Origin of the sequence: Rhodospirillum centenum SW (genome assembly GCF_000016185.1) — a bacterium.
Lineage (GTDB): Bacteria > Pseudomonadota > Alphaproteobacteria > Azospirillales > Azospirillaceae > Rhodocista > Rhodocista centena.
On record NC_011420.2, the window covers coordinates 3206553 to 3434752 of the forward strand.

Sequence of the window (228200 nt, forward strand, 5' to 3'; positions counted from 1 at the left end):
GCGGCCCGCCCCCAGGAACAGCAGCGCCTCCCGGTCCACCTGCCAGAGCGCGCCGTCGGGGTCGAACAGGCCGGCGGGATCGCCCGGCCCCTCCGCCACCGATGCGCGCAGCAGCGCCTCCAGGTCCGCCGCCGTGACGGGACCGGAGTCGGGACCGGAGGGGGGTGGACGGTCGGGCGGCATGGTTTCCCGTGGCAAGGGTCTGCCAGCAAGGATGGGGCCGGCCGCGCCGCCGTCCACCGGCCGGGGCCGGCGCATCGGGGGAAGGCTCCGCCGCCAGCCTCCCCCTGTGGCGCCCGGCCGGTCGCGCCCGGCCGGTCGCGCCTGGCTGGTCGCGGGCGGCGGAAGGGGGCATACAGGAAGGGACCGGAGGCCCCGGCGTCCGGAAAGCAAGAGACGATGAACGGGAAGGCGCAACGACGATGCTCGAATTTCTGGCGAGGCCGCGGCGCGCGGCGTTTCTGGTCCTGACCCTGGCGGCGGGGCTGGCGCTCACGGCGGCCGCGACGGCGGCGGACGCGCCCGTGGCCCAGCCGGGCCGCGGCGACCGGCTGGTCGGACCCAACTTCCAGGGCCGCAGCGAGATCATCGCCCGCAACGGCATGGCCGCCACCAGCCAGCCGCTGGCGACCCAGGTCGCGCTGGACATCCTGAAGGAAGGCGGCAGCGCCGTGGACGCGGCCATCGCCGCCAACGCCGCGCTGGGCCTGATGGAGCCGACCGGCAACGGCATGGGCGGCGACCTGTTCGCCCTGGTCTGGGACCCGAAGGAGGGGAAGCTCTACGGCTACAACGGCTCCGGCCGGTCGCCGCGCGGCCAGACGCTGGAACAGCTCAAGGCGCGGCTGGGCGGCCGCGACAGCATCCCCGGCTTCGGCAGCCTGCCGGTCACCGTGCCGGGGGCGGTGGACGGCTGGTTCGCGCTGCACGGCCGTTTCGGCCGGCTGCCGATGGAGCAGGTGCTGGCCCCCGCCATCCGCTACGCGCGCGAAGGTTTCCCGCTGTCGCCCTTCATCGCCCAGGGCTGGGCGCGCAACGTCGCCCGGCTGGCCGCGCAGCCGGACGTGGAGGAGACGGAGAACATGCTCCGCACCTTCACCCGCGACGGCAGGCCGCCCGTGGCCGGGCAGATGTGGAACAACCCCGATCTGGCGGACACGCTGGAAACGGTGGCGAAGGGCGGGCGCGACGCCTTCTACAAGGGTCCCGTCGCCCGCACCATCGACGCCTACATGAAGCGCATCGGCGGCGCCCTGCGGTATGAGGACTTCGCGGCCCACCAGGGCGCCTGGGTCGAGCCGGTCAGCACCTCCTACCGCGGCTACGACGTCTGGCAGATCCCGCCCAACGGCCAGGGCCTTGCCGTGCTGCAGATGCTGAACATCCTGGAGGGCTACGACCTCAAGGCCATGGGCCACAACTCGGCCGACGCCATCCATGTGATGGTGGAGGCGAAGAAACTGGCCTTCGCCGACCGCGCCCGCTACTACGCCGACCCCGATTTCGCCGCCATCCCGCTGAAGACCCTGGTTTCCAAGGATTATGCCCAGGAGCGCCGCGGCCTGATCCGGATGGACCGGGCGGCGACGGAGGTGCCGGCCGGCCGCATGCCGGAAAGCCACGACACCATCTACCTGACCACGGCCGACAAGGACGGCATGATGGTCAGCCTGATCCAGTCCAACTACCGCGGCATGGGCTCCGGCCTCGTGCCGGACGGGCTGGGCTTCATGCTGCAGGACCGCGGCGAGCAGTTCAGCCTGGAGCCCGGCCACCCCAACGTCTACGCGCCGGGCAAGCGGCCCTTCCACACCATCATCCCCGGCTTCGTCACGAAGGACGGCAGGCCCTGGCTGGCCTACGGCGTCATGGGCGGGGCGATGCAGCCGCAGGGGCACGTTCAGGTGCTGGTGAACATGATCGACTTCGGCATGAACGTGCAGGCCGCGGGCGACGCCGCCCGCTGGCAGCACGACGGCAGCCCGGAGCCGGTCAGCGGCCCGGCCGCGGCCATGACCGACGGCGGCGACCTGTGGCTGGAGGGCGGCATCGACCCGGCCGTGCTGGCGGAGCTGAAGCGCCGCGGCCATGACGTCTCCGTCCGCCCCGGCACCCATTACGGCAGCTACGAGGCGATCCAGCGCGATCCGGTGATGGGCGTCTATCGCGGCGCCACGGAGATGCGGGTGGACGGCCACGCGGCGGGGTACTGAGGCGGCGGCGTGGAATACGCCCTGGCCGGCCCGGGCGCCAGGGGGGCGCCAGGGGGGGCGCAGCGGCGGCAGGGGGCAAGGGTGGAAACGCCCCCCTCCGAAGGACGGCGCCCGCCTTCCCTTGCGGCCGGGCAAGTCATATGACCGATGGGATGAGTGTTCAATGAAACAGGGGGGCTTGTCACAATATACGACCAGAATGGGAATTCCGGATAGTTTTCAGGCCTGATATAGTTCGTGCGGGGGGGTGGTTTCTTGCCGGAGCCGCCACCGAAGCGATAACCCGTCCGGGAATTCCATCATGCGCATGGTCACTGGTTCCCTCGAAGCCCTCCACACCCAGGAAGGGCGCCTGACGCACGCCCTTGACCCGCTGCCGCCCCCCCTCGACGGATCATCGCTTTCCATGGACCTCTCCGGCATCGGGACGGAACCCGGCCGGACGGAGATCGTCTTCATCGACACGGGCGTGACGGACTGGCAGGTCCTGCGCGACGCCGTGAAGCCGGGGGTGGAGGTCGTGCTGATCGACCCCGCCCGCGACGGCCTGACCCAGATCGCGGACGCGCTGGCCGGCCGCACAGGCATCGACGCCATCCACATCATCAGCCACGGCGATGACGGGCGGCTGACACTCGGCAACGCGATGCTCAGCCCTGAGGGGCTGGAGGCGCGCGGCGACCAGCTCGCCGCCATCGGCTCGGCGCTCGATGCGGACGGCGACATCCTGCTCTACGGCTGCGACCTGGGCGCCGGGACGGAGGGCGACGCCCTGCTGGCGGCGCTGGCCCGCGGCACCGGGGCGGACGTCGCCGCCTCCACCGACGCCACGGGCGGCACCGCCGCCGGGGCCGACTGGGACCTGGAGAAGAGCGTGGGGGAGGTCGGCACCGTCTCCGTGCTGACCGCCGCGGCGGACGCTTACGGCCACCAACTCGCGGCGACGACGCTCAGCCCCGGTGACATCGCCATCATCGGCGCCAACATGGACACCGGGACCTACGCCAACACCTTCGCCTTCGTCGTGCTGCGCGACATCGGCTCGGGCACCGCCATCCACTTCACCGATGCCGGCATCGATTCCAATGGCGTCTTCACGGTCAATGCCTCGAACGAAGGGCACATGACCTGGACGACGCCGAGCGACATCGCGGCCGGCAGCGTCTTCATGGTCACGGGGTCCACCTCCGGCACCGCAACGATGACGGACGAGGCGGGCAACGCCGTCACCGGCGTCAGCGGCAGCATCGGCGGCACATCGGGCACCTGGAACAGCAACGGCGATCAGGTCTTCGTCTACCAGGGCACCGCGGGCACCGTGTCCGGCGCCACCTTCATCTTCGCCTTCAACAGCGGGCAGACCGCTTCCAACTATCCGAGCAACGGTTCCTGGGCGACCAGCGACAACACCGACCAGCGGGTCTCCTACGCCCCGCCGGGTCTGGATGCCAAGTATCAGGTCGTCCTGACCGGCACGGCCGTAACGGGATCGACCGTCGGCGGCATTCCCTACGGCTATGACAATCTGCGCTACAGCGGGACGACGACGGGCGACGCGGCCAGCCTGCTGGCCGCCATCACCGACCGCACGAACTGGATCGGCACCGACGCGGCGAACTACGACTTCGTGACGGACTTCCCCAACTTCACCATCGCCGACCAGACTCCGCCCTCGGTTCAGAACATCATCCTGGACGGCGCCCCGGCCGGGAATGCCGCCTCGATCAGCTACATCGTCACCTTCAGCGAAAGCGTGACGGGGGTCGATGACGCGGACTTCACCCTGACGACCACCGGCACCGCCGCCGGCACCATCGCCAGCGTCACCGGCTCCGGCAGCAGCTACACCGTTACCGTCAACGGCATCAGCGGCGCCGGCACGCTGCGGCTGGACCTGAACGGCAGCGGCACCGGCATCCTGGACGGCGGCGCCAACGCCATCGCCGCCGGCTACACCACGGGCACGATCCACACGGTGGATCAGGTGGCGCCGTCGGTGCAGGGCATCGCCGTTGACGGCACCCCGGCGGAGAATGCCAGCTCCATCGACTACACCGTCACCTTCAGCGAGGCCGTGACGGGGGTCGATACCACGGATTTCAGCCTGACGGCGACCGGCACGGCCGGCGGCAGCATCGCCAGCATCGTCGGCTCCGGCACCACCTATACCGTCACGGTGAACAGCCTCAGCGGCGACGGCACGCTGCGGCTGGACCTCAAGGGCAGCGGCACCGGCATCAAGGACGGCGGTTCCAACGACATCTCGGGCGGCTTCACCACCGGCGGCACCCATACCGTTGATCTGGCCGGGCCGGCCTTCACTTCCGGCACCACCGCCTCGGTGGCGGAGAATGCGACGGCCGTGCAGACGCTGGCGGCCACGGACACGACCGGCCCTGTCACCTATTTCATCGTCGGCGGGGCCGATAAGGACCTGTTCAGCCTGACGGGCGCCGATCTCGCCTTCACGGCGGCGCCGGATTTCGAAACCCCGCAGGACACGGGCGACACCGCCGGCAACAACACCTACGTCGTCACGGTCCGCGCCGCCGACGCGATCGGCAACACGACGGACCGGACGATCACCGTCACCGTGACGGACGCGAACGAGGCGCCGACCGATCTGGCGATCAGCGCCAGCAGCATCGCCGCCGGCAAAACGGGCATGGTCAACGCGGTGGGGACGCTGACCGGCACCGATCCGGATGCGGGGGACACCCTGACCTGGTCGCTCGCCAGCGGCACCGGCGACACCGGCAACGGCAACTTCGACATCTTCGAGGACGAACTGCTCACCCCCATGCCCGTGGACCCGGGCGTCTATTCGATCCGTGTCCGCGCGACCGACGCCGGCGGCCTGACCTACGACGAGGTGCTGAGCATCACCGTCACCCCGGACATGCCGGAGACGCCTGACCTGTCGGCCGCCAGCGACACCGGCGTGAGCAACAGCGACAACCTGACCAGCGCCACCAGCCTGACCTTCACCGGCGGCGATGCGTATCTCGGCGCCACCGTGCGCGTCTTCCATGACGCCAACAACAACGGCAGCTATGACGTGGGCGAGGCGACCGGCACCGCCACCGCCAACGCCAATCGCTCCTGGTCGGTGACGGTCGATGCCTCCGGCATCGCGGACGGCAGCCATAACTTCCGCTCCATGCAGACCGCCGGCGGCCTGGACAGCGCCGCCTCGGCCCCCCTGGCGGTGACGATCGACCGCACGGCCCCCACCGTCAGCACGGTGACGCCCGGTACGACGACGGTGACGGAGGCGACGGTCGCCGGCGGCAGCTTCACCGTGGCGGTGACCTTCGACTCGGAGATGGACACCGGCACGGCGCCGACCCTGACCTTCGCCGACCCGGCGGCGGCGGGGCTGGCCTTCGCGTCGGGCGCCTGGAGCAACAGCGACAAGACCTACACGGCGACCTACACCGTGACCGACACGGATGCCGAGATCGACGGCATCGACATCCAGGTCTCCGGCGCCAAGGACCTGGCCGGCAACACCCTGGCCGCGACCCACACGGCGACGGACGCCTTCGCCATCGACACCAAGGCGCCGGCCGCCCCCGCCAGCGCACCGGACCTCGCGGTGGGGTCCGACAGCGGCAGCAGCAGCAGCGACGACATCACCAACGCCACGACGGTGACCATCACCGGCAGCGATGCCGAGGCCAACGCCACCGTCACGCTCTATGCGGGCGGCGTCTCGCTGGGCACCGTCACGGCGGACGGCAGCGGCGCCTACAGCTTCAAGAACATCGATGTCAGCAGCCTTTCCGGCGCGGTCGTCTTCACCGTTTCCCAGGAGGACGAGGCCGGGAACGGGAGCGACGACTCCGCCGGCCTGACCGTCACCTTCGACCGCACGGCGCCGGCCTTCCAGCCGGGCTCCTCCACCCCGGCCGACAACGCCACCGGCATCAGCCCGGGCAATGCCATCCAGTTCAAGTTCGCGGAAGTGGTGCAGCGCGGTGCCGCCGGCACGCTGGTCCTGACGGGCGATTCCGGCGGGCCGCGCACGATCGCCTTCGACAGCACGCAGCTCTCCGGCTTCGGGACCGACACGATCACGCTGGACCCCGGCGCCGCCCTGGACGTGAACACCACCTATTCGGTGGCCTGGAGCGCCGGTTTCTTCACCGATGCGGCCGGCAACGCCGTCGCCGCCATCGCGGACGGCACGACCTTCAATTTCGAGACGGCGCCCGCGCCGGTCATCACCGGCTTCGACAAGACCGCCACCTATGGCGAGAACGCCCTGAACAGCGCCGCCGTGGTGCTGGACGGGGACGCCATCGTGAGCGACGCCAGCGGTGACTGGGACGGCGGCTACCTCCGGCTCAGCTACGGCAGCGGCGGCACGACGTCCGACGTGATCACCCTGGTGGATGGCGCGTTGTTCACCATCGACGGCAACCAGATCAAGAACGACGCCGACGTCTACGGCACCATCGATGCCTCGCTGAACGGCGGTGCCGGGAACGGTCTGAAGATCGCGCTGACGGCTCTGGCGAACGACGCCATCGTCACCGACATCCTCCAGTCCATCCGGTATCAGAATACCTCCGACACCCCGGCCGAAACCCGGACGCTCGCGCTCGCGCTCAAGAACGAGGGCGGGTACGAGACGACCATCACCCGCACGGTCACCATCACGGCGGAGAACGACGCCCCCACCCTGGGCACCCAGGCCCGCAGCCTGACCGGCGTGCTGGAGGACGTGGCGACGGGGGACAACACGGGCACCACCGTCGCCGACCTGCTGGCCTCGGGCAGCGGCACCGTGACCGATCCCGACGGCGACACGCCGGGCATCGCCGTGACGGCGGCCAGCAGCACGGACGGCACCTGGCAGTACAAGGTCGGGGCGGGGAGCTGGACCGCCTTCGGCAGCCCCGCCGAGGGGACGGCCCGGCTTCTGGGGCCGACCGACCTCGTGCGCTTCGTGCCGAACGCGGATTTCAGCGGCACCGGCACCGGCCTCACCTTCCGGGCCTGGGACGGCAGCAGCGGTACGGCCGGCGGCACCGCCGACACCACCGGGGCGGGCACCGGCACCTCCGCCTTCTCCGCCGCGACCGCCTCGGCCAGCATCACGGTCACGGCCGTGAACGACGCCCCCTCCACCCCCACGGACAGCGACGCCGCGAAGGACAGCGTGGCCGAAGGGGCGGCCGCGGGGGCCACGGTGGGCATCACCGCCACGGCCACCGATCCCGAGAGCGGCACCATCACCTGGAGCCTGACGGACGATGCCGGCGGGCGCTTCCAGATCGACGCCAGCACGGGCGTGGTGACGGTGAAGGACGCCAGCCTGATCGACTATGAGACGGCGACCAGCCACGACATCACCGTGAAGGCCACGGACAACGGCAGCCCCGCCCAGTCCAGCACCCAGACCTTCACCATCGCCGTCACCAACGCCGCCCCGACCGCCATCACCGACAGCGATGCCGCCACCACCATGGCGCCGGAAGGGGCCGCGGCCGGCACGGCCATCGGCCTCACCGCGAAGGGCAGCGATCCCGGCGGCGGCAGCCTGACCTACAGCCTGACCGACGATGCCGGCGGCCGCTTCCAGATCGACGACACCACGGGCGTGGTGACGGTGCTGGACGGCAGCCTGCTGGACATCGACCTGGCGGCCAGCCACACCATCACCGTGAAGGCGCAGGATGCGGGCGGCCTCTCCACCACCCAGACCTTCAAGGTCGCGGTCGGTAACGTGGCGCCCGGCACCTGGACCGACCAGAACGCCGCCGACAACAAGGTGACGGAAGGCGCGGCCGCCGGCACGGCCGTCGGCATCACCGCCAGGGCGGTCGATCCCGGTACGGGCACGGTGACCTACACCCTGTCCGACGATGCCGGCGGGCGCTTCCAGATCGACGCCAGCACGGGCGTGGTGACGGTGAAGGACGGCAGCCTGATCGACTATGAGACGGCCACCAGCCACACCATCACCGTGACGGGCACGGACGCCCAGGGTGCCAGCAGCACCCAGGCCTATACCATCGACCTCGTGAACGCCGCCCCGACCGGGATCAGCGACGGCAACGCCGCCGCCAACACGGTGCAGGAGAAGTCGGCGACCGGCACGGCCGTGGGGCTCACCGCGGTGGGGGCCGATCCCGGCGGCGGCAGCCTGACCTACAGCCTGACCGACGATGCCGGCGGGCGCTTCCAGATCAACGCCGGCACCGGCGTGGTGACGGTGAAGGACGGGAGCCTGCTGAGCGTTGCCGGGGCGACCAGCCATTCGATCACCGTGCAGGTCACCGACAAGGGCGGGCTGACCGCCTCGCAGAACTTCACGATCGCGGTGACCCAGGCTCCCGATCCGGAGACGCCGCCGCCTCCGCCGCCGCCTGTGGTGGTGATCCCGCCGGCACCGCCGCCGCCGCCGCTGCCGCCGCCGCCGCCGCCGACCCCGGTGCTGCCGGCGCCGCCGCCGGTGGTTCCGACGACGGTGACGGCCACGGAGGACGGGGTGTCGGTGGGCCGCGGCAGCGGCAGCGACAGCCTGACCGGGCGGCCGGTGGAGCAGGTCGTGGTGGCGCCGGTTCCGACCAGCCGCCAGGATGTCAGCGGCACGCCGACGGCGAACGCGGACATCCGGCTGGGCGGCAGCAGCAGTGCGCCTGTCCTGGTGGCGACGCTGCCGGTGGGGGTCGGGCTGCAGGCCTCGGGGGCGACGACGCTGACCCTGGCGGAACTCTCCGCGGCGGCGGGGGTGGAGGCCGGGCGCATCCAGGCGGCCGGCACGGTATCGACCGGCACGGTCGATCTGGCGGGCCTGTCGACGGTGCTGCCCGGGAGCACGCCGGTGACGCTGCGGACGGTGACGCCGACGCTGACGGCGGGCAGCACGACACCGCCCGGTCAGCCGATCCTCCTCTCGGTGCCGACCTCGACCGACACGTCGGGGATGGTCACGGCGGTGGTGATCGATGGCCGCTCGCTGCCGTCGGGGACGAACATCGAACTGCGCGACGTTGACTATGCGGTTGTGACGGGCAGCGTGTTCGTGACCGGGGGCACCGGGTCGAACGTGGTGATCGGGGACGATGCGCGGCAGTACATCCGGCTCGGCCCGGACGACGACACGCTGCGCGGCGGCGGCGGCGACGACACGGTGGGGTCGGGGGAGGGCCGCGACCTGCTCTACGGCGACGAGGGCAATGACAGCGTGTTCGGCGGGGAGGGGTATGACCGTCTCTCCGGCGGGACGGGGGACGACACGATCGACGGCGGCTCGGGGGTCGATGTCGTCCGCATCGAGGCGGCGCGCTCGGCGGTGACGCTGGAGGCGACGGGACCCTGGGGCGTGCGGCTGAGCGGGGCGGCAACGGGCACGGACGTGGCCAGCGGGGTCGAGCTGATCCGGTTCGACGACCAGGTGGTCTATGTCACCCTGCCGGTGCGCTTCGAGGCGGTGCAGCCGGACGGCGGCGGGGCGTTCGACGAGGCCTTCTACCTCGCCCAGTGGGCGGACGTGCGGGCCGCGGTGGCGGACGGCCGGTTCCAGAGCGGCCTGGAGCACTATCTGGCGTTCGGTCAGGCCGAGGGGCGCGACCCGACCCCGCTGTTCGACGAGGAGGCGTACCTGGCCCGCTGGGCCGACGTGCGCGTCGCGGTGGAGGCCGGGCAGTTCCACTCGGGCTACGAGCACTATCTGGCGTTCGGCTGGCGCGAGGACCGCGATCCCTCCGCCTGGTTCGACCTGTCGGCCTATCTGCAGCGCAACCCCGATGTCGCCGACGCCGGCATCGATCCCCTGCGCCACTGGCTCGTCTGGGGCATCGGCGAAGACCGCATCGCCACCGCCGCAGACACCGGCCTCTGGCTCGCCTGACGGGCTCGCCCGACCCGAGACCAAGGGGCGCCCCGCACGCCGGGGCGCCCCCTGCAGAACTACCCCCCGTCAGAACTCCCCCCGTCAGAACTCCGTCGTGATGACGCGGTCGGGCGGGGGGTGGCCGTCCACGAAGGTCTTCACGTTGACGATGACCTTCTCCCCCATGTCCACGCGGCTCTCATAGGTGGCGCTGCCCAGGTGCGGCAGCAGCACCACGTTGTCCAGCTTCAGCAGCTTGGGGTCCACGTCCGGTTCCTGCTCGAACACGTCCAGGCCGGCCCCGGCGATCTCGCGCCGTTGCAGCATGCCGGCCAGCGTGCCCTCGTCGATGGCCTCGCCGCGGCTGGTGTTCACGACGATGGCGCTGGGCTTCAGCAGCTTCAGCCGGCGCGCGTTCAGCAGGTGGTAGGTCGCCGGCGTGCGCGGGCAGTTGATGGACACGATGTCCACCCGCGCCAGCATCTGGTCCAGGCTCTCCCAGTAGGTCGCGTCCAGCTCGGCCTCGATCTCCGGGTGGACGCGGCGGCGGTTGTGGTAGTGGATCGAGAGGCCGAAGCCGCGGGCGCGGCGGGCCAGCGCCTGACCGATCCGGCCCATGCCGACGATGCCCAGCCGCTTGCCGCCCAGGCGCGAGCCCAGCATGTTCGTCGGCCCCCAGCCGGTCCAGCGGCCCGAGCGGACCAGCCGTTCCCCCTCCGTCAGCCGGCGGGCCACGGCCAGGATCAGGGCCATGGTCATGTCGGCCGTGTCCTCGGTCAGCACGCCCGGCGTGTTCGTCACGCTGATGCCGCGCTCGCGCGCCGCCTTCAGGTCGATATGGTCCACGCCGTTGCCGAAATTGGCGATCAGCTTCAGCCGCGGGCCGGCGGCGGCGATCACCTCGGCGTCGATGCGGTCGGTGACGGTGGGGACCAGCACGTCGGCCTGCGCCGCGGCATCCAGGAGATGCTCGCGGGTCAGGGGCGTATCGTCCAGGTTCAGCCGCGTCTCGAACAGCTCCATCATCCGGGTCTCGATGACGTCGGGCAGCTTGCGCGTGACGATGACCAGCGGGCGCTTGCGATCCGGCATGGCGCGGCTTCCTTCCCTGGGGGCCCTGTCCTGCCCGCCCTGTGCTGCGGGCGCCGCCCCCCGGCGGCCCCGCCCCGGGCGGCGGCATGGAAGTATCAGCGGCGGCGGCGGATTGTCCAGGCGGCGCGCGGCCCCAGCCCTCCCTTGACCCCGCCCGGCCGGCGGGGCAGGGTTCGGCCCGATCCGGAAACATGCGTCAGAAGGCGATGGCTCTCAGGTCCGTTCTGAAATCCCTGGCTCTTCCCGCCCTGCTGCTGCTGGCCGTGCCGGCGTTCCCGGCACCGGCCGCGGCGCAGGACGAACCGCAGCAGGAGGCCGATCCGCGGCCCGATGCGGTGGTGCGCAGCGGCCTGCCGATCCCCCGTTTCGCCACCCTGCGCTCGGACGAGGTGAACCTGCGCACCGGCCCCGGCGTGCGCTATCCGGTGGACTGGGTGTTCGTGCGCGCCGGCATGCCGGTGGAGATCACGGCCGAGTTCGACACCTGGCGCCGCATCCGCGACTGGGAGGGCACCCAGGGCTGGGTCCACCGTTCCATGCTGGTCGGCCGCCGCAGCTTCGTCGTCACCGGCGACATCCGCACCCTGCGGCAGGAGCCGGGCGGTTCGTCGCCCGCGGTGGCGCAGGCCGAACCCGGAGTCATGGGGCGGCTGAACTACTGCAAGGGCGACTGGTGCCGGGTCGAGGCGCAGGGCATCGAGGGCTGGCTGCGCCGCGGCGAGTTCTGGGGCGTCTACCCCGACGAGGAGGTCAAGGATTGAGGAGCAGGACGGACGAGAGCGAGGCGGGCGCCCGGGCGGCCCTGCTGCGCGCGGCCCAGGCGCTCAACGCGCTGGGCATCAACCAGGGCCGGTCGGGCAATGTCAGCGTGCGGACGGCGCAGGGCTTCCTGGTCACCCCGTCGGGCGTGGCCTATGAGGCGATGACGCCGGACATGCTGGTGCCGGTCACGCTGGACGGCGGCTACCGCGGCGATCTCCGCCCGTCCAGTGAATGGCGCCTGCACCGCGACATCTACCGGCACCGGCCGGAGGCGGGAGCGGTGGTGCATGTGCATTCCACCGCCGCCACGGCTCTGGCCTGCCTGCGCCTGCGCATCCCGGCCTTCCACTACATGGTCGCCATGGCCGGCGGGACCTCCATCGAGCTGGCGGACTATGCCACCTTCGGCACGCAGGAACTGTCCGACGCCATGCTGGCGGCGCTGGGCCCGCGCCGCGCCTGCCTGCTGGCCAACCACGGCCAGATCGCCTATGGCGCCACGCTGGAGAAGGCGCTCGACCTCGCGGTGGAGGTGGAGGCGCTGGCCCGGCAGTACTGGCACGCCCGCAGCCTGGGCGAGCCGGTGATCCTGTCCGAGGCGGAGATGGCGGAGGTGACCCGCCGCTTCGCCGCCTACGGCAAGCCGGCGGCCGAGCGCACGGCCGCGGACGACGCCGTGCTGGGCTTCCCCCACCGGCTGGACGGCTGAGCGGCCCGCGGCCCCTCGACGCTCCCCCCGGCAGCGGTTAAGACTCCGAGTCTCTGACCCGGACGGGCGGGGCATCGGCACGGGACGACCGACAGACGACCGACAGACGACCGACAGACGAGCGACAGGCGACCACGGACGGGGGAACGACGGGCATGCGGGGACTTCTGCGCACGCTCCTGGGCGGACTGCTGCTGGCGACGCCAGCGGCCGCGCAGGAGCCGGCCGATCTGGTGTTCTGGGGCGGGCCGATCCACACGGCGGAGGAGGCGACCCCCGACGTGGAGGCGGTGGCGGTGCGCGACGGGCGCATCGTGCATGCCGGCCCGCGGGCCGGGGCCCAGGCCCTGGTCGGCCCGGCCACGCAGGTGGTGGACCTGCGCGGGGCGGCGCTGTTCCCCGGCTTCACCGACGCGCACATGCATCTGGACGGCGTCGGCCAGCGCGCCCTGTCGCTGGACCTGTCCAGGGAGCCGTCGCTCGCCGCGCTGCTCGCCACCGTGGCGGCGCGGGTGGCCCGGCAGCCGCCCGGCAGCCTGCTGACCGGCGGCGGCTGGATCGAGACGCACTGGCCGGAGCAGCGCTTTCCCACCCGCCAGGACCTGGACACCGTGGCGCCGGACCTGCCGGTGCTGCTGACCCGCGCCGACGGCCACGCCCTGGTGGCGAACAGCGCCGCCCTGCGCGCCGCCGGGATCGACGCGGACACGGCGGCGCCGGAGGGCGGCGAGATCCTGCGCGATGCCGAGGGCCGGCCCACCGGCATGCTGATCGACACCGCCATGTCGCTGGTCGCCGGGCTGCGCAAGGAACCGACGGTGGAGGAGCGCCGCCGCGCCTATGCCGAGGGCGCGGCGCTCTATGCCCGGCTGGGCTGGACCGGCGTCCACACCATGGGCACGCCGCTGGAGGACGTGCCGATCCAGGAGGCGCTGCTGGCCGAGGGGGCGCTGCCCCTGCGCGTCTACAATCTGGTCCGCCGCATCGACGGCGAGCGGCTGGTGGCCGAGGGACCGCGGCAGAGCGGCGACGGCCGCATCGTCACCCGCGGCGTCAAGCTGTTCGCGGACGGTGCGCTGGGGTCGCGCGGCGCGGCGCTGCTGGAGCCCTATGCCGACGCGCCGGGCCGCGGCCTCGTCCTGCTGGACCCGGCGGAGACGGCCCCCTTCCTGGCCGCGGCGCTGAAATCCGGCATCCAGGTCGCCACCCACGCCATCGGCGACCGCGCCAACCGGCTGGTGCTGGACGCCTACCAAGCCGCCTTCGCCGCCGTGCCGGCGGCGGAGCGGGCGCTGGCGGACCCGCGCTGGCGGGTGGAGCATGCCCAGATCGTCGCCCCGGCCGACCGGCCGCGCTTCGCCGGGCTGGGCGTCATCGCCTCCATGCAGCCCAGCCACGCCATCGGCGACCTGCACTTCGCCCCGGCCCGGCTGGGGCCGGAGAGCGCCCGGCTGGGCGATTCCTATGCGTGGCGCAGCCTGCTGGAGAGCGGGGCGGTGGTCGCCGGCGGCTCCGACGCGCCGGTGGAGGTGGGCGACCCCCGCATCGAGTTCTACGCCGCCGTGGCGCGGCGCGACCTCTCGGGCTTCAGCGGTCCCGGCTGGCATCCGGAACAGGCGCTCGACCGGCAGGCCGCGCTGCGGCTGTTCACCCTGGCCCCGGCCCATGCCGCCTTCCAGGAACGGGATCTCGGCAGCATCGCCGTCGGCAAGAAGGCGGACCTGACCGTCTTCTCCGCCGACCTGATGACCGTGCCCGTGGAAGAGATCCCGAAGGCCCGCGCGCTGCTGACCGTGGTGGACGGCACCATCGCCTATCGTGCCGAGGGCTGGTGAGGAGAGCGGCTCAGTTCAGGACCGTTTGCTTTGGACATGGTTCAGAAGCCGGATCACTGCGCATCGCCGGAACCAACGGCAAGGGCTCGTGCTCAAGGGGGGCTGGCGTTGGATGCGCAAGCCCCGTAACGGCTCAGGCCATGAGAACTGCGCGTCGCTCAGCCACAGACAACCCTGATCCATATCCTGAGCGATCGTTCCAGTGAGCGACATCTACGCTCGTTCTGCCGTTACACGGCAATCCTGAATTTTGCAGCACCCTGCTTCAGCAGCTCGAAGGTATCGATATAGGGCACGCCGAACGCCTGACAGATGTTGGGCAGCGGGACCCGGCGTTGTGCGCCAGCCTGATACTTCTCCTGCGTCACGACTGTAGCCCCGATGGCGCCGGCCTTTGCCACCAACCATGGGTCGGCGCCAGAGAGGAACTGGGCCTTGGCCTCTGGCTTGAAAGCGCCGGCTTGGACGGTCGCAGCCACCCTGGCGAAAAAGGTCTGCGCCGCCACGTCATCCACCTTGAGGAAGCGGCCGTCGGCTCTGCGGTCCTTCACCCATCGGGAGAGGCTGTCGCCGCCGCCGGCCAACTCGTCGTAGACAGGCTTGATGCTGCAGACCTTCATTTCCGGCACCTGCGCATCCATCCAGTCCCAGAATCCCGGGCATATGTCGAAGTCGTAATACCGGTTCTTGGCCTCGATGAACACGTTGGCGTCCGTCAGGAACATCAGCTCGTCACCATCATCTGCCGGCGGTAGAGATCCTTCACCTGCGCCGGCTTCATGTGCAGCAGTGCTCCCGCCTCGCGCAGCAGGAGGTGTCCGCTCATGGCGCTGTTGAGCACCGCTCTGGTGAACTGTTTTCCGTTCTTGACGGGCATGTTCAGGTAGAAATCGCCCCCGCCACTGGACTCGATTTTCTGCCAGCGGCGCACTTCCTGCTGGTAAAACGCAAAGAACTCTGCGCGGTCAATCAACCTGAGGTCAAGGGCGCGGCGTGCGATCACGATCCGACTGACCTTGAAGGTGCGGGACAACCAGGAGGCGTTGGCCTCGACCGAGTCCGTTCGGCTCCAGACCCGGTCAAGCTCGGCGGCAGGCACAAGCACTTCGGCCGCTATGATATTGCAGAACCGCTCGACATCCAGCGTCTGCGGCGCATCAAGGCCGGGATTGGAGACGCCGCTCTGACCGACCCAGATGTGGGCCAGTTCGTGCGCCAGGGTGAACGCCTGGGCGGCCTTGGCATCACGGCCGTTGACGAAAACCAGGGGCGCATAATCATCCACGATGGCGAAGCCGCGGAACTCCTCCACGGTGAAGGTGCGATGGGTGTTGCTCCCCACATAGCCTGTCCGCATCACCCAGACACCCGCGGTCTCGCTGGCCTCCGACAGCTCCGTGATGAACTCCTCCGGTGTTCGTGTGGATCGCTGGACGGTGGCGATCTGCAACGTGTCCCGGATATCCGCGGCCACGGTCTCCGCCTGCGCGTCCGGACCGAACCGGCCGACGAACGCCTTTCGCGGGGCGCCGATCTCGATCAGGTGCTCCCTGTACCAGTCCTGCTTCTGCAGCACATCCCGCAAGAGGTCCATGAAGTCCAGGCTGAAGCGCCGCCGCGGCGCGTCGCCCACGGTCCGCAGGTCGGGAATGGGCAGGACCTCTTCGGGCGGTTCCGGCAGGAACAGGTATCCAAAGGGGACATGGGCGGCGTCTGCGAACCGTTCCGCCTGTCGGAAAGTGGGCCTCGCGGCGCCCCCTTCCCAGTCCAGTACAGTCTCGGCGGTCGTCCCCAGTTTCTTTGCGAGCGCATCCACGGGCAAGCCGGCCCGCTCCCGTGCCCAGCGCAGAATCTCTGGACTGACCAGTGCCTCGCTCATCTGTAGAAGGTCACTCTTTCCGGAACACCACGATAGACGCTACATCACTCAATGAGGATCTGCCCAGAGCGGAACAACATTCGCCGGCCGAACCTTGGGTGGTGGACTCATTGAGCCCGCCGGGGATGACAGCGACAGGGGCGATCGCGGCGCAGCAGTTTCTTGCAAGTCGATCACAGCGTGTGACGATCCTCCGTCAGTTTTCGAGAGCCGGGCGGTTCCGAAGCCGATGACGAGGCCCCGGTGTCCAGGTCCCTTGCCGCGTCGAACTGCTTGCAACGGAAAGCTCGGGTCGGGGAACTGCCAGCGGCCAGGGTCTCTTGACTCTCCCCACCGTCTCGGCTAGATACCGCGCTCTCCGCCGCGCGTTCCTGCGCACGGCGGGACGGTTTTCGTGTTTCCGCGCGACCTCTCCCCGGTACAGCGGTGACGTCGCCCGACCCATAAAGTCGCCCGACCAATAAAGGTGTTCCGATGTCCCGCAAGTGCGCCGTCACCGGCAAGGGTGTGCAGACCGGCAACAACGTCAGCCACGCCAACAACAAGTCCCGCCGCCGCTGGCTGCCGAACCTGCAGGAGACCTCGCTCCTGTCCGACACGCTCGGCCGCATGGTCCGTCTGCGCCTGTCCACGAACGGCATCCGCACCATCGAGCACAAGGGTGGTCTGGACGCGGCCCTGCTCGACATTCCGGACGCGCGCCTGAACCAGGACGCCCGCCGGGTGAAGAAGCAGATCCAGAAGGCGATCGAGGCGAAGAAGGCCACGGCCTGATCCGCCGGGGCGGGGGGCCGTGTCCCTCTCCCCTGCCGACCTCGTCGCCCTGCTGAACGGCCTGCCGCCGGAGCTTCTGCTCCTGCTCCAGGCCGTTTTCTGTTTCGGCGCCATCCTGCTGATGGGGCGCCTGTTCGGGGCGGCGGGGTTGCAGCTCTACATCGCCGTGGCCGTGATCGGCGCGAATGTCGAGGTGCTGAAGGCCGTGCAGTTCGGCCTCTACGCGCACCCGGTCGCGCTCGGCACCGTGCTGTTCAGCTCGACCTATCTGGCGACCGACATCCTGACCGAGCATTTCGGGCGGGACGCGGCCCGGCGCGGCATCTTCATGGGCTTCGCCGGCTATCTGCTGTTCACCTGCATGATGCTGCTGACGCTCGGCTTCCCGCCGCTGACGCCCGATCAGGCGGGGGCGGAGATGGCCTGGGCGCTGCCCATGCAGGACCACATGGCGGCGCTGTTCACGCCCGCGCCGGCGCTGTTCGCGGCGGGCATGACCGCCTACCTGACCAGCCAGATCTTCGATGTCTGGGTCTACCAGCGCCTGCGCGGCGCCACCGGCGGCCGGCATCTCTGGCTGCGCAACAACGGCTCGACCATGCTGTCCAGCCTGGTGGACAACGTGATCTTCAGCGTGCTGGCCTGGGTCGTCTTCGCGCCCGAGCCCGTGGGGCTGGAGGCGCTGCTCTTCACCTACATCCTGGGCACCTACCTGCTGCGCGTGGCGCTTTCGGTGCTGGACACGCCCTTCATGTACCTTTCCCGCCGGGCGCTCGGGCGGCAGCTCCCCGCCACCTGACAGGGGGGTGCCTGACCGGGGGGCGCCTGGACCGGGAGCGCCTGACCGGGGATGGGGAAGGGGCGCCGGCGGTCAGGCCGCCAGCGCCAGATCCTCCTCGGGCGACCAGGGCAGCAGGTCCCGCCCGTCATGGGCCAGACGCTTCGGGTCCACCCGGCCGACGACGGCCGTGCCCTTCGCGGCCAGCCGGATGACGTCGCCGTCCTCCGGCACCAGGGCGCGTTCGACGCCGCAGCTCCGGGCCAGACGGGCGTGCGCCTCCAGATGCTCCAGCGTGCCGTGGACGGGCACGGCGAAGCGGGGCCGGACCAACCCGTACATCCGCTTCAGGTCCTCCCGCGCCGGATGGCCGGAGACATGGACCGGCGCGTCCGAGGGCGTCAGAACCTCCACGCCCGCCGTCTCAAGATGGCGGACGACGGCGGCGATCGCCTCCTCGTTGCCGGGGATGGCGCGGGCGGAGAAGATCACCGTGTCGCCCTTCGCCAGCCGCAGCGAGCGGTGCTCGCCGCGGGCGATGCGGCTCATGGCGGCGCGCTCCTCGCCCTGGCTGCCGGTGCAGAGCAGCACCAGCTCCCGCCGCGGCAGCGATGCCGCCTGGTCCAGGCTCAGGAACTCGGGAATGTCCTCCAGATAGCCGCAGGCCCGCGCCGCCTTCTCCATGCGCAGCAGCGAGCGGCCGGCCAGCACGACCCGGCGGCCGTTGGCCTTGGCCGCCAGCGCCACCGCCTTCATGCGGTGGACATTGCTGGCGAAGCCGGTGACGGCGATGGTGCCCTTGCGCCCGGCGAAGGCGGCGGTCAGCCCGGCATGGGCCTTCGCCTCCGACGCCGTGCTGCCCTCGACCATGCTGTTGGTGCTGTCGCACAGCATCGCCAGCACGCCCTCGTCGCCCAGCCGGCGCAGCGCCTCCACGTCGGTGGTGTGGCCGACCAGCGGGCTGTCGTCGAACTTCCAGTCGCCGGTGTGCAGGATGGTGCCCGCCGCCGTGTGGATGGCCAGCGCCACCGGCTCCGGGATGGAGTGGGTGACGGCGATCGTCTGCACCCGGAACGGGCCCAGCGCGATCTCGCCGCCGATCGGCAGCGGGTGCAGGCGCACCTGCCGGGTCGTGCCGGTCTCCTTCAGCCGCTCGCGGATGACGTGGGCGGCGAAGTCGGTGGCGTAGATCGGGCAGTCGAGGCGCGGCCAGAGGTGCTGGATGGCGCCCACATGGTCCTCATGGGCATGCGTCACCACCAGCCCGACCACGTCGGCCATCCGCTCCTCGATGAAGGTCGGATCGGCCATCACGGCGTCCAGGCCGGGCTGGTCGTCGCCCAGGAAGGCGACGCCCGCGTCCACGATCAGCCATTTGCCGGCGTGGCCGTACAGCGTCATGTTCATGCCGATGCGGGAACAGCCGCCCAGCGGAAGGAAAAGGATCTCGTCGGCGCCCGGGACCGGACCCGGGATCGTGCGGCCGGCCCCCGTCTCGGGGGTGCGGGCCGGAGCGGACCGGCGCTGTCTCTTCGGCGCGGTCCCACGCGGCGCAGCGCGCCGCCCATGCAGGAATGTCATGCAGTCTTTCGTTTCTGACCGTTCGTCGTTCTCCGCCGTTCCCGGGGTGGGAACGGGGTGGCGCCCGCTTCCGTGTCCCGCGTTTCCGCGGCGCCTGTCTCTTCCGCGCTTCGTCTCTGGCACCGGCCGCGGGGCGCGTGTTCCCGCGGTTGGCCGTGTGCCGGCATTCGACGCTGCCGGCAGGGCGTGCGCCGCCGGAGGGCGACGCGGAAAGGGGGCACCGCCATGGCGGTGCTGAACGGCCCGGACCCGGGTGCCGCGACCGACCCCGCAAGGGAGGCCGGGCGGCAGACCGTTCGCGCAGGCCGTCAGGGCCTGCGGCGGGTACGGTCCGGAACCGGAATGGGGCCGGGAGGGACGCCGCCGTCCGATTCCTCACTCCCTGGCCCCTGCAGGATCAGAGCCTGCGAGTCCGGGGCCGAGGGGCGGGGCGCCCGGTGTCCGGTCGGACCGCTCTCCTGCCGGAGCTTCCCGGCGGGGATCGGATCGGACCGATGAAGAAATGCACTCCACGATATGGATGTTCCGCCACGGATTGCAAGTCCGTTCCTTGTCCCGGCCCCGCATCTGCCGCAGGCCGCCCCTGCCCGACGCCCTCCTGCCCGACGCCCTCCCTGCGCGGCACCCTCCTGCCCGGCGCCCTCCCTGTGCCGTGCCGGACCCTGAAAACTAACCCGTCATGTCCGGAAAATGTCATGAATAGATCTAAGGCATCGTAAAAACGGTAGCTGCCGTATCCGCCCCGGACGGATTATTCACCAAATAGCGCCGCCTGTATCGGCCGGTCATGACCTACCCTGCACAGGATTGCGTCCGCCATCCTGTCGAGCGTCCATGCGCCGGCCCCGTTCCCTGCCCCCCGCCGCCCTGCCGTCTCCCGCTGCTGCCCTGCGGGGGGCAGCCGTGCCGCTCCCGGGCCTGCCGCTCCTCGCCGTGGCGACCCTCACCCTGGCGGCGGCCCTGGCGCCGGCCGGTGCCGCGGGGCGCTCGCCGGACCCGCTCTGGCAGGGGGCGGAGCGGCTGGCGCTGCGCTGTTCGCTGGCGCCGGTGCCCGGGTCCGACCGGCTGGCGCTGGAGACGGCCCTGTGCCGCCGTGCGGCCGCGCTGGCCGCCCGCGGCGCGCCGCTGCCGGTGGAGGCACTGGCCCCCGGCGATCCGGCGCTGCTGGCGGACGGCACCGTGGCCCTGCTGGTGCAGGCGGCGGTGCAGCCGGCCGACACGCTGGTGCCGGGGGCGGCCGGCCGGGTGCTGCTGCTGGTGCTGCGGCCCTGGCGCAAGGGGGCGCCGCCGCCCGCCCTGTTCGGCCCGCCGCCGCGCGCCGTCGCCCTGCCGGCCGCCGCCGATGCCCTGGCGCCCCTTGATGCCGCGGCCCTGGCCGGCCCCGACGGGCCGGTCGCCCGCACCCTCGACGCCCTTCTGGCGGAGGCGCTGCCCTGGCGCCGCCGACCGCCTGCCACCCGCCCGCCTGTTACCGATCCCCCCCCTCCGGGAGCCCCGAGAATGAGCGCCGTCCGCCCCCTGTCGTTCCGCTCCACCGCCCGCGAGTTCCCCGTCGATGCCGGCACCGGCAAGGCGATCTGGGACACCGATACCATCGCCGACCACCTGATCCGCACCGGCACGGCCTGGGCCGCCCCCGGCGGCGTGGTCCGCTACGGCTTCATCGACCACCGGCCGGCCGAGGGCTACAGCCCGAACGGGGAGGCCGAGGGCTTCTCCCCCTTCTCCGCGGCGCAGCGGGAGGCGGCGCGCCAGGCCGCGGCCCTCTGGGACGACGTGCTGGCGATCCGCTTCGTGGAGGATACCCGGCCCGACGGCGGCCAGATCCGCTTCGCCAACACCACGACCGGCCCCGGCCAGGCCTGGGCCTATTTTCCGGACGCGCGGGCGGCGGCGGGGGGCGATGTCTGGGTCAATCCCGACCAGGCCAGCAACCTGGAGCTGGCGCCGGGCTATTACGGCCTGACGACGCTGGTCCACGAGATGGGCCACGCGCTGGGCCTGTCGCATCCCGGCGACTACGACGCCGGCGACGACGGCGAAATCTCCTATGCCGCCAGTGCGGAGTATTTCCAGGATTCGCGCCAGTACAGCATCATGTCCTACTGGGATGCGCGGCTGACCGGGGCCGACCATGTGGACTGGTGGGACCTGCGCTTCGTCTACGCCGCCTCGCCCATGCTGCACGACATCGCCGCCGCCCAGCGCCTTTACGGTGCCGACAGGACGACGCGCACCGGCGACACGACCTACGGCTTCAACGCCAGCGCCGACCTGGCCGACCGCCCGTCCTTCGACTTCACCCGCAACACCCAGCCGGTGGTCGCCCTCTGGGATGCCGGCGGCACCGACACGCTGGACTTCTCCGGCTTCGACACGCCATCGGTGCTGGACCTGCGCCAGGGGGCCTTCAGCAGCGGCGGTGGCCGGGCGGACGTGCCGGCCGACTATGCCGCCCAGGGCGACAGCCTGCTGAAGCAGAACATCGCCATCGCCTTCGGCACGGTGATCGAGAACGCGGTCGGCGGCAGCGGCGACGATCTGGTGATCGGCAACGAGGTGGCGAACCGGCTGGACGGGGGCGCGGGGGCCGACACGCTGGTCGGGGCGCAAGGCCGCGACACCCTGGTCGGCGGCGGTGGGGACGACCTGTTCCGGCTGGTCCGGTCCGGCGACAGCCCGGTGCGGGCGCCGGACGTGATCGTCGATTTCGACCAGGGCGACGACCGCATCGACCTTTCGGCCATGGATGCCGACCTGCACCGGGCCGGCGACCAGGATTTCCGCTTCATCGGCAGCGCCCCCTTCACCGGCGCGGGCGAGATCCGCGCGGTGGGCACCGACCTCGGCATGCTGGTGCAGGGCAACGTGAAGGTGGATGGCGTGATCGACTTCGCCCTCCTCCTCCTCGGCGTCACCCGCCTCGACGCCGACGACTTCCTCGGCCTCGTGGGCTGAGGGGGCGGTCCTCCCCAGGATGGCAGGGGAACTGGGCGGCAGGGGCGCGCGCCCGTCCAGATCGTCGCCGTCCAGATCGCCGCCATCGTCAGCGGCTGGTCATGCGTCCCGACCCTGGGGGCGCCGGGCCACCAGCCGGACGGTCGCGGCCGGGCCGCGGTGGAACGGCCCCTCGTCCAGCGCCGGGTCCGCCTCCTCCAGCAGGAGAATCTCCAGCCCGGCGAAGTCGCGCCGCAGCATGTCGGCATCGTAGAGCAGGGCCGGGTCCTTCGGGCCGCCGCTGGCACGGCCGAGCTGGGCCGGCCGGAAGGTCTCCAGGATCAGCACCCCGCCGGGGCGCAGGCTCCGCGCCATGGCCGCATGGACCCGGGCGCGGCAGTCGGGCGGCAGGTGCAGGAAGATGACGACGACCGCGTCGAACCGCGCCTCCGGCCAGTCCCAGGCGGCGAGATCGGCCACCGCGGTGGCGATCCGCACCCCGCGCTCCCGGGCCAGCCGCTCCGCCTTGGCCAGCCCGACGGCGGAGCTGTCCACGGCCAGCACCTCCAGCCCCCGCTCCGCCAGCCAGACGCCGTTGCGCCCCTCCCCGTCGCCGGGCAGCAGCACCCGCCCGCCCGGCGCCAGCAGCGATGCCTGCGCCGTCAGGAAGGCATTGGGCTCCGTGCCGTAGACGAATCCGTCCGTGGCGAAACGCTCATCCCAGAAGCTGGACACGCCCGATCTCCCGCTGTGGTTCCCGGGGCAGGGTAGCCCCGCACCGGCGTCACCGGAAGCCCCGGAGCGCCCCGGAAGCACCCCGGGGGCACCGGCGTCGGGCGCGGGCCGACTGCCGTGCGCAACCGTTGCTGCGGCAGGCGATGACCGGCGGGGGGGAGGGGGCGGATGGATCTGGTGCAGGTTTCGGTGGCCATGTCGCTGGACGGCTGCATCGACCGCGCGGGCGGCGAGCGGCTTGTCCTCTCCGGGGCGGAGGATCTGCGCGAGGTCCAGGCCGCCCGCGCCGCAGCGGACGCCGTGCTGGTCGGGGCCGGCACGCTGCGGCGGGACGATCCCCGGCTCACCGTGCGCGTGCCCGAGCTGCGGCAGGGGCGGCTGGACCGCGGCCTGCCGGCCGATCCGGCGCGGGTGGCGCTGACCCGCAGCGGCACGATCGATCCGGACGCCGCCTTCTTCGCCGGCGACGGGCGGCGCTTCGTGCTCTGCCCGACAGCGGTGGCGCCGGGGCTGCGCCGGCGGCTGGGGGCGGTCGCCACGGTGCTGCCGCTGGAGCGGACGGACGCGCCGTCCATCGTCGCGGCGCTGGAAGGGGTGGGGATCGACAGGCTGCTGGTGGAGGGCGGCACCCAGGTGCTGACCCTGTTCCTTGCCAGCGGCTGCTTCCACCGGCTGCGGCTGGCGGTGGCGCCCTTCTTCGTGGGGCAGGCGGGGGCGCCGCGGCTGGCGGCGGCGGCGGACTATCTGCACGGCGGCGACCGCCGGCTGCGGGTCGTGGCGACCCGCAGCGTCGGCGGCATCGCCGTCATCGAGCTGGAGAACGACGCAGCCGTCCCCAGGTCCCGCTGACCACGCCCTCGGCCGGGGCGCCGTCCGAGGGGGTGCCGCCCGCGGGCGGCGTCGGCGGCGTCGGCTGGCGCAGCGGCAGCGGCCGGTCCAGGAGGGCCCAGGCCAGCTCGCGCAGCGACTGGCCCAGCTCCTTGCGCAGGGCCGGAACGGCCAGCCGGTGCAGCAGCAGGGCCGGCTCCGCCGGCATGCGGCGCTGCACCAGGGCGACGAAGGTCAGCAGGGCGCGCTCGTCGCGGCTGATGCGCGGGGCGCAGCCGTTGGGGATCTCCGGCTGGGTCAGGGGATAGCGGTGCATCAGGTCCAGCGCCTGTTCCCAGGCCAGCAGCGCGTCGGCCCAGCCGGTGCCGGCCAGCCGGCGGAACTCCGCCTCCACCTGCACCCAGCCGAAGCGGCCGTAGCGCCAGCGGCGCGCGGACCAGACCAGCAACTGCTCCACGCGGTCCAGGTCGAAGACGGTAAGGCCGGAGTCCGGACCGGAAGCGGGACCCGGGTGGGAAGGCCGGTCCTGGCTGATCGCCTGCATGCTTGCCTCCGTGGTCGATACCGGAACCATATTGAGAGTCATTATCAATTGCAAGCCCGTCCAGGAGGGGATGCCCGACAGGGCTGCCGGGGGCGGGCCATCGGGTTCGGCCGTCAGGGGGCGGAAACCGGAAGCGGGGAAACCGGAAGCGCGCCGGCCATCAGGGTCGGAACGCCGCCCCGGCTCCCCGGTTCCGCCGCCACCCGGTCCAGGGCTGCTCCTGGACCGGGACTGCGGAGGAACCGGGAACGGAGCCGGATCGTGGCGGTTGATGGCGCCTGACTCTTACATAGGTCGGGAGATGAAGATGACCAGCGGTGCCCGTGGCAGTGATGCGATCAGAACCACCGATCACGATGCCATCCGGCGCTGGGCCGAAGCGCGCGGCGGCCGTCCGGCCGCGGTCGCCGGCACCGGCGGGGACGATGCCGACGACGGCGGCATCCTGCGCATCGACTTCGGCGAGAAGGAGGAGGGGCTGGAGGAAATCTCCTGGGACCGCTTCTTCCGGACCTTCGAGGACCGCCGGCTCGCCTTCCTCCACCAGGAGGAGATCGAGGGCCACGACAGCCGTTTCTTCAAGCTGGTCCGCCGCGACTGACGCCGCCGCCGGCCCCGCCCTCCGGTTCCCGAGGCGCCTCGCCAAGGGGGGCGGTTTCCGGGGCCACGACGCTGCCGCAGATGCGGCGCAGCGCGTCCCATGCTCCCGGCGGCAGCAGCGGGGCAGCCCCCGCCGGCGGGTCGCGCGACAGGCGCGCCTCCAGGGCCGCGATACGGACGGCCGTATCGGGATGGCTGGACAACCAGCGCAGCCAGACCGGCGGGTCGCCGTGACTGTCGCGCATCCGCCCGAACAGCCGGGCCAGCGGCGCCACCGGCAGGCCGGCTGCCTCCAGCCTGTCGGCGGCGAAGGCGTCGGCCGCCATCTCCCGCTCCTGGCTGTAGCCCGACTCCAGCGCCTGGGTCAGCAGGGCGGCGGCGACCCCGCCGCTGAAATCGCCCGTCACCAGCGAGACCACGGCGCCGAACAGGCCGACGCGGATCACCCGCACCGTCGGGTCGCGGGCTACGGCATGGCCCATCTCGTGCGCCAGCACGCCGGCCAGCGCCTCGGGACTGTCCGCGACGGTGATCATGGCAGCGGGCACGACCAGGACGCCGCCGGGCAGGGCGAAGGCGTTGACCATGCGGCTGCCCACCACCCGCACGCGGAAGCCTTCCGCCGGAAGGTGCGGCCCCGGCCCGGACAGCCGGGCCAGCATCGTCTCCAGCGCCGCCGTTCCCGCCGGGTCCTCGCAGCGTCGCGGCAGCCCCTCATCCCCGACCATGTCGGCCAGGGACTCGGCCACCGCCTCCCCCACCCGCCGGTCCAGCGACGGCGGCACCAGTCCGGCCAGCACAGGCGCCAGGGCGGGGATCAGCACGAACACCACCAGCAGCAGCGACAGCACCGCCCCCGCCAGGGTCAGGCCCGCCGACCATCGGCGCGGGGCCCGGTGGGCGGGACCGGCGGTGGCGGGGAAGGCTGCAGCCAGCCGGGCCGGGGTGGCGTCATCGTCGGGCAGCAGCCGGACCGCCGATCCGGCCTCCAGCCCCAGAGCGCCCGGTGGACCGTCGGGCAGGGGGCGGACCTTGGCGCCGGGCCAGCGGTCCAGTTCCCGTCCGTCGGGATGCAGGATCACCAGCCACGCCGCCTCCGCCCGCAGCCGCACGGCCAGGGTCTTGCCGGTCGCGCCGTCCTGGTAGCGGGCGCTGCCCAGGTCGCCCGGCTCAGCGCCTCCGGGCGGCGCGCTGCCGGCGTCCGCCGGCCGTGTCACAGCCCGATCCCGATGTCGCCCACGGCGTCGATCAGCCCCTCGCCCCGGCGCGGGGCCGGGGTGGCGCGGTTGACGATGGCGTCGGCGGCGGACAGGTCGGTGATCCGGCCGTGCGCCGCCAGCCGCGTCAGCAGCGCCGGCAGGTAGTAGCCCGTCGTCACCAGCGGCGTGGCCGCCAGCAGCAGCAGCAGGGCCACCGCGCCCCCCACCACGACGCCCGCCGGCGACGGGATCAGCATGGCGATGCCGATGCCCGCCAGCGCCGCCAGCCCCGCCACGGCGAGCAGCAGCAGCGCCGTCACGGCGATCACGCCGATGAAGGCCCGCGCCGGCGCGTCACAGCGGAAGCGGATGCCCTCAAGCCAGGTGTGCCGGGTGAAGTGCCGGAACCGGACCAGCCGGTAGAAGGCCAGCCCCAGAAGCCCGGCGGCATAGGACAGGACGGCGACCGTCAGCAGCATGTCATTCAGATCGACCGGCGTCGGGGGGACGCCTGCCTGATGTTCCTCCACCGTCTGCAGTGCCGGCATGAATCCGACGAACCAGAGCACTGTGCCCAGCGCCAGCAGGCCCCAGGCGGCCAGCCATGCGCCCCAGAGGCCGCGGCTGTCCGCATCGCTGCCGAACCTGCCGGTGCCGAACCGGGTGATGGACATGCGGTAACGGTAGGTGTTCGCGTCCGCCCAGGGCATGGCGATGCCCAGCGACAACGTCGCCAGCAGATAGGCCCAGAGATGCTGTCCGACGAAGCGGGCCACCGTCCCGTCCTGCCCGGCCGCGATGCCGCTCCAGCGCGTCCGCGTCAGCAGATAGCGCCGCGCGAAATAGGTGCCGGTCAGGGCCAGCGCCCCCAGCAGGGGATAGAACAGCAGGGTAAGCGTCACCCCCGCCACGGGATGGGTGACGGTCAGGACATTGGCGACGAACTGAAAGCCGGCCAGCACCGGGGCCAGCACCACCAGGGCGACCATGAAGCCCAGGAACAGTTCCATCCCGCGGCCGGTATAGTCCAGCGGCCGGCCGTCGATCCGCAGCGCCCCCCAGAAGAAGCGCCGCACCCGGGTGCGCGCCCAGAAGCGGTAGAGCCCCAGCGTCAGCAGGTTCAGCAGCATGTTCGTCAGCAGCAGCCCGATCAGCGTGCCGCGCTCCGCCTCGAACCGCACGGCTCCGTCGCCGGTCCCGCCGCCCGTTGCGTCGCCCGTCTCCGCCCCCGGCCGCCCGTAGGGCGGGGTCATGCCGGTCAGCACCGCGTCCGTCATTCCCCAAGCGCCTCCTTCTCGCCCATCTGTCGTCAGATCCGCATTTCTGCGAGGATCATAAGGGGCAGGCGGGGGAGAATCCACAGGCGAAACGTGCCTTTTTCCTGCCGCATACAGCCGGATGGCGAATCGTCAGAATGTCGCCAGCGGCGGCGGGGCGGTCTTCAGCAGGTCCTGGAGCAGGCGGACGACTTCCTCGATCTGCGTGCGGACCTTGTCCAGCTCGTCGGCCTTGCGGTCGTCCACCGAGGCCTCCAGCAGCATCATGTCGTAGTCCTTCAGCACGCCCTCGAACGCCTCGCGCTCCATCTCCAGGATCTCGTGGGCGCCCAGCGCCTGGACCAGCAGAGCCGGCGGGTCGCGGAAGAAGAACAGGCTGACGCGGGTGAAGGCGGCGATGGCGCGCAGCCGGGTCCGCACCAGCCAGGCCCCCAGGTCGGGCGGGGCCTGGGCCCGGCTCTCCTGCGCCTTGTCCTGCACGGCGAAGACCATGGACTGGATTTCCAGATAGGCGGCGCGGGCCTTCTTGTAGTCGGGGAAGGTGCGGCGCGGCATGTCCGCCGTCGCCTCGAACCCCGCCACGGCCTGCGAGAGCGAGCGGACGAGCTGGCGCAGCACGGTCGCGGGCTGTGAGGTGTCCCCTTCGCGGGCCATCTCAGTCCCAGCCCTCGAACCGGGTCCATTCCGACACGGGCGCCCGCTCCGTGCGCAGCGCGTTCTCGGGGGCTGTGGGGTCCTCGTAACCCAGCGCCATGCCGCCCACCACCATGCGGTCGTCGGGGATGCCCAGCTCGCGCCGCACGATCCCGCCATAGGCCGCCCAGGCGGCCTGCGGGCAGGTGTGCAGGCCGAACTGGCGGGCGGCGACCATGATGCTCTGGAGGAAGGTGCCGTAGTCCAGCCAGCTTCCGATCTCCAGCCCCCGGTCGATGGTGAAGATCAGCCCCACCGGCGCGTCGAAGAACAGGTAGTTGCGCCCGTGCTGGCGGTGCATGCCCGCGCGGTCGTCGCGGCTGATGTTCAGCAGGGCATAGAGTGCCGCCCCCACCGCCTTGCGCCGCGCGAGGTAGGGCTCCGCGAAGCGGTCGGGATAGTAGCGGTACTCCATCGCCGGGCCGGGCTCGTTCGTCTCATAGGCGTGCAGCACCGCACGGCACAGCCGCTCGCGCGCCAGCCCGGCCAGCGCATGCACCTGCCAGGGCTGCATGTTGGTGCCGCTGGGCGCCCGCGCCGCCGCGGTCAGGATGCGCTCCACCGTCTCGCGGGGAACGCGGGTGGGCAGGAAGCTGCGCACCGAGCGCCGGGACTCGATCGCCTCCAGCGGGGTCGCCGCCAGATCGATGCCGCAGCAGGGAAGCTCTCCATCCGCCATCCGTGCCTCCGGGGCCGCCGTTCGAACGGGGCAAGGTACACCGTGCACCCGACAGGGAAAAGCGCACCGCTGCACCGCACCCTGAAGGCATCCAGGAAGGGCGTCTGACGGCCGGCAGAAGGGTGGAAGGGTTCCAGATGAGAATTCGTCGCAATCGGACTTGACAGGGGCCGGACGATCCGGCATTTCAATGCGCGACTGCGATTGATTCGCAGCTCTGGAGCGAACCGACCGGCCAGGGGAGTGCGGAATCCCCCGTCACCGCACCCGCCCCTGGCCGGCGACCGGGAGGGTCCGCCCGTCGGCGGGCCCTTTCCCGTTCCGGCCTCTCCCTGTTTCCAGACGATCCGGTTCCCGGCCCTGCCGGCGACAGGGGCTCAGGGTTCGGCCCAGCGGACGCGCGGCTGGCGCACCTGGGCGTCCACCTCGGCCAGGGACTCCGGGGTGCCGACATGGAACCAGGGGCCGTCATGGCGCAGGCCGTAGAGCCGGCCCGAGGTCTCCGCCGCGTGCCACAGGGCGGCGTTGCCCGCCGGCCCCTCCGGCAGGTCGCGGTAGGCGTCGGGCCGGGCGATCATCACCCCGGCGGCGACGAAGGGGGCGATGCTGTCGCTCCCGCGGTGGCGCAGCCGGCCGGCCGGGTCCATGTGGTAGTCGCCGCGCCCCTCGTAGCCCACGGCCCAGACGGTGGGCATCAGCAGCAGCAGGAAATCCATCGCCGCCGGGTCCCAGCGGCGGGCCAGCCGGGTCAGGGCGGGCACCGGCCCGTCCAGCCAGAGCACGTCGGAATTCACCACGTAGAACGGGGCGTCGCCCAGCAGCGGCAGGGCCTTGCGGATGCCGCCCGCCGTCTCCAGCAGCGTCTCCTCGCGCGACAGGTGGGTGCGCGGCGCCCGGGTGCGGGCGGCCAGATGCGTCTCCACCTGGTCGGCCAGCCAGTGGGCGTTGACGACGGCGTCCTCCACCCCGGCGTCGGCCAGCCGGTCCAGCGCATGGTCCAGCAGCGTCTGTCCCCCCACCTGCACCAGCGGCTTCGGCCGGGTCAGGGTCAGCGGCCGCATGCGCAGGCCCAGCCCGGCGGCCAGCACCATGGCACGGCGCGGCGCGTCCTCCGGCAGGCGGTGATACCGGTCGCTCATGCGCAGGTTCCTCGCAGGATATGGTCCACGGCCCCGTCGGCCGGCAGCGTGTCGCGCATCCAGGCGGCCACCGGCGCCAGGGCCGGGTGGCGCAGCTTGGCCGCGAGCTGGCCCCAGACGCGGGGCAGGAAGTCGATCTGCGGGGCCGCCCGGCCCGCCGCCAGCTCGGCCACCCGGCCCAGGATGCGGGCATGGCGCACGGCGCCCAGCACGGCATCGGCCGCGGCGAAGGCGTCGGCGTCGATCTCCGGGAAGGCGTCCCGGTAGCGCGCCCGCATGGCGGCGGCGATCTCCGCCGGCACGTCGCGGCGGGCATCCTCCAGCAGCGACAGCAGGTCGTAGGCCACCGGCCCCAGGCCGGCATCCTGCACGTCCAGCAGGCCGCAGGCGCGCACGCCCGGCCGGTCGGGCAGCAGCATCAGGTTGCCGGGGTGGTAGTCGCGCAGCAGCAGGCTGTCCGGCACGGCGAAGGCGGCCGGCAGCACCGCCCGCCATGCCGCCTCCAGCGCCCCGCGCGCCGCCGCGGTCGGGGCGGTCCCGGTCGCGGCCGGCAGGTAGGCGTCGGCGAACAGCATCACCTGCCGGGTGAACAGGTCCGCGTCGTAGCGGGGCAGACCGGCGGCCGTGGCGGGATCGAAGCGGCGGTGCAGCGCCACCAGCACGTCCGTCGCCAGGGTGTAGAGCGGCCAGGGATCGTCGCCGCGCTCCAGCAGGCGGGCGAAACTGTCGTCGCCCAGATCCTCCAGCAGCAGCAGCCCGCCGGTATCGTCGCCCGCCTCCGTCACCGGGGCGGACAGGCCGCAGCCGCGCAGGATGCCGCAGATCCGGACGAAGGGCGGCACCTGTGCCGCGGCCGGGCCGGGGGCGTCCATCAGGATGCGGGTCCGCCCGTCCAGCCGCAGCCGCTCGTAGCGGCGGGCGGACCAGTCGGCCCCCATCGGCCCGCGCGCCGCGGCCCCCCAGCCGGCGTCGGCCAGGAAGGCGGCGATGCGGGCGTCGCGCTCCGGCGTCAGCATGACAGGCTCTCCAGCCGCGGTGTCCAGGACGGCGACCCGGCCAGGGTGGCGATGCGGGACTCCGGGCCGGTGACGGTCAGCATCAGGTCCAGCCGGTCCGCCGGCAGCAGGTCGCCCAGCCGCTCGGGCCATTCCACCAGGGCGCAGCCGCCGGCCTGCGCCTCCTCCCAGCCCAGCTCCACCACCTCCTCCGGCCCGGACAGGCGGTAGAGGTCGAAGTGCCAGAGGTCGAAGCGGGGCAGGGGATAGACCTGCACCAGGGTGAAGGTGGGGCTCGGCACCTCCTCCTCGGGGTTGCCGGACAGCGACCGGATCAGCGCACGGGAGAAGGCGGTCTTGCCCGCCCCCAGCCCGCCATGCAGGCAGACCGTGTCGCCCGGCCGCAGCAGGTCGCCCAGGGCGGCGGCCAGCCGGGCGGTGGCGGCCTCGTCGGGCAGGTCGATGCGCAGGTCGCGGATCATGGCGGCGGAGACGTGAACGGGGGCCGGCCGCGGGGGCCGGGGCGGCGCATTCTGCGAATCCCGCCGCCCGCCCGCAAGGGACGTTTCCGCGCCCCTGGCGCGAGGGGGACGTTTCCGCGCCCCCCTCTCCCTGGCGCGGGGCGGGGCGGACGTTTCCGCGTCCCCCTCTCCCTGGCGCGGCGCTGGACCGACGTTTCCGCACCTCCCCGGTCCTTGCCCGGCCAGGGGGCGACATTCCGGCGCCCCGGTGCCCGCAGGCCGGGCAGGAACCTTGCGTGCCGGCGGAAAAGGGTACATCAAGGCCCCTCCCTCCATCCCAACCGCACGCGCCATGTCTCCCACGATTCACAAGACGGACGTCGTCGTCATCGGGGCCGGTCCTGTCGGCCTGTTCGCCGTGTTCGAATGCGGCATGCTGAAGATGCGCACCCATGTGGTGGACGCGCTCGACATGCTCGGCGGCCAGTGTACGGCGCTCTATCCGGAGAAGCCGATCTACGACATCCCCGGCCACCCCGCCATCGAGGCGGCGGAACTGATCGACAGGCTGGCGGCCCAGGCGGCGCCCTTCGCCCCGACCTACCATCTCGGCCAGCAGGTGGAGACGCTGACCCGGCTGGAGGATGGCGGCTGGCGCGTCGGCACCAGCAGGGGCGTGCAGATCGACTGCAAGGCGGTGATCGTCGCCGCCGGCGTCGGCGCCTTCGGCCCGAACAAGCCGCCGCTCGACGGGCTGGAGGCGTATGAGGGCCGCAGCATCTTCTACCTCGTCCACCGCCGCCAGGCCTTCGCCGGCCAGCGCGTGGTGATCGCCGGCGGCGGCGACAGCGCCGTGGACTGGGCCATCAGCCTGGCCGAGGTCGCCGCCAGGGTCATGGTCGTCCACCGCCGACCGAAGTTCCGCGCCGCGCCGGAGAGCGTGGGCCGGATGGAGGCGCTGGCCGCCGAGGGCCGGATCGAGATGGTGATCCCCTACCAGCTCTCCGGCCTGGAAGGGACGGCCGGCCGGCTGACCGGCGTCCGCGTCGCCGACCTGGAGGGGGTGGAGAAGGTGCTGGAGGCGGACGTGCTGCTGCCCTTCTTCGGCCTCGCCATGAATCTCGGCCCCATCGCGGAATGGGGCATGGAACTGGAGAAGGGCCACATCCGGGTGGACCCGCGCACCCTGGCCACCAGCCAGCCGGGCATCCACGCCGTCGGCGACATCGCCCACTATCCGGGCAAGCTGAAGCTGATCCTCTGCGGCTTCAGCGAGGCCGCCATGGCGGCCCACGCCGTCCACCCGCTGGTCCATCCGGGCGAGGCGCTGTCCTTCCAGTACAGCACCAGCAAGGGCGTCCCCGGCGCGGACTGACGGCCGCCGGGCGGGGTCGGGCAGGCGGGGAAGGGAAACGCGGACGGCCGCGGATATCCGTGTTCATGCTCCCCGCCCCGATCCCGGTGTGTTCACCGCATCCCATTCCCACATGGCGGCGGCGATTTCGGCGACTGTCCGCATGGCGACGTCGAAGCCGATCTTGTCTCCGTAGACTATGTCCGTCATGAAGGCGTCGTACTGCCGTCCATGCTCGGGATCTCTGACAAGTGCGTCCAACGCCCGGCGCGTGGCTTCTTCGGGATCGTCGGCGTAACCGGGGTGCTGGTTCCGGAACTGCACCGCATCCTGTCCGGCGATTTCGCGTGCTATGCTGCCCACATCGCCGGGATCGATGGAATCGCGGATCATGTGCAGGTCGTAGACGTGCCGGATGATCCGGTTGTCGAACCGCCCGGCATCTCCCTCCAGTCTGGCTGCGATCCGTCGCGTCAGCGATACGATCTTCTCCGCGGCGGTTTCGGCGACGGAGACGCAGGCAATGCCGTCCACCTCGGCAGGGTGGCCGTAGGCCTCAGCGGCGAGTGACGACACCGGCCGGAGTTCCGCCTCCCGGCGCAGTATCGAAACGACCGTCTCGATCCTGATCCGGGAATCGAGGATGGAGGCATCCTTCGTGGCGCGGTCATAGGTGAGGCGGTACGAGACATGCCTGTTTTCGTTCCGCGCGAGGAGGGGCGGTTCGTCCGCCTCGGCTCCCGTGTGGTCGAGATGGAGGCCGACCCTGCCGAACTCCTGAACCAGGGCCTCCTTCAGGGCGCTCAGCACCTTCCTCTGCCTGGTCGCACCGGCGGCCGCAAGCCCGGGAGACAGAACGAGCTTGATGTCCAGGTCCTCGGACATGCGCTTGATCCTGCCATGCGCACGGGCAAGGCAGGTTCCCCCGGCGAAGACGAACCGGATACCGTCTGTCTTGAGTTCTGAGAATATTTTCAGGACTTTGACAATCTCCAGGTCCTTCTCGACGACACTGACGCCGGAGAAGCCGAAGAAATCCTGTACAGCTCCGAGATCATACCTCGGATCGCTCAAAAACGACCTCCTTGCCCCGGAACGATATCTTGCGGGAGAATCGGTTTGCCACGCGGAACGAGGCGTTCACAGGGATCTGCGTGCTGCGACCGGAATTGTAGTCCTGAGCGGCCTGCCCGGGCTGCCAGACGACCTTGAGCTTGTCGAGCGCCTGTCTGACGGCCCCCTCCAGGCCCCCCGGTGCAGTGAGCATCGGTTTGCCGGTGATCGGACTCTGGCGGGTCCTGGCGTAGACGCCATAGCCGAGACGAACCAGCATGCCCTCGCGGACAAGCGCACGGGCGGCGCGGAGCACGGTATCGTACTCGGCGGAGTCGGGGCTGGCCCTGGTGAAGTCCCGCGGCAGGAACACGTCGTCGTTCGAGCGGGTCACCAGTTCCGCAAGCTGTTGCTTCGCTGTCCTGGGCTTGCGCATCGCCTCCTCCAGAGGCTTGGGACACTACGGCAAACACCCGACACGGGCAATCATTTCGTTTATTTTAAACAATGAGTTATGGATTTCCGTCCAGCGGCACCGAAGCTGACGGTGTGCAGGCTGACACCGGTCCCGCACCTGTCGCCGGCACCGGCGGACAGGGGGTGTTGATATGGTTCAGCTTTCTGGCGCTGCCCCAATCCCGTCAGGTTGCCGGCTGCGCCGGCGCCCGGATGGCGCGGAGGGGGATATTCATCCGTGTCCATCCGCGGATATCCGTATCCATCCGTGTTCATGGCCCGCCCTCCGGAACGCCGCTTCCGGCCCGTACATCGGCGGGAACCGCGGAGACCTGTGGGAAATGGGGGGTGCGGCTTGCCGGAGCGGCGTGGTCCGCTTATCGTCGGGGCATGCAGGATGCGATGCCCCACGGGTTCCCTTCCGGCCAGCCGGCGGTCTTCCGCGCCGTGCTGCACCCGCACCGCAGCCTGGGACCGCGGGGGTTCCGCATCCTGATGGGGGCGCTCGTCGCCGTCTCCGCGGCCGTCGGGGGCCTGTTCCTGGCGAACGGGGCGTGGCCCGTGCTCGGCTTCTTCGGGCTGGACGTGCTGCTGGTCTGGCTCGCCTTCCAGGCCAGCTACCGCAGCGGCCGGCTCTATGAGACGGTGGAACTGACGCCCGAGCGCCTGACCGTGCAGCGGGTGGAGCCGGCGCGGCCGGTGCGGACCTGGACCTTCCAGCCCTACTGGCTGCGCGTCGCCATGGACGACCCGCCGCAGCACCACAGCCATGTGACGCTCAGTTCCCGCGGCACCACGGTGATCGTCGGCAGCTTCCTGTCGCCGCCGGAACGGCTGGACTTCGCCAACGCCCTGCGCCGCGCGCTGGACCGCGTGCGCCGCCCGCCCGCCGGCTGACCGGCATCAGCCCGGGCGGGGTCTTCAGGCCGGGCGGGGACCCGGCACGGCGTGGCTCAGGGCGAACAGGCCCGCCGCGGCGGCCACGATCGCCGGCCCGGTCGGCAGGTCGGCCCAGAGCGACGCCGCCATGCCCAGCCCCACGGCCGCCGCCCCCATGCCGGCCGCGACCACGGCCATGATCTCGGGCGTGCGGGCGAAGCGCCGCGCCGCCGCCGCCGGGATCACCAGCAGCGAGGTCACCAGCAGGATGCCCACGATCTTCATGGCGAAGGCGATGGTGGCCGCGATCAGCAGCATGAAGACCAGCCGCACGGCGCGCACCGGCACGCCCTCCACCCGCGCCAGATCCTCGTCCACCGTCAGGGCCAGCAGCCGACGCCAGATCGCCGCCAGCACGGCCAGCACCAGCGCCCCGCCCGCCCAGATCCAGAGCAGGTCCGCCCGCGTCACCGCCAGCACGTCGCCGAACAGATAGGCCATCAGGTCCACCCGCAGCGCCTCCATCAGCGCCAGCGCCAGCAGTCCCACGCTCAGCGCGGAATGGGAGACGATGCCCAGCAGCGTGTCGCTGGCCAGCCGGCGCTGTTCCTGGAGCACGGTCAGCAGCACGGCGATACCGACGCAGACCAGCGCCACCCCGACATTCAGCCCGATCCCGAACAGGAAGCCCAGCGCCACGCCCAGCAGGGCGGAATGGGCCAGCGTGTCCCCGAAATAGGCCATGCGGCGCCAGACCACGACGCAGCCCAGCGGCCCCGCCACCAGCGCCAGCCCGACGCCGCCCAGCAGCGCCCGCAGCACGAAGTCATCCAGCATGCCGGCCGCCCTTTCCCCCGACCTTGCTCCCGCCCGTTCCCGCCCCCGTGCCGCCGGTCATCGCCGTCCGCCCGCATCCGGCCGGCCGGGCCGGTGGTGGTCGTGCCCATGGCCATGCCCATGCCCGTGGCTGTGCCCGTGCCCGTGCCCGTGCCCGTGCCGGTGCGCCGCCTCCTGCCCGACCGGCACGACGCAGCCGTCGGCGGCGTGGCCATGGTCGTGCAGATGGTGGTAGACGGCCAGTGCCTCGGCATGGCGGCCGAACAGGGCGACATAGTCGGGATGCCGGCTCACATCCTCCGGCCGGCCGGAACAGCAGACATGCCGGTTCAGGCAGATCACCGTGTCGGTCCGGGCCATCACCAGATGCAGGTCGTGGCTGACCAGCAGCACGCCGCAGCCGCGCCGGTGCCGGATTTCCGCGATCAGTTCGAACAGCGCGATCTGGCCGTGCACGTCCACGGCCTGCACCGGCTCGTCCAGCACCAGCAGGTCGGGCCGGCGCAGCAGGGCGCGGGCCAGCAGCACGCGCTGCATCTCGCCCCCCGACAGGGACTGCACGGCCCGGTCCAGGACATGCGGCGCCCCCACCTCGGCCAGCGCGGCGTCCAGTTCCGCGGGCGTCGCCCTGCCCCACAGGGTCAGGAAGCGGCGGACGCTCAACGGCAGCGTCGGGTCCACGGCCAGACGCTGCGGCATGTAGCCGATGCTCAGCCCCGCCCGGCGGGCGACCCGCCCCGCCTGCGGCCGCACCAGCCCCAGCACGGTCTTCACCAGCGTCGTCTTGCCGGCCCCGTTGGGGCCGATCAGGGTGACGATCTCCCCCGGGCGCACGGTCAGGTCCACGCCGTCCAGCACGATGCGGTCGCCATAGGCCACCGTCAGCCCGCGCGCGTCCAGCAGCGGCTCCGCCGGACCGTCTGCCGGGCCGTCAGCCGGCCGCGTGTCTGCGTCCGGTGTCTCTGAGCCCGGCATCTCTGAACCCAGCTTCGGGGCCGTCAGGTCCATGCGGACGCTCCAGGAAAAGGCGGCGCGTTGTACGCCAGCGCGCCCGGCTTGACAAATGTTATAATATAACGATCTGTGTCCGGCACGCACGGCCTCCAAGCCCGTTTCCCGAGATGGCAGCCATGGTCCGATCCTTCTCCCGCCGGGGTTCCGGCCTTCCGAACCGGCCCGGCCTGCGCCGGTTCCTCCCCCGCCTGCCGGCCTTTCTTCTGGCGCGGTTCCTCCTGCCGGCACTTCTGGCCCTGCCCGCCGCCGCAGCGGCGGAGACGGCGCGGCCGGCGCCGCAGGTCGTCGCCAGCATCAAGCCGCTGCACTCCCTCACCGCGGCGGTGATGGCGGGGGTGGGAGAGCCGCACCTGCTGGTGCGCGGCGCCGCCAGCCCGCACGCCTTCTCGCTGAAGCCGTCGGACGCGCGGGCGCTGGACCGGGCCGACCTGATCGTCTGGGTCGGGCCGGGGCTGGAAGCGTTCCTGGAGAAGCCGGTGCAGGCCCTGGGCGGCAAGGCGCGGTCCCTGCCGCTGGGGCAGGCGCCGGGGGTGCGGACCCTGCCCGTCCGGGCCGGCGGCGTCTGGGAGGACGGCCACGATCACGACCACGACCATGATCATGAGCACGACCATGACCATGACCATGACCATGACCATGACCATGACCACGATGCCCCGGCCGACGGTCATGTCTGGCTGGACCCGCGCAACGCCCAGGCCATCGTCGCCCATGTCGCCGACGCGCTGACGGCGCTGGACCCGGCCAACGCCGCGACCTACCGCGCCAATGCCGAGCGCACCCACGCCGCCCTGGCCGATCTCGACCGGGAGCTGGCGGCACGGCTCGCCCCCGTGCGCGGCCGGCCCTTCGTCGTCTTCCACGACGCCTACCACTACCTGGAGGACCGCTACGGCCTCGCGGCGGCGGGGGCGATCACCGTCAGCCCGGAGCTGCGCCCCTCGGCCTCCCGGCTGCGGGAACTGCGCGCCCGCATCCGCGAGCTGGGGGCCGCCTGCGTCTTCGCCGAACCGCAGTTCGAGCCCGCCCTCGTCCGCACGGTGGCGGAGGGCACGGGCGCCCGTACCGGCGTGCTGGACCCCGAAGGCGCCACCCTGCCGGACGGGCCGGACCTCTACTTCGCCCTGCTGCGCTTCAACGCCGACGCGCTCGCCGGCTGTCTCGGCGGCTGAGCCTCTCCCGCTCATGTCGGCCTGACCGGACGGCCCGCGCTGTGCTATCACCCGCTCCGGAACCAGGGAGACGGGCATGCGGATCGGGATCGTCGGGGCGGCGGGGCGGATGGGGCAGATGCTGGTGCGGGAGGTGGCGGCCACGCCCGGCTGCACCCTGGCCGGCGGGACGGAGCGGCCCGGCTCCGCCAATCTGGGCCGCGACCTCGGCACCCTGGCCGGGCTGGAGCCGCTGGGCGTCGCCGCGACGGACGATGCCGCCGCCCTGTTCCGCGCCGCCGACGCGGTGATCGACTTCACCGCCCCGGCGGCCAGCGTCGCCCATGCCCGGCTGGCGGCGGAGACCGGCACGGCGCTGGTGGTCGGCACCACTGGCCTGTCGGAGCAGGACCGGGCGGCCCTGGCCGACAGCGCCACCCGCGCGCCCGTCGTCTTCGCCGCCAACATGAGCCTGGGTGTGAACCTGCTGCTGGGGCTGGTGCGCAAGGTGGCCTCCACCCTCGGCCCCGACTGGGACATCGAGATCCTGGAGATGCACCACCGGCACAAGGTGGACGCGCCCAGCGGCACGGCGCTGGCCCTCGGCCAGGCCGCGGCGGAGGGGCGCGCGGTGGCGCTGGAGACGGTCCGGCGCAGCGTGCGCGACGGCCATACCGGCCCGCGCCCGGCGGGGGAGATCGGCTTCGCCACCCTGCGCGGCGGCGACGTGGTGGGCGACCACACCGTCATCTTCGCCGCGGAGGGGGAGCGCATCGAGCTGACCCACAAGGCGGCCAGCCGCGCCATCTTCGCCCGCGGCGCCGTCCGCGCCGCCCTCTGGGCGCCGACGCAGCCGCCGGGATTCTACTCCATGCAGGACGTGCTGGGACTGTAGGGGCTCACGCCCCCGCCGTTTCCGCGTCTCCGGCCGCTGCCGGGGAAGGGCCGGGCAGGTCCAGCCCGCGGTAGAGGTCGGCGAGGCGGACCTCCAGCGGCATCGACTCCAGGCGCAGCACCCCGTCCGGTCCCACCACCAGATCGGTCAGCCAGCGCGCCTCGTCCAGCCGCCGGTGGACCTCGGCATAGGTGTCGCGGCTGTCCAGCAGCAGCACCTCGCGCACCGACGGGATCAGGCGGTATTCGGGCAGCTTCAGCTTGCGCACCTCCTCCGCCGTGGACTCGGAGAGAATCTCCACCAGCAGCAGCGGTGCTTCCGTCAGGCGGGCGCCGCGGCGGTCGGGCGCGCAGGTTACGGCGATGTCGGCCACGTAGACGTCGCGCGCCCGCCGGACGGAGGCGACGCCCGCCTCCGAGACGGGCCGGCACGGCTCGCGGCCCGCCAGGGCAGCGATCAGGCCGGCGCCGAGGCGGGCCTGCAACGTACCGTGCGCGCCCGTCTCCAGGGGTCTCGCCACCGGCTCGCCGTCGAACAGCTGGTAGCGGCGTTCCGGCCCGTCCCAGGCCAGGAACTCGTCCAGCGTCAACTGCCGCCGCACCGCCTCGCCCGCCATCGCCGCCTCCCCTGCTTCCCGCTCCCTGCCCCGGTCCAGTCATGGGACGGAGGATAGCACGAGTCGCGGGCGGGCCGGAGGGCAAGGGAGCAGGGCAGGGGGGAGCAGGGCAGGGGGGAGCAGGGCAGGGGGGAGCAGGGCAGGGGGGAGCAGGGCAAAGAGAGCAGGACGGTCCGGATTCCGGTTCCCGGAGGACCCGGAACGGCGGGCCCCCGGCCTGTTCATCCGTGTACGGGGCAGGCATCTTCCGGACGGAGCCCGCCCTGCCGCAGGCCCCGGTCCGTGATGCACCGCACCACCGCACCGCGGTAGCAACAATTCCCTGCGACGCCACCCCGGATCGGTACGATTCGATGCGGTTGCTGCGCTGCTTCTGTCAGAAAATAAGTCAGTAGACATGACCTATTCTCTGCGACAGTCTGTCGCCAACTGACAGGGAAACAGGGCATTCACGGGAGGAGGTCGCCATGACGTCCGCAGCGAACCGGCGCGCACTCGCGCAGGTCGGACTCGACGACAAGTACGCCCTCGACAAGGGGCGGGTGTTCATGACCGGCACCCAGGCCCTGGTCCGGCTGCCGATGCTCCAGCGCCAGCGCGACCGCGCTGCCGGGCTGAACACGGCCGGCTTCATCTCGGGCTACCGCGGCTCGCCGCTGGGCGGCTACGACCAGGCGCTGTGGCAGGCGCGGAAGTTCCTGGAGGCCGGCTCGATCCGCTTCCAGCCCGGCGTGAACGAGGAGCTGGGCGCCACCGCTGTCTGGGGCAGCCAGCAGGTCAATCTCTGGCAGGGCGCCACGGTCGATGGCGTGTTCGGCATCTGGTACGGCAAGGGGCCGGGCGTCGATCGCTCCATCGACGCGCTGAAGCACGCCAACTTCGCCGGCACCGCGCGCCACGGCGGCGTGCTGGCCTTCGCCGGCGACGACCACGCCTGCAAGTCCTCCACCCTGCCGCACCAGTCCGACCACGCCTTCATGCACGCCTTCATGCCGGTCATCAATCCGGCGGGCGTGCAGGAATTCCTGGACATGGGGCTGGTCGGCTGGGCGCTGTCGCGCTTCTCCGGCTGCTGGGTCGGCTTCACCACGGTGGCGGACACGATCGACACCACCGCCATCGTGGACATCGACCCGCTGGGCCTGGAGATCGCGGAACCGGCGGATTTCGAGATGCCGCCGGGCGGGCTGAACATCCGGCTGCACGACACGCCGCTGATCCAGGAGGACCGCATGGTCACCTGGAAGCTGGAGGCGGCGAAGGCCTTCGCCCGCGCCAACCGGCTGGACCGGGTGGTGCTGGGGGCCGAGCGGCCGCGGCTGGGCATCGTCACCATCGGCAAGAGCTATCTGGACGTCCGTCAGGCGCTGGACGAGCTGGGCATCACCCCGGCCCGTGCCGCCGCCCTGGGCCTGGCCGTCTACAAGGTGGCGCTGGCCTGGCCGCTGGAGCCCGACGGCATCCGCGCCTTCGCCGACGGGGCGGAGGAACTGCTGGTGGTGGAGGAGAAGCGCTCCGTCCTGGAGGCGCAGATCAAGGACCAGCTCTACCACTGGGACCGCCGCCCCCGCGTGCTGGGCAAGACCGACGCCGAAGGCCGGCCGCTGTTCACCGCCAAGGCCGAGCTGAACCCGGTGGAGATCGCCCGCGTGCTGGCGCGGCGTCTGCTGGCGCTGGCGCCGGACGAGGAGATCGCCCGCCGGCTGGAGGCGATCGAGACGCAGCTCCGCCGCACCACCCCGGCCGCCACGGTGATCCGGGCGCCCTTCTACTGCTCCGGCTGCCCGCACAACACCTCGACCCGGCTGCCCGACGGCAGCCGCGGGCTGGCCGGCATCGGCTGCCACTACATGGTCACCTGGATGGGCCGCAACACGGACGTCTTCAGCCAGATGGGCGGCGAGGGGGTCCACTGGATCGGGCAGGCGCCCTTCACCCAGGAAGAGCATGTCTTCGCCAATCTGGGCGACGGCACCTATTTCCACAGCGGCATCCTGGCGGTGCGGGCCGCCGTCGCCGCCAAGGTGAACATCACCTACAAGATCCTCTACAACGACGCCGTCGCCATGACCGGCGGCCAGCCGGTGGACGGCACGCTCTCGGTCCACGACATCGCCCAGCAGCTCGACGCCGAGGGCGTGTCCCGCGTCGTCGTCGTCTCCGACGATCCGGCGAAGTACGGCTCCGGCAAGGGCCTGCCGGCCGGCACCGCCATCCACCACCGCGACGCCCTGGACACGGTGCAGCAGGAGCTGCGCACCGTGCCCGGCGTCAGCGTGCTGATCTACGAACAGACCTGTGCCGCCGAGAAGCGCCGCCGGCGCAAGCGCGGCCGCATGCCCGACCCGGCCCGCCGCGTCGTCGTGAACGAGCTGGTGTGCGAGGGCTGCGGTGACTGCTCCGTCCAGTCCAACTGCCTGTCCGTCACCCCGGTGGAGACGGAGTACGGGCGCAAGCGGCAGATCGACCAGTCCTCCTGCAACAAGGACTTCTCCTGCCTGAAGGGCTTCTGCCCCAGCTTCGTGACGGTGGAGGGCGGCAGCCTGCGCCGGCCCGCCCCGGCCGAGGCCGGCAGCGCCGCCGCGTCCATGGACCTGCCCGAGCCGGAGATCCCCGTGCTGGAGCGGCCCTGGAACATCCTGGTCACCGGCATCGGCGGCACCGGCGTCGTCACCATCGGCGCCATCCTGGGCATGGCCACGCACCTGGAGGGGCGCGGCTTCACCGCCATGGACATGGCCGGGCTGGCGCAGAAGGGCGGCGCCGTCACCAGCCACCTGCGCATCGCCGAACGGCCCGACCGCATCCACGCCAACCGCATCGTCGCCGGCGGGGCCGATCTGGTGCTGGCCTGCGACGTGGTGGTGGCGGCCAACGCCGACAGCCTGTCCAAGCTGCGCGCCGGGCACAGCCGCGCCATCGTGAACACGGCCGAGACGGTGACCGCCGCCTTCGTCACCAACCCCGACGCCCGCATCGGGGCCGGCAGCCTCGTTTCCACCATCGCCCGCGCGGCCGGCGGGGCGGACCAGGTGACGGCGCTGGACGCCACGAAGATCGCCACGGCGCTGTGCGGCGACAGCATCGCCACCAACCTCTTCATGCTGGGCTTCGCCTATCAGAAGGGGCTGGTGCCGACCTCCGCCGCCGCCATCGAGAAGGCGATCGAGATGAACGGGGCCGCGGTGGCGATGAACACCGACGCCTTCCGCTGGGGCCGCCGCGCCGCGCACGACCTGCCGGCGGTGCTGGCGGCGGCCTTCCCGCCCGACACCGGCACGGACGGGCTGTTCGCCCACCGCCGGCTGTCGGAGGGGCTGGACGAGGTGATCGCCCGCCGCGTCGCCTTCCTGACCGGCTACCAGGACGCCCGCTACGCCGGGAGCTACCGCACGCTGGTCGAGCGGGTGCGCACGGCCGAGGCCGCCGCCGCCCCCGGCCGGACCGAGCTGACGGAGACGGTGGCCCGCAACCTGCACCGGCTGATGGCCTACAAGGACGAGTACGAGGTGGCCCGGCTCTATGTGGACACCGACTTCCTGGAGCAGGTGAAGAGCCAGTTCGAGGGCGACTACACCCTGAACGTCCACCTCTCCCCGCCGGCCACGGCCAAGGTCGATCCCGCGACCGGGCGGATGAAGAAGCAGGTCTACGGCCCCTGGGTGCTGACCCTGTTCCGCGTGCTGGCCCGGATGAAGCGGCTGCGCGGCACCGCCTTCGACCCGTTCGGCCGCCTGCCCGAGCGGCGGACGGAGCGGCGCCTGATCGTGGAGTACCGCGCCACGGTGGAGGAGCTGCTGCGCGGCCTGACGGCGGAGAACCACGCGCTGGCCGTGGAGATCGCCGCCCTTCCCGACCGCATCCGCGGCTTCGGCCACGTCAAGGAGGCGAACCTGGAGAAGACCAGGGCCGAGGAAGCCGCCCTCCTCGCCACCTGGCGCAACCCCGCCGCCGCCCTGGCCCGCGCGGCGGAGTAGGGGGGGCGCCAGCGCCCCCCACCTCCCCCGGCACTTCCCGCCCGCTCGGGCTGCCGGGGGCTTCCGCTGGTTCCTAAGCCGCGTAGCGGTCCGTGTTCTCCACCTTCCAGGCGCGGCCCATGGTCTCCAGGGTCGCCATCACCTCGGCCACGCGGGGGGCGGGGGCGGACCTGAAGGTGCGGGCCACCTCGGTCGGGGTGGCGGGGCGGCCCAGGGCGGTGAGCGCGGCCAGCACCTGCTGGGCCTGTTCCGGCAGGGATTTGGGCCAGGGTGCCTTGGCCGCCGGCGCCGCGGGGGCGGACGTCTCTTCCGGCCCCACCTCCATGGCCGTCTGCACCGGCCTGGCCGTCTTCGGCGCCTGGAACTCCGGGCGCAGCCAGCGGATGATCCCCCGCTTCTCCTCTGCCGCCCGTTCCTTGTTCAGGGCCACCAGCCGTTCCAGGATCTGTTCGTCGGTCAGGTCATGGGGCCAGCCATAGGCGTCGAACACCGCCCGGTCCAGATCGTCATGGATCTGCCGCAGCACGGAGATCAGGCCCTTTTCATGGATCGCCTTTTCCTTGGCGTCCAGGGGCTTGGCCGCGGGGTCGCGGTCCAGCTCCCGCAGCCGCTCCAGCACATTGTACATCTGGGTCAGGGTCAGGTCGGGATGCGCCGCCTGCCGCTCCTTGCGGAAACTGTCCAGCCGCTCACCCAGGACACGGATGCGGGCTTTCAGCTCTTCCGCCGGGTCGGGGAAGGGGAAGGGGTCGAAGCAGCGGGTTTTATTGTACCGCGGACGGTCTTCAAGTGTACCACCTGCTTTGATTGCCCAAAGCCTGTGGGGCCACGATGAAAGCGCGCCAAGAATTAGTGCATCTTGAGATGAAATTACTATTCCCATGTGATCTGTAAGATAAATGGCTTCTATAAACTGGAATACTCTATGCTTCGATGTTTCGGTGGTGGCGATGTATCTGTCTAATCCCTTCAATGCTTCTCGCAGAGTGGGCCGCTCCCATGCAAAACGCCACCAGAGTTTCTTAATGGAATCGCGTCGATTATGGTCTCTCTCAGGCTTCACATAAAGCATTACGTGTTGAAAGGCCGCTGGATTTGCTATCTGTGCCTCTTCTTCGGTAAGTCCAGAAAAATCAATTACATATCTCTCCCGAGCGGCGCTCAGCAGGTCCTTCCCGCCGAGAAACGGCCGAATTACTTGTGATCCAAACTTCTTGAGTTCATCAGATTTTGCTCTGGATAGAAGAAAGCCCTGACCATGAAGCGCCATTCCAAAACCACAGATTCGCTCATTCGAAATGAGTTCTGTAGCGTTACCAATGTTAGCGCCAATGCGTAGATCAGCAGATATTGCCCCGTGCTTTTCGTTAAACTCGATATTCGGAGTTTCGGAGCCGAGATGTTCCTCCCTGATTGGCAGTAATAGGCGACCTGCGCTATTTCCTTTTGCCACGACAGTCATCGAGATTCGTACAGCTGCGCTTCCGTCCGCATCAGACCATGGGTGGTCGGGAATAGCAAAAATTATATAAATCTGCGCGCCTGTTTTTAGGCGATTGGTCAAGACCCGTCGGTTGAATGTCTGGGTTATGCTGTTTGTTGTGACAAAGCCAAATCTAAATATCTTGCCGTTCCAAAGCAGTTTTGCTGCGTGGTCCCACCAATACATAACATAGTCGGCAGAATCAGGAATATGGTCTATTGTCTCTCGTAGCTGATTGACGTACCCATCGCCCAGCGCTGCTCGCATCAGCTTTGTGCCGATAAACGGCGGATTCCCCACGATGTAATCCGCCTTCGGCCACTTTGCCGGGCGCGGCTTGACGTAGCGCACCAGTTCCACCCGTGCCGTCTCATCCGGCACGTCCTCCCCCGTCACCGGGTGCTTCTTCATGGTCACCCCGTCCCAGCGGGTGACCGGCCTGCCGCTCTCGTCCCGCACGATCTCCGTCCGGTCCCAGGCCAGGATGGCGTCGCGGTTCTCGATGTTCTTGAAGTCCTTCAGCACCGGCTCGGCCGGCATCACCTTGCCGCGGGTCTTGAAGTGCCATTGCAGGTAACCGATCCACAGCACCAGTTCGGCGATGGCGGCGGCGCGGGGGTTCACCTCGATGCCCAGGAACTGGTGCGGGTCCACCGTATGGCCGGCGAGGTCAAGGGCATCCTGCCGGACGTCCAGGGTGATGGACAGGAAGTCCAGCACCTCGCCTTCCAGCTTCTTCATCAGTTCCATGGTGACGTACAGGAAGTTGCCGGTGCCGCAGGCCGGGTCCAGCACCCGCGTGTCGCACAGCTTGCGGTGGAACTCCATCACCAGCGCCACGGCCGCGTCCCGCTCCTGCTCTGCGGCGGCCACCTTCACCGCCTCCCATTCCTCCCGCAGCGGCTCGATCACCGTGGGCAGCACCAGCCGCTCCACATAGGCGCGCGGGGTATAGTGCGCCCCCAGCTTGTGCCGCTCCGTCTTGTCCAGGGCGCGCTCCAGCAGGGTGCCGAAGATGGCGGGCTCCACGTCCCGCCAGTTGGCCTCCGCCGCCTGGATCAGCAGTTCCAACTGCTCCGGCGTCAGGGGCAGGGCGTCCGCGTGCTTGAACAGGCCGCCGTTGAAGCGCAGGACCTTCTGGGTCAGCACACCGCAGAAGTCGCCATCGTTCATGGACTTCCACAGCACCCGCATGGTGGGAACGAAGTCCTGCGGGTGACCACGCAGGTTCCGCAGCAGGTCGCGGAAACTGTCCTTGGGCAGCAGTTCCACATCCTCGGCGAACATGGTGAACAGGCAGCGCATCAGGAACGTGGCGACGTTTGCCGCCGAATGGCCCGCCTGCTCCAGGCTCTTGGCCAGGACGGCCAGCCGCTCCGCGATCTCCCGCGTCACCTTGGCGGTGCGCTTGGACGGGTCCAGCGACAGCGGGTCCAGCCAGACCGCCTTCAGCAGATCGCGGGTTTCCTGCCGCCGCAGGTCCGTCATCCGGATGCGGAAGGAACTGGCATCCGGGAAGTGAGTATAGTCCTTGCCCGTCCGGCTGAAGCCGGCGAACAGTTGAATCTCATGTCCCACATCCAGCACGATCAGGAAGGGAGGCCATTCCGGCAGGGCCTTGGCGTATTTCTCCGCCTGACCGCGGGCGCGGATCATGGCGTCGTCCCAGCCCTTGCTGCCGCGCACGCCATGGCCCCTGCGCCTCGTGCCGGAGGGGGCCGCCGGCGCACCCGCCACCCCCAGCAGGGGCAGGGCCGTCTGGCTTTCCGCGTCCACCCCCTGCTTGGCCTCCAGGACGAAGCAGTCCTTGCGGTAACAGTCGATCCGGCCGCTGCTGGTGCTGTCGTCCGTGTGCCGGATGGTCACCGGCTTTTCCAGGACATAGCTGTCCCGGGCGTCGTCGCCGGTGCGCGGGTCGGGCCGCGGCACGCCGATCAGGTCGCACAGCTCGCTGATGAACAGGCCGTAATTCGCCAGCTCCGCCCCGCCGGACGGGGACCAGCGCTCGATGAAGCGCTCAACGGGGAAGCGCTCAACGGGGTCGGTGACGGCGGTCAGCACGGGCGGCATCGACATGGTCTGCGGCATACACCAGATGGGAGGGGCGGCACAGGTTATCTGCCCGTAATGGGATGATAAAGAGTGTCGCTCGCTTGAGCGTCGGCTGGGCCCGGTGCCGTCAGCCGCAGCCCCCGCCCCCGCCCCGGGCTTCGCCCCCGGGCTTCGCAGGGAGCCCTTTCTTCCCGTATGGTCTCTCCCCCGGGCGCCGGCGCCCGGGGACGGACGACGAGGAGAGAGGGAGCCATGAGGATGCGGAAAGCGGCAGGGTGGATCGCGGCAGGACTGGTGCTGGCCGGGCTGGCGGCGGGGCCGGCGCTGGCCGGGGAGTTCCGGCTGACCAGCACGGATATCGCCGAGGGGGCGGCGCTGACGCAGAAGCAGGTCTTCAACGGCTTCGGGTGCAGCGGCCAGAACATCTCCCCGCAGTTGAGCTGGTCCGGCGCGCCCGCGGGCACCAGGAGCTTCGTCCTCACCGCCTACGATCCCGATGCGCCCACCGGCTCCGGCTGGTGGCACTGGGTCGTCTACAACATCCCGGCCGACGCCACCGGCCTGCCGGCGAACGCCGCTGCGGGCGGGGGGCTGCCGGCCGGGGCGGTGCAGGCGCGCAACGATTTCGGCACCGCCGGCTTCGGCGGCGCCTGCCCGCCGCCCGGCGAGGTCCACCGCTACGAGTTCCGCCTCTTCGCCCTGGGGGTGGAGAGGCTGGACGTGGACCCCGCGGCCAGCCCCGCCCTGATCGGCTTCATGACCCGCGCCAATGCCCTGGGCGTGGCGAAGCTGACGGCGGTCTATACCCGCTGAGCCCGGGACCCGCCGAGCCCGGGACCCGCCGAGCCCGGGGTGGTCCCGCCCCCGCTCCCCGGCGGCGCGTGGCCGTGGGGTGGGGGCTTGGGGCAGGGGCGTGGGGCAGGGGCGTGGGGTGGGGGCGGTCGGGCCGCAAGGGGCGCTGCCCGCCCCCCTGGTGCAGCCCTGCCGTCCCGCCGGGGCTGTGGTCAAAGCCGCGGCGATGCGCTAAGCGGAACGGTCCAACCGTTTCGCCCGGAACCGTTCCCATGAGCCAGCGCCCCCCGTCCTCCCCGGATGCCGCCGCCCCGGACGCCGCTGCCCCGGATACCGCTGCCCTGCCGGTCTCGCTCGACGACATCCGCGCCGCCGCCGAGGCGCTGCGGGGCCAGGTGGTGGAGACGCCCTGCATCCCCTCCCGCACCCTGTCGCAGATCACGGGGGCGGAGATCTGGGTCAAGTTCGAGAATCTCCAGTTCACCGCCAGCTTCAAGGAGCGCGGCGCCTTCAACAAGCTGCGCACGCTGACGGAGGAGGAGCGCCGCCGTGGCGTCGTCGCCATGTCGGCCGGCAACCATGCCCAGGGCGTGGCCTACCATGCCGGGCGGCTGGGCGTGCCGGCCACCATCGTGATGCCCGAGGGCACGCCCTTCGTGAAGGTGGAGCATACCGAGAATTTCGGCGCCCGCGTCGTGCTGAAGGGCGCCAACCTGGGCGAGAGCCAGATCGAGGCCGAGCGGCTGGTGCGCGAGGAGGGGCTGGTCCTGGTCCACCCCTATGACGATGCCGAGGTGATCGCCGGCCAGGGCACCGTCGCGCTGGAGATGCTGGCCGCGGCGCCGGACCTGGAGGTGCTGGTGGTGCCCGTCGGCGGCGGCGGCCTGATCTCCGGCATCGCCACCGCGGCCAAGGCGGTGAAGCCGGACATCGAGGTGGTCGGCGTGGAGGTCGAGGCCTATGCCGCCGTGGCCCAGGCCCTGCGCGGCGAGCCGCCCCATGTCGGCGGCGACACCATCGCCGAGGGCATCGCCGTCAAGAATGTCGGCCGCCTGACCCTGCAGATCATCCGCGCCCTGGTGGACGAGGTGATGCTGGTCCCCGATGCGGAGGTGGAGCGGGCCGTCGCCCTGTTCCTGAACATCGAGAAGACGGTGGCGGAAGGGGCGGGGGCCGCCGGGCTGGCCGCCGTGCTGAACCATCCGGAACGCTTCCAGGGCCGCAAGGTCGGGCTGGTGCTCTGCGGCGGCAACATCGACAGCCGCCTGCTGGCCCAGGTCATCATGCGCCAGCTCGTGCGCGAGGGGCGGCTGATCGCCCTGCGCATCGCCATCCCCGACCGGCCGGGCGGGCTGGGCCGCATCACCAGCGTGGTGGGCGAGGCCGGCGGCAACATCATCGAGGCGATGCACCAGCGCCTGTTCACCACCGCCACGGTGAAGTCCACCGACATCGACCTGACCATCGAGTGCCGCAGCGCCCGCCACGCCGCCAAGGTCGTGCAGGCCCTGCGCGACGCCGGCTTCGGGGTGAAGATCCTGACCGGCGGGGTCTGACCCCGTCGGGGGGGATTTAAACAGGGTTAACCCGATCCGGTTGACCACACCGGACGGGGGCGTCACCCTGGGGCATCGGACCGTCCTGCGCCGATCTGCCCGGGGGAGCCATGAACCGCCTGCGCACCGTGAGCTGGCTGCGGCATGCCGTGTTCGCCTTTGCCTACGCGGCGCTGGCGCTGGCCGTGGCCCTGACCCTGTCGCTGACCGTCGCCGGGGTGGACCGGGACGAGGCCGTGCTGTTCGGCCTTCTCACCTTCGTCTTCGGCGCCCTGCTGCACGAGTTCTGGAGCCGCACCGAGTCGCAGGAGCGGCTGGAGGCGCGGATGTGGCGGCTGCAGCGCCAGCAGGACGAAATCCGCGTCCTGCTGGCCCGGCTGGACGAGCGGCTGAGCGGCACCGTCCCCCTGCGCGGGGAAGTGGCCAGCATCGTCTCCGAGGCGCGGCTGCTGGAACGGCTGGCCGGGCAGCTTCCGCCGCAGCCGCCGGCCGGGGCGGTTTCCGTCGCGGCGGTTCCCGTAGGGGAGGCCCCTCTCGCGGACACCCCTGCCGGAGTGGACCCGGCCGACGCCCCGGACGGCGGACCGGCGCCCGAGCCGCCGCGGGACCTGTTCACGCCCCGCCCCGCCCCGCGCATGCCGCCGGCACCACTGACACCTGCCCCGCTGACGGCTGCCCCGCCGCAGCCGGCAGGGCCGGACGATGCCGCCGTGCTGGACAGCATCCGCCGCGCCCTGCGCGCCGACCAGGTGGACATCTTCCTGCAGCCGATCGTCAGCCTGCCGCAGCGCAAGCACCGCTATTACGAGGTCTTCTCCCGCATCCGCGACGGCGGGGGGGAGACCTACCTGACGCCGGACCGCTATCTGGCCGTGGCCGAGCGGGCCGGGCTGATCGCGGCGATCGACAACATGCTGCTGTTCCGCTGCATCCAGCTCATCCGCGAGACGGAGAAGCGGCACCAGACGGTCGGCTTCATGTGCAACATCTCCGCCGCCACGCTGAACGACAGCGGCTTCATGGGCGAGTTCGTGCAGTACATGGGCCAGCACCCGAACCTCGCCGCCAAGCTGGTGTTCGAACTGTCCCAGGCGGACCTGATGCAGGGCGGACTGTTCGCCACCGGCTTCCTGGACGGGCTGAAGCGGCTGGGCTTCCGCTTCTCCATGGACCAGGTGGAACGGCTGGACGTGGACTGGGACGAGATGGCCCGGCACGAGATCCGCTACGTGAAGCTGGACGCCGCCCGCCTGCTCGACCCCGACGGCCGCTTCGCCGATCCCCGCGCCGTGCGCGAGCTGAAGAACAAGCTGGACCGCAACGCCATCGACCTGATCGTGGAGAAGGTGGAGACGGACCAGCAGCTCCTGGAACTGCTGGACCTCTACATCGACTTCGGCCAGGGCTACCTGTTCGGGGAGCCGCGGCTGGCGAAGAAGCCGGCCGGCTGATCGGGCGCGCGCCGGGGGGCGCCGCGGGTTGCGCCGGGGGCCGTGCCTGGGCTACCACCGGGGCGGACACCCGTTCCCGCCCCCGCCGTTCCCGCCCCCGCAAGCTCCGGCCCGCCGCATGACCGCACCGATCCCGCTCCATCACGGCCTCCGTGAGGTCGCCGACCGCTATGACGGCTACATCCTGGACCTCTGGGGCGTGCTGCACGACGGCGAGCGCGCCTTTCCCGGCGTCCCCGAGGCGCTGCGGGCGCTGAAGGCGCGGGGCAAGTGGATCTGCCTGCTGTCGAACGCGCCGCGCCGCTTCCCCGGCACGCTGAAGCGGCTGGAGGCGATGGGCCTGACGCCCGACCTCTGGCACGCCATGATGACCTCGGGCCAGGCGGCGCACCTGGCGCTGCGCGACCCGCCGGACGACTGGCACGCCGCCCTGGGGCCGCGGCTCTACCATCTGGGGCCGCCGCGCGACGCCGACGTGTACGAGGGCCTGCCCGGCCGCATCCGGGTGGCGACGCCGGAGGAGGCGGACTTCGTCGTCAATACCGGGGTGGACGATTTCGACGAGACGGTCGCCGACTACGAGCCGGTGCTGCGCCGCTGCGCCGACCGCCGCCTGCCCATGGTCTGCGCCAATCCCGACCTGATCGTGCATGTTGGGCCGAAGCTGGTCGTCTGCGCCGGCCTGCTGGCCCAGCGCTACGAGGAGATGGGGGGCGAGGTGCGCTACCACGGCAAGCCGCACCCGCCGGTCTACCGCCGCTGCTTCGACCTGCTGGCCGGGCTGGCGGGGGCGCCGCTGGACCCGGCCCGCATCGTCGCCATCGGGGACAGCCTGCGCACCGACGTGGCGGGGGCCCGCGCCGCCGGGATCGACGCCATCCTGGTCACCGGCGGCATCCACCGCGACGAGCTGGACGCCGCGGCCGGCGGTCACGGCGATCCGGCGAAGCTGGAGGAGATCGCGGCCGCCGCCCCGGCCCGGCCCACCGGCGCCCTGCCGGCCCTGGTCTGGTAGGGCCGGTCTGGCAGGGCCGGCGGTGCCCGCGGCCGGTTCCGGTCAGGAGTAGCGCTGCTCCTTCCAGGGGTCGCCCTCGTTGTGGTAGCCGCGCTCCTCCCAGAAGCCGGGCCGGTCCTCCGCCAGGAACTCCATGCGGTTCACCCACTTGGCCGATTTCCAGAAATAGAGCTTCGGCACCACCACGCGCACGGGCCCGCCGTGCTCGCGCGTGATCGGCCTGCCCTCCCAGGTGTCGGCCAGCAGCACGTCGTCGTCGTCGAAGGCGGCCAGGGGAAGGTTCGTGGTATAGCCGTCGAAGCTGTGGAACAGGATGTGCCGCGCCTCCGGCTTCGGCTTCACGACCGACAGGATGTGCCGGGCCGACACGCCCTCCCAGAGATTCTCGTAGCGCGACCAGGCGGTGACGCAATGGATGTCGGAGACGTCCTGGAAGCGCGGCTGGGCGCGGAAATCGTCCCACTTCCAGACGGTCGGGGTCTCCACCAGCCCGTCCACCCGCAGGTGCCAGGTCTCCGGCCGGATGTCGGGCTGCACGCCCAGATCCAGCACCGGCCAGTTCTTCACCTCGCGCTGGCCCGGCGGCAGGCGCTGCCCGGGCTCGCCCTGGATGCCGGTCAGGTGCCGGCCCTCCCGCGCCCAGCGCTGCTTGCTCTCCACCAGCTTCTGCTTGATCTGGCCGATCAGGCCCGGATCGTCGGGCATCGCCTTCCATCCCCGTCAACGGTTCCGCTGGCCATAACATAGCGGCCGGCACGCCGGAGGGCGAGGGGGGCGACGGCAGGGGGCGACGGCAGGGGGCGGCGGCAGGGCGGCCCGTCGGTCCGTGCGCGGCCTGCCGCCCGGCCGGGGCTGCCCGCCGCCCACACTTGTCACCGGGCGGCCGGAGCGCCTGTGAGGGCGCATGCCGCAAGGCGGAGCGGGGCAGCGACACTCCCGCGGGGAAGGGGCGGCCGGGTCTCCGGACGGCGCGAAGGGGGTAGCCGGGTTGGCAGCCCGCGCCGGTCCCGCTAGTCTGCCCGCTGACATGCCGCAACCTTCGGACAGCCCGTAGATGGCTCCTCACAGTCTCCCGCTGCGCTCCCCGGCGCGGCTGCTTCTGCCTGTTCTGCTTGCGCTGCTGCTCGTCGGCTGGCTGTCCGCCGGCCCGGCGTCGGCCCAGACCATGCCCCAGCCGCAGCAGACGGCCGCCCCCGTCACCACCGAGGAGATGGAGCGGACGGTCAAGATGCTGGAGGACCCGGCCCAGCGCGAGGTGATGGTGCGCCAGCTCCGGGCCATGATCGCCGCGCAGAATGCGGAGAAGCGCGAGCGCCCGGTGGAGACGCTGGGCACGCGGATGCTGACCACGCTGTCGGAACGGGTGGAGAAGGTGGGCAACCAGCTCGCCACCACGGGCGAGGCGCTGGTCGATACGCCCCGCGCCATGGCCTGGGTCAACCGCCAGATCAACGATCCGGCCCGGCGCGAGACCTGGCTGCGGCTGCTGATGGAACTGACCATCGTCATCGTCGCCGGCGTCTCCGCCCGCTTCACCATGCGCTGGCTGCTGCGCGGACCGCGCGCGGCGCTGGGGGAGCGGCCGGCCCCGACGGTCTGGGCCAAGGTGCCGCTGCTGCTGGGTCGCGGACTGCTGGACCTGTTGCCCGTGGTGGCCTTCGCCGCGGCCGGTTACGGCGTGCTGACGCTGGTCGAGACGCAGAAGGCCGTGCGGCTGGCGGCGCTGACCTTCCTCAACGCCAGCATCTTCGTGCAGACGGTGATGCTGACCACCCGGCTGCTGCTGTCGCCGCTGACGCCGAACCTGCGGCTGCTGAAGGTGACGGACGAGACGGCGCTGTACCTCACCATCTGGACCCGGCGGATCGCCTTCGCCTCCGTCTACGGCTACTTCGTGGCCCAGGCGGCGAAGATGCTGGGACTGCCCGAGCAGCCCTACGAGGCGATGCTGAAGCTGGTCGGGCTGGTGGTGGCGGTGATGCTTCTCATCATCACCCTCCAGAAGCGCCATGCCGTCGGGGAGTGGCTGCGCCACGACCGGGCGGCGCCGGTGCCGCCCGGCCCCGATCCGGCGGATGCTGCCCTGGCCGCCGCCGTCGCGGGGGAGGCGGCGCCGGCCGTCCCCGCCGGGCCGGCGGCCCGACCCGCCGCCGGGTCGGGTGCCGCGGGCCGCGCCCTGGCGGCGGCGCGGCGCCGGCTGGCCGATGTCTGGCACATCCTGGCGTCCGTCTACATCATCGTGATCTTCGGCATCTGGGCGCTGGAGATCCAGGGCGGCTTCGAGTTCGTGCTGCGCGCCACGCTGATCTCCGGGGCGGCCCTGATACTGGCCACCCTGCTCACCCGCGGGCTGGACCAGCTTGTCCATCACGCCTTCACGCTGGCGCCGCAGATGAAGGCGCAGTATCCGCTGCTGGAAGCACGGGCGCACCGCTACCTGCCGATCCTGCACCGGCTGCTGCGCACCGGCATCCTGGTGACCGCGACGCTGGCCGTGCTCCAGGCCTGGGGCGTGGACGGGCTGGCCTGGCTGCAGTCGCCGCCGGGCCAGCGCATCGTCTCCGCCGTCATCTCCATCGGTGTCACGCTGCTGATCGCCATCGGCGCCTGGGAACTGGTCAGCAGCGGCATCGAGCGCTACCTGACGGCCAAGGACCGCACCACCGGCAAGGCGCTGGAACGCAGCGCCCGCGTCCGCACCCTGCTGCCGCTGCTGCGCAACGCCTTCCTGATCCTGCTGCTGACCATGGTGGCGCTGACCGTGCTGTCGGAACTGGGCATGGACATCGCCCCGCTGCTGGCCGGTGCCGGTGTCATCGGTCTGGCCATCGGCTTCGGTTCGCAGACGCTGGTGAAGGACGTCATCACCGGCATGTTCATCCTGTTCGAGGACACGATCGCCGTGGGCGACGTGGTGGATGTCGGCAACGGCCACAGCGGGCTGGTCGAGGCCATCTCCATCCGCACCATCCGGCTGCGCGACATGACGGGCACGGTGCATGCCGTTCCGTTCAGCTCGGTCACCAGCCTGAAGAACCTGACCAAGGACTTCAGTTTCTACATGTTCGACGTGAACGTGGCCTACCAGGAGGACACGGACCGCGTGGTGAAGGTGCTGGAGGATCTGGGGATGGAGATGATGCGCGATCCGCGCTACGCGCCCCTGATCCTGGCGCCGCTGGAGATCATCGGCGTGGACGGGTTCCAGGAGAACGCCGTGCTGATCAAGGCCCGGTTCAAGACGCGGCCGATCCAGCAATGGACCGTGGGGCGGGAGTTCAACCGCCGCATGAAGCGCCGCTTCGGCGAGCTGGGGATCGAGATCCCGTTCCCGCAGCGCACCGTCCACATCGTCGGCATGCCGCCGGAGGGGATGGCCAGGCCGACCCTGGCCGCGGCCGGGGCGGCGGACTGACGGGAAACGGAAGGACCGGGAAGCGCGGGCGGCCCGTCAGGGCTGCCCGCGGGTGATCTCGATGCCGACGCTGGCGGCCTCGGCGAAGGCGTCCAGCTTCTCGATCCGCACGGTGACGGCGCGGATCCGGACATCGGCCAGCAGCGCCGCGGCGATCCGCTCGGCCAGCGTCTCCAGCAGGTTGACATGGCCCGCCCCGACGATGCCGCGGACGGTCTCCACCGCCTCCTCGTAGGAGACGACGTCGGCGATCTCGTCCCGCTTCGGACCGACCCGGTCCAGCACATGCAGGTCCAGGCTGACCCGGATGCGCTGCGGCACCGTCTTCTCGTGGTCGTAGATGCCGACCACGGCGAGCAGTTCCATGTCGCGCACGAAAAGGCGGGCGAGCGCGCGGCCGGGAAGGACGCGCGCGGACGGGCGGGTGACCTGGGAGAAGAGCTTGTTCATGGCCGCGGGCATTTAGCATCCGCAGCAGAGCCGCTCAAGCGCGCGTTGGGGTCCGGCCGAGCGGTCAGTGCATCTCGGCGATGACCTTCTGCCGCAGCACGTCGATCGGGGCCAGGCTCTTGCCTTCCTGGAAGTGCCAGTAGGTCCAGCCGTTGCAGGCCGGCAGCCCCTGCACGGCGGCGCCGACCTTGTGGATGGAGCCGCTGTGCTGGCCCAGATGGTTCTGCGCCACCAGCGTGCCGTCGGCCCGCACCTTTGCGATGACGCGGCGGCGCTGGTCGAACAGGTTCGTGCCCGGCTTCAGCAGGCCGCGCTCCACCAGATGGCCGAACGGCACCCGCGGCTGCGTCCGCCGTGCCGGCACGTCCACCAGTTCGGGTTCGGCCAGTTCCTCCACCGCGGCGATGCGGGCGTTGGCGAGGCGGGCGTACTCGTGCTCCCGCTCGATGCCGATCCAGCGGCGGCGGAGCTGCTTCGCCACCGCCCCCGTCGTGCCGGTGCCGAAGAACGGGTCCAGCACCAGATCGTCCGGCCGCGTCGCCGCCAGCAGCACGCGGTAGAGCAGCGCCTCCGGCTTCTGCGTCGGGTGCGCCTTCTGCCCGTCCTCGCCGCGCAGGCGCTCCGCGCCGGTGCAGAGCGGCAGCGTCCAGTCGCTGCGCATCTGCAGTTCCTCGTTCAGGTTCTTCATCGCCTCATAGGCGAAGTAGTATTTCGCCTCGCGCGACTTGGCGACCCAGATCAGGGTCTCGTGCGCGTTGGTGAAGCGCCGTCCCTTGAAGTTCGGCATCGGGTTGGACTTGCGCCAGACGATGTCGTTCAGGATCCAGAAACCCAGATCCTGGAGGATGGAGCCGACGCGGAAGATGTTGTGGTAGCTGCCGATCACCCAGAGCGTGCCGTCGTCCTTCAGGGCGTGGCGGGCGGCGCCCAGCCAGTCGCGGGTGAAACGGTCATAGGTCGGCAGGTCGCTGAAACGGTCCCACTCCTCGTCCACCCCGTCCACGCGGCTGTGGTTCGGCCGCAGAAGCTCGCCCGAGAGCTGCAGATTGTAGGGCGGATCGGCGAACACCATGTCCACCGACCCGGCCGGCATCTGGGACATCAACTGGATGCAGTCGCCGACCAGGATGCGGTTGGCGGCGGTGTTCTCGGTGGGCCTGGTCATGGCGAGCGGGGCGTCCCTTGGTCTGGCTTTTTGGCGAATCAAGCCGCCCAAGGTGAGTCGTCCGCGAGTCCACGTCAATGTCATTTTTCCAGAAGAGTCAGTGGAGTCAGTCGGTTAACTAAGACTCTTCGGACTCTGCTGCAAGATATGGGGCCGCTCTGCGGTCAGGAGCCCCAGCCTTAGCCGTTGCCGTCCTGCACCAGGGCGAGGCGGAGTTGCTCCGCCACCGGGGCGAAGCTGCGCCGGTGCTCGGGCGTGGCGCCCAGCCGGCGCAGCGCCTCGCGGTGGGCGGCGGTGCCGTAGCCGGCGTTGCGTTCCCAGCCGTAGCCGGGATGGCGCTCGGCCAGCTCCGCCATGATGCGGTCGCGCGTGACCTTGGCGACGATGCTGGCCGCGGCGATGGACAGGCACAGCGCGTCGCCGTCCACGATGGCCTCCACAATGGCGCAGGGCAGGGGCGGGCGCTGGTTGCCGTCCACCAGGGCCACGGCGGGCAGGGGGGCGCCCAGCCCCTCCACCGCCCGCCGCATCGCCAGGAAGGTGGCGCGCAGGATGTTCAGCGTGTCGATCTCCGCCACGTCGGCGATGCCGACTCCGACCCGGGCCTGCGCCCGGATCAGGCCGCAGAGCGCCTCCCGCCGGGCGGCGGAGAGGCGCTTGCTGTCGTCGATGCCGGCGCACCAGTCCGGCAGCGGCCCGCCGGGCAGCACCACCGCCGCGGCCACCACCGGCCCCGCCAGCGGGCCGCGCCCGGCCTCGTCCACGCCGCAGACGATCCGGCCCGCGGCGTGCCCGTGGCGATGCTCCAGCGTCAGGTCCGGCATCGCCGCGCTCACTTCCCGTCCGGCTTCGCCGGGTCGGGCTTCGCGGTATCCGGCTTCGCCGCCTCGGGGCGGTAGCGGTCGAACCAGGCCAGCGTGGTGTTCGCCTTGGCGATCAGGTTCGACGGCCGCCGCGCGATGCCGTGCGGCGCCTCGGGGATGCGGACCATGGCGGTGGGGATGCCGCGCAGCTTCAGCGCCTGATAGTACTGCTCCGTTTCCGACATCGGGGTGCGGTAGTCGGCCTCGCCGGTCACCAGCATTGTCGGGGTCTTCACGTTGCCGACCAGCGACAGGGGCGACCGGCGCCAGTACTCCTCCTGCTTCTCCCAGGGCATGCCGGAGAACCAGTAGCGGGTGAAGTAGGGCGGCATGTCCGCCGTCAGCGCGAAGCTGGTCCAGTTGATCACCGGCTTCGCCACCACCGCCGCCTTGAAGCGGTCGGTCTTGCCGACGATCCAGGCGGTCAGCACGCCGCCGCCCGACCCGCCGGTGACGTAGAGCCGGTCGGGATCGACGAAGCCCTTGGCGATCACCGCATCCACGCCGGAGATCAGGTCGTCATAGTCGGCGCTGGGATAGTTGTGGTGGATCTGGTTGGCGAAGTCGTCGCCGTAGCCGGTGCTGCCGCGCGGGTTGGTATAGAGCACGGCATAGCCCGCGGCGGCGAACAGTTGCAGTTCCGCACCGAAGACCGGGCCGTAGCTGGCGAAGGGGCCGCCGTGGATCTCCAGGATCAGGGGCAGCCTGCCCTTGGCCGTGGCGGGGTCGAAGCCCGGCGGCGTGATCAGCCAGCCCTGGATCTCGCGCCCGTCGGCGGAGGATTTCCAGGTCAGCGCCTCGGTCCGGCCCAGGGCGCGGTTGCCCAGCAGGTCGGCGTTCAGGTCGGTCAGGCGCCGGGCCGCGCCGGCCTTCTCTCCCGCCGCCACGTCGGCCGGGCGGTCCGGGCCGGCGGCGGTGTAGGCGAAGCGGCCGTTCCGGGAGACGCTGAAGCTGCCCGAGGTGTAGGGCCGGTCCAGTGTCGTGCCGCCCAGATCCTCGGCCAGCACCTCGCGCCGGCCGTCCAGCCCGATGCGGGCCAGCACCATGTTGCCGCGGTCCTCGTAGCTGACCAGGATGGCCTTGCCCTCGTCCGTCCAGGCCGGGGCGTCCACCGACCGGTCCAGCCCCTCGGTCAGGGTGCGGATCTCGCCCGTGCGCCGGTCCAGCACGGACAGGCGGGAATTATGGTAGCCGCGGCGCTGGTCCTCGAAGCCGGTGAAGGCGATGTAGCGCCCGTCGGGGGAGACGGCGGGATCGCTGTCCGGCCCCTTGCGCGTGGTCAGGGTGCGGATCGTGCCGTCCTTCACGCTGACCTCGTGCAGGTCCTGGTTCAGCGGGTCCGTCTCCCAGTCGGGGTTGCGGTTGGCGGCGATGATGATGGCGCTGCCGTCGGGCAGCCAGGCGGGCTGGCCCCTGTGGTCGAAGTCGCCGCTGGTGAGCTGGCGGGGGGTGCCGCCCTCGGCCGGCACGACGAACAGGTGGTGACGGCCCTGCTCCAGGAAGCCCGCCCCGTCGGCGCGGTAGACCATGCTGTCCACCACCTTGACCTTGGGCGCCCACTCGGCCCCGTCCGGCTTCGGCGGCATGGTGCCCAGCGGCTTGCCCTCGGCCTTGACCAGCATGGTGAAGGCCAGCCAGCGGCCGTCCGGCGACCAGGCCAGATTGTCGGGATCCTCCGTCAGGTGGGTGACGGTGGCGGTCTGGCCCGTGTCCATCCAGCGCACATGGATCTGGCGCTGGCCACCCTCGGCCTGGACATAGGCGATGCGGCCGCCGTCGGGCGACCAGCGGGCCAGCGAGGCCGGCACCCGGCCGGGCAGCAGCGGCCGGTGCGAGCGGCCCTCATGGTCCACGACCCAGAGGGTGGGGACGGCGCGGTCCTTCATGATGTCCATGCCGACGCGGGCATAGACGATCTGCTTTCCGTCGGGGCTGATCTGCGGATCGCGCGCATATTCCAGTTCGAAGACGTCGCGGTCGGTGAAGGGCGGCGGTGTCGCCGCCTCCGCTGCGGCCCCCTGTGCCGCCCCTTGCGCCGAGGCCGCTGCGGCCAGCAGCAGGGTGGCGCCGAACAGTCCCCGTGCGATCAGGCCCGTACCCATGAAACTCCCCGTTCTTTCGGTTGGTGTTCTTCCGGTTGGAGCGCCGACCCTAGACCGCTTCCCGCCGTACGGGAAGCCGGGCGCGCGACCGGACCCAGGGGCGCGCCGCGGGGTGGTCCGGTGCCCCGCGACAAGCAGCAGGCTTGACCCATGTCAAAGCGGAATGTTCGGTCCCCGACGCACTCTCCGAGCAAATTCAGGAAAGGCCTGACCAGGATGCGTCCCGACCTCGTCGCCAAATATCGCAGCCAGCGGGTGCCGCGCTACACCAGCTATCCCGCTTCCCCCCACTTCTCGTCCGACGTGGATGCGGATACCTACAGGCAGTGGCTGTCGGAGATGCCGGCGGACGGCACGTTGTCGCTGTACCTGCACATCCCGTTCTGCCGCAGCATGTGCTGGTACTGCGGCTGCCACACCGTCGTCGTGCCGCACGACGATCCGATTCGCACCTATCTCCAGGCGCTGACCCGCGAGATCCGGACGGTCTCGGCCCTGCTGCCGGCGGGGCCGCGGGTGACGCACCTGCATTTCGGCGGCGGCACGCCGACGCTGATCCCGGCCGACGCCTTCGCCGAGCTGATGGAGGGCATGCGCGAGGCGTTCCGCTTCGACGCCGATGCCGAGCTGGCGATCGAGGTCGATCCCCGCACCCTGCCGGAAGCGCTGCCGGCGGTGCTGGCCGCGGGCGGCATCAACCGCGCCTCGCTGGGCGTGCAGAGCTTCGACCCGGTGGTGCAGAAGGCGATCAACCGCTTCCAGTCGCCGGAGATGACGGCCGAGGCGGTGGCGCGGCTGCGCGCCGCGGGCATCGCCGGCATCAACCTGGACCTGCTCTACGGCCTGCCCCACCAGACGGTGGAGTCCTGCATCGAGACGGTGCGGACCGCGCTGACGATGGACCCCGACCGGCTGTCGGTGTTCGGCTACGCGCACATGCCGTCCTTCAAGTCGCACCAGTCGCGCATCGGGGAGGACCACCTGCCCGACGCGGAGGAGCGCATCCGTCAGGTGCTGGCCCTGGAGGCCACCCTGCAGGAAGCCGGCTATGTCCGCATCGGCATGGACCACTTCGCCAAGCCCGACGACCCCATCGCCGTGGCCGCCCGGGACGGGCGCCTGCGCCGCAACTTCCAGGGCTACACGACGGACAGCGCCGACGCGCTGATCGGCTTCGGCGCCTCGGCCATCGGCCGGATGCCGCAGGGCTTCGTCGCCAACATCGTCCCCGTGCCGGGCTACCAGAAGGCGGTGGCGGAGTCCGGGCTGGCGGTCGGCCGCGGCTTCCGCGTCAGCGACGACGACCGGCTGCGCGCCCGCCTGATCGAGCGGGTGATGTGCCAGTTCGAGGTGGACATCGACGCCATCGCCCAGGAGTTCGGCCGCCCCGTCGCCTCCGTCCTGCCGCCGCGGGCCGATCTGGCGCGGCTGCGCGACGACGGGCTGATCGAGCTTGAGGGCAACCGCCTGCGCGTGGTGGACGAGGCGCGGCCGCTGGTGCGCAGCGTCGCCGCCCTGTTCGACGCCTACCTCGATCCGGAGGGCGGCCGCCACAGCCGGGCGATCTGAGGCCGGGCAATCTGAGGCCGGGCGATCCTTGCCGGCAGGCGCCACGGAGGTGGTGCCCCGGAAGTTCCACGGCGCGGCGTGCCTGTCGCAGGACGGGCACGCCGCCCGTCTGTCCGGGGGGCGGCTGTCCGGAGCGCGGCGGTCGCCCCCCGCATCATTCCACCTGACAGCAGGTCCATAGACGGTGCGGGAGAAGTCGATGGTTCGGATCGATCGTGTGTTGGCGGGGGCGGCGGTGGTCGTCATCGCGGCGGCCCTCATCATTCCCCTGGAGCCCATAGGCAAGGCCCCGCCGCCCGCGACCCCGGCCGCCGTCCCGGCGGTGACGGCGCCGGCGCCGGACGTGCAGGTCGCCGCCCCGACCGCCCCGACCGTCGCGGCTCCCACGCCGGCCCCCGCGCCGCAGGCCGAGGCTCCGGTTCCGGCACCGCAGGCCGAAGAAGCGCCGGCTTCCGCCGCTCCGGCGCCGCAGGCCGAGGCTCCGGTTCCGGCCCCGCAGGCCGAAGAAGCGCCGGCTTCCGCCGCTCCTGCGCCGCAGGCCGAGGCTCCGGTTCCGGCCCCGGCACCGCAGGCCGAAGAAGCGCCGGCTTCCGCCGCTCCGGCGCCGCAGGCCGAGGCTCCGGTTCCGGCCCCGCAGGCCGAAGAAGCGCCGGCTCCCGCCACTCCGGCGCCGCAGGCCGAGGCGCCTGCCCCGGTGTTCGATCCGGAGAAGGATCCGCGGCTGACGGCGACGCTCTGGGCGCAGACGGCGTCGGAGCATCGCTATGCCCTGGTCCAGGCCTTCGATCTTGCCGCCCTGCGCCTGCCGGATGCGCTGCGCCTGCCCGGCTCGGCCGCGGTGGAACAGGAGGACGGGGGCGAGGGCAAGCCGCCCGCCGCCGTGTTCGACGTGGACGAGACGGTGCTGGACAACGGCGTCGCCGAGGCGCTGAGCATCCTGAAGAACGAGTCCTTCAACACCGCCTCCTGGGATGCCTGGGTTGCCGCCCGTGCCGCCACCGCGCTGCCCGGCGCGGTCGAGTTCGTGGAGCTGCTGCGCCGCAACGGCGTCCGGCCGATCTTCATCACCAACCGCGAATGCGGCGGCCCGCGCGCCGGGGAGGCCGATGCCTGCCCGCAGAAGACCGATACGCTGGCCAACCTGCGGGAGAAGGGCTTCGGCGACGTGCAGCCCGACGACCTCTGGCTGGCCGGGGATGCCGTGCCGGCGGACTTCCAGCCGGTCGTCGGTGCCGCCACCTTCCCCAAGGACAAGACCACCCGCCGCGCCCTGGTGGCGGACCGCTACCGCATCGTCATGATGTTCGGCGACCAGCTCACGGACTTCGTCTCGGTCCGGCGCGGCTCCACCCCGGCCGACCTGAACGCCCTGGCCGACCGGCATGCCGACCTCTGGCGCAGCCGCTGGATCACCCTGCCGAACCCGATGTACGGCATCTGGCTGAACGTGATCCCCGCGCCGAAGTCGGGGGGCCTCGTCACGCAGTGACGGAAAAGGCTGTCACGCAGTGACGGGAAAGGCTCGTCACGCAGTGACGGGGAAAGCACCCACGCCGTGACGGGGTGCGGGCGGGGACCGGCTCAGAACAGGCCGAGCTGGTCCCCCGGTGCGGGCGGCGGGCGGAAGCGGGTGCAGTCCAGCTCCAGCCGCCGTTCGTTCAGGCCCAGCCGCACGCAGGCCAGATGGAAGCGGCGGCGCAGCAGCTCCGCATAGGGGCCGGTGCCGCGCATCCGGGTGCCGAAGGCGGCCTGGTACAGCCCGCCGTCGCGGCACTGGCGCAGCAGGCTCAGCACCCGCGCCGCCCGGTCGGGTGCGTGCTCGTGCAGCCATTCCTGGAACAGGGCGGCGATCTCCAGCGGCAGCCGCAGCAGGATGTAGCTGGCCCGCTTCGCCCCGGCTGCGGCCGCTTCCTCCAGGATCGCCTCCAGCTCATGGTCGGTCAGGCCGGGGATCATCGGGCTGGCCAGCACGGCCACGGGAATGCCGGCCGCCGCCAGTTCCCGCACCGTCTCCAGCCGGCGGGCCGGGGTGGCGGCGCGGGGCTCCATCCGGCGGGCAAGGTCGCGGTCCAGCGTGGTGACGGAGACGGCGACGGAGACCAGCCCCTCCGCCGCCATCGGTGCGAGGATGTCCAGGTCGCGGGTCACCAGCGCCGACTTGGTGATGATGCCGACCGGGTGGCGGAAGTCGCGCAGCACCTCCAGCACGCCGCGGGTGATGCGCTCCTGCCGCTCGACCGGCTGGTAGGGGTCGGTGTTGGAGCCCAGGGTCAGCGGCTTCGGCACATAGCCCCGGGCCCGCAGCTCCCGCGCCAGCAGCTCCGCCGCGCGCGGCTTGCGGAACAGCGTCGTCTCGAAATCCAGTCCCGGCGACAGGCCCAGATAGGCGTGCGACGGCCGGGCATAGCAGTAGATGCAGCCATGCTCGCAGCCGCGGTAGGGGTTCAGCGAGCGGTCGTGGGGGATGTCCGGGCTGTCGTTGCGGGCGATGACGCTGCGGCTGGTATCGTCGTGCAGCACCGTCCGCAGCGGCGGCAGGGCGTCGTCGTCTGTCGCCTCAGACGGGCTAGAGCCGGGTCCCGTCCGGTCAGGCTGCGTCCGGGCGGGCCGCGACCAGCCGTCGTCGATGGCGACGCGCCGGGTCGGCTCGAACCGGCCGGAGCGGTTCGACAGGCTGCCACGGCCCTTGACCGCGCGATCGGGCAGTTCGTCCACCATCCCGGCAGGGTGCCATGCCGGACGGAACATATCAAGAACATTGCCGGCCGTTCCCCGGCCGGGGACGGGTCAGCCCGCGATCTCCACCGCCGGCACCTGGGGCAGCAGCGGGGCGGCTTCCGCCCACCAGCCCGGCCGGGCCGCGCGCAGCCCCGCCGCGGCCGCCCGCGCATCCGTTTCGCTTCCGAAAAGACCGAAGCAGGTGGCGCCGCTGCCGGACATGCGGGCGAGCCGGCAGCCGGCCGTGCCGCGCAGGGCGTCCAGCACCTCCGCCACCACCGGGGCCAGGGCGATGGCCGGGGCCATCAGGTCGTTCCCCCGCTCTTCCAGCATCGTTACGAAGTCGGAAAGATCGGCCGGCGCCCGTTCCAGCCGGCCGGCGGTGCTGAACCCGTCCCGGCGCGCGCCGAACACCTCCTTCGTGCCCAGGCCGATGCCGGGATTGACCAGCACCAGCCAGACCGGGGGCAGGGCGGGGGCGGGGTCGATCACGTCGCCGATGCCGCCGAAATAGGCGCTGCGCCCGTGCAGGCAGACCGGCACGTCGGCGCCCAGGCCGGGGGCCACGGCCGCCGGACGGGGATCGTCCGGGTCCAGCCCCCAGAGGGCGGCCAGCGCCCGCAGGGCCGCCGCCGCGTCGCTGGAGCCGCCGCCGATGCCGCCGGCCACGGGCAGCCGCTTGTGCAGCGTCACCGCCACGTCCGGGGCGCGGCCCACGGCCTCGGCCAGCCGGCGGCAGGCGCGGGTGACCAGATTGCGTTCCGGGTCCTCCGCCCGCAGGGGGGCCGCGAAGGGGCCGTCGATGCAGAGCCGGAACGTCTCCGCCGGCGCCACCTCCACCACGTCGCACAGCCCGGCGAAGACGACCAGACTGTCCAGCAGGTGGTAGCCGTCGGGCCGCCTGCCCAGCACATGCAGATAGAGGTTCAGCTTGGCGGGGGCGGCGGCACGGACGGGCAGGGGCACGGTCATCGGAGGGGCACAGGGGGCTGGGGTCGGAACGGCCGCCACAGTCCCCGAGGCGGCCGCCGGAATCAAGCCCGGCGGCACCGGGCGGGCCGGGCTGCGGCGCCCTGCATCAGGCGCACCTGTCCCCCGGCCGGAAGCGCCCGGCGTCAGGGCGTCGCCGGGGCGGTGCCGGCCGTCCGGGGCAGGGGCAGGCCGTCCTTCAGCTTCGCCTCCGCCGTGTGGCGCAGCGTGTCGTCCTCGGCCTGCTGCGCCGCCCGGCGCCACTGGAACCGCGCCTCGGTACGGCGGCCGGCGACCCAGTAGGCGTCGCCCAGATGGTCGTTGATCTCGGGCTCGAACGGTTGCAGTTCGGCGGCGCGCTCCAGTGTCTCCACGGCACGGGGGATTTCGCCCTGCCGGAACAGCGCCCAGCCCAGGCTGTCCATGATGTGGCCGTTGTCGGGGTGCAGGGCGACGGCCTTCTCCAGCAGCGCCCGCGCCTCCTCCAGGTGGATGCCGCGGTCGGCCCAGCCATAGCCCAGGAAGTTCAGGATTGACGGGTGGTCGGGGTTCAGCGCCAGGGCGCGGCGCAGATCGGCTTCCGCCTCCGGCCAGCGGCCTTCCCCTTCCAGCGACATGCCGCGGGCGAAGTACAGCACCCAGTCGCGTCGGCCGGGCTCCCCCGCGGGCAGGCGGGCGGCAGCGCGGTCGTAAGCGGCCACCGCCGCCGCGTACCGGCCGGCGATGCGGTGGATGTCGCCCAGCTCCAGCAGGGCATCGGTCCGCCCCGGCCGCTCGGCGGCCATCGCCTCCAGCATCGGCACGGCCTCGTCGGCGTGCCCGGCCCGGTGCAGCGCGTCCGCTTCGCGCAGGCGTGCCGCCCAGCCCACGGCCGGATCGCCGGTCACGGCCCGGTATTCCTCCAGCGCGTCCTGCGGCCGCTCGCGGGCCATCAGGATGTCGCCCACCATCATCCGGGCGAGCGGCTGCTGCGGCTTCAGGTGCAGGGCGATGCGGGCGAAGATCAGCGCCGCGTCCGCCGCGCCCTCCCGGTGCAGGCCCGCCGCCATGTCGAACAACGCCTCCGCCAGCCCGTCGCGGGCGTCGGCGACAAGGCGCGGGGGCGTGCCGCCGGCCTCCAGCCGGGCCAGGGTCTGCTCCAGGGCGGGGGACTCCGGATTCTCCGCCAGGAAGGCGGCATAGAGGGCGCGGGCCTGGTCCGGCCGGCCCTGACGTTCGTAGAAGTTGCCGGCCAGCAGCACCGGCCGCAGCGGCATTCCGTCCGCCAGGGCCTGCACATAGGCCGCGGCCGCGGCATCGGCGTTGCCGCGCAGATCCTCGATCAGCGCCGTCTGGAAATGGCGCAGCGCGGTGAAGCCCGGCGCCCCGCCCAGCTTGTCCAGCGTCTCCAGCGCGGCCAGGGCCGCGTCGGGATTGCCGGCGGCGACCTCCGTCCAGGCGGTCGCCAGGGGGGCGACGAGGCGGCCCGGCCCGTCGGCCGGCAGCGCCGCCAGCCGCGCCCGCGCCTCCTTGGTCCGGCCGGCGGCGATGTCGTCGGCCACCAGCAGGGCGTGGGCGGCGAAGGTACCACGGCCGTCCTCCACGGCGCGGCGGGCCAGGGGCAACGCCCCGGTCATGTTGCCTTCGGACAGGTTCACCAGGAAGGCGCGCCGGCGCAGCTCCGGGTTGTCGGGGTCATGGGCCAGCGCCTCGCTCAGCAGCCGGGCCGCGGCCTTGCCGTCGCCGGCGTTCTGCGCGACGCGGCCGGACAGATAGCTGGCCATCGCCTCACCGGACAGCCGGTCGGCCGCCGCATCGGCGCCGGAGGTGGCCTTGTCCGGTTCGGCCCGCGTCCCTCCGGCCAGCACCGGCAGGGCCAGCGCTGCCAGCAGGGCCAGCACCGCCGCGGACCTGCTGCCGCCCCGGATCCCGTGCCGACCGGAGCGCGTGATACCGGCCTGTCCCATCCCTGCCCGTTCCATCCGTCTGCCGTCCGTTCGCATGGCCCCGTCGACGGGGGCGCGGCGGGGCTTTCTCCAAATCCGCTGCGCGAAAGGAGCGTATCCAGAAAGGACTTAAGGGATCAACAAGGTTGCGCACCCGGAAAGGGCATGTTCCGGGACGGCGGCTGTGACCTTTCCCGGACCGGACGCCCGCCGGATGCCGTCCGGCGGGCCTGTCCCGTCACGACCGCCGTCGGCGGTCCGCATCCTGTCAGTATCTTGTGATTCCGCTGCCGGGCCCGTGCGGGGCCGGATCACATGTTCGGATAGTTCGGACCCCCGCCGCCCTCCGGCACGGTCCAGACGATGTTCTGCTGCGGGTCCTTGATATCGCAGGTCTTGCAGTGGACGCAGTTCTGGAAGTTGATGACGAAGCGCGGATTGCTGCCGTCGTCGTTGCGCACCACCTCGTAGACCCCGGCCGGGCAGTAGCGCTGCGCCGGCTCGTCGTAGGTGGGCAGGTTGTAGCTGATCGGGATCGAGGGATCCTTCAGCTTCAGGTGCGCCGGCTGGTCTTCCTCATGGTTCGTGTTGGAGAGGTAGACCGAGGAGAGGCGGTCGAAGCTGACGACGCCGTCCGGCTTCGGATACTTGATCTTCGGCGCCTGGTCGGCCGGCACCAGGCTCTCATGGTCGGCCTTCCTGTGGTGCAGCGTGTAGGGCAGCAGCCAGTTCAGCTTCAGCTCGTGCAGCCACATCTGGAAGCCGGCGTGCAGGGTGCCCAGGGTCATGCCCCAGCGCAGGCCCGGCTTCACGTTGCGGACCTTGTACAGATCCTCGTAGGCCCAGCTGTCCTTGAAGGACTTCTCGTAGACGTCCAGCGTGTCGCCCGGGCCGACACCCGCCTTCAGCCGGGCGAAGGCCGCGTCGGCGGCCAGCATGCCCGTCTCCATGGCGTTGTGGGTGCCCTTGATGCGGGGCACGTTCACGAAGCCGGCGGAGCAGCCGATCAGCGCACCGCCGGGGAAGGCCAGCTTCGGCACCGACTGGAGGCCGCCCTCGTTGATGGCGCGGGCACCGTAGGACAGCCGCTTGCCACCCTCCAGGATGGCCCGGATCGACGCGTGCTGCTTGAAGCGCTGGAATTCCTCGAAGGGCGACAGGTGGGGGTTCCAGTAGTCCAGGTTCACCACGAAGCCGATGGCGACCAGATTGTCCTCCAGGTGGTACATGAAGGACCCGCCGGTGGTCTTCTTGTCCAGGGGCCAGCCCTGGGTGTGGGAGACCCGGCCCGGCCTGTGCTTGGCGGGATCGACCTGCCAGAGTTCCTTGATGCCGATGCCGTACTTCTGCACATCGCAGTCGCGGCGCAGGTCGAAGCGCTCCATCAACTGCTTTGACAGGTTCCCGCGCACCCCCTCGGCGAAGAAGGTATAGGTGCCGTGCAGCTCCATGCCGGGGGTGTAGCGGTCGGTCGGCTCCCCGTCCTTGCCGATGCCCATGTCGCCCGTGGCGACGCCCTTGACCGAGCCGTCCTCGTTGTACACCACCTCGGCCGCGGCGAAGCCGGGATAGATCTCCACGCCCAGGGCTTCGGCCTGCTGTGCCAGCCAGCGGCAGAGCGAGCCCAGGCTGATGATGTAGTTGCCGTCATTGTGCATCAGCGGCGGCAACATGAAGTTCGGGATGCGGAAGCCGCCCTCCTCCTTCAGGATGTAGAAGCGGTCGTCCGTGACGGGGGTGTGGAGGGGAGCCCCCTTCTCCTTCCAGTCGGGGATCAGTTCCGTGAGAGCCCGCGGGTCCAGGACAGCCCCGGATACGATATGGGCTCCGACTTCGGAGCCCTTCTCCAGGACGCAGACGCTGACATCGTGTCCCTGTTCCGCGGCGAGCTGTTTGAGCCGGATCGCGGCGGACAGACCGGCTGCGCCGGCGCCCACGATCACGACGTCGTACTGCATCGATTCTCGTTCCATTTCGCTCCCCAGCGTGGATTTATCGTTGCCCTGGCCCTGTTACCCTGGCCTCCGGCGGGAAATGATTCGGTATGGTGAACGGCTGATGTAGAAGCATAGGAGCGATGGCAGGGTCAAACCATGATTGAACTGGGGCAGAGTGTCGCGGCCCTCCGCTTTCTGGCGGAGATCGGGGCCGACGAGGCGGTGAACGACCGGCCGACGGACTGGACGGCGATCGCCGCCCGCGGGCGTGCCGTCGGGCCGGAGACGGACCGTCCGTCCGCTGCCGTGCCGCCCCGCGCTCCCGGCCCGGCCCGGCCCGGGGCCGCCCGCCCCGCCGCTTCCGGTCCGGCCACCGCCGGGGCCGTGTCCGCGTCGCCGCCGCCGCTGGGAGCGGCGGAATCCTCCCAGACCGCCCGTGCCGCGGCCGCCGCGGCCGCCACCCTGCCGGAGCTGAAGGCGGCGCTCGCCGCGTTCGAGGGCTGCGCGCTCCGCCACACCGCCACCAGTCTTGTCTTCGCCGACGGCGATCCGGCGGCGCGGGTGATGCTGGTGGGGGAGGCGCCGGGCGAGCAGGAGGACCGGCAGGGCCGGCCCTTCGTCGGGCCGGCCGGCCTGCTGCTGGACCGGATGCTGGCCGCCATCGGGCTCGACCGCAGGGCGGACACGCCCGACCGGGCCGTCTACATCACGAACGTGGTAAACTGGCGGCCCCCTGGAAACCGCAGCCCGACGGACGGGGAGATCGCGGCCTGCCTGCCCTTCGTGCAGCGCCATATCGACCTGGTGAACCCGGCGGTGCTGGTCTTCCTCGGCGGCATCAGCGCCAAGTCCCTGCTGCAGCGGACGGAGGGCATCACCCGCCTGCGCGGGCGCTGGTTCGACTACGCCAGCCCCGGCCTGTCCCGGCCGCTGCCGGCCCTGCCGATGCTGCATCCCGCCTATCTGCTGCGCAATCCGGCCGCCAAGCGGGAGGCGTGGAAGGATCTGCTGGCGTTGCAGGAGCGGCTGGAGGCGCTGGACGCCGGCCGCTGATCCGTGCCACCCCTGCCGTCCGATCCCCCAGCCCCGGGAGCCGCGCCCATGGCCCGCATCGACGAAAGCCGTCCCTTCCTGCCGGTCAACATCGCCGTGCTGACCGTCTCCGACAGCCGCGACCTCGCCGACGACCGCTCCGGCGACACGCTGGTGGAGCGGCTGACCGGGGCCGGCCACCGGCTGGCCGGCCGTGCGCTGGTGAAGGATGACGTGCGGGCGATCGTGGACGTGCTGCGCGGCTGGATCGCCGACCCGGCGGTGGATGTCGTGATCTCCACCGGCGGCACCGGGCTGACCGGCCGCGACGTGACGCCGGAGGCGTTCGAGAGCCTGTTCGAGAAGCGCATCGACGGCTTCGGGGAGCTGTTCCGCCAGCTCAGCTACGACCAGATCGGCACCAGCACGATGCAGAGCCGGGCCGTCGGCGGGGTCGCCGGCGGCACCTATCTGTTCGCCCTGCCGGGCAGCCCCGGCGCCTGCCGCGACGGCTGGGACCTGATCCTGAAATGGCAGCTCGACAGCCGCCACCGCCCCTGCAACCTGGTGGAGCTGATGCCCCGGTTGCAGGAGCATCCGGGCTAGGGTCTCGACCGCGCCGTCCGCCGCCAGCGGCGCAGGGACTCCCGGTCGTCCAGGTCGGCCAGGGGATCGGCCAGTTCCGTGGTCAGGCCCGCCCGTGCCAGCCGTTCCCGGCTGTCGGCCAGGGCCTGCGGGCTCGACCAGCGCACCCCGGCCAGCAGGTCGGTGCGCCGCGGCGGGCGGCGGAAGCCGATCAGCCAGTAGCCGCCGTCCTCGGACGGGCCGAACACGGCGTCCGCCCGCCGCAGCCGGGCCAGCGCCCCGGCCACGGCCGCCGCCGTGATCTCCGGGATGTCGCCGCCCACCAGCACCGCCGGCCCCCGCCTGCGTCCGCCGGGACCGCCCGCGAGCCCGCGCAGCATGCGCTCGCCCAGGTCGCCGTGCCCCTGCGGCCGTGTCTGCCAGGGCCGCGTCTGGCAGGGCCGCGGCCAGCCGGTCAGCGCCCGGTCGGGCGCCACCGCCAGCACGCAGTCCCAGCGCGGGTCGCGGCCCAGCCGGCGCAGCGTCGCGGCCAGACAGGCGCGGTAGATCCGCAGCGCCTCCGCCTCCCCGACGCCGCGGGCCAGCCGGCGTTTCACCCGGCCCAGGCGCGGCGCCTTCGCCAGCACGACGACCCGCGGCCTCATCCGTACACCCGCGCGATCAGCCGGGGCGGCACGCCCAGGTGCCAGAGGGCGAGGCAGCCCAGATTGCGGGCGGAGCGGCGCCACCAGCCGTCGCGCCGCCAGCGCGCGGCCGAGGTGACGGCCGCCGCCCCCAGCGGCACCAGCCGCCGCCGGCCCAGCCGGCGTACCAGATCCACATCCTCCATCAGCGGCAGCGGCCGGTAGCCGCCGACCGTCCCGTACAGGCGGCGGGACAGCAGCAGCCCCTGGTCGCCGTAGGGCAGGGCCAGCACCCGGCAGCGCCACGCCACCAGCCGCTCCAGCCGGCGGGCCTGGGGCTCCGCCGCGTCCAGGACGAAGCGGAACCAGCCGGCGCGGGCGCCGGCGTCCGGCCGGGCCAGGAAGGCCATGACGGCATCGGTCCAGCCGGGGGCGGGCACCGTGTCGGCGTGCAGGAACAGCAGCCAGTCGCCTGTCGCCGCCCGCGCCCCGGCCGCAAGCTGGATGCCGCGTCCCCGCGCTGCCGTCAGGACCCGGCACCCGCGGGCGGCGGCCAGCGCCGCCGTGCCGTCCGCCGAACCGCCGTCCACGACGACGATCTCCGCCCCCGGCCAGCCGGACAGGGCGTCCAGCGTGGCCGGCAGGGCGGCGGCGGCGTCCAGCGCCGGGATCACCACCGAAAGGGCGGGGGGCGCCGGGGCCGGGGGAAGGGGCGGGGCGGGCGGCATGGTCCCGCCCTTATGCCGTGGCCCGCCCGGTCAGTCCACGGCGCGCCAGTCCGGCGTGCCCAGCTCCTCGCGGAAGGCGAAGCGCCGGAGATGGTCGATCACCACCTCCTGGAGCCGTTCCAGCGTGGCCGCATCCTGGGCCGTGACCGTGATCCCCAGCCCTTCGGGCGTGGCGGTCAGCGCGCAGCTGTTGCCGTCGCCGAAGGGGATGTCGCCGGTCGTCTCGTCGAAGCGGACGTCGAAGCGGTGGCTCCAGTGCTTGCAGAGCTGGGTCAGGTAGCGCGCGGCATTGGCCGTCGCGATGGTGGCCGTGGCGCGGACCATGGCGGTGTCCTCCGGGGCGGTCGTCGGCAGGGCCTCGATCGCCGCGGCGGCGGCGTTCAGGGCGGCGGCGGCGGCGGCGATCTCCTGCGCCGTCAGCGACGGGCGGGACAGGCGGCCGGCCAGGGCGCGCTTCAGCCCGTCCATGGCCGCCTCCACCTCCGGGATGCCGCGGTGGCGGTCGCGGACGCTGCGGGCACGCTGCAGCGCCGTTTCCACCAGCGGGCGGTTCTCCTCCAGGAACAGCGCGCCGGCCGGGGTCAGGGTGTAGGGCTTGCGGCCGCCCTCGCTCTCGTCACGGGCGACATAGCCCAGATCCTCCAGCAGGCTCAGGGTCGGGTACATCATGCCGGGGCTGGGGCTGTAGGCGCCGCCCAGCAGGTCCGACATGGCGCGGATCAGCTCATAGCCGTGGCGCGGCTTCTCCGACAGCAGGTGCAGCGCCAGCAGGCGCGGGTCGCCCTGGTCCAGCAGCCGGCCGCGCCGGCCGCCGCCATGCCGGCCGCCACGGTGCCCGCCCCAGGACCCGCCCCAGGGACCGTCACCGGGTCCGCCCTCGCCATGTCCGCCGCCAGGGCGCCCGCCCCCCCGATGCCCGCCCCCGCGGGGTCCGTCGCCATCGCCGAAGCCGTGGGCGAAACGGCGGCCGGGCAGGCCGCAGCGACCCGCCCGGCCGCCCATCGCAAAAGCCTTCATCATCATCATCTCCCTCATGGGATCCTCGTCGCTTCAGAATTCGATATGACGATGAATAGATATATCTAAACTCTGCCGGACGCAAGTCCGGATCGGGTACCACCAGGGACCCGATGGCTGCGGTGATGCGGCGGTGGTGTGAAATTTGCCGGTCGGCTGTTGCCTGTGGCGACCAGCGGCGTTGATGCAGGGCAGAAATCCGAGTAACGATTCGCCGCCGACCAGAGGGGGACCTATGCCGACCGGGGTACGCCGAAAATCGGCGCGCGCACCGTCGAAGGGGGCGACGGTCCCGCGGCGGACGAACGACGGACAGCCGCCCGCACGCGAGCAGGAGACACAAGGAATGACCCGCACATTCATTTCGATGGCGAAGACGGGTGGACAGGGCAAGACCCTGGTGGCCCAGATGCTGGCGTTGCAGCACGAGATCAAGGGCGTGCCGGTGAAGCTGGCCGCCGCCGACAGCGACACCCTCAACCAGCGCTCCAAGTTCGGCCGGCTGTTCCCCAATGTGAAGGAACTGGGCATCGGCGAGGACCTCACGAAGGTCAAAAGCTCGACCGACCCGAACCTCGCCATCAAGTACTGGGACGAGTTCGGCCGTACCCTGCTCGACGGCGGTTTCGTCATTGATGTCGGCGCCAACGTGGCGGCCGAGCTGTTCGCCTGGGCCGAGGCGCGCAATGCCGGCGCCCTGCTGCGCCGCCGCAACACCGCCCCGCTCGACCTGATCGTCGCCACCAAGGCGGAGTCGCAGGCGATCGAGGATGCCCGCGCGCTGTTGCAGTACAGCTTCGACAAGAACGAGTGGCTGCCGTTCGCGCGCCGCTTCGTCGTGCTGAACGAGGTCGCCGGCGGTTTCAGCCGCTACGAGAACGATCCCGCCTTCAAGCGTCTCAAGGCGTTCCAGGGCATGGGCGTCGGCCTGATCCAGATGAAGCGCTGCGAGTCGGACATCTGGGGCCTGCTGGAGAAGGAGTTCATCTCCGTCCGCGACGCACTGAAGCTGAACGAGGTCGATCTGGAGAAGCGCTACGGCATCGATGTCTGGACCGGCCATGGCGGCCTGACCGACCTCAAGGCCTGGGCGGCGGAGACCCTGGCCGCGTTCGAGCGTGCCGGCCTGATGCCCGGCGCCCAGCTCGGCGCCCAGTTCGGCACGCCGCCGGCCGGCATGCCGGCAAACCCCCAGCCGGAGCCCCTGGGCCTCGGCAGCAACTGACCGGCCGGGCGCGGAACACCCCGCCCGCCGCACCTGTTCCGCCGTTCCCGCTCCCTGACCTGTCCGCCGGCAGGTCCGGGGCGGGGATGGCGCGCTTCCGGGGGGATGTGGAACCTTGGTCCGGTTCGAGAATGTGGGCCTGCGCTACGGGACGGGGCCCGAGGTGCTGCGCGACATCAGCTTCGAGCTGGCGGCGGGCTCCTTCCATTTCCTGACCGGCCCCACCGGGGCCGGCAAGTCCAGCCTTCTGAAGCTGCTGACCCTGTCCGAGCGGCCGTCGCGCGGGCTGGTCAGCCTGTTCGGGCAGCAGCTTTCCACGCTGCCGCGCGGCACCCTGCCGGAGCTGCGCCGGCGCATCGGGGTGGTTTTCCAGGACTTCCGCCTGCTCGACCACATGACCGTGTTCGACAACGTGGCGCTGCCGCTGCGCATCGCCGGCACCGGCGACCGCCGCATCCAGGAGGCGGTGACGGACCTGCTGGCCTGGGTCGGGCTGGGCGACCGCATGCACCTGCTGCCGCCGGTGCTGTCGGGCGGCCAGAAGCAGCTTGTCGCCATCGCGCGCGCCGTCGTCACCAGCCCCCAGCTCATCGTCGCGGACGAGCCGACCGGCAACATCGACCGCGAGATGTCGCACAAGATCATGCGGCTGTTCATCGAGATGAACAAGCTGGGCACCACGGTCGTCGTCGCCACCCACGACATGTACCTGGTGGACCGCCTGCAGAAGCCGGTGCTGGAACTCTATGAGGGCAAGCTGGCGGAGGCGTCGTGGTGGCTGTCGCCCGACCGCGCCGGCCGGCCCGCGCCGGAGGCGGCGCCGTCCGGACCCGCCGTTGCACCGTCCGACCCGCAGGACACCCTGCGGGACCCGTTGTTCTGAACCGTCAGGAGCGGGTACCGTCCGCGGCCCGGATCTGCTCCAGCAGGGCCGCCGTGGCGCGGCCGTCCACCGTCAGCCGGCGGTCCTTCTGGAAGGCCCGGATGGCCGCTTCGGTGCGCGGTCCGGTCAGCCCGTCCGCCCGGCCCATCGGATAGCCCAGGGCCTTGAGCCGGCGCTGCACCTCCGCCACCCCGGCGCGGTCCAGGGGCCGCGGGCCGCTGTCGCCCTCATCCCCGGTTCCGGCCGCGGCGGGGGACAGCGCCGGCAGGGCCGCCGCGACCTCGACATTGCGGCCGCCGTCGGCCAGCCGCTTCAGCGCGGCCATCGCGGTGCTGTCGCCCTCGGCGGCGGCCTGGGCGTACCAGGCGGCGGCCGTCTCCAGGTCGGGGGCGCCGTCCACCCCCTGTTCGTACAGGATGCCGAGCATGAACCGCGCCCGCTCCACGCCGGCGTCGGCCGCCAGCTCGAACCACTGCGCCGCCAGTGCCGGGTCGCGGTCCACCGCGGCCCCTTCGGCGAACAGCAGGCCCAGATCGTACATCGCCTCGGCATGGCCCAGCTCGGCCGCCTTCACGTACCAGTCCAGCGCCCCGTCCATGTCCACCGGCAGGCCCAGCCCGCCGCGGTTCAGCGCCGCCAGCGACCAGCAGGCGTCCGCCTCTCCGGCCGCGGCGGCCTTCTCGTACCAGTAGAGCGCGCGCGGCAGGTCCGCCTCGCCCTCCAGCGAGCCGGAGGAGAGCCGGTCCGCCAGTTCGAGCTGCGCCGCCGACTCTCCGGCGCTGGCGCGCGCCTCCAGGGTCAGCAGGGCAGGGTCGGCATTGGCAGGGAGCGGCCGGGCCCCCGCGGCGGCCAGGGCCGCGGCGGTCGCCGCCGCCGCCGGTGCGGCCCGGGCGGTGCGCTTCTTCGCCAGGGTCTTCGCCGCCGGTTTTCCGGCCGCCTTGGCGGCCGCGGTCCTGTTCGACGCTTTCGCGGCCTGGGGCTTCTGCGGCTTCGCCGGGGCCGGCTTCGCGGCCTGGGGCTTCTGCGGCTTCGCCGCGGCCGGTCTGGCCGGCGGGACGGGCTTGGCGGGACCGGACGGTTTCGCCACTGTCTCCGCCCGGGCGGGCAGGGCGGGGGTGGCGGCCAGCAGGGTGCAGATCAGAACGGCCAGACTCCGGCGCATTGCCGGCGTACTCCACGATTGCGGGGGGCAGGACGACCGCACCCTAGCATGAATGCTTCCGGCGGCCACTCTGCCGATGCCCCGGAAACGGCGGATTTCCGTGACATGCACGGGCCGTTGCGCGGACGGGCGAGTCCGGGTATAACCCCCGCCTCCCGCCGCGGATGGGGCGTCGCCAAGCGGTAAGGCAGCGGTTTTTGGTACCGCCATTCCCAGGTTCGAATCCTGGCGCCCCAGCCAGCCCGATCATGCCCGGCCCTTGACGCCTGTCGCTCCCCCTTCCGCGTGAGCGTCAAGCGTGTGCGGGGACCTGCCACACCTGATCCGTCACACCTGATCCTTCACGCCTGACCCGTCACAGCCGGGCCGGGCGCGCGTCTTCCCTGGGGGGTGTGCCGCCCCCGGCGGGGACGGAGGGACGGGTGCCGGTCACGGTCGTGGTGATGAACGCCGGGGAGGCGGCCGAGATCCGCATCCGGCTGGTGGACGAGTTCAGCGGCGCGCCCCTGCCCGGTGTCGTGCTGACCCTGACCCCAAGCGGGGTCTCGGTGAAACTTGCGCTGGCGAGTGTCACCACGGACAAGGAGGGAACGGCCGTGCTGGGCCGCGGCAGCTTCGCGGCGGTGCAGTTCAAGCTCTCCTTCGATCTGCCGGGCTACTACGTCACGGGCGAGAGATTCGTGCCGGGGCCGTACACGTCCAGTGCGGTGGCGGCCCCGCTGGAGAAGAGCATCGCCCTGACCGTCGGCCTTGCGCCCCTGGTGCCGACGCTGCCGGGCGACGCCGCCACCGTGGCGACCGGCGTGCTGACGACGCAGAAGCTGATCCGGGTCGGCGTCGATGTCGGCCCCAACCTGGGCAACCAGGCCGCCGCCCTCCTGCTGCTGCGGAACCTGCGCCGGCTGGGCTATGCCGGGCCGATCGAGGTCCTGCTCGACCCGGACCCGACCCTGGACCATTTCGAGCTGACCGGGCTGGCGATCCTTGCCACGCCGCGGGGCAACGACGATGCGGGCTGCTGCACCGCGGTCGCCAATGCCTGCGCCACGGCGGCGGGGCTGGTGCCGACCCGGGTGCAGACGAAGACCGGCACCGACCCGCTGCAGGTGGAGGTCGTCTTCACCGACAACACGAACGGGGAGGAGCATTACGACAAGCCGTTCCTCCAGGCGATCTTCACCAACCTGCCCGCCTGTTCCAGTTTCGTGGGCACGACCCCGGCCGGACAGAAGTATGGCTGGAACCGCCCGCTGGAGAACCCGCCCATGGACCCGGCCCGGGTCTGCTTCACCGTCCGGATCGAGAGCGTGGCGGAGATCAGCGTGCGGGACAAGGTGGCCCTGCTCGATCCCGGCTACGCCACCAATCCCCTGTACGGGAAGAACACGAGCTTCGTGGCCAAGCCGGCGTTCGATACCGATCCCGGCGCGACGCCCTGCCTGGGCCTGATCGCGGCGTCGGAACGGTCCTTCCCGGAGACGGACGCCTACCGCCGGGAGATTCTGCGGACCCCCGCCCTGATGCTGTTGCAGCCCTACTGCTGGTATCCGCACCTGCGCTGCCTCTGCGCCGACGGGCGGCCCCCCTGGCCGCTGCCGCTGCCGCTGGACACGGCCTATCTGATCGACCCCATCGAGCCGCAGGACTATGGCGCCATCCTGGACGGGCTGGCCGACAAGGGCGTGGCGGCGTTCCTGGACGCCTTCGTGGCGGCAGCACTGAAGGGGAAAGGGAAGGGGGCGATCTGCCCCATGACGGTCTACGGCATCCATCAGGCGCCGGACCCGGCCGTCGCCCTGACGAACATCCTGGCCGGGCTGGCGGCGGTCGCGAAGGGGGCCGAGCTTCCGGCGCCGGCGGTGCCGCTGGTCATCTCCAAGATGGATGTGGCGCCGGTGGTCCAGCAGTGCGGCGGCCGGCCCGTCGCCCTCACGGACCCCCAGGCCCTGGCCATCCTCACGGAGATCCTGGAGACGGGGCCCGGTGCCTCGCTCGTGGTCTTCCACACGCCCCCGGCCCTGCCGCAGCCCGTCTTCCAGATCCTTGTCCAGATCAGCCGTTTCCCGGTGATCCTGGAAGGCGCCAACACCGCCAATCTGGTCCAGATGCTGGCGACGCCGTACCTGTCCGTGAAGACCACCTACACGCCCTATCCCGTGATCCCCGGCGGGGAGAAGGCGGTCACGGCCCTGAACGCCCTGACGGCGGTCGTCACCGACCCCGGCCTGTCCGACAGGCCGGAGGATCTGGCGATGCTGGCCGGCTACTTCCGCGACTGCTGCATCTACGGCAGCGCCTTCGGCAACTACTTCGGCACGGTGCGGGACCGCGCCCGCACCGACGGCCTGGACGAGTTGCTGCTGGCGCTGTTCTGCTTCCACAACGCCATGCAGTGACGGGCCTTGAAGGGAGCGCCGCCCGACGGAACCCGGGGCGGGCTCCGTCGGGATGATCCGCGCGCGGGACGGCCCGCCGCCTATTCGGCGCTCAGCGCCTGGGGCGGGACGACGGGGACCTTGAGCCGGTTCAGCATCTCCTTCGGCACCACCTGCCAGAAGCGGCCGCGCACCAGCTCCCAGTCGTTCAGCAGGCGGCTGGCCCAGCGGCTGCCCGTCTCGGCCACATGCTCCTCGATCAGTTCCTTCAGCAGGGACTCGTAGTAGGAGACCTGGAGGCGCTGGTAGATCACGCTGTCGCCGTTGACCGACTTCGGAAAGCCGCCCTCCTCGTCATAGACGAAGGCCATGCCCCCGGTCATGCCGGCGGCGAAGTTGTCGCCGACCCGGCCCAGGATCACGGCGGTGCCGCCGGTCATGTACTCGCAGCCGTTGGAGCCGCAGCCCTCCACCACCACGACGGCGCCGGAATTGCGGACGGCGAAGCGCTCACCCGCCTGCCCCGCGGCGAACAGCTTGCCCGCCGTGGCGCCGTACAGCACCGTGTTGCCGATGATGGTGTTCTCGTTCGACTTCAGCGGGCTGGCGGTCAGCGGCCGGACGACGATGGTGCCGCCCGACAGGCCCTTGCCGACATAGTCGTTGGCGTCGCCGAACACCTCGATCTTCAGCCCCTGCACGGCGAAGGCGCCCAGCGACTGCCCGGCCGAGCCGCGCAGCCGCACCGTGGCGTGGCCCGGCTGCAGTCCGGTCATGCCGAACTTGCGGGTGATCATGGCGCTGAGCCGCGTGCCGATCGCCCGGTGCGTGTTCTGCACATTGTACTGGAGCTGGGTCTTCTCGCCGTCCTCGAACAGCGCGCGGGCGTCCTTGATCATCTGGGCGTCCAGCGTGTCCGGCACCTCGTTGCGGCCGACCAGGGTGCAGTAGCGGGCGTATTCGCCCGGGTCCGCCTGGGCCAGCAGCGGGTTGAGGTCCAGATCGTCCAGATGGGCGGCGCCGCGGCTGACCTGATGCAGCAGGTCGGTCCGGCCGATCACCTCGTTCAGGCTGCGGAAGCCCAGCGAGGCCAGGATCTCGCGCACCTCCTCGGCGATGAAGCTGAACAGGTTGACGACCTTCTCCGGCGTGCCGGTGAACTTCTGCCGCAGCGTCTCGTCCTGCACGCAGACACCGACCGGGCAGGTGTTGGAGTGGCACTGGCGCACCATGATGCAGCCCATGGCGACCAGGGCGGCGGTGCCGATGCCGAACTCCTCCGCCCCCAGCATGGCGGCCATCACGATGTCGCGGCCGGTCTTCAGCCCGCCGTCGGTGCGCAGCACGACGCGGTGGCGCAGCCGGTTCAGCACCAGCACCTGCTGCACCTCCGACAGGCCCATCTCCCACGGCACGCCGGCGAACTTGATGGAGGTCTGCGGCGAGGCGCCGGTGCCGCCGTTGTGGCCGGAGACCAGGATCACGTCGGCGCCGGCCTTGGCGACGCCGGCGGCCACGGTGCCGATGCCCGAGCGGGCGACCAGCTTCACGCAGACCTTGGCGTCGGGGTTGATCTGCTTCAGGTCGTAGATGAGCTGCGCCAGATCCTCGATGGAGTAGATGTCATGGTGCGGCGGCGGGCTGATCAGGGTGACGCCCGGGGTGGAATGGCGCAGCCGGGCGATCAGCTCCGTCACCTTGAAGCCGGGAAGCTGGCCGCCCTCGCCGGGCTTCGCCCCTTGCGCGACCTTGATCTCGATCTCGCGGCACTGGTTCAGATACTCGGCCGTGACGCCGAAGCGGCCCGAGGCGACCTGCTTGATGGCGCTGTTCCAGTTGTCGCCGTTGCGGTCGGGCTTGAAGCGCGCCGGGTCCTCGCCGCCCTCGCCGGAATCGGACTTGGCGCCGATCCGGTTCATGGCGACGTTCAGGGTGCCGTGCGCCTCGGGGCTGAGCGCCCCCAGCGACATGCCCGGCGTGACCAGCCGCTTGCGCAGGCTGGTGATGCTCTCCACCTCGTCCAGCGGCACGGCGCCCTGCGACGGCTTGAAGTCCAGCAGGTCGCGCAGGGCCAGCGGCGGGCGCTTGTGGATGCCTTCGGAGTACTTCTTGAAGGTGGAATAGCTGTCGGTGGCGACGGCGGTCTGCAGGGTGTGGATCAGCCCGCCCTCCCAGGCGTGGCGGTCCCCCCCCTTGCGGAACTTGTAGAAGCCGCCGACCGGCAGGGCCACGACCTCCTCGTCCCAGGCGACCTTGTGCTGTTCCAGCACCTCCTCCTGGATGCCGATCAGGCCGATGCCGCTGATGCGGCTGACCATGCCGGGGAAGAAGTCCGCGACCAGGCTGCGCGACAGGCCGACCGCCTCGAAGTTCAGGCCGCCGCGGTAGCTGCTGATGACCGAGATGCCCATCTTGGACATGATCTTCAGCAGGCCGTCGTTCACCGCCTGCTTGTAGCGTTGCAGGCACTGCTCCAGGGTCAGCTCCCCGAACAGGCCGCGGCGGTGCCGGTCGGCGATGCCCTCCTGCGCGACATAGGCGTTCACCGTGGTGGCGCCGACGCCGATCAGCACGGCGAAGTAATGGGTGTCCAGGCACTCGCCCGAGCGCACGTTCAGCGAGGTGAAGGTGCGGAGCTGCTGCCGGATCAGGTGGGTGTGGACGGCGCCGGTCGCCAGGATCATGGGGATGGCGGCGCGCGCCGGCCCCATGCGCTCGTCGGTCAGGATGACATGGGTGGCGCCGCCGCGCACCGCATCCTCCGCCTCCTGGCGGACGCGGCGCAGGGCGTCGCGCAGGGCCGTCTCGCCGCCCTTGGCGTCGAAGGTGCAGTCCACCTCCGCCGCGGTGTCGCCCATGTAGCCGCGCATGGCGCGGAATTCGGCCGTGGTCAGCACCGGGCTGTCGAGCTGGAGCAGGCGGGTCTGGCTCGCATCCTCCTCCAGGATGTTGCCCAGATTGCCCAGCCGGGTGCGCAGGGTCATGACCCGGCGCTCGCGCAGGCTGTCGATCGGCGGGTTCGTCACCTGGCTGAAATTCTGCCGGAAGTAATGGTGCAGGCCGCGGTACTTCTCCGACAGCACGGCCAGCGGGCCGTCGTCGCCCATGGAGCCGATGGCTTCCTTGGCGTCCTCCACCATCGGGTGCAGGATCGTCTCCAGATCCTCCAGGGTGACGCCGTAGGTGGTCTGGCGCCGGCGCAGCTCCTCCTTGCTCAGCTCCGCGGGCTCCACGGGGGCCTGCTTCACCAGATCGTCCAGCACGGTGATGTTCTTCACCCAGGTGCCGTAGGGACGCTGCGCCGCCAGCTTGTCCTTGATCTCCCGGTCCTTGTAGAGCCGGCCCTCGGCCAGATCGACGGCGATCATCTGGCCCGGCCCCAGCCGGCCCTTCTCCACCACCGTCGGCTCGTTGACCTTGACCATGCCCGCTTCGGAGCCGGCGATCAGCAGCCCGTCGCCGGTGACGACGTAGCGCATCGGGCGCAGGCCGTTGCGGTCCATGCCGCCCATGACCCAGCGGCCGTCATAGATGGCCAGCGCCGCGGGGCCGTCCCACGGCTCCATCACCGCGTTGACGTAGCTGTAGAGGTCCTGGTGCTCCTTCGGCATGGTCTCGGTGTGCGACCACGCCTCCGGCACCAGCATGGTCTTCGCCATGGGGGCGGAGCGGCCGGCCTTGACCAGCAGCTCGAACACGGAATCGAGGGCGGCGCTGTCGGAGCCGCCGGCCGGGATGACGGGCTTCACGTCCTCGACATGCGGGCCGAGGATCTCGTTGTCCATCCGCGTCTCGTGCGCCTTCATCCAGTTGACGTTGCCCTTCAGCGTGTTGATCTCGCCGTTGTGGGCGAGGGTGCGGAAGGGCTGCGCCAGCCACCAGGTCGGGAAGGTGTTGGTCGAATAGCGCTGGTGGTAGATGGCGAAGTTGGACTCGAAGCGCGGGTCCAGCAGGTCCGGATAGAAGGCGGTGAGCTGTTCCGCCAGGAACATGCCCTTGTAGATGATCGAGCGGGCGGACAGCGAGCAGATGTAGAAGCCGACCACCTGCTCCGCGATCACCGCCTTCTCGATGCGGCGGCGGATGATGTAGAGGTCGCGTTCGAGCTGGTCGGCCTCCTTGCTGCCGGCGGCGACCGGCTTCGGCGTGCCGATCATGATCTGCTCGATCTCCGGCCGGGAGGCGTTCGCCTTCTCCCCGATCACCCCGATGTTGATGGGGACCTGGCGCCAGCCATAGATGGTGTAGCCCCACTTCAGGATCTCGGTCTCGACGATGGAGCGGCAGCGCTCCTGCGCCTCCAGGTCGGTGCGCGGCAGGAACACCTGCCCGACCGCGATCAGGCCCGCCGGCTCGGGATGGCCGGTGCGGCCGACATGCTCGCGGAAGAAGGACTGCGGCACCTGGACATGGATGCCGGCCCCGTCGCCGGTCTTGCCGTCGGCATCCACCGCGCCGCGGTGCCAGAGTGCGCGCAGCGCGTCGATGGCGCGCTCCACCACGGCGCGGCGGGGGGCGCCGTCCAGGGCGGCGATGAAGCCGACGCCGCAGGCGTCGTGCTCGGCCGTGTCGATCTGCCCTTCCGTCTCCAGCAGGGCTCGGTTCCGCGCATAGTCGCGCGCGAAGATCTCACCGGCGTTGCGGATGTCGTCGGTCATGGCGGGCCCCGTCAGGCAAGAAGGTCAGGGTCGAAGGGCACGTCCGTGCCCGTCGGGTCGGTGATGCGGATATGGCCGGGCTGTGCCGCGAAGCGGTCCAGCCAGCGCAGCACGGCCGGGAAGCGGTCCAGCTCGAACCCGCCTTCCTCGGCCACATGCGTGTAGGCGTAGAGCGCCACGTCGGCGATGGTGCAGCGGTCGCCCACCATCCAGTCGTGGCGCATCAGGTGCGCCTCCATCTGGCGCAGGGCGGCGTAGCCCTGCTCCCGCTTCAGCACCAGGGCGTGGACGCGCTCCGGCGTCATCTCGAAGCGGTGGGTGATCCAGAAGCGCGCCGTGGCGACGTTGGGTTCGTGGCTGTACTGCTCCCAGAACAGCCATTGCAGCACGGCCGCCTTCTCGCGCCGCCCGTCCGGCCAGAAGGGCGTGCCCTCGGCCAGCCAGCGCAGGATGGCGTTGGATTCGGCCAGATGGTCGCCCGGCCCCAGCCGCAGCACCGGGACACGGCCGTTCGGGTTGACCGCCAGGAACTGGGGCGTGCGGCTGTCGCCGCGGTCGATGTCCAGCTCCACCCGCTCATGCGGCAGGCCGAGCTGCGCCAGCATCCAGCGCACCTTGTAGCCGTTCCCGGAGGAGAGGTTGTCGTAGAGCCGGAGCATCGGGGGCCTTCCGTCGGGCCGCCGGGCGGCGTGGAGACCGTCCGGCAGGAGGGAACTCACGCGGCGACCGCGGCGGCGGAGGCCGGCTTCCCGCCCGTTGCCGCCTTGGCCTGGATGTAGTGGTGGATGCTCTCCGCCGCGTCGCGGCCGTCGCGGATGCCCCAGACGACGAGGCTGGCGCCGCGCACGATGTCGCCGGCGGCGAAGACGCCGTCCAGGTTCGTCATCAGGGTGCGGTGGTTGGCCTGCACCGTGCCCCAGCGGCTGACCTTCAGGGTCGGGTCACCGAACAGGGTGGGCACGTCCTCCGGGTCGAAGCCCAGGGCCTTGACGACCAGATCGGCCTCCAGCGTGAAGCCGCTGCCCTCGATCGGGGTCGGCGTCTGCCGGCCGGTGGCGTCGGCCACGCCCATGTGCATGCGGTGGGCGCGGACATGGGTGACATGGGAATCGCCCAGGAACGCCTCCGGCGCCGCCTGCCAGACGAACTCCGCCCCCTCCTCCTCGGCGTGCGCCACCTCGCGCTGGGAGCCGGGCATGTTGGCCCGGTTGCGGCGGTAGAGGCACTTCACCGAGGCGGCGCCCTGGCGGATGGCCGTGCGCACGCAGTCCATGGCGGTGTCGCCGCCGCCGATGACGACGACGTTCTTGCCGTGGGCGTTCAGCATGCCCGTCTCGAAATCCACCACCGTGTCGCCCAGCCCCTTGCGGTTGCTGGCGGTCAGGTAGTCCAGGGCGGGGATGATGCCGTCCAGCCCGGCGCCGGGGCCGCCCAGGTCGCGCGCCTTGTAGACGCCGCAGGCGATCAGCACCGCGTCATGGCGCAGGCGCAGATCCGTCAGGCTGGCGTTGCGGCCGACCTCGAAGCCCAGATGGAAGCGGACGCCGGCCTGCTCCAGCAGGGCGCCGCGGCGCAGCACCACGTCCTTGTCCAGCTTGAAGCTGGGAATGCCGTAGATCAGCAGGCCGCCGATGCGGTCGTAGCGGTCGTAGACATGCACCTCGTAGCCCTTGCGGCGGAGCTGTTCCGCCGCGGCCAGCCCGGCCGGGCCGGCGCCGATGATGCCGACGCTGCCGGCGCGCTCGCGCACCGGCTGCACCGGCTTCACCCAGCCGCGTTCCCAGGCCGTGTCGGTGATGTACTTCTCCACCGCGCCGATGGTGACGGTGCCGTGGGTGGACTGCTCGATCGTGCAGTTGCCCTCGCACAGCCGGTCCTGCGGGCAGATGCGGCCGCAGATCTCGGGGAAGTTGTTGGTCGCCTGGGAGACCTCGTAGGCTTCCTCCAGCCGGCCTTCCGCCGTCAGCTTCAGCCAATCGGGGATGTTGTTCTGCACCGGGCAGTGGACCTGGCAGAAGGGCACGCCGCACTGGGAGCAGCGGCCCGCCTGCTGCTTCGCCGCGGCGTCGCTGAAGCGGGCGTAGATCTCCTGGAAGTCCTGCCGGCGCAGGGTGGCGTCCCGCTTGTCGGGCATCCGTTGCCCGGTGTGGACGAAGCCCAGCATCTTCTGCGTCGCCATGGCGGCTTTTCCCCTTGTCGCGCCGCCGCGGCGGGCCGCCACGGCGTCCGGTCTGTCGATCCGGCGGTTATCTGATCCGGCGGTTGGTCGATCCGGACGGGGCAACGGCACTGCCCGTTCCCGCCCCTGGGGGTTCATATAAAACCAACGCCCTGGCCGGGCCAGCACTTTTTCGCCAATACGTCAGCAATACTGACCAAATAGCGGTGCATGTCTGGCCTGCGCGCCTCTGTTGCAAATGAGTTTCGACTGCAGCGGGCGGCAATGGGTCCGATCCGGACCTATCGTCCTGGGCGCCCGACCGCAGTCTGCGCCCTCCGGGGTGCCTGCGCCGCGCGCTCCGTTGCCGCGTGCCCCCGGCCCCGCTACCGCTGCACTGCACGCGCCGGCCTCGCCCGGACACGGACCGGCTGCTATAAGCGCGGGGCGTCGTGCGACGCATCGGCGCGCCGCGCCCTCCCGTTCCGCAAGACACGGACCCCGATCGTGATCGATACGGTTCCCTATCTCGAAGCCCTCCTGCTCGGCATCGTGGAGGGGCTGACCGAGTTCCTGCCCGTCTCCTCCACCGGACACCTGATCCTGGTGGCCGAATTCCTGGGGTTCCAGGGGCAGGAACAGGATGTCTTCAAGGTGGTCATCCAGCTCGGCGCCATCCTCGCCATCCTGGTCGTCTACTTCGCCAAGCTCTGGCGGGTGCTGCTGGGCGTGCTGGCGCGCGATCCCGCCGCGTGGCGCTTCGCCGGCGCCATCCTGCTGGCCTTCCTGCCCGCCGCCGTGATCGGCGCCGCGGCGCACGGCTTCATCAAGAGCGTGCTGTTCAGCCCGCTGGTCGTCTCCGTCGCCCTGATCGTCGGCGGCTTCGCCATCATTGCGGTGGAGCGGCTGGTGCCGGCCTCGCGCTGGCATGCGGTGGAGGAGTTCCCGCCGCTGCTGGCCCTGAAGATCGGACTGGTGCAGTGCCTGGCGCTGGTGCCCGGCGTCTCCCGCTCCGGCGCCACCATCCTGGGCGCGCTGATGATGGGGGTGGACCGGCGCACGGCGGCGGAGTTCAGCTTCTTCGTCGCCATCCCGACGATGCTGGGGGCGTCCGTCTATGACGTCTACAAGAACATGGACGTGATGACACTGGACGGGGTCGGGCTGATCGCCGTCGGCTTCGCCGCCGCCTTCGTCTCGGCGCTGCTGGTGGTGAGGACGCTGGTGGACTTCGTGGCCCGCTACGGCTTCACGCCGTTCGCCTGGTACCGGATCGCCGTCGGCTCGGCCATGCTGGTCTGGTTCGGCCTGCTGGCCGGCTGACGGTCCGCACCGGACGGCCGGGCGCGCCTGCGGGAGCGCCCGGCGTCTCTCTTCTCTCTACGGCTCTCTCCGCTTCTCTGTCGCCGCCCCGGCCGGCCCGTTCAGGCCCGCGGCTGCGGGCCGCCGTTGCCGGGCTGCGGGCCGTCCGCCGCCCCGTGCGCGGCGAAGCGGCCGCCGATGCGGAACTTGTCCATGTAGGTGGGGATGATGACCTCGGCCGCCGTCGGCGTCACGCCCAGCTCGGCCAGCCCCGGCAGGGTGCCGGAGACGACGTTGTCCTTGCGCAGCAGCCTCACCTGATCGCGGGTCAGCATCTTGCCGGGCAGATGCTCCAGGACGGCGCCCTGCAGGGTGGCGAGCCACCAGGGGATCTCCAGCAGCCGCTTGTACCGCCCCGTCTCCTTCAGGACGAGCTGCATCAGCTCCTTGAAGGTATAGACCCGCGGGCCGCCCAGCTCGTAGGTGCGCCCCATCGAATCAGGCGTCGCCAGCGCCTGCATCACCGCGTCGCAGACATCACCGACATAGACCGGCTGGAACCGGGTCTTTCCGCCGCCGATCAGGGGCAGGAACGGCGACACCAGGGACATCGCCCCGAATCGGTTGAAGAATCCGTCCTCCGGCCCGAACACGATGGAGGGGCGCAGGATGGTGGCCTCGGGGAACGCCTCCAGCACGCGGCGCTCGCCCTCCGCCTTGCTGCTGGCATAGCCGCTGGGAGAGGCCGCGTCGGCGCCGATGGCGGACATCTGGACCAGGCGGGCGACGCCCTCCTGCTTCGCGATGCGGGCGATGCGGCCGGGCAGCTCGGCCTGGACCGCCTCGAAGCTGGAGCCGCCCCCCGACGGCGCCAGGATGCCGATCAGGTTGATGACCAGATCGGCGCCGCGGATGGCATAGGCCAGCGACCGGTCGTCCCGGATCGTCACCGGCAGGGGCACGATCTGCCCGACCGACCCCAGCGTCCGCAGGAAGGCCGCGTCGGCCGGCTGGCGCGACGGCACCCGGATGACGCACCCGGTGCGGGCCAGCCGGCGGATCAGATGCCGCCCGATGAAGCCGGACCCGCCGAACACCGTGGCGATTCGGTAGCGATAGACCATTGATCTCTCCGCCGATCTTTCCGCCGATCTTTCTCTGAACCGGTCCCCGCCGCCCGCGGCGGCGCGCCGACGCTTATACAAGAGCCTGGAGGGTAGAACCAGACGCATGCCCCCCGGATGCCCTCCCGCGTTCACCCCCTTACGTGCGTGCGCGCGCACGCACGCACCCGGGCGGGCATACATCCGGGTATGTGGATGGCCGGTATGTGGGTGGGGTCCCGGTGTGCGGGCCGATGATGTACCGGGGCGGCCCTGGCCGTCGGGCGTGCGCCGACCTGCCGGACCCGCGCCGGGGGCCAGAGGGGAGGGGCCAGGGGGAGGGGCCAGGGGGAGGGGCAGAAATTTTTCGCGGGGCCGGAACAAGGGTGTTGACAGGGGGGCGGGCGGCCTTTATTAACCCGCTCCACCGCGTGCCCAGGTGGCGGAATTGGTAGACGCGCAGGTTTCAGGTACCTGTGCCGCAAGGCGTGGAAGTTCGAGTCTTCTCCTGGGCACCACCGCTTTCTTACGCATCAGGCCGCCGCGACATCTCGCCGGCGGCCTGATGCGTTTCCGGGTCCCGGCAGCCCGCAGCAGCCGGCAGCCCCTGGCCACCGGCCGATCATGGTCGTTGGCCGCCCGTGGCCGTTGGCCGCCGTGACCGCCCTGGAGGACCGCACCCATGCCCATCGACCTGCACGACGGCGATCTGCCCGACGGCCTGGACCTCGGTCCGGTGGTCGCCATCGACACCGAGACGATGGGCCTGAACCCGGCGCGGGACCGGCTCTGCCTCGTGCAGCTTTCCGCCGGCGACGGCCGTTGCCATCTGGTGCAGTTCCGCCAGGGGGCGGGCTACGACGCGCCGAACCTGAAGCGGATGCTGACCGATCCCGGCACGCTGAAGCTGTTCCACTTCGCCCGCTTCGACATCGCCGTGATGCAGGCCTATCTCGGCGTGCTGACCGGCCCGGTCTACTGCACCAAGGTCGCCTCCAAGCTGACCCGCACCTTCACCGACCGGCACGGCCTGAAGGATCTCTGCCGCGACCTGCTGGGCGTCGAGCTGAGCAAGCAGCAGCAGTCCTCGGACTGGGGGGCGGACGAGCTGACGGCGGAGCAGCTCAAGTACGCCGCCTCCGACGTGCTGCACCTGCACGAGATCAAGGCCCGGCTGGACGGGATGCTGGCCCGCGAGGGCCGCACGGCGCTGGCGGAGGACTGCTTCCGCTTCCTGCCGACCCGGGCGCTGCTGGACCTGGGCGGCTGGGCCGACCCCGACCTGTTCGCCCATTGACCCGTCCCCGTTCCGGGTCCCGCGCGGGCGGATAGCCTGTCCAGGCCCGATTTGACCCGGGATTCCGCCCTCGGCTAGAGTGGCGGCGGACAGGACCCTGCCGAGACAGATCTCCCGAGACAGCCTTTCCGAGACAGCGACGCCGCCGACCATGACCCTTCCCCCGGTTCCGCCCGACGGTGACAGGCCCGCGCCCCGGCCCGGACGTCCGGCGTCGGTGCATCCGGCATCAGGGCGCCCGGACATGGCCGCGGCGCTGACCCGGCGCCCGGCCCGCGGCGGCATGGCGGACGCACAGCAGCACACCCGGCTGGTCAATCTGGCGAAGGTGGCGCTACCGGCCCTGGCCGCGGCCGTGCTGGCCCTGATCGCCGCCTGGCCGCTGTTCTCCGGCCGTCAGGACAGTCAGCGCGCCGGCCCCGATACGGGCCAGCTCGAAATGGTGGAGGCACGCTATCTCGGCACCGACAAGGGCGCCCGCCCCTTCGAGGTGCGGGCGGAAAAGGTGGTCCAGGTCGGCGGCGGCAGCGGCCGCGTCGATCTGGTCAATCCGCAGGCGGAAATCACGCTGAAGGGCGGCGACTGGCTCACCATGTCGGCCCGGCGCGGCAATTATGACCAGAAGAGCGGACAGCTCGTCCTGGAAGGGGACGTTACCCTGTTCCAGGACGGCGGCTACGAGTTCACGACAGAGATGGCGCAGGTCGATACGCAGAAGGGCATCGCCTGGGGCAATGCCCCGGTCCGCGGCCAGGGACCCGTCGGCGACATCCAGGCCGGCGGCTTCCGCATCCTGGACGACGGCAACACCATCGTCTTCACCGGCCGGGCGCGGCTGCTGCTGGCGGACGGCACGGGGGGACGCGGATGACCGGCATGCAGCACACCCGACTCGCCGCGCTCCTGCTGGCCGGCGCCCTGATCCTGCCGGCCGCCGCCGTGCCGGCGCGGGCGCAGACCGCCCGGCTGGACGAGGGCAAGGCGCCCGTCGCCATCGACGCCGACCAGGCGCTGGAATGGCACAAGGAACAGCAGGCCTATGTCGCCCGCGGCAACGCCGTGGCCACCCGCGGCGACCTGTCCGTCAGGGCCGACACGCTGACCGCGTATTACCGGGAGCTGCCCGCCGGCGGCACCGAGATCTACCGTCTGGCCGCAGAGGGCGGCGTCGTCATAAAGGCGCCACGACAGACCGCCTATGGTGACCGCGGTGTCTACGAGGTGGACAGGCAGGTCGCCGTGCTGACCGGGCAGGGCCTGAAGCTGGAGACGGAACAGGACGTGGTGACCGCCAGGGACAGCCTGGAATACTGGCGCGAGCAGAACCTTGCCGTGGCGCGGGGCGATGCCGTCGCCGTGCGCGGCGACAACCGCGTGCGCGCCGACCGGCTGGTCGGGCTGTTGCAGGAGAACGACCAGGGCGACCTGGACCTGACCCGGATCGACGCGGAGGGCAGCGTGGTCATCACCACCCCGACCGACGTGGCCCGGGGCGACCAGGGCACCTATGACATGACAGAGCGCGTCGCCGTGCTGACCGGCAACGTGAAGATCACCCGTGGCCGCAACCAGTTGAACGGCAATGCGGCGGAAGTGGACCTGGAGACCGGCATCAGCCGCATCCTGTCCGGGCCTGAGGGCGGGAAGGGCCGCGTCCGCGGTCTCTTCGTGCCCGGCCAGGAGGCGGGTCAGGGAGTGAAGAAATGAGCCGAACGGATACCGCCCCCCCGCCCGCGCAGGGCCGCCCCGGCGCGGCAGCCGACGACCAGGGCCGCACGGGACCCCGGCTGGTCGCCAGCAATCCCGGGCTGATCGCCTCGAAGCTGGGCAAGTCCTACAAGGGCCGCCCGGTGCTGCGCGACGTCAGCCTGTCGGTCAACCGCGGCGAGGCGGTCGGCCTGCTGGGTCCCAACGGGGCCGGCAAGACGACCTGCTTCTACATCATCACCGGCCTGATCCTGCCCGACTACGGCAGCATCACCCTGGACGGGACGGAGATCACCGAACTGCCCATGTACCGCCGGGCGCGGCTGGGCATCGGCTATCTGCCGCAGGAGGCCAGCATCTTCCGCGGCCTGTCGGTGGAGAACAACATCCGCGCCGTGCTGGAGGTGGTGGAGCCCGACCGCGACACCCGCGAGCACATGCTGGACGAGCTGCTGGCCGAGTTCTCCATCTCGCACCTGCGCCGCACCCCGGCGCTGGCGCTCTCCGGCGGTGAGCGGCGGCGGGTGGAGATCGCCCGCGCCCTGGCCAGCCAGCCGCACTTCATCCTGCTGGACGAGCCCTTCGCCGGCATCGACCCGATCGCGGTGAACGACATCCGCGAGCTGGTCAGCCATCTGCGCGAACGGGGCATCGGCGTGCTGATCACCGACCACAATGTCCGCGAGACGCTGGACATCGTGGACCGCGCCTACATCCTGCACGACGGCATGGTGCTGATGGAGGGTGCGCCGTCGGAGATCGTGGCGCACAAGGATGTCCGCCGCGTCTATCTGGGCGAACGCTTCAGCCTCTGATCCCGGCGTCCTTTCCCGCATCGCAGGTCCCGCACCGCAGACCGCGTGGACCCTGGCGGCGTGCGGCCGATCGGCACACTTCTTGCGAGCGTGTCACGGCGCGGGGGTTGCAGACGCCCCGGACCGGCCCTTAGAATACCCCCGGCAGGCAACCCCAGAGGTGGAAGCGGTCGGGAATGGCGCTCCAACAACGGCTCGACCTACGGCAGACCCAGGCGCTGGTGATGACGCCGCAGTTGCAGCAGGCGATCAAGCTGCTGCAACTGTCGAACCTGGAACTGTCCGAATTCGTCGAGCGCGAGATCGAGCAGAACCCCCTGCTGGAGCGCGACGACGGCGAACGCTGGCGCGATGCCCCGCCCGACGGGGTGGACCGGCCCGAGCCGGAGGCGCCGGTGCCCGAGGGGCGCACCCGCGACACGGTGGAACTGGCCGCCAGCGACCGCATCGCCCCGGCGGCCGACGCGCCGCTGGATACCGACTACGAGAATGTCTGGACCAACTCCAGCCAGGCCGACATCCGCGAGGCCGGCGACGGTGGCGAGGCCTTCGGCTCCTGGTCCGCGCGCGGCGGCAGCTTCGAGGACGACGAGGGCTCGCTGGAGCAGACGCTCACCGGCCGGATCACCCTGCGCGACCATCTGGAGCAGCAGATCGTCATGGACATGCCCGACCCGCTGGACCGGCTGGTCGCCCGCGCCCTGACGGACCAGCTCGACGAGGCCGGCTATCTCACGGCCGACCTCGCGGCCGTGGCGGAGCAGCTCGGCTGCCCCGCGGTGCGGGTGGAGGCGGTGCTGGCGCGGCTCCAGAAGCTGGACCCGCCGGGCATCTTCGCCCGCTCCCTGAAGGAGTGCCTGGCGCTCCAGCTCCGCGAGCTGGACCGGCTGGATCCCTGCATGCAGGCCCTGTTGGACAATCTGCCGCTGCTGGCCGGCCGCAACATCCCGGCCCTGCTGAAGGCCTGCCAGGTGGACGCCGAGGATCTGGCCGACATGGTGGCCGAGATCAAGGCGCTGAACCCCAAGCCGGCGCTCGCCTTCGACCACGCTCCGGTGCAGACGGTGGTGCCCGACATCCTGATGCGCCCCGCCCCCGGCGGCGGCTGGATCGTGGAACTGAACACCGACACCCTGCCCAAGGTGCTGGTCAATCAGCGCTATTACGCCCGCGTCTCCGGCGCCGCCCGGAACAGGACGGAGAAGGAGTACATCTCCGAACGGTTCCAGCAGGCGAGCTGGCTGGTGAAGTCGCTGCACCAGCGGGCCAACACCATCCTGAAGGTGGCGACGGAGATCGTGCGCCAGCAGGACGCTTTCTTCCTGCACGGGTTGCAGTTCCTGAAGCCGCTGATCCTGCGCGACATCGCCGATGCCATCGGCATGCACGAAAGCACCGTCAGCCGCGTCACGACCAACAAGTTCATCGCCACGCCGCGCGGCGTGTTCGAGCTGAAGTACTTCTTCACCTCCGCCATCGCCGGCGCGGACGGGCAGGCCGCGCACTCCGCCGAGGCCGTGCGCTACCGCATCAAGTCCTTGATCGACGCGGAAAAACCCGATGACGTCCTGTCCGACGACAAGCTGGTGGAGATCCTCCGTGCGGAAGGGATCGACATTGCACGCCGGACCGTCGCGAAGTATCGTGAGGGCATGAAAATCCCATCCTCCGTGCAGCGCCGCCGGGAGAAGGTTCTTGGTCTCTGAATGCCGCGCTGATCACGGTCGGGGCGCCCCGGTATCCGTTCCGGCCTGCTGCCGGACGTCGTTCTCCGGGCCCTCCGGGTGCAGCCGGGCCCAGGGGCGGAAAGGCCCCCAGGCGTAGCACGGGTCCGGCAGAAGGCCGCCCCGATACCACCTTCCCGCATTTCTCTTCGTAAGTGCCGATTGGAACGGACTGCCATGCAGGTAACAGTTAAAGGCAAGCAGTTGGACGTGGGCGATGCCCTGCGTTCGCACGTCACCGACACGATCTCGGCCCTGGTCGCCAAGTATTTTGGCAACCCGCTGGACGCGACGGTCGTGATCTCCCGCGATGCCCACCTTTTCAAGGCGGACATCCAGGTCCACGTCGGACGCGGAATCCTGTTGCAGTCGTACGGTGAGGCGACGGAACCCTATCCCGCCTTCGACGACGCCGCGGAAAAGGTCGCCAAGCGGATGCGGCGCTACAAGCGCCGGATGCGCGACCACCACGGCCGCGCCGCCGAGGAAGCGCCCCTGCTGGCGCGGAAGTATATCCTGGAGGCCCCGCCCCTGGACGACGGCGATGCCGACGACCAAGTGGACAGCCTTGATGCCGGGACCGACGCCGCCCAGGCGGGCGACGAGGGTCACCAGCCCATGATCATCGCCGAGATGGAAACCTCCATCCAGACGTTGACCGTGGGCGAGGCCGTGATGCGGATGGATCTGACGGACATTCCCGCCCTGATGTTCCGCAACCGTGCCCATGGCGGCCTGAACATGGTATACCGCAGACCCGACGGGAACATCGGGTGGGTGGACCCGGCCGGGACCGGGGTCCAGGGAGCTTGAGCGTGATCCATGCAGCTTCGTCGGCAAGCCGCCACCGCCGTTCCTGCGGCCGCGTCCGCCATGAATGATCTGATCATTTCGGAGGCCGTCCTCCCCAACCTCAAGGCCGGCTCGAAAAAGCAGGCCTTGCAGGAGCTGGCGCGCAAGGCCGCCGAACTGACGGGTCAGAACGAACGGGCCATCTTCGACGTGCTGGTGGAGCGCGAACGCCTCGGGACCACGGGTGTGGGCCGCGGCATCGCCATCCCCCACGGCAAGCTGGCAGGCATCGCCGGTGTCATGGCGATCTTCGCCCGGTTGGAGCGTCCGGTGGATTTCGAAGCCATCGACGAACAGCCGGTCGATCTGATGTGCCTGCTGCTGGCGCCGGAGACGGCGGGGGCCGACCATCTGAAGGCCCTGGCCCGGGTCTCCCGCCTGCTGCGGGACCCGGTCCTGTGCGACAAGCTGCGCGGCGCGGCCAGCGCCGATGCGATCTACGCCCTGCTGACCCACGCCGAGCAGAGCAACGCCGCCTGACGGCGGAGGTGCGGGTTCGTGCCGTGGATGAAAAAAGGCGCCGGGAGGGGGACCTCCCGGCGCCTTTTCGATTCCGGACCGGTCCCGTGCCGGAGCGTTCCGCCAGCGGAACGGCCCTGGCCCGGGGAGCGGTCAGTGCAGGCTCACCGCCTCCATGTCGTTCTGGCGGACGGTGACGACCGCCAGCGCGCGGTCCTGCACGACCGTCAGTTCGGTACCGTCGGCGGCATGGATGGCGATGCCTGTCCGGCCTTCTGCCGTGACGGGCTTCAGATAGGCCAGATCGTTCAGGCCGAAGGTGGCGAAGTCCTGCGCTGAGAGCGTGCGCAGGGACTGGCTGGTCGGGTTCATGGGAGGACTCGCGTCGGTCGGGCGGTCCCGTTCAGGGACAGCCGCAGGCAGGGGCAGGCAGGAGGGGCAGGCAGGGGGCAGGGACAGGGAAGGGCGGCTCAGCCGATCCGCGCGTCGGGCACGCGGGCGTCGGGCGACACGTCGATCGTCTGCGGCCCGTCGGCATCCACGCCGTTCTGCGGTGTGCCGATCTTGATGGTGCGGACCTTCGGTTCCGGGACAGGGCGGCGCAGGTCGATATGCAGCAGCCCGTTGTCCAGGGTGGCGCCGATCACCTCGATCCCGTCGGCCAGCACGAAGCTGCGCTGGAACTGCCGGGCGGCGATGCCGCGGTGCAGATAGAGACGGTTGCGGTCGTCGCTCTGCTTGCCGCGGATGACAAGCTGGTTGTCCTCGGTCTGGACCTGGAGATCGTCCGAGGTGAAGCCGGCCACGGCAAGCGTGATGCGCAGGCCATCCTCGCCGATCTGCTCGATATTGTAAGGCGGATAGCCCTCATTGGCGCTTTTGGCGATCCGGTCGAGCGTCCGCTCGAACTGGTCGAAGCCCAACAGGAACGGGCTGTTGAACAGGGACAGGCGCGTCGTCACAGCGTCCTCCTCAGGCGAGCGAGCTGCGGGAGTCGCCGGCCCCGGGCGGCCCCTTCGGCGAGCGGCCCAGCCACCCCGCTCCAGCCGGCCCCCGGTCCCTGCGGCACCCGGGTGGGCGGCCCGGTGTGGCACCGCCCGATCGCTTACATGGTTATTTCCCCTTTCCGGTCAAGGCAAGCGTCGCCGTCCGCTGTGTCCACGGGGTCGCTTTCCGGCGCCCGGGCGCGGGCCTGATGCTCCGTTCGCGCAGGCGCGACGGGGGGAACGGGCTTGACCCGCGGTTTCCCCAGAATCTGTGGAGAACTCTGTGGGTGGCAGCGAGTCGGGCCGGATGGACCAAGGTACCTCCACCGTTGCCTAAAAAAAAGGCAGTATTGCGACTCCGGCGCGGAGCACATTCCCCATTCGGGGGGGACATGATAGCGTTGCCGAAATGGCCTGCCGAAGGATCGGGGAACAGCATGGCGGGACCGCGCCTTCCGACAGTTCCGGCCCGGGTCCGCCGACGGCGGCGCGGGGTGGTGTCCGTCGGCCCTGCGGTTGCCGTCCTGGTCGCTGGCATCCTCACCGCCCTGCTGGCCGGCGCCGGTCTGGCGGGCGAACGGCTGCTGATCACCTTCTTCGAGCGGCCGCCCTACTACTACACCCGCCCCGACGGGGTGCCGGCCGGCAGCATGCTGGAGGAGACGCGGCGCATCCTGGAGCATGCCGGCCTGACCTATGAGCTGCGGTCCGTGCCCGCCAGCCGCATCCTGGCCGAGATGGAGATGGGCGCCGAGCCGCAATGCTCGATCGGCTGGTTCGTGACGCAGGAGCGGCGGCGCTTTGCCGTCTTCAGCCTGCCGTTCCACCGCAGCGAGGCGCAGGTCGCCGTCGGCCTGCCGGAGGTGGCGGGGATGCTGCGCCGGGTGGAGAGCGCGCAGCGGCTGCTGGAGCGGCCCGACCTGCGGCTGGGCGTCGTCCACGGCTTCTCCTACGGGACCGCCCTGGACCGGCTGCTGGCGGCCAGCGTGCAGCCGGTGGAACGGGTGCGGGGGACGCCGGCACAGGTGCTGCGCATGGTGGCGTCGCGGCGCTTCGACTACACCTTCGCCGATCCGGAGGAGCTGCCGATGCTGGAGCGCGCGGCCGGGCTGCGTCCCGGCACGCTGGTTCCGGTGGCGCTGCCGGATATTCCGGTGGGCAATCTGCGCCATCTCATGTGCAGCTGGAGCGTGCCGGCCGCCACCCTGGACCGGCTGGATGCGGCCATCCGCGCCCTGTTCCCGGCGCTCCAGGAAAGCGCCGCCGGGCCGGAGCCCTGACGCGCTCTCCTGACGGGCAGGACCCGGGGCCTACTCGCCGGGGCCGGGGCCCAGCGGTTCGCGCCCGCGGGATGCCTGGGGCATCAGTTCCACGATGGTCAGGCCCAGCCGGCCGTCCACCACCACCAGCTCGCCGCGGGCGACCAGCCGGTCGTTGACGAACAGGTCCACCGGCTCGCCCACCATGCGCTCCAGGTCCACCACGTCGCTGGGGCCCAGCCGCAGCAACTGGCTGATGCGCATGCGCCGTCGGCCCAGGCGGACGGACACCTGCACCGGCACCGACAGGATGCTGTTGCGTTCCGGGGTTTCGCCGCTCTCGGCGGCATCGCTGTTCGTCGCGGCCATGCGCAGACTATAGGCGAAAGCGGGCGCCCTGGGGAGGTGTGGCTTTCAGGGGATCGTTCCAGCCGGGACCGGCCCCGTCAGGCCCCGCTGCCGGCCAGCAGCCGTGGCGCCGGGCGCGGCGGATCGCGCCAGAACAGGTCCGGCTCGCAGGCGATCAGGCGCAGCATGGCGTCGGACAGGGCGGCCAGCAGCTCTGGCTGCGGGCAGACGGGGGAGGATGCGGCCGTGCGGGCCAGGGCGGCCTGAACCGAGGCGCGGTCGATGCCGCCGGCGGCCCGCAACTCACGGTAGAGGGAATGCGCCAGGCGCCGCCGGGTGAACGGCACGGGCGTGTCGGCCGCCGTGCTGTCGGGTATCGTGGCCTCGGGCATGGTGGACCCGGGCATGGTGAACTCGGGCATGGTGGACTCCAAGCCTCCCGGCCCTGTCGGCCGCCGGGATCGGCCCCGCGCCCCTGCGTTCGGGAAGTCAGACTGCGGGTCGTCCGGATCGCTTGTCAAGCGATCGCTGTACACAATCGCAGGTCAAGTTAAGGATGTCGCAACCATCCGGAGTCGGGTGCGCGCGCAAACGCGGAGTCGTCCGCAACACTGCGGCGGACGCAGCGTCGGGCACACCGGGCCGGGCAGGGGCGGAGCATCAGGGTTGCCCCCGGCGCCTTTGACAATTCCGCCTCCCCGTTGAGAATGATTATCACGGGGTCGGGGGACGGCAGGGAAGCGGATGGAACCGGCATGGCGATACGCTCGCGTCTGATGGAAGGCGAATTCGCCGTGGCGGACATCGTCCGCGAGGCCGCGGCGCTGGTGCTCCGCACCCCGCCGGCGGAGCCGCCGCCCCTGCCCGACGACCGCCGCCGCATCCTGACCGGCCAGTTCCGCGGCTGGCTCTGGATGGACGAGGTGCAGCCGGGTCTCGTCGGCTCGGCCAGCGACATGGAATCCGTCTCCGACGCCACCATCGCCCAGACGATCGACCGCTCCGTCATGGTGGCGGTGCTGCTCCAGGGCCGCACCGGCAGCTTCCGCCCCGAGGCCGGAGAGGAACTGCCCGCCGAACAGGGCCGCGCCCGGGTCACCGGCTTCGGGGAGGCGCGGCGCTGCGTCCGCCGGCTGCATGCGGGCGAGCGCGGCGTGCGCACCGGCATCACCGTCAGCCCCTGCTTCCTGGAGCAGTTCGCCGACGTGCTGCCGGGGCGCGAGCTGGACGTGCTGGAGCGCCTGCTGGCGCCGGGCTTCCGCAGCGTCGGGCTGCGCCGCTGCGAGCTGCTGAGCGGGCTGTCGCGCGGGCTGGTGGCGATGCCCTACGGCGGCTCGCTGGGCCGTCTCTACCGGGAGAGCGCGGTCACCCAGATCCTGTTCCGCACCCTGGAGCTGCTGCGGGAGGAATGGCCGCTCGTCCGCGCCCTGGGGCGGCGGCAGCACGATGCCGTGCTGCGGGCGCAGGCCGTGCTGGACGCCTCCCTCGTCTCGCCGCCGGGTACGCTCGACCTCGCCCGTCAGGTCGGGCTGAACCGCAACACGCTCCAGGCCGGGTTCCGGGCCGTGTTCGGCACCACCGTCTTCGGCTATGTCCGCGCCCGCCGGCTGGCCATGGCGCGGCTGCTGATGGAGGAACAGGGCCTGGGCGCGGCCGAGGCCGGCTACCGCGTCGGCTTCGCCAGCCCCTCCGCCTTCTCCGCCGCCTACCGCCGCCATTTCGGCGAAACCCCCACGGCAAGGGGCGTGCGGCATTAGGGGCGGGCCGGCTCCGGACCTGCGGTCTGACCACCTTCGGGTTTTCGGACCATCTTCAAAATCCCGCATGAAGGTGTCAGACTCCGGGCGAAACAGCCGGGGCGGACAGCCATGCGGATCGACACACCATGATGAATGTCACGCAACGCATGGAATGCCTCTCGACCGCTTATGTCCAGGCGGTCGCCGCCCAGGCCGGCTTCCAGGTGTCGCGCCCGCCTGTGGATGACGACAGCGTGGACGGCCAGTTCATGGGGCGGGCGGGCCGACGTCCTCGGCTCGACTTCCAGATCAAGGCCACGGCGCAGCAGGCGTTCATCGGCGCCGACAGGATCACCTTCCCGCTCTCCCTCAAGAACTATGAGGACCTGCGGGCTGACTGTGTCGTGCCCCGCATCCTGATCGTTCTGGCAATGCCCGAGAACGAAGCGGAGTGGCTGGCACAGAGCGAGGCGGAACTGATCCTGCGCCGGTGCGCATACTGGCGTTCGCTCGCCGGGGAACCCGCGACCGGGAACACCACGTCCGTGACGGTGCATATTCCCCGCGATCGGTTGTTTACTCCCGAATCCCTCACGGACATGATGCGCCGGGTGGAGGCGGAGGAGCCGTTATGGCCGTGATGATCACGGACAGGGAGGTCTTCGCCGCGCTGTCCCATGTGGACGCGCGGGCCTATCTGCTCGCCCGCGGCTGGCGGGAGGAGGAGCGGATCGGCAACAAGGCCGCCGTCCTTGTCCCGGACGGCGCCGATGCGCCGGAGATCCTTCTTCCGCTGCGGGAGGATCTTGGCGACTACGCCCTGCGCCTTGCCGATGCGGTCCGAGTGGTCGCCGCGGTCGAGGGGCGCGCGGAGACCTCCGTCCTGACCGACTTCAGGATGGCCGGGACGGACGTCATCCGCGTCCGCGCCGGGGAGGCCGCCGCCGACGGCACGCTCTCCTTCCAGGCGGGCATCGCTGTCCATGAACTCGCCCGCGAGGTGCTGCTCTCGGCCGCGTGCGCAGCACATGCCCCGCGCGCCCTCTACGGCAACCGGAAGCCCCAGAGCGCCCTCGATTATCTCGAAACGGTGCGCCTCGGGCAGTCGGAGCGGGGGAGCTACGTCGTCACGCTCCTGTCTCCCGTCGATCCCGCGCTGGGGGGCGGCCAGCCCCGCCTCGGGCCTGAGTTCGAGGACGACCCGTTCGCCCGCATCGTCACCCGCACGCTCCTCCGGGCTCTGCGGGCGACGCGCGACGCCGTCACGGAGGCGGCTGCCAGCGAGGATTTCGCGGCATTCGAGCGCCGCGTCCGGCACGGGGTCTCCGCCAATCTCTGCGAGGCGCTGGCGAAACTGGTGGGCGTGGGGGGAACGGTGGAGCTGGGGCTCACCTGGGCCAAGGTCCGGCCCCCCCGTCCCGACGATGCGAAGGGCCCCCTCAAGCTGGACTTCGGTCGCTCCGCGGCCGGGCTTCTCCAGGAGGCGGCCCGCCAGTTCCGTGTCCGTGAACCCCTTCCGGACCAGGAACTCTCCGGCTGGGTCGTCCGCCTGATGCGACGGCCTGCGCGGGATGCGCTCGGCTCCGTGCTCGTCAGGGTGATGATCGACGGCAGGCCGCGCTCCATCCGGATCGAGGGGCTGTCCGACAGCGACTACGCCTTCGTCGCGGCCGCCCATGCCGACCGCAAGGCGATCTCGTTCGAGGGCGATCTGCACAGGCGGGACCGGGCGCAGGAGGTCCGGAACGCCCGGAACTTCGCCATCGTCGAGGGGGCAGAGGACGAAGAGGCGCCGCCGGCCGACACCGCCGCAGGGGTCTGACCGGAGCCCCAGGGTCCCGCCCGCCTCCATCTCTCCACCCCATCTCCGCTTGCCCCCCCGGTTCCGCCGTCGTGCCTGCCGCGACAGAGTCCGGGACGGGCGCGACAGCCGTGGGCTTTGCCTACGCTGGTATGGCTCCGCTAATGATAACCATTCTCATGCCAGGGGCCCGGGCCCGTGGACGGGGGTGGACGGCCGGCGGTGACCGGGGGGCCGGCGCCCCCGGGCGGTACCGGGCCGGACAACCAGGGGGTCACGGTGTTCAAGATGTGCAGGATTCATGGCGTGCGGGCTTCCGCCGCCGCCATGGCCCTTCTCTGCCTCGCCACGCCGGCGGGGGCGGCAGGCGCGGCAGGTCCGGCGGGGACGGGCGGCGACCGCGCGGCGGGTGACCGGGCCGCGCGCGACCGGGCCGCCGACGCCCGGGCCGCCGATGCCCGGGCTGCCGGCGCCCGGACTGCCGATGACGGGATCGAGGAGATCATCGTGGTGGCGACCGGCCGGTCCCGTGCCAGCGCCACCACCAAGACCGACACGCCGATCATCGAATCGCCGCAGCAGATCTCCATCATCAGCCGCGAGGAGATCGACCGGCGCGCCGCGGCCACGCTGGCCGAGGCGCTGTCCTACACCGCCGGCGTGCAGGCCTCGCCTTCGGGCGTGGACAGCCGCGTGGACGAGGTGAGCGTGCGCGGCTTCGGCGCCGCCGGCTTCTCCTCCAACAACAACTTCGTGGACGGGCTGCGCATGGCCGCGGGCGGCGAGGGCACCTGGATCCGGCCCGCCTTCGACACCTTCGCCCTGGACCGGGTCGAGGTGCTGAAGGGACCGTCGGGGGCCCTCTACGGCCAGTCGGCGCCCGGCGGCGTCGTCAACGTGGTGACCAAGCGCCCGACCTTCTCGCCGCACGGCGAGATCCTGCTCCAGGGCGTGGGCTACACCGATCTCGGCCAGTGGAGCGCCCAGGCCGGCGCCGACACCGGCGGCGCGCTCACGGCGGACGGCAGCGTGGCCGGGCGCTTCGTCGCCCTGGCCCGGCAGGGCAAGACGCAGATCGACGGGGTCGGGACCGACCGCTACTACGCCTCCCCCAGCGTCACCTGGCAGCCCACCGCGCGCACGAGCTGGACCGTGATCGGCCAGTACCAGCGCGACGAGGGCGGCTCCAGCTTCCAGTTCCTGCCGGCGCTCGGCACGCTCTACCGCAGCAACGGGCGCCTGCTGGACAAGGAGACCTATCTGGGCGAGCCGGACTGGAACCGCTACGACCGCAACCAGTACATGCTGGGCTCGCTGTTCGAGCACGCCCTGACCGACACGGTCACGCTGCGGAACAACGCCCGCTACATGCATGTGGACATCGTCTACCGCGGCGTCGTCCCGTCGGGTAACACCCTGGCCACCTGCCCGCCCACCCTCGCCGGCTGCCTTCCCGGCCGGACGCTGAACCGCCGCGCCGTGCAGGGCGACGGCGACACGGACGGCGTGGCCGTGGACACCCAGCTCGAAGCGCGGGTCACGACCGGGCCGGTCGCGCACACGCTGCTGGCCGGCGTCGATCACTTCCACACCGAATGGGAGCACACCTACGCCCTGGTGCGGTCCACGCTGGTGCTGCCGGTCCTGGACATCTTCGATCCGGTCCCGCGCGGGGCGGCCGGCTTCGCCGGCGCGCTGACGCCGCTGATCCCGACCGAGACGACCAGCCGGCAGACCGGCCTCTACGCCCAGGACCAGATCAGCATCGGCAATCTGCGCGTGACCCTCGGCGGCCGGAAGGACTGGGCCGAGGACGAGAGCCACAACCCCGTCACCGGCGGAAAGCTGGACACGAAGAACGACGCCTTCACCTGGCGGGCCGGTGCCGTCTGGCTGTTCGACAACGGGCTGGCGCCCTATGTCAGCTATTCGGAGAGCTTCCAGCCGCTGCTGTCCAACCGCGATCCGGCGACCAGCCAGCTCGACGGCGGCAAGCCCTACGAGCCCACCACCGGCCAGCAGGTCGAGGCCGGCCTGCGCTACCAGCGCGGCAACAACATCTATGTCACGCTGGGCGCCTATCAGGTGAAGCAGCAGAACATCCTGACCGCCGACCCGGAGGGCAGGCTCTGCGGCGTCTCCGTCTGCCAGGTGCAGACGGGCGAGGGCCGCGTGCGCGGGCTGGAGCTGGAGGGCAAGGCGACCCTGCCCTGGGGCATGGCGGTGATCGGCACCCTGACCCGCAGCGACGGCGAGATCACGAAGACCACCATCGCCAGCCAGCGCGGCAACACCCTGCCGCAGCTTCCGGAGTGGATGGCGTCGCTGTTCGTGGACCAGCATTTCCAGACCGGCCCGCTCCAGGGCGTCGGCCTGGGCGGCGGCGTGCGCTACACCGGCGAGAGCGTGGGCGACACGGCGAACACGCTGGAGATCCCCGACTACACGCTGTTCGACCTGTTCCTGCGCTACGATTTCGGCGCCGCCGACCCGGGGCTGGACGGGCTCTCCGTCGCCGTCAACGCCCACAACGTCGCCGACAGGCGCTATGTGGCGAGCTGCATCGCGGCCGGCTGCTACATCGGGCAGGGCCGGACCCTGACCGCCCGCGTGCAGTACAAGTGGTGAGGGGGCGGGGATGACGGACATGGAAATCCCCGCAGCACTCCTGCGGGCGGGCGGCGACGGCGCCGTCCTGGCCGGGGCGCTGCTGCTCTACCTCGCCTCGCCCAACCGGCCGCGCCCGGCGGGTCCCGCCGGCCGGCGCCGGCTGGGCCGGGCGGGGGCGCTTGGGCTGGTCGCCGGACAGGGGCTGCTGCTGGCCGCCCTGGGTCCGGCGGCGGCGGTCTTCACCGCCGTGACGCTGGCCATGCTGGTCTGGTCCGTCGCCCCGCTGCTGCTGGCCTGGTGGACCCGGCCGCAGGGGGAGGGCGCCCGATGACCGGCGGTCGGACGGGCGTGCCCGCCCTCACGGCCCGCGACTGGGCCGGCAAGGCCGCGGCCGGGCTGGTCCTGGGCTTCCTGCTGGCGCTCGGCGCCTCGGGCCTGCTGCGGACCCTGCTCAACGCCGGGGAGCCGTTCTTCTCCGCCAAGGGCCAGTTCTCCATGTGGATGATGGCGCCCGTCTGGGCGCTGGTCCTGTCCTTCTGTTTCCTCTTCCGCTCGGGCCTGCGCGCCTGGATGTGGCTGCTGGCGGCCAACATCCCGGTCTGGGGCCTGACCGCCTGGCTGGGGGGCCTGCGCCTGTGAAAGTGCGGACCGACATCCTCCGGATGTACAAGGAGATCCACGGCTGGGTCGGCATCGTCTCCGGCCTCGCCCTGTTCATCGGCTTCTATGCCGGTGCGCTGACCATGTTCGAGGGGCCGGTGCAGCAATGGGCCTCCGCGCCGCCGCAACTGGCCCCGTCCCCGTCCCTGGAGCGGACGCCCGAGCTGGTGGAGAAGGTGCTGGCCGCCCATCCGGAGGCGGCGGCGGGTTACACGGTCAACCTGCACATCGACGCCACCCACCCGGCCCGCGTCACCTGGACCGTGGCCGAGGACGAGCACGCGGCCGAGCACGGCCACGGCACCGTCCATTACGCCAGCCTGACGCCCGACGGCGCGCTCCAGGTGGAGACGCGCGGCCCGTCCCCCGTGGCCCAGTTCATCGACGAGCTGCACCGGCAGGTCGGGCTGCCGCTGGATCATGAGATCGCCATGCCGCTGATGGGGGCGGTGGCGCTGCTCTATGTCATCGCCCTGGTCTCCGGCGTGATCGTCCTGCTGCCGTCGCTGGTGAAGGACCTGTTCGCCCTGCGCGTGGGCCGCAACGTCAAGCGGATGTGGCTGGACGCGCACAATGTGCTGGGCCTGTTCAGCCTGCCCTTCCATCTGGTCATGGCGCTGACGGCGGTGGTCTTCGCCTTCCACGACCAGTTCTACACGGCGCAGGGGCTGGCCTTCGGCCGCGGCGGGCCGCCGCCGCGGGCGGCCGTGGCGCCGGCCGGGGACGGGGCGTCGCTGCCCGCACTGCTCTCTCCCGCTGCCCTGGCCGGGCAGGTCAGGGCGGCGGTGCCGGGCTTCGAGCCCCTCCAGCTCGCCTTCTCGCCCCGGGCCGGGGCTCCCGGGGGCGCTTCCGGGGGCGATGCTGCCGGGGCGGGCTGGGTGGTGCGGGCGACCGGGGGCGACCCGGCCTACGGCATCCGCACCCCGCTCTACGGCATGGTGACGGCCGACGCGGCCACCGGGCGGGTGGTGGCGGTGGACTACATGCCCGGCCGGCAGGACGGCTGGTCGGCGACCGTGACCAGCTTCTTCGCCCTGCACTACGGCAATTTCGGCGGCACGCCGGTGCGCTGGGCCTATTTCCTGCTGGGGCTGGCCGGCGCCTTCCTCTTCTACACGGGCAACCTGCTCTGGGTGGAGACGCGCCGCCGGCGGGAGCGCCGGGCCGCGGCGGAGGCAGCCGCAGCGGGGGCGGCGGCAGGGGCGGCGGCGGGGGCCGTGGGCGCGCCGGACCAGACCCGCGCGACCCGGATCCTGGGGGCGCTGACGGTGGGGGTGCCGCTGGGCTGCGTCGCCGGAACGGCGGTGACGCTGGCGGCCGCCCGCTGGCTGGGCGACGGGGCGACGGAGACGCTGCACAGCCTGATCTACCACGCCGTCTTCCTGGCCGGCACCGGCTGGGCGCTCTGGCGCGGCGCTGCCCGCGCCGGCTGGGAACTGGCGCTGGCCGCGGCGCTCTGCCTGCTCGCCGTTCCAGCCACCGGCCTGGTGACGGTCGCGGGCTCGCCGGGAGCGGCGGGGCCGGTCCTGGTGGAGCTGACGGCCGTGGCGCTGGCCGTCCTGCTGGCCGGTTCCGCCCGCGCGGCCCGGCGCCGCGCCACCGCCGGCCCGCGCGACAGCGTCTGGGCCGCCGACGCCCGCCCCGCCCCTCTCCGGCCGTCTGGGGCCTGAGAGGGGGCCGGAGGGGCCGCCCCCGGACGGACCCTGCCGTCCGGGGTACGCCGCACGGTTTCCGATCGCCAGCCCGCCCTACCTCCTCTTCCGGTGCGCCTCTGCACGCCCGCGCCGCCGCGTCGTTGCGCGGCGGCGCGTATTCATTGTACGCTTGCAGAAAACAACTGCAGGGAGGCCCCCATGGAGGGCGCAGATACCGAAGCCAGGTCACGGGCTTACTGGCGTGCCAACGTCCGCACCGTTCTTTTCTGTCTCGCCATCTGGTTCGTCGCGTCCTACGGGGCCGGCATCCTTCTCGTCGAGCCGCTGAACGCGATCCAGATCGGCGGCTTCCCGCTCGGTTTCTGGTTCGCCCAGCAGGGGTCGATCCTCGTCTTCCTGGTCCTGATCGCCTTCTACGCCTGGCGCATGAACAGGCTGGACCGCGAATACGACGTCCACGAACCCTGAGCCGACGCCGGGAGGCACGACCATGGACCTGAAGACCCTGACCTATCTCGTCGTCGGCGCCACCTTCGCGCTCTATATCGGCATCGCCATCTGGTCGCGCGCCGCGACCACGGGCGAGTTCTACGTGGCCGGCAAGGGCGTGCATCCGATCGCCAACGGCATGGCCACGGGGGCCGACTGGATGTCGGCCGCCTCCTTCCTCTCCATGGCCGGGCTGATCGCCTTCCTCGGCTATGGCGGCTCCGTCTACCTGATGGGATGGACGGGCGGCTATGTGCTGCTGGCGATGCTGCTCGCCCCCTATCTGCGCAAGTACGGCAAGTTCACGGTGCCGGAATTCATCGGTGACCGCTACTACAGCAGCGCCGCGCGCGTCGTCGCGGTCGTCTGCCTGATCTTCATCTCCTTCGTCTATGTGGCGGGGCAGATGCGCGGCGTCGGCATCGTCTTCTCCCGCTTCATGGAGGTGAGCATCGAAACCGGCCTCGTGGTCGGCATGGGGATCGTCTTCATCTATGCGGTGCTGGGCGGGATGAAGGGCATCACTTACACGCAGGTGGCGCAGTACGTGGTGCTGATCACGGCCTACATCGTGCCGGCGGTGTTCATCTCCTTCCAGCTCACCGGCAACCCGATCCCGCCGCTGGGCCTGGGCAGCACGGTGGCGGGCACCGACCAGTACCTGCTGGAACGGCTGAACCAGATCGTCACCGACCTGGGATTCGCGGCCTATACGGAGGGAGGCAAGAGTACCATCGACATCTTCGCCATCACCGCGGCGCTGATGGTGGGGACGGCGGGGCTGCCGCATGTGATCGTGCGCTTCTTCACCGTGCCCAGCGTGCGCGACGCCCGCTCCTCCGCCGGCTGGGCGCTGCTGTTCATCGCCCTGCTCTATCTCTGCGCCCCGGCGGTGGGCGCCATGGCCCGCTACAACCTGACCTCCACCGTGCAGACCGGCCCGGTCGGGGCGGCGGAATCGAACCTTGTCTATGCCGACCGGCCGGAGTGGATGCAGCGCTGGGAGCAGACCGGCCTGCTGAAGTTCCAGGACAAGAACGGCGACGGCCGCATCCAGTACTACAACGATGCCCGCATGGACCCGGCGCGGGCGCAGCAGCTCGGCTGGCAGGGCAACGAGCTGACCGTGGACCGCGACATCCTGGTGCTGGCCAACCCCGAGATCGCGCGCCTGCCCAACTGGGTGATCGCGCTGGTGGCGGCCGGCGGCATCGCGGCGGCGCTGTCCACCGCGGCGGGGCTGCTGCTGGTGATCTCCTCGGCCATCTCGCACGACCTGATGAAGAGCACCTTCGCCCGCGGCATCACCGAACGGCAGGAACTGCTGGCCGGACGCATCGCCGCGGGGGTGGCGATCCTGATCGCGGGTTATCTCGGCTACAACCCGCCGGGCTTCGTCGCCGAGGTGGTGGCCTTCGCCTTCGGTCTGGCGGCCAGCTCGCTGTTCCCGGCCATCATGATGGGCATCTTCTCCGTCCGGGTGAACCGGGAGGGGGCGATCGCCGGCATGCTCAGCGGCCTTATCTTCACGCTGGGCTATATCATCTACTTCAAGGGCATCTTCATCGAGCCCCTGGCGAAGAACGTGGCCGAGAACTGGCTGTTCGGCATCTCGCCCGAAGGCATCGGCTTCGTCGGCATGATCCTGAACTTCGTGGTGGCGATCGCGGTCAGCCGCGCCACGGCCGCCCCGCCGCAGGAAGTGCAGGATCTGGTGGCCTTCATCCGCTCCCCGCGCGGGGCGCAGGCCGCGATGGAGCATTGACGTCCGGCCCGGGGTGGCGGGCAGCCGCCGCCCCGTCCCGGTTCCGGGATTCCCGACATGGGCGCCGACAAGACCCCGTCCGACCTTCCCGATCCCCTCCTGCCCGGCGCCGGAGCCCGCCTGCCGGGCGGGCAGGCGGTGCGGGGCCTGCTGCTGTCCCGCCCGCCCTTCGATGGTCTGCCGTCGGCCGAGCTGGACGGGCTGGCTGCCGCCGTCGCGGTGCGCCGGCTGCCGGCGGGGGCTGTGCTGGCGGAGCCCGGCGGCGTGGTCGCCGCCGTCAGCCTTGTCGCCGCCGGGGCGCTGGAGGTCCGGGCCCCGTCCGGCGAGCTGCTGTCCCGCCGGGGGGAGGGGGAGGCGGCCGGCGTCCAGGCCGTGCTGGAGAACGCCCCCGCCGGCAACCGCATCACGGCGCTGGAGGACACGCTCCTCTACGACATCCCGGCGGCGGAGTTCCGCCGCCTCTGTGCGGCGCATCCCGCGGTCGGGCGCTTCTTCGCGCCGCCGGGCAGCGAGCGCCGGCGCGACACCCCCGCCGCCCCGCGGGCCGGCTGGGACGGACCCGCCGGGCTGCTGGGCCGCCGTCTGGCCGACCTGATCCGGCGGGAGCCGGTGGTGGTCGCGCCCGAGGCCAGCATCGCCGAGGCGGCCCGCCGGATGCGGCAGGCCGACATCTCCTGCCTGCCGGTGGTGGCGGCGGACCGGCTGGTCGGAATCGTCACCGACCGCGACCTGCGCAACCGGGTGCTGGCGGCGGGGCTCGATCCGTCGCTGCCGGTCTCCGCCGTGATGACGCCGGAACCGACGCGGGTGGAGGACACGGCCCTGCTGTTCGAGGCGCAGATCCTGCTCGCCCGCCACCGCATCCACCATCTGCCGGTGCTGCGCGGCGGGCGGCTGGTCGGCGTCGTCACCGGCACCGACCTGCTGCGGGCGCAGGGCCGTTCCTTCGCCTTCCTGGCGACCGACGTGGGCACCCGCGAGGATGCCGCCGGCATCGCCGACGCGCTGCGGCCGCTGCCGCATCTCGTCCACGATCTGGTGCAGACGGGGGCCAGCGCCTACGGCATCGGCCATGCCGTCAGCGCGCTGGCCGATGCCGCCACCCTGCGGCTGGTCGAGCTGGCGGAGCGGCGGCTGGGTCCGCCGCCCGTGCCCTATGCCTGGATGGCGCTGGGCTCGCAGGCGCGGCAGGAGCAGACCGTGCGCTCCGACCAGGACAACGCCCTGGTGATCGACGACGCCTACGATCCCGTCGCCCATGGCGACTGGTTCGCGCGCTTCGCCGCGCTGGTCTGCGAAGGGCTGGCGGACGCCGGCTACGAGCTGTGTCCCGGCGACATGATGGCCCGCAACCCGGCATGGCGGATGCCGCTCGCCGCCTGGAAGGAGACGTTCGGCCGCTGGATCCGCACGCCGGAGCCGGAGGCGCTGATGAAGGCCAGCGTCTTCTTCGACATGCGGGCCGTGGCCGGGCATGCGCCCCTGGTGGCGGAGCTGCAACGGACGGTCCTGGCCGTCGCCCGCGGCAACCGCCTGTTCCTGGGCCACATGACCGGGGCGGCGATGACGCACCGGCCGCCGCTGGGTTTCTTCCGCAACCTCGTCCTGATCCCGGGCGGGGAGCACCGCCACAGCCTGGACATGAAGCATGCCGGCCTCGTCCCTATCGTCGATCTGGCCCGGCTCTACGCCCTGGATGCCGGGCTGCCGCCGGTGAACAGCCGTGACCGGCTGGTCGCGGCGGGGGAGGCGGGGGCGGTCAGCGCCAGCGGGGCGCACGACCTGATCGACGCGCTGGACTTTCTGGGGCTGGTGCGGCTGCGCCATCAGGCCCGCCTGCTGGCGGCCGACCGGCCGCCGGACAACTATGTGCTGCCGGAGGAGCTGTCGCCCTTCGACCGCGGCCATCTCAAGGACGCCTTCGCCGTGGTGAAATCCATGCAGGCGGCGGCCCTCGCCGCCTACCGCGGCGGCCGGGCCTGAACGGACACCCGCATATGCTGCTCGACCTTCTCGCCGCCGCCTCCGCCGCGCTCGCCGCCGCGGGCCTGCTGCTCCTGGGGTTCCGTCTGGCGGGGCGACGGGCGCCGCGCTGGCTCGCCCCCGTGGCGGCGGCGCTGGGCGTCATCGCCGTCACCGCGGCGCTGCGCTACCAGTGGGCGCCGCGGATGGAGGGGCTGCTGCCGCCGGACATGGTGGTGCTGGACCGGGTGCAGGGGCACAGCCCGTTCGACCCGCTGTCCTATGTCTGGCCGGTGACCGACGCGCTGCTGCTGGCGGACACGGCCAGCCGGCGCCACCACCCCGGCCATCCGGGGCTGGTGCTGCTGGATCTGGTGCTGCTGCGCCGGGGGGAGGAGACGCTGCTGGCCCGGCATCTGGTGGACTGCGGCGGGACCCGCGACGCCGTGGTGCCGCCGGGCTGGGACGGCGGCGACCCCGCCGCCCTGTCCTGGGCGACGACGACGATCCCCGGGCTTCAGGCTGCCGCCTGCGTTTCCGGAGAGACGCCGGCCCGGGACGCGCCGGCCCGGGCACCGGCCGCCGCTGCATCGGGGCCGGCGCTGTAGTCGGGGGGCCGTCCGCGCCCGGCAGGAAGACCCGCCCCGGCGGTCGGGGCGGGTCGTCTGTCCGTGTGGATCAGCTCCCGGCCTGCAGGGTGCGGGCGGCGACCCAGCCGGTCTGGCCGGTGGCGGTGCGCACCCGGAACCAGCCGTTCTCGTGCTCGCCGGTGGCCTGGACCGCGGCGCCCTGGGCGATCTGGCCGATCACCTCGGCGCTGGTCCCCGGGCCGCCGCGCAGGTTCACCCCTTCGGTGGCGCGGTAGGTGGTCCCCGGCTGCGGCACCGCCGCCGGAACGCCGCCCACCGAGGACACCGCCGCCATCGGGGTGGCCTGCGGGGCCTTCAGCGCCGCCGCGACCTGCGGCATGGCGCGGAACTGCGGCACCAGCTTGTTCACGGCGTCCATGATCGCCGCGATCATGGTCTTGCCCATCTCCGTGTTCTCGTAGCCGCCGAGACCGCCCGCGATCGGCAGGGCGCCGAAGCCGCCGGCGCCGAACGCCCAGCCGATGTCCCGGGACTCGGCCGAGCCGGTGGCGACGGCCTCCTGCACGCCCGTGCGCACATCCGTGACGGTCAGCATGACGTTCGCCGTGCTCTCCTTCGTGCGCAGGCCGCCCAGCACCGCGCCGGCGATGCCCGGCACGAACGCGCCCAGCCCGGCGGCGTTCCCGCCGGAATTCTCGTTCTGCGAGAGGACGTGGACATCCACGATGAAATCGGCCGCCGCGAGCTGCCCGCCCCCGAGGTTGGACCCGGCCTGCAAGGAGCCGCCGGCCGCGAGCGCGCGTTCCTGCTGGATGCGCTCGAAGTCGTCGCCGCGGGCGACGACGCGGAAGCAGCCGGTCTGCTGCATGACCAGACGGACGGCGGGAATCGGGCTGGTGAGCCCCATCATGACCAGGATCGGGGACTTCGGCTGATTCTCCACCAGGGCGATGGTGCCCAGGGGACGGTCGCAGCGTGCGAGCTGCTCGTTGGCATTCTGCGTGCCGGCGGCCCCGGCCGACCCCGTCGCGATCGACGAGCCGCCCCCCATGGTGGTGCCGGTGGAAACGCAGGCAGAGAGCATCGAGCCGGCAAGGGCCAGCGCGACGACACTTTTCACTTTCATCATGGTCCTCGCTGTGATGGATGCTCGCCCTTTGCCGGGCGAATTAATTCTTTTCCGCACATTTTATCGAGGTATATCCGCAAAAAAGTGTCGGTCAAGGCGTGTATACAAACGTATGCGCGCCGTCGATGACTGCCGATCCTGTCGAAGCCGGTACGTTTGTCTGTGGTGAATTTCAAACTATCGGTCGAATTAATAATTTTTATCATAAAAGGAGAAGCAGAATATGAATATCAATCTGAAGGATTCGTCGGGTGGCGAGGCAGAGATGGCCGGCTGAAGATCAGGCTTCCTCCATGGGGAGCGGTGTCTGTCCCTTGCCGTTCCGGAGACGGGCGTGACCCTGCAGGGTGCTCGCCTGCCGCTCGCCTTGCGGGCGGCGGGGCGGCGGGATCAGGCCCCGATCTCGATGGTGACGGTGGTGCCCAGGCCGGGGGCGGTCTCGATGGCCAGGTTGCCGGCGTGCAGGTCCACCAGGGACTTGGCGATGGGCAGGCCCAGCCCCGTGCCCTCGACCGCCGCACGGGTCTGCGCCACCTGCCGGAACGGCTCCATGGCGGTCAGCACCTCTTCCGGCGTCATGCCGGGGCCGGTGTCGCGCACGGTGAAGACGGCCCCGCCGCCGGCCAGCGCCCGTGCCCGCACATCGACCCGGCCGCCGGGCGGGGTGAACTTCACGGCGTTGCCGATGATGTTCAGCAGGATCTGGCGCAGCCGCAGCGCGTCCGCCGTCAGCGGCAGGGGCGACTCCGCCTGCACCTCCAGCAGCACCTCGCCGCGCACCGCCCGCGGCAGCAGCATGCCGACGCATTCCGCCGCCAGGATGCCGGCGTCCAGCGACTCCGGCGACAGCTCCATCCGCCCGGCCTCGATGCGCGACAGGTCCAGCACGTCGTTGACCATGCGCAGCAGGTGCTCGCCCGAGGCGTGGATGCTCTGCACATAGTCCTGGATGCGCGGCGGCAGCGTCCCCGCCATGCCGGACATCATCAGGTCGGAGAAGCCGATGATGGCGTTCAGCGGAGTCCGCAGCTCGTGGCTCATGTTCGCCAGGAAGCGGGACTTCGCCTCGTTGCTGGCGGCGAGCTGGTCGCTCAGCTCCTTCACATGGCGCAGGTGGCGCAGCATCATGTCGCTGATGGCATGGCGCAGCGAGGTGGCGATCTCGTCCGCCCAGGTCGGCCAGGGGGCGGCATGGCCGCGCCGTTCCTCCACCCAGCGGTCGAAGGAGATGCGCGGCATCGGCCGCTGCCCGGCCGCGCCCAGCGGCTTCGCCGGGTCGCCGCCCCAGGTGATCTGCCGCGGCTCCTCCGGCCGGGTCCACATCACGAAGTCGCCGCCCGACAGGCGCAGCGCCAGCAGGCCGCTGGCCTTCTGGCGGTAGGCGGTGGCGTCGGGAAAGACCGAGGACAGGCTGCTGGTGCGGAACAGGCCGGCGCTGCCCCAGCGCGGCTCCAGCCAGGCCCGCAGTGCCGCCACCTCCGCCGGCGGCGGGCAGTCGCCCACCGTCAGCAGATGACCGTCGATGGAGAGCGCTGCCCCGGTGGCGCCGAACAGGTCGGTCAGCCGCGTCGCCTGCTGCGTCAGCGCCGGCTCCACCGCGTCGGAGGAGGCCATCTGGACCATCAGCGCCGTCAGGACGGCGTGGTCCACCTGCCGGCCGCGCATCGCCTCCGCCCGCTCCACCGCGGCGATGCTGAGCGCCACCGCCTCCACCACCGTCATGGCGGCGGAGCGGCGGGGGATGGCGACATGGTGCGGCTGCCGGTGGTGCGCCGCCACCATGCCCCAGAGCCGCCCTTCCACCAGGATGGAGAAGGACATGGACGCGGTCACGCCCATGTTGCGCAGATACTGGAGGTGGACGGGGCTCAGGCTGCGGTGGCGGGAGAAGGACAGGTCCAGCGGCTCCGTCCCCTCGATCCGGTGGACCGGCACCGGCACGTAGTCGCGGTCGGGGACATGGCGCGACAGCGACTGGCTGTACAGTTCGCGCGCCTGCCGCGGGATGTCCGAGGCGGGGAAGTGCAGTCCGGCGAAGGACTGCGGCCAGTCCTCCACCTTGTCCTCGGCGATCACCTCGCCGTGCCAGTCGGCATCGAAGCGGTAGACGATGGCGCGCTCGAACCCGGTCAGGACCCGCACCGAGCGGGCGCAGGCCTGCGCCAGCCCGGTCAGGGAGGACGCCTGCCGGATCACGGCCACGTCCGCCTCCACCGCCGCCAGCAGGGAGCACACCGGCGCCTCGCCCGGACGGGCGGTCAGGGGCTCCAGGTCCAGCACCACGCAGCCGCCGCTGCGGTGGGCGCGGATGTCGATGCGCCGCCCCCGGGCCATCTCCCCCCGCCAGGACCGGGAGGTCCGGTCCGGCAGCCAGTCCCGCAGCGCCGCCAGGGGACCGGCGTCCAGCACCTCCCCCAGCGGCCGGCCCAGCGGCGGGCGGGCGCAGTCCAGGAGTGCCTGGGCGTTGTCGCTGGCGGCGCAGACCGTCCAGTCCCGCGGATCGACGGCCAGGACCGCGCCCCAGGGCTGGATGGCGCCGACCCGGCGGATGTCCTCCTGCTCGCAGACGGAGAAGTCCACCACCTCGCCGGTGACCGACGCGGTGTGTGCGGCCGGCGCCTCGGGCGCCGGTCCCGGCGGGCGCAGGTCCTCCAGCTTGCGCACGAAGATCCAGTAGCGGTCGGGCACGCCCGCGTTCTGCATGCGGATCTGCACCCGCACCGGCGCCATCTGGAAATCGAAGACGAAGTCGAAGCGGGCATCCAGCGTGCCGGAGGTCACACCGTCCATGAAGCGGCCGCTGAAGGCCGGGATGTTCGTGCAGGGCGCCACCTCGGTGAAGAAGTTGCGCCCGATGACCCGTTCGGGGATGCGGCCGCTGAGCCGGCTTTCCGTCCTGTTGTAACGGTGGATGACCCCGCTGCCGTCCACCTGGATGGCGCCGACCGGCAAGGCATCGAACTCGGCCGTCCCCATCCCGTCGATGGTGCCGCGGATCTGCTCGGTGAAGGGGCCGAAATCGTCGGTGGTCCGGTCCGGCACGACGGGCTCGTCTCTGGGGTTTCCGCCGATAGTAGCGCCGGCACCCCCCTGACGAGAAGGAGGTAACACTCCCCGGGTATCCTTCCGGTCGCGGAAATGCCACGGCCTTCCGCCGTTCCACGGCCTTTCCGACGGTGGCCGCGCGGACCGGGCGACTATGCCGCGGGGCTCCGCCGCGTCGCGGGCGCCCGCCTCAGCCGGTGCCCGGTTCGGCCGGGCGGTCTGTGTCCTCTGCGCGTCGGCGCAGCTCCTCCGCCGTGAGACCGGCCGGGGTGGCGCCCTGCAGGGTACCGTCCCCGGGCGTCCGCTCCGGCGCCTGCGTCTCTTCGCCCGGCCCGGGCCGGCCGTCCTGGCCGACAGGCCGGGGGGCCGGGGCGCGGTCGGGTCGTCTGTCCTGGGTCATGGGGGGCTCCTGGCCGGTCGGGGAGGCGGGGATCGCCACACCCGGTCGACGCTCAACAGCCGGGAGGTCGGCCTGCTCCCGCCCCCTGGCGCTGCTGCCGGCCCGGTGGCGAGGATCGCCACGGAATGGCGGTATCCGCCACCGCTTCCGACGTCTCCGACCGCCCTCCTGGGATGCCGGCCCCGGAAATCAAGGCTGTCCGGGCGGTGCCCCGAGGCTGGCACGCATTCTGCTTAAGGCTGCCCAGGAATGGTCACAGGCTCCGGCGATCCCTCAAGGATCGGGCCGCGGGCCGGGACCGCACGACAGACTACGCGCAGCAGGAGGGGGGATGGATTCGCTCGACAGCTTTGCCCGGCGGGAGGCCTATGCCCAGGCCGCACCCGTACCGGCGGACCCGGTGGAGTTTCCGGCGCCGAAGACGCGCCCGCGCCGGGACCGTGCCGGGGCGCCCGGGCTGTTCCGGCGCTGGCGCCGCGGCCTGACCGCCGTCGGCATCCTGGCGGTCGGGGTCGCCGGCCTTGTCACCTTCATCGCCACCAAGCCCGAACCGGCGCGCGAGACGAAGCCCGAACGCGAGTGGGCGGTGGATACCGTCACCGTGGCGCGCGGCGACCACCGGCCGGAGGTGGTCGCCCTGGGCACCGTGCTGGCCGGCCGCACCTCGGAGCTGCGGCCGCTCGTCAGCGGGGCGGTGCTCTCCATCTCCCCCGCGCTGCGCGACGGCGGTGTCGTGAAGGAGGGGGAGACGCTGCTCTCGCTCGACCCGGTGGACCACGAACTGATCCTGGCCCAGCGCCGCGCCGACCTGGACGAGGCCCGCGCCCGGCTGGACGAGCTGCGCGCCAACCTCAAGGCCCAGCAGCGCGAGGCGGAACGGGCGGAGACCCTGTTCCAGCGCGGCATCGTCGCCGCCCCCCGCTATGAGGAGACACAGAACGCCTATGCCGCCGAACAGGCCCGCGTGCGGGCGCAGCAGGCGGTCATCGCCCGGCTCCAGGCTGCCGTGAAGGCGGCCGAGACCGACCTCGCACGGACGACCCTGGTGGCCCCGTTCGACGGTTTCGTCGGCGATGCGCGGGCCGAGGCCGGCATGTACCTGACCCCGGCCGACCGCGTCGCCGTGATCTCCGGCGCCGAGCGTCTGGAGGCCAAGGTGACGGTGCCGACCGACACCTACGGCCGGCTGGTCGCCAGCGGCGAGAGCCTGATCGGGCGTGAGGCCAAGGTGGTCTGGTCGCTGGGCCAGAACCGGCTGGAATTCCCGGCCCGCGTGGTCCGCGTCGATGACCGGATCAACACCGCGGCGGGCGGCGTCGCGCTGTTCGTGCAGCTCGACGGCACGCTGACCGGCCAGCCGATCCGGCCGGGCGCCTTCGTCAGCGTCACCATCCCCGACCGCCTCTATGCCGACGTGATCCGGCTGCCCGCTCCCGCCCTGCATGACGGCGGAACCGTCTATGTGATCGAGGACGGCCGGCTGGCCGCCCGCCCGGTGGAGGTGGTCGCCGTCAAGGCGGATGCCGTCTACCTGTCCGGTGGTCTGCAACCGGGCGACCGCGCCGTCGTCACCCGCTTCCAGGAGATCGGACCCGGCCTGAAGGTCACCACCCGCAGCGCCCCCGCCGCCGAAGCCCAGCCCGCGCCGAAGGCTCCGGACGCGCCCAAGGCGGAGGACGCACCATGAACCCCAATGCCCTGATCCGCTCCTTCACCCGCCACAAGGTGGCGGCCAACATCCTGATGCTGCTGATGCTGCTGAGCGGCGTCTGGGGGATGCAGCGGCTGGAAGTCCAGATGGAGCCGGACTTCGACATTCCCCAGATCTCCGTCGCCGTCGTCTGGCCCGGTGCTTCGGCCGACGACGTGGACCGCGGCATCGTCGAGGCGCTGGAGCGCGAGGTCCGCTACCTGGACGGGGTGGATGACGTGGTCGGCCGCTCCCGCGAGGGCATCGGCGAGCTGTTCATCGAGTACAAGTCCGGCACCGACATGACCCGGGCCATGACCGAGGTGGAACAGGCGGTCGCCAGCGTCACCACCCTGCCGCAGGGGTCGGAACGGCCGGTCATCCAGCAGTTCCTGGTCTATGACGACATCATGAACCTGGTGCTGTCGGGGCCGCTGCCCGAACCGGCCCTGCGCGCCTGGGCGAAGCAGATCCGGGACGGGCTGATGGCCCGCGGCGTGGACCGCATCAATGTCGAGGGCCTGCGCGACACCGAGATCTGGGTGGAGATCCCCGCCGCCGAGCTGGACCGGCTGGACGCCACCCTGGGCGATGTCGCCCAGCGCATCGGCGACATCTCCAGCGACGTACCCTCGGGCTCGCTCACCGGCGGGGTGGAGAAGCAGATCCGCACCCTGGGCCGGCAGGAGCAGGCGTCGGGGATCGCCGGGCTGACCCTGCGCGGCGATGCCCAGGGGCGCCTGCTGACGCTGGGCGACATCGCCACGGTGCGCGAGACCTACGAGGACGGCGCCGTCAGCGGCCGCCGCAGCGGCAACCCGGCGATCCGCCTGGAACTCCAGAAGGCGAAGAACGGCGACCTGCTGGCCATCACCGCGGTGGTGGACCGCTATCTGGAGCAGATCCGCCCGACCCTGCCGCCGACCCTGAAGCTGGAAATCTACGACCGCGAGACCGATGCCCTGGAACAGCGCATCGACATGCTGGTCGACAACGCCGTCGGCGGCATGATCCTGGTCTTCGCGGTGCTCTACATCTTCCTGCGCCCGCGGGTGACCTGGTGGATCGTCGTCGATGTGCTGATGTCGCTCTCGGTCACCTTCGCCATCATGATGTGGCTCGGCCAGAGCATCAACATGATGAGCCTGTTCGCGCTGATCATGATGGTGGGCATCATCTGCGACGACAGCATCGTCGTGGCCGAGCATGCCCAGACGCTCCAGGAGCGCGGCTGGGACCCGACCCGCGCGGTGGAGACGGCGGCCCGGCGCATGTTCTGGCCCATCGTCGCCGCCTCGGTGACGACGGTGGCGGCGTTCGCGCCCATGCTGATGATGCAGGGTCCCAACGGGGACTATGTCGAACCGCTGCCCATGGTCGCCATCGCGGTGATCCTGGCCAGTCTGGTCGGCTGCTTCCTGACCCTGCCCAGCCACATCCGCCACGCGCTGGAGCACGACAAGGGCCACTCCTCCCGCGCCCGCCTCTGGTTCGACCGCTCCTTCCTGCGGTTCCGCGACGGCCGCTTCAAGCGCATCGTGCAGTGGTCGGTGGACAACCGCTACGCCACGGTGGCGGCCGCCGTCACGGCCATGTGCCTTGCCATCGGATTGCAGGCCGGCGGCCGGGTCAACTTCGCCTTCTCGCCGCAGCCGGAAGGCCAGTCGCTGACGCTGAACCTGCTGTTCTCCCCCGGCACCCCGCGCGAGGTGGTGGCGCAGCAGCTCGACGAGGCGGAAGCCGCGCTCTACCGGGTGGAAGCGAAACTGGGCTATGAGCGCGGCGCCCTGGTCAGCATGACCTTCGGCCAGGTCGGTGCGACCGTGAACGGCCGTGTCGTGCCCCAGGTCGGCGACTACATGGGCGGCATGGAGGCCGAGGTGATCTCCGCCGACCTGCGCGACGACCGACTGACCGACATCATGAAGATGTGGGAGGCCGAGACGCGCCTGCTGCCGGGCATCGACGAGGCGGTGTTCGAGGAGGACAGCGCCGGCTTCGGCGGCAGCAACATCGGCTGGCGGCTCCAGCACGACGACCCCTATGTGCTGAAGCAGGCGTCGCTGGAACTGCGCGAGGTGCTGCGCGGCTTCGCCGGGGTCAGCGGCATCCGCGACAACCTGCCGGCCGGCAAGCCGGAACTGGTGGCCGCCGTCACCCCGCGCGGCGAGGCCCTGGGCTTCACGACGGAGATCGTCGGCCGCCAGCTCCGCGACGCCCTGGACGGCGCCATCGCCAAGCGCTTCCCCCGCGGCGACGAGGAGGTGACGGTGCGCGTCCGCCTGCCCGCCGCCGACCAGTCGGAGCAGGCGCTGCGCAACCTGCGGCTCCGCTCCCCCACGGGGGAGGAGGTGCCGCTGGGCGACGTGGTCACCCTGAAGGAGCGGCCGGGTCTGGCCCGCATCCTGCGCAGCAAGGGGCTGCGCACCGTCTCCGTCTTCGCCGACGTGGACATCCACAAGTCCAACCCGGGCGAAATCCGCGATGCCATCGAGAAGGAGCATCTGCCCCGCATCATGGAGAAGTACGGCGTCGCCCGGAACATGGGCGACGGCGCCGAGCAGGAGGCCGAGTTCTGGGCCGACTTCTACGCCGGCATCCTGGTGGCGCTGGTCGGCATCTATCTGGTCCTGGCCTGGATCATGGGCAGCTTCACCCGCCCCGCGGCGGTGATGGCGGTGATCCCCTTCTCCGTGGCGGGGGCGGTGTACGGCCACTGGATCATGGGCGCCGACATGACCATGTTCAGCTACATCAGCATCATGGGCATGGCCGGCATCCTGGTGAACGACAGCATCCAGGTCGTCACCAGCATCGACGAGCGCCACGCGGCGGGCGAGCCGCTGCACCTCGCCGTCGTGGACGGGGCGGTGGAGCGCCTGCGCCAGGTCGCCCTGACCTCGCTCACCACCATCTTCGGCCTGCTGCCGCTGATGCTGGAGACGCAGCTCCAGGCGCAGTTCATGATCCCGATGGCGATCACCTTCGTGTTCGGCATCGGCACCGCCACGCTGCTGGTCCTGCTGCTGATGCCGGCCATGCTGATGGTGGTGGAGGACGCGAAGTCCGGCGCCGGCCGGGTCTGGCGGGGACTGAAGCGGGGCGGCCGCTGGCTGGCCCGCGACCCCGACGCCCCCCGCCCGGCCCGACCGCCGGTCCGCACGCCGGCCGAGTGAGCCCGCCCCTGTGCCTGCCCTGCCGTCGATCCTGCCGCCCCGTCCGGTTCCTCCGGGCGGGGCGGTTGGCGTTGCGGGCAAGCGCCTTGTGCGGCCGGACCGGGGCGTGCCAATGAAGGGGGCCCCGCAGCCCATCGGTCGCCGCCATGTCCTCCGCCCCGCCCCGCGCCCCCCGGCCCTTCCAGTCCCGCCCCACCCCGGCCAAGGCGGCCCCGCCGAAGCCGTTCCGCATCTGCGGGCTGCCGGCGGTGGCGGCGGTCTTCGCGCGCGACCCCGACCGCGTGCAGCGCCTGTTCTACGAGGAGCGCCACCGGCAGGCGGTCGGCCCCTTCTGCGCCCGGCTGGCGGAGGCGCGGAAGCCCTACCGGCTGGTGGAGAAGGAGGAGCTGGACAGGGTCGCCGGCACGCCGCTGCACGGCGGCGTCGTCGCCGTGGCCGAGCCGCGGCAGGTGCTGCCCTTCAACCCCGACTGGGCGAAGCGCTGGGCGGCGGAGGGCCGGCCGCTGCTGCTGCTGGACGGCATCGGCAACCCGCACAATCTGGGCGCCATCGTGCGCACGGCCGCCTTCTTCGGGCTGGACCGGCTGGTGATCTCCGACCATCCGGAGCAGGCGCAGCCGTCGGAATCCGCCTACCGCGTGGCCGAGGGCGGCTTCGAGTATGTCCAGATCTACCGCGCCGACCGCTTCGCCACGGCGGTGCGGCGGCTGGCGGAGAGTTACCGCGTCGTCGGCACGGCGCTGGGCGGGCACCCCGCCCTGGGCCGGCTGACCGGCGGGCCGAAGCCGCCGGCCGTGCTGCTGGGCAACGAGGAGGACGGCCTGCCGGCGGAGACGCTGCGCGCCTGCGCCGAGCTGGCGACCATCCCTGGCGCGGGGCAGGTGCAGTCCCTGAACGTGGCGGCCACCGCCGCCATCCTGGCCTGGGAGATGACGCGGCCCTGAGGCCGGCGGCCCCCGGCGGCGGGAAACGCCGTCAGAGCACGCTGCCGTTCCGGATGGCGGACAGGCGCTGGTTCACGGCGCCCCAGTTCACCGTGTTCCACCACGCGGCCAGATAGTCGGCGCGGCGGTTCTGGTACGTCAGGTAATAGGCGTGCTCCCACACGTCGTTGCCCATCAGCACCGGCCTGCCGTCCATCAGCGGCGTGTCCTGGTTCGGACGCGCGACGATCTCCAGCCTGCCGGCGGGATCGACGGTGACGAAGACCCAGCCCGAGCCGAACTGCTTGGTGCCGGCCTCGTTGAACGTCTTCTTGAAGTCCTCGAAGGCGCCGAAGTCGCGGGCGATGGCCTCCCCGACCGCGCCGGTCGGCTCACCGCCGCCGTTCGGCCCCATGATGGTCCAGAACATGCTGTGGTTGGCGTGGCCGCCGCCATTGTTGCGCACGGCGGTGCGGATGCCCTCCGGCAGCTCGCCCAGGCGCTTCAGCAGGTCGGTCAGCGACAGGCCATGCAACTGGCTGTGCTCGGCCAGGGCGTTGTTCAGGTTCGTGACGTAGGCCTGATGGTGCTTGCCATGGTGCAGGCCCATGGTCCGGGCATCGATGTGCGGCTCCAGCGCCGTCACGTCATAGGGAAGCTCCGGGAGGGTGAAGGGGCTGCCGGTCTGCCGGTTTCCGGGCGGCCTGCTGTCCGACGGGCCGCTTCCGGGAGGGGGACTGCCCTGGGCGCTGGCGGGCAGGCGGGCGAAGGTCGCGGCGGCGACCGCGGCCGTGGCGGCGGTGGCGAGCAGGCGGCGGCGGGTCGGCATCGGCATCTCGGGTCCTTCCGGAAAGGGCTCAGGCGCAACGGGATCGTCTGCAACAGGTCGTGCCTGCCGCCCGACGGTGCCATTCCCCGGACGGGTGGCGGCGACGGGCGGCAGGCCCCGTCCGGGGCAATCATGTCGGGCGCCCGCTCTTGCGTGCCAGTCCCCCTTGCCGGGCGGTCCGCGGCATGGGAAGCAGGGCCATGACCCGCGTGATCCTGCTGAACAAACCCTATGACGTGCTCTGCCAGTTCACCGATGCGGACGGGCGGGCGACGCTGAAGGACTTCGTGCCGGTGCCGGGGGTCTATGCCGCCGGCCGGCTGGACCGCGACAGCGAAGGGCTGGTGGTGCTGACCGACGACGGCGCCCTGACCGCCCGCATCGCGGACCCCCGGCACAAGATGGCGAAGACCTACTGGGCGCAGGTGGAGGGCATACCGGAGGATGCGGCGCTGGAGGCGCTCCGCCGCGGCGTCGTGCTGAACGACGGCCCGACCCTGCCGGCGGAGGTGCGCGCCATTCCGGAGCCGCCCGGCCTCTGGCCGCGCACGCCGCCGGTCCGCTTCCGGAAGTCCATCCCCACCGCCTGGCTGGAGCTGACCCTGCGCGAGGGGCGCAACCGTCAGGTCCGGCGCATGACGGCGGCGGTCGGGCTGCCCACCCTGCGGCTGGTGCGCCGGGCCGTCGGCCCCTGGACCCTGGAGGGGCTGGCCCCCGGGGAGTGGCGCGAGGCAGCGCCCCCGTCCCCCCGTCCGTCGCCCCGTCCGTCCCCCCCTCCCTCGCCGCGCCCGCCCCGGCGCTGAGCGGGGAACAGCCGGCCGGCGCGGCCGTTGGCAGGACAGACGCCGACACCAGCGGCCGATCCCGACGGAGGTGCGCCCATGCCCCTGTTCATCTTCCTTCTGCTCGTCATCCTGATCGCCCAGGTCGGGTTCTGGGACACGCTGGAGGCGGTCCTGGGCGGGGCGCTGATGCTGGTGCTGCTGGCCGTCCTGGTCGTGCTGCTGGCCGGCGTGGGCGTGCGGATGGGGCTGCGCCGTCTCGGCCGCTGAGGGGGCCCCGACCGGGCCCCGGACGGGGCCTAGTATCCCAGCGCCTTCAGCGCCGCGATGGACAGGGCGGCGGAGCTGTGCAGGACGAAATGGCCGCCGCGCGCCTCCCAGCCCTCGCGGGTCTTCTCGTGGTCGTCCACCAGCACCCGGCCGGGGCCGGACCAGTCCGGCTTGTCCCGCGCCATGCAGGTGATGACCTCCACCTCCGCCCCCAGCATGTTGGCGACCCAGCGGCGCTTCTGCGCCTCGGCCCAGTCGCCCCGCGGCATGCCGGTCAGGATCACCGGCCGGTGCGGGGCGCAGTAGTCCCACAGCTCGCGGGCATCGGCCATCAGCGCCAGCGTGCCGAAGAAATCCGCATCCCGCGCCAGCGCCTGCCACATCTCGCGGGTGGTCAACTGGTCCGGCCGGCGGCCGGTGACCCGTTCCACCCCGCGGTCGAAGTCGGCCAGCACGCCGTCGAGGTCGAGGAAGAGTGTCGTCATGCCGCCGCCCGCTCCACAGGTCTCCGATCCCTCCCGGCCCTCTCTGCGCCGGTCCGGGCTTACCCGCCCGCACCCGGACGGCTATGGTGGTGCCGGGTGGGACGGTCCTGGAGATGGGGTCGCCCGGGCGGCAGGGGAACGGTGGTGCTGGACGACGGAAGGACGCAGCCCGGCGCGGGCAGCGGCGGCAGGACGGGAACGGACGGCGGCGGGACGGAGGCGCCGCTCTACCGCCGGGTGAAGGCCTATGTGCTGGAGCGCATCCGCGACGGCGCCCTGCAACCCGGCGACCGCGTGCCCTCCGAGCACGAGCTGGTGGCGGCGCTGGGCGTCTCGCGCATGACGGCGAACCGCGCCCTGCGCGAACTGACGGCGGAGGGGCGGCTGACCCGCGTCGCCGGGGCGGGCACCTTCGTCGCCCCGGCCAAGCCCCTGGGCACGGTGCTGGAGATCCGCAACATCGCCGACGAGATCCAGGCCCGCGGCGGCGCCCATTCCGCCCGCGTGCTGCATCTGGCGACGGAGCCGGCGGCGGGCGAGGTGGCGGAAGGCTTCGGTCGGCCGGCGGGGACGCCGCTGTTCCATTCGATCCTGGTGCATGCCGAGAACGGCCGCCCGATCCTGCTGGAAGACCGCTGGGTGGCACCCGACGCCGCGCCCGACTATCTGGCCCAGGACTTCGCCCGCGCCACGCCGTCGGAGCATCTGCTGGCCGTCGCCCCGGTGCGGGAGGTCGAGCATCTGGTCGAGGCCGTGCTGCCCGACGCCCGCATCCGCACCCTGCTGGACATGGAGGTGGGCGAGCCCTGCCTGCTGCTGCGCCGGCGCACCTGGATCGCCGCGGGTGAGGCGGAAACGGAAGGAGAGCCGGCCGAGGGAGCGGAGGCGCGTGCAGAGGGGCGTGTCGCCTCCCTGGTCGAACTCTGGTTCCCCGGCGGCCGCTACCGGCTGGGCGGCCGCTTCCGGCCGGGCTGACGGATCAGTCCGCCATCATGCCGGGGCCGGCCCGTCCACCGGCACGCCCGCCAGGACGCGGCCGGCGCAGGCGCCGCCGCCCAGCCAGTAGGCCAGCTCGGCCGGGCGGTCGATCTCCCAGACCGCGAGGTCGCAGCGTTTCCCCGGCTCCAGCGTCCCCGCCTCCGCCGCCAGCCCCAGGGCGCGGGCCGCCTCCCGCGTGGCGCCGGCCAGCGCCTCCGCCGGGGTCAGGCGGAACAGGGTGCAGGCCATGTTCAGCGCCAGCCGCAGGGACTGCACCGGGCTGGTGCCGGGGTTCAGGTCCGTCGCCACCGCCATGGGGATGCCGCGGGCGCGGAACCCCGCCACCGGCGGCAGCCGCGTCTCGCGCAGCAGGTAGAAGGCACCGGGCAGCAGCACCGCCACCGTGCCGGCCGCCGCCATGGCGTCCAGCCCGGCCTCGCCGGCATGCTCCAGATGGTCGGCCGACAGGGCGCCGCAGCGGGCGGCCAGCGCCGCGCCCCCCAGGTCGGACAACTGGTCGGCGTGCAGCTTCACCGGCAGCCCGTGCCGCCGCGCCGCGGCGAACACCCGGTCCACCTCCGCCGGCGTGAAGGCGATCGTCTCGCAGAAGGCGTCCACCGCGTCGGCCAGCCCCTGGGCCGCGGCGGCGGGGATCATCTCCGTCACGATGCGGTCGATATAGCCGGCGCGGTCGTCGCGCCGTTCCGGCGGCAGGGCGTGCGCCGCCAGCAGGGTGGTCCGCACCCGCACCGGCAGCTCCCGCTCCAGCCGGCGGGCCACGCGCAGCATCTTCAGCTCGGCCTCCGGCTCCAGCCCGTAGCCGGACTTCACCTCCACCGTCGTCACGCCCTCGGCCAGCAGCGGGCGCAGCCGGCGGGCGGCGGACCGGAACAGGTCCTCCTCCGTCGCCTCCCGGGTCAGGCGCACGGTGCGGGCGATGCCGCCGCCCTCCCGGGCGATGGCCTCGTAGCTCTCCCCGTTCAGGCGGCGCTCCCACTCCTCCACCCGGTCGCCGCCGAACACCAGATGGGTGTGGCAGTCGATCAGCCCCGGCGTGACCCAGCGGCCGCCCAGATCCACGACGCGGGCGGCCAGGGCCTGCGGCGCCGACGGCAGGGCGGCGCGTGGGCCGACCCAGGCGATGCGGCCGCCGCGGGCGGCGATGGCGCCGTCGGGGATGGTGCCGTAAGCGTCGCCGGCGGCGGTGCCGGGCGCGCCGGGGGCCAGCGTCGCCAGCGCCGCCCCGGTCCAGAGGGTGTCCCAGGGGGGTGCGTCTGTCATGGGGCCATCCTGCCGGGTGTCTTGCGGGGCCGCAACGGCGCCGCTAGACTAACCTGTATAGACAGCCATGCGGAAACCATCAGCGCGGACGCGATCGGCCACCCGGCCCGCCGGGCGCCGGCGCACCCGCGGACAGGGAGGGGGGAGTGCTGCTGCGCGCCTGCTACGCCGACCGCGTCCGGCTGCCCGAGGGCTGGGCCGAGGGGGTGCGGATCGAGCTGACCGAGGGCGGCGACATCGCCGCCCTGATCCCCGGCGGTTCGCCCGAGGGGGCGGAGCGGCTGGCCGGCCCGGTGGTGCCGGGCCTGCCCGACCTGCACAGCCACGCCTTCCAGCGCGCCATGGCCGGGCTGGCCGAGCGGGTCGGGGAGGGGGGCGACAGCTTCTGGTCCTGGCGCCGCACCATGTACGGCTTCGTCGCCCGGCTGACGCCCGACGACGTCCACGCCATCGCGGCCCAGCTCCAGATCGAGATGCTGAAGGCCGGCTATACCGCGGTGGCCGAGTTCCACTACCTGCACCACGATCCCGACGGCCGCCCCTATGCCGACCCCGCCGCGCTGTCCCGCGCCGTGCTGGCCGCGGCGCGGGAGACGGGCATCGCCCTGACCCACCTGCCGGTGCTCTATATGACGGGCGGGCTGGACGGGCGGCCGCTGGCGGACGGCCAGCGCCGCTTCGCCGGCACGCCCGCCGGGCTGCTGGCGCTGCTGGAGGCGCTGGCGCCGGAGACGGGCCCCGACCTGCGCCTGGGGCTGGCGCTGCACAGCCTGCGCGCCGTGCCCGCGGGCGCCCTGCGGGAGGCGCTGGCCGGCCTGCGCGCCCGCGACCCCGAGGCCCCCGTCCACATCCACGCGGCCGAGCAGCCGAAGGAGGTGGAGGAGTGCCTGAACCATCTGGGCGCCCGGCCGGTGGAGTTCCTGCTGGAGCAGGCGGGCGTGGACCGGCGCTGGTGCCTGATCCACGCCACCCACATGACCGAGGCCGAGGCCACCGCCCTGGCCGCCAGCGGTGCCGTCGCCGGCCTCTGCCCGACGACGGAGGCCAATCTGGGCGACGGGCTGTTCCGCTGGGAGCCGTTCCGCCGCGCCGGCGGGCGCTTCGGCATCGGGTCCGACAGCCATGTCTCCGTCGATCCGCGGGAGGAGCTGCGCTGGCTGCACTACGGCCAGCGGCTGGCCGCCGGCCGCCGCTCCTTCGGCCTGCCGGGACGCAGCCCCCATCTGGGCGCGCGGCTCTGGCTGGATGCGGCGGACGGCGGGGCGCAGGCCCTGGGCCGGGCCGCCGGCCGCCTCGCCCCCGGCCGCCGCGCCGACTTCCTGGTGCTCGACCCCGACCATCCGTCCCTCTGCGGCCCCTCCCTCTGCGGCCGGGAGGGCGACGCCCTGCTGGACGCGCTGGTCTTCGCCAACCACGGCAACCCGGTGCGCGACGTCATCGTCGGCGGCCGCCGGGTCGTCGCCGCGGGGCGGCACCCGGCGGAGGAAGCCGTCGCCGCCCGCTACCGCCGCACCGTCGCCCGCCTCACCGCCTAGGAGCCCGCCCATGTCCACCCGCCGCGACAATTCCCGCAGCATCCGCGCCGCCCGCGGCCTGACCCTGACCGCCCGCTCCTGGCAGACCGAGGCGCCGCTGCGGATGCTGATGAACAACCTGGACCCGGAGGTGGCCGAGAAGCCGGAGGAGCTGATCGTCTATGGCGGCATCGGCCGCGCCGCCCGCGACTGGGAGAGCTTCGACCGCATCGTCGCCACCCTGACCCGGCTGGAGCAGGACCAGACCCTGCTGGTGCAGTCCGGCAAGCCGGTGGGCGTCTTCCGCACCCATGCCGATGCGCCGCGGGTGCTGATCGCCAACTCCAACCTGGTGCCGCACTGGGCGAGCTGGGAGCAGTTCGACGCGCTCGACCGGCTGGGGCTGATGATGTACGGCCAGATGACGGCCGGCTCCTGGATCTATATCGGCACCCAGGGCATCGTGCAGGGCACCTACGAGACCTTCGTGGAGGTCGGCCGGCGCCATTACGGCGGCGACCTCGCCGGGCGCTGGGTGCTGACGGCGGGGCTGGGCGGCATGGGCGGGGCGCAGCCGCTGGCCGCCACCATGGCCGGCGCCTCCTGCCTTGCGGTGGAGTGCCAGCCCAGCCGCATCGACCGCCGCCTCACGACGCGCTACCTGGATCTCCGCACCGACAGCCTGGACGAGGCGCTGGAGATCATGGCCCGCGCGCGGGCGGAGCGGCGGCCCGTCTCCGTCGGGCTGCTGGGCAACGCGGCGGAGATCTTCCCCGAACTGGCCCGCCGCGCCGCGGCCGGGGACGCCCGCGCCCGGCCCGACGTGGTGACCGACCAGACCAGCGCCCACGACCCGGCCAACGGCTATCTGCCGGCCGGCTGGACCCTGGCCCGGTGGGAGGAGATGCGCGCCCGCGACCCCCGCGCCGTCGCCGCCGCGGCGCGGCGCTCCATGGTCGCGCATGTCCAGGCCATGCTGGACTTCCACGCCCTGGGCGTGCCGACGCTCGACTACGGCAACAACATCCGGCAGATGGCGAAGCAGGAGGGGCTGGCCGACGCCTTCGCCTTCCCCGGCTTCGTGCCGGCCTACATCCGGCCGCTGTTCTGCCAGGGCAAGGGGCCGTTCCGCTGGGCGGCGCTGTCCGGCGACCCGGACGACATCGCCCGCACCGACGCCAAGGTGAAGGAGCTGATGCCGCAGGACGGTCCCCTCCACCGCTGGCTGGACATGGCGAAGGAGCGCATCGCCTTCCAGGGCCTGCCGGCGCGGATCTGCTGGCTGGGCCTGGGCGACCGCCACCGCGTCGGCCTCGCCTTCAACGAGATGGTGGCGCGCGGCGAGATCGGCCCCGTCGTGATCGGCCGCGACCATCTGGACAGCGGCTCCGTCGCCAGCCCGAACCGGGAGACGGAGGCGATGCGGGACGGCTCCGACGCGGTGTCCGACTGGCCGCTGCTGAACGCGATGCTGGCCTGCGCGTCGGGCGCCACCTGGGTCAGCCTGCACCATGGCGGCGGCGTCGGCATGGGCTTCAGCCAGCATTCCGGCATGGTCATCGTCTGCGACGGGACCGAGGCCGCTGCCCGCCGGCTGGAGCGGGTGCTGTGGAACGACCCGGCGACCGGGGTGATGCGCCATGCCGACGCCGGCTATGCGGACGCCATCGACTGCGCCCGCCGCCACGGCCTGGATCTCCCGATGCTGGGGCAACGGCCATGACACCCTACCGTTTCGTTCCCGGAACGATTCCGCTGCTGGTCTCCATGCCGCATGTCGGCACGGGCCTGCCCGACGGGCTGGCGGACCGGCTCGCCCCCGCGGCGCGGGACCTGCCGGACACGGACTGGCATGTCGATGCGCTCTACGACTTCCTGGGCGGGCTCGGCGCCTCGGTGATCGTGGCGACCCGGTCGCGCTATCTGGTCGATCTCAACCGCCCGGCGGACGATGCCAGCCTCTATCCCGGCCAGACCACCACGGGGCTGTTCCCGGACACCACCTTCGCCGGCGGCCCGGTCTGGGCGAAGCCCGTTACCGAAGCGGAACGATCCGCCTTCCGGGCCGATATCTGGCAGCCCTACCATGACCGGATCGCGGCCGAGCTGGCGCGGCTGCGCGACCGTTTCGGTCATGCCCTGCTCTGGGATGCGCATTCCATCGCCCCCGTCCTGCCGCGCCTGTTCGACGGGCGGCTGCCCGACCTGAACCTGGGCAGCAACGGCGGCCTGTCCTGCCCGCCGTCCGTCGCCCGCGCCGTGCTGGCGGCGGCCGGCGACGATCACACCGCGGTGCTGGACGGCCGCTTCAAGGGCGGCCACATCACCCGCCAGTACGGCCGCCCGGCGGAGCGCGTGCTGGCGCTCCAGCTCGAACTCTCGCAGGCGACGCATCTGGCCGAGGGGCCGCCGCCCCGGCTGGACCCGGCGAAGGCGGGGGCGCTGCGCCCCGTCCTGCGCCGCATGATCGAGACGTTCCTCTCCGCCGCCGCCGACCATTTCGCCACGCTTCCCCCTGCCGCCCCGCTTCCGGAGTCCCCGCGATGACCGAGACCCTGCGCCTCACCCCCGCCGGCCTGACCCTGGCCGACCTGCGCCGCGTGCTGGCCGGCCCCGTGCGGCTGGAGATCGCCCCGCGGGACCTGGAGGCGGCCGAGGCGTCGGCCCGCACGGTGGCGGAGGTGATCGGCTCCGGCCGCACCGTCTACGGCATCAACACGGGCTTCGGCCTGCTGGCCCGCACCCGGATCGAGCCGGACCGGCTGGCCCAGCTTCAGCGCAACCTCGTGCTCAGCCACGCCGCCGGCACCGGGGAGGCGATGCCCGACCGGGTGGTGCGGCTGATGCTGGTGCTGAAGGTCGCCAGCCTGCTGCGCGGCTTCTCCGGCGTGCGCGGGGAGGTGATCAGGGCGCTGGCGGCGCTGGTCTCGGCGGAGGCGCTGCCGCTGGTGCCGGCCAAGGGCTCCGTCGGCGCGTCGGGCGATCTCGCCCCGCTCGCGCATCTGGTGCTGCCGCTGCTGGGGCTGGGGCAGGTACGGCTGGCCGGTCGCACCGTGCCGGCGGCCGACGGGCTGGCCGCCGCCGGGCTGCGCCCGCTGGAACTGGGCCCTAAGGAGGGGCTGGCGCTGCTGAACGGCACCCAGGCGTCCACCGCACTGGCGCTCGCCGGGCTGGTCGCGGCCGAGTGGGCGTTCGACGCGGCCCTGGTGGCGGGCGCGCTCAGCATCGACGCGGCACAGGGCTCCGACACACCGTTCGACGCCCGAATCCACGCCCTGCGCGGCCAGCGCGGCCAGATCGACGCCGCCGCCGGCTACCGCCGGCTGCTGGCCGGCAGCCCGATCCGGGCCAGCCACCTGAGCTGCGCCCGGGTGCAGGACCCCTACTGCCTGCGCTGCCAGCCGCAGGTGATGGGCGCCTGCCTGGACCAGCTCCGCTTCGCGGCCGGCACCCTGGCGACGGAGGCGAACGCCGTCACCGACAACCCGCTGGTCTTCCCCGACGACGGCGACATCCTGTCGGGCGGCAACTTCCATGCCGAACCCGTCGCCATGGCCGCCGACCAGATCGCCCTGGCGCTGGCGGAGATCGGATCGCTGTCGGAACGGCGCACGGCCATGCTGGTGGACCCGCACCACAATGGCGGGCTGCCCGCCTTCCTGGTGACCGACGGCGGGCTGAACAGCGGCTTCATGATCGCCCAGGTCACGGCCGCCGCGCTGGCCAGCGAGAACAAGGGGCTGGCGCACCCGGCCAGCGTGGACAGCATTCCCACCAGCGCCAACCAGGAGGACCATGTCAGCATGGCGACCTGGGCCGCCCGCCGGCTGCTGGAGATGGCGGACAACGCCGCCGGCATCGTCGCGGTGGAACTGCTGGCCGCCTGCCAGGGCATCGACTTCCGCCGGCCGCTGCGCACCTCCGCCCCGCTGGAGGCGGTGCATGCCGCGGTGCGGGAGGAGGTCGGCTTCTACGACCGCGACCGCCACTTCGCCCCGGACATCGAGGCGGCGCGGGGCCTGATCGCCGCCGGGCGGGCCGCCAGCGGGACCGACTGGCTGGCGGCCGCCTGACGCGGGGGACGGGGGTCAGCGGATCAGGAACTTCAGCAGCCGCTCCATCTTCGCGCCGTAGGGCGGGCGCATCAGGCCGGTGCCGTTCAGCCGCGACTGGTGGAAGACCGACTTGGCGTGGCTGAAGGTGCGGAACCCGGCCTCCCCGTGGTAGGCGCCGATGCCGCTCTCGCCCACGCCGCCGAAGGGAAGCTCCTCCTGCGCGACGTGCAGCAGCGTGTCGTTGACGGTGACGCCGCCCGAGACGGTGCGCTCCAGCGTGCGGTCCACGACGCCCTCGTCATGGCTGTAGAGGTAGAGCGCCAGCGGCCGCGGCCGGTCGTTGATGTAGGCGTAGGCCTGTTCCAGGCTGTCATAGGGGACCAGCGGCAGGATCGGGCCGAAGATCTCCTCTCGCATCACCGCCGCCTCGTCCGGCACGCCGGTCAGCAGCGTCGGCTGCAGCTTGCGCCGGGCCGGGTCCGGCACCTCGTTGCCGGGATTGATCGTCTCCACCCGCGCGCCGCGGCGCTTCGCATCCTCCAGCAGCCCTGTCAGCCGCTGGTAGTGGCGGTCGTTCACGATGGCGGTGTAGTCGGGGTTCGTGTCCAGCCGCGGATAGAAGCGGGTGACGGCGGCGCGGTAGGCGGCGATGAACGCCTCCTCCCGGCCGCGCGGCAGCAGCACGTAGTCCGGCGCGATGCAGGTCTGGCCGGCATTGAACAGCTTGCCGCCGGCGATGCTCTCCGCCGCCTTGTCCAGCGGATAGTCCGCGGCCACGATGGTGGGCGACTTGCCGCCCAGCTCCAGGGTCACGGGCACCAGATTCTCCGCCGCCGCCCGCATGACATGACGGCCGACGGGGGTGGAGCCGGTGAACAGCAGATGGTCGAAGCGCAGCCGGCTGAACGCCTGCGCCACCTCGGCCCCGCCCTGCACGACGGCGACCTCCACCGGCTCGAACACCTCCGCCAGCACCCGTTCCAGCAGGGCGGCGGTGGCCGGGGTGTATTCCGACGGCTTCAGCATCACCCGGTTGCCGGCCGCGACCGCCGCGGCGAGCGGCGTCAGGCCGAGCTGGATCGGGTAGTTCCAGGGGCTGATGATGCCGACGACGCCCAGCGGCTGGTACAGCACGCGGCCGCGGCCGGGCTGGAAGGTCAGGGCGATGGACCGGCGCTGCGGCTTCATCCAGCGCCGGAAGTGCTTGCGGGCATGGCGGATGGCGCCCAGGGTGGAGAAGATGTCGGCCAGCCGCGTTTCATGCGCGGAGCGGTGGCCGAAATCCTGGCGCACGGCCTCGACCAGCGCCTCCTGGTACTTCAGCACCGCCTGATGGAGGCCGTCCAGGGCGGCGGCGCGGCGCTCCTCCGACAGGGGGCCGTGCAGCAGGTAGGCGTTGCGCTGGGCGTCAAGGAGCTGGGACAGCCGGCGGTCGCCCGTGCGGGCATCCTGTACCGGGAAATCGATCACGGCATCGGTCATGGTTTTCCTCCCTGCCCGGGTCCCGCTCCGGCCGGCCCGGCTGTCGTCGATGTTGGCCGTGTCTGTGCGCACGGCAAGCGCGCATCCGGTCCGTCCGGCAGTCCGTCCGCGAGGTGGCCGTCCGCGAGGTGGCCGTCCGCGGGGAGCCCGTCCCGGGGCGGGTGTCGCGGCGGTCAGCCGCGGCGGAAGCGCTGCACGCCGATGATGCGATAGCCCTGGGCCGAAGGGAACCGCGTTTCGATGCGGTGGCGGGCGTCGCGTTCGGTGGCGGCGCCGATCAGGCAGATGCGGCCGGCCGCCCAGTCCCCGGCCTGCGCCGGGGGCGGTCCCGCCCGCAGGCTGCCCTGCCCGTCATTCACCACCGTCACCTCCCACAGGCGCTGATGCACCAGACCGGCGCGGTCGATCATGTGCAGACGCTGCCTCGGCGTCTGCTGGGCGGCATGCAGTTCCGCCTCGGCATCGGCGCGCAGCTCCTTCAGGCGGGTCAGCTCGGCCTCCGCCTCGGTGATGGCGGCGTCGGCCTGGGCCTGCCGCAGCTGCACCTCCCCGCAGACCTCCTTCAGCGCCCGGTGCTCCCCCTCCAGCCGGGCGGTGGCGCGGTGGCGGTCGGCCCGGTCGCCCTCCATCCGGCGCAGGGTGACGGCGAACTGCACCAGCGCCAGGACGAACACCAGCAGCAGGATCAGGTTCAGGATCATGGTCGCGGCGGCCCCGTCATTCGGTTCCCGTCACTCGGCCGCCTTGCGGGCGGGTCGGCCGGGGGCGGCGGGCTGCAAGGGCGGGACGGTGAAGCCGGCGTCCGGCGGGAAGGCCTGCCGTGCCAGCCGCGTCGCCTCCGCCGGGGTGGCGGCCCAGACCTCCAGCACATGGCGCAGGCCGCGCACCCGGCTGTCGCCGGAATGGATGCGGCCCACCGTCAGCATCGGTCCCAGCGTCATGTCGCCGACGAAGGGGCGGTGGTCGCCCCCGGGGTCCCCCAGCTCGTGGACGATCTCGAAACTCTCCTGCCTTGCGGCCAGCAGGCGGCGCTTCATCTCCTGGATCTGGCCGACGGTCATGCGCCGCTCCACCTCCAGATCCGCGATCCGGGCGACCGACGCCTCGTGCGTGGCGCGCACCTGATCGTAGCGTCGCCGCAGCCTTTCGTTGCGGAGTTCCAGGGTCGCCCGCATCCGACGGTCAACGACAAGGCGCACCTGTCGCACCAGCGCCGCCGAGACCATGCCGCAGGCCCCCAGCACCGTAAAAATGAACAGGTTAATACTGAAGCCTTCCAGCCACACGTCGATCCGTCCCGATCATGTGGCCACGCGACCGGAAGCAGTCAAAAGCCCGGAACGGCCACCGATTATTCCGGGCGCGGGCTGGGTTCGACCGGCCACGGACGGGAGAGGTCAGCGGCGGTACGGTGTCTATACCATGCAGGCTCTGTCGCGTCGATCCGGCATGCCCCCTTTGCCATCGTCCGGTATGGGGAAACCATGCCCGCTCCGGCCTGTTGAGGGGCCGACCGACATGATGCGGTCTTGATCCGACACAGCAACGGAGCACACCATGGCAGATCGCCTGGGCGACAAGGTCGTGGTCATCACCGGGGCCTCCAGCGGCATCGGCAGGGCCACCGCGGACACCTTCGCCGCGGAAGGGGCCACGGTGGTGCTGGCGGCCCGGCGCGAGCAGGGCCTGCACGGCACGGCGGAGATGGTGATCCGCGACGGCGGACGGACCATGGTGGTGCCGACCGACGTGCGCGACGCGGCCCAGGTCCGGCACCTCGCCGAGCGGGCCATCGACGCCTATGGCGGCATCGACATCTGGGTCAACAACGCCGGGATCGCCAGCTTCGGCACCTTCGAGCAGACCCCGCCCGAGGTCTTCGCCAACGTCGTGAACTCGACCTTCTACGGCGTGGTCAACGGCTTCCGGGCCGTGCTGCCGCATTTCCGCGAGCGCGGCCGCGGCATCCTCATCACCACGGCCAGCGTCGCCGGCCGGGTGCCGACGCCCTACCAGTCGCCCTACGTGGCGGCGAAGCATGCCGTGCTGGGCTTCGTCGAGACGGTGCGGCAGGAACTGCATCTGGAGGGGCTGGACGATGTCCATCTCTGCTCCGTCCTGCCCGGCCCGATCGACACGCCCTTCTGGCAGCACGCGGCCAACTACACCGGCCGCGACGTGCAGGCGCTGGAGCCGGTGACGCCGCCGGAGAAGGTGGCCCGCGCCATCCTCGGCCTTGCCGTCCGGCCGCGGCGGGAGGTCGGCGTCGGCATCCCGCCCTGGGTGCTGGAGATGGGCATGGCCGTGGGGCAGGGGGCGCTGGAGCGCGGTCTGGCCCGGATGACGCAGCGGAGCCTGTTCCAGGACAGCACCCGTCCCGCCACCGACGGCGGCGTGCTGCGCCCGATGCCGGAGGGCACGGGCGAACGCGGCGGCTGGATCGAGCGGCAGCGCCACGGCAACGGCGGCAACGGCGGCCACGCCGCCGGCATCGGCACGTCGATCGGTACGGCGGGCCTGCTGGCGCTGGCGGTCCCGCTGGGGGCTGCCGCCTGGTACCGCTACCAGAAGCACGGCCGCGTGCTCTGACCCGTCCGGCCGGTGAGGGGCGCGACCGGCGGCTCCCGCTGCCGAATTGTACGAATATCTGTGCAGGAGAGCGACGCTGACATCGCGGCCCGGATCAACCGCTGATCGAGGCCGCCCGGCGCACGCCGTTCTCCGGCATCGGCAAGCCGGAGCCGCTGAAGGGCCGCCTGTCCGCTTCCGGTCGCGCCGGATCACCCAGGAACGCCGGCTGGTCTGCCGGGTGGCCGGCAATCCCAGCGGTGGCGAGCCCCGTGGTGGCGATGCCCGGGGCGAAGGCCCGCGGATCGAGATCGCGTCCTGCCGGTTCCATTATCAGGGCCATGGCTCAGGGTCACGGCCGGTCCCCTCCCGGCCGCGGGGGGCCCGCCTACTCCGCCGCGGCACCGTGCCCGCCCCGGGGTTCCTGCCCGGTGGCGGGGCCATGCTCGGCATACTGGCTGTCGAGGTCCTGGAGCCGGCGGCGGATGGCGCCGACCGGCTGCACGCCCTGGGCGGCAAGATTGTAGAGCAGCGGCGTCACGAACAGCGACAGCAGGGTGCCGATGGTGACACCGCCGACGATGACCCAGCCGATCGCCATGCGGGATTCCGCCCCCGCCCCCTCGGCAAGAGCCAGCGGCAGGGCGCCGAACACCGTGGCGATGCTGGTCATCAGGATGGGGCGCAGGCGCAGCTTCGACGCCTCGATCACCGCCTCGCGCATCACCAGCCCCTCGTCGCGGAGCTGGTTGGCGAACTCCACGATCAGGATGGCGTTCTTGCAGATCAGCCCGACCAGCAGGATCAGCCCGATCTGGGTGTAGATGTTGTCGGTCATGCCGGTCACCGCCATGGCCAGAACGCCGCCGAACAGGGCCAGCGGCACGGCCAGGATGATGATCAGCGGCATGCGGAAGTTCTCGAACTGTGCCGCCAGCACCAGGAACGCCACCAGCAGCGCCATGCCGAAGGCGAAGAAGATGGAGGAGGAGGCTTCGAGCTGCTGGCGTGCCGCGCCCTCGAAGGCGAGCTGCGCCTCCGGCGGCAGCATCTCGGTCGCTGCGGCGCGCACCATGTCGATCGCCTCGCCCATGGAGAGCCCGGGCTCCAGGGTGCCGCTGATCGTGATGGAACGCAGCCGGTCGTAGCGGTTCAGCTCCGTCGCCCCGGCGATGTCGTTGATCTCGATGAGGTTGGCCAGCGGCACGAGCTGGTCGGTCTTGGACCCGCGGATGTAGATGTTCGACAGGTCGCGCGGGTTCGAGCGCTGGCTGGCCTCCGCGCGCAGCACCACGTCGTACTCCTCGCCGCGGTCCAGGTAGCGGGTGACCTGCCGCTCCGCCATCATCGTCTCCAGCGTGGAGCCGATGTCGGAGATGCCGACGCCCAGGTCGGAGGCGCGGTCGCGGTCCACCTGCACGCGGAGCTGCGGCTTCGTCTCGTCATAGTCGGCGACAAGGCTGGAGATGGTGCCGTATTCCTGCAGGCGGGCGATGATGGCGTCACGCCATTCCGCCAGCTCCTCGTAGGTGTTGCCGCGCAGCACGAACTGGATCTGATTGGAGCCGCCGCCGCGCAGCCCCAGGCCCGAGGGGATCTGGGGATAGACGCGGGCGCCGGGCACCCGGGACAGCTTCGGCATCAGCTCGGCGACGATCTCATCCACGCTGCGGCTGCGCTCGTCCCAGGGCGGGGTCCGCACCACCAGCATGGCGCGGTTGACGCCCGCACCGCCCCAGCCGGGGGCCAGGATGGTGAGGATGGAATTGACGTCCCCGTTGGCCAGATAGGGCTCCAGGAGTCCCTCCACCGCCTTCACCTCGCGGTCGGTGAAGTCCAGGGTGGCCCCCTCCGGAGTCTGCACGGAGATGCGGAAGACGCCGCGGTCCTCCTGCGGGGCCAGCTCGCTCTCCAGCGACTGATAGGTCACCACCAGCCCGCCCACCGTGGCCGCGAACAGGGTGAGCACCACGACGGGGGCGCCCAGGGCGGCGCGCAGGGCGCGGCCGTACAGGTCGGCCATGCCCGTGAAGACCTTCTCCGTCGCCGTGAAGAAGCGGTTGCCCTCGTCATGCACCCGCAGCAGCTTGGAACAGAGCATGGGCGACAGCGTCAGCGCCACGGCGCAGGAGAAGCCCACGGCCGCCATCAGCGCCACGGCGAATTCGCGCAGCAGGCGGCCCTGCTCGTTGTCCAGCATGGTCAGCGGGAAGATCACCGCCAGCAGCACCAGCGTCGTGGCGATCACCGCGAAGCCGATCTGGCGCGCCCCGCGGAAGGATGCCAGCAGCGGCGGCTCGCCCTCCTCGATGCGGCGGGCGGCGTTCTCCACCACGATGATGGCATCGTCCACCACCAGCCCGACCGCCAGCACGAAGGCCAGCAGCGTCAGCACGTTGATGGAATAGCCCAGCAGCGCCAGCACGCCGAAGGCGGCGACCAGCGAGACCGGGATGGCGACCACCGGGATGACGGTGGCGCGCACCGTGCGCAGGAAGACCCAGACGACCAGCACCACCAGCAGGATGGCGACGCCGATGGCGTGGAAGACCTCGTAGATCGACTGGTTGATGAAGACGGCGTCGTCCTGCCGGACCTCCAGCGTCATGCCCGGTGGCAGCGAGGCGCGGAACTGGTTCAGCACGGCGTGGACCGCCTGCGACACCTCCACCGTGTTGGCGGTGGACTGGCGCTGGATGCCCATGCCCACGGCCTGGATGCCGTTCAGGCGGAAGTCGCCGCGGTCGTCGCGCGGGCCGACCTCGACGCGGGCCACGTCGCCGATCCGCACCAGATTGGCGCCGTCCTGGCGCACCACGATGGCGGCGAACTGGCCGGGGGTGGACAGGCGCGTGTCGGTGCGGACGGTGAATTCGCGCTGCGAGGATTCGATGCGGCCGGCCGGAAGCTCGGTGTTCTCGCGCCGGATGGCGGTCTCCACGTCGCGCACGGTGACGCCGCGGGCGGCCATGGCGTCGCGGTCCAGCCAGACCCGCATGGCGAAGTCGCGCCGGCCGGAGATGCGGATGCTGGCGACGCCGGGGACGGTGTTCAGCGTGTCCAGATAGTAGCGCCGGACATAGTCGGTCAGCTCAAGCTGGTTCATGCGGTCGCTGGTCAGCGTGATCCACATGATCGGCTGGCTGTCGCTGTCCACCTTCGTCACCTCCGGCGGGTCGGCCTCCTCCGGCAGGTTGTCCACGACGCGGGAGACGCGGTCGCGCACGTCGTTGGCCGCACCGTCGATGTCGCGCGTCAGCTCGAACTCGATGGAGACGCTGGAATTGCCCTCGCGCGAGCGGGAGCGGATCGTGCGGATGCCCTCGATCCCGTTGACGACGCTCTCGATGCGCTCGGTGATCTCGTTGTCCACCACCTCGGCGCTGGCGCCGGGGTAGCTGGTATCGATGGAGACGATGGGCGGGTCGATCCGCGGCAGTTCCCGCACGGGCAGGCTGTCATAGCCCAGCAGGCCGAACACGACCAGGACGGCGCTCAGGACGAAGGCCAGGACGGGGCGCTGGATCGAGACGTCGGACAGGACCATGGGGCGTTTCCTTGCGGGCGTTGACCCTGGCGGACTTCAGGCCGGCGGACCCGTGCCGCCGGTTCCGGTCAGCTCTGCGTGCCGGCGGGGCCGGGCAGGCGCATCGGCTCGATCTCGACCGTCACGGGCGAGCCTTCGCGCACCTTCTGGGTGCCGCGGGTGATGACAAGCTCGCCGTCGGCCACGCCCTCCGCCGCTTCGACCACGCCGGACTGGCGGGCACCGATGACCACCTGCCGGCGTTCCACCCGGCCGTCCTTCACGATGAAGACGTACTGGCGGTCGCCGACGGGAACCAGCGCCTCTTCCGGGATCAGGACCACGCCCTTGCGTTCGTCCAGCAGCAGCCGGACGTTCATGAACAGGCCCGGCTTCAGCAGGAAGCCGTCATTGGGGATCTCGGCGACCAGGGTCAGGGTCCGGGTGACCGGATCGATGCGGGTATCGACCGCCCCGATGACGCCGGTGAAGGCGCGGCCGGGGAACACGGCCGTGCGGGCGGCGACGGGCTGGCCCACGGCCAGACGGCGCAGTGCCGCCTCGGGCACGGAGAAGTCCAGCTTCACGGTGTCGATGTCGTCCACCGTCGTCACCGCGTCGCCCGGGCGGACCAGGGTCCCCGGGCTGACATGGCGCAGCCCGGCGACGCCGGCGAAGGGGGCGCGGATCGTCAGATCCTGGAGCCGGGCGCGGGCGGCGTTGACCTGGGCCTCCGCCCCCTGCAATCCGACCCGCAGATCGTCCACCCGGGCCTGCGCCACGGCCTGCCGGCCCAGCAGCGCGATGGCCCGCTCCAGCTCCTGCGAGACGGTGCGGCGCTGCGACTCGGCCACGGCCAGCTCCGCCTTCGCCTCGGTCGCGTCCAGCTCCACCAGAACGTCGCCGGTCTTGACCCGCTGGCCTTCGGTGAAGGAGATCTTCGAGACGATGCCGGCCAGCTTGGAGGTGACGGTGACGGCCTCGTTGGCGCGCAGGGTGCCGATGGCGTCGAAGGTGACTGGGATGTCGCCCGTCGTCGCGGCAGCGGCGACCACGGCAGTGGGGCGGATCTGGGGCCCGCTCTGCTGGGCGGTGTCCTGGCGGCCGGCCGCCGCATACCAGATGCCACCTGCGGCAAGGGTAAGGGCGGCGACGGCCGCGATCTGCCAGGCAAGGCGCATGGTCAGGTCCGGTTCCGGGGCTTGTGAAGAATGAGCGCCGCCGACACAGGGGCCGGCGGCCGGTGGCACAGAATTGGCCCGAACCCCGGATTGTTCAAGCGTTTCACTGCCGCGGGGGGCTGCGTCCGTGAAATACTCGTGCGTCTCCGGGGGCGGACCGCACACTTGCGTACCCTGAGCCGCCCCCCTCATGCCACTCCCGCGTGGTTACCGTTCGGTAACGTCCTCCGGTCCGTTACAATGCAGCAAAGAAGGGGCATTCTCTGCCCGTCTGGCGGCGCATCTCAGGCGGCGAGGGGCAGGCGGCGAGTGTCAGGCGGCGAGGGTCAGGCAGGCGGGACCCACCTGCTCCACCGTGAAGGGGGCGCGCACCCCGCCGGAGAAATGCTCCGCCGTCTCCAGCGCCAGCCGCACCCGCTGTTCCGCGGGCAGGTCCCGGGTGGTGTAGAGCGAGCCCAGCGCATAGTGCGCCCCGCAGCCGATCGCGTGGAAGCCGCGGCTGAACTCGCTGACCTGATAATCGTCCTGGACCGAGAACAGCCGCCCCTCCGTCGCCACCAGAAAGAAGCCGCCGGTCTCCACGTCGTTGGAACGGTGGGCGAAGCCGCCTTCCTTCAGGCAGACCCGCACCGCCTCCACGAACTCGCAGACCATGTAGTGGAACAGATCCTGGTCCGGCCGCCGAAGCGGCGGGCGCAGGCGGAAGCGCAGAAGCTGGCCCATGCGGAAGGAACTGGTGAAGCCGATCAGGAGATCGCCGTTGCGGAACACCTTGGGATCGGCGCGCAGGCTGATGTCCAGCCCCGCCACCCCGGCGCTGTCGCCGCCCATCCAGACCGTGCTGCCTTCCACCAGACCGACGATACAGGTCATTGCGCGCCTTCCCCGAGGTTCGACCAGGAATGGCCGCGACTCTGGAGCCGGCCCGATTAAGGCTTGCTTTACGTCCATCCGGCACAAAAGAGGTATGGGGCCGACACCGCCCGCAGGCCCCCCTTCGGGCGCCCCCGGCCCGTGACCGGCTTTCCGGCTTCCCGCACCGGGCGCCGGTCATCGCGCGGCCCGTCCGAGCCCCCCGGACGGGCCGTTGCGTTTTCCGGCCGGCCTGCGTTTACCGGACCTGCGTTTACCGGGTCCGCGTTTGCCGGACCCGCGTTTACCGGACCCGCGCCATCTCGGACGTCGTTATCCCAGGCGGCATCTCAGGCCGCGCCCATCTCAGGCCGCGCCCATCTCAGGCGGCGCTCAGGGCATAGCCGCGGTCGCCGATCTCCGCCAGGAAGGCGCGGTCCAGGCGGGCATAGCGCGACGGCATCTCGCGCTCGATCCGGTCCAGCAGGTCGCGCGCTGCCGCCTGACCGTTGACCTCCGCATACAGCAGGAACCATGCCGCATAGGTCCGCCCGGCCAGACGCAGGTCGGCATCCTCCGCCTGGGGCGGCAGGACCCAGAAGCCCAACTGCCCGTCCCGGCGCACACCCACGAAGGGCAGCTTGCCGATGGGAAGCCGGACCGGACGTCCCGGACCGGGGGTATGGGTCGATGCTGAAGGACTCACGGCTCGGGCATCCCCGGTTTCCGGACGTTCACTTGCGGTTAACAAGTATAGAATCAGGCCAGGTCTTGTGCCGGAGAGTATAGAGTCGGGATTCGCGGCCGCGCAACGGCGGCGCATCCGCTGCGTCGCCATGGCCGCCTTTCCGGGAGCGCGTCTGCGGAAAGGCCTTGGCGGGACATGCGCGGCCTCAGCCGGTCAGCGGCCAGACCAGCGCGATCAGCGGCACGCCGACCGCCAGCACGGTCAGCGACAAGGGCAGCCCCAGCCGCCAGTAGTCGCTGAAGCGGTAGCCGGCGGGCCCCATCACCAGCGTGTTCGACTGGTGCCCGATGGGGGTCAGGAAGTCGCTGCTGGCCCCGACCGCCACGGCCATCAGGAACGGGTCGGGGTTCAGGCCCAGATGCTGGGCCAGCCCCACCCCGATGGGCGCCATCACCAGCACCGTGGCGGCGTTGTTCAGCACCGGCGTGACCAGCATCGTCGCCGCCGTGATCAGGGCCAGCGCGGCGACCGGGGGCACGCCGCTGACCGCCAGCGACAGCCAGCCGGCGATCACCTCGGTGCCGCCGGTGTCGCGCAGCGCGTTGCTGACCGGGATCAGGGCGCCCAGCAGCACGATCACAGGCCATTCGATGCTGCCATAGACCTCGCGCAGGGCCAGCGCCCGGGTCAGCACCAGCACCAGCACGGCCGCCACGAAGGCGACCGCCACCGGCAGCAGGCCCAGCGCCGCCAGCAGCACGGCCGCCGCCATCACCGCCGCCGGCAGCACCCGGTTGCCGGGCTTGCCGATCTGGAGATTGCGCTCGGCCAGCGGCAGGCAGCCCAGAGCCGCCAGCGTGTCCGGCATGTCCGCCAGCGGACCCTGCAGGACGATGACGTCGCCCGGTTGCAGCTTCACCCGCTTCAGCCGGGTGATGGCGGTGCGGTCGTGCCGGCCGATGGCCAGCAGGTTCACACCGTAGCGGTGGCGCAGCCGCAGCTCCGCCGGGGAGCTGCCGACGACGGGAGAGGTCTCCGTCACCACCGCCTCGACCACGCCGTAGCCGTCGCCGGCGGCGATCGGCGGGGTGTCGTCGCCGTCGTCCTCCAGCGTCAGCCCGGCGGCGTCCGCCACCCGCTTGACGATGGTGGGGTCGCCCTCCAGCAGCAGGATGTCGCCGGCCAGCAGCGTCCAGTGCCCGTGCGGCACGTAGCGGCGGAAGCCCTCGCGCACCACGGCGGCGACGGTGACATCGCCCTCGCCTTCGTCCTCAAGCTGCCGCACGGTGCGGCCGACGAAGGGCGAGCCCTCGGGCAGCCGCACCTCCATCGTGTAGTCCTCGATGCGGAACTTGTCCTGCGGGTCGCCCTGGCCCCGCCGGTGCCGCGGCAGCAGCCGCCAGCCGACGGCGACCACCACCAGCCCCGCCGCGGTGACGCCCAGGCCCACCGGCGCGAAGTCGAACATGTCGAAGCCTTCGCCCAGCATGTCGCGCCGGACCCCGGAGATCAGGATGTTGGGCGGCGTGCCCACCAGCGTGATCAGCCCGCCCAGCAGCGAGGCGAAGGAGAGCGGCATCAGCAGTTCCGCCGGGGAGCGCCCGCTGCGCTGCGCCACCCGCAGCGCCACCGGCAGGAAGACGGCCAGCGCGCCGACATTGTTCATGAAGGCCGACAGGGTGGCGACCATGCCGGCCAGGATCAGCACCTGCGCGTCCGGCCCGCGCAGCAGCGGACCCAGCGGGCGCAGGGCCGCGTCCACCAGACCTGAATTGCGGATCGCGGTGCTGAGCACCAGCACCGCTGCAACGGTGACGACGGCGGTGTCGGAGAAGCCGGAGAAGGCCTTCTCCCCCGGCACGACGCCCAGCACGACCGCGGCCACCAGGGCCAGCATCGCCACCAGATCGTAGCGCAGCCGGTCCCAGATGAAGAGCGCCAGTGCCCCGGCCAGGATGCCGAAGACGATGAGCTGGTCGCCCGTGGGCATGCCGGGGGTCTCCGGCGTCACCGCAGCGGCCCCCGCCCGCCCGGACCGCCGTCGTCGGCGGCGGCCTTGCCGGCGACGGCCAGGATCGCGCGGGCGCCCAGCATGCCGACGACCCGGCCCTCCTCCAGCACCGGCACGCGCCGTACCTGACGGGACTCCATGCGGAGGAGGACGGCCTCCACCGGCTCTTCCCCCGTGCAGGTCAGCACGTCGGAAGACATCACCGCGGCCACCGGGGTGGTGGCGGGGTCGCGGCCCTGGGCCACGACGCGGATGAGCACGTCGCGGTCGGTCAGGATACCGCGCAGGTCGGCCGCCTCTCCCACCGGCAGGGCACCGACGTCCAGCTCCGCCATGAGCCGGGCCGCCTGCTGCACGCTGGCGTCGGGACTCAGGAAATGCACGTCCCGGGTCATGATCTCGGCGACCCTCATGGCCTTGTCTCCGTTACCGGCGGGTACTTGCAGCCGGGCCAGACCCGGCGGGGAATTGACATGCCGGGCCAGGCCCGGCGGGGGTCAACACAGGTTTCCGGGCGGGCGTTCCAGGCCGGGCCGGCGGTGGGAGAGGGCGATGCGGCGATGCGGTGCGGAAACGGGCCGGGAGCGGGAAGCGGCGGTCAGGCCGGTGGCCCGCAGGGCGCTGCTGGCGGCGGCCCTGGGCGGGGCGGGACTGCTGGTGCTGCCGGACCGGCCGGCGGCAGGGCAGGGTCAAGGGCAGGGGGACACCGCGGACCCGCTGGACCCGGCAGCCTGTCTCGCTGCCGTTCAGGCCGACCAGACCGCTGTCCCTCTGCCCGAGGTCGAGACGGCGGTGTGGCATGCCACAGCCGACCGTCGTGCCGGCGCCGGCGTCGCCTCCCTGGCGATGGACGAGCGGCTGCGCTGGATCGCCCGCTTCTACGCCGCCCGCATCACCCGGACCGGCCTGTCGCACACCGATCCGCAGGGGCGCGGCCCGGGGCAGCGGATCGGGCTGCTGCACCGCCGGCTGGTCGGCGTGGCGGGCGAGAACCTGTTCCGGAGCAGCCGTCTCCCGCCGTCCGGGCGGGGGAGCGCCGGCCGCTTCGCCGTGGACAGTCTGATGGACTCCCCCGGCCACCGGCGGACCCTCCTGGAACGGCGCTGGACCCATGCCGGCATGGGGGCGGTGGCGGATGGCGACGGCTTCGTGGTGGTGCAGCTCTTCGCCCAGCGCGCCGCCCTGCTGGCCGGACCGATGCCGGCCGTGCTGGAGGCCGGGTGTCCGCTGCCGCCCGTGGCGCGGCAGTTCGCGGAGGGGATGCCCGACCGCATCGGCTTCGGCCCGCCGACGGACGGGCCGGTGGCGGTGGACACCGTGGCCCTGGCCGACGCGATGACTCCGGCCGCACCGGGCATCTACCGCAGCCTTTACGCCTTCCTGCGCGAGCGCACGGCGTCCGGCGCGCATTACGAGATCGCCCCCGGTCCGATCGTCCGGGTCGCCTGAGACGGGACGGGAGCCGGGGATGCCGCCGGAGCGGCGGCGCGCCGGCCGGATCAATGTCCCGCGGCGTGGGCGTGCCGGCGGCCTTCCTCGCTCAGCACGTAGCGGCGGCTGCAATAGGGGCAGTCGACCTCCCCCTTCGCGCCCAGCGGCAGATAGACGAGCGGATGGCCCAGCGCACCGCCGCCGCCGTCGCAGCCGACCGTCGCGTCGTCCACGTAGATGATCTCAAGCGGTTGCATGGCCTCTCTCTCCCTTCTTCCCCGTGTCCGGTTCTTCCGGTCCGGTGTTTCCGTCTCCGGTGTTCCCGTCTCCGGTCTTGCGTCCGGTCCGGTCTCCGGCGCTGCGGCCGGCATCATACCCGAGCGACCGCTCCGATCAACCGCCCGCGGCCGGCGCTTCCGGTCAGGGCGGCGGGCTGCGGGGCGGGACCGCCGGGCGTGGCGGGGAGGGGGACAATCCCGGGGCCGGAGCCGCCGGCCGGGACCAGGGCTTCGAATCCAAGTTAAGGGATGGCGGGGTTGAGGAGAGAGGCGAGGTAGTCGTCCGACCATCCTGCCATTTTTCGGCGCGTCTTGAGCGACTTTCGGTCGTTGGCTGCGCGGATGAGGTTGAGGGCGAAGTGGCGGACGACGGCCATGTTTTTGGCACCGTGGCCGGTTCGCAAGCGCGAGAGATCGTCCTTGAAGAGGACGTCGAGCACCCAGTGCAGCCTGTTCTCGATGCCCCAGTGCCCGCGGACGGCGTCGGCGGCGCGTTCGGCGGTGAGCGGGGCGGAGGAGATGAAGTAGCGGGTGTCGGTCCGCGTCCGGTCGCCGATGTGGGCTGTGGTGTGGACGCGGACGATGGCGGCGACGTCGGGCAGGCGCATCTCCCCAGGAAACCGGCGCGTGCCGGAGAGCCAGTCGACCTCACGGATCACGCTCACGTGGCGTTCTTCGACCCGGCCGTGCCCCTTGTCGAGGTCGTGGTGGTGGTCGGCGCCGTCGCCGACGGCGAACGCCACCTCGAGCTCCGCGCGCAGCGTGGGCTGGTTGGCCTTGACGGCGAGGAGGTAGTCGGCGCCCTGGCCCCGGATCGCGGCGGCGATGGTCGGGTTGGTGGCGATGGCGTCGATGGAGACGAGGGCGCCGGCCAACCCGCCGTTCTCGCCGAGCCGGTCGAGCAGCACCGGAATCGCCGCAAGCTCGTTGGCCTTGTCGGGGACCGCCTCCTGGGCGAGCACCAGGCGGGAGGTCGTCGCGAAGGCGGATACGAGGTGGATCGGCGCGGTCCCGGCGCGGCGGTCGTGGCTACGCCGCGAGGTCTTGCCGTCGATGGCGACGAAGTCGGCCCGCCCCGGAAAGGTCGCACGTACCCACGCGGTGAAGGCGGCCGAGAACAGCGCCGGATCGATCCGGTTCATCAGGATCGTCAGCCACCGCTCGCCGGGAACGCCGTGCGCGTAGGGCAGATGCCGACGCAGGAACGGCAGGTGCGCCGCACCCCAGGCCGCGATGTTCTCGTAGTCGTCGCAGTCCGCCATCGTGCCGCACACCACCAAAAGCAGGATCTCCGGCAGCGGATGCAGGATCCGCCGCTCATCCCGCGGGTCCTCTATCCGGCTGAAATGCTCCAAAAGCACCCGAAGCCGCGACTTCGAACCCCAATCGTCCTCGTCCATGACGCCGATCCCGTGCCGTCCGATAACACCGGCCCACAGAATCAGCAGTTCCGCAATCTGTCACCCGCTGTCACATGAGTTCAGTGCCCTGGGCAGGGATGCGGGCGATTGACCGGCCGGCGGAAGCGATGTTACGCCATCCCCGGATGTCGCGCCTCTCGGGGGAGCCGTTCCGGCCATGCCTGCCGGACCGGACCGATGCCCCGCCGGTCCGAACCCGTCAGCCGCGGACATCACCCGACCGTTCAGGAAGCCAGGCCGCCCATGCCCGACATGACCCTGCCCCCCGCCGCCGGTTCCGGGGCCCCCGCCGGCGCGGTGCTGCCGCCCGACCAGGCGGTCGAGGTCCACGACCTGCGCAAGATCTACAAGGGCACCGGCCGCGCCCCCGCCAAGGAGGCGCTGAAAGGCATCTCCCTCAGCATCCCGCGCGGTTCCCTCTACGGCCTGCTGGGGCCGAACGGGGCGGGCAAGAGCACCTTCATCAACATCCTGGCCGGTCTGGTGAACAAGACCAGCGGCACGGCCCGGATCTGGGGCATCGACATCGACCGGGACGCGCGCAGCGCCCGCGCCGCCATCGGCGTGGTGCCGCAGGAGCTGAACCTGGACCCCTTCTTCACCCCGCGGGAGATCCTGGACCTCCAGGCCGGCCTCTACGGCGTGCCGAAGCGGGAGCGCCAGACCGACCGGCTGCTGGAGGCGGTCGGGTTGCAGGACAAGGCCGACGCCTATGCCCGCACCCTGTCCGGCGGCATGCGCCGGCGGCTGATGGTGGCGAAGGCCATGGTCCACGCCCCGCCCGTGCTGGTGCTGGACGAACCCACGGCCGGCGTGGACGTGGAACTGCGCCAGTCGCTCTGGGCCCATGTGCGCGAGTTGAACCGCGCCGGCACCACGGTGGTGCTGACGACGCACTATCTGGAGGAGGCGGAGCAGCTCTGCGACACCATCGCCATCGTCAACCATGGACAGGTCGTCGCCTGTGACAGCAAGCAGCAGCTCCTGAAGCGGCTGGACCAGAAGGAGCTGGTCGTGCATCTCGGCCAGGACGTGGACGCGCTGCCCGAGGCGCTGGCCGCCTGCGACGCCGAACTCCAGGGCTCCCGCCGGATCGTCATCCGCTACCAGCCCAGCCGGGCACGGGTGGGCGACATCCTGGGCGCCGTCTCCGCCGCCGGCCTGTCCATCGTGGACCTGACGACGGTGGAGTCCGACCTGGAGGACCTGTTCCTGCAACTGACCCGGGCGCCCCAGGCCGCCGCCGTGGCCACCGCCCACGACGATGAGTACCGCTGAGCGCGGCACCCTCCCGCGCCGTCGGGCGCGGGTCCCCTTCCTGGCGCTGGCGCTGGCCGTCGTGCTGGCGGGCTGCGCCCCGACCCTGCAACCGATGGGGCCGCGCGTGGCGGCCCCGACGCTGGAGGCGGAGACCTTCCGCACCGCCGACGGAGAGGCCCTGCCGCTGCGCCACTGGCTGCCGGCCGGCCGGCCGACGGCGGTGATCCTGGCGCTGCACGGCTTCAACGACTATTCCAACGCCTTCGACAGCCCCGCCCGCTTCTGGGCGGCGCACGGCGTCGCCACCTACGCCTACGACCAGCGCGGCTTCGGCGGCAGCGGCCGCCCGGGCATCTGGCCGGGCAGCGACACCCTCACCCAGGACGTGCTGGACGCCGCCGCGGCGCTGAACGCCGCCTATCCCGGCGTGCCGGTCTATCTGCTGGGCGAGAGCATGGGCGGGGCCGTGCTGCTGGCCGCCTTCGCCGGCCGCGACCTGCCGCCGGGGATCGCCGGGCTGGTGCTCTCCGCGCCCGCGGTGTGGAGCCGGGACACCATGCCCTTCTACCAGCGCTGGGCGCTGTCCGTGGCGGGCTGGACGGTGCCCTGGCTGAAGCTCAGCCCGCCGCGCGGGCTGGACATCCAGGCCTCCGACAACATCGAGGTGCTGCGCGCCCTGGGCCGCGACCCGCTGGTGCTGAAGGAGACACGGGTGGACGCCGTGCGCGGCCTGACCGACCTGATGGATCAGGCGATGGCGGGGGCCGAGCGGCTGACCGTGCCGGCCCTGGTGCTGTACGGGGAGAACGAGCAGGTCATTCCGGTGGAACCGCGCAGCCGCGCCATGCGCCGGCTGCCGCTGGCCGAACCGCCGCGGCACGGGCCGCGGCTGGCCCTCTATCCGCACGGCTGGCACCTGCTGCTGCGCGACCTGAACGCCGAGACGGTGTGGCGCGACGTGCTGGCCTGGATCGCCGATCCGCACGCGGCCCTGCCCAGCGGGGCCGACCGCAATCCCCGCGTGCTCACGCTCCTGGATCCCGCCCCGGACGGGACCGACCCGGCGGAGGCCGAACCCGGCTCCCCCCTGGAAGCGCCGCCGGTGCCCTGAGGGGCTGGGGACGTGTCCGCTTGAGAGTGTGCAGAAGGTTGATGCGGCGCAGGTCGGCGGGCGGCCCTGTGCGGGCCGCCCGGGGAACCGGCGAGGGCTCAGCGGGCGCCGGTGTTGATCCCGAGAACCGTGTAGAGCGGGCACCAGCGCAGCGTCGCCGTGGTCAGCGGCACCAGCCCGATCAGCCCCAGCCAGCGGGCGTTGCCCTCCAGCAGCAGCAGCAGGGACAGCAGGCCCAGCGCGATCACGAAACGCAGGGCGCGGTCCAGGGAACCGACATTCGTCACCATCTCACTCACCTCCAGGAAGGGCGTGCCGGCCTGTCCCGCGGCGGGAGCCGGCCGCCGTTGCGACCGGGCGAACATCTATTCCTTCGAATGGGCGAAGTAATTGAGAATCGTCAAGCCGGGGCAGGGGGCCGCACCCGCCCGCCGCGGGATCAGGCCACGCCTTCGGCTCGGGATCAGGCCACGCCTTCGGCTCGGGGTCAGACCACGCCTTCGGCTCGGGATCAGACCACGCCCTCGGCCTTCAGCCGGGCCTGCTCCTCCGGCCCGTAGCCCAGCCCGGCCAGCACCTCGGCCGTGTGTTCGCCCTGCATCGGGGCGGGGCGGTCGATGCTGAAGGCGAAGTCCGTCATGCGGACCGGGAAGGCGTACTGCCGCACCGGCCCCTCCACCGGATGGTCGTGCTCCACCACCAGACCGCGGCCGCGGGCCTGCTCGCTCTCCAGCGCCTCTTCCGGGGTCAGCACGGGGCTGACACAGGCGTCCACACGGGCGAACACCGCCGCCCACTCGGCCAGCGGACGGGCGCGCACCCGCTCCGCCACGGCCGCGCGCACGCGCTCGCCCTCCGCCCCGGTGGCATAGCCCAGCCCCTCCAGCTCCGGCGTGCCGATGGCGGCGCAGAAGGCGCTCCAGAACTTCTGTTCCAGGGCACCCACGGCCAGCCAGCGCCCGTCCGCCGTCTCGTACACGCCGTAGTTCGGCTGGCCGCCGCTGAGCCGGCCCTGGCCGCGCGGCTCCGCCCCCTGGCCGGCGTTCAGGGTGGCGAGCGCCACCACCGTGTGCGCCAGCACGCAGTCGGTCATCGCCACGTCCACATGCCGGCCCTGGCCGGTCCGCTGCGCGTCCACCAGCGCCGCGAGGATGCCCATAACGGCGGAGAGCGAGCCGCCGGCCAGATCGGCGATCTGGAAGTTGGACAGGGCCGGCGGTCCGCCGGCCGTGCCGGTCTGGTCCAGCACCCCGGCATGGGAGAGGTAGTTCATGTCGTGCCCGGCCCGCTGCGCCCAGGGGCCGTCCTGGCCGTAGCCGGTGATGCTGGCATAGACCACCTTGGGGTTCAGCGCCCGCACGGCGGCATAGCCCACGCCCAGCCTGTCGGTGACGCCGGGGCGGAAACCCTCCACCACGATGTCGGCACCGGCGGCCAGCGTCAGCAGGATCCGCTGCGCCTCCGGCTTCTTCAGGTCCAGGGTCAGCGACCGCTTGTTGCGGTTGAACAGCAGGAAGCTGGTGGCATTCACCTTCTGGCGCTGGCCCATCCAGCGGGCATAGTCGCCGCCCGCCGGGTCCTCCACCTTCAGCACGTCGGCGCCGAGGTCGGCCAGATGCTGGGTGCACATCGGCCCCGGCAGCAGCCGGGTCAGGTCGAGCACGGTGATGCCGGCCAGGGGCTTGGCGCGCATGGGGGGTCCTTCCCGCGGGTGGGGCCAGTCGTGCAGGTCGCGTCGGGGGCGGTCCGGTCCGCCGCTATTCCGCCGCCAGCGCCTGCGGCCGGGCGGGGGAGGCGGGCAGGCGGCACGCCTGCTCGTACTCCGCGGTCAGGCGGGCGACCAGCTCGGCCACCGTGGGCACGTCGTGGATGGTGCCGATGCCCTGGCCGGCGGACCAGACGTCCTTCCAGGCCTTGGCCTCCCGGGACTCGTCGCGGTTGGCCAGATCCATGTCGGGCCGGTCCAGCCCGCCCGTGATGTTCGCCGGGTCGATGCCGTTGGCGGCGATGCTGGGGGCCAGATAGTTGCCGGGGATGCCGCTGAAGGCCGGGGTGTAGACGATGTCGGTCGCGCTCGACTCGACGATCATCTGCTTGTAGCCGGGCTTGGCGTTGGCCTCGGCCGTGGCGATGAAGCGGGTGCCCATATAGCCGAAGTCGGCGCCCAGCACCTCCGCCGCGCGCACCGCCCGGCCCGAGGACATCGAGCCCGACAGCGCGATCGGCCCGTCGAAGAACTCCCGCACCTCCGGCAGCAGGGCGAAGGGCGACAGCGTGCCGGCATGGCCGCCGGCCCCGGCGCAGACCAGGATCAGCCCGTCCACGCCCGCCGCCAGCGCCTTGCGCGCATGCTTCACGTTGGTGACGTCGTGGAAGACGATGCCGCCGTAGGAATGGATGCGCGGCACGATCTCCGTCGGCGCCCCGACGGAGGTGATGACGAACGGCACCCTGTGCTTCACCACCAGCTCCACGTCCTCGGCCAGCCGGGTGTTGGAGCGGTGGACGATCAGGTTGACGCCGAACGGCGCCACCGGCCGGTCCGGATGGGCGGCGCGGAAGGCGTCCAGCTCGGCGGTCAGATCGCCCAGCCACGCGTCGAGCTGGGCCAGCGGCCGGGCGTTCAGACTGGGGAAGGTGCCGACGACGCCCGCCTTGCACTGCGCCGCGACCAGTGCGGGGTAGCTGCAGATGAACATCGGCGCCCCGATCACGGGGAGGGCGAGCTTGCCCTGGAACAGGCTGGGGATCGGCATGGGTCCTCCCGGGCGTTCTTCTTGCGGCCGTCGATTAAGGTCGTCGATTGCGGCGGCGGATTGTTCCGGCCCGCCGGCCCGACCACAAGGGCCCGCGGCCCGCCTGTCCGTAAGGCGGGCCGGTCAGTGCTGCTGCGCCCCGTGCCAGACACGCAGGACGCGCACCTCGCCCGCCGCCCGGTCCACGGCGTAGACCATGACGAAGGGCGGGACGAGCGTCAGTTCGCGGGTGCCGTTCCGGCCGGGGCGGCCACGGTCGGGAAACAGGACCAGTCCGTCGGCCGCGTCCAGCAGATCCTCCAGCAGCCGGGCCGCGGCCAGGGGATTACTGCGCGCGATGTAGTCCGCCTGGGCGTATGCGTCCCGCAGCGCGCTCCGGGTCCAGACTATCCGCACCGTTCGTCGTCTGCGGAGTCGTCGCCGACGGACGGGGGCCGGGTCGGGGCTCGGGCGGAGGCGGCAGCGGCGTTCCGGTCCGGGCGGCGGCGGCGGCGCGCACCAGCCAGTCGCGCACCGTATCGTGCCCGACGGTTCGGCCCTGGCGGACATCGTCCTCCGCCTCCGCCAGCGCCCGCAGGCACGCGTCGGGGTCCGCCCCCGCGATCCGGGGCGGTGCGGCTGCGACAGGGGGCCGGCGGCTCGGTCTGACCATGGGGTCAGTTTCTTCTGTCCGGGTTAAAGCGACAAGCGGTTTCGCAACCCTCGTTTCAGCATCCCGCTCTGGCAGGGTGTGGCGCGGCCCTGTAGTCTGTTATTCGGAACGACAACGCCGGATGGTCCGGCGGAGAAGAAAATTAGGCGATGAGCCTCAGGAGCGAGCGTATATGGCCGACAGCGACAACCGGATCACGACGGAGGAAGCCCTTCTGCTGCACAGCGGCGGCCGCCCCGGAAAGCTGGAGGTCACCCCCACCAAGCCCCTGACGACACAGCGCGATCTGTCCCTGGCCTACTCGCCCGGCGTGGCCCAGCCCTGCCTGCGCATCCATGCCGATCCTTCCACCGCCTACGACTACACGGCCAAGGGCAACCTCGTGGCCGTCATCTCCAACGGCACGGCCGTGCTCGGCCTGGGCGACCTGGGGGCGCTCGCCTCCAAGCCGGTGATGGAGGGCAAGGCCGTCCTGTTCAAGCGCTTCGCCGACGTGGACGGCATCGACCTCTGCGTCGATACCCGCGACGTGGACGAATTCGTCAACTGCGTGCGCTTCCTCGGCCCCAGCTTCGGCGGCATCAACCTGGAGGACATCAAGGCGCCGGACTGCTTCATCATCGAGCAGCGCCTGCGCGAGCTGATGGACATCCCCGTCTTCCACGACGATCAGCACGGCACCGCCATCATCGCCGCCGCCGGCATGATCAACGCGCTGGAGCTGACCGGCCGCAGCATGGCGGACACGCGGATGGTGGTGAACGGCGCCGGCGCCGCCGCCATCGCCTGCGTCGAGCTGATCAAGGCCATGGGCATGCCGCACGGGAACGTCACCCTGTGCGACACCAAGGGCGTCGTCTACCAGGGCCGCACCGAGGGCATGAACCAGTGGAAGTCGGCCCACGCCATCCGGACCGACGCCCGCACCCTGGCCGAGGCGATGGAGGGAGCCGACGTCTTCGTGGGCCTGTCGGTGAAGGGGGCGGTGACGCGGGAGATGGTCCGTGCCATGGCGCCGAAGCCGATCATCTTCGCCATGGCGAACCCCGACCCGGAGATCACGCCGGAAGAGGTGCGCACCGTCCGCAAGGACGCCATCGTCGCCACCGGCCGCAGCGACTATCCCAACCAGGTCAACAATGTCCTGGGCTTCCCCTACATCTTCCGCGGCGCCCTGGACGTGCGGGCCAGCACCATCAACGAGGCGATGAAGATCGCCGCCGCCCGCGCCCTGGCCGAACTGGCGCGCGAGGACGTGCCGGACGAGGTGGACGCCGCCTATGCCGGCCGGCGGCTGCGCTACGGCCCGGAATACATCATCCCCGTTCCCTTCGACCCGCGCCTGATCGTCAAGATCCCGGCGGCGGTGGCGCGGGCGGCCATGGAGTCGGGCGTCGCCCGCAAACCCATCGTGGACATGGAGGAGTACGGCCGCTCCCTGCGCCTGCGCCTCGACCCCACCTCGGACAGCCTCCAGCTCATCTTCGAGAAGGTCAAGGCCACCCCCAAGCGGGTCGTCTTCGCCGAGGGCGAGGAGGAGCGGACGATCCGCGCCGCCCTGGCCTTCCGCACCGCCGGCTACGGCACGCCGGTGCTGATCGGGCGCGAGGAGGTGATCATCGAGCAGATCGCCAGCCTGGGCCTGGGCTCCATCGAGCCGCTGGAGATCCACAACGCCCGCGTCTCCCAGCTCAACGACGGCTTCTCCGACTTCCTCTACGGCCGGCTGCAACGGCGCGGCATGCTGTACCGGGACTGCCAGCGGCTGGTGAACCAGAACCGCAACGTCTTCGGCGCCTGCATGGTGGCGCTGGGCGCCGCCGACGCGCTGGTCACCGGGCTGACCCGCAGCTTCGCCGTCTCCTTCGAGGACATCGCCCGCGTCGTGGACCCGCAGCCGGACCATGTCGTCTTCGGCCTGTCGGTGCTGGCCAGCCGGGCGCGCACCGTCTTCATCGCCGACACCACGGTGCATGAACAGCCCAGGGCCGAGGAACTGGCCGACATCGCCATCCAGTCCGCCCGCACTGCGCGGCAGATGGGGCACGAGCCGCGGGTGGCCTTCCTCTCCTTCTCCAACTTCGGCCAGCCGATGCACCAGCGGGCGCAGCATGTGCGCGACGCCGTGGCCCTGCTGGACGGGCGCTCGGTGGATTTCGAGTACGATGGCGAGATGTCGGCCGACGTGGCGCTGGATTTCGAGCTGATGAGCCGGCTCTACCCGTTCTGCCGCCTCTCCGGCCCGGCCAACGTGCTGATCATGCCGGGCCTGCACGCCGCCAACATCGGCGCCAAGATGTTGCAGAAGATGGGCGGCGGCACGCTGGTCGGGCCGCTGCTGATCGGGCTGGACCGGCCGGTGCAGATCGTCCAGATGGGGGCCACGGCGAACGACATGGTCACCGCCGCGGTGCTGGCCGCGCACGACGCCCTGGCCTGGTAGGGCCGGCCTGCCCGGCATCGCAATCCGGTACTGCGACCCGGCATCGCGCCCCGGCACGCGATGAAATTTCGATGACGCCGCTGCGGGCCGGCGGGACCGATGCTATCACGACCGTTCGCCCCGTGCCGGAGCCGATGTCGGCCGGCGGGGGCGGACGGGACCCGCCCGGGGCCCGGATCACAGGTCCCGTCCGGGGTCCGGACTGGGGAGAGCACCGGCAGACCGCGTCCGATGAGCAGGCAAGAGATCCGTCCCGACCGCTTCGTCCTGATCGGCGTCCTGCTGCTGGCGCCGACCGGGGGGATTCTGCTGTCGCTGGTGTTCGCCGGAAAGCTGGGCTTCGGCCTTGCCCTGGCCGCGATCACCCTGGCCGCCGGGCTGACCGGGCTGGTCCTGCGCATGCTCTACCAGGACTCCCGGCTGATCGCGGAATTCCTGGACCAGACGGCCCGGGCGGACGATCCGGTGCCCGCACCGCTGCCCAACTCCGCCGTGGCGCAGACCCTGCTGTCGGCCACGGCGCAGGCGCAGCGCCGCTGGCTGGAGCGGCTGGACAAGGCCGAGCGCCGCGTCGCCGTGGGCGAGGCGGTGGTCGAGGCGATGCACGAGCCGCTGATCCTGATCGACCCCGACCGCCGGGTGGCACAGGCCAACGCCGCCGCCCGCACCCTGTTCGGGGACCGCATGTCCGGGCGCGACCTCGCCGTCAGCCTGCGCAACCCGGCCGTGCTGGAGGCGGTGGGACAGGTGCTGCGGGGCGGCACCTCGCGCAGCGTGGAGTTCGCCCTGCCGCTGCCGGTGGAGCGCGTGCTGGAGGCGCGGGTCAAGCCGTTCCGCCGCCCCGCCGCCAGCCCTGCCGGCCCGGCCGATCCCGGCGCCGGGACCGAGGCCGCGGTGCTGCTGACGCTGCACGACATCACCGTGCTGAAGCGGTCCGAGCAGATGCGGGCCGACTTCGTCGCCAACGCCAGCCACGAACTGCGCACCCCGCTCGCCACCCTGCTGGGCTTCATCGAGACTCTGCGCGGCCCCGCCCGCGACGACGCCGAAGCGCGCGACCGCTTCCTGGGCATCATGCACGACCAGGCCGGGCGCATGTCCCGGCTGGTCAACGACCTGATGTCCTTGTCGCGGATCGAGCTGGACGAGCACACCCCGCCGTCCGGCACCGCCGACGTGGCGGAAATCGTGCGCAAGGTCGTCGCCATGCTGGAGCTGCGCGCGGCGGCCCGGAAGATCCGGCTGCGGGTTGACGGGCCGGACCGGCTGCCCCCCGTGGTGGGGGACGAGGACCAGCTCGCCCAGGTCTTCCAGAACCTGATCGACAACGCCCTCAAGTACGGGCGCGAGCAGACCGAGGTGACGGTCGCGCTCTCCGTCTCCGATCAGCCCGCCAGCGGCGGCGGCGGCGGTGTCCCGGGCGCCCTGTCGGCGGTTCCGGTCCTGCCCGGCCGGCGGCGGCCGACGCATCTGGTCGCGGTCGCCGTGATCGACCGTGGCGACGGCATCCCGCGCACCCATCTGCCGCGGCTGACCGAGCGGTTCTACCGGGTGGACCCGGCCCGCTCCCGCGCGCTGGGGGGCACGGGGCTGGGGCTCGCCATCGTCAAGCACATCGTCAACCGCCACCGCGGCCGCCTCGCCATCGACAGCGAGGTGGGCAAGGGCAGCACCTTCACCGTGCTGCTGCCGGCGGCGACGGAGGAACCGGCCCCGGCGCAGCCGCTGCCCGGCGCCGTCGCCTGATCCGTCCGGCGCCGCATCCGGGCAGGCGCCCCATCCGGGCAGGCGCCCCATCCGGGCAGGCGCCCCATCCGGGCAGGCGCGCGCGTTCCGGTCCGGTCAGCCCTGCGTCGCCGCGGCTCCCGACGGGGCCGGCTGTCATCAAACCGTCATGCGACCGTAGTATTTGGTTCGCGCTCGGGGACTAAGGTCCGGCTACCCCGCCGGGACCCAGTTGCCGGGGAGAGCGGGCTTGCATCCCCGGACCAGTTGCCAAGAAATCGGAGGCAATGTCGTGACCACGAAGAAGCTTGCCCTTGCCGCCGCGCTCGCCGCGGTTTCCGTCGTCGGCCTGACCGGCGTCGCCGAGGCCCGCCAGCAGATCCGCATCGTCGGTTCCTCCACGGTCTTCCCCTTCACTGCCACGGTGGTGGAGCGCTTCGGCCAGACCACCAGCTTCCCCGCGCCGATCCTGGAATCGACCGGCACGGGCGGCGGCATGCGCCTGTTCTGCGCCGGCGTCGGTGCCGATCACCCGGACATCACCGGCGCCTCGCGCGCCATGAAGGCGTCCGAGTTCGACCAGTGCCAGAAGAACGGCGTCGAAGAAGTCACCGAGATCATGATCGGCTTCGACGGCATCGCCTTCGCCCACGCCAAGTCCGGCCCGGACATCAACCTGACCAAGGCCCAGCTCTGGCAGGCGCTGGCCAAGGAGGTCGAGGTCAACGGCCAGATCGTCCCGAACCCGCACAAGCGCTGGTCCGACGTTGATCCCTCCCTGCCGAACGCCCCGATCGAGGTGCTCGGCCCGCCCCCGACCTCCGGCACCCGCGACGCCTGGGTCGAGCTGGTGATGGACACCGGCTGCGAGGAGTATCCGGCGGTGAAGTCGCTGGCCGCTGCCCGCAAGAAGGCCGTCTGCCAGACCATGCGCGAGGACGGCGTGTTCATCGAGGCCGGTGAGAACGACAACCTGATCGTCCAGCGTCTGGAGCAGAACAAGGATGCCTACGGCATCTTCGGCTTCTCCTACCTGGAGGAGAACCTGGACAAGCTGAAGGGCGCGACCATCTCCGGCGTGACCCCCAGCTTCGAGACCATCGCCTCCGGCGAGTACCCGATCTCCCGCCCGCTCTTCATCTACCTGAAGAACGCCCATGTCGGCGTCATCCCGGGCCTGAAGGAGTTCGTCACCGAGTATGTCGGTGAGCGCGCCGCCGGCGAGGACGGCTACCTGGCCGACAAGGGCCTGGTGGCGATGCCGAAGGAGCGTCTGGCCAAGGTGCAGGAGACGGTGAAGTCCCTGACCCCGATGGCCAAGCCGGCCTCCTGATCCGGTTGTCTGGTCGTTCGATCGGTGCTACCGGCAGTCATGACTGCCGGTAGCCCTTTCGGCGTCCGGTAATGTGTATTTCCATGGTGCGGGGCACTCCCGCGTTCGGGGACGCCGATGTCCATCCAGTTGACCGTCGCCATCCTGCTGCTGCTGTCCGCCATCGGCTTCTGGATGGGGCGGAGCCGGGCGGTGGCCGTGTCGGGCGGGCGGATCGCCAGCCTGCATTCGGTGCCCGGCTACTACGGGGCCTTCGCTGCCATCTGGGCCGGCCTGCCCGCGCTGCTGCTGGTGCTGTTCTGGCTGGTGCTCCAGGCGCCGGTCATCGAGACGCTGGTGCTGAACGGGATGTCCCCGGAGTCGGTGCTGACCTGGGCCCGGGCGGCGTTGGCGCCGACCGAGCTGGAGCGGGTCTCCGGACCGATCGCCGTCCAGGCGGCCGACGCCCTGGGCGAGACGCAACGGCAGCTCCTGCTCATCAACATCCGCAATCTGGCCGCCGGTCAGGAAGCCTATGTCAATCCCGCGGTGGTCGAGGCGCTGCGCCCCGCCGCGGCGCATTATGACGATCTGCAACGGATCGCCGGCTGGTCGGTCTTCGCCGTCTGCATGGCGCTCGCCGCCGGCGGGCTGATGCTGACCCGGCGGCTGATCGCGCCCCGCTTCCGCGCCCGCAACAATGTGGAGCGCGTGGTCGTCTGGGCGCTGGTGGTCTGCTCGATCATCGCCATCCTGACCACGGTCGGCATCGTGCTCTCGCTGCTCTATGAGAGCGTGCGCTTCTTCGCCTACGTGCCCGTGACGGATTTCCTGTTCGGCCTGCACTGGAGCCCGCAGACGGCGATCCGCGCCGACCAGGTGGGGTCGTCCGGGGCGTTCGGCGCCATCCCCCTGTTCACGGGCACACTGCTGATCTCCGCCGTCGCCATGGCGGTGGCGCTGCCGGTGGGGCTGCTCTCGGCGATCTATCTGGCCGAGTACGCGCCGCGCCGGGTGCGCAGCACGGTCAAGCCGGTGCTGGAGATCCTGGCCGGCATCCCCACCGTGGTCTACGGCTTCTTCGCCATCCTGACGGTGGCGCCGGTGATCCGTAACCTCGGCGTGGATCTGGGGCTGGACGTCTCCTCCAACAGCGCGCTGGCGGCCGGCGTGGTCATGGGCATCATGATCGTGCCCTTCATCTCCTCCCTTTCGGACGACGTCATCAACGCCGTGCCGCAGAGCCTGCGCGACGGGTCCTACGGGCTCGGCGCCACGCGGTCGGAGACGATCCGGCAGGTGATCCTGCCGGCGGCGCTGCCGGGCATCGTCGGCGCCTTCCTGCTGGCGGTCAGCCGCGCCATCGGCGAAACGATGATCGTCGTCATGGCCGCCGGCATGGCCGCGAACCTGACCGTCAATCCGCTGGCCGCGGTGACCACGGTGACCGTGCAGATCGCGGCCCTGCTGACCGGCGACCAGGAGTTCGAGAGCGCCAAGACCCTCTCGGCCTTCGCCCTCGGCCTCGTCCTGTTCTTCGTCACCCTGGTCCTCAACGTCGTCGCCCTGCGCGTCGTCCAGAAATATCGGGAAAAGTATGACTGATCTGGCGGAACCGATGGCGACCCCCGGGTCCTTCCACACGTCGGAGGCCGCGGAGAAGCGGCTGCGCCGGCGCTATGCGGCCGAGCGGCGGTTCAAGGCCTATGGCATCGTGGCGATCGCGGTCGCCTGCCTGATGCTGGTCGTGCTGCTCTACACCATCCTGCACAACGGGGTGGGGGCGTTCACGCAGACGGCGATCCGGCTGGAGGTGACGCTGGACGCGAAGACGATCGATCCCAAGGGCACGGGCAACCCGGCCGACTGGGACCGCGCCGCCTTCCAGGATCTGGTCCAGGACGCGCTCTACCGGGAATTCCCCGATGTCTCGGGCCGGGTGCCCAAGCGCGCGCTGCGCGGCCTGATCAGCCCGGTGGCCGGCGTCTTCCTGTACCGCGAGGTGCTGGAGGACCCCGCCATGGTGGGCCAGACGCGGGAGTTCTGGCTGCCCGCCTCCGACGACATCAACCAGATCCGCAAGGGCCGCATCGACCGCACCCTGCCGGAGTCGAGCCGTCCGGTCAGCGACGAACAGCTCGCCTGGCTGGACCGGCTGGTGGAGCAGGGCAAGGCCACGTCGGTCTTCAACTCCACCTTCTTCACCGCGTCGGACAGCAACTATCCGGAGCTGGCGGGCATCCGCGGGGCGGTGGTCGGCTCCCTCTACCTGCTGATCGTGACCGTGCTGCTGGCGCTGCCGATCGGTGTCGCCACGGCGGTCTACATGGAGGAGTTCGCGCCGAAGAACTCCTTCACCGACCTGATCGAGGTGAACATCAACAACCTCGCGGCGGTGCCCTCGATCGTCTTCGGCCTGCTCGGCCTCGCCGTCTTCCTGGGCTTCTTCGGCCTGCCCCGGTCGGCACCGCTGGTCGGCGGCATGGTGATCGCCCTGATGAGCCTGCCGACCATCATCATCGCCGCCCGCGCCGCGCTGAAGGCGGTGCCGCCCTCGATCCGCGAGGCGGCCCTGGGCATGGGGGCGTCGCGGCTCCAGACGGTGATGCACCATGTGCTGCCGCTGGCCATGCCCGGCATCCTGACCGGCACCATCATCGCCCTGGCGCAGGCGCTGGGCGAGACGGCGCCGCTGCTGATGGTGGGCATGAACGCCTTCGTCACCGAGCCGCCGTCGGGTCTGCTCTCCAGCTCGTCGGTGCTGCCGGTGCAGGTCTACATCTGGGCCGACGCGCCCGAGCGCGGCTTCGTCGAACTGACCTCGGCCGCGATCATGGTGCTGCTGGCCTTCCTGATCATGATGAACGGCGCCGCCATCTATCTCCGCAAGAAATTCGAACGCCGCTGGTGAGGACCATGGACAACGCGACCCTGAACACGACGGCCGCCGTGGCGACCGCCTCCAGCAAGCCGGTGAAGATGGCGGCGCGTGGCGTCAAGGTCTTCTACGGCGAGAAGCGGGCGCTGCACGGCATCGACGTGGACATCTACGAGAACGAGGTGCTGGCCCTGATCGGCCCCTCGGGCTGCGGCAAGTCCACCTTCCTGCGCTGCCTGAACCGGATGAACGACACCATCGACATCTGCCGGGTGGAAGGGCTGATCACGCTGGACGGGCAGGACATCCACGACCCGGTGCTGGACGTGGTGCAGCTCCGCGCCCGCGTCGGCATGGTGTTCCAGAAGCCGAACCCGTTCCCGAAGTCGATCTACGACAACATCGTCTACGGCCCGCGGCTGCACGGCCTCGCCACCCGCAAGGACGAGTTCGACCAGATCGTCGAGACCTCGCTGCGCCGCGCCGGGCTCTGGAACGAGGTGAAGGACCGCCTGCTGGAGCCGGGCACCGGCCTGTCCGGCGGCCAGCAGCAGCGCCTGTGCATCGCCCGCGCCATCGCGGTCAGCCCCGAGGTGATCCTGATGGACGAGCCCTGCTCGGCGCTCGACCCCATCGCCACGGCGCACATCGAGGAGCTGATCGACGAGCTGCGCCAGGCCTTCACCATCATCATCGTCACTCACAACATGCAGCAGGCCGCTCGCGTCTCCCAGCGCACGGCCTTCTTCTACCTGGGCGACATGGTCGAGGTCGGCGACACCGAGGAGATCTTCATCAACCCGCGCGACGAGCGCATCCAGGGCTACATCACCGGCCGCTTCGGCTGAGCCGGCACGGCGTCCGGCCCCGCGCGGGCCGCCAGCAGGACAAGGGGTCAGCATGGCCACCGAACACACCGTCAAGTCTTTCGAGCAGGAACTGCGGCGGCTCTCCGGCCTGATCACCCAGATGGGCGGCGTGGCCGAGGCGCAGGTGGACGCCGCCGTGCAGGCGGTGACCCGCCGCGACGTGGATCTGGCCGGCCGTGTCATGCAGTCCGACAACCGGCTGGACGACTATGAGCGCCAGATCGAGCAGGAGACCATCCGCATGCTGGCCCTGCGCCAGCCGATGGGCAGCGACCTGCGCGAGATCCTGGCGGCGCTGAAGATCTCCGCCGATCTGGAGCGCACCGGCGACTATGCCGCCAACATCGCCAAGCGATCCATCGCGCTCGCCCAGTTGCCCGCCGTCCGCCCGGCCTCGGCCATCCCGCGCATGGGCAAGCTGGTGCAGGAGATGCTGAAGGAAGTGCTCGACGCCTATGTCGACCGCGACCTGGACAAGGCCATCGCCGCCTGGCACCGCGACGAGGAGCTGGACGATCTCTACACCAGCCTGTTCCGCGAGGTCCTGACCTACATGATGGAGGACCCGCGCAACATCACCCCCTGCACGCACCTGCTGTTCATCGCCAAGAACCTGGAGCGGGCGGGCGACCACGCGACCAACATCGCGGAGACGATCCACTTCCTGATCGTCGGTCAGCCGCTCACCACCGACCGGCCCAAGGGCGACGAGTCGAGCTTCGCCGTCGTCTCGCCCGAGACCCCGGCGACGCCCTGACCGCCCGCCCGAGTGACCGCAAGCCCCCAGCCGGACCCGCCATGAACTCAGCCCTGAAGCCCCTGATCCTGATCGTCGAGGATGAGGCGGATCTCGTCACCCTGCTGAAGTACAATCTGGAGAAGGAGGGGTTCCGCGTCATCTCCGCCAGCGACGGGGAGGAGGCGCTGCTGCTGGCCAACGAGCAGGCGCCGCATCTGGTGCTGCTGGACTGGATGCTGCCGCTGATGAGCGGGCTGGAGGTCTGCCGCCAGCTCCGGCGCAACCCGAAGACCCGCGACACGCCCGTCATCATGCTGACCGCCCGCGGCGAGGAGGCGGACAAGGTCCGCGGGCTGAACAGCGGGGCGGACGACTACATCGCCAAGCCGTTCAGCCCGACCGAGCTGGTCGCCCGCATGCGCGCGGTGCTGCGCCGCGCGGCACCGGGGCTGGCGGAGGAGCTGCTGCGCTTCGCCGACGTGGTGATGGATCTGGCCGCGCACCGGGTCCGCCGCAACGGCCGCGACGTGCATCTGGGGCCGACGGAGTTCCGCCTGCTGCGCCACTTCATGCAGCACCCCGGCCGGGTCTTCAGCCGCGAGCAGCTCCTGGACGTGGTCTGGGGGCACGACGTCTATGTCGAGCCGCGCACCGTGGACGTCCACATCCGGCGCCTGCGCAAGGCGCTGAACGAGACCGACGACCAGGACCTGATCCGCACCGTCCGCTCGGCCGGCTACGCGCTCGACCAGAACACGCTCTGAGCCGGACACTCTCCGGGCCGGAACACGCCCCGGGCACCGGCCGGCCGGGCGCCGCTTCCCCCGCCCGTCCCGGGCGGAAACCCGTCCGGGGTCAACTCCTTTTGAAAAAGCGTAGCTATTTGCCGCGCCCGCTTCCGTGCCCGCGCGCGCTGCGCTAGGGTGCCGCGCATGACTGAGACCACGCCCCCGCCGGGACAGGAGTCCCGCTTCTTCGGCTTCCGCGAGGTGGACCCGCGGGAGAAGACGCCGCTCGTACGGGGGGTCTTCTCCTCCGTCGCCACGCGCTACGACCTGATGAACGACCTGATGTCGGGGGGCATCCACCGACTCTGGAAGGACAGCTTCGTCTCCATGGTCGATCCCCGGCCGGGAGAGACCCTGCTGGACGTGGCCGGCGGCACGGGCGACATCGCCTTCCGCCTGTCGAACCGGGCGCCGGGCTCCCGCGTGCTGGTCTGCGACCTGACCGAGGCCATGGTCCGCGTCGGCCGCGACCGCGCCATCGACCGCGGCCTGCCGCAGCGCTCCGACGGCACCGGCATCGACTGGATGGTCGGCAATGCCGAGGCGCTGCCCATCGCCAGCCGCTCGGTGGATGCCTACACCATCGCCTTCGGCCTGCGGAACGTCACCCACATCGACGTGGCCCTGGCCGAGGCGCGGCGCGTGCTGAAGCCGGGCGGGCGGCTGTTCATCCTGGAGTTCAGCCACGTCACCCTGCCGATCTTCCGCGAGATCTACGACGGCTTCTCCTTCGGGGTGCTGCCGCGGCTGGGCGAGATGGTGGCCGGCGACCGCGAGAGCTACCAGTATCTGGTGGAGAGCATCCGGCGCTTCCCCCGGCAGGAGGCCCTGTGCCGCCGGATCGAGGCGGCGGGCCTGGCCCGCGTCCGCTACCGGAACCTGACCGGCGGCATCGCCGCCGTGCATTCCGCCTGGCGGGTCTGAGCCGATGCGGCCGGTGCTGCGGCATGACGGACGACCAGGGCGCCCGGCCCGTCGGGCTGTCCTGATTCCGTCCGTCCCGGGGCTGCCTGTTCTGGGGCTGCCTGTTCTGGGACTGCCGCACGACCGGCTGCGCAGCGCCGGCGGGACCGCCGCCGGCAGAGAAGACGCACGAACGGAACCGGCGCCGCGCCATGGCGCCCGAGGGACGATGACCAGTCAGACCGCGGTTCTCCGCGCCGGCCGGCCGGGCGTGCGCCCGGCGGAGGCGCGCCCATGATCACCATCGCCCGCAATCTCCTGCGCCTCGTCGTGATCGTCCGCACGCTCGGCAAGCACGGCGCGCTGGCGGTGGATGAATACAGCGATGTCACGCCCGGCGTCGCCTGGGTGCTCCGGCGGCTGAACAACCCGCACGCCATCGGGCGGCCGGGGGTGCGGCTGGCCCGCGCCCTGACCGAGCTGGGCCCCAGCTTCGTCAAGCTGGGACAGGCCCTGTCCACCCGCGCCGATCTGGTGGGCGATGCGGTGGCGGCCGATCTGGCGCAGCTCCGCGACCGGCTGGACCCGTTCCCGGCCGACGAGGCCGTCGCCATCATCGAGTCGGAGCTGGAGCGGCCGATCGGGGTGCTGTTCTCCCGCTTCGATCCGAAGCCGGTGGCCGCGGCCTCCATCGCCCAGGTCCACTATGCCGAGGCGCCGGACGGCCGCCGGCTGGCGGTGAAGGTGCTGCGGCCGGGCATCGCCCAGGCCTTCCGCCAGGACATCGACCTGATGTACTGGCTCGCCGATCTGGCGCTCTGGCTGCAACCGCGGCTGAAGCGCCTGAAGCCGGTGGAGGTGGTGGACACCTTCGCCGAGACGGTGGCGATGGAGATGGACCTGCGGATGGAGGCGGCCGCCGCCTCCGAGATGGGGGACAATTTCCGCGACGATCCCAGCTTCAACGTCCCCACCATCGACTGGGACCGCACCAGCACCCGCGTGCTGACGCTGGACTGGGTGGAGGGCATTCCGGTCGACCGGGTGGATCAGATCCGCGCCGCCGGCCTGGACCCCGACCGGGTGCTGCTGTACGCCGCCAACGGCTTCTTCAACCAGGTCTTCCGCGACGGCTTCTTCCACGCCGACCTGCATCCCGGCAACCTGTTCGTGGACATGCAGGGCAATCTGATGACGGTCGATTTCGGCATCGTCGGCCGCATCGACCGGCAGACCCGGCTCTATCTCGCCGACATGCTGCTGGGCTTCCTGAACCGCGACTACGATCTGGTGGCGCGGGTGCATTTCGATGCCGGCTTCGTGCCGCGCACCCAGTCGCTGGAGATGTTCCGGCAGGCCTGCCGCGCCATCGGCGAGCCGGTCCACAACAAGCCGATGAGCGAAATCTCCATCGGCCGGTTGCTGGCCCAGCTCTTCGCCGTGACCGAGCGGTTCCAGATGGAGACGCAGCCGCAGCTCCTGCTGCTGCAGAAGTCCATGCTGACGGCCGAGGGCGTCGGCCGGGCGCTGAACTCCCGCATCAACATGTGGGAGATGGCCCGGCCGCTGATCGAGGAATGGATGCGGGAGAACCGCGGGCCGGAGGCGCGCGTCGCCCAGGCCGCGGGGGCCCTGGCGCAGATCGCCGGCGGGCTGCCCCGGCTGGTGCGCGATGCCGAGGCCCTGGCCTCGCAGGTGTCGGAAGGCGGGCTGCGCATCCACCCGGCCAGTCTGCGCGAGATCGACACCCGCCAGCGCGCCCGCACGGCCCAGCAGCTCCGCCCCGTCTGGGCGGTCATCGTCCTGCTGGTGCTGATCCTGCTGTTCGGCTGAGGAAGGCCCCCGGGCCTTCCCTCACAGCACCACCCCCGTCCGGTAGGCGATGCGCTGGATCGGCAGCGGCGGTTCGCCGCGCACATGCAGCAGCAGGTCCACCCGCTGGTCGTCCAGGGCCTGTTCCAGCGCCCAGTGCAGGCGGGCCTCGCGGCCGGAGTCGGGCCGGGCGTCCACGGTGACGATCAGGTCGATGTCGCCGCCGCGGCGGCCGTCGTCCACGCGGCTGCCGAACAGGCGCACCTCCGCCGCGGTGCCGAGATGCTCGGCCACCAGATGCTTGATGATCCTGATCTCGTCCGTCTTCAGCCGCATGGGACCAGCATAGAGGGTCTTCCGTCCGGCGGGAACCGGGCCGTTCCGGCCGTTCCGGCCGCCCCGGCGCTCCCCGGACGCGCCGTTCAGGGCGCCCGCGTGGTCGCGCCGTCCGTGCCCCCGTCGTCCGTGCCCGGTGACCCGGCCGCCGTCTCCAGCCCGGCGAGCAGGGCGGTCAGGTGGGGTACGGCGCGGGCGGCGGCGTTCAGCAGTTCCGCCTCCTCCGCCGGATCGACGGGGAAGGCGTCGCGCAGCCGGTCGCGCAGCCGGGTCAGGTGGTCGAACGCCTCCGCGTCCGGCACCAGCCGCATCCCGGCCAGCAGCCCCGCCAGCTCGCGCGTGGTCTTGCCCCGCGCCTCCAGCCCGGCCCGGCCCATGGCCGCCGGCAGCACCCGGCCCGCCAGCAGCCCGTGCAGGGTGCGGAAGCGGTGCAGCAGGGCGTCCGCCTCGGTGCGGAACTTCTCGGGCATGTAGGCCAGTCCCGTGCCGGTGACGGGCAGCACCGCCCGCAGCTCGTCCAGCGAGTCGTTCAGGCGCCGGGCCACCTCGCGCGCGGCCGCCAGCGCCTTTCCCGGATCGTCCTGCTCCGCCATCGTCGCCTCCCGCACGCGAAGGGCGGCCCGCCGTCCGCCCCCTGGTTCCGCGGACAGTGTAGACCGGCCCGCGGCCGGTCGGAAGGACCGCGCCCCGGGCCTCCCCCGGAAGCGGGGCCGACGGGTAAGGAAAAGGTGAAGGTCCGCCTGCAAAGGATGCGGGGCAGCCATCGGAAAAGGCGCAGGATTATCGCCGCTGAAAAGCCATAGCCCGGTCCTATGTTATTGGTGTCGGGAGCGGGGCGCTTCCGGCCATGTCCAACCCAGGGACCTTGCATGTTTCCCGCAGTGGCGACCGGAGCCCGCAATCCGGAACCCGGCATGACGGCTGCCGCACTGTCCGTCACCGAAGAGACCCCGACGCTCGCCCGCGCGTTTCCGCCCTACGGCCCCGACGCCCTGGCGCGCCAGATCATGACGGCGCTCGATCGCTGCCGACGCCTCGGCCACCATGATCCCAGCGTGACCCTGACCCGCCCGACCGCCGTGGTCGAAGGGGTGCAGGGCCTGCTCAGGGATGCCGGCCTGCGGCCCAGCGTGAAGCCCGCCGGTGTCGGTGGCTGCCTCGTCCTCACCGTCCGCGGGTAGGACTGGCCGAGGATAGGACTGGCCGCGGCCCGGCTTTCCTGTCTTCCGAGTTCCCTGTCACCCGAGTTCCTCCTGGCCCGCCCCCGTTCCGCCGCCTCCGGGCGACGGGGCGGGGCGCGGCGTGTCCGCATGCCCGAATGGCCGCCCCGGTATCGCCCCGGGCGGCGCTTGCCGTGGCCGGGGCCGTCTGCCACTTTCGCCCCGCCTGCGCGGTGATGCTGAGGAACAGGGCGGATGGCGGAGAGCTTGCAGGGCAGAAGGGCCGCGGTCGCCGGCTGGTGCCTCTACGACTGGGCGATGTCGGCCTTCAACACGGTGGTCGGCACCTTCGTCTTCAGCCGCTACTTCACCGACGCCGTGGCCGCCGATCCCGAGTCGGGGGCGCGGGACTGGGGCTTCGCGCTGGCCCTGTCGGGGCTGGCGGTGGCCGTGCTGTCGCCCGTGCTGGGCGCCATCGCCGACCAGGGAGGCCGGGCCAGACCGTGGCTGGCGGTGTTCACGGCGCTGACGGTGGCGGGCTCGGCCTGCCTCTTCCTGGTGCGGCCGGACCCGTCCTACATCCTGCTGGCGCTGGTCGCCTTCGGCGTCGCCGCCACCGCCTTCGAGCTGGCGAACGTCTTCTACAACGCCCTGCTGCAGTCCGTGGCGCCGCCGGGGATGATCGGCCGCGTCTCCGGCTGGGGCTGGGGCGTGGGCTATCTCGGCGGGCTCGGTGCGCTCGTGCTCTGCCTCGTGCTCCTGATCCAGACCGACCGGCCGCTGTTCGGCCTGCTGGGGACGGAGGATGCGGCGCCGGTGCGCGCCACCTCCGTCCTGGTCGCCGTCTGGTACGCGCTGTTCAGCCTGCCCCTGTTCCTGCTGGTGCCGGACCGCGCCCCCTCCGGCCTGTCGGCGTCGGAGGCGGTGCGCCGCGGCCTCGCCACCCTGGCCGGGACGATCCGGCACGCCGGGCGCCGCGCCAACACGGTGCGCTTCCTGATCGCCAGCGCGCTCTGGCGCGACGGCATCAGCACCATCACCGCGTTCGGCGGCATCTTCGCCGGGGCGCTGTTCGGCATGACGACGGCACAGATCATCGTCTTCGCCATCCTGCTGAACGTCTCAGCCGGGGCGGGGGCGATCGGCTTCGCCTGGCTGGACGACCGGGCCGGGGCGAAGCCGACGCTGCTCCTCAGCCTGGGCGGTCTGCTGCTGTCGGGGCTGGCGATGCTGCTGGTGGGGACGCCCTGGTGGGCCTGGGCGCCGGACCTGTCGCTGCCGCTGGACTTCACCCCGGACCAGCAGTGGCTGCTGGTCTTCGGCCTGCTGCTGGGCGTCTTCTTCGGTCCGGCGCAGGCGGCGGCACGCTCCATGATGGCGCGGCTGTCGCCGCCGGAGATGCAGACGGAGTTCTTCGGCCTCTACGGCCTGACGGGCCGCGCCATCGGCTTCATCGGGCCGCTCGCCTACGGCCTTGCCACCGATGCCTTCCAGAGCCAGCGGGCCGGCATGTCCACCGTGCTGGTGCTGTTCCTGGTCGGGATGGGGCTGCTGCTGACGGTGCGGGAGCCGCCGCGCGGCTGAGGGTCCTCCTCACCGGGCGGCCAGCCGCCCTTGCTCTTCACCGGGCGGCCAGCCGCCCTTCCGGCTGCGTCAGCGCCTTGGCATCCGCCTCCGCCCTGATGTCGGCCGCGTCCAGGCCGGCGGTCATCAGGGGGGAGGCCGCCGCGGGGGCCTTCACGGCCGGGCGCGTGGCGGCGGCGAGCGCACTGCCGCCCCCGACGATGACGATGGTGGCCAGGACGAAGACGGCGATCGGGCTGCGGATGGAAGAAGCGGCGGCCATGGTCTGTCCCCTTGCGCGGACCCGGCTGTCAGGGGCCGGGCTGTCGTGTCGCTGGCCCGCGGCGGCGGACCCGGGTCCAGTTGGCCTGCCGTCCGCGGCGGCGGTGGGGAGCAATCGTGGCGGGATCGTGGAAAGGCGGGGGCGGGACCGGGACGGTGCGGGCCGTATCCCCTGCCGCTCAGCGCCGGGCGCCCTCCTTCCGCTCCTGCGCCTCCAGGGCGTCCAGCGCCTCCAGGTTTGCCGCCGCGGCCTGGGCGAAGGAGCCCTGCCCGGCGATTCGGCCGACCTGCATCCAGTCGGCGCGGGCGCCCTCCCGGTCGCCCCGTTCCGCCCGCAGGCTGCCGCGCAGCAGCAGGGCCTGCGGCGCGCTGGGGTCGAGCGCCAGGGCGCGGTCCACGTCGCGGGCGGCATCGCTGTCCTGGCCCAGCGCGCGGTTCACCTGCGCCCGCAGGACATGGGCATCGACCCGCCGGGGCGCGGCGGTCAGCACCGCGTCCAGATCGGCCAGCGCGTCCCAGAAGCGTTCCTGCCCGGCCGCCAGCACGGCCCGGTCCAGGCGCAGTTCAACGTCGCGGGGCGCCAGATCCAGGGCGCGGTCCAGGGCCTTGGCGGCCCGTTCCGGTTCCTTGGCGTTCGCCCAGGCCAGCGCCGTCCGGCCCCAGAGGTTCGCCCGCACGGCCGCGCCGTCGCCCGTCAGGGCCGGGATCACCCGTTCGAACAGCTCCGCCGCCGGGCGCCAGTCCGCCCGCAGCAGCAGCGCCACCGCCTGGCACAGCAGGGCATCGTTGCCGCCGCCCTGGCGCTGCCAGAGCCGCGCCTCCTCAAGCGCGAAGTCCGGGGCCGCCTCGGCCCGGGCAAGGCAGGAGGCGCGGTCGCGCACCGGATCGGCCGCGGCCGGGGCGCAGAGCAGCGCCAGTCCCGAGACCAGCAGGAGAAGAGACCCGGCGGGCCGGCGGCCGGCGGGCGGAAGGTTGCAGCATCGCATCATGGCGCCTAGCTTGATGATCCGGTCCGTTCTGTCCAGGGGCATTCGCGCATGACCCGGAAGCTCTTCGTCTTCGGCCTCGGCTACAGCGCCCTGGCCCTCACCCGTCTCGTGCTGGCGGAGGGCTGGCGCGTCGCCGGCACCACCCGCGACCCGGCCAAGGCCGCCGCCCTGCGGGAGGCCGGCATCGAGGCGCACCTGTTCGGCCCCGGCCGGCCGCTGGATGATCCGGCGGCGGCGCTGGCCGGCACCAGCCACCTGCTGGACTCCGCCCCGCCCGAGCCGGGACCCGACGGGACGCGCGACGGCAGCGGCCACGACCCGGTGCTGGCGCAGCACGCCGACGTCATCGCGGCGCTGCCGCTGACCTGGGCCGGCTATCTCTCCACCACCGGGGTCTACGGCGACACCGGCGGCGCCTGGGTGGACGAGGACTCGCCGCTGCGCCCCGGCAATGCCCGCGGGCGGGAGCGGGTGGAGGCGGAAGAGGGCTGGCTCTCCCTCTGGCGGGAGCACGGCGTTCCGGTCCACCTGTTCCGGCTGGCCGGCATCTACGGCCCCGGCCGCAGTCCGGTGGACCAGCTCCGGGCCGGCAGGGCCCGGCGCATCGTGAAGCCGGGTCAGGTGTTCAGCCGCATCCATGTGGACGACATCGCGGCCGTGCTGCGCGCCTCCATGGAGCGGCCACGCCCCGGCACCGCCTACAATGTCTGCGACGACGAGCCCACCCCTGCCGACGAGGTGATGGCCTATGCGGCGGGCCTGCTGGGGATGGAGCCGCCGCCGGCCGAACCCTACGACCCGGCGACGGCCTCGCCCATGCAGCGCAGCTTCTATTCGGAGACGCGGCGGGTGCGGAACGACCGCATCCGGACGGACCTGGGAGTCCGGCTGGCCTATCCGACCTACCGGGAGGGGATGCAGGCCCTGGTCCGCAGCGCCGGCTGAGGCGCTGCGGTTCCCGGCCGCCCGTCAGGGCTGCTTCGGCGGGGCGAGATCGGGCGGCACGGCGAAGGCGCCCAGCGTGACCCGCGCGGTCAGGTGCAGCTTCTCCTGCACGCCTTCCTCCAGCATGTCCGCGGCCTCCATGCCGCGGGCCGGGGCCATGGCCATGCGGCTGCTCATCAGCTTGGGCATCGGCTCCTCGCTGAAGTCGATGCCGGCGACGCGGAACTGCCGGTCGGGGAAGACCTTGGCAAGCCGGGCCAGCTCGGCCGTCACCTTGCCGTACAGCTCCTCCCGCAGGCGGGAGCGGACGGCCTCCGTCTCGGCCAGGGTGGGGTCGAAGGCGACGCCGCCGATGCGGACCTGGAGGCCGGGGCGGCTGACCTTCTTGGCGCGGTCGGCAAGGCCGGCGAGCTGCGCCTCGGGCAGACGCGCCTCCAGCTCGGCCTGCCAGCGGTCCAGCCCGGCCTCGTCCTGGCGGCGGTCCAGCCGCAGGATGCGCCATTCGGCCTTGTCCGCCACGGCTGTCGCGGCTTTCAGAAGTTCCGGCCGGAGCTGGCTGGCCTCGGCGCCGTTGCCGGCGGCGTCCACGATCAGGCTGACGCGGGCGGTCTCCGTCTTCACCCAGTCCTCGGCCTCCAGCGACAGCGACACGGTGTCGATGAAGACGGGCGGCTGGACGATCTGGGCGCCGGCCGGGGCGGCGGCGATCAGGCCGGCCGTCAGGGCCAGCGCGGGCAACAGGCGTCGGTGCATGGAGGGTCTCCCGTGGCTTCGGGTCCGGGAACAACGGAATTCCGGTGCCGCGGCGCCGGCCGGACCCGGATCCATCCAGCCCCAGGAAGGGGGCGGAATTGCGACGGTGGCGGAGCGTCCGTGCGGCATCCGTCGGGCGGACCTCCCGTGGTCCCGCCGGGCTCAGAAATCCAGGTCGGCGTAGTGCGCCGGCGGCGAGGCGCCGGGGATGTGGTCGCCCAGCACCGGGCGGAAGCTGGGCCGGCTCTTGATCCGGGCGTACCAGTTCTTCGCCTCGGGATGGTCGTCCCAGGGCACGTCGCCCAGATAGTCCAGGCAGGACAGATGCGCCGCGGCCGAGATGTCGGCCAGCGTCAGGTCGTCACCGGCAAGCCAGGTCCGGCGCTCCGCCAGCCAGGCGATGTAGTCCAGGTGGTAGTGGATGTTGGCGAGCCCGGCGCGGATCGCCTGGGCGTGCGGGGTGCCCTGGCCGGCAAGGCGCTTGAGCATCTTCTCCCCGACCAGCAGATCCGTCACCTCGCGGGCGAACTTCTCGTCGAACCAGGCGGCCAGCCGCCGCGTCTCCGCGCGGGTGACCTGATCGGGTCCCAGCAGGGTGATGGGGAAGCCTTCCTCCAGATACTCGCAGATCGGGCCGTGACCGACGACGACGACGCCGTCATCCTCCACCAGAACGGGAACCTCCCCGGCCGGGTTCAGCATCAGGAAGTCTTCCCGGCGCTCCCAGGGCTTCTCCAGCGCCAGATCGAACTCGACACGCTTCTCCCCCAGCGCGACACGCACCTTGCGGGAAGAGGCGGAGAGCGGATGATGGTACAAGGTGCGCATCGGTGGTCCATGAGACCGGGGCGGCCGCCGTTCCCGGACCGCCGGCGCGGGACATTCCTGTCCACAGTCTGCCGGTTCCTCGGGGGCGCGGCCTCTCTACGGACCCGGCCGGGGTCCGCCGCCCGGATCGTGTGCCACAGCGGCACGCGGGCTGACAAGGCTTCCCGCGCGCCGGCGGTGGTCGCAAAAGGGTGCGTCGCAGCAGAAGGAAACGGCCCATGGTACGACACGACCATCCGGAGATGGACGCGACGCCCTGCCGCGGCGGCTGCGCCGGGACCCCGCCGGCCGCGGGCGGCGGCTGGCTGCGGCGGCTGCACGCCTGGTTCCTGCACGTCTATGCCGACGGCTACAACGCGAAGGTGGATGCCCGGAAGCGTCACCTGATCGGGGGACTGCGCGGCGCCGTGCTGGAGATCGGCCCCGGCTCCGGCGCCAATATCGGTTATTTCGCGTCGGGCATCCACTGGACGGGGGTGGAGCCCAATCCGATGGCGTACCCCTATCTGCGGCGCAAGGCGGATGCCGCCGGGCTGGACGCCACCCTGCTGGCGGGCACGGCGGAGCGGCTGCCGGTCCCCGACGCCAGCCAGGACGCCGTCGTCTCCACCCTGGTGCTGTGCAGCGTGGCCGATCCCGACCGGGTGCTGGCCGAGGTCCGGCGGGTGCTGAAGCCCGGCGGCCGCTTCGTCTTCATCGAGCATGTCGGGGCCGAGCCCGGCAGCGGCGAACGGCACTGGCAGCGGCGGGTGAAGCCGGTCTGGCGCCGGCTGGGCGACGGCTGCGAGCCCGACCGCGACACCGCCGCCCGCATCCGGGCCGCCGGTTTCGCCCGCGTGGACATCGAGCCGTTCCGGATGCCATACCCGATCGTCGCCCCGCACATCGCGGGATGGGCGGAACGCTGACCGCTCCGCCGGGGCAGGGCCGGGAGAGGGAGGAACGGCGCGGATGGGAACGGGCATCACGGTCACCCCGGCCACGGCGGGGGACGCGGCGGACTGGCACCGGCTGTTCGCCGGCTACTGCGCCTTCTACGGGGAGGCACTGCCCGACGGCGTCGCCGCCGATGTCTGGCGCCGCATCCTGGAACCCGGGCATCCGGTCAAGGGCCTGCTCGCCCGGGAGGCGGACGGGACGGTGGTCGGGCTCTGCAACTACGTCCTGCACGACAACACCTGGAGCGTCCGCACGGACTGCTACCTGGAGGACCTCTATACCGATCCCGCGGCGCGCGGCCGCGGCGTCGGCCGGGCCCTGATCGAACGGCTGGTGGCGACGGGGCGGCAGGCCGGCTGGCGCCGCGTCTACTGGCACACGCAGGAGGACAACGCCACCGCCCGGCGGCTCTATGACAGGGTCACGGGCGGCCGCGACGCCTTCGTCCGCTACACGGTCAAGCTGGTCTGACCGGCATCCCCCCGGGCGGTGCCGCGATTGACCCCCGTCAAGGCCGGGCGGCCCGCCCCGCGCTAGGGTCCGCCCGTTCCAGTTCCTGCTGCCCCCAGTTCCGTCCGCCCCCGGGAGGAGAGCCGCCATGGCCTACGACGAACCCTGGACCCTGGATGCCGAGGATTTTCCGGAGGAGGGGCCGCAGCGCGAGCAGATCCGCTTCGCACTGCGCTACGCCGTCCTGGCGCCCAGCGGGCACAACACCCAGCCCTGGTCGCTGGTCCTCTCCGACTCCTTTGTCGAGCTGCGGGCCGACCGCGAGCGCGCCCTGCCGGTGGTCGATCCGGCCGGCCGCGAGCTGCTGATCTCCTGCGGGGCGGCGCTGGGGCATCTGACGGTCGCCCTGCGCGCCTTCCACCGCGCGCACATCGTGGAGACCTTCCCCGACCCCCGCGACCCGGACCTTCTGGCCCGGGTCCTGCTGACGGGGGAGAAACTGCTGCCCGATGCGGAGGCGCGGGCGCTGCTCGATGCGATCCCGCGGCGGCACAGCAACCGCTCCGCCTATGAGGACCGTCCGGCCGAGCCGCGCGACCTGATGGCCTGCGTCGCCGCGGCGGAGGCGGAAGGGGCGCTGCTGCACGTTCTGACCGAGCCGGGCGAGCGCGATGCCGTGGCCGCCCTGATCGCGGAGGGCGATCTGGCCCAGATGCACGACCCCGCCTTCCGGCGCGAGCTGGCGCACTGGGTGAAGTCCCGCCACGGGGCCGACCAGGACGGCCTGTCCGCCCGGGCGTTCGGCCTGCCCGACGCGCTCTCGGCCGTGGGGGCGCTGGTCATCCGCTTCACCGACCAGGGCGACAGCGTGGCCGCGAAGGACAGCCGTCTGGCCCGGGACGCCCCGGCGCTGGCCGTGCTGACGACGCCGGGCGACACCCCGGCCGACTGGCTGGCGGCGGGGCGGGCGCTGTCGCGGGTGCTGCTGACCCTGACCGGGGCCGGGCTGGCCGCCGCCTTCCTGAACGAACCGATCGAGGTGCCGGAGCTGCGGCCGCGGCTGCGCGATCTGCTGCCGCGCTTCAACTGCACAGGCGACGGGGTGCCGCAGCTTCTGCTGCGGATCGGCTATCCGCAGCAGAGCGTGCCCGCCGCCGCCCGCCGCCCGCTGGAGGACGTGCTGGTCGAGCAGTGACAGGCCGGGTGCTGACAGGACGGGGGCCGGTCCGCGCTGTGGTGGCGGGCGTGCCATCGCGGTGCAATCTTGCCGCCGCGCGCTTTTCATCCCATGGACCTAATACCATAGTCATGGCGCGTGACGGACCGCCGGCCGACCGGCCGGCCGACGAGGTAGGATGATGCAGGAAGACAAGGCGGCGCTCTTGCGCGCCCTCACGATCGACCGGACCCGCCCCCCCGCCCGGCGCGGCGTGCCCTGGAAGACCGTGGCGGCCGGGCTGGCCGCGGGCTGCATCGTCGCGGCCGGCGCCTACTGGTACATGATCGACGGTCAGCCGCCGGCCCGCACCGCCGAGCGCGCGCCGGCCAAGGCGCCGCCGCCCGCCGCCGCCCCCCGTTCCGAACCGGCCGCCACCACGACAGCCTCCACGGCCCAGGCGCGGCCCGCCACTCCGGTGCCCGCCGCCGCTCCGGCGGTGCCGCGGGCGGGCTCGCTGGTCGCCTCGGGCTACATCGTCGCCCGCCGCAAGGCCACCGTGGCGGCGGAGATCACCGGCCGCATCGTGGACGTGCTGGTGGAGGAGGGGATGCGGGTCGAAGAGGGGCAGGTGCTGGCCCGGCTCGACGCCGCGCTCGCGGAGATCGACCTGTCGCTGGCCCGCGCCGCCGTGGACCAGGCGCAGGCGACCGTCGCCGGCCACCAGGCGGACCTGCGCGACGCCGAGAGCACGCTGAAGCGGGTCCGCAGCCTGTCGCGCAATGCCAACGCCAGCGAGGCGGACCTGATCAAGGCGCAGGCCCGCGTGGACTCCCTGCGCGCCCAGATCCGGGCGGCACAGGCCCAGATCGAGACGGCTAAGCTGGACGTCTCCCGCCGGGCGGAGCAGCTCTCGAAATACACCATCGCGGCCCCCTTCTCCGGAGTCGTGATCGACAAGAACGCCCAGCCGGGAGAGATCATCTCTCCGGTGTCGGCGGGCGGCGGCTTCACCCGCACCGGCATCTGCACCATCGTGGACATGGACAGCCTGGAGGTGGAGGTGGACGTGAACGAGGCCTATATCGGCCGCGTCGTCGCCGGCCAGCGGGTGGAGGCGGTGCTGGACGCCTATCCGGACTGGCGCATTCCGGCCCGGGTCATCGCGGTGGTGCCGACGGCCAACCGCGACAAGGCGACGATCCAGGTCCGCATCGGGTTCGACGGGCGCGATCCGCGCATCCTGCCCGACATGGCGGCGAAGGTGACCTTCCTGGAGGACCGCGCCTGACGCGGGCGGCCGGGGACGGACGGAAACGGAACGGGCACGGACCGGCCGGCAGCGGCGCCGGCCGACAGCGGGAAAGACCATGGGCGACGCACTGATCCGGCTGACCGAAGTCTCCAAGCGCTTCATCAAGGCGAAGGAGACGATCACCATCTTCGACCGCCTGGACATGGCGATCCCGCGCGGCGATTTCGTCGCCGTCATGGGACCCAGCGGGTCGGGCAAGACGACGCTGCTGAACCTGCTGGGCGGCATCGACCGGCCGACCTCCGGCGCGGTCCAGTTCGACGGCGTGCGCATCGACGGCCTGTCGGAAGGGGCGCTGGCCGACTGGCGCGCCGCCAATGTCGGCTTCATCTTCCAGTTCTACAACCTGATGCCGATGCTGACGGCGGCGCGGAACGTGGAACTGCCGCTGCTGCTGACCCGCCTGGACGCGGCCGAGCGGCGGCGGCGGGTGGAGATCGCGCTGCGGCTGGTGGATCTGGGCGACCGCATGGGCCACTACCCGCGGGAGATGTCGGGCGGCCAGATGCAGCGCGTCGCCATCGCCCGCGCCGTCGTCTCCGACCCCAAGATGCTGCTCTGCGACGAACCGACGGGCGATCTCGACCGCACCACGGCGGACGAGATCCTGCGGATGCTGCAACTGCTGAACCGGGAGATGGGCAAGACCATCGTCATGGTCACCCACGACCCGGAGGCCGCCCGCTACGCCCGCCGCGTCCTGCACCTGGACAAGGGGCAGTTCGTCGAGCGCGACCTGGACGCGGCCTGACGGGGGCGGGGATGGACGATTTCTACCTGGTCCGCAGAAACCTGTTCCGGCGCAAGCTGCGGGCCTTCCTGATGGTGGTCAGCATCTTCGTCGCCTTCCTGATCTTCGGCGTGCTGGCCAGCTTCGAGCGGGCCTTCAACTCGGCCGAGGCGGCGGCGGCCGACAACCGGCTGGTTGTCGTCAACCGGATCAACTTCACCCAGCCGCTGCCGCTGGCCTACCTGGACCGGGTGCGGGGGGTGGAAGGCGTGCGGGTGGCCAGTCACTGGAACTGGTTCGGCGGCTATTTCCAGGAGCCGCGCAACTTCATCGTCACCTTCGCGGTGGAGCCGGAGACCTATCTGGAGATCTTCCGCGAGGACTTCGCCTTCGATCCGGCCGAGCGGGAGGCGTTCCTGCGCGACCGCGGCAGCCTGGCGGTGGGCGAGGCGGTGGCGCGGAAATACGGCTGGCAGGTCGGCGACCGGGTGCCGCTGTCCAGCACCATCTTCACCAACCGGACGACCGGCACCCGCACCTGGGACTTCACCATCGCCGCCATCTTCCGGCCGGCGCGCGACCGGGTGGACACCAACCTCGTGGCCTTCCACTACGACTATTTCAACGAGACGCGCAGCTTCGGGAAGGACTTCATCGGTTCCGTCCTGGTCGAGACGACGGGGCCGGAGGTGAACGACAGGGTCGTCGCCGCCGTGGACGGCATGTTCGCCAATTCGCCCTTCGAGACCTCGACGACGACCGAGGGGGCGTTCAACAAGCAGTTCGCCGCCCAGCTCGGCAACATCGCCCTGATCGTGACGCTGGTGGTGGGGGCCGCCTTCCTGACCATCCTGATGATCGTCGGCAACACCATGGTCATGGCGATCCGCGAGCGCACGCGGGAGATCGGGGTGCTGAAGACACTGGGCTTCCCCAGCGGCCGGATCTTCCGCATGGTGCTGGGGGAGAGCGTGCTGCTGGCCCTGCTGGGCGGCATTCCGGGACTGATCGCGGCGGCGGCGGCCTGCGCCGTGCTGGCGCCGATGGCCGGCGCCTTCGCGCCGGGCCTGCGGCTGGTGCCGCAGACGGCCTTCCTGGGGGTGGGGCTGATGCTGCTGCTGGGTCTGGTCACCGGCGTCGTGCCGGCGCTGAACGCGCTGCGCATGAGCATCGTCACCGCCCTGGGGAGGGACTGAGCCCGTGCGCCTGCTGAACCAGATCGTCGCCGTCACGGCGATCAACCTGAAGAGCATCCCGCGCCGCTTCTGGGTGTCGCTGTCCACGGTGGTGGCGATCGCGCTCGTGGTGACGGTGCTGCTGTCCTTCCTGGCGATGGCGAACGGTTTCCGGCAGACCCTGCGCGGCACCGGCTCGCCGGACGTGGCGGTGCTGCTGCGCGGCGGCGCCAGCGTGGAGATCAACAGCTCCGTCGGCCGCGACCAGCTCCGCCTGATCGAGGAGGCGCCGGGCATCGCCCGGGGGGCCGACGGCAAGGCGCTGGTCTCGGGCGAGCTGTACCTCATCGTGGACGGGCTCAAGCGGGCCAGCGGCACCAAGGCCAACATCGCCCTGCGCGGGCTGGGTCCGGAAGGGGAGGCGATCCGCCAGGGCTTCCGCATCGTCGAGGGCCGGATGTTCGAGCCTGGTGCGGCGGAGATCATCGTCGGCCGCTCGCTGCTGAGCGAGTTCGCCGGGTTCGAACCCGGCAGCACGGTGCGGCTGGGCACCGGCACCTGGACCGTGGTCGGCATCTTCGAGATGGGCGGCAGCGTCTTCGAATCCGAACTCTGGGCCGATGTCGGCACGGTGCAGAGCCTGTTCAACCGCAGCAACTTCTACCAGAGCATCCGGGTCCGGCTGGACGGACCCGACGCGCTGGCGGCGCTGAAGACCTATGTCGATGCCGACCCGCGCCTGAAGCTGGACGCGAAGACGGAGCAGACCTACTTCGCCGATCAGGCGGCGGGCACCGGCGGGCTGATCCAGAGCCTGGGCTGGCCGCTCGCCATCGCCATGGCGATGGGCGCGCTCGCCGGCGCCCTGAACACCATGTACAGCTCGGTCGCCGCCCGCACGACGGAGATCGCCACCCTGCGGGCGCTGGGCTTCGGCGGCATCCCCGCCTTCGTCGGCACGCTGGTGGAGAGTCTGGCGCTGGCCGGCCTGGGCGGGGTGGTCGGCGCGCTGCTGACCTGGGTCTTCTTCGACGGGCTGACGGCCAGCACCTTCGGCGGCAGCTTCACCCAGGTGGTGTTCAGCTTCCGGCTCACCCCGGGGCTGGTGATGCAGGGGGTGACGCTGGCGCTGGTCGTCGGCTTCATCGGCGGCCTGTTCCCGGCCATCCGCGCCACCCGCGTCCCCCTGGTCGCCGCCTTCGGACAGCGATAGGGCCTTCCCGGCGCCGCCGGAAAGGCCCTGCCGTTCCTGTCCGTCCGGGTCCGTCCGGCCGCCTATTCGGCGGCTTCGGCCCCCGGCAGGCGGTAGTCGGCGAACTGCTTGCGCAGGGCCGTCTTCAGGATCTTGCCCGTGGCCGTGTGCGGAAGCTGCTCCATCACCACGATGTCGTCCGGCAGCCACCACTTGGCGACCTTGTCGGACAGCCAGGCCAGCAGCTCCTCCTTCTCGACGGTCCTGCCCTCCCGCGGGACGACGACCAGCAGCGGCCGCTCCTGCCACTTCGGATGCGGCACGCCGACGACGGCGGCTTCCTGCACGGCGGGATGGCCGATGGCGGCATTCTCCAGGTCGATGGAGCTGATCCACTCGCCGCCCGACTTGATGACGTCCTTGGCCCGGTCCACGATGGCCATGAAGCCGCGGTCGTCGATGGTGGCGACGTCGCCCGTGCGGAACCAGCCGTCGGGGGTGAAGGCGCCGATGTTCGCCTGTTCGTCGTTGTAGTAGCCGGCGGTGATCCAGGGGCCGCGCACCACCAGCTCGCCATAGGCGACGCCGTCGCGCGGCCGCTCCGACCCGTCGGGGCCGACGATCTTCATCTCCACCCCGTAGACGGCGCGGCCGGCCTTCATCTTCAGCTCGTGCTGGACCTCTGCCGGCTGCTGCAACTGGTCGGGCGCCAGGGTGCCGACGGTGCCCAGCGGGCTCATCTCCGTCATGCCCCAGCCCTGGATGCAGGTGACGCCGTGGCCCTGCTCGAACTCCTCGATCATCGCCTTGGGCAGGGCCGAGCCGCCGACCGTGACCGCCTTCAGCGTGCTGAAGCGGGCGCCGGACTGGCGCAGATGCGCCAGCAGCCCCAGCCAGACCGTGGGCACGCCGGAGGAGACGGTGACCTTCTCCTCCTCCATCAGCTCATAGACGGAGCGGCCGTCCAGCTTCGGCCCCGGCAGCACCATGCTGGCCCCGATGATGGGGGCCGAGTAGGGATAGCCCCAGGCGTTGGCGTGGAACAGCGGCACCACCACCAGGGCGGTGTCGTGCGAGCGCACCTCCATGCCCGGAATGGCCAGGAAGCCGTAGGCGTGCAGCACGGTGGAGCGGTGGCTGTAGAGCACGCCCTTGGGGTTGCCCGTCGTGCCGGAGGTGTAGCAGAGCCCGGCGGCCGTGTTCTCGTCGAACTCGGGGAAGTCGAAATCGGGCTTCGCCCCGTCCATCAGCGTCTCGTAGCAGAGCAGGCTGGGCAGGCTGCTCTGCTGCGGCATCAGTTCGGGCCGGGTCATCACGACGATGGTGCGCAGCGTCTTCAGGTGGGGCTTCAGCTTCTCCACCAGCGGCACGAACATCGGATCGACGAACAGCACCTCGTCGGCGGCATGGTTGAAGATGTAGATGAGCTGTTCGGGGAAGAGCCGGGGATTGACCGTGTGGACGACGGCGCCGATGCCCGCGATGGCGTAGTACAGCTCGACATGCCGGTGGTCGTTCCAGGCCAGCGTCGCCACCCGGTCGCCGGGCTTGATGCCCAGCTCGACCAGCACGTTGGCGAGCTGCCGGGTGCGCGCCCAGGCGTCGCGGTAGGTGTATCTGTGCGGCTTCTCGGTGCCGAAGCGCGAGGCGATGGTGGCGGTGCCGTGATAGAGGGCGGCATGCCTGAGGATCGACGAGATCATCAGGGGCCGGTCCATCATGAGTCCACGCAGCATTCTGCCTCCTCCCGTGGGCTGTTCTTGTTCGTCCCCGGGACCTTAACCGTTCCCCCGCTTGCTCGCCAGAACCCAGGCAGGCCCGTCGCGCCGGATGACCGGCCTGTGGATGGCGGTGTCCGGGGGACGGGTCCCGGCCGCAGGCCATGGTGCGTCGTCGCCAGCCTCCATACAGTTGTAAGCGGCGCCCTGATGGCGGCGATGGTGTGTCTGTGACATCCTGGCGCTATTCCCGTTTCCCGCGACAGGAGTCACGGAGATTTCTGTTTCTCCTTTATAGGTACGAGGTTAGGCTTACCCCGGATTGTACCGCCAAGGACCCGCCGAGGTGGCGGGTGCGGGGTGCCGTCCACCGCACCACGCTGCCGCGGCAGCCGCAGGCGGGCTCACAGAAAGGGGAGGTTTCGTAATGTCTGATCCCTTCATCGGTACGATCATGCCCTGGGCGGTGTCCTGGGCACCGTCGAACTGGTCCTTGTGTATGGGCCAGATCCTGCCGGTCAACGGCAACCAGGCGGTCTTCGCCCTGATCGGTGCTACCTATGGCGGCAACGGCTCGACGAATTTCGCCCTGCCCGACCTGCGCGGCCGTGTCCCCGTCGGCGCCGGCCAGTTCCCCGGCAGCGGCGGCATCCCGCCGACGACCAACCGCGTGATCGGCCAGAGCGGCGGCCAGGAGCAGGTCAACCTGACGCAGAGCCAGATGCCGGTCCACACCCATGCCGCGCAGGCGACCGGCGGCGGCGGATCGGTGACGCTCAGCGCCTATACCGGCCCCGCCGATTCGAGCGCCCCGGCGGTGGGAAAGTACCTGACGGCGGCGGCCGGCGACTTCGGCGGCGATGCGGTCACCGTGAAGATCTACGGCCCCGCCAGCGGAACCGCCGTGCCGATCGCGTCGGGCACGGTGCAGCCGCCGAGCATCACCGTCGGCAATGCCGGCGGCACCGCCCCGGTGTCGATGATGCAGCCCTGGCAGTGCATCAATTTCTGCTTCTGCCTCCAGGGCCTCTGGCCGCCGCGCGACTGACGCGGGCGCCCTCGGCAGAGGCGATGACAGGGGCGGGACCGCACGGTTCCGCCCCTTTCCGTTCGCCCTTCCGGTTCGGCGCCTCTGCCGCCGCGGGGCCGTCCGTCAGTTGTAGACGGCCTGGTAGCAGCGCCGGCCGGGCGGGGCGACGATCGGGATCAGGTACAGCTCCAGCGTCGTGTCGCCGTCCAGCGTGGCCTTGTAGAGCCCTTCCAGCAACTGCACGTCCGACGCGCTGGAGAAGAAGGCCGTGAAGGGTTCGCGCAGGCTGACGCTCAGCTTCGGGAAGCGCCGCACCGAGTCGAGGCGGACCGCCACCGGCTCCGGCACCGTCTCCAGCAGGAAGGTCCGGCCGACCGCGTGCTCGAACTGCTCGACGGTCAGCAGGGGGAGTTTCGAGAGATCAACGCCGTGGACGATCATCGGGCGGGCTTTCCTTGGGGCGCGGCCTGCGCGACTATGCCCACTGCACCGTGTAAGGTAAATCCCTTGTCGTCCGATCCGCATACTGGTCCCGACGCCGATCATCCCGCGCGCGCAGACCACCCCTACTATGCTCTGGCCCGCGGTCTCGTGCCGGGGCTCGACTTCCGCCCGGTAGAGGAGGCGGACTGGCCCTTCGTGCGCGGCGTCTTCGACGCCTTCCGCGGGGCGGAGCTGTCCGGCATCCCGCAGCCGGTGCTGGGGCAGATCCTGGACATGCAGTGGCGGGTGCAGCGCACCGGCTGGCAGACGGTGTTCCCCGGCGCCTGGATCGACCTGCTGCTGCTGCGGGGCGCGCCGGTGGGCTATCAGGTGCTGGACGTGCTCAGCCGCGCGTCGCGCATCCAGGGGGTGGAGATCGCGCTGCTGCCCGACCGGCGCGGCGGCGGAGTCGCGGTGGGCGTGCTGCGCGCCCTGCGCCGGACCGCCGACCTGCTGGGCCGCCCGGTCCACATCCACCACCACCAGGACAACCCCGTCCGCCGCATCACCGCGCGCCTGGGCTGGCGCGAGTGCGGCCGCCACGGCCCCATGGTCGAACTGCGCTACCCGGCGGCGGGGGGCGACGTTCCATGACCTCGACGGTTCCGGGGTCTGCGCCTGCCCGGGCGCCCGCTCCCCCACCCGCCGACGCACGTCGGTATCGTTGAACCGGGGGGTTGGGATGGCGACCATAGCGACCTATCTGCTGGCCGCCGTCGCGGAGATCGGCGGCTGCTTCGCCTTCTGGGCCTGGCTGCGGCTGGACAGATCGCCGCTGTGGCTGATCCCCGGAATGGCAAGCCTCGCCTTGTTCGCCTGGGCGCTCACCCGCATCGACAGCGATCTGGCCGGCCGGGCCTATGCGGCCTATGGAGGCATCTACATCCTGACATCGCTGGTCTGGATGTGGCTGGTCGAGGGCAGCCGCCCCGACCGCTGGGACACACTCGGCACGGTGCTCTGCGTTTCCGGTGCCCTGGTCATCATCTTCGGGCCGCGCGGCGGCCAGTGACGCTGCCCGTCCGAGTTTCCCTTGTCAGGACCGAGGTCCACGCGGGAATCGGGGGAGGGAGATGGCGTCGTTTCAGGCCGTCCGGGAGGCAATCAACGGGCGCCCGAGGTCTGCCGGGCGCCCGTCGTCGGAGGGGGACGGCCCCGCCCTCAGAGGATGAACTTGGACAGGTCGGTGTTCTGGGCAAGGCCCTGGAGCTGGCCGCGGACATAGGCGGCGTCGATGGTGACGCTTTCGCCGCTGCGGTCGGACGCGGTGAAGCTGATCTCCTCCAGCAGCCGCTCCAGCACCGTGTGCAGGCGGCGGGCGCCGATGTTCTCCACCGAGCGGTTGATGTCCGCCGCCAGCCGGGCCAGCTCGTCGATGCCGTCGTCGGTGAAGTCCAGCGTCATCCCCTCCGTCGCCAGCAGCGCCTTGTACTGCTTGATCAGGCTGGCTTCCGGCTCGGTCAGGATGCGGCGGAAATCCTCCTGCGACAGCGCCTTCAGCTCGACCCGGATGGGCAGGCGGCCCTGCAGCTCGGGCAGCAGGTCCGACGGCTTCGCCAGATGGAACGCGCCCGAGGCGATGAACAGCACATGGTCAGTCTTCACCGGCCCGTGCTTGGTGTTGACGGTGGTGCCCTCGATCAGCGGCAGCAGGTCGCGCTGCACGCCCTCACGGCTGACGTCGGCGCCGCCGCGCACCTCCGACCGGGCGGTGATCTTGTCGATCTCGTCCAGGAAGACGATGCCGTTCTGCTCCACCGACTGGATGGCTTCGGAGACGACCTTCTCCTGGTCCAGCAGCTTGTCGGACTCCTCGGCCATCAGCACGTCGTAGCTTTCCGACACGCTCATGCGGCGCACCTTGGTCCGGCCGCCCAGCGCCTTGCCGAAGATGTCGCCCAGGTTGATCATGCCCATCTGGGCGCCGGGCATGCCCGGCACGTCGAAGGTGGGCAGGCCCTGGACCGAGGTGTCCTGCACCTGGATCTCGATCTCGCGGTCGTTGAGCTGGCCCTCCCGCAGCATCTTGCGGAACTTCTGCCGCGTCTCGCCGCTGGCGTTGGCCCCGACCAGGGCCTCCAGCACGCGGTCCTCGGCGCGCAGTTCGGCCTTGCTGGCGACCTCCTTGCGCAGCCGCTCGCGGGTCAGGCCGATGGCGATCTCCACCAGATCGCGGATGATCTGTTCCACGTCGCGGCCGACATAGCCGACCTCGGTGAACTTCGTCGCCTCCACCTTCAGGAAGGGCGCCTGGGCCAGACGGGCCAGCCGGCGGGCGATCTCCGTCTTGCCGACGCCGGTCGGGCCGATCATCAGGATGTTCTTCGGCAGCACCTCCTCGCGCAGCCCCTCGGGGAGCTGCTGGCGGCGCCAGCGGTTGCGCAGCGCGATGGCGACGGCCCGCTTGGCCTCGTGCTGGCCGACGATGTAGCGGTCCAGTTCGGAGACGATCTCGCGCGGGGAGAAGGAGGTCATGGCTCAGATCTTCTCGAGCGTGATGGAGGCATTGGTGTAGACGCAGATCTCGCCGGCGATGCGCATGGCCTTGCGGGCGATGGCCTCGGCGTCCATGCCGGGGATGTCCACGAGCGCGCGCGCCGCGGACAGGGCGAAGGCACCGCCGGAGCCGATGCCGATCAGCCCGTCCTCCGGTTCCAGCACGTCGCCGGTGCCGGTGATGACCAGGCTGACATCGCGGTCGGCCACGGCCATCATCGCCTCCAGCCGGCGCAGGTAGCGGTCGGTCCGCCAGTCCTTCGCCATCTCCACGCAGGCGCGGGCGAGCTGGCCGGGATGCTGCTCCAGCTTCGCCTCCAGCCGCTCGAACAGCGCCATGGCGTCGGCGGTGGCGCCGGCGAACCCGGCCATCACGCCGCCGCCGGCCAGCCGGCGCACCTTGCGGGCGTTGGACTTGATGATGGTCTGGCCCATGGAGACCTGACCGTCGCCGGCGATGACCACCTGTCCGTCCTTGCGCACGGACAGGATGGTGGTGCCGTGCCACTGGACGGGTTCGGGCGACGAAGCGGACGTGTAGCGCATGAACGGTCTCGAAAGGGCTCCGGGACGGGACCGGAAGGGCATGGGCGCAGGAACCCGGCCCGTCGGTCGGCTCCTGATAGGTGGGCAGACGGTGCCGGGGGTCAAGCGGCCCGTGCGGTCACTCCCCCGGATGCGGCAACGCTTCCGGGCGCAGGCGCAGTCCCCGCAGCGCCTCGGTCACGGGCAGGAACCAGCCGGTTCCGGGCTCCGGCGGACCCGCGCCGGGCGGGGCCGGGACGCCCAGGGCGACGACGCGGCCGGCGGCGTCCAGCAGCGGCAGCCCGGCCCGGACGGACAGCCCCGGCAGTTCCGCCAGCACGGGACCGGCCGGCGGCGCCATGGCGACGATCCCGTCCAGGGACCCGCTCCCCGTCTCCGCCCGCACCGGCTCGCTGACGCGCGGGCGTGACAGGCGCAGCGGCCGTGCCGTGTGGTCCCCCGGCGGCAGGCGCAGCAGGGCGACGCCGGCGCCGGGGGCCGTCCGCTCCACCGTCGCGGTGACGGCGCGCCCGTCCGGCAGCAGGACGGGCACCGGAGCGGCCAGGACAGCGGGCTGGACCGCCGCCAGCGCCAGCCCGTCCGCCGTCAGCACCACGCCCCGGCCGTCCCCGATCCGCAGCGGGGTGCTGGCGGGCGCAGACCCGGTCACCGCCGGCAGCTCGATCCAGGGCAGGTCCGGGGCGGCGGGCGGGAGAACCGCCGGGAGAGCCGCCGGACCTGCCGCCTGGACCATTGTCGGGCCGTCCCGGTCCAGGGCGGTCCGGCCCAGGGCGGTGCGGCCCAGGGCGGTGCGGAAACCCGGCAGGCGTCCCAGCGCCGCCACGGCATCGGCCAGCGCCCCGTGCAGCAGCAGGAACCGGCCGTCGGGGCTGGCCTCCGCCAGCCGGGCGTGGCCGTCCGTGACGGCGCGGAAGAGGACGGCGCGGTCGGTGCGGGCGTACAGCGTCCACTCCACCCGCACGGCGGCCTCCCCGCTCTGCCCCTCCGACCAGGCGGTCCACAGGTTGACGGCGTTGCAGAGATCGTAGCGCGCCGCCACCAGCCGCCCGGCCAGCAGGATCTCCGCCCGCCGCCGGTCCGCCGCCGCGAAGGGATCGTCGGGATCGCCCGCCACGTCGAAGCCCTGCGCCGTCAGCGTCTCGTGGACCAGATCCTCCAGGTCGCCGCGGCCGAAGCGCGGCGGCACCCAGGTCACCCTCGTATAAGGTGGCCCGCACAGCAGGCCGAAGCGGTGGCTGCCCGCGTCCGACCCGCGCGGGATGTCGAATGCCAGCCCCTGGATGCCCAGCGGCACCGGCCGGCTCTCCGGTCCCGGCCCCGGGGCGGAGTCGTCCCAGGCGATGCCGGCCGGCTCCGGGGAAGCGGGGGGCGGGCCGGGCAGGGGCGGCAGCACCGCCCCGCCGCCGCAGCCGGCCAGCCAGGGAAGCAGCAGCAGCGCCGGCCCGCGCCGCCGGACGTTCCTGCGCCGGCCCCCTCCCGTCATGCGGTCCCCTTCATCAGAATCTTCCCGTTCTGCGGGTGGAAAGCCTACCCCGCGCCCCTGGCCCCGGCAAGCCGGCGACCGCCGGGCGGCGCCTCCCGCGTCCGGCACCGCAGCGATGCCGGACGCTCGGGCCGGGCCTGCTGGACAGACGCCGCCGGGCGTTGTTACCTAGGGCCATGGACAGCAGCACCCCCGCCCCGATCCCCGCCCGCCGCGCCACGGTGGAGCGCACGACCCGGGAAACCCGCATCCGGGTCGCCATCGACCTGGACGGCACCGGCCGCTATGCCGTCTCCACCGGCATCGGTTTCCTGGACCACATGCTGGAGCAGCTCTCCCGCCACTCCCTGATCGATCTGGAGGTGGCGGCGGAGGGCGACCTGCACATCGACTTCCACCACACGACCGAGGATACCGGCATCGCCATCGGCGAGGCGGTGGCGAAGGCGCTGGGGGAGCGCCGCGGCATCCAGCGCTACGGCCACGCCTATGTCCCGATGGACGAGACGCTGACCCGCGCCGCCATCGACCTGTCCAACCGGCCCTACCTGATCTGGAAGGTGGCCTTCAGCCGCGACAAGCTGGGCCAGATGGACACCGAACTGTTCAAGGAATGGTTCCAGGCCTTCGCCCAGGCGGCCGGCGCCACCCTGCACGTCGAAACCCTGTACGGCGAGAACAACCACCACATCGTGGAGAGCTGTTACAAGGCGCTGGCGCGCGCCCTGCGCGCCGCCGTGGAGATCGACCCGCGCAAGGCGGATGCCGTGCCCTCGACCAAGGGTGTGCTGGGCGGATCGCTGTGACCGGACCGGACAGAGACAGCATGACCAGACCCGCCGCCACCGCGCGGGACGTGTCCGCAGGGCCGGGGGGCCGGGCATGAGCATCATCGCACTGATCGACTACGGCTCGGGCAACCTGCGCTCGGCCGCCAAGGCGCTGGAGCGCGCCGCCGCCGACAGCGGCATCGCCGCCGAGATCGCCGTCACCGCCGACCCGGAGGTCGTGCTGCGGGCCGACCGCGTCGTGCTGCCCGGCGTCGGTGCCTTCGGCGACTGCCGCCGCGGCCTTGCCGCCGTGCCGGGCATGATCGCCGCCCTGGAGGAGACGGTGCTGCGCCGCGGCCGGCCGTTCCTGGGCATCTGCATCGGCATGCAGCTCATGGCCCGGACCGGGCTGGAGCACGGCCGGCACGAGGGGCTGGGCTGGCTGGATGCCGAGGTGGTGCCGCTGACCCCGGCCGACCCGGCCCTGAAGATCCCGCACATGGGCTGGAACGAGCTGCGCCTCGCCCGGCCCGACCATCCCGTCCTGGCCGGGCTGGAGCATGGCACCCACGCCTATTTCGTGCATTCCTACCACATGGTCCCCGCCGATCCGGCGCAGGTGCTGGCGACATGCGACTATGGCGGCCCGGTCGCCGCCGTCGTCGGCCGCGACACCCTGGTCGGCACCCAGTTCCACCCCGAGAAGAGCCAGGCCGCCGGCCTGCGCCTGATCGCCAACTTCCTCTCCTGGCGGCCCTAAGCCCGCCGATCCCCCCGGAGGACGCCCATGGTGAGCGGTCTCAAGGCCCGGTCCACCGTCGAGATCGTGGAGGAGCTGCGGCGCGGCGACCTGCATGACCTGTGCGACGCGGCCGACGCCGCCATCCTGGACGGCGGCGGCTTCGGCTGGGTCGCTCCACCGGAGCGCGAGGCCCAGGAGCGCTACTGGCGCGGCGTCATGGCGGTGCCGGAGCGGATCCTGTTCGTCGGCCGGCTGGACGGGGTGGTCTGCGCCTCGGCCCAGCTCGTGCGGCCGACCCGCAACAACGAATCGCAGCACTTCGCCGCCACGCTGACGACCAGCTTCGTCGCGCCGTGGGCGCGCGGGCACGGGCTGGCCCGGATGCTGACGCTGGCGGTGGAGGAGGAGGCGCGCCGCGGCGGCTTCCGGGTGTTGAACCTGGACGTGCGCGACAGCCAGAAGGCGGCCATCGCGCTCTACGAATCCCTCGGATACCGGCGCTGGGGTGTCCACCCCCGTTACGCCATGGCCCATGGCCGGGTGTTCGCCGGATACTTCTACACCAAGAACCTGGACGACGATCCGGCGGACGGCCCCGAGGGCGCCGCCGGCGACAGCGGGCGGAACCCATGAACATCTATCCGGCGATCGACCTCAAGGACGGGCAGGCCGTGCGGCTGCTGCGCGGCGACATGGACCAGGCCACCGTCTTCAACCCGGACCCCGCGGCCCAGGCGGCCGCCTTCCAGGACCAGGGATTCCGCTGGCTGCATCTGGTGGACCTGAACGGCGCCTTCGCCGGCCGGCCGGTCAATGCCGACGCCGTGTCCCGCATCCTGGAGCGCGTCACGATCCCGGTCCAGCTCGGCGGCGGCATCCGCGACATGGCCACGATCGAGGAATGGCTGGGCCGCGGCATCCGCCGCGTCATCCTGGGCACCGTGGCGCTGCGCGACCCCGATCTGGTCAAGGATGCCTGCCGCGCCTTTCCCGGCCGCATCTGCGTCGGCATCGATGCCCGCGACGGCCATGTCGCGGTGGAGGGCTGGGCCACCACCTCCGACGTGCGGGCGCTGGATCTGGCGCTGCGCTTCGAGGATGCCGGGGTGGCCGCCATCGTCTACACCGACATCAACCGCGACGGCGCCATGGGCGGCGTGAATGTCGAGGCGACGGCCGATCTCGCCGTGCATCTGACGACGCCGGTGATCGCCTCGGGCGGGGTGCATGCGCTCTCCGACCTGCTGGCGCTGAAGGCGGAGGCCGAGACCGGGATCGAGGGGGTGATCGTCGGCCGCGCGCTCTATGACGGCCGCATCGACCCGCGGCAGGCGCTGGCGCTGACCGCCGGCCCGGAGGACGCCCGGTGCTGAAGGCCCGCGTCATCCCCTGCCTGGACGTGAAGGACGGGCGCGTCGTCAAGGGCGTGAACTTCGTCGATCTGGTGGATGCGGGCGATCCGGTGGAACAGGCCCGCCTCTACGACGCGGCCGGGGCGGACGAGCTGACCTTCCTGGACATCACCGCCAGCTCCGACAACCGGGAGACGATCTACGACGTGGTCCGCCGCACGGCGGAACAGGTCTTCATGCCGCTGACCGTCGGCGGCGGCGTGCGCACGGTGGAGGACATCCGCCGCCTGCTGCTGGCCGGCGCCGACAAGGTGTCGATCAACACCGCCGCGGTCCACCGCCCCGACTTCGTGCGCGAAGGGGCGGAGAAGTTCGGCAGCCAGTGCATCGTCGTCGCCATCGACGCCAAGGCCGTGGCGCCCGGCCCCGACGGCGCCCCGCGCTGGGAGGTGTTCACCCATGGCGGGCGCACCCCGACCGGGCTGGACGCCGTGGACTGGGCGCGGCGCATGGCGGAGCTGGGGGCGGGCGAGATCCTGCTGACCTCCATGGACCGCGACGGCACCAAGGCCGGCTTCGACATCGGCCTGACCCGCGCCGTGGCCGACGCGGTGCCCGTGCCGGTGATCGCCTCGGGCGGTGTCGGCACGCTCGACCACCTCGTCGCCGGCATCCGCGACGGCCACGCCACGGCCGTGCTGGCCGCCAGCATCTTCCATTTCGGGACCTTTTCCGTCGGGCAGGCCAAGCGGCACATGGCGGCGGCGGGCATCCCGATGCGCCTTGCATGAGGACGGCCATGGCCGGACAGAAGAAACCGCGCAACCCCTGCAAGCCGGGCAATCCCCGTGCCGACCACGGCGCCGAGGTTCCGGCAGCGGTGCCCCCTCCGTCCGCCCCACCGGCCGCCGCCCCTCCGGCCGCCGGAACGCCGCCCGCCGGCGCAACGGACGGCGCGGCCGGGGCCGGCGTGCTGGACGCGCTGCACCGGGTGATCCTGTCCCGCCGCGGCGCCGATCCCGATCAGTCGCACACGGCGCGGCTGTTCGCCCGCGGCCGCGCCAAGATCGCCCAGAAGGTGGGCGAGGAGGCGGTGGAGACGGTGATCGAGGGCATCCGCGGCGACAAAGCCAAGCTGGCGGAGGAGTCGGCCGACCTGCTCTACCACCTGCTCGTGCTCTGGGCCGATGCGGACCTGGAGCCGGCCCGCGTCTACGCCATCCTGGACGGCCGCCGCGGCACCAGCGGCATCGAGGAGAAGAAGAACCGCAAGCCCAAGGGCAAGGCCGAGGAGGCCGACGCCTGAGAGCCCGCGCCGCCAGCCGACCGGCCGCCAACCGACCATGAAAGGGAGTCCATGGCCTACGATCCCGACAACATCTTCGCCCGGATTCTGCGCGGAGAAATTCCGTGCAGGAAGGTGTACGAAGACAGGCACGTCCTCGCCTTCCACGACATCCGGCCGCAGGCGCCGACGCATGTCCTGGTGATCCCCAAGGGTCCCTATACCAGCTTCGCCGACTTCAGCGAGCAGGCGACGCCGGAGGAGATCCTGGACTTCATCCGCGCCGCCGGCCTGATCGCACGGCAGGCGGGGGTGGAGGATTCCGGCTACCGGCTGATCGCCAACCACGGCCCCGACAGCCATCAGGAAGTGCCGCACTTCCATCTGCACATCCTGGGCGGCAGGCCGCTGGGGCCGATGCTGGTCCAGCCGGACTGACCGGCCCGTCCGCGCGCCAGGATACCGGGCGCGGCCTCCGCCGCAGGTTCTTCCGTTCCCGCAGCTTCCCCGTGAGGTGCCATGCTTCCGCTGCTCGCCCTCTCGCCGATCCTGCTCATCCTGGTGCTGATGGTGGTGTTCCGCCGCCCCGCCGCGACGGCGGCGGGGGTCGGTCTCGCCCTCGGCGTCGTCGTGGCACTCGCCCTGTTCGAGGTCGCGGTCCCCCTGCCCGATGCCGGCGACGGTGCCTCGGCCCTGTCCACGTCGGTCGCGGCCGGGCTCGGCGGCGTGGCGCTGGAGGCGGCGTTCCTCGCCGCCACCATCCTCTGGATCATCTTCCCGGCCCTCTGCCTGCACGAACTCCAGACGGCGACGGGGGCGGTGGACCGCATCCGGGCCAGCCTGACCGGCCTGTCGGGCGACCCGCGGCTGCTGGCGATCCTGCTGGGCTGGTTCTTCGCCCTGTTCATCGAAGGGGCGGCCGGCTTCGGCACGCCGGCGGCGCTGACGGCCCCCATGCTGGTGGCGGTCGGCTTCGCCCCGGTGCAGGCGGTGACGCTGGCGCTGGTGGGGCATTCCATCGGGGTCAGCTTCGGCGCCGTCGGCACGCCGGTGCTGCCGCAGATCGCCGTGACCCCGTTCTCCGGGCCGGAGCTGGCGCAGGCCGTGGCGGTCCTGCACGGGATGAGCGGCTGGGTCATGCTGCTGTTCCTGGTCCGCTACGCCCGCGTGACGGAGGGGCCGCTGGCCGCCGGCATGACCGGGCGGACGGTGCTGCCCTGGGCGGCGCTGGCGGCGGTGCTGTTCGTCGTGCCCTATCTGGCGCTGGCCTTCGCCGTGGGGCCGGAACTGCCGACCCTGGGCGGTGCGCTGGTCGGCGGGCTGCTGTTCGTGCTGATCCTGCGCCGCAGCGGGGACGGGCGCAGGGCGGCCGCCCCGGTTCCGGCCGTGCCCGCCGCGGCGGGAGCGGTGTCCGGGCGGGGCCTGCTCTGGGCCGGGCTGCCCTATCTGGCGGTGCTGGCGCTGATCCTGGCGACGCGGCTGGTGCCGCCGGTGCAGGAGGCGCTGCGCGCGGTCGTCGTGGACTGGACCATGACCGGCGGCTTCAGCGGCCGGGTCGAGCCGCTGTACCATCCCGGCACCATGCTGCTGGCCGGCTTCCTGCTGGGCGGGCTGGCCCAGGGGGTGGGGGTCGGCACCCTGGCCGGGGCCATGCGCCGGGCCGCGGCGCGGCTGCCGACGGTGGCGCTGGCGCTGCTGGCCATGCTGGCGCTGGCCCGGCTGATGGTGCATTCGGGCATGATCACCACCCTGGCCGATGCCGCCGCCGCCGGGCTGGGGCCGGTCTGGCCGCTGCTGGCGCCGCTGGTCGGCATCCTGGGCGCCTTCGTCACCGGCTCGGCCACGGCGTCGAACATCCTGTTCACCGACTTCCAGCAGGCCACGGCCCAGACGCTGGGCCTGCCGGTGCTGCCGCTGCTGGGCAGCCAGAACTTCGGCGCCGCCGTGGGTAACATCATCTGCCCGCACAACATCATCGCCGCCTGCGCCCTGGTCGGGATCGCCGGGCGCGAGGGCGAGGTGCTGCGCCGGACCCTGCTGCCCTGCGCCGTCTATGCCCTGCTGGGCGGGGCGCTGACCTGGGCCTTCGCCGCGCTGGGATAGGGAGCCCGCAAGCGGAGGCCCGGCCGCGGCTCAGGTGGTCCAGCCGGGGAACAGGTTGCGCAGGCCGGTGGAGATGATCTCCACCGCCACCGCGGCCAGCAGCAGGCCGAACAGACGGTTCATGATGTTCAGCCCGGTCCGGCCCATCATCCGGCCGATCGGCACGGCCAGACGCAGCGACAGCCAGATGAAGAGGCAGACCAGCGTGATGGACCCGACGATGATCGCCGTGTGTTCCCAGCCGCTGCCGCGCTGCGTCTCGATGATGACGGCGGAGATGCTGCCCGGCCCCGCCAGCAGCGGCAGGCCCAGCGGCACGACGCCGATGGCGTGGCGGCTGGCCGCCTCGTCCGCCTCGGTCGGGGTCTGCTTCACGGCGGAGACGGTGGCGTTCAGCATGCTGAGCGCGATCAGCAGCAGCACGATGCCGCCGCCGACCCGGAAGCTGTCCAGGCTGGTGCCGACCACGGCCAGCACCGCGTTGCCCAGGAAGGCGGACCCGGCCAGCACGCTGAACACCGTCAGCGCGGCCGAGGCGGCGGTGCGGTTGCGTTCCGCATCCGTGCGCCCCTCCGTCAGCCCCAGGAAGATCGGGATCGCCGCGAAGGGCGTCAGCATGGCGAACAGGGCGACGATGAAGCGTGAATATTCGGACCAGGGTTCCATGGACGATACCGCCGCGTTGGGACGGATGCTCTTGTCTCAATTCGGAACACGGGTCCAGCGATTTCCGGCCCGTTGCTCCCCCTGCCGTCGCGGGGGTCGCCTGCCGTTCCGGCATGGCCGGGCGCGCCGCGCGACGGCGCTCGCCGCCGCTTCCCCGTTCCCAGAGAAAGGACCCGCCTGGTGCGGAATGGACGTGTCGTGATCTCCGGCTGTTCGGGGGGTGGGAAGTCCACCCTGCTCGCCGAACTGAAGGCGCGAGGCCATGCGGTCGTCGAGGAACCCGGCCGCCGCATCATCGCCGAGGAAACGGCGCGGGGCGGGAGCGCCCTGCCCTGGGTCGATCTCGCCGCCTTCCTGCGCCGGGCGGTCGATCTGGCGCTGGCCGACCATGCGGCCGCCGCGGCGCAGGAGGGCTGGGTGTTCTTCGACCGCGGCCTTGTCGATGCCGCATCGGCGCTGGAGGCCCTGACCGGCGATCCCGTGCTGCGCCCGCTCTGCACGGCGCACCGCTATCATCCCCGGATGTTCATGGCGCCGCCCTGGCCGGAGATCTATGTGACCGACGCCGACCGCCGGCACGGCTTCGATGCCGCCGTCGCGGAGTACGAGCGCCTTCTGGGTGCCTATCCCGCCCTGGGGTATGAGGTGCTGCCGCTGCCGAAGCTGGCGCCCCCGGCCCGCGCCGATGTCGTGCTGTCGGCGCTGGCGGGTCCCTACGCCCCGGCAGGTGCGGGGGCGGTGCGGGCTGGGGCGCGGATCAGGCCGACCTGACCCGCGCCGGTCCCGGCACTCCGGCCCGTCAGCCCAGCCCGGCGTCCGACGCCTGCGGGTGCAGGGCGCGGTCGATCAGGGCGATGGTCTCGGCCACGCCGTAGAGCTGGACGAAGCTGCCCATGCGGGGGCCGCTGGTCTGGCCCAGCAGCACCTCGTACAGCGCCTGGAACCAGGTGCGCAGCTCGGTGAAGCCGTGCCGCTTGCCGACCTCGAACACCTCGTTCTGGATCGCCTCGGCCGCGGCACCCGCCGGCAGGCCGGCCAGCACGCCGCGCAGGTCGGTCAGCGCCGCCCGCTCCTGCTCCGACGGCGCGCGGAAGCGCTTCGTCGGCTTCACGAAGTCCTGGTAGTAGGCGACGGCGTGCTCGACCAGCCGGTCCAGGAAGGGGGCCGTCTCGGGGCTGGCGCCGGGGGCGTAGCGGCGGATGAAGCCCCACATCACCTCGGCGTTCTCGGCGTTCGCCGCACCCGCGAGGTTCAGCAGCAGCCCGAAGGTCAGCCCCGCCGTGCCCTTCACACCGTCCGGGATGCGGCCGTTGTGGATGTGCCAGGCGGGATTCTCCAGCTTCTGCGCGGGCTCCATCCCGTCGAACTTCTCCACGAAGGTCAGATAGTCGTCCACGGCGCGCGGGATGACGTCGAAGTACAGCTTCTTGGCCGCCCGCGGCTTGTGGAACATGTAGAGCGCGAGGCTCTCCGGCGGGGCGTAGCGCAGCCACTCCTCCACCGACAGGCCGTTGCCCTTGGTCTTGCTGATCTTCTGGCCCTTCTCGTCCAGGAACAGCTCGTAGTTGAAGCCCTCCGGCGGCTGGCCGCCCAGGATGCGGCAGATCTTTCCGGCCAGCTCCACCGACGGGATCAGGTCCTTGCCGGACATCTCGTAATCCACGCCCAGGGCGGACCAGCGCATGCCCCAGTCGGGCTTCCACTGGAGCTTCACGTTGCCGCCGGTGACCGGAAGCTCGACCTTGCGGCCGTCCTCGTCCGCGAAGACGATGGTGCCGGCGTCCGCATTGCGCTCCAGGATCGGCACCTGGAGCACGCGGCCGCTGGTCGGGCTGATCGGCAGGAAGGGCGAATAGCTCTGCTGCCGCTCCTCCCCCAGGGTGGGCAGCATCACGGCCATGATCTCGTCGTAGTGCTGCAGCACCTTCAGCAGGGCGGCGTCGAAGCGGCCGGAGCGGTACCAGTCGCTGGACGACTGGAATTCGTACTCGAAGCCGAAGGAATCGAGGAAGCCGCGCAGCATCGCGTTGTTGTGGTGCCCGAAGCTCTCGAACTTGCCGAACGGGTCGGGCACCTTCGTCAGCGGCTTGCCCAGGTGCTGCGCCACCATCTCCTGGTTGGGGATGTTGCCGGGGACCTTGCGCAGCCCGTCCATGTCGTCGGAGAAGGCGAACAGCCGCGTCGGCACGTCCGGCAGCATGCGCTGGAACGCCTGACGCACCATGGTGGTCCGCACCACCTCTCCGAAGGTGCCGATGTGCGGCAGGCCCGAGGGGCCGTAGCCCGTCTCGAACAGCACATAGCCCTTGGCGGGTTTTTTGTCGGCGTAGCGCGCGACGAGCTTGCGCGCTTCCTCGAACGGCCAAGCCTTCGCCTGCATCGCCAGTTCGTGTTCGCCGGACATTTCTTCCACCATATCAAGGGAAACCAAGGTCGGGCACCCTAGGGCCGGCGCCCGCGACGGTCAACGGGGCGCCGGCCGGCGGGAGCGTCCCGCCTGGATTGCATGGACCGCGGGGACGGCGGGTCCCCCGGCAAAGGAGGAAATGCGCCGATGCTGGAGTCCCTGCGGTCCCGGCTTGGGACCACGCTGCTGTTCCTCGCGGTCGCCGTCGTCGCCTGGCTCGGCCTGTTCGACCGGGCGGAGCGCGCCCTGCTGCCGACCACGCCGGCCCAGGCCGGCCAGGAACGGCTGGAAGCCAACCTGACCCGGGCGGCGGCCCTGTTCGGCACCGCCCGCGCGCTGAACGCCGTCATCTCCGTGCTCCAGTCCACGGAGGTGACGGGAGGTGTGGTGGTGGCGCAGGGCACCGTCTCCCCCGGGCAGGCGCTGGACCCGCTGAACGATCTGGTGGAACGCTTCTCCTCCGTGATGCTGACGGCGACGGTGGCGCTCACCGGCAGCGTGCTGCTGGTGCAGGCGGGCGACCTCTACGGCTTCGCCGTGCTGCTGCCGGCCGGGCTGGTGCTGGCCGCGGCGGCGCTCTGGCTGCCGGGCAGCGCCGGCGCCGCCATGCGGCGGGCGGGGCTGATCCTGCTGCTGGCGGCCGCCATCGCCAAGCTGGGGCTGCCCGCCACGGTGATGGCGACGGAGGCCGTGGCCGAGCGGCTGGTGGACCCGCTGCTTGAGTCCGGCGACGCCCGGCTGCGCGCGATCCGGCTTCCCGGCCTTGACAGCACGGGAGCGGCCGGAGAGGAGACCGGAGAAACGGGCGGCATGCTGGAGACCCTCCGGCAGGCCAACGACATCCCCGCCCAGATCAACCGGGCCGTCGCCGGGGCGGCATCGCTGGCCGATGCGGTCGTGGACCTGACGGTGGCCTATGCCATCAAGATCGTCGTGCTGCCGCTGCTGACCCTGTGGCTGATCGCCCGGCTGGCCGAGGTGCTGATCGGTGGCCTGCTGCCCCGGCGGCAGGGGCCGTGACCGTCCCGTCCGGCGTGTCCATGCTTCACGTTCTGCGTGTGCAATCCTGCCCGGCTTACCCCACCGGTTCTAGTGCCACGGAAACCGGGGCCGTCCGCGGCACCCCGGGGTTCCTGAGGCGGCGGAAGAAACCGGGAAGAGGGACGACATGGCCGGGTGGACGGTACGGCAGGGGACGGCGCGCAATGAGATCATCGAGGGCGGCAGCGGCCGCGACCTGATCCGCGGCCTGGGGGGCAACGACATCCTCAAGGGCCGGGACGGCGACGACGCGCTCTATGGCGGCACGGGCGACGACCGGCTCTATGGCGGGCGGGGGCAGGATCTGCTGGCGGGCGGGGCCGGCTACGACCTGTTCCTGGGCGGGATCGGCGACGACACGCTCGACGGCGGCGAGGGCTGGGACAAGGCCTACTGGGACGGTGAGTTCCGGGAGTTCGAGTTCTACCGGGTCGAGGGCTGGCTCTACGTGGTGGACACCTCCTCCCGCTTCACGGACGAAGGCACGGACCGCCTCCGCGGGATCGAACAGCTCCGCTTCCGCGACTTCGGGCTGGACCTCACCCGCACCCGGCAGGTCGCCGATCTGAGCGGCGACGCCGGGCTCGGCTTCCGCATCGTCGGGGCCGAGCCCGGCGACCTGGCCGGGCGGGCGCTGCACGGTGCCGATGTGACCGGCGACGGGCTGGCGGATGTGCTGATCGGGGCGCGCGGGGCCGACCGCGTCCAGGCGGACTATCCACCGACGGAGGATGTGGGCGAGGCCTACATCGTCTACGGAACGCCGATCGGGCCGCTGGACCCGGTGCAACTGTTCTTCCCCGGGGAGGGGGCGACCACGCTGACGGCCGGCGGGCTGGGAGCGTTCAACTGGCTGGGCGAGACCATCGCCGGGGTCGGCGATCTGGACGGCGACGGCATCGGCGACATGGTCGTCGCCGCCCCGTCCTACGTGCAGCGCTTCGCCTTCGGCGACGAGACCCCGCTCGCCTTCGTGCTCTACGGTCGCGACGGCGGCTTCGGCCCCACGGTCGATCTGCGCCAGCCGCCGCGCGGCGCCGTGCTGGAGCCCGACCCCTTCGACACGGTGGGGTTCGCCGTGGACATCGGCCGCGCCCGGACGGACGGGCGCGGCGCCGACGTCAACGGCGACGGGCGGACGGACCTGATCCTCGGCTCCATCTCCGGCTATCTCGGCCTCACCACCATGACCGTGCTGTTCGGCGGGCAGGACTTCGCCGATCCGTTCTCGCCGACCGATCTGGAGCCGGGGCAGGGGGCGGTGTTCCTGGGCTTCGGCGGGCCGACTTCCCAGGGGGTCTACACCCCCTCCGTCGCGGCCCTCGACATCAACGCCGACGGCATCGACGATCTGGTTTTCGCCGGATCGAACCCCGGCACCGAGGATTTCTACGACAGTTCCGACGTGCGGATCGTGTTCGGCAGCCCCACGCTGGGAGCCGGCGGTCCGATCGACGTGGGCGCCCCCGATACCTACGACGGCTTCCGCTTCCTCAGCGGCGGCGGGGCGCCGGCCGTCGTGCGCAATGCCGGCGATGTGAACGGCGACGGGGTGGAGGACCTCCTGGTCGTCACCGATCAGGCCTATGTCGTCTTCGGCGGCAGCGCCCTGTCGGACGTGGACGTGCTGCGCGCCTCCCGGCTGGACGGCAGCACCGGCTTCGCCATCCTGGATACGGCCAACCGTGACGCCGCCTCGGCCGGCGACGTCAACGGCGACGGCTATGCGGACATCCTGCTGGGCAGCGTGCGCAGCGACCCCGCCCTGCCGGCCGTGCGCGAGACCGTGCTGCTGTTCGGCGGGCCGCAGGTCGGGGCCTCGGGCGTGATCAATCCGTGGCTGCTGCCGCGCGGGCAGGGGCTGGTGATCGAAGGGGCGGGCGAGGCGGTGGCCGGGCTGGGCGATGTGAACGGCGACGGCTATGACGACATCGCCCTGTCCGACCCGGATGCCGAGGGCGGCCGCGGCGTCGTCCATGTCCTCTATGGCGGTCCCGGCTCCGACTGGTTCCTGGGCTGATCCCGCCTGCCGGCGCTGCGCTCAGGCCGGGTCCAGGATGCAGGCGGCCAGCCCGTCGCGGCGGACGATCGCCATGCGGCGTTCGATGGTGGCGGCGCGGTTGCGGATATAGGCCGTCGGCCGCTCCGGCGACCAGCGGCGCGGGTTCGGCAACACCGCCGCCAGCAGCGCCGCCTCCTGCGCCGAGAGGTCGGCCGCGGGCTTGCCGAAGTGGCGGCGGGCCGCGGCCTCCGCCCCGAAGATGCCGTCGCCCCATTCGGCCAGGTTCAGATAGACCTCGGCGATGCGCCGCTTCGGCCAGGTCGCTTCGATCAACAGGGTGAAACCCAGTTCCGCCCCCTTGCGCAGCCAGGTCCGGTCCGGCCAGAGGAAGGCGTTCTTCGCCGTCTGCATGCTCAGCGTGCTGGCCCCGCGCAGCCGCCCGCCCGCCTCGTTGTGGTCACGGGCGGCCTCGACCGCGTCCCAGTCGATGCCATGGTGGGTGCAGAAGCGGCTGTCCTCCGACGCCACGACGGCGGCGACCAGATGCGGGGAGATGGCATCCAGCGGCACCCAGCGCCGGTCGATGCCGGGGGCGCCCTGGGCCAGACGGATCGCCATCAGCGGCGACCCCGGCGGCGGCACCCAGCGGTAGGAAACGGCCAGGGCGACCAGCAGCAGGGCAAGCCCCGCCAGCACGGCGGCCATCCGGCGGAGAAGGCGGGGGATCATCGACATCGGAGACTGTATACCCGACGGGTGGGGGTGTCGGGTACAACGCAGCTTCCACCCGTCCGGGCCGTCGGCGGCTGTCTCTCGCCGTTCCGGGTCCCCGTGTTCCGGCGTCTCCGCCGGCTCAGGCCGCGGCGATCGGCGGTTCCTCGGGCCGGGCGGCCGGTGCGGCCGTGGGCAGGAAGATGGTGGCGGTGGTGCCCTGGCCGGGGCGGCTGTCCAGGGTCAGGTGGCCGCCGTGCAGCCGGGCCAGCGCGTCCACCAGGGCGAGGCCCAGCCCGGTTCCCTCACCGGACCGGGCATAGCTGTTGTCCAGCCGCTCGAACGGTTGCAGCAGCCGGGGAAGCTGGTCGGCCGGGATGCCGGGGCCGGTGTCCGCCACCGTCACCGAGGCGCCGCCGGGCACGGCCAGGGCGGACAGGGTGACGCTGCCGCCATCGGGGGTGAATTTCAGGGCGTTGGTCAGCAGGTTGACCAGCATGTGGTGCAGCGCGCGGGCATCGGCCCGGCAGGCCGGCGGCGGGCCGGGCAGGTCCACCCGCAGGATCTGGCCGCGCGCATCCGCCCGTTGCCGGACCAGCCGCAGGGCTGCCGCCATCACCGCGCCCAGGTCCACCTCCTCGGGCGTGACGTGCAGCTTCGCCACCTCCACCTTGGACAGGTTCAGCAGATCGTTCACCAGATCCAGCAGGGTGTTGCCGCTCTCATGGATCAGGGAGAAGTACTCCCGCGTCCGGCCGCCCTCGGCACCGGACGGCGGCAGGGTGCGTCCCAGCTCCGACAGGCCGATGATGGCGTTCAGCGGGGTGCGGAACTCGTGGCTGACCATGGCCAGGAATTCGGTCTTGCTGCGGCTGCTCTCCAGCGCGCGCAGGCGCTGGTGGTCGGCCTGCTCCGCCAGATGGCGCATCTGTTCGCGCAGGCGGCGGTTCGCCAGCAGCAGCAGGGCCTGGACGAAGAGCAGCGAGAGCGTCAGCGCCGCCAGCAGGGTGACCGGATCCGTCGCCGACGTCCGGGCCACCGGCAGCGATTCCGGATACAGGAACGCCTGCCAGAAGCGGAAGGCATAGATCGCCGACAGCCCGAGCAGGGCCACCACCCCCATGCCGTCGGTCAGGGTGATCCGCTGCCCACGGGGCGGCACGAACTCCCGGGCGCAGAGCAGGTAACCGGCGGTCAGGCAGGCCGCGTTCACGGCCACGCGGGCGACGATGTCGTCCCGTACCGCGCTCAGCCAGAACATGCTGACCGCCGTTGCCAGGGTGGCGGCAACCACCAGGCCCCAGGGGACCTGACGGCCGTTGAAGCGACGCAGCCCGGCCCAGATCAGCAGGAGACCGGCAAGGATGGCGCTGTTCGCCACGGTGATGGAAAGCACGTCGGGAATGACACCCCGCAGGGCCAGACCCCAGGTGCCGATGCCGACGATAGCGCCGCCCACGGCCCACAGCCCGACGCCCGTCAGATTACGGTTGCTGAGCCAGAACAGGCTCAGTCCCAGGGCCAGAGCGGCGGCAACCAGACTGATCGCGGCGAAGATCGTCCCGACATCAAGTTGCATTGCCCCGTCGCCCCACCCGTCATATCCCCATATGAACTACGGGCAAACATATACACTTTTATGTAAATTGCAGTAAGTCTAATCGTAAACCAGCCTGCCGGCGGTAGGGACCCTCGGAACGGTGGCGTTCTGCTGCCGCCACATCCCTCCGGGCAGGCACGGAAAGGGCGGCCGCACCCTGGGCACGGCCGCCCCGTTCTTCCCCGGATGCCATGCCCCTGTCACGGCTGGGTCATGGCGCGCGCCGGCTTCAGCCGCCGCCCGGGCGCTGGCCGTCGCCGCTGCTGCTCCCCGTGCTGCCGCTGCTGCCGGTCGAACCCGTGGAGCCGGGGGCGCCGCTGCCCAGCGGGCTGCCGGCCGGGGAGTCGCTGCCGGTCGGGCTGCCGCCCGTGGACCCGCTGCCCATCGAACCGCTGCCCATCGACCCGCTGCTGCCGGACCCGCTGCCCAGGGCGTCGCCGCCCGTGGAACTGCGGCCCAGCGCGTCCGACGATCCTGACCCGCCCTGGCCGAGCCCGACCGACGGTTCCGACCCGGACATGAACTCCTCCGCGTCCAGGTCCAGCGCCGTCAGGGTTTCCTCGTCGAGCTGGCCGGAGGCCTCGATGCCTTCCTGCTGCTGGAAGGCCTGCACGGCGCGGCGGGTGTTCGGGCCCCAGGCACCGTCCACCGAGATCTCCTGGCCGTTCTCCTGGAGCGCCTGCTGGAGCTTGCGCACCTTCTCCTGGTCCATGCCGGCCGGCGCGCCCGACTGGCCGGACCGGCCCGACTGCATGGACCCGGTCGTCTGGGACGGGTCCGTACCCATGCTCTGGGCGCCCTGGCCGGTCTGGGCGACGGCGGCGCCGGCGAGCAGGGTGCCGGCGGCGAGCGCGGCGGCGAGACGGGCCGCGGCGGGAAGCAAGGCTGTCATGGTGCGTTCCTCTCTCAATGCTCTTCCATGAGGTTGGCCGGACCGGGGCCGCTGCGGACGGGTCCGCCGGACGCTTTCCCGGACCGACGCCGTCGCAACAGCCGGGAGGCCGGTTCCATCCCGCCGCCCTTTCGGGGAGGTTCACCGCCCCGCTGCCCCGTTCACCTTTTGTTGATGCCGCGGCTGCCCGCCGTCCCTATACTGCGCGCCCGATCCCCGGCGTCCCCGAGACCGCGCCCGCCCGCATGGACCCCACTTCCGCCCTTGCCGCCCCCGACCGGCACCGGCTGCTGCTGCCGGACGTTCCCGCCCTGGTCGTCGGCGCCCGCAGCGTCACGCTGCTCACCCCCGACGGGGAGGTGGAGAGCCTGGGCCGCGACGCGGCGGCCGAGCGGCTGCGCCGCGGCAGCCTGGGCGCCGACGGGGTGATGCTCTGCCATGCCCGTGCCGTGGCCCGGAAGCTGGGACAGGAGTCCTTACGCGCCTTCGACCTGCTGGAGCTGTTCGCCTTCGTGCGGCCGGCCAGCTTCTGCCTGCCGACCCCGCGCGGGCTGGCCGAGGCGCTGGGGCTGGCCCGGCCGCACGACGCCGAGGGGGAGGCGCTGGCCCTGGTCGCCGCCGCGCGGCACCTGCTGGCCGAGCTGACCGACCCCGAGCGTCCCGACCGCACCGGCAAGGCGGGGCTGGACCCGGCCGCCGTCGCCTGGGCGATGGGCGCCTGGGCCTGGACGCCCGCCGTTCTGGCGGCGCTGGGCGAGCCGCACGGCCCCGCCGGCGACCGCTCCCGCCGCGCCTTCCAGGTCTGGGCCCGGATCAAGGACTGGCAGGCGGAGGCGCCGGAACCGCCGCCCGGCCATCTGGCCGTGGACCCGTCCGAGGCGCGGCGCCGGCTGGCCGAGCTGGTGGCGGCCGGCAGCAACGCCGAGCCGCGGCCGCAGCAGTCCGACTACGCCAGCGCGGTGACGCACGCCTTCACCCCGCGCGACCTGCCCGGCGCCCCCAACCTGGTGCTGGCGGAGGCCGGGACCGGCGTCGGCAAGACCCTGGGCTACCTCGCTCCCGCGACCCTGTGGGCGGAGAAGAACAAGGGGCCGGTCTGGATCTCCACCTATACCCGCCAGCTCCAGCACCAGATCGACAAGGAACTGGACCGGCTGCATCCCGACCCGGAGAAGAAGGCCCGCAAGGTCGTCATCCGCAAGGGGCGGGAGAACTATCTCTGCCTGCTGAACCTGGAGGAGGCGTCGCTCGCGGCCCAGACCATGCCGCAGGTCGCCGTCGCCATGGGGCTGATGGCACGCTGGGCCGCGGTCACCCGCGATGGCGACATGCAGGGCGGCGACTTCCCCGGCTGGCTGGTGGACCTGCTGGGCCGCGGCCGCACGCTGGGGCTGGCCGACCGGCGCGGCGAATGCGTCTTCAGCGCCTGTCCGCACTACCAGAAGTGCTTCATCGAGAAGTCCGTGCGCCGCGCCCGGCGGGCCGACATCGTGGTCGCCAACCACGCCCTGGTGATGGTGCAGGCGGCCCTGGGCGGGGGCGACGACGCCTATGTGCCCAGCCGCTTCGTGTTCGACGAGGGGCACCATGTCTTCGACGCCGCCGACAATGCCTTCGCCGCCCATCTGACGGCGGTGGAGACGGCGGAGCTGCGCCGCTGGCTGCTGGGGGCCGAGGTCTCCGGCCGCTCCCGCGCGCGGGGCCTGCGCCGCCGGGTCGAGGATCTGATCGGCGGCGACGAGGAGGCGGTGCAGCTTCTCGACCACATCGCCCACGCCGCCCGCCAGCTTCCCGGCGAGGCGTGGGGCCAGCGCGTCCACGGCGGCGAGCCGCAGGGGCCGGTGGAGCGGTTCCTGGCCCTGGTGCGGCAGCAGGTCTATGCCCGCGCCGCCGGCGCCGACGGTCCCTACAGCCTGGAGACGGAGGCGCGGCCGCCGGTGGAAGGGCTGCTGGACGCGGCGGCCGAACTGGACTCCGCCCTTCAGAAGCTGGTCCGCCCGCTGGAGGCGCTGTCCGCCCGGCTGGCCGAGATGCTGGACGAGGGGGCGGACGAGCTGGAGGCGGAGACGCGCCGCCGCCTCGATGCCGTCTCGCGCAGCCTGAAGCGCCGCGCCGCCATGGAGGTGGCGGGCTGGCGCCAGATGCTCCAGGAACTGGGCGGGGAGACGCCGCCCGCCTTCGTGGACTGGTTCGGGATCGAGCGCATCGACGGCCGCGACGTGGATGTGGGCATGTACCGCCACTGGGTCGATCCCACCGTGCCCTTCGCCGCCAGCGTCGGCGCCCAGGCGCACGGCATGGTCGTCACCTCCGCCACCCTGACGGACGGCACCGGCGACGTGGAGCAGGACTGGCAGGCGGCGCAGCAGCGCACAGGTGCGGTCCATCTGGGCAAGCCGGCCCTGCGCGCCACCGTGCCGTCGCCCTTCGACTACGCACGGCAGACGCGGGTGCTGGTCGTCACCGACGTGCGCAAGGACGATCTGTCCCAGGTCGCCGCCGCCTACCGGGAGCTGTTCCTGGCCGCCGGCGGCGGCGGGCTGGGGCTGTTCACCGCCATCTCGCGGCTGAAGGCGGTGCACGAGAAGATCGCCCTGCCGCTGGAGCAGGCGGGCATCCCGCTCCTGGCGCAGCACCTGGACGGCATGGACGTGCCGACTCTGGTGGATATCTTCCGCGGCGAGCACGACGCCTGCCTGCTGGGCACCGACGCCGTGCGCGACGGGGTGGACGTGCCCGGCCGCTCGCTGCGGCTGATCGTCTTCGACCGGGTGCCGTGGCCGCGGCCGGACATCCTGCACCGGGCGCGGCGGGAATATTTCGACCGCAAGGCCCGCGCCCGCCGCCATGACGACATGATCACCCGGCTGCGGCTGCGCCAGGCCTTCGGCCGGCTGGTCCGCCGCGCCGACGACACCGGCGTCTTCGTGCTGCTGGACCCGATGATGCCCTCCCGCCTGAGGGGCGCCTTTCCGGAGGGCGTGGAGCTGCACCGTGTCGGCCTTGCCGAGGCCGTCCGCGCCACCCGCGCCTTCCTGGTCCCCCCGGACGGACAGGCCGACGCGATCCCGGACGGGGAAGCCTGACCCTGGACGGTGGCGGGTTCCTGCTGCATGATCTTCGGGGCGTGGCCTGGGCCGGAAATTCCCCCGATGCGTGTAAAGGACGTCCTGAATCTGGTCCTGCCCAGGGGCAGCGGCGGCACCCGGTCCCGCTTCGGCACCTGCCCCTGGTGGCCGCCGGACGTCTTCGCCGTGGCGGCCATGCTGGTGGAAATGAACGGGACCTACGCCCATCCCGCCTGCATGGCCGGATGGTCGAGGGACTATCTGTTTTCCAACGACTATGTGAACCAGGTCGTCGAACTGGGCCGTGCCTGGCGCCGGGACTGGCGGACGCCGAGGGGTGTCAGTGACCTCTGGCGGGTCCTGGTGGACGGAGCGGAGGAACGGGTCGCTTCCCGCGACACGGACGGGCTGCGGCCCTGGCAGGCCGCCGCCGTCCGATTGCTCGCCACCGCCGACGAGGCGTGCCGGAACATCGGCTTCGTTCCCGACAAGGAGGAGAATGCCGTCGCCTGGGTCTTCCTCCAGCAGTATGTCGGCGTCGAGGATACGGCTCCCGACGCCTGCCGACTGCTGCCACATCTGCCGGTCAGCCTCTGCACGGGTCTTGTTCCGCCTGACGTGGCCTGCGTCCAGCCCAAGACGAACACGCCCCGCGTGGGCTGTACCCTGCGGTCGCTGACGCATCACATCGCCCTGCTGCCCGGCCGCGGAATCGTGGAGACGCAGTGGCGCATGGGCTTCGGCCGCCCGGCCCAGAAGGATGACCGGCCGCTGAACCTGCTGCTGGTGCCGCTGCCGTATGCCATCCGTGCCGAGGACTTCAAGGCGTGCGACCGCTGGGCGGATGACAAGGCGCGCTTCTTCCGCCTTGTGCCCGGCTGGCTGCACGATGCCGCGGGGGAGCCTGTTGCTGCGGATACCATCGTCGATTTCCTGCGGACCCTCGTTCATGCGGCGCGACGGGAGGCTGCGGAAATCCACGGCATCGTCCTGCCGGAGTCCGCCCTGTTGGAGGCGCAGGCCGGGGCGGTGGCGGACCTTCTGGCCCGGGACCCCGACATGGCCGGGCTTGAACTGTTCGTGTCCGGCGCGATCGGCGGCAGTACCGAGCGCCCCCGCAACGAAGCGATGACCTTCCGCTTCTTCAAGCAGGCCGTCGGTCAGTCCTGGAGTCAGGCGAAGCACCATCGCTGGCGCCTGGACAAGCCGCAGGTGCGTCAATACCACCTCGGTCACCTTCTCGATCCGACCTGCCTCTGGTGGGAGCAGATCGATGTCAGCCGGCGCGTCTGCCATTTCACCGTCGTGCGGCGGGACACCACCCTGTCGGTTCTGATCTGTGAGGATCTTGCCCGCGTCGATCCGGTGCTGCCGGCGGTCAACGCGATCGGCCCCAACCTTGTCATCGCGCTGCTGATGGACGGGCCGCAGCTTGAGCGGCGGTGGCCCGGCCGGTACGCCACGGTGCTGGCCGAGGATCCGGGTTCTTCCGTGCTGACGCTCACCTCGATCGGCATGATCCGCCGCTCCCAGGAACCCGGCGCGCCACCGATGCGGCAGATCGCGTTGTGGAAGGAACCAGGGGAACCGGCGAAGGAACTGCACCTCGGGCCGGGGCAGCAGGCCCTGCTGCTGTCCCTGCGTCCGGAGCCTTGGGAACTGGCGACCCTGGATACCCGGGCGGACAGGGGGCGGTCGCGGCGCTGGCGTCTTGTGGCCGCCCATGGTATTTCTGCCAGACTCGGCGGCCTTATCTGGCCGTCTCTTGACTGAGGATCGGGTGTACCCATCCTCATGTGTCCGATGAGTGTGTCCCCCGACCGTCCGCGGGCACCCTGCCGGCAGGCTGTCCGGGGTGTCGGGCAGGCGGCGTTGTCCGGGGCGTGGCAGACCGGTGGCGCTCCAGTCCGGTGGCGCACCAGACCGGGCTACGCCAGTCCGGGCGGGCATCATGCCGGTGTCGGGGCACCCCTTCCGGGCCCCTGGCCGCACCGGCGTATCGAGGAGCGGAGCATGGTGAGCGTTGCGCGTCGGTACGGGATGTCTGAGCAGATGGAGCGGGAATTCCGCCGTGATCTGCGGGATGGTCTGGAGCGTGTGGCCGGTCTGATCAGCGTCCACCAGGACGCAGGGGCGGGCCGCGAGCAGCGTCTGCCCGACGCGCGGACCGATGCGAAGCCGGATCATGAGCCGATCCGCAGGACCGCCCGCTCCGGCCGCTGACCCCCCGACCGCGTTTGCTCATCGTCGGGGCCGTCACCAGCCAGACCCTTGCCAGCGAGACTTTCCCGGCGGCGCCGGCAACCATCCCCTATTGCGCACGTTCTCCCTTTGCCGCCCCTGGCCGGCCCCCCTTGACGGCGGGGTGGGGGCACCATAGCTGTGGCCGGCGCGCCGATCCCGGCCGTGGCGGCGTCAGGCTGCCTGTTTCCCCGGCGGCCCGGTGCAGGCCCGTTCCATCCGGCCAAGCCTGCCGGCCCCTCTCCCGGCGATGGCCGGGGCTCTTCCCACGCCAAGGACCTCCATGATCGACCATCATCGCGCGCTGATCTACACCATGGTCCTCGTCTCCGCCTCGGACGGCGACATGACCGATGCCGAACTGAAGACCATTGCCGATACGGTGCGCCTGCTCCCTGCCTTCCGCGGTTTCGAACTGCGCGAGCTGACCACCGTCGCCCGCGAGTGCACTGCGCTCGTGAACGACGAGGACGGGCTGGATCAGGCGCTGCACGCCATCAAGGCCGGCCTGCCGGCGAAGATGCGTGAGACGGCCTATGCCCTGGCCTGCGAGGTGGTGGCCGCCGACGGCAAGGCCAGCCAGGAGGAACTGCGGATGCTGGAACTGATCCGGCACGGCTGGATCTGGACCGCCTCAACGCCGCCGCCATCGAGCGCGGCGCCCGCGCGCCGCCACATGGTGCCCTGACGGGGCGTTCCCGTTCCTCAGTCCCGTTCCTCCGGCGGGCGGCTGCCGTTGCGCGCGGCTGCCGTCCGTCCTTCTTCGGCGTCCGCCCGGCAGGCGGACAGCCGGGCAGCCACCCGCGCCAGCCAGATGTCGCCCGTCGCCGCCGCCGCCGTCAGCGCCGCGCGCCGGCGGGCACAGGCCAGCCGCATCGCCGCGCATTCGCGCGCGGCCCGTTCCCGCATCGCGGCCCGGTCCGCGATGCGCCAGATCGGCTGCCCGCCGGCCGCAGCGGCCAGCCGGGCGGCCCGCGGCGGCGGCCCGTCATACGCCAGGAACAGGGCGTCCAGCAGGGCCTCGGAGGCGGCCGGGGAGGGGAGGGCCGGGGCTGGCCCGGGGGGATGGGGCATGGGACGACTCGCGCGGAAACAGGCCCCAGGATGGTGCCGCCGGCGGATCGCTGTCAATGAATTAATTCCTAGGTTCGGGTCCTGCACACCGTCCCACCCTGCGGCCTGCGGCCTATTGGCTGGCCCACAGGATGCGGGCCATCCAGGCCACCTCCGTCATCGCCAGGGTGCGGTCGGGGTGCGCCTTGTTCAGGCTCTGGAGTTCCAGACGGTTGGCGGTCAGCCGCGCGAGCTGCTTCGCCATCACCTCCCCCTCCCGGGTGCGGACCACCACCCGGTCGCCCCGGCGGACGCTGGCCCCGGGGGAGACGATGATGACATCGCCGTCGCGGTAGAGCGGCTCCATGCTGTCGCCGGAAATCTCCAGCGCATAGGCGTTGGGGTCGCCCAGGTGCGGAAATTCCAGCTCGTCCCAGCCATTGCCGACGGGATAGCCGGCATCGTCGAAGAAACCGTCGCTGCCGGCCTGGGCATAACCGATCACCGGTACCCGCTGCACATGGACCGGGGCGGCCTGCCCGACCGGCCCGTCGCCGGCCAGCGCCACCAGATCGGCGAAAGTGCTGTTCGTCGCCTCCAGGACCTTGGCAAGGCTCTCCGTCGAGGGCCAGCGCAGCTTGCCGTCATGCGTCACCCGCTTGGAGCGGTTGAACGTCGTCGGATCGAGTCCGCCCCGTTTGGCCAGACCCGAGGCGGACAGCCCATGGCGAGCGGCAAGGCGGTCGATTGCCCGCCAGATTTCGGCATGCTTGATCATGGGATAAGTATCCCACGTCCGGCATGATCCGTCCCTAGGATCATATTCATAATTGGCTTGACTTGGGGATTTTGTCCTGAGATACAGGGGTATCGGCGCCCATCGTCCGCCCCGGCGCTCCGCGTTCCCCCCATAACCCCCTGATATGCAGCGAGGTTGCCATGCCGCGCGACCATTCCGCGCCGTGCCCCCCCTTTGTCTCCGCCCTGCCGTCCGAGCCCTTCGCCACGGTGGAGGAGGCATGGTTCTGGTTCGTCCAGTCGCATGAGGCCAGACTGTCCGGCGCCCGCATCAGGGCCGGGCTGGGCGAGGTCGCCCGCCCCTGCGAGCCGGTCGATGTCGCCCGCGTCGTGGACCGGCTGTACCGGCAGCGCCGGCTGGTGCGCGACCATCTGCACGTCCTGGTGCATTACGGCCGCCGCCTGCTGGCGCCGGACCCGGCGCGGCGGCACGAACAGCGGGCCGCCACGCTCTGGCACGAGGCGCTGGAGCGGCTGGACCCGGTGCTGCGTGGCAAGGGGATCGTGCAATGACCCCGACCCTCCTGCCTGTCCCGGCGCTTCCGGCACTGCCGGCTCCCGCCCCCCTCCGTGCCCTCGTCGTCTTCTGCGACGGGCGGGAGCCGCGCTGGGTGCGGCTGCTGCGGCCCGGCTTCCGGCATGTCTTCGTCGCGCTCTGCGACGGCACGCACTGGATCACCCTGGACCCGCTGTCGCCGCGCACGGAGGTGGCGGTGCAGCCGGTGCCGGCGGACTTCGACCTTGCCGGCTGGTTCCGCGAGCACGGCCTGACGGTGCTGGAGGCGACGCCCGCCGCGCCCGTGCGTCCGGCCCCGCCCGCCCCCTTCACCTGCGTGGAGGCGGTGAAGCGGGTGCTGGGGCTGCACGCGCCCTGGGTCCTGACCCCCTGGCAGCTCTACCGCCGGCTTTCCGCGCCGGCCCGCACCGACGGAGGACCGACCGCATGGCCCGCCTGATCTCCTCGCCCAAGCCGCGCCGGGCGCCGCTGCCCGCCACCCCGCCGCCGGCCCCGCCAGCCCCGGCCGCGCCGGCGGCGCCCGCTCCCGTCGCCGTTCCGGGGACGACCGCCGCCAGCCCGTCCCCCGACCCCGATGTCGAGGCGGAGCGCAGCCTGCTGCACCGCTCCGCCGGCCGGGCGGGCACGGTGCTGACCTCCTGGCGCGGGGTGCTGACCCCCGGCGCCTATGCGCCCGTGCGGCGGCGCCTGCTGGGGGAATGAGCATGCCGGACGCCCCGACCCCCGCTCCCGTCTCCGGGTCTGCCGCCCCTCCGCCGGACGGGCTGGCCGCCCTGGTGCTGCGCCGGCACGCCGCCGCCCGCGCCCGCCGCACGGCCTGGGAACCGCTCTGGCAGGACTGCTACGACCATGTGCTGCCGCAGAACGCCCGCTTCACCCGCGACGCGGGGCCGGGCGAGCGGCGGGGCGAGCTGCTGTTCGACGGCACCGCCGCGGACGCCGCCGACCAGCTTGCCGCCAGCCTGCTGGCGCAGCTCACCCCGCCCTGGTCGCGCTGGGCCGGGCTGGCCCCCGGTCCCGACCTGTCCGCGGCCGAGCGCGCCCTGGTGGCGCCCCTGCTGGAGCGCGCCTCAGCCGATCTCCAGGCGCATCTCGACCGCTCCAACTTCGCGGTGGAGGCGCATCAGGCCTTCCTCGACGTGGTGACCGGCGGCACCGGCTGCCTGCTGGTGGAGGAAGCGCCGCCGGGGGCTCCTTCCGCCCTGCGCTTCACGGCCGTGCCCCTGGCCGACCTGGTGCTGGAAGAGGGGGCGGAGGGGCGGCTGGACACGGTGTTCCGCCGCCTGACCCCGACCCTGGCGCAGCTCGCCGCCCGCTTCGGGACGGATGCCCTGCCCGGGGCGCTGCGCCGCCGCGCCGCCGCCGACCCCGACGCCCGCGCCGCGGTGGTGGAGGCGGTGCTGCCCGACCCCGGCGGCGGCGCCTGCCGCTGGGCCGTGGCGCTGGAGGACGACCCGCCCGTGCTGCTGGCCGAGGGCCGCTTCGCGGAGCCGCCCTTCATCGCCTTCCGCTGGATGAAGGCGCCGGGCGAGGTCTACGGCCGCAGCCCGGTGATGAAGGCGCTGCCCGACATCCGCACCGCCAACAAGGTGGTGGAGCTGGTCCTGAAGAACGCCTCCGTCGCCGTCACCGGCATCTGGCAGGCGGACGATGACGGGGTGCTGAACCCCGGCACCATCCGGCTGGTGCCGGGCGCCATCATCCCCAAGGCGGTGGGCTCGGCCGGGTTGACCCCGCTGGCCAGCCCCGGCCGCTTCGATGTCTCCCAGCTCGTGCTGGACGACCTGCGGGCGCACATCCGCCACGCGCTGCTGGCCGACCGGCTGGGGCCCGTGCAGGGGCCGCGCATGACGGCGACGGAGGTGCTGGAACGCTCGGCCGAGATGGCGCGCATGCTGGGCGCCACCTACGGCCGGCTCCAGTCCGAACTGCTGGTGCCGCTGGTGCGGCGCTGCCTGTCGCTGCTGCGCCGGCGCGGGGCGGTGCCGGACCTGGCCGCCGACGGGCGGCTGGTCGCGGTGCAGATCCTCTCGCCGCTGGCCCGCGCGCAGCAGCGGCGCGATGCCGAGGCCGTGCTGCGCTGGCTGGAGAGCGTCACCGGCCTGGGGGACGCGGCGATGCGGGCCGTGGACCTGGAAGCCTGTGCCCGCTTCCTGGCCGATGCCGCCGGCGTGCCCGCCGCCCTGCTGACCCCGCCCGCCATCCCGCCCCTGTCGCCGCCCGCCGCATTCCCGCCCGCCGGAGACCGGCCCGCCGGAGACCTGCCATGACCGCCGACGCCACGGTTGACTTCCCCGACCCGTCCCCCGGCTGGCCCTGGCCGGTACTGCCCGCCGCCACGCCGCCGGTGGAGAGCCTGGAGCTGGCCCGCGCCTGCGCCCGGCTGTTCGCCGGCGCGGACGGCCAGCGCCTGCTGGCGCATCTGCGCCGCCTGACCCTCGGCCGCGCGCTCGGGCCGGAGGCGGGCGACGCCGCCCTGCGCCATCTGGAGGGCCAGCGCGCCCTGGTGCTGCATCTGGAGACCCTTGCCGCCCGCGGCCGCACGGCCCCGGCCTGACCCGTCCCTGTCCCGCTGGAGACCCCGCCATGACCGAGACCGCCGCCCCGTCCGCTCACGCCCCGTCCGTTTCCGTCCCTCCCGCCGCTGCGGAGGCGCCGTCCGCCGCCCGGCCGCCGCATGTCCCGGAGAAGTTCTGGGACGCCCGTGCCGGTGCCGTCCGGCTGGAGGCGCTGCTGAAGTCCTATCTGGAGCTGGAGAAGCGCCTGGGCGCCGCCTCTCCGCCGGTTGCCCCGCCCGCGGCTGCCCGGCTGCCGGAGACGGCGGAGGGCTACTGCATCGCCTGCGACCACGGCCTGTTCGGCCCGGACCCGGAGATCAACGCCCGCCTGCACGCCGCCGGCTTCACGCCCGACCAGGCGCAGCTTCTCTACGATCTGGCGGCGGAACGGCTGGTGCCGCTCTTGGGGGAGATGGCGGCCGAGTTCCAGGCCGAGCGCGAGCTGGACCGGCTGGTCGCCCGCTTCGGCGGGCCGGAGGGCTGGGCCGCCGTGTCGCAGCAGATCCTGGCCTGGGCCGGGCGCAACCTGCCGGCCCCGGTCGTCGCCGCCCTGGCCGGCACGGCGGACGGGGTGCTGGCGCTGCACCGGATGATGACGGGGGCGGAGCCCGCGGCCCTGCCCGGCGGTGGGACCGGCGCGGGCGACGCGGCCGACCTGCACCGCATGGTCGGCGATCCGCGCTACTGGCGCGACCGCGACCCCGGCTTCATCGCCCAGGTGACGGAGGGCTTCCGCCGCGCCTACGGGAGCTGATGCCCCGTTCCGGTCCGTCCCGCCCGCCGCCGGTCAGTCGCGCAGCCACTGGCGGGCGGCGGCGGCCACCTTTTCCGTATAGTCGGGGCGGTCGGGGCCGGCCAGCGGCAGGCGCCAGTCGGCGGCGATGGCGCGCAGGGCGATGGCCCCCTTCGGCTCCTCCAGCGACTGGCCCAGGGTCCGGGCGCGGCGGGCCAGCTCCATCTCCTGGCCCCAGAAATAGACGCCCGCGGCGCCGGTGTTCTCGACCATGCGGCGCACCTCCTCCTCCCGGCCGGGGCCGTTCAGGGGGCGCCAGATGTCGGGCATCAGGAAGTCGGCGGCACCGCGCCAGGTCAGCGCATCGCCCTCCACCACCGTCAGCTTCGCCGCGGCGTCCGGCGGAAGCTGGCGGAACACGCCGATCTCCCGCTCCAGCGCGATCACCGCCGGGTCGCGCTCGACGACGGTGACGCGCGCGACCCGCGGGTTCAGGGCGGTGTTGGCGGCGGCCCAGCCCATGCCCAGCCCCATCACCACCGTATGGCCGCAGGCGGCGGCGATGCCGATCTCCTGGCTTTCCAGCTCCATCGGCGTGATCGACATCCAGGAGCGCGGGCCGTCCGGCTCCAGCCGGACCAGGGCGGCCAGCCCTTCCACCAGCCACAGGCCGCTCCAGTAGCCCCGGCTCAGCACCATGCCGCCGCGCTGCACGACCCAGCCGTCGCCCTGCATCGGCGGATAGTCCGGCACGAACAGCGGCGTGTGGAAGGACGGGGCCAGGCCCAGGCCCGGGATGGCGGCGGTGGAACTGTCGGACATGGGACCCCCTTGCGGTGGACAGGAGTGTCCCGGTGCCGGGCGCGCTTGTCCAGCGCCGCCCTTCTGCGCCCCCGCCGGTCCGGCTACTTCTTGTCCGGGTGGGCGGCGCGGTAGACGCGGACCTGCTCGTTGAAGGCGGCGGCATAGCCCTCGATCCGGGCCTGCATCTGCCCGATCAGCGACTCCAGCGCCATGTATTCCATCACCGTCAGCCGGGGATAGGCCTCCCGCTGGGCGGTGGCGACGCAGGCCTGGAAGCCTTGCGCCTCGGTCACGAAGGTCTTGATGGCGGCCTGCGCCGCCTGCATCTCCGCCTCGGTCGCCTTGGCGCCCAGCGGCGGGCGGGCCGGGTCCTTCGGCCGGTTGCAGCTGATCGTCGGCGCCGGGGCGGCGGAGGCGGGCTGGGCGGCGGCGCGGCGCGCGATCTCCTCCAGCGACAAGGGATTGCCGCCCGTGTCGGCCTGGGCGGCGGCATCGAAGGACGTGGCGGCGACGAGCAGCGCGGCGGCGGCAGTGACGATGGACAGCGACGGACGCACGGAATGAACCCCCCGGGGACGGTGACGGCGCCGAGTTAGGCACAGCCCCCGCCGTTAGGCAAGGTCACGTCAAAGGCCCTTACCTTGCCGGAATGTCGTGCTAAACGGACGCGACGGAGGCACGGGTGTTCCGGGCGGGCGGCCCTGCGGGCGCTGCCGCGGCGGAACAGCGTCCGGAACGGGAGTCCGGGAATGATCGGCGTCTTCGATTCGGGGCATGGCGGGCTGACGGTGCTGCGGGCCCTGGTGGACGCGCTGCCGGGGCGCAGCTTCGTCTATCTGGGCGACCATGCCCATGCGCCTTACGGCAACCGCACGCCGGAGGAGATCTATGGCCTGACCGTGGCGGCGGTGGAGCGGCTGTTCGCGCAGGGCTGCCGGCTGGTCGTGCTGGCCTGCAACACGGCCTCGGCCCTGGCGCTGCGGCGGTTGCAGCAGACCTGGCTGCCCTGCCACCATCCCGACCGGCGCGTGCTGGGCGTGCTGGTGCCGATGGTGGAGGCGATCACCGGCGTGCCCTGGATGGCCGACATTCCCGCCGGCCGCCATGCCGGCGAACCGCGCAGCGTCGCCATCTTCGCCACCCGCCGCACGGTGCAGAGCCAGGCCTATCCGCGGGAGATCGGCAAGCGCGCGCCGGAGGTGGAGGTGGTGCAGCAGGCCTGCCCGGACCTTGCGCGGCTGATCGAGGAGGACGCGCCGGAGGCGGAGATCCGCCGCGCCGTCCGCCGCTATACCGCCTCGCTGATGGACAAGCTGGAGCATGGCACGCCCAGCGCCGTCATGCTGGGCTGCACCCATTATCCGCTGGTGGCGGGGGAGTTCGCCGCCGCCCTGCCGGCCGGGGTGGACGTGCTGGACCAGCCGGCGCTGTGCGCCCGCAGCCTGGTCCATTATCTGGCCCGGCATCCGGAATTCGACGATGACGGCGGCGCCCCCGTCACCTTCCTGACGACGGGCGACGCGGCGAAGGTGACGCGGCTGGCGACCCGCTTCTTCGGCCGCCCCGCCCCCTTCGCCCGTTCCATCCCCTGACGGGGCTCAGCACCGGCCCAGGAAGACCCCCAGCGGCGGTAGCCGCAGCGTCGTCCCGTCCAGCCGCGGCTCCGGCGCGTCCGGCGGACGGGGCACGGGCAGCGGCACCGGCGGGGCGTCGGGCAGTTCGTAGGCGGCTTCCGCCGTGCCGAAGTTGAAGACGCAGAGCAGATGCTCGCCGCCGCCGTCGCGGGCGAAGGCCAGCACCGGGCCGTCCTCGTCCACGAGACTCGGCCGCCCCGTGCGCAGGGCCGGACTGTCCCGGCGCAGGGCCAGCGCCGCCCGCCAGATCGCCAGGGTCGAGCCCGGCCGCCGTTCCTGCACCGCCACGGCGCGCTCCAGATGCTCCGCCGGCAGCGGCAGCCAGGGCGCCGCCCCGTCCGGGCAGAAACCGCCGTTGGGGGCAGCCGCCGTCCAGGGCAGGGGGGTACGGCTGCCGTCGCGCCCGGCGAATTCCGGCCAGTGGTTGATGCCGAAGGGATCGCGCAGATCCTCGAACGCCAGTTCCGCCTGCGGCAGGCCCAGCTCGTCGCCCTGGTAGACGCAGACGGTGCCCGGCAGGCAGGCCAGCAGCACGGCCAGCAGCGCCTCGAACCGGGCCGGGTCGGCGCCGTCCGGGCGCCAGCGGCTGGCGGCCCGGGCGACGTCGTGGTTGGAGAAGCTCCAGCAGGTGTTGCCGTGGTCGTCCGCCGCCATCAGGGCGTGGCGGAACACGGCGGGGGTGAAGGGCTGCTTCGGCAGGTCCAGCGTGTAGGCCGTGTGCAGCCCGCCCGGCCGGGTATGGAGCGCGATGCGCCCGGCCGCGCCGCGCTGGCTGCTCAGCTCGCCCAGCAGGACGCGGCCGGGAAACCCGTCCACCGTCCGGCGCAGCCGCTCCAGCACGGGGCGGATGTCGGCATGCATCATGTCGTGGGCATGCACCTGCATCCCGAACAGCTTGGCCGGAAACGCGCGCGGGGCGGGATCGGCGGGCGGGTTCGGGCGCAGGGCCGGGTCGCGCATGAGGAAGTCCACCGCGTCCACCCGGAAACCGTCGATGCCGCGGGCCAGCCAGAAGCGCGCCACCTCCATCATGGCGTCCAGGCAGGCCGGACTGCGGTAGTTCAGGGTCGGCTGCTGCGGCAGGAAATGGTGCAGATAGAACTGCCGCCGTCGCGGCTCCCAGGTCCAGGCCGGGCCGCCGAAGACGGAGAGCCAGTTGTTCGGGGCCGTGCCGTCCGGGGCGGGATCGGCCCAGACATACCAGTCGGCGGTGTCGGCGCTGCGGGAGCGCCGGCTCTGCTCGAACCAGGGATGGCGCACGCTGGTGTGGCCCAGCACCAGGTCCAGCAGCACCTTCAGGCCCAGCCGGTGGGCCTTCTCCACCACCCGGTCGAACAGGGCGAGGTCGCCCATGCGGGGATCGACGGCGCAGTGGTCGGAGACATCGTAGCCGAAGTCCGCCAGCGGCGAGGCATAGAAGGGCGACAGCCAGAGGCCGTCCACGCCCAGGGCGGCGACATGGTCCAGACCGTCCAGCACGCCGGTCAGGTCGCCCCGGCCATCCCCGTTCCCGTCGCGGAAGGACAGCGGATAGATCTGGTACAGCGCGGCCCCGTCCAGCCAGTGCCGTCCGCCACCGCTGCTGCTGTCGTCGCTGCTGCTGCCGTTGCTGCCACCCGCCATGATCCGCCCCGTCCGCCGTACCTCTTCCGCAGGCGGGTTCTACGCCGGATGGCGGTCCCCCCCAAGGGTCGAAAGGCGGCGGTCGCCGTTCCGGGGCGTTGCGGGCTGGCGGGGCAGGAGCGGAGGCTACTTCCCGCCCGACGGGCGGACGGTCTTGATCGGGCCGCGGGGGTTGCCCGACATCTCGGCGATCTTGCGGTCCTGCGCCTCCAGGAAGGCGCGGATGGCGCGGTCGCCGTCCAGCGGATCGACCTCCGCCCGGGGGACCTTGCGGTTGGAACTGAGCGAGCCGTCCTCATAGACGACGTCGTAGAGCATGGTGCCGGTGTCCACCGGCGGTTTCTTGCGGGCCATTCTTCTCTCCGGATGCACATGCGGAAAAGGGCACCGGTCGCCCGGTGCCCTTCTCGTTCTGAAGTCGGTAGCCTGACCGGAGAGGTCAGGCGGTCTTCAGATTCTCCGCCGAGGTCTTGCCCCGCCGGGGATCGCGCTGCTCCTCATAGGAGACGCGCTGCCCTTCCGACAGGGTGGACAGACCGGCGCGCTCGACAGCGGAGATGTGGACGAACACGTCCGCACCGCCGTTCTCGGGCTGGATAAAGCCGTAACCCTTGGTGCTATTGAACCACTTCACGGTTCCGACAGGCATTGCGCACTCCTTTTTGATTGGGAGGGCGCCGCGCGACAGACGCGACGCATCAGACTGTATCCAGGAATCGCCGCAGTCTGGGCACCCGTGGGCGGAACAGGCCGGCAGTCCGTAGCAGAATGACCCCCGGCACATGGCCCTTCCGTCACCGCTTTGCAAGGCGTTTCCGCCATCGTCGGTGGCGCGAAGCCGGGGTAGGTCGTGGGAAAGGGTGGAAGTCCGCCATCCGTGGCCGCCCGTGGCGGTTCGACGCAACCGCCGCCGGGGTCGTCTGTTCTCTCCCCGGGCGACCGCCGGGCGGTCGTCGGCGCGACGACGGCAGCAGGGAAGACGGGCCATGGCGAATCTGACGGGACTTCTGGGGACGATGCTGGCGACGGGACTGGGCGGGCGCAGCGCCCGCGGACCGGTCTTCGCCCAGGGCACCACGCCCGCCGCGCCGGCGGCGCTGCATGGCGGCGGTGGGAACTTCCGGCAGGTGGCGGGCCTCGCCTCCCTCGGCTACCTCGCCTACAAGGCGTATCAGACCCACAAGGCGCAGGACCCCGCGGCGCAGCAGACGGCCGGGGTGCATCTCCAGGGCCGCAGCGCCCGCGGCGACGGCCCGTCGTTGGGCGACCGGCTGGGCGACCTGCTCTCGCGCGGCCCCGCCCCGGCCGGGCCGGACCCGCAGATCGCCGACGAGAAGGCGCTGCTGCTGATCCGCGCCATGGTCGCAGCGGCGAACGCGGACGGGGAGATCGATGCGGAGGAGCGCCGCCGCATCCTGGACAGTCTGGACCGGGCCGGCGCCGGAGCGGAAGAGCGCGCGCTCCTGGACCGGGAACTGGCCGACCCGCCCTCGCTGGAGGACGTGGTGGCCGGCGTGCGCGACCAGGAGACGGCGGAGCAGGTCTATGTCGCCTCCGAACTGGCCGTCGAACCCGACGGCCGGGCCGAGCGCAACTATCTGGCCTATCTGGCCGATCGGCTGCGCCTTCCGGAAAGCCGGGTGGAGGAGCTGAAGCGGATCGCCTGACCGGCATCCGGCCGGCGGACCGGGCGCGGGGCTTCACAACCGCGCCCGGCGGGACGTCCTTGGGCTGTACGCCCGCGCCGGACGCCTGCGCCGGGCGCCTGCAAGGAGCCGCCGATGCCCCGCATCACCCTGGACGACATCACCGAGAGCCTGTTCCTGCTGTTGAACGCAAAGGCGAACGACATCGCCAACGCCTATCTTCAGAAGGGCGGGTGGGAGGGCTGGCTCCAGGTCGAACTGGCGAACCTGCTGAACACCCAGTTCGGCAAGACGACGAACATCCAGCGTGAGAACACCGAGCCCTATACCGGCAACCAGAAGGCCGACCTGCTGGTGACCTGTCTGCCGGACGGGGACATGACCCCGCTGCCGCCCCCCTTCGCCATCGAACTGAAGGCGGAATCCATCTTCCAGATGGGCTACGGCAAGACCATCGGGAAGACGGCCAAGGACGATTACGACACCATCGTCGAATACGGGCTGACCAAGAAGTACCGTTTCGCCCAGTTCGCCGTCTACATGACGGAGGAGGGGCACAGGTCGCTCTACACCACGCTTCTGGAGAAGACGCAGAAGGACGGGGTGCCCTGGAAGGAGACGGAGATCATCACGCAGCACCAGGTCATACCGACCTTCGGCTTCGTCCTGCTGCCCTTCCCGTGAGCGCGGGGGCGGGCCCGCTCCGTCATCGGCGCGGGTTTACGGGCGGCCGGGCCGCGGGTAGATTTTCCGCCCCGCCTGTCGCGCCGTCCCGCTGCCGCCGGAGCCCGCCCTGTCCCTTCCCCCCGCCGAACGGCGCATCACCCTGCTGATGGGGTCGGTCCAGTTCGTCAGCGTGCTGTCCTTCATGATCGTGATGCCGCTGGGGCCGGACTTCACCCTGGCGCTCGGCATCCCGCCGTCGCATGTCGGCTGGGTGACGGCCAGCTACACCCTCTCGGCGGCGCTGTCGGGCATCGTCTCCGCCCTGTTCATCGACCGCTACGACCGCCGCCCGGCGTTGGGCATCGCCATGACGGGGCTGGTGCTGTGCAACGTGGCGGCGGGGCTTGCGGTGGATCTGGCCAGCCTGATGGTGGCGCGGGCCGCCGCCGGGATGTTCGGCGGTCCGGCGGGGGCGCTGGCCATCGCCGTGGTTGCCGACAACGTGCCGCCGGAGCGGCGCGGCCGGGCCATGGGCACGGTGATGGGGGGGCTGTCGGTCAGCTCCGTCGTCGGCCTGCCGCTGTCGCTGGAGCTGGCGCGGCTGGCCGGCTGGCGCAGCACCTTCTTCACCGTGGCGGCGCTGGGCCTCGTGATCGTCGCCGCGGCGCTGTTCCTGCTGCCGCCGCAGCGCCGCCATCTGGCCGAGGCGGAGGCCGGGGGCGCCGCACCCGCCGGGACAGGCGTCATGGCCGCCGCCGCGTCGGCGGTGATGCGGCTGCTGCGCATCGCCGCCCGGCCGAACGCGCTGCTGGCGCTGGCGCTGGCGGCGGTCGCCATCGTGCCCGGTTTCCTGGTGGTGACGAACCTCGCCGTCTATGTCCAGTTCAACCTGGGCTTCCCGCGCGAACAGCTCGGCCTGCTCTACATGATCGGCGGGGCGGTCAGCTTCTTCGGCATGCGCTGGACCGGGCAGGCGGTGGACCGCTTCGGCTCCACCGGGGTGACGACGGTGACGACGCTGGCGCTGGTGACGCTGATCTACCTGCTGTACCTGGACTGGTCCTGGCTGGCGCTGCCGGTGATGGCCCTGGTGCCGACCTGGATTCTGTTCAACACCGCCCGCATGGTGGCGCAGAACACCGCCATCTCCAAGGTGCCGGCGGCGGCAGAGCGGGCCGGCTTCATGGCGCTGGTGCAGTCCGTCACCCAGGTCTCGGCGGCGGCCGGGGCGGTGCTGGGCGCGGCGATCCTGGACACCGCGCCCGACGGCCGGCTGGAGCACATGCCGACCGTGGCCGGGCTCGCCATCGCCATCGGCATCGCGGGGCCGCCGCTGATGTGGGCGCTGGAGCGGCGGCTGCCGCGGTCCGCACCGGAAAGCCACCGGGTCAAGGCCGCGGCCCAGGTCTCGGCGCCCGAGCGCTGAGACCGGCCAACCGTTGCCGTCAGGTGACAATCCCTACCTCAAGCCGGGATTTTTCGAAAATGTCGTTGCCGCCCCTTGCGCTGCAACGCACAGTCCTGTCGTGAAGATGTCACGAAAGGGAGGTCCGGACGAACGGACCCCCGCAGGGGAAGTCCACCTGCGCCGATAATGAAAACGACAGGAGGCATGATGTTGACGCGGAAGTCCACGGTTGCCCGTCTCGGTCTGTTCCTGGGGGCCTGCGCCGCCCTGCTGCCGGAAACCGCCCGGGCGCAGACCTCCCCTGAACCGACGGAAGAGATCATCGTCACCGGCACGCGCCGGCTGGACCGCACGGTGTCGCAGTCGCCGGTGCCCATCGACGTGATCCCGACGGCCGATCTGCAACGCTCCGGCCTGGGCGAACTGAACAAGGTCCTGAACAGCCTCGTCCCCTCCTACAACTTCCCGCAGCCGACCGTCACCGACGGCACCGACCATATCCGGCCGGCCACGCTGCGCGGGCTGGGGCCGGACCACACGCTGGTCCTGGTGAACGGCAAGCGCCGGCACCAGACCTCGCTGCTGAACCTGAACGGCAGCGTCGGCCGCGGCTCCACCGGGGCGGACCTCAACACCATCCCGACCGCCGCGATCGAGCGGATCGAGATTCTGCGCGACGGTGCCGCCGCCCAGTACGGCTCGGATGCCATCGCCGGCGTCATCAACATCATCCTCAAGGACGGGGCGGAGGGTGGCCTGGTCACCGGCACCGTCGGCCAGCATTACGAGGGCGACGGCACCCTCTGGCACGCCCAGTCCAACATCGGCCTGCCGCTCGGCGCGGCCGGCGGCTTCGTCAACCTGACGGCGGAATACCGCGACCGCGGCCGCACCAACCGCCAGGGACCGGACACCCGGCAGCAGTACAACACCCTGCCCAACGGCCAGCCCGACCCGCGCGAGGCCACGATCGACCGCACCGACAATTTCCGCTACGGCGACAGCGCGGTCGAGGACATCAACCTGTTCTACAATCTGGGCCTGCCGCTGGCCGACGGCGTGGAGGCCTATTCCTTCGGCAACTACGGCCGGCGCGAAGGGGAGTCGGGGGCGTTCTGGCGCCGGCCGCGCGACGCCTCCAACGTCCGCGCGATCTATCCCGACGGTTTCCTGCCGCTGATCACCTCGCAGATCGACGACCTGTCGGTCGCGGGCGGCGTGCGCGGCGAGACCGGCCGCACCAACTGGGACATCAGCACGGTCTACGGGCGCAACTATTTCCCCTACCGGATCAAGAACACGGTCAACGCCACCTTCGGCACGGACAGCCCGACCGAGTTCTTCGCCGGCGATCTGCTGTACCAGCAGGTGGTGAGCAACGCCGACGCCTCGCGGGAGTTCGATGTCGGTCTGCCGGCGCCGGTCAGTGTCGCCGGCGGGCTGGAGTGGCGGCACGAGAACTTCCAGATCGGTCGGGGCGAGTTCGGGTCCTGGGCCGACGGCGGGGTGAAGGTGCTGGACAACGCCGCCGCCTCGCCGATCGGGTCGCAGCCCTCGCCGGGGGCCCAGGGCTTCCCCGGCTTCCGTCCGGCGGACGAGGTGGACGAGAGCCGCTCCTCGCAGAGCGCCTATATCGACCTGGAGACGAACCTGACGCCCGAGCTGCTGCTCAGCCTCGCCGGGCGGGTGGAGCACTACAGCGACTTCGGCTGGACGGAGTCGGGCAAGATCGCGGCGAAGTACGACATCACCGACGGCTTCGCCCTGCGCGGTGCGGTCAGCAACGGCTTCCGCGCCCCGTCCCTGCAGCAGAGCTTCTTCACCTCCACCTCGACGACCTATATCGGCGGCGTGCCCTACGAGATCCGCACCTTCCGCACCGACGATCCCGTCGCCAAGGCGCTGGGGGCGGAGGATCTGAAGGCCGAGAAGTCGGTCAACTACAGCCTGGGCTTCACCAGCCGGCCGTTCGAGGGCGCCACCCTGACCGTGGACGCCTACCGGATCGAGATCGACGACCGCATCGTGCTGTCGGAGAACCTGACCGGCACGGCCGTGCAGAACTTCCTGGCCGCCCGCGGCTTCCTCGGGGTCACCGGCGGGCGCTTCTTCACCAACGCCATCGACACCCGCACCCAGGGCATCGACGTGGTCGGCACCTACCGCCTGGACCTTGCGGAGGCCGGCCAGATCCTCTTCACGGCCGGGGCCAACATCAATGACACCAAGGTCACCGACGTGAAGCCGAACCCGGAGACGCTCCAGGCCGTGGGGCTGGACCTGGTCCGCTTCGCGCGGGTGGAGGAGGGGCGCTTCACCGAGGCGCAGCCGCAGGACAAGGTGAACCTCTCCGCCGTCTGGTCGTGGCAGGGGCTGGACGTCACGCTGAAGGGCACGCGCTACGGCGAATTCACGGCCCGTAACGCCAACCCGGCGCTGGACCAGACCTTCGGGGCGGAGTGGGTGGTCGATGCCGAGGCCGCCTACGAGGTGGTGGAGGGGCTGACGCTGGCCGTGGGGGCGAACAACCTGTTCGACCAGTATCCCGGCACGGTGATCCCCGGCGCCAACACCAGCGGCTTCGCGCAGTACAGCAACTTCTCGCCGTTCGGCTTCAACGGCGGCTTCTACTACGCCCGCGTCGCCTACTCCTGGTGATCCGGGCCGCGGCCGGGGGGGGCGGACAGCGCCCCCCCGTCCGTCGGTCCTCGCCCCGCCCGTCCTCGCCCCGTCTCCCCCGCCCTGTCGGGGCTCGTTCCGACCTGCCCGCTTCCGCTCCGGAGGTCACGGCATCGGGCACCGCCCGCGGGGTGACGCCCGATGCCGTGCGCGAACCCTGCTGTGCGCGAAGAAGGGCCCCCCGCAGCGACCGGGGACCGGCTTGACCGGGGACGGACGCGGGCATAGAGCAGGCAAGCCGCCGCGACACCCGGCAACCGCGATCCGGGGCCGGGGCCCGCCAGGGGCGGGTCACGGTAAAGAGGAGAGTAGCGTACCTCCGCGGCGGTCCCCCTCCCCGGCGGTCCGATCTTCCTCGCAGGGGGCCTGTCGTGCCGGCCTCATCCCGGCGCGTGCCGGGCCAGTGCGTGCCCGGAGCCAGCGCGCGCAAAGAAAGGCGACGCGGCTGGAGCCGACCCGGCCGGCCCCGACTGCCGGCGGCTCTTGCCCTGGGGAGTCTGTCATCGGGGGAAAGGGCGGCTGCCGCGGGGGTGCGTCACGTCCCCATGCGCCCGGCCCTTCCGGACCCGGCGCCGGACCCGTCTTCCGGACATGGCAGCCTGTCGAGGGTAAGGCGCACTCTCCGGCGGGATCAAGACCTCATCCACCTCTCCGCTCCAGGGGAAGGCGGCTCATCCCTGCACATGCAGGGGAAAGCCGGAGGCGGAGTACCGCGCGACCTGGGACTGGGGTTAATCCCTGCACATGCAGGGGAAAGTTGTTCCGGAGGTACGCTTCTGCCCGGTCATACGGTTCATCCCTGCACATGCAGGGGAAAGGCACTGGGCGAGTATGCCAGCCCGGCTGGAGGAGGGTTCATCCCTGCACATGCAGGGGAAAGCTCGCGGTCCAGCGTCTTGGCGATGCGGACCAGGGTTCATCCCTGCACATGCAGGGGAAAGGCGGGAGTGCAAGCCATGCCTTTCGCCGGACAGGGTTCATCCCTGCACATGCAGGGGAAAGCTGGTGGTGGTCAGCTTGGGCGGGTGCGCTCGGGGTTCATCCCTGCACATGCAGGGGAAAGGACGGGGAGGAGATGCGCGCCGATCTGGACGAGGGTTCATCCCTGCACATGCAGGGGAAAGATCAGACGGACAGGCTCCCAGAAGCCAACAGCGGGTTCATCCCTGCACATGCAGGGGAAAGATGCGCGGTCATAGCACCTCCATGTAGTGCTGGGGTTCATCCCTGCACATGCAGGGGAAAGTATTGGCACACCTCTGTCGTCGACAGCGCAGGGGGTTCATCCCTGCACATGCAGGGGAAAGCGCGCATCAATGGGATTGATGCTGTCGCATTTGGGTTCATCCCTGCACATGCAGGGGAAAGGGGTGGAGGGCTACCGCGTAATCGCCTCTCATGGGTTCATCCCTGCACATGCAGGGGAAAGGGCGCGTCCGGGCCGTCGCCCGTGGTACCGGGCGGTTCATCCCTGCACATGCAGGGGAAAGCGCGGACTATGCCATCATCGAACGGGGCGGGCGGGTTCATCCCTGCACATGCAGGGGAAAGCACAGAAGAGAGGCTGTCGTGACGATTGCTTTGGGTTCATCCCTGCACATGCAGGGGAAAGCGGTTCGGGCTGCACCCCATAACCGTCTGCCGGGGTTCATCCCTGCACATGCAGGGGAAAGTCCACCTGCTTATCCCCGGGGGCGAACGGAGAGGGTTCATCCCTGCACATGCAGGGGAAAGAGGGCGATGGCGAGAAGCACCATCGCAGGGTTGGGTTCATCCCTGCACATGCAGGGGAAAGGGTAGCCGCAGGCATCTGAAAAAACGATGATTTCCGGAAAAAGTCCAGGACTATTCTGTGGCTTTTCTGCGCAGGGCGTAATGGTCGTCGTAATCGACGATGGTTCGTTTCGGGGCGCCCAGGCTGCGCAGGTCCAGATCCATGGATTTTCTGGTGTCGCGGTGGATCATCAGGACCATGCCGCGCGGTTCCGCCTCCCACCAGCGGGTCAGGATGTCCCAGATCCGCTCGCGGGAGCCCTTGTCCAGGTCCATGCTGACATAGACGCCGGGATGCACGTTCAGCATGACGGACCGCAGGAATCCGTGGAACCTGTCGGCCGTGTCGGACAGGCAGATCACAATCATCAGGCCAGCACCTCCTTGATGTCATCGATGATGGTGTCGATGAAGCCCGTATCGCGCACATGGGCGGAGACGGCGCGGCGGCAGATCCGGTCCAGGCTGTCCGTCGCCCCCTGGTCGATCCGCTTCACACAGCGGAAGGCAAGGGGCACCGTGACCGACGTCCGGTACAGGTCGCAGATGTCCAGGGTCCAGCTCTTCGCGCTGTCCTCGTGCAGGAAGCCCAGGGGCGGCAGGGTGCCGGTGGCCTGGACGGCGATGGCGACACAGGCCTCCACCGCGGTCACCACATGGTTGATGGCCTGGTTGGGCAGGTCGTCGCCGTCGGGGTCGCTGCGATCGAACCGGCGGCCGCGCCAGACGATCCCCGCCTGGGCGGCGATCAGCTCATAGCTGTGCCTGATCCGCGCCGCCTCCATCCCCCGCAGGCTGTCCAGCGAGGTGGCGCGCGGCGTCTCCCCGAAGCGCTTCGCGTACATGCGCTTGGCCACCATGATCCGGGTGCTCTCCCCCGCCCACCAGGTGGCCTGCTGCCGGGCCAGCGTGCTGTCCCGGTCGAACAGCGGCGGGGCGGTGTACAGCCGCGTTCCGTCGGAACCGACGAAGGCGAGGCAGGTGCCATGCCCGGAGCAGTGGCGCACGGCGTCATGGGTGATGGAACTGCCGGGACCCAGCAGCACGGCGTTCAGCCGCTGGTACGGCAGTTCCAGCTCCTCCCCCCTGTCGTCGAAGGCGATGACCAGACTGCCGTTGTCGATGGACAGCCGGCAGCGCTCCACATAGATCAACCCGTTGCGGGACTTCTGGGGAATCCGGGCCGCATCCAGGCCCAGCCGGCCTTTGAGCATGTCGAGGGACCTCCTGTCCGTGGAAAAAGGGAGCATGGGCGGGCTGCGGACCCGCCCCGTGCGGCGGGGTCATCCCTGCGGGGGCAGGGGCGACGCCGTTTCACCGTCGGCGGCCCGGGCGGGCTCGGGTTCATCCCTGCGGGGGCAGGGGCGACCGTGCCGCCCCGCGGGCCGTGGAACGCGTTCAGAATGCGTTCGAACCGCTTCGCCGCTCCAAAAGGGTGCCGCCAGCCCGTCACCGGCTTCCACGGCGCGCTTTCCGCCGCCGCCTGAAGGTCACCACCCTCACCCTGCGTAGCCGCATCCGCCGGCCCTGCGCTAGACTGCGCTGGGCGCACGCGACACGGTGATACTCTCGCGGCCGTAGCACGCCGGGGCAACCCGGCGGAGCGCCATGTGGGGTTACCTGCGAGGCCCCACCGTGCGCCCACCTTATTTCCCGCCCTGTTCCTGCCGGTCGTAGAGCACCTGGGGTTAATCCCTGCGGGGGCAGGGGCAGGGGCAGGGGCGACGGGCGCAGGCCGTCGTCCACTTCGATGACCTCGGGTTCATCCCTGCGGGGGCAGGGGCGACCTGGAGCAGC

The 228200-nt window shown here is 71.7% G+C and carries 198 protein-coding genes and 2 tRNA genes (1 of these 200 only partly in view); 112 read left to right on the forward strand and 88 right to left on the reverse strand.

Going from position 1 to position 228200, the window contains the following annotated elements; translation table 11 throughout:
- Window positions 1-183 carry the beginning of an oxygenase MpaB family protein gene (locus tag RC1_RS14965; protein ID WP_012568274.1) on the reverse strand. It extends 792 nt beyond the left edge of the window, so only the first 183 of its 975 coding nucleotides appear in the window; its start codon is at window positions 181-183; the stop codon falls past the left edge of the window.
- A gap of 239 nt (window positions 184-422) precedes the next feature.
- On the opposite strand from RC1_RS14965, the gene ggt reads away from it, so the two are divergent.
- Window positions 423-2213 (forward strand): gamma-glutamyltransferase, encoded by a 1791-nt coding sequence (gene ggt, locus RC1_RS14970; protein WP_012568275.1) that lies wholly within the window; start codon window positions 423-425, stop codon window positions 2211-2213.
- 301 nt (window positions 2214-2514) lie between these two features.
- Complete coding sequence (locus RC1_RS14975) at window positions 2515-10077, forward strand: DUF4347 domain-containing protein (RefSeq protein WP_083759337.1); 7563 nt, start codon at window positions 2515-2517, stop codon at window positions 10075-10077.
- 84 nt (window positions 10078-10161) lie between these two features.
- Here RC1_RS14975 and RC1_RS14980 read toward each other — a convergent pair whose 3' ends face one another.
- Window positions 10162-11151 (reverse strand): 2-hydroxyacid dehydrogenase, encoded by a 990-nt coding sequence (locus RC1_RS14980; protein ID WP_012568277.1) that lies wholly within the window; start codon window positions 11149-11151, stop codon window positions 10162-10164.
- 206 nt (window positions 11152-11357) lie between these two features.
- Here RC1_RS14980 and RC1_RS14985 point away from each other — a divergent pair, with 206 nt between their 5' ends.
- From RC1_RS14985 to RC1_RS14995, 3 genes are all read left to right on the forward strand, one after another.
- Complete coding sequence (locus RC1_RS14985) at window positions 11358-11912, forward strand: SH3 domain-containing protein (protein WP_148213474.1); 555 nt, start codon at window positions 11358-11360, stop codon at window positions 11910-11912.
- Complete coding sequence (locus RC1_RS14990) at window positions 11909-12622, forward strand: class II aldolase/adducin family protein (RefSeq protein WP_012568279.1); 714 nt, start codon at window positions 11909-11911, stop codon at window positions 12620-12622. The genes RC1_RS14985 and RC1_RS14990 overlap by 4 nt, the downstream gene beginning before the upstream one ends.
- Before the next feature lie 155 nt (window positions 12623-12777).
- On the forward strand, window positions 12778-14457 hold the full coding sequence (locus tag RC1_RS14995; RefSeq protein WP_012568280.1) for an amidohydrolase: 1680 nt from the start codon (window positions 12778-12780) through the stop codon (window positions 14455-14457).
- Window positions 14458-14687: 230 nt separating this feature from the next.
- On the opposite strand, the gene RC1_RS15000 is transcribed toward RC1_RS14995, so the two are convergent.
- The gene (locus RC1_RS15000; RefSeq protein WP_012568282.1) at window positions 14688-15182 is read right to left on the reverse strand and encodes a DUF4411 family protein; all 495 of its coding nucleotides are present in this window, start codon (window positions 15180-15182) and stop codon (window positions 14688-14690) included.
- Window positions 15182-16336 (reverse strand): XRE family transcriptional regulator, encoded by a 1155-nt coding sequence (locus RC1_RS15005; protein WP_012568283.1) that lies wholly within the window; start codon window positions 16334-16336, stop codon window positions 15182-15184. Before RC1_RS15005 ends, RC1_RS15000 begins: the two co-directional genes overlap by 1 nt.
- 474 nt (window positions 16337-16810) lie before the next feature.
- Between RC1_RS15005 and rpmB the strand changes: the two genes are divergently transcribed.
- Entirely contained in the window at window positions 16811-17110 is a 300-nt protein-coding gene (gene rpmB, locus RC1_RS15010; protein ID WP_012568284.1) for a 50S ribosomal protein L28, read from the forward strand.
- A 19-nt stretch (window positions 17111-17129) separates the two neighbouring features.
- Window positions 17130-17909 carry a queuosine precursor transporter gene (locus RC1_RS15015; protein WP_012568285.1) on the forward strand — a complete coding sequence of 260 codons (780 nt, stop codon included), beginning with the start codon at window positions 17130-17132 and terminating at the stop codon, window positions 17907-17909.
- A gap of 72 nt (window positions 17910-17981) precedes the next feature.
- Here the strand turns inward: RC1_RS15015 and RC1_RS15020 are convergent, their stop codons facing one another.
- Window positions 17982-19295, reverse strand: coding sequence for a ribonuclease J (locus RC1_RS15020; RefSeq protein ID WP_234703783.1), 1314 nt, complete (start codon window positions 19293-19295; stop codon window positions 17982-17984).
- Window positions 19296-20372: 1077 nt separating this feature from the next.
- On the opposite strand from RC1_RS15020, the gene RC1_RS15025 reads away from it, so the two are divergent.
- Window positions 20373-22427, forward strand: coding sequence for a M10 family metallopeptidase (locus tag RC1_RS15025; RefSeq protein WP_049766736.1), 2055 nt, complete (start codon window positions 20373-20375; stop codon window positions 22425-22427).
- 99 nt (window positions 22428-22526) lie between these two features.
- Here RC1_RS15025 and RC1_RS15030 read toward each other — a convergent pair whose 3' ends face one another.
- The gene (locus RC1_RS15030) at window positions 22527-23141 is read right to left on the reverse strand and encodes an SAM-dependent methyltransferase (RefSeq protein WP_012568288.1); all 615 of its coding nucleotides are present in this window, start codon (window positions 23139-23141) and stop codon (window positions 22527-22529) included.
- Window positions 23142-23309: 168 nt separating this feature from the next.
- On the opposite strand from RC1_RS15030, the gene RC1_RS15040 reads away from it, so the two are divergent.
- Entirely contained in the window at window positions 23310-23990 is a 681-nt protein-coding gene (locus tag RC1_RS15040; protein ID WP_012568289.1) for a RibD family protein, read from the forward strand.
- On the opposite strand, the gene RC1_RS15045 is transcribed toward RC1_RS15040, so the two are convergent.
- The gene (locus tag RC1_RS15045; protein ID WP_012568290.1) at window positions 23947-24513 is read right to left on the reverse strand and encodes a hypothetical protein; all 567 of its coding nucleotides are present in this window, start codon (window positions 24511-24513) and stop codon (window positions 23947-23949) included. The two genes, RC1_RS15040 and RC1_RS15045, sit on opposite strands and share 44 nt — an antisense overlap.
- Window positions 24514-24820: 307 nt before the next feature.
- On the opposite strand from RC1_RS15045, the gene RC1_RS15050 reads away from it, so the two are divergent.
- Entirely contained in the window at window positions 24821-25114 is a 294-nt protein-coding gene (locus RC1_RS15050; RefSeq protein ID WP_012568291.1) for a hypothetical protein, read from the forward strand.
- Here the strand turns inward: RC1_RS15050 and RC1_RS20290 are convergent.
- The 7 genes from RC1_RS20290 to tsaE form a co-directional block, all read right to left on the reverse strand.
- Window positions 25092-26330, reverse strand: a complete 1239-nt coding sequence (locus RC1_RS20290; protein ID WP_012568292.1) for a M48 family metallopeptidase — start codon at window positions 26328-26330, stop codon at window positions 25092-25094. The genes RC1_RS15050 and RC1_RS20290 overlap by 23 nt on opposite strands.
- Window positions 26327-27589 (reverse strand): YjgN family protein, encoded by a 1263-nt coding sequence (locus RC1_RS20295; protein WP_012568293.1) that lies wholly within the window; start codon window positions 27587-27589, stop codon window positions 26327-26329. Before RC1_RS20295 ends, RC1_RS20290 begins: the two co-directional genes overlap by 4 nt.
- A gap of 132 nt (window positions 27590-27721) precedes the next feature.
- On the reverse strand, window positions 27722-28243 hold the full coding sequence (locus RC1_RS15065) for a hypothetical protein (protein WP_012568294.1): 522 nt from the start codon (window positions 28241-28243) through the stop codon (window positions 27722-27724).
- A 1-nt stretch (window position 28244) separates the two neighbouring features.
- Entirely contained in the window at window positions 28245-28961 is a 717-nt protein-coding gene (locus RC1_RS15070) for a nitroreductase (RefSeq protein WP_012568295.1), read from the reverse strand.
- A 377-nt stretch (window positions 28962-29338) separates the two neighbouring features.
- Entirely contained in the window at window positions 29339-30100 is a 762-nt protein-coding gene (locus RC1_RS15075) for a nucleotidyltransferase family protein (RefSeq protein WP_012568296.1), read from the reverse strand.
- On the reverse strand, window positions 30097-31116 hold the full coding sequence (locus tag RC1_RS15080; protein ID WP_049766737.1) for an aminoglycoside phosphotransferase family protein: 1020 nt from the start codon (window positions 31114-31116) through the stop codon (window positions 30097-30099). The genes RC1_RS15075 and RC1_RS15080 overlap by 4 nt, the downstream gene beginning before the upstream one ends.
- On the reverse strand, window positions 31110-31577 hold the full coding sequence (tsaE, locus tag RC1_RS15085; RefSeq protein ID WP_012568297.1) for a tRNA (adenosine(37)-N6)-threonylcarbamoyltransferase complex ATPase subunit type 1 TsaE: 468 nt from the start codon (window positions 31575-31577) through the stop codon (window positions 31110-31112). The genes RC1_RS15080 and tsaE overlap by 7 nt, the downstream gene beginning before the upstream one ends.
- A gap of 331 nt (window positions 31578-31908) precedes the next feature.
- Between tsaE and RC1_RS15090 the strand changes: the two genes are divergently transcribed.
- Window positions 31909-32931 carry an NAD(P)/FAD-dependent oxidoreductase gene (locus RC1_RS15090; protein WP_012568298.1) on the forward strand — a complete coding sequence of 341 codons (1023 nt, stop codon included), beginning with the start codon at window positions 31909-31911 and terminating at the stop codon, window positions 32929-32931.
- A 63-nt stretch (window positions 32932-32994) separates the two neighbouring features.
- On the opposite strand, the gene RC1_RS15095 is transcribed toward RC1_RS15090, so the two are convergent.
- Complete coding sequence (locus RC1_RS15095) at window positions 32995-33984, reverse strand: nucleotidyl transferase AbiEii/AbiGii toxin family protein (protein WP_012568299.1); 990 nt, start codon at window positions 33982-33984, stop codon at window positions 32995-32997.
- Window positions 33965-34399, reverse strand: a complete 435-nt coding sequence (locus tag RC1_RS15100) for a hypothetical protein (RefSeq protein WP_012568300.1) — start codon at window positions 34397-34399, stop codon at window positions 33965-33967. The genes RC1_RS15095 and RC1_RS15100 overlap by 20 nt, the downstream gene beginning before the upstream one ends.
- A 422-nt stretch (window positions 34400-34821) precedes the next feature.
- Here RC1_RS15100 and RC1_RS15105 point away from each other — a divergent pair, with 422 nt between their 5' ends.
- Entirely contained in the window at window positions 34822-35316 is a 495-nt protein-coding gene (locus tag RC1_RS15105) for a DUF2244 domain-containing protein (RefSeq protein ID WP_148213475.1), read from the forward strand.
- Window positions 35317-35340: 24 nt separating this feature from the next.
- On the opposite strand, the gene RC1_RS15110 is transcribed toward RC1_RS15105, so the two are convergent.
- Together RC1_RS15110 and znuC are read right to left on the reverse strand one after the other, a co-directional pair.
- Entirely contained in the window at window positions 35341-36135 is a 795-nt protein-coding gene (locus RC1_RS15110) for a metal ABC transporter permease (protein ID WP_012568302.1), read from the reverse strand.
- 57 nt (window positions 36136-36192) lie between these two features.
- A complete protein-coding gene (gene znuC / locus RC1_RS15115) occupies window positions 36193-37143 on the reverse strand; it encodes a zinc ABC transporter ATP-binding protein ZnuC (RefSeq protein ID WP_012568303.1) in 951 nt (316 codons plus the stop codon).
- Window positions 37144-37265: 122 nt separating this feature from the next.
- On the opposite strand from znuC, the gene znuA reads away from it, so the two are divergent.
- Both znuA and dapB read left to right on the forward strand, forming a co-directional pair.
- Window positions 37266-38321 (forward strand): zinc ABC transporter substrate-binding protein ZnuA, encoded by a 1056-nt coding sequence (gene znuA, locus RC1_RS15120; protein ID WP_012568304.1) that lies wholly within the window; start codon window positions 37266-37268, stop codon window positions 38319-38321.
- A 76-nt stretch (window positions 38322-38397) separates the two neighbouring features.
- Entirely contained in the window at window positions 38398-39195 is a 798-nt protein-coding gene (gene dapB, locus RC1_RS15125) for a 4-hydroxy-tetrahydrodipicolinate reductase (protein WP_012568305.1), read from the forward strand.
- A 4-nt stretch (window positions 39196-39199) separates the two neighbouring features.
- Here dapB and RC1_RS15130 read toward each other — a convergent pair whose 3' ends face one another.
- A complete protein-coding gene (locus RC1_RS15130; RefSeq protein WP_012568306.1) occupies window positions 39200-39811 on the reverse strand; it encodes a Uma2 family endonuclease in 612 nt (203 codons plus the stop codon).
- Window positions 39812-40278: 467 nt separating this feature from the next.
- Here RC1_RS15130 and RC1_RS15135 point away from each other — a divergent pair, with 467 nt between their 5' ends.
- The gene (locus tag RC1_RS15135) at window positions 40279-43788 is read left to right on the forward strand and encodes an indolepyruvate ferredoxin oxidoreductase family protein (protein ID WP_012568307.1); all 3510 of its coding nucleotides are present in this window, start codon (window positions 40279-40281) and stop codon (window positions 43786-43788) included.
- 73 nt (window positions 43789-43861) lie between these two features.
- Here RC1_RS15135 and RC1_RS15140 read toward each other — a convergent pair whose 3' ends face one another.
- Window positions 43862-47341, reverse strand: a complete 3480-nt coding sequence (locus tag RC1_RS15140; RefSeq protein ID WP_184446368.1) for a class I SAM-dependent DNA methyltransferase — start codon at window positions 47339-47341, stop codon at window positions 43862-43864.
- 234 nt (window positions 47342-47575) lie between these two features.
- On the opposite strand from RC1_RS15140, the gene RC1_RS15145 reads away from it, so the two are divergent.
- The 4 genes from RC1_RS15145 to RC1_RS15160 all read left to right on the forward strand — a co-directional run bounded on the left by RC1_RS15145 (window position 47576) and on the right by RC1_RS15160 (window position 52137).
- Window positions 47576-48136: a YbhB/YbcL family Raf kinase inhibitor-like protein gene (locus tag RC1_RS15145; RefSeq protein ID WP_012568309.1), complete on the forward strand. Its 561-nt coding sequence runs from the start codon at window positions 47576-47578 to the stop codon at window positions 48134-48136.
- Window positions 48137-48387: 251 nt separating this feature from the next.
- The gene (locus tag RC1_RS15150; protein ID WP_012568310.1) at window positions 48388-49671 is read left to right on the forward strand and encodes a threonine ammonia-lyase; all 1284 of its coding nucleotides are present in this window, start codon (window positions 48388-48390) and stop codon (window positions 49669-49671) included.
- A 110-nt stretch (window positions 49672-49781) separates the two neighbouring features.
- Entirely contained in the window at window positions 49782-51122 is a 1341-nt protein-coding gene (locus RC1_RS15155) for an EAL domain-containing protein (RefSeq protein WP_012568311.1), read from the forward strand.
- A 118-nt stretch (window positions 51123-51240) separates the two neighbouring features.
- Window positions 51241-52137 (forward strand): TIGR01459 family HAD-type hydrolase, encoded by an 897-nt coding sequence (locus RC1_RS15160; RefSeq protein ID WP_012568312.1) that lies wholly within the window; start codon window positions 51241-51243, stop codon window positions 52135-52137.
- 42 nt (window positions 52138-52179) lie between these two features.
- Here RC1_RS15160 and RC1_RS15165 read toward each other — a convergent pair whose 3' ends face one another.
- Complete coding sequence (locus RC1_RS15165) at window positions 52180-52842, reverse strand: sulfite oxidase-like oxidoreductase (protein ID WP_012568313.1); 663 nt, start codon at window positions 52840-52842, stop codon at window positions 52180-52182.
- A 349-nt stretch (window positions 52843-53191) separates the two neighbouring features.
- On the opposite strand from RC1_RS15165, the gene RC1_RS20300 reads away from it, so the two are divergent.
- Complete coding sequence (locus RC1_RS20300; RefSeq protein WP_012568314.1) at window positions 53192-55552, forward strand: mechanosensitive ion channel domain-containing protein; 2361 nt, start codon at window positions 53192-53194, stop codon at window positions 55550-55552.
- 36 nt (window positions 55553-55588) lie between these two features.
- Here the strand turns inward: RC1_RS20300 and folB are convergent, their stop codons facing one another.
- The 4 genes from folB to RC1_RS15190 form a co-directional block, all read right to left on the reverse strand.
- Window positions 55589-56014: a dihydroneopterin aldolase gene (gene folB, locus RC1_RS15175; protein ID WP_012568315.1), complete on the reverse strand. Its 426-nt coding sequence runs from the start codon at window positions 56012-56014 to the stop codon at window positions 55589-55591.
- Window positions 56015-56066: 52 nt separating this feature from the next.
- Complete coding sequence (locus RC1_RS15180; RefSeq protein ID WP_012568316.1) at window positions 56067-57167, reverse strand: site-specific DNA-methyltransferase; 1101 nt, start codon at window positions 57165-57167, stop codon at window positions 56067-56069.
- 179 nt (window positions 57168-57346) lie between these two features.
- Window positions 57347-57991 carry a ribonuclease HII gene (locus RC1_RS15185; RefSeq protein WP_041785428.1) on the reverse strand — a complete coding sequence of 215 codons (645 nt, stop codon included), beginning with the start codon at window positions 57989-57991 and terminating at the stop codon, window positions 57347-57349.
- An 8-nt stretch (window positions 57992-57999) separates the two neighbouring features.
- The gene (locus RC1_RS15190; protein ID WP_012568318.1) at window positions 58000-60132 is read right to left on the reverse strand and encodes a S9 family peptidase; all 2133 of its coding nucleotides are present in this window, start codon (window positions 60130-60132) and stop codon (window positions 58000-58002) included.
- Window positions 60133-60348: 216 nt separating this feature from the next.
- Here RC1_RS15190 and hemN point away from each other — a divergent pair, with 216 nt between their 5' ends.
- Window positions 60349-61701 (forward strand): oxygen-independent coproporphyrinogen III oxidase, encoded by a 1353-nt coding sequence (gene hemN / locus RC1_RS15195; RefSeq protein WP_012568319.1) that lies wholly within the window; start codon window positions 60349-60351, stop codon window positions 61699-61701.
- A gap of 199 nt (window positions 61702-61900) precedes the next feature.
- The gene (locus RC1_RS20305; RefSeq protein WP_012568320.1) at window positions 61901-63190 is read left to right on the forward strand and encodes a 5'-nucleotidase, lipoprotein e(P4) family; all 1290 of its coding nucleotides are present in this window, start codon (window positions 61901-61903) and stop codon (window positions 63188-63190) included.
- Between the two features lie 92 nt (window positions 63191-63282).
- On the opposite strand, the gene RC1_RS15210 is transcribed toward RC1_RS20305, so the two are convergent.
- The 4 genes from RC1_RS15210 to RC1_RS15225 all read right to left on the reverse strand — a co-directional run bounded on the left by RC1_RS15210 (window position 63283) and on the right by RC1_RS15225 (window position 69286).
- Window positions 63283-64449, reverse strand: a complete 1167-nt coding sequence (locus RC1_RS15210; protein WP_012568321.1) for a PA0069 family radical SAM protein — start codon at window positions 64447-64449, stop codon at window positions 63283-63285.
- A 39-nt stretch (window positions 64450-64488) separates the two neighbouring features.
- Window positions 64489-65391 carry a 4-(cytidine 5'-diphospho)-2-C-methyl-D-erythritol kinase gene (locus RC1_RS15215; RefSeq protein ID WP_012568322.1) on the reverse strand — a complete coding sequence of 301 codons (903 nt, stop codon included), beginning with the start codon at window positions 65389-65391 and terminating at the stop codon, window positions 64489-64491.
- A 143-nt stretch (window positions 65392-65534) separates the two neighbouring features.
- The gene (locus tag RC1_RS15220; protein ID WP_012568323.1) at window positions 65535-67334 is read right to left on the reverse strand and encodes a tetratricopeptide repeat protein; all 1800 of its coding nucleotides are present in this window, start codon (window positions 67332-67334) and stop codon (window positions 65535-65537) included.
- A 290-nt stretch (window positions 67335-67624) separates the two neighbouring features.
- Complete coding sequence (locus tag RC1_RS15225; protein ID WP_012568325.1) at window positions 67625-69286, reverse strand: electron transfer flavoprotein-ubiquinone oxidoreductase; 1662 nt, start codon at window positions 69284-69286, stop codon at window positions 67625-67627.
- Window positions 69287-69406: 120 nt separating this feature from the next.
- On the opposite strand from RC1_RS15225, the gene RC1_RS15230 reads away from it, so the two are divergent.
- Entirely contained in the window at window positions 69407-70303 is an 897-nt protein-coding gene (locus RC1_RS15230; protein ID WP_012568326.1) for a uracil-DNA glycosylase, read from the forward strand.
- Window positions 70304-70351: 48 nt separating this feature from the next.
- Window positions 70352-70888 carry a molybdenum cofactor biosynthesis protein B gene (moaB, locus tag RC1_RS15235; protein ID WP_012568327.1) on the forward strand — a complete coding sequence of 179 codons (537 nt, stop codon included), beginning with the start codon at window positions 70352-70354 and terminating at the stop codon, window positions 70886-70888.
- On the opposite strand, the gene RC1_RS15240 is transcribed toward moaB, so the two are convergent.
- Genes RC1_RS15240 through RC1_RS20310 form a run of 3 tightly spaced genes read right to left on the reverse strand, consistent with a single transcriptional unit; the run spans window position 70885 to window position 73253 of the window.
- The gene (locus tag RC1_RS15240) at window positions 70885-71511 is read right to left on the reverse strand and encodes a TIGR04282 family arsenosugar biosynthesis glycosyltransferase (protein WP_012568328.1); all 627 of its coding nucleotides are present in this window, start codon (window positions 71509-71511) and stop codon (window positions 70885-70887) included. The two genes, moaB and RC1_RS15240, sit on opposite strands and share 4 nt — an antisense overlap.
- Complete coding sequence (locus tag RC1_RS15245; RefSeq protein WP_012568329.1) at window positions 71508-72218, reverse strand: TIGR04283 family arsenosugar biosynthesis glycosyltransferase; 711 nt, start codon at window positions 72216-72218, stop codon at window positions 71508-71510. The genes RC1_RS15240 and RC1_RS15245 overlap by 4 nt, the downstream gene beginning before the upstream one ends.
- 30 nt (window positions 72219-72248) lie before the next feature.
- Window positions 72249-73253 carry a DUF2218 domain-containing protein gene (locus RC1_RS20310; protein ID WP_012568330.1) on the reverse strand — a complete coding sequence of 335 codons (1005 nt, stop codon included), beginning with the start codon at window positions 73251-73253 and terminating at the stop codon, window positions 72249-72251.
- 328 nt (window positions 73254-73581) lie between these two features.
- On the opposite strand from RC1_RS20310, the gene RC1_RS15255 reads away from it, so the two are divergent.
- Window positions 73582-74460 carry a hypothetical protein gene (locus RC1_RS15255; protein WP_012568331.1) on the forward strand — a complete coding sequence of 293 codons (879 nt, stop codon included), beginning with the start codon at window positions 73582-73584 and terminating at the stop codon, window positions 74458-74460.
- A 115-nt stretch (window positions 74461-74575) separates the two neighbouring features.
- Entirely contained in the window at window positions 74576-75343 is a 768-nt protein-coding gene (gene ftsE, locus RC1_RS15260) for a cell division ATP-binding protein FtsE (RefSeq protein WP_012568332.1), read from the forward strand.
- A gap of 4 nt (window positions 75344-75347) precedes the next feature.
- Here ftsE and RC1_RS15265 read toward each other — a convergent pair whose 3' ends face one another.
- The gene (locus RC1_RS15265; RefSeq protein ID WP_012568333.1) at window positions 75348-76505 is read right to left on the reverse strand and encodes an SEL1-like repeat protein; all 1158 of its coding nucleotides are present in this window, start codon (window positions 76503-76505) and stop codon (window positions 75348-75350) included.
- Window positions 76506-76670: 165 nt separating this feature from the next.
- On the opposite strand from RC1_RS15265, the gene RC1_RS15270 reads away from it, so the two are divergent.
- Both RC1_RS15270 and RC1_RS15275 read left to right on the forward strand, forming a co-directional pair.
- Window positions 76671-76745 (forward strand) — tRNA-Gln (locus RC1_RS15270).
- 182 nt (window positions 76746-76927) lie between these two features.
- Window positions 76928-78901: a hypothetical protein gene (locus RC1_RS15275; RefSeq protein WP_012568334.1), complete on the forward strand. Its 1974-nt coding sequence runs from the start codon at window positions 76928-76930 to the stop codon at window positions 78899-78901.
- Window positions 78902-78981: 80 nt separating this feature from the next.
- Here the strand turns inward: RC1_RS15275 and gltB are convergent, their stop codons facing one another.
- The 3 genes from gltB to RC1_RS15290 are packed head-to-tail and all read right to left on the reverse strand — an operon-like array spanning window position 78982 to window position 85717.
- Window positions 78982-83538, reverse strand: a complete 4557-nt coding sequence (gene gltB / locus RC1_RS15280) for a glutamate synthase large subunit (RefSeq protein WP_012568335.1) — start codon at window positions 83536-83538, stop codon at window positions 78982-78984.
- Window positions 83539-83549: 11 nt separating this feature from the next.
- Entirely contained in the window at window positions 83550-84197 is a 648-nt protein-coding gene (locus RC1_RS15285; RefSeq protein ID WP_012568336.1) for a glutathione S-transferase family protein, read from the reverse strand.
- Window positions 84198-84253: 56 nt separating this feature from the next.
- Window positions 84254-85717 (reverse strand): NAD(P)-dependent oxidoreductase, encoded by a 1464-nt coding sequence (locus RC1_RS15290; protein ID WP_012568337.1) that lies wholly within the window; start codon window positions 85715-85717, stop codon window positions 84254-84256.
- 489 nt (window positions 85718-86206) lie between these two features.
- Between RC1_RS15290 and RC1_RS15295 the strand changes: the two genes are divergently transcribed.
- Entirely contained in the window at window positions 86207-87019 is an 813-nt protein-coding gene (locus RC1_RS15295; protein WP_419760924.1) for an undecaprenyl-diphosphate phosphatase, read from the forward strand.
- A gap of 101 nt (window positions 87020-87120) precedes the next feature.
- Here RC1_RS15295 and RC1_RS15300 read toward each other — a convergent pair whose 3' ends face one another.
- Window positions 87121-88122 carry a complex I NDUFA9 subunit family protein gene (locus RC1_RS15300; protein WP_012568339.1) on the reverse strand — a complete coding sequence of 334 codons (1002 nt, stop codon included), beginning with the start codon at window positions 88120-88122 and terminating at the stop codon, window positions 87121-87123.
- A 412-nt stretch (window positions 88123-88534) separates the two neighbouring features.
- Between RC1_RS15300 and RC1_RS15305 the strand changes: the two genes are divergently transcribed.
- The 8 genes from RC1_RS15305 to ptsN all read left to right on the forward strand — a co-directional run bounded on the left by RC1_RS15305 (window position 88535) and on the right by ptsN (window position 94976).
- Window positions 88535-88619 (forward strand) — tRNA-Leu (locus RC1_RS15305).
- Window positions 88620-88783: 164 nt separating this feature from the next.
- Window positions 88784-89398, forward strand: a complete 615-nt coding sequence (locus tag RC1_RS15310; protein ID WP_012568340.1) for a ribonuclease D — start codon at window positions 88784-88786, stop codon at window positions 89396-89398.
- A gap of 244 nt (window positions 89399-89642) precedes the next feature.
- Window positions 89643-90269 (forward strand): LPS export ABC transporter periplasmic protein LptC, encoded by a 627-nt coding sequence (gene lptC / locus RC1_RS15315; protein WP_012568341.1) that lies wholly within the window; start codon window positions 89643-89645, stop codon window positions 90267-90269.
- Between the two features lie 5 nt (window positions 90270-90274).
- A complete protein-coding gene (locus RC1_RS15320; protein WP_148213476.1) occupies window positions 90275-91105 on the forward strand; it encodes an LptA/OstA family protein in 831 nt (276 codons plus the stop codon).
- The gene (lptB, locus tag RC1_RS15325) at window positions 91102-91920 is read left to right on the forward strand and encodes an LPS export ABC transporter ATP-binding protein (RefSeq protein WP_012568343.1); all 819 of its coding nucleotides are present in this window, start codon (window positions 91102-91104) and stop codon (window positions 91918-91920) included. The genes RC1_RS15320 and lptB overlap by 4 nt, the downstream gene beginning before the upstream one ends.
- Window positions 91921-92096: 176 nt before the next feature.
- Window positions 92097-93626: an RNA polymerase factor sigma-54 gene (gene rpoN / locus RC1_RS15330; protein ID WP_012568344.1), complete on the forward strand. Its 1530-nt coding sequence runs from the start codon at window positions 92097-92099 to the stop codon at window positions 93624-93626.
- A gap of 195 nt (window positions 93627-93821) precedes the next feature.
- Window positions 93822-94457 carry a ribosome hibernation-promoting factor, HPF/YfiA family gene (gene hpf, locus RC1_RS15335; protein WP_012568345.1) on the forward strand — a complete coding sequence of 212 codons (636 nt, stop codon included), beginning with the start codon at window positions 93822-93824 and terminating at the stop codon, window positions 94455-94457.
- 60 nt (window positions 94458-94517) lie between these two features.
- The gene (ptsN, locus tag RC1_RS15340) at window positions 94518-94976 is read left to right on the forward strand and encodes a PTS IIA-like nitrogen regulatory protein PtsN (protein ID WP_012568346.1); all 459 of its coding nucleotides are present in this window, start codon (window positions 94518-94520) and stop codon (window positions 94974-94976) included.
- Between the two features lie 132 nt (window positions 94977-95108).
- On the opposite strand, the gene RC1_RS15345 is transcribed toward ptsN, so the two are convergent.
- Window positions 95109-95327, reverse strand: a complete 219-nt coding sequence (locus RC1_RS15345) for a DUF1150 family protein (protein ID WP_012568347.1) — start codon at window positions 95325-95327, stop codon at window positions 95109-95111.
- Between the two features lie 98 nt (window positions 95328-95425).
- Complete coding sequence (locus RC1_RS15350) at window positions 95426-95917, reverse strand: Hsp20 family protein (RefSeq protein WP_012568348.1); 492 nt, start codon at window positions 95915-95917, stop codon at window positions 95426-95428.
- 521 nt (window positions 95918-96438) lie between these two features.
- Between RC1_RS15350 and RC1_RS15355 the strand changes: the two genes are divergently transcribed.
- The gene (locus tag RC1_RS15355) at window positions 96439-97221 is read left to right on the forward strand and encodes a substrate-binding periplasmic protein (protein ID WP_184446372.1); all 783 of its coding nucleotides are present in this window, start codon (window positions 96439-96441) and stop codon (window positions 97219-97221) included.
- Window positions 97222-97251: 30 nt separating this feature from the next.
- On the opposite strand, the gene fliN is transcribed toward RC1_RS15355, so the two are convergent.
- Together fliN and RC1_RS15365 are read right to left on the reverse strand one after the other, a co-directional pair.
- The gene (gene fliN, locus RC1_RS15360; RefSeq protein WP_012568350.1) at window positions 97252-97569 is read right to left on the reverse strand and encodes a flagellar motor switch protein FliN; all 318 of its coding nucleotides are present in this window, start codon (window positions 97567-97569) and stop codon (window positions 97252-97254) included.
- Window positions 97570-97646: 77 nt separating this feature from the next.
- On the reverse strand, window positions 97647-97970 hold the full coding sequence (locus tag RC1_RS15365; protein ID WP_012568351.1) for a hypothetical protein: 324 nt from the start codon (window positions 97968-97970) through the stop codon (window positions 97647-97649).
- A 333-nt stretch (window positions 97971-98303) separates the two neighbouring features.
- Here RC1_RS15365 and RC1_RS15370 point away from each other — a divergent pair, with 333 nt between their 5' ends.
- From RC1_RS15370 to RC1_RS20315, 11 genes are all read left to right on the forward strand, one after another.
- Window positions 98304-99305, forward strand: a complete 1002-nt coding sequence (locus tag RC1_RS15370; protein WP_012568352.1) for a helix-turn-helix transcriptional regulator — start codon at window positions 98304-98306, stop codon at window positions 99303-99305.
- 128 nt (window positions 99306-99433) lie between these two features.
- Entirely contained in the window at window positions 99434-99928 is a 495-nt protein-coding gene (locus RC1_RS15375) for a DUF4365 domain-containing protein (RefSeq protein ID WP_012568353.1), read from the forward strand.
- Window positions 99919-101109, forward strand: a complete 1191-nt coding sequence (locus RC1_RS15380) for a hypothetical protein (RefSeq protein ID WP_012568354.1) — start codon at window positions 99919-99921, stop codon at window positions 101107-101109. Before RC1_RS15375 ends, RC1_RS15380 begins: the two co-directional genes overlap by 10 nt.
- A gap of 285 nt (window positions 101110-101394) precedes the next feature.
- Complete coding sequence (locus RC1_RS15385) at window positions 101395-103716, forward strand: TonB-dependent siderophore receptor (RefSeq protein WP_234703784.1); 2322 nt, start codon at window positions 101395-101397, stop codon at window positions 103714-103716.
- A gap of 10 nt (window positions 103717-103726) precedes the next feature.
- Window positions 103727-104029 (forward strand): hypothetical protein, encoded by a 303-nt coding sequence (locus RC1_RS15390; protein WP_012568357.1) that lies wholly within the window; start codon window positions 103727-103729, stop codon window positions 104027-104029.
- A complete protein-coding gene (locus RC1_RS15395) occupies window positions 104026-104337 on the forward strand; it encodes a hypothetical protein (protein ID WP_012568358.1) in 312 nt (103 codons plus the stop codon). Before RC1_RS15390 ends, RC1_RS15395 begins: the two co-directional genes overlap by 4 nt.
- 23 nt (window positions 104338-104360) lie before the next feature.
- Entirely contained in the window at window positions 104361-106028 is a 1668-nt protein-coding gene (locus tag RC1_RS15400) for a PepSY-associated TM helix domain-containing protein (RefSeq protein ID WP_202795546.1), read from the forward strand.
- Window positions 106029-106211: 183 nt separating this feature from the next.
- Window positions 106212-106481: a DUF4212 domain-containing protein gene (locus tag RC1_RS15405; RefSeq protein ID WP_012568360.1), complete on the forward strand. Its 270-nt coding sequence runs from the start codon at window positions 106212-106214 to the stop codon at window positions 106479-106481.
- A gap of 22 nt (window positions 106482-106503) precedes the next feature.
- The gene (locus RC1_RS15410) at window positions 106504-108267 is read left to right on the forward strand and encodes a sodium:solute symporter family protein (RefSeq protein WP_012568361.1); all 1764 of its coding nucleotides are present in this window, start codon (window positions 106504-106506) and stop codon (window positions 108265-108267) included.
- 57 nt (window positions 108268-108324) lie between these two features.
- Entirely contained in the window at window positions 108325-110250 is a 1926-nt protein-coding gene (locus RC1_RS15415) for a DUF294 nucleotidyltransferase-like domain-containing protein (RefSeq protein WP_012568362.1), read from the forward strand.
- 14 nt (window positions 110251-110264) lie between these two features.
- A complete protein-coding gene (locus RC1_RS20315) occupies window positions 110265-110837 on the forward strand; it encodes a hypothetical protein (RefSeq protein ID WP_012568363.1) in 573 nt (190 codons plus the stop codon).
- Between the two features lie 70 nt (window positions 110838-110907).
- Here RC1_RS20315 and RC1_RS20320 read toward each other — a convergent pair whose 3' ends face one another.
- The 3 genes from RC1_RS20320 to RC1_RS15435 form a co-directional block, all read right to left on the reverse strand.
- On the reverse strand, window positions 110908-111948 hold the full coding sequence (locus RC1_RS20320) for an SH3 domain-containing protein (RefSeq protein ID WP_012568364.1): 1041 nt from the start codon (window positions 111946-111948) through the stop codon (window positions 110908-110910).
- Window positions 111949-112338: 390 nt separating this feature from the next.
- Window positions 112339-114990: a photoactive yellow protein gene (gene pyp / locus RC1_RS15430; protein WP_012568365.1), complete on the reverse strand. Its 2652-nt coding sequence runs from the start codon at window positions 114988-114990 to the stop codon at window positions 112339-112341.
- 193 nt (window positions 114991-115183) lie between these two features.
- Window positions 115184-115393 carry a hypothetical protein gene (locus RC1_RS15435; RefSeq protein ID WP_012568366.1) on the reverse strand — a complete coding sequence of 70 codons (210 nt, stop codon included), beginning with the start codon at window positions 115391-115393 and terminating at the stop codon, window positions 115184-115186.
- Window positions 115394-115724: 331 nt separating this feature from the next.
- Between RC1_RS15435 and RC1_RS15440 the strand changes: the two genes are divergently transcribed.
- From RC1_RS15440 to RC1_RS15450, 3 genes are all read left to right on the forward strand, one after another.
- Window positions 115725-117080, forward strand: coding sequence for an efflux RND transporter periplasmic adaptor subunit (locus tag RC1_RS15440; protein ID WP_012568367.1), 1356 nt, complete (start codon window positions 115725-115727; stop codon window positions 117078-117080).
- Complete coding sequence (locus RC1_RS15445; RefSeq protein WP_012568368.1) at window positions 117077-120259, forward strand: efflux RND transporter permease subunit; 3183 nt, start codon at window positions 117077-117079, stop codon at window positions 120257-120259. The genes RC1_RS15440 and RC1_RS15445 overlap by 4 nt, the downstream gene beginning before the upstream one ends.
- A 146-nt stretch (window positions 120260-120405) precedes the next feature.
- Window positions 120406-121203 (forward strand): TrmH family RNA methyltransferase, encoded by a 798-nt coding sequence (locus RC1_RS15450; RefSeq protein WP_012568369.1) that lies wholly within the window; start codon window positions 120406-120408, stop codon window positions 121201-121203.
- A gap of 31 nt (window positions 121204-121234) precedes the next feature.
- Here RC1_RS15450 and RC1_RS15455 read toward each other — a convergent pair whose 3' ends face one another.
- Window positions 121235-122017: a superoxide dismutase gene (locus RC1_RS15455; protein WP_012568370.1), complete on the reverse strand. Its 783-nt coding sequence runs from the start codon at window positions 122015-122017 to the stop codon at window positions 121235-121237.
- Between the two features lie 194 nt (window positions 122018-122211).
- Here RC1_RS15455 and RC1_RS15460 point away from each other — a divergent pair, with 194 nt between their 5' ends.
- Together RC1_RS15460 and RC1_RS21860 are read left to right on the forward strand one after the other, a co-directional pair.
- Window positions 122212-122814 carry a pseudouridine synthase gene (locus tag RC1_RS15460; RefSeq protein WP_041785435.1) on the forward strand — a complete coding sequence of 201 codons (603 nt, stop codon included), beginning with the start codon at window positions 122212-122214 and terminating at the stop codon, window positions 122812-122814.
- Between the two features lie 78 nt (window positions 122815-122892).
- Complete coding sequence (locus tag RC1_RS21860) at window positions 122893-123063, forward strand: hypothetical protein (protein ID WP_012568372.1); 171 nt, start codon at window positions 122893-122895, stop codon at window positions 123061-123063.
- A 29-nt stretch (window positions 123064-123092) separates the two neighbouring features.
- Here the strand turns inward: RC1_RS21860 and RC1_RS15465 are convergent, their stop codons facing one another.
- Window positions 123093-123548, reverse strand: a complete 456-nt coding sequence (locus RC1_RS15465) for a hypothetical protein (protein WP_012568373.1) — start codon at window positions 123546-123548, stop codon at window positions 123093-123095.
- Between the two features lie 144 nt (window positions 123549-123692).
- Between RC1_RS15465 and hutC the strand changes: the two genes are divergently transcribed.
- Window positions 123693-124523 carry a histidine utilization repressor gene (hutC, locus tag RC1_RS15470; RefSeq protein ID WP_012568374.1) on the forward strand — a complete coding sequence of 277 codons (831 nt, stop codon included), beginning with the start codon at window positions 123693-123695 and terminating at the stop codon, window positions 124521-124523.
- A 15-nt stretch (window positions 124524-124538) separates the two neighbouring features.
- Here the strand turns inward: hutC and hutI are convergent, their stop codons facing one another.
- Window positions 124539-125807 (reverse strand): imidazolonepropionase, encoded by a 1269-nt coding sequence (gene hutI / locus RC1_RS15475; RefSeq protein WP_012568375.1) that lies wholly within the window; start codon window positions 125805-125807, stop codon window positions 124539-124541.
- Window positions 125808-125953: 146 nt separating this feature from the next.
- On the opposite strand from hutI, the gene RC1_RS15480 reads away from it, so the two are divergent.
- Genes RC1_RS15480 through hutH form a run of 4 tightly spaced genes read left to right on the forward strand, consistent with a single transcriptional unit; the run spans window position 125954 to window position 131394 of the window.
- A complete protein-coding gene (locus RC1_RS15480) occupies window positions 125954-127342 on the forward strand; it encodes a formimidoylglutamate deiminase (protein ID WP_012568376.1) in 1389 nt (462 codons plus the stop codon).
- A gap of 10 nt (window positions 127343-127352) precedes the next feature.
- Window positions 127353-129044 (forward strand): urocanate hydratase, encoded by a 1692-nt coding sequence (hutU, locus tag RC1_RS15485; RefSeq protein ID WP_012568377.1) that lies wholly within the window; start codon window positions 127353-127355, stop codon window positions 129042-129044.
- Window positions 129041-129868 carry an N-formylglutamate deformylase gene (gene hutG, locus RC1_RS15490; RefSeq protein WP_012568378.1) on the forward strand — a complete coding sequence of 276 codons (828 nt, stop codon included), beginning with the start codon at window positions 129041-129043 and terminating at the stop codon, window positions 129866-129868. The genes hutU and hutG overlap by 4 nt, the downstream gene beginning before the upstream one ends.
- Window positions 129865-131394, forward strand: a complete 1530-nt coding sequence (gene hutH, locus RC1_RS15495; protein ID WP_012568379.1) for a histidine ammonia-lyase — start codon at window positions 129865-129867, stop codon at window positions 131392-131394. The genes hutG and hutH overlap by 4 nt, the downstream gene beginning before the upstream one ends.
- Window positions 131395-131409: 15 nt before the next feature.
- On the opposite strand, the gene RC1_RS15500 is transcribed toward hutH, so the two are convergent.
- From RC1_RS15500 to RC1_RS15510, 3 genes are all read right to left on the reverse strand, one after another.
- Complete coding sequence (locus RC1_RS15500; protein ID WP_012568380.1) at window positions 131410-132858, reverse strand: coniferyl aldehyde dehydrogenase; 1449 nt, start codon at window positions 132856-132858, stop codon at window positions 131410-131412.
- Window positions 132859-133031: 173 nt separating this feature from the next.
- Window positions 133032-133559 carry a hypothetical protein gene (locus tag RC1_RS15505; RefSeq protein ID WP_012568381.1) on the reverse strand — a complete coding sequence of 176 codons (528 nt, stop codon included), beginning with the start codon at window positions 133557-133559 and terminating at the stop codon, window positions 133032-133034.
- Between the two features lie 30 nt (window positions 133560-133589).
- Entirely contained in the window at window positions 133590-134144 is a 555-nt protein-coding gene (locus tag RC1_RS15510) for a hypothetical protein (RefSeq protein ID WP_012568382.1), read from the reverse strand.
- A 271-nt stretch (window positions 134145-134415) separates the two neighbouring features.
- Here RC1_RS15510 and RC1_RS15515 point away from each other — a divergent pair, with 271 nt between their 5' ends.
- Entirely contained in the window at window positions 134416-135447 is a 1032-nt protein-coding gene (locus RC1_RS15515; RefSeq protein ID WP_012568383.1) for an SDR family oxidoreductase, read from the forward strand.
- 94 nt (window positions 135448-135541) lie between these two features.
- Here the strand turns inward: RC1_RS15515 and RC1_RS22600 are convergent, their stop codons facing one another.
- The 7 genes from RC1_RS22600 to RC1_RS15550 all read right to left on the reverse strand — a co-directional run bounded on the left by RC1_RS22600 (window position 135542) and on the right by RC1_RS15550 (window position 144097).
- A complete protein-coding gene (locus RC1_RS22600) occupies window positions 135542-135769 on the reverse strand; it encodes a hypothetical protein (RefSeq protein WP_336884700.1) in 228 nt (75 codons plus the stop codon).
- A 45-nt stretch (window positions 135770-135814) separates the two neighbouring features.
- The gene (locus RC1_RS15525; protein ID WP_012568385.1) at window positions 135815-138973 is read right to left on the reverse strand and encodes an efflux RND transporter permease subunit; all 3159 of its coding nucleotides are present in this window, start codon (window positions 138971-138973) and stop codon (window positions 135815-135817) included.
- 68 nt (window positions 138974-139041) lie between these two features.
- Complete coding sequence (locus RC1_RS15530; protein ID WP_012568386.1) at window positions 139042-140133, reverse strand: efflux RND transporter periplasmic adaptor subunit; 1092 nt, start codon at window positions 140131-140133, stop codon at window positions 139042-139044.
- Between the two features lie 312 nt (window positions 140134-140445).
- A complete protein-coding gene (locus tag RC1_RS15535) occupies window positions 140446-141006 on the reverse strand; it encodes a hypothetical protein (protein WP_012568387.1) in 561 nt (186 codons plus the stop codon).
- A 361-nt stretch (window positions 141007-141367) separates the two neighbouring features.
- Window positions 141368-141691, reverse strand: a complete 324-nt coding sequence (locus RC1_RS15540) for a hypothetical protein (RefSeq protein ID WP_012568388.1) — start codon at window positions 141689-141691, stop codon at window positions 141368-141370.
- A gap of 187 nt (window positions 141692-141878) precedes the next feature.
- On the reverse strand, window positions 141879-143663 hold the full coding sequence (locus tag RC1_RS15545) for an SLC13 family permease (protein WP_012568389.1): 1785 nt from the start codon (window positions 143661-143663) through the stop codon (window positions 141879-141881).
- A 17-nt stretch (window positions 143664-143680) separates the two neighbouring features.
- A complete protein-coding gene (locus RC1_RS15550; protein ID WP_012568390.1) occupies window positions 143681-144097 on the reverse strand; it encodes a CBS domain-containing protein in 417 nt (138 codons plus the stop codon).
- A gap of 139 nt (window positions 144098-144236) precedes the next feature.
- Between RC1_RS15550 and RC1_RS15555 the strand changes: the two genes are divergently transcribed.
- Window positions 144237-145133 (forward strand): CAP domain-containing protein, encoded by an 897-nt coding sequence (locus RC1_RS15555; RefSeq protein WP_012568391.1) that lies wholly within the window; start codon window positions 144237-144239, stop codon window positions 145131-145133.
- Window positions 145134-145183: 50 nt separating this feature from the next.
- On the opposite strand, the gene RC1_RS15560 is transcribed toward RC1_RS15555, so the two are convergent.
- Together RC1_RS15560 and RC1_RS15565 are read right to left on the reverse strand one after the other, a co-directional pair.
- Entirely contained in the window at window positions 145184-145372 is a 189-nt protein-coding gene (locus RC1_RS15560) for a zinc-finger domain-containing protein (RefSeq protein ID WP_012568392.1), read from the reverse strand.
- Between the two features lie 263 nt (window positions 145373-145635).
- Entirely contained in the window at window positions 145636-146793 is a 1158-nt protein-coding gene (locus tag RC1_RS15565; protein WP_012566211.1) for an ISAs1-like element ISRce1 family transposase, read from the reverse strand.
- Between the two features lie 264 nt (window positions 146794-147057).
- Between RC1_RS15565 and RC1_RS15570 the strand changes: the two genes are divergently transcribed.
- Both RC1_RS15570 and RC1_RS15575 read left to right on the forward strand, forming a co-directional pair.
- Window positions 147058-148092, forward strand: coding sequence for an ABC transporter ATP-binding protein (locus RC1_RS15570; RefSeq protein ID WP_012568394.1), 1035 nt, complete (start codon window positions 147058-147060; stop codon window positions 148090-148092).
- Window positions 148079-149185 (forward strand): alpha/beta hydrolase, encoded by a 1107-nt coding sequence (locus RC1_RS15575; protein WP_012568395.1) that lies wholly within the window; start codon window positions 148079-148081, stop codon window positions 149183-149185. The genes RC1_RS15570 and RC1_RS15575 overlap by 14 nt, the downstream gene beginning before the upstream one ends.
- Before the next feature lie 98 nt (window positions 149186-149283).
- Here RC1_RS15575 and RC1_RS15580 read toward each other — a convergent pair whose 3' ends face one another.
- The 4 genes from RC1_RS15580 to RC1_RS22260 form a co-directional block, all read right to left on the reverse strand.
- Window positions 149284-149550 carry a YgaP family membrane protein gene (locus RC1_RS15580; RefSeq protein ID WP_012568396.1) on the reverse strand — a complete coding sequence of 89 codons (267 nt, stop codon included), beginning with the start codon at window positions 149548-149550 and terminating at the stop codon, window positions 149284-149286.
- A 146-nt stretch (window positions 149551-149696) separates the two neighbouring features.
- Window positions 149697-150878 carry a CaiB/BaiF CoA transferase family protein gene (locus RC1_RS15585; protein WP_012568397.1) on the reverse strand — a complete coding sequence of 394 codons (1182 nt, stop codon included), beginning with the start codon at window positions 150876-150878 and terminating at the stop codon, window positions 149697-149699.
- A gap of 64 nt (window positions 150879-150942) precedes the next feature.
- Window positions 150943-151941 (reverse strand): NAD(P)H-dependent flavin oxidoreductase, encoded by a 999-nt coding sequence (locus tag RC1_RS15590; protein WP_012568398.1) that lies wholly within the window; start codon window positions 151939-151941, stop codon window positions 150943-150945.
- 123 nt (window positions 151942-152064) lie between these two features.
- On the reverse strand, window positions 152065-152337 hold the full coding sequence (locus tag RC1_RS22260) for a type II toxin-antitoxin system RelE/ParE family toxin (RefSeq protein ID WP_012568399.1): 273 nt from the start codon (window positions 152335-152337) through the stop codon (window positions 152065-152067).
- Between the two features lie 428 nt (window positions 152338-152765).
- Here RC1_RS22260 and RC1_RS15600 point away from each other — a divergent pair, with 428 nt between their 5' ends.
- The 10 genes from RC1_RS15600 to ubiB all read left to right on the forward strand — a co-directional run bounded on the left by RC1_RS15600 (window position 152766) and on the right by ubiB (window position 166083).
- Window positions 152766-155036 (forward strand): NADP-dependent malic enzyme, encoded by a 2271-nt coding sequence (locus RC1_RS15600; protein ID WP_012568400.1) that lies wholly within the window; start codon window positions 152766-152768, stop codon window positions 155034-155036.
- Between the two features lie 231 nt (window positions 155037-155267).
- A complete protein-coding gene (locus RC1_RS15605; protein ID WP_012568401.1) occupies window positions 155268-156782 on the forward strand; it encodes an ATP-binding protein in 1515 nt (504 codons plus the stop codon).
- Window positions 156783-157053: 271 nt separating this feature from the next.
- The gene (locus tag RC1_RS15610; RefSeq protein WP_012568402.1) at window positions 157054-158094 is read left to right on the forward strand and encodes a PstS family phosphate ABC transporter substrate-binding protein; all 1041 of its coding nucleotides are present in this window, start codon (window positions 157054-157056) and stop codon (window positions 158092-158094) included.
- A gap of 117 nt (window positions 158095-158211) precedes the next feature.
- On the forward strand, window positions 158212-159678 hold the full coding sequence (pstC, locus tag RC1_RS15615) for a phosphate ABC transporter permease subunit PstC (protein ID WP_012568403.1): 1467 nt from the start codon (window positions 158212-158214) through the stop codon (window positions 159676-159678).
- A complete protein-coding gene (gene pstA, locus RC1_RS15620) occupies window positions 159671-160984 on the forward strand; it encodes a phosphate ABC transporter permease PstA (protein WP_012568404.1) in 1314 nt (437 codons plus the stop codon). The genes pstC and pstA overlap by 8 nt, the downstream gene beginning before the upstream one ends.
- 5 nt (window positions 160985-160989) lie before the next feature.
- A complete protein-coding gene (pstB, locus tag RC1_RS15625) occupies window positions 160990-161799 on the forward strand; it encodes a phosphate ABC transporter ATP-binding protein PstB (protein ID WP_012568405.1) in 810 nt (269 codons plus the stop codon).
- Between the two features lie 52 nt (window positions 161800-161851).
- Window positions 161852-162577, forward strand: coding sequence for a phosphate signaling complex protein PhoU (gene phoU / locus RC1_RS15630; RefSeq protein ID WP_012568406.1), 726 nt, complete (start codon window positions 161852-161854; stop codon window positions 162575-162577).
- Between the two features lie 41 nt (window positions 162578-162618).
- Complete coding sequence (gene phoB, locus RC1_RS15635; RefSeq protein WP_012568407.1) at window positions 162619-163323, forward strand: phosphate regulon transcriptional regulator PhoB; 705 nt, start codon at window positions 162619-162621, stop codon at window positions 163321-163323.
- A 168-nt stretch (window positions 163324-163491) separates the two neighbouring features.
- Window positions 163492-164271, forward strand: a complete 780-nt coding sequence (locus RC1_RS15640) for a class I SAM-dependent methyltransferase (RefSeq protein WP_012568408.1) — start codon at window positions 163492-163494, stop codon at window positions 164269-164271.
- A 273-nt stretch (window positions 164272-164544) separates the two neighbouring features.
- Window positions 164545-166083 (forward strand): 2-polyprenylphenol 6-hydroxylase, encoded by a 1539-nt coding sequence (gene ubiB / locus RC1_RS15645; protein WP_012568409.1) that lies wholly within the window; start codon window positions 164545-164547, stop codon window positions 166081-166083.
- Between the two features lie 21 nt (window positions 166084-166104).
- Here ubiB and RC1_RS15650 read toward each other — a convergent pair whose 3' ends face one another.
- Entirely contained in the window at window positions 166105-166398 is a 294-nt protein-coding gene (locus tag RC1_RS15650) for a nucleotidyltransferase domain-containing protein (RefSeq protein WP_012568410.1), read from the reverse strand.
- A gap of 86 nt (window positions 166399-166484) precedes the next feature.
- The gene (locus RC1_RS21865) at window positions 166485-166991 is read right to left on the reverse strand and encodes a hypothetical protein (RefSeq protein WP_012568411.1); all 507 of its coding nucleotides are present in this window, start codon (window positions 166989-166991) and stop codon (window positions 166485-166487) included.
- A 321-nt stretch (window positions 166992-167312) separates the two neighbouring features.
- On the opposite strand from RC1_RS21865, the gene RC1_RS15660 reads away from it, so the two are divergent.
- Window positions 167313-167579, forward strand: coding sequence for a hypothetical protein (locus tag RC1_RS15660; RefSeq protein ID WP_012568412.1), 267 nt, complete (start codon window positions 167313-167315; stop codon window positions 167577-167579).
- 234 nt (window positions 167580-167813) lie between these two features.
- Window positions 167814-169142 (forward strand): MFS transporter, encoded by a 1329-nt coding sequence (locus tag RC1_RS15665; protein WP_012568413.1) that lies wholly within the window; start codon window positions 167814-167816, stop codon window positions 169140-169142.
- Window positions 169143-169179: 37 nt separating this feature from the next.
- On the opposite strand, the gene RC1_RS15670 is transcribed toward RC1_RS15665, so the two are convergent.
- Window positions 169180-169404, reverse strand: a complete 225-nt coding sequence (locus RC1_RS15670) for a hypothetical protein (RefSeq protein WP_012568414.1) — start codon at window positions 169402-169404, stop codon at window positions 169180-169182.
- Window positions 169405-169582: 178 nt separating this feature from the next.
- Entirely contained in the window at window positions 169583-170434 is an 852-nt protein-coding gene (locus RC1_RS15675) for a tetratricopeptide repeat protein (RefSeq protein WP_049766741.1), read from the reverse strand.
- Between the two features lie 6 nt (window positions 170435-170440).
- Between RC1_RS15675 and RC1_RS15680 the strand changes: the two genes are divergently transcribed.
- Window positions 170441-171337, forward strand: coding sequence for an SDR family oxidoreductase (locus RC1_RS15680; RefSeq protein ID WP_012568416.1), 897 nt, complete (start codon window positions 170441-170443; stop codon window positions 171335-171337).
- A 24-nt stretch (window positions 171338-171361) separates the two neighbouring features.
- On the opposite strand, the gene RC1_RS15685 is transcribed toward RC1_RS15680, so the two are convergent.
- A complete protein-coding gene (locus RC1_RS15685) occupies window positions 171362-172090 on the reverse strand; it encodes a hypothetical protein (protein ID WP_012568417.1) in 729 nt (242 codons plus the stop codon).
- Between the two features lie 162 nt (window positions 172091-172252).
- A complete protein-coding gene (locus RC1_RS15690) occupies window positions 172253-172918 on the reverse strand; it encodes a glutathione S-transferase family protein (RefSeq protein ID WP_012568418.1) in 666 nt (221 codons plus the stop codon).
- A 218-nt stretch (window positions 172919-173136) separates the two neighbouring features.
- On the opposite strand from RC1_RS15690, the gene RC1_RS15695 reads away from it, so the two are divergent.
- From RC1_RS15695 to RC1_RS15725, 7 genes are all read left to right on the forward strand, one after another.
- Window positions 173137-173826, forward strand: a complete 690-nt coding sequence (locus RC1_RS15695; protein ID WP_012568419.1) for a class I SAM-dependent methyltransferase — start codon at window positions 173137-173139, stop codon at window positions 173824-173826.
- A 43-nt stretch (window positions 173827-173869) separates the two neighbouring features.
- Window positions 173870-174328, forward strand: a complete 459-nt coding sequence (locus RC1_RS15700) for a GNAT family N-acetyltransferase (protein ID WP_012568420.1) — start codon at window positions 173870-173872, stop codon at window positions 174326-174328.
- Between the two features lie 127 nt (window positions 174329-174455).
- Window positions 174456-175502 (forward strand): Acg family FMN-binding oxidoreductase, encoded by a 1047-nt coding sequence (locus RC1_RS15705; RefSeq protein ID WP_012568421.1) that lies wholly within the window; start codon window positions 174456-174458, stop codon window positions 175500-175502.
- Between the two features lie 160 nt (window positions 175503-175662).
- The gene (locus RC1_RS15710) at window positions 175663-176754 is read left to right on the forward strand and encodes an efflux RND transporter periplasmic adaptor subunit (protein ID WP_012568422.1); all 1092 of its coding nucleotides are present in this window, start codon (window positions 175663-175665) and stop codon (window positions 176752-176754) included.
- 79 nt (window positions 176755-176833) lie between these two features.
- On the forward strand, window positions 176834-177529 hold the full coding sequence (locus tag RC1_RS15715; protein WP_012568423.1) for an ABC transporter ATP-binding protein: 696 nt from the start codon (window positions 176834-176836) through the stop codon (window positions 177527-177529).
- Between the two features lie 11 nt (window positions 177530-177540).
- Window positions 177541-178704 carry an ABC transporter permease gene (locus RC1_RS15720; protein ID WP_012568424.1) on the forward strand — a complete coding sequence of 388 codons (1164 nt, stop codon included), beginning with the start codon at window positions 177541-177543 and terminating at the stop codon, window positions 178702-178704.
- Between the two features lie 4 nt (window positions 178705-178708).
- Window positions 178709-179896 carry an ABC transporter permease gene (locus RC1_RS15725; protein WP_012568425.1) on the forward strand — a complete coding sequence of 396 codons (1188 nt, stop codon included), beginning with the start codon at window positions 178709-178711 and terminating at the stop codon, window positions 179894-179896.
- Window positions 179897-179958: 62 nt separating this feature from the next.
- On the opposite strand, the gene RC1_RS15730 is transcribed toward RC1_RS15725, so the two are convergent.
- Window positions 179959-181611, reverse strand: coding sequence for a long-chain-fatty-acid--CoA ligase (locus RC1_RS15730; protein ID WP_012568426.1), 1653 nt, complete (start codon window positions 181609-181611; stop codon window positions 179959-179961).
- A 409-nt stretch (window positions 181612-182020) separates the two neighbouring features.
- Between RC1_RS15730 and RC1_RS15735 the strand changes: the two genes are divergently transcribed.
- Window positions 182021-182641: a phage tail protein gene (locus tag RC1_RS15735; protein ID WP_012568428.1), complete on the forward strand. Its 621-nt coding sequence runs from the start codon at window positions 182021-182023 to the stop codon at window positions 182639-182641.
- Between the two features lie 105 nt (window positions 182642-182746).
- Here the strand turns inward: RC1_RS15735 and RC1_RS20325 are convergent, their stop codons facing one another.
- Window positions 182747-183064: a DUF6916 family protein gene (locus tag RC1_RS20325; protein ID WP_012568429.1), complete on the reverse strand. Its 318-nt coding sequence runs from the start codon at window positions 183062-183064 to the stop codon at window positions 182747-182749.
- Window positions 183065-183130: 66 nt separating this feature from the next.
- On the opposite strand from RC1_RS20325, the gene RC1_RS20330 reads away from it, so the two are divergent.
- On the forward strand, window positions 183131-183700 hold the full coding sequence (locus RC1_RS20330) for a hypothetical protein (RefSeq protein WP_049766743.1): 570 nt from the start codon (window positions 183131-183133) through the stop codon (window positions 183698-183700).
- Window positions 183701-183788: 88 nt separating this feature from the next.
- A complete protein-coding gene (locus RC1_RS15750) occupies window positions 183789-184118 on the forward strand; it encodes a YnfA family protein (protein ID WP_012568431.1) in 330 nt (109 codons plus the stop codon).
- A 149-nt stretch (window positions 184119-184267) separates the two neighbouring features.
- Here the strand turns inward: RC1_RS15750 and hslU are convergent, their stop codons facing one another.
- The 3 genes from hslU to RC1_RS15765 form a co-directional block, all read right to left on the reverse strand.
- Window positions 184268-185581 (reverse strand): ATP-dependent protease ATPase subunit HslU, encoded by a 1314-nt coding sequence (gene hslU / locus RC1_RS15755; protein ID WP_012568432.1) that lies wholly within the window; start codon window positions 185579-185581, stop codon window positions 184268-184270.
- Between the two features lie 3 nt (window positions 185582-185584).
- Window positions 185585-186148, reverse strand: coding sequence for an ATP-dependent protease subunit HslV (hslV, locus tag RC1_RS21165; RefSeq protein ID WP_012568433.1), 564 nt, complete (start codon window positions 186146-186148; stop codon window positions 185585-185587).
- Window positions 186149-186266: 118 nt separating this feature from the next.
- Complete coding sequence (locus RC1_RS15765; RefSeq protein WP_012568434.1) at window positions 186267-187631, reverse strand: hypothetical protein; 1365 nt, start codon at window positions 187629-187631, stop codon at window positions 186267-186269.
- Window positions 187632-187807: 176 nt separating this feature from the next.
- On the opposite strand from RC1_RS15765, the gene hisB reads away from it, so the two are divergent.
- From hisB to RC1_RS15805, 8 genes are all read left to right on the forward strand, one after another.
- Window positions 187808-188437 carry an imidazoleglycerol-phosphate dehydratase HisB gene (hisB, locus tag RC1_RS15770; protein WP_012568435.1) on the forward strand — a complete coding sequence of 210 codons (630 nt, stop codon included), beginning with the start codon at window positions 187808-187810 and terminating at the stop codon, window positions 188435-188437.
- Window positions 188438-188513: 76 nt separating this feature from the next.
- Window positions 188514-189161 carry an imidazole glycerol phosphate synthase subunit HisH gene (gene hisH / locus RC1_RS15775; protein WP_012568436.1) on the forward strand — a complete coding sequence of 216 codons (648 nt, stop codon included), beginning with the start codon at window positions 188514-188516 and terminating at the stop codon, window positions 189159-189161.
- A 27-nt stretch (window positions 189162-189188) separates the two neighbouring features.
- Window positions 189189-189776 carry a GNAT family N-acetyltransferase gene (locus RC1_RS15780; protein WP_012568437.1) on the forward strand — a complete coding sequence of 196 codons (588 nt, stop codon included), beginning with the start codon at window positions 189189-189191 and terminating at the stop codon, window positions 189774-189776.
- The gene (gene hisA, locus RC1_RS15785) at window positions 189773-190516 is read left to right on the forward strand and encodes a 1-(5-phosphoribosyl)-5-[(5-phosphoribosylamino)methylideneamino]imidazole-4-carboxamide isomerase (RefSeq protein ID WP_012568438.1); all 744 of its coding nucleotides are present in this window, start codon (window positions 189773-189775) and stop codon (window positions 190514-190516) included. The genes RC1_RS15780 and hisA overlap by 4 nt, the downstream gene beginning before the upstream one ends.
- Window positions 190510-191286 carry an imidazole glycerol phosphate synthase subunit HisF gene (gene hisF, locus RC1_RS15790; RefSeq protein WP_012568439.1) on the forward strand — a complete coding sequence of 259 codons (777 nt, stop codon included), beginning with the start codon at window positions 190510-190512 and terminating at the stop codon, window positions 191284-191286. The genes hisA and hisF overlap by 7 nt, the downstream gene beginning before the upstream one ends.
- A 179-nt stretch (window positions 191287-191465) precedes the next feature.
- Window positions 191466-191801 carry a phosphoribosyl-ATP diphosphatase gene (locus RC1_RS15795; protein WP_012568440.1) on the forward strand — a complete coding sequence of 112 codons (336 nt, stop codon included), beginning with the start codon at window positions 191466-191468 and terminating at the stop codon, window positions 191799-191801.
- 51 nt (window positions 191802-191852) lie between these two features.
- Entirely contained in the window at window positions 191853-192218 is a 366-nt protein-coding gene (locus RC1_RS15800) for a histidine triad nucleotide-binding protein (protein WP_012568441.1), read from the forward strand.
- 81 nt (window positions 192219-192299) lie between these two features.
- Window positions 192300-193883 carry an L-lactate permease gene (locus RC1_RS15805; RefSeq protein WP_012568442.1) on the forward strand — a complete coding sequence of 528 codons (1584 nt, stop codon included), beginning with the start codon at window positions 192300-192302 and terminating at the stop codon, window positions 193881-193883.
- Between the two features lie 30 nt (window positions 193884-193913).
- Here RC1_RS15805 and RC1_RS15810 read toward each other — a convergent pair whose 3' ends face one another.
- Entirely contained in the window at window positions 193914-194549 is a 636-nt protein-coding gene (locus RC1_RS15810; RefSeq protein ID WP_012568443.1) for a MarC family protein, read from the reverse strand.
- A 180-nt stretch (window positions 194550-194729) separates the two neighbouring features.
- Between RC1_RS15810 and RC1_RS15815 the strand changes: the two genes are divergently transcribed.
- The gene (locus RC1_RS15815; RefSeq protein WP_148213477.1) at window positions 194730-195320 is read left to right on the forward strand and encodes an AAA family ATPase; all 591 of its coding nucleotides are present in this window, start codon (window positions 194730-194732) and stop codon (window positions 195318-195320) included.
- A gap of 28 nt (window positions 195321-195348) precedes the next feature.
- On the opposite strand, the gene RC1_RS15820 is transcribed toward RC1_RS15815, so the two are convergent.
- Window positions 195349-196953 (reverse strand): lysine--tRNA ligase, encoded by a 1605-nt coding sequence (locus RC1_RS15820; RefSeq protein WP_041785441.1) that lies wholly within the window; start codon window positions 196951-196953, stop codon window positions 195349-195351.
- A 150-nt stretch (window positions 196954-197103) separates the two neighbouring features.
- Between RC1_RS15820 and RC1_RS20335 the strand changes: the two genes are divergently transcribed.
- Complete coding sequence (locus RC1_RS20335; RefSeq protein ID WP_012568446.1) at window positions 197104-197976, forward strand: hypothetical protein; 873 nt, start codon at window positions 197104-197106, stop codon at window positions 197974-197976.
- 148 nt (window positions 197977-198124) lie between these two features.
- Complete coding sequence (locus RC1_RS15830) at window positions 198125-200017, forward strand: FG-GAP repeat protein (RefSeq protein WP_012568447.1); 1893 nt, start codon at window positions 198125-198127, stop codon at window positions 200015-200017.
- Window positions 200018-200038: 21 nt separating this feature from the next.
- On the opposite strand, the gene mtgA is transcribed toward RC1_RS15830, so the two are convergent.
- The 3 genes from mtgA to RC1_RS20345 all read right to left on the reverse strand — a co-directional run bounded on the left by mtgA (window position 200039) and on the right by RC1_RS20345 (window position 203202).
- Complete coding sequence (gene mtgA, locus RC1_RS15835) at window positions 200039-200734, reverse strand: monofunctional biosynthetic peptidoglycan transglycosylase (protein WP_012568448.1); 696 nt, start codon at window positions 200732-200734, stop codon at window positions 200039-200041.
- 118 nt (window positions 200735-200852) lie between these two features.
- Window positions 200853-202289 carry a sensor histidine kinase gene (locus RC1_RS20340; protein WP_012568449.1) on the reverse strand — a complete coding sequence of 479 codons (1437 nt, stop codon included), beginning with the start codon at window positions 202287-202289 and terminating at the stop codon, window positions 200853-200855.
- Between the two features lie 250 nt (window positions 202290-202539).
- Entirely contained in the window at window positions 202540-203202 is a 663-nt protein-coding gene (locus tag RC1_RS20345) for a peptidoglycan-binding domain-containing protein (RefSeq protein ID WP_049766744.1), read from the reverse strand.
- Between the two features lie 245 nt (window positions 203203-203447).
- Between RC1_RS20345 and RC1_RS15850 the strand changes: the two genes are divergently transcribed.
- From RC1_RS15850 to RC1_RS22275, 4 genes are all read left to right on the forward strand, one after another.
- Window positions 203448-206288, forward strand: coding sequence for an ATP-dependent DNA helicase (locus tag RC1_RS15850; RefSeq protein WP_012568450.1), 2841 nt, complete (start codon window positions 203448-203450; stop codon window positions 206286-206288).
- Between the two features lie 66 nt (window positions 206289-206354).
- The gene (locus tag RC1_RS20350) at window positions 206355-208043 is read left to right on the forward strand and encodes a hypothetical protein (RefSeq protein ID WP_012568451.1); all 1689 of its coding nucleotides are present in this window, start codon (window positions 206355-206357) and stop codon (window positions 208041-208043) included.
- Between the two features lie 240 nt (window positions 208044-208283).
- On the forward strand, window positions 208284-208493 hold the full coding sequence (locus RC1_RS21555; RefSeq protein WP_148213478.1) for a hypothetical protein: 210 nt from the start codon (window positions 208284-208286) through the stop codon (window positions 208491-208493).
- Window positions 208494-208794: 301 nt separating this feature from the next.
- Complete coding sequence (locus tag RC1_RS22275; protein ID WP_012568453.1) at window positions 208795-209199, forward strand: tellurite resistance TerB family protein; 405 nt, start codon at window positions 208795-208797, stop codon at window positions 209197-209199.
- A gap of 17 nt (window positions 209200-209216) precedes the next feature.
- Here the strand turns inward: RC1_RS22275 and RC1_RS22280 are convergent, their stop codons facing one another.
- Together RC1_RS22280 and RC1_RS15870 are read right to left on the reverse strand one after the other, a co-directional pair.
- Complete coding sequence (locus tag RC1_RS22280) at window positions 209217-209585, reverse strand: hypothetical protein (protein ID WP_012568454.1); 369 nt, start codon at window positions 209583-209585, stop codon at window positions 209217-209219.
- Between the two features lie 112 nt (window positions 209586-209697).
- Window positions 209698-210342: a S24 family peptidase gene (locus tag RC1_RS15870; RefSeq protein ID WP_012568455.1), complete on the reverse strand. Its 645-nt coding sequence runs from the start codon at window positions 210340-210342 to the stop codon at window positions 209698-209700.
- A gap of 161 nt (window positions 210343-210503) precedes the next feature.
- Between RC1_RS15870 and RC1_RS15875 the strand changes: the two genes are divergently transcribed.
- From RC1_RS15875 to RC1_RS15900, 6 genes are read left to right on the forward strand one after another with little or no spacing between them, the layout of a single operon-like run.
- Window positions 210504-210875, forward strand: a complete 372-nt coding sequence (locus tag RC1_RS15875) for a hypothetical protein (protein WP_012568456.1) — start codon at window positions 210504-210506, stop codon at window positions 210873-210875.
- Entirely contained in the window at window positions 210872-211318 is a 447-nt protein-coding gene (locus RC1_RS15880) for a hypothetical protein (RefSeq protein ID WP_012568457.1), read from the forward strand. Before RC1_RS15875 ends, RC1_RS15880 begins: the two co-directional genes overlap by 4 nt.
- Window positions 211306-211581: a hypothetical protein gene (locus tag RC1_RS15885; RefSeq protein WP_012568458.1), complete on the forward strand. Its 276-nt coding sequence runs from the start codon at window positions 211306-211308 to the stop codon at window positions 211579-211581. Before RC1_RS15880 ends, RC1_RS15885 begins: the two co-directional genes overlap by 13 nt.
- 2 nt (window positions 211582-211583) lie before the next feature.
- The gene (locus tag RC1_RS15890) at window positions 211584-213149 is read left to right on the forward strand and encodes a portal protein (protein ID WP_012568459.1); all 1566 of its coding nucleotides are present in this window, start codon (window positions 211584-211586) and stop codon (window positions 213147-213149) included.
- A complete protein-coding gene (locus RC1_RS15895) occupies window positions 213146-213436 on the forward strand; it encodes a Bbp19 family protein (protein ID WP_012568460.1) in 291 nt (96 codons plus the stop codon). The genes RC1_RS15890 and RC1_RS15895 overlap by 4 nt, the downstream gene beginning before the upstream one ends.
- 29 nt (window positions 213437-213465) lie before the next feature.
- Window positions 213466-214191 carry a capsid assembly protein gene (locus RC1_RS15900; RefSeq protein ID WP_012568461.1) on the forward strand — a complete coding sequence of 242 codons (726 nt, stop codon included), beginning with the start codon at window positions 213466-213468 and terminating at the stop codon, window positions 214189-214191.
- A gap of 33 nt (window positions 214192-214224) precedes the next feature.
- On the opposite strand, the gene RC1_RS15905 is transcribed toward RC1_RS15900, so the two are convergent.
- Together RC1_RS15905 and RC1_RS15910 are read right to left on the reverse strand one after the other, a co-directional pair.
- The gene (locus RC1_RS15905; RefSeq protein WP_012568462.1) at window positions 214225-214992 is read right to left on the reverse strand and encodes a hypothetical protein; all 768 of its coding nucleotides are present in this window, start codon (window positions 214990-214992) and stop codon (window positions 214225-214227) included.
- Window positions 214993-215075: 83 nt separating this feature from the next.
- On the reverse strand, window positions 215076-215531 hold the full coding sequence (locus RC1_RS15910; RefSeq protein WP_012568463.1) for a hypothetical protein: 456 nt from the start codon (window positions 215529-215531) through the stop codon (window positions 215076-215078).
- A gap of 192 nt (window positions 215532-215723) precedes the next feature.
- Between RC1_RS15910 and murI the strand changes: the two genes are divergently transcribed.
- Window positions 215724-216566 (forward strand): glutamate racemase, encoded by an 843-nt coding sequence (murI, locus tag RC1_RS15915; RefSeq protein ID WP_012568464.1) that lies wholly within the window; start codon window positions 215724-215726, stop codon window positions 216564-216566.
- A gap of 6 nt (window positions 216567-216572) precedes the next feature.
- Here murI and RC1_RS15920 read toward each other — a convergent pair whose 3' ends face one another.
- The 3 genes from RC1_RS15920 to RC1_RS15930 all read right to left on the reverse strand — a co-directional run bounded on the left by RC1_RS15920 (window position 216573) and on the right by RC1_RS15930 (window position 218880).
- On the reverse strand, window positions 216573-218231 hold the full coding sequence (locus RC1_RS15920) for an alpha-glucosidase (RefSeq protein ID WP_012568465.1): 1659 nt from the start codon (window positions 218229-218231) through the stop codon (window positions 216573-216575).
- A gap of 126 nt (window positions 218232-218357) precedes the next feature.
- A complete protein-coding gene (locus RC1_RS15925) occupies window positions 218358-218585 on the reverse strand; it encodes a hypothetical protein (RefSeq protein ID WP_012568466.1) in 228 nt (75 codons plus the stop codon).
- 85 nt (window positions 218586-218670) lie between these two features.
- On the reverse strand, window positions 218671-218880 hold the full coding sequence (locus RC1_RS15930; protein ID WP_012568467.1) for a cold-shock protein: 210 nt from the start codon (window positions 218878-218880) through the stop codon (window positions 218671-218673).
- 337 nt (window positions 218881-219217) lie between these two features.
- Between RC1_RS15930 and RC1_RS15935 the strand changes: the two genes are divergently transcribed.
- From RC1_RS15935 to RC1_RS15950, 4 genes are all read left to right on the forward strand, one after another.
- Window positions 219218-219898 carry a tellurite resistance TerB family protein gene (locus RC1_RS15935; protein ID WP_012568468.1) on the forward strand — a complete coding sequence of 227 codons (681 nt, stop codon included), beginning with the start codon at window positions 219218-219220 and terminating at the stop codon, window positions 219896-219898.
- A 114-nt stretch (window positions 219899-220012) separates the two neighbouring features.
- Window positions 220013-220561, forward strand: a complete 549-nt coding sequence (locus RC1_RS15940; RefSeq protein WP_012568469.1) for a hypothetical protein — start codon at window positions 220013-220015, stop codon at window positions 220559-220561.
- A gap of 148 nt (window positions 220562-220709) precedes the next feature.
- Window positions 220710-221969 (forward strand): MFS transporter, encoded by a 1260-nt coding sequence (locus tag RC1_RS15945; RefSeq protein WP_012568470.1) that lies wholly within the window; start codon window positions 220710-220712, stop codon window positions 221967-221969.
- 186 nt (window positions 221970-222155) lie between these two features.
- Window positions 222156-224609: a TonB-dependent receptor plug domain-containing protein gene (locus RC1_RS15950; RefSeq protein ID WP_202795547.1), complete on the forward strand. Its 2454-nt coding sequence runs from the start codon at window positions 222156-222158 to the stop codon at window positions 224607-224609.
- A gap of 1866 nt (window positions 224610-226475) precedes the next feature.
- Here the strand turns inward: RC1_RS15950 and cas2e are convergent.
- Both cas2e and cas1e read right to left on the reverse strand, forming a co-directional pair.
- A complete protein-coding gene (cas2e, locus tag RC1_RS15955) occupies window positions 226476-226772 on the reverse strand; it encodes a type I-E CRISPR-associated endoribonuclease Cas2e (protein ID WP_012568472.1) in 297 nt (98 codons plus the stop codon).
- Window positions 226772-227617, reverse strand: a complete 846-nt coding sequence (gene cas1e / locus RC1_RS15960; protein WP_012568473.1) for a type I-E CRISPR-associated endonuclease Cas1e — start codon at window positions 227615-227617, stop codon at window positions 226772-226774. The genes cas2e and cas1e overlap by 1 nt, the downstream gene beginning before the upstream one ends.
- Window positions 227618-228200: the final 583 nt, after the last annotated feature.

Coding starts and splice junctions, on each gene's coding strand:
- RC1_RS15685 (WP_012568417.1), bottom strand. CDS start 172,090: ATGCACCGACGCCTGTTGCCCGCGCTGGCCCTGACGGCCGGCCTGATC.
- RC1_RS15950 (WP_202795547.1), top strand. CDS start 222,156: ATGATGTTGACGCGGAAGTCCACGGTTGCCCGTCTCGGTCTGTTCCTG.
- ubiB (WP_012568409.1), top strand. CDS start 164,545: ATGATCACCATCGCCCGCAATCTCCTGCGCCTCGTCGTGATCGTCCGC.
- RC1_RS15900 (WP_012568461.1), top strand. CDS start 213,466: ATGACCGAGACCGCCGCCCCGTCCGCTCACGCCCCGTCCGTTTCCGTC.
- RC1_RS15075 (WP_012568296.1), bottom strand. CDS start 30,100: ATGAGCGACCGGTATCACCGCCTGCCGGAGGACGCGCCGCGCCGTGCC.
- RC1_RS15320 (WP_148213476.1), top strand. CDS start 90,275: ATGCAGCACACCCGACTCGCCGCGCTCCTGCTGGCCGGCGCCCTGATC.
- RC1_RS15395 (WP_012568358.1), top strand. CDS start 104,026: ATGACCGGCGGTCGGACGGGCGTGCCCGCCCTCACGGCCCGCGACTGG.
- RC1_RS15590 (WP_012568398.1), bottom strand. CDS start 151,941: ATGCCGATCCCCAGCCTGTTCCAGGGCAAGCTCGCCCTCCCCGTGATC.
- RC1_RS15365 (WP_012568351.1), bottom strand. CDS start 97,970: ATGCCCGAGTTCACCATGCCCGGGTCCACCATGCCCGAGGCCACGATA.
- RC1_RS15660 (WP_012568412.1), top strand. CDS start 167,313: ATGACGGCTGCCGCACTGTCCGTCACCGAAGAGACCCCGACGCTCGCC.
- RC1_RS15135 (WP_012568307.1), top strand. CDS start 40,279: ATGACGTCCGCAGCGAACCGGCGCGCACTCGCGCAGGTCGGACTCGAC.
- RC1_RS15695 (WP_012568419.1), top strand. CDS start 173,137: ATGGTACGACACGACCATCCGGAGATGGACGCGACGCCCTGCCGCGGC.
- RC1_RS15735 (WP_012568428.1), top strand. CDS start 182,021: ATGTCTGATCCCTTCATCGGTACGATCATGCCCTGGGCGGTGTCCTGG.
- RC1_RS20300 (WP_012568314.1), top strand. CDS start 53,192: ATGGCTCCTCACAGTCTCCCGCTGCGCTCCCCGGCGCGGCTGCTTCTG.
- hisH (WP_012568436.1), top strand. CDS start 188,514: ATGAGCATCATCGCACTGATCGACTACGGCTCGGGCAACCTGCGCTCG.
- RC1_RS15065 (WP_012568294.1), bottom strand. CDS start 28,243: ATGGCCCGCGAAGGGGACACCTCACAGCCCGCGACCGTGCTGCGCCAG.
- RC1_RS15650 (WP_012568410.1), bottom strand. CDS start 166,398: ATGCGGCTGAAGACGGACGAGATCAGGATCATCAAGCATCTGGTGGCC.
- RC1_RS20325 (WP_012568429.1), bottom strand. CDS start 183,064: ATGATCGTCCACGGCGTTGATCTCTCGAAACTCCCCCTGCTGACCGTC.
- RC1_RS15565 (WP_012566211.1), bottom strand. CDS start 146,793: ATGGACGAGGACGATTGGGGTTCGAAGTCGCGGCTTCGGGTGCTTTTG.
- RC1_RS15940 (WP_012568469.1), top strand. CDS start 220,013: ATGCCCCGCATCACCCTGGACGACATCACCGAGAGCCTGTTCCTGCTG.
- RC1_RS15215 (WP_012568322.1), bottom strand. CDS start 65,391: ATGACCGTGCCCCTGCCCGTCCGTGCCGCCGCCCCCGCCAAGCTGAAC.
- RC1_RS15285 (WP_012568336.1), bottom strand. CDS start 84,197: ATGCTCCGGCTCTACGACAACCTCTCCTCCGGGAACGGCTACAAGGTG.
- mtgA (WP_012568448.1), bottom strand. CDS start 200,734: ATGTCGATGATCCCCCGCCTTCTCCGCCGGATGGCCGCCGTGCTGGCG.
- RC1_RS15750 (WP_012568431.1), top strand. CDS start 183,789: ATGGCGACCATAGCGACCTATCTGCTGGCCGCCGTCGCGGAGATCGGC.
- RC1_RS21865 (WP_012568411.1), bottom strand. CDS start 166,991: ATGGCGGAGCAGGACGATCCGGGAAAGGCGCTGGCGGCCGCGCGCGAG.
- RC1_RS15700 (WP_012568420.1), top strand. CDS start 173,870: ATGGGAACGGGCATCACGGTCACCCCGGCCACGGCGGGGGACGCGGCG.
- RC1_RS15705 (WP_012568421.1), top strand. CDS start 174,456: ATGGCCTACGACGAACCCTGGACCCTGGATGCCGAGGATTTTCCGGAG.
- folB (WP_012568315.1), bottom strand. CDS start 56,014: ATGCCCGCGGCCATGAACAAGCTCTTCTCCCAGGTCACCCGCCCGTCC.
- RC1_RS22600 (WP_336884700.1), bottom strand. CDS start 135,769: ATGGCCCTGATAATGGAACCGGCAGGACGCGATCTCGATCCGCGGGCC.
- RC1_RS21860 (WP_012568372.1), top strand. CDS start 122,893: ATGCCCCTGTTCATCTTCCTTCTGCTCGTCATCCTGATCGCCCAGGTC.
- RC1_RS15005 (WP_012568283.1), bottom strand. CDS start 16,336: ATGAGCGAGGCACTGGTCAGTCCAGAGATTCTGCGCTGGGCACGGGAG.
- RC1_RS15885 (WP_012568458.1), top strand. CDS start 211,306: ATGGCCCGCCTGATCTCCTCGCCCAAGCCGCGCCGGGCGCCGCTGCCC.
- RC1_RS15805 (WP_012568442.1), top strand. CDS start 192,300: ATGCTTCCGCTGCTCGCCCTCTCGCCGATCCTGCTCATCCTGGTGCTG.
- RC1_RS15460 (WP_041785435.1), top strand. CDS start 122,212: ATGACCCGCGTGATCCTGCTGAACAAACCCTATGACGTGCTCTGCCAG.
- RC1_RS15730 (WP_012568426.1), bottom strand. CDS start 181,611: ATGCTGCGTGGACTCATGATGGACCGGCCCCTGATGATCTCGTCGATC.
- RC1_RS15265 (WP_012568333.1), bottom strand. CDS start 76,505: ATGCGCCGGAGTCTGGCCGTTCTGATCTGCACCCTGCTGGCCGCCACC.
- RC1_RS15000 (WP_012568282.1), bottom strand. CDS start 15,182: ATGTTCCTGACGGACGCCAACGTGTTCATCGAGGCCAAGAACCGGTAT.
- moaB (WP_012568327.1), top strand. CDS start 70,352: ATGGCCCGCATCGACGAAAGCCGTCCCTTCCTGCCGGTCAACATCGCC.
- RC1_RS15850 (WP_012568450.1), top strand. CDS start 203,448: ATGGACCCCACTTCCGCCCTTGCCGCCCCCGACCGGCACCGGCTGCTG.
- RC1_RS15550 (WP_012568390.1), bottom strand. CDS start 144,097: ATGAGGGTCGCCGAGATCATGACCCGGGACGTGCATTTCCTGAGTCCC.
- rpmB (WP_012568284.1), top strand. CDS start 16,811: ATGTCCCGCAAGTGCGCCGTCACCGGCAAGGGTGTGCAGACCGGCAAC.
- RC1_RS15405 (WP_012568360.1), top strand. CDS start 106,212: ATGGAGGGCGCAGATACCGAAGCCAGGTCACGGGCTTACTGGCGTGCC.
- hutG (WP_012568378.1), top strand. CDS start 129,041: ATGACACCCTACCGTTTCGTTCCCGGAACGATTCCGCTGCTGGTCTCC.
- RC1_RS15210 (WP_012568321.1), bottom strand. CDS start 64,449: ATGTTCCGTCCGGCATGGCACCCTGCCGGGATGGTGGACGAACTGCCC.
- RC1_RS15300 (WP_012568339.1), bottom strand. CDS start 88,122: ATGGTCTATCGCTACCGAATCGCCACGGTGTTCGGCGGGTCCGGCTTC.
- RC1_RS15515 (WP_012568383.1), top strand. CDS start 134,416: ATGGCAGATCGCCTGGGCGACAAGGTCGTGGTCATCACCGGGGCCTCC.
- RC1_RS20350 (WP_012568451.1), top strand. CDS start 206,355: ATGCGTGTAAAGGACGTCCTGAATCTGGTCCTGCCCAGGGGCAGCGGC.
- RC1_RS15225 (WP_012568325.1), bottom strand. CDS start 69,286: ATGGAACGAGAATCGATGCAGTACGACGTCGTGATCGTGGGCGCCGGC.
- RC1_RS15020 (WP_234703783.1), bottom strand. CDS start 19,295: ATGAACATGACGCTGTACGGCCACGCCGGCAAATGGCTGATCGTGGAC.
- RC1_RS15165 (WP_012568313.1), bottom strand. CDS start 52,842: ATGCCCGACGATCCGGGCCTGATCGGCCAGATCAAGCAGAAGCTGGTG.
- RC1_RS15240 (WP_012568328.1), bottom strand. CDS start 71,511: ATGAGGCCGCGGGTCGTCGTGCTGGCGAAGGCGCCGCGCCTGGGCCGG.
- RC1_RS15155 (WP_012568311.1), top strand. CDS start 49,782: ATGAACCGCCTGCGCACCGTGAGCTGGCTGCGGCATGCCGTGTTCGCC.
- RC1_RS15375 (WP_012568353.1), top strand. CDS start 99,434: ATGATGAATGTCACGCAACGCATGGAATGCCTCTCGACCGCTTATGTC.
- RC1_RS15920 (WP_012568465.1), bottom strand. CDS start 218,231: ATGGCGGGTGGCAGCAACGGCAGCAGCAGCGACGACAGCAGCAGCGGT.
- RC1_RS15150 (WP_012568310.1), top strand. CDS start 48,388: ATGAGCCAGCGCCCCCCGTCCTCCCCGGATGCCGCCGCCCCGGACGCC.
- RC1_RS15530 (WP_012568386.1), bottom strand. CDS start 140,133: ATGCGCCTTGCCTGGCAGATCGCGGCCGTCGCCGCCCTTACCCTTGCC.
- RC1_RS15935 (WP_012568468.1), top strand. CDS start 219,218: ATGGCGAATCTGACGGGACTTCTGGGGACGATGCTGGCGACGGGACTG.
- RC1_RS15715 (WP_012568423.1), top strand. CDS start 176,834: ATGGGCGACGCACTGATCCGGCTGACCGAAGTCTCCAAGCGCTTCATC.
- RC1_RS15370 (WP_012568352.1), top strand. CDS start 98,304: ATGGCGATACGCTCGCGTCTGATGGAAGGCGAATTCGCCGTGGCGGAC.
- RC1_RS15110 (WP_012568302.1), bottom strand. CDS start 36,135: ATGCTGGATGACTTCGTGCTGCGGGCGCTGCTGGGCGGCGTCGGGCTG.
- RC1_RS15290 (WP_012568337.1), bottom strand. CDS start 85,717: ATGGCGACGCAGAAGATGCTGGGCTTCGTCCACACCGGGCAACGGATG.
- hutU (WP_012568377.1), top strand. CDS start 127,353: ATGTCCACCCGCCGCGACAATTCCCGCAGCATCCGCGCCGCCCGCGGC.
- RC1_RS14975 (WP_083759337.1), top strand. CDS start 2,515: ATGCGCATGGTCACTGGTTCCCTCGAAGCCCTCCACACCCAGGAAGGG.
- RC1_RS21555 (WP_148213478.1), top strand. CDS start 208,284: ATGGTGAGCGTTGCGCGTCGGTACGGGATGTCTGAGCAGATGGAGCGG.
- hutH (WP_012568379.1), top strand. CDS start 129,865: ATGACCGAGACCCTGCGCCTCACCCCCGCCGGCCTGACCCTGGCCGAC.
- RC1_RS15220 (WP_012568323.1), bottom strand. CDS start 67,334: ATGGGACAGGCCGGTATCACGCGCTCCGGTCGGCACGGGATCCGGGGC.
- znuC (WP_012568303.1), bottom strand. CDS start 37,143: ATGGACCTGACGGCCCCGAAGCTGGGTTCAGAGATGCCGGGCTCAGAG.
- RC1_RS15500 (WP_012568380.1), bottom strand. CDS start 132,858: ATGACCGATGCCGTGATCGATTTCCCGGTACAGGATGCCCGCACGGGC.
- RC1_RS15600 (WP_012568400.1), top strand. CDS start 152,766: ATGGCCGACAGCGACAACCGGATCACGACGGAGGAAGCCCTTCTGCTG.
- RC1_RS20315 (WP_012568363.1), top strand. CDS start 110,265: ATGCTGCTCGACCTTCTCGCCGCCGCCTCCGCCGCGCTCGCCGCCGCG.
- RC1_RS15930 (WP_012568467.1), bottom strand. CDS start 218,880: ATGCCTGTCGGAACCGTGAAGTGGTTCAATAGCACCAAGGGTTACGGC.
- RC1_RS15780 (WP_012568437.1), top strand. CDS start 189,189: ATGGTGAGCGGTCTCAAGGCCCGGTCCACCGTCGAGATCGTGGAGGAG.
- RC1_RS15830 (WP_012568447.1), top strand. CDS start 198,125: ATGGCCGGGTGGACGGTACGGCAGGGGACGGCGCGCAATGAGATCATC.
- hpf (WP_012568345.1), top strand. CDS start 93,822: ATGCAGGTAACAGTTAAAGGCAAGCAGTTGGACGTGGGCGATGCCCTG.
- RC1_RS15895 (WP_012568460.1), top strand. CDS start 213,146: ATGACCGCCGACGCCACGGTTGACTTCCCCGACCCGTCCCCCGGCTGG.
- RC1_RS15450 (WP_012568369.1), top strand. CDS start 120,406: ATGTCCTCCGCCCCGCCCCGCGCCCCCCGGCCCTTCCAGTCCCGCCCC.
- hemN (WP_012568319.1), top strand. CDS start 60,349: ATGCGTCCCGACCTCGTCGCCAAATATCGCAGCCAGCGGGTGCCGCGC.
- RC1_RS15640 (WP_012568408.1), top strand. CDS start 163,492: ATGACTGAGACCACGCCCCCGCCGGGACAGGAGTCCCGCTTCTTCGGC.
- RC1_RS22275 (WP_012568453.1), top strand. CDS start 208,795: ATGATCGACCATCATCGCGCGCTGATCTACACCATGGTCCTCGTCTCC.
- hslV (WP_012568433.1), bottom strand. CDS start 186,148: ATGCGCTACACGTCCGCTTCGTCGCCCGAACCCGTCCAGTGGCACGGC.
- pstB (WP_012568405.1), top strand. CDS start 160,990: ATGGACAACGCGACCCTGAACACGACGGCCGCCGTGGCGACCGCCTCC.
- RC1_RS15380 (WP_012568354.1), top strand. CDS start 99,919: ATGGCCGTGATGATCACGGACAGGGAGGTCTTCGCCGCGCTGTCCCAT.
- RC1_RS20305 (WP_012568320.1), top strand. CDS start 61,901: ATGGTTCGGATCGATCGTGTGTTGGCGGGGGCGGCGGTGGTCGTCATC.
- RC1_RS15820 (WP_041785441.1), bottom strand. CDS start 196,953: ATGTCCGGCGAACACGAACTGGCGATGCAGGCGAAGGCTTGGCCGTTC.
- RC1_RS15570 (WP_012568394.1), top strand. CDS start 147,058: ATGCCCGACATGACCCTGCCCCCCGCCGCCGGTTCCGGGGCCCCCGCC.
- RC1_RS20345 (WP_049766744.1), bottom strand. CDS start 203,202: ATGACAGCCTTGCTTCCCGCCGCGGCCCGTCTCGCCGCCGCGCTCGCC.
- RC1_RS15105 (WP_148213475.1), top strand. CDS start 34,822: ATGCCCCACGGGTTCCCTTCCGGCCAGCCGGCGGTCTTCCGCGCCGTG.
- RC1_RS15810 (WP_012568443.1), bottom strand. CDS start 194,549: ATGGAACCCTGGTCCGAATATTCACGCTTCATCGTCGCCCTGTTCGCC.
- RC1_RS15455 (WP_012568370.1), bottom strand. CDS start 122,017: ATGCCGATGCCGACCCGCCGCCGCCTGCTCGCCACCGCCGCCACGGCC.
- hutI (WP_012568375.1), bottom strand. CDS start 125,807: ATGACAGACGCACCCCCCTGGGACACCCTCTGGACCGGGGCGGCGCTG.
- RC1_RS15070 (WP_012568295.1), bottom strand. CDS start 28,961: ATGGCGGATGGAGAGCTTCCCTGCTGCGGCATCGATCTGGCGGCGACC.
- hisA (WP_012568438.1), top strand. CDS start 189,773: ATGAACATCTATCCGGCGATCGACCTCAAGGACGGGCAGGCCGTGCGG.
- RC1_RS15665 (WP_012568413.1), top strand. CDS start 167,814: ATGGCGGAGAGCTTGCAGGGCAGAAGGGCCGCGGTCGCCGGCTGGTGC.
- RC1_RS15185 (WP_041785428.1), bottom strand. CDS start 57,991: ATGCCGGACCTGACGCTGGAGCATCGCCACGGGCACGCCGCGGGCCGG.
- RC1_RS15535 (WP_012568387.1), bottom strand. CDS start 141,006: ATGACCTGTATCGTCGGTCTGGTGGAAGGCAGCACGGTCTGGATGGGC.
- murI (WP_012568464.1), top strand. CDS start 215,724: ATGATCGGCGTCTTCGATTCGGGGCATGGCGGGCTGACGGTGCTGCGG.
- pstC (WP_012568403.1), top strand. CDS start 158,212: ATGTCCATCCAGTTGACCGTCGCCATCCTGCTGCTGCTGTCCGCCATC.
- RC1_RS20320 (WP_012568364.1), bottom strand. CDS start 111,948: ATGATGAAAGTGAAAAGTGTCGTCGCGCTGGCCCTTGCCGGCTCGATG.
- RC1_RS15605 (WP_012568401.1), top strand. CDS start 155,268: ATGAGCAGGCAAGAGATCCGTCCCGACCGCTTCGTCCTGATCGGCGTC.
- ptsN (WP_012568346.1), top strand. CDS start 94,518: ATGAATGATCTGATCATTTCGGAGGCCGTCCTCCCCAACCTCAAGGCC.
- RC1_RS14985 (WP_148213474.1), top strand. CDS start 11,358: ATGGCTCTCAGGTCCGTTCTGAAATCCCTGGCTCTTCCCGCCCTGCTG.
- RC1_RS20340 (WP_012568449.1), bottom strand. CDS start 202,289: ATGCAACTTGATGTCGGGACGATCTTCGCCGCGATCAGTCTGGTTGCC.
- RC1_RS15525 (WP_012568385.1), bottom strand. CDS start 138,973: ATGGTCCTGTCCGACGTCTCGATCCAGCGCCCCGTCCTGGCCTTCGTC.
- RC1_RS15415 (WP_012568362.1), top strand. CDS start 108,325: ATGGGCGCCGACAAGACCCCGTCCGACCTTCCCGATCCCCTCCTGCCC.
- cas1e (WP_012568473.1), bottom strand. CDS start 227,617: ATGCTCAAAGGCCGGCTGGGCCTGGATGCGGCCCGGATTCCCCAGAAG.
- RC1_RS15390 (WP_012568357.1), top strand. CDS start 103,727: ATGACGGACATGGAAATCCCCGCAGCACTCCTGCGGGCGGGCGGCGAC.
- ggt (WP_012568275.1), top strand. CDS start 423: ATGCTCGAATTTCTGGCGAGGCCGCGGCGCGCGGCGTTTCTGGTCCTG.
- RC1_RS15575 (WP_012568395.1), top strand. CDS start 148,079: ATGAGTACCGCTGAGCGCGGCACCCTCCCGCGCCGTCGGGCGCGGGTC.
- RC1_RS15690 (WP_012568418.1), bottom strand. CDS start 172,918: ATGCGCACCTTGTACCATCATCCGCTCTCCGCCTCTTCCCGCAAGGTG.
- RC1_RS15080 (WP_049766737.1), bottom strand. CDS start 31,116: ATGCTGACGCCGGAGCGCGACGCCCGCATCGCCGCCTTCCTGGCCGAC.
- RC1_RS15670 (WP_012568414.1), bottom strand. CDS start 169,404: ATGGCCGCCGCTTCTTCCATCCGCAGCCCGATCGCCGTCTTCGTCCTG.
- RC1_RS15410 (WP_012568361.1), top strand. CDS start 106,504: ATGGACCTGAAGACCCTGACCTATCTCGTCGTCGGCGCCACCTTCGCG.
- hisB (WP_012568435.1), top strand. CDS start 187,808: ATGGACAGCAGCACCCCCGCCCCGATCCCCGCCCGCCGCGCCACGGTG.
- dapB (WP_012568305.1), top strand. CDS start 38,398: ATGCGGATCGGGATCGTCGGGGCGGCGGGGCGGATGGGGCAGATGCTG.
- RC1_RS15180 (WP_012568316.1), bottom strand. CDS start 57,167: ATGACCAGGCCCACCGAGAACACCGCCGCCAACCGCATCCTGGTCGGC.
- RC1_RS15140 (WP_184446368.1), bottom strand. CDS start 47,341: ATGCCGCCCGTGCTGACCGCCGTCACCGACCCCGTTGAGCGCTTCCCC.
- RC1_RS15045 (WP_012568290.1), bottom strand. CDS start 24,513: ATGCAGGCGATCAGCCAGGACCGGCCTTCCCACCCGGGTCCCGCTTCC.
- RC1_RS15925 (WP_012568466.1), bottom strand. CDS start 218,585: ATGGCCCGCAAGAAACCGCCGGTGGACACCGGCACCATGCTCTACGAC.
- phoB (WP_012568407.1), top strand. CDS start 162,619: ATGAACTCAGCCCTGAAGCCCCTGATCCTGATCGTCGAGGATGAGGCG.
- RC1_RS15310 (WP_012568340.1), top strand. CDS start 88,784: ATGCCCATCGACCTGCACGACGGCGATCTGCCCGACGGCCTGGACCTC.
- RC1_RS14980 (WP_012568277.1), bottom strand. CDS start 11,151: ATGCCGGATCGCAAGCGCCCGCTGGTCATCGTCACGCGCAAGCTGCCC.
- RC1_RS15765 (WP_012568434.1), bottom strand. CDS start 187,631: ATGACGGGAGGGGGCCGGCGCAGGAACGTCCGGCGGCGCGGGCCGGCG.
- phoU (WP_012568406.1), top strand. CDS start 161,852: ATGGCCACCGAACACACCGTCAAGTCTTTCGAGCAGGAACTGCGGCGG.
- RC1_RS15145 (WP_012568309.1), top strand. CDS start 47,576: ATGAGGATGCGGAAAGCGGCAGGGTGGATCGCGGCAGGACTGGTGCTG.
- RC1_RS15130 (WP_012568306.1), bottom strand. CDS start 39,811: ATGGCGGGCGAGGCGGTGCGGCGGCAGTTGACGCTGGACGAGTTCCTG.
- RC1_RS22280 (WP_012568454.1), bottom strand. CDS start 209,585: ATGCCCCATCCCCCCGGGCCAGCCCCGGCCCTCCCCTCCCCGGCCGCC.
- tsaE (WP_012568297.1), bottom strand. CDS start 31,577: ATGATCCGCGACCTGCGCATCGACCTGCCCGACGAGGCCGCCACCGCC.
- hslU (WP_012568432.1), bottom strand. CDS start 185,581: ATGACCTCCTTCTCCCCGCGCGAGATCGTCTCCGAACTGGACCGCTAC.
- RC1_RS15245 (WP_012568329.1), bottom strand. CDS start 72,218: ATGCCGCCCGCCCCGCCCCTTCCCCCGGCCCCGGCGCCCCCCGCCCTT.
- RC1_RS15050 (WP_012568291.1), top strand. CDS start 24,821: ATGACCAGCGGTGCCCGTGGCAGTGATGCGATCAGAACCACCGATCAC.
- RC1_RS14995 (WP_012568280.1), top strand. CDS start 12,778: ATGCGGGGACTTCTGCGCACGCTCCTGGGCGGACTGCTGCTGGCGACG.
- lptB (WP_012568343.1), top strand. CDS start 91,102: ATGAGCCGAACGGATACCGCCCCCCCGCCCGCGCAGGGCCGCCCCGGC.
- RC1_RS15440 (WP_012568367.1), top strand. CDS start 115,725: ATGGATTCGCTCGACAGCTTTGCCCGGCGGGAGGCCTATGCCCAGGCC.
- RC1_RS15870 (WP_012568455.1), bottom strand. CDS start 210,342: ATGATCAAGCATGCCGAAATCTGGCGGGCAATCGACCGCCTTGCCGCT.
- RC1_RS15505 (WP_012568381.1), bottom strand. CDS start 133,559: ATGATCCTGAACCTGATCCTGCTGCTGGTGTTCGTCCTGGCGCTGGTG.
- lptC (WP_012568341.1), top strand. CDS start 89,643: ATGGCCGCGGCGCTGACCCGGCGCCCGGCCCGCGGCGGCATGGCGGAC.
- RC1_RS15545 (WP_012568389.1), bottom strand. CDS start 143,663: ATGCCCACGGGCGACCAGCTCATCGTCTTCGGCATCCTGGCCGGGGCA.
- RC1_RS15585 (WP_012568397.1), bottom strand. CDS start 150,878: ATGCGCGCCAAGCCCCTGGCCGGCATCACCGTGCTCGACCTGACCCGG.
- RC1_RS15890 (WP_012568459.1), top strand. CDS start 211,584: ATGCCGGACGCCCCGACCCCCGCTCCCGTCTCCGGGTCTGCCGCCCCT.
- RC1_RS15190 (WP_012568318.1), bottom strand. CDS start 60,132: ATGGGTACGGGCCTGATCGCACGGGGACTGTTCGGCGCCACCCTGCTG.
- RC1_RS15090 (WP_012568298.1), top strand. CDS start 31,909: ATGTCTCCCACGATTCACAAGACGGACGTCGTCGTCATCGGGGCCGGT.
- RC1_RS15580 (WP_012568396.1), bottom strand. CDS start 149,550: ATGTTCGCCCGGTCGCAACGGCGGCCGGCTCCCGCCGCGGGACAGGCC.
- pstA (WP_012568404.1), top strand. CDS start 159,671: ATGACTGATCTGGCGGAACCGATGGCGACCCCCGGGTCCTTCCACACG.
- RC1_RS15445 (WP_012568368.1), top strand. CDS start 117,077: ATGAACCCCAATGCCCTGATCCGCTCCTTCACCCGCCACAAGGTGGCG.
- RC1_RS15875 (WP_012568456.1), top strand. CDS start 210,504: ATGCCGCGCGACCATTCCGCGCCGTGCCCCCCCTTTGTCTCCGCCCTG.
- RC1_RS15345 (WP_012568347.1), bottom strand. CDS start 95,327: ATGAACCCGACCAGCCAGTCCCTGCGCACGCTCTCAGCGCAGGACTTC.
- RC1_RS15255 (WP_012568331.1), top strand. CDS start 73,582: ATGACCCGCACATTCATTTCGATGGCGAAGACGGGTGGACAGGGCAAG.
- gltB (WP_012568335.1), bottom strand. CDS start 83,538: ATGACCGACGACATCCGCAACGCCGGTGAGATCTTCGCGCGCGACTAT.
- RC1_RS15675 (WP_049766741.1), bottom strand. CDS start 170,434: ATGCCCCTGGACAGAACGGACCGGATCATCAAGCTAGGCGCCATGATG.
- RC1_RS20295 (WP_012568293.1), bottom strand. CDS start 27,589: ATGACGGACGCGGTGCTGACCGGCATGACCCCGCCCTACGGGCGGCCG.
- RC1_RS15560 (WP_012568392.1), bottom strand. CDS start 145,372: ATGCAACCGCTTGAGATCATCTACGTGGACGACGCGACGGTCGGCTGC.
- RC1_RS15160 (WP_012568312.1), top strand. CDS start 51,241: ATGACCGCACCGATCCCGCTCCATCACGGCCTCCGTGAGGTCGCCGAC.
- RC1_RS20335 (WP_012568446.1), top strand. CDS start 197,104: ATGCTGGAGTCCCTGCGGTCCCGGCTTGGGACCACGCTGCTGTTCCTC.
- cas2e (WP_012568472.1), bottom strand. CDS start 226,772: ATGATTGTGATCTGCCTGTCCGACACGGCCGACAGGTTCCACGGATTC.
- RC1_RS15400 (WP_202795546.1), top strand. CDS start 104,361: ATGTACAAGGAGATCCACGGCTGGGTCGGCATCGTCTCCGGCCTCGCC.
- RC1_RS15680 (WP_012568416.1), top strand. CDS start 170,441: ATGACCCGGAAGCTCTTCGTCTTCGGCCTCGGCTACAGCGCCCTGGCC.
- RC1_RS15945 (WP_012568470.1), top strand. CDS start 220,710: ATGGGGTCGGTCCAGTTCGTCAGCGTGCTGTCCTTCATGATCGTGATG.
- RC1_RS15880 (WP_012568457.1), top strand. CDS start 210,872: ATGACCCCGACCCTCCTGCCTGTCCCGGCGCTTCCGGCACTGCCGGCT.
- RC1_RS15435 (WP_012568366.1), bottom strand. CDS start 115,393: ATGACCCAGGACAGACGACCCGACCGCGCCCCGGCCCCCCGGCCTGTC.
- fliN (WP_012568350.1), bottom strand. CDS start 97,569: ATGGCCGCGACGAACAGCGATGCCGCCGAGAGCGGCGAAACCCCGGAA.
- rpoN (WP_012568344.1), top strand. CDS start 92,097: ATGGCGCTCCAACAACGGCTCGACCTACGGCAGACCCAGGCGCTGGTG.
- RC1_RS15555 (WP_012568391.1), top strand. CDS start 144,237: ATGCGGCGATGCGGTGCGGAAACGGGCCGGGAGCGGGAAGCGGCGGTC.
- RC1_RS15100 (WP_012568300.1), bottom strand. CDS start 34,399: ATGCGCAAGCCCAGGACAGCGAAGCAACAGCTTGCGGAACTGGTGACC.
- znuA (WP_012568304.1), top strand. CDS start 37,266: ATGGTCCGATCCTTCTCCCGCCGGGGTTCCGGCCTTCCGAACCGGCCC.
- RC1_RS15905 (WP_012568462.1), bottom strand. CDS start 214,992: ATGTCCGACAGTTCCACCGCCGCCATCCCGGGCCTGGGCCTGGCCCCG.
- RC1_RS15230 (WP_012568326.1), top strand. CDS start 69,407: ATGATTGAACTGGGGCAGAGTGTCGCGGCCCTCCGCTTTCTGGCGGAG.
- RC1_RS15800 (WP_012568441.1), top strand. CDS start 191,853: ATGGCCTACGATCCCGACAACATCTTCGCCCGGATTCTGCGCGGAGAA.
- RC1_RS15720 (WP_012568424.1), top strand. CDS start 177,541: ATGGACGATTTCTACCTGGTCCGCAGAAACCTGTTCCGGCGCAAGCTG.
- RC1_RS15465 (WP_012568373.1), bottom strand. CDS start 123,548: ATGACGACACTCTTCCTCGACCTCGACGGCGTGCTGGCCGACTTCGAC.
- RC1_RS15710 (WP_012568422.1), top strand. CDS start 175,663: ATGATGCAGGAAGACAAGGCGGCGCTCTTGCGCGCCCTCACGATCGAC.
- RC1_RS20310 (WP_012568330.1), bottom strand. CDS start 73,253: ATGAGGGAGATGATGATGATGAAGGCTTTTGCGATGGGCGGCCGGGCG.
- RC1_RS15040 (WP_012568289.1), top strand. CDS start 23,310: ATGGATCTGGTGCAGGTTTCGGTGGCCATGTCGCTGGACGGCTGCATC.